226 protein-coding genes, 2 tRNA genes, 1 other RNA gene and 3 pseudogenes are annotated in these 225,828 nt (G+C 58.3%); 102 read left to right on the top strand and 130 right to left on the bottom strand.

The features are described 5' to 3' along the window. Window positions 1-465, top strand: a 465-nt coding sequence (locus WKI41_RS08090) for a DUF2076 domain-containing protein (RefSeq protein WP_340192989.1), incomplete at its 5' end; no start/stop codon positions are given. 99 nt (window positions 466-564) lie between these two features. On the opposite strand, the gene queF is transcribed toward WKI41_RS08090, so the two are convergent. From queF to WKI41_RS08120, 6 genes are all read right to left on the bottom strand, one after another. After that, complete coding sequence (gene queF / locus WKI41_RS08095) at window positions 565-1,029, bottom strand: preQ(1) synthase (RefSeq protein WP_062426350.1); 465 nt, start codon at window positions 1,027-1,029, stop codon at window positions 565-567. Window positions 1,030-1,032: 3 nt separating this feature from the next. Beyond that, window positions 1,033-1,950 carry a cation diffusion facilitator family transporter gene (locus WKI41_RS08100; RefSeq protein WP_340192990.1) on the bottom strand — a complete coding sequence of 306 codons (918 nt, stop codon included), beginning with the start codon at window positions 1,948-1,950 and terminating at the stop codon, window positions 1,033-1,035. A gap of 126 nt (window positions 1,951-2,076) precedes the next feature. After that, entirely contained in the window at window positions 2,077-2,472 is a 396-nt protein-coding gene (locus WKI41_RS08105; protein WP_340192991.1) for a glyoxalase superfamily protein, read from the bottom strand. Between the two features lie 30 nt (window positions 2,473-2,502). Further along, complete coding sequence (locus WKI41_RS08110; protein WP_340192992.1) at window positions 2,503-3,135, bottom strand: LysE family translocator; 633 nt, start codon at window positions 3,133-3,135, stop codon at window positions 2,503-2,505. 178 nt (window positions 3,136-3,313) lie between these two features. Further along, window positions 3,314-4,048 carry a TIGR02117 family protein gene (locus tag WKI41_RS08115; RefSeq protein WP_340192993.1) on the bottom strand — a complete coding sequence of 245 codons (735 nt, stop codon included), beginning with the start codon at window positions 4,046-4,048 and terminating at the stop codon, window positions 3,314-3,316. Window positions 4,049-4,107: 59 nt separating this feature from the next. Beyond that, complete coding sequence (locus WKI41_RS08120; RefSeq protein ID WP_340192994.1) at window positions 4,108-6,297, bottom strand: anthranilate synthase; 2,190 nt, start codon at window positions 6,295-6,297, stop codon at window positions 4,108-4,110. 298 nt (window positions 6,298-6,595) lie between these two features. On the opposite strand from WKI41_RS08120, the gene WKI41_RS08125 reads away from it, so the two are divergent. Continuing rightward, entirely contained in the window at window positions 6,596-7,546 is a 951-nt protein-coding gene (locus WKI41_RS08125) for an extensin family protein (RefSeq protein WP_340192995.1), read from the top strand. A gap of 44 nt (window positions 7,547-7,590) precedes the next feature. Here the strand turns inward: WKI41_RS08125 and WKI41_RS08130 are convergent, their stop codons facing one another. Then, the gene (locus WKI41_RS08130) at window positions 7,591-9,834 is read right to left on the bottom strand and encodes a TonB-dependent hemoglobin/transferrin/lactoferrin family receptor (RefSeq protein WP_340192996.1); all 2,244 of its coding nucleotides are present in this window, start codon (window positions 9,832-9,834) and stop codon (window positions 7,591-7,593) included. A 361-nt stretch (window positions 9,835-10,195) separates the two neighbouring features. On the opposite strand from WKI41_RS08130, the gene WKI41_RS08135 reads away from it, so the two are divergent. Next, window positions 10,196-10,717, top strand: a complete 522-nt coding sequence (locus tag WKI41_RS08135) for a TIGR00645 family protein (protein ID WP_340192997.1) — start codon at window positions 10,196-10,198, stop codon at window positions 10,715-10,717. 226 nt (window positions 10,718-10,943) lie between these two features. Further along, window positions 10,944-11,660: a helix-turn-helix transcriptional regulator gene (locus WKI41_RS08140; protein ID WP_340192998.1), complete on the top strand. Its 717-nt coding sequence runs from the start codon at window positions 10,944-10,946 to the stop codon at window positions 11,658-11,660. Between the two features lie 151 nt (window positions 11,661-11,811). Here the strand turns inward: WKI41_RS08140 and WKI41_RS08145 are convergent, their stop codons facing one another. The 4 genes from WKI41_RS08145 to WKI41_RS08160 all read right to left on the bottom strand — a co-directional run bounded on the left by WKI41_RS08145 (window position 11,812) and on the right by WKI41_RS08160 (window position 15,393). Further along, window positions 11,812-13,023, bottom strand: coding sequence for a DUF2333 family protein (locus tag WKI41_RS08145; RefSeq protein WP_340192999.1), 1,212 nt, complete (start codon window positions 13,021-13,023; stop codon window positions 11,812-11,814). A 112-nt stretch (window positions 13,024-13,135) separates the two neighbouring features. After that, window positions 13,136-14,152, bottom strand: coding sequence for a hypothetical protein (locus WKI41_RS08150; RefSeq protein ID WP_340193000.1), 1,017 nt, complete (start codon window positions 14,150-14,152; stop codon window positions 13,136-13,138). 97 nt (window positions 14,153-14,249) lie between these two features. Next, window positions 14,250-14,699 (bottom strand): pseudoazurin, encoded by a 450-nt coding sequence (locus WKI41_RS08155; protein WP_340193001.1) that lies wholly within the window; start codon window positions 14,697-14,699, stop codon window positions 14,250-14,252. A 112-nt stretch (window positions 14,700-14,811) separates the two neighbouring features. Then, window positions 14,812-15,393, bottom strand: a complete 582-nt coding sequence (locus WKI41_RS08160) for a thymidine kinase (RefSeq protein ID WP_340193002.1) — start codon at window positions 15,391-15,393, stop codon at window positions 14,812-14,814. Window positions 15,394-15,707: 314 nt separating this feature from the next. Here WKI41_RS08160 and WKI41_RS08165 point away from each other — a divergent pair, with 314 nt between their 5' ends. From WKI41_RS08165 to WKI41_RS08180, 4 genes are all read left to right on the top strand, one after another. Further along, complete coding sequence (locus tag WKI41_RS08165; protein ID WP_340193003.1) at window positions 15,708-16,667, top strand: choline ABC transporter substrate-binding protein; 960 nt, start codon at window positions 15,708-15,710, stop codon at window positions 16,665-16,667. 93 nt (window positions 16,668-16,760) lie between these two features. Next, entirely contained in the window at window positions 16,761-17,612 is an 852-nt protein-coding gene (gene choW, locus WKI41_RS08170) for a choline ABC transporter permease subunit (protein ID WP_340193004.1), read from the top strand. After that, window positions 17,609-18,655 carry a choline ABC transporter ATP-binding protein gene (choV, locus tag WKI41_RS08175; protein ID WP_340193005.1) on the top strand — a complete coding sequence of 349 codons (1,047 nt, stop codon included), beginning with the start codon at window positions 17,609-17,611 and terminating at the stop codon, window positions 18,653-18,655. Before choW ends, choV begins: the two co-directional genes overlap by 4 nt. Window positions 18,656-19,306: 651 nt before the next feature. Continuing rightward, window positions 19,307-19,624, top strand: a complete 318-nt coding sequence (locus WKI41_RS08180; protein WP_340193006.1) for a metalloregulator ArsR/SmtB family transcription factor — start codon at window positions 19,307-19,309, stop codon at window positions 19,622-19,624. Window positions 19,625-19,692: 68 nt separating this feature from the next. Here the strand turns inward: WKI41_RS08180 and WKI41_RS08185 are convergent, their stop codons facing one another. Beyond that, window positions 19,693-20,862, bottom strand: a complete 1,170-nt coding sequence (locus WKI41_RS08185) for a DUF3095 domain-containing protein (protein ID WP_340193258.1) — start codon at window positions 20,860-20,862, stop codon at window positions 19,693-19,695. 306 nt (window positions 20,863-21,168) lie between these two features. On the opposite strand from WKI41_RS08185, the gene WKI41_RS08190 reads away from it, so the two are divergent. From WKI41_RS08190 to WKI41_RS08200, 3 genes are all read left to right on the top strand, one after another. Then, window positions 21,169-22,275 (top strand): ABC transporter substrate-binding protein, encoded by a 1,107-nt coding sequence (locus WKI41_RS08190; protein WP_340193007.1) that lies wholly within the window; start codon window positions 21,169-21,171, stop codon window positions 22,273-22,275. Window positions 22,276-22,434: 159 nt separating this feature from the next. After that, complete coding sequence (ade, locus tag WKI41_RS08195; RefSeq protein ID WP_340193008.1) at window positions 22,435-24,144, top strand: adenine deaminase; 1,710 nt, start codon at window positions 22,435-22,437, stop codon at window positions 24,142-24,144. Window positions 24,145-24,284: 140 nt separating this feature from the next. Next, window positions 24,285-25,238: an HD-GYP domain-containing protein gene (locus WKI41_RS08200; protein ID WP_340193009.1), complete on the top strand. Its 954-nt coding sequence runs from the start codon at window positions 24,285-24,287 to the stop codon at window positions 25,236-25,238. Between the two features lie 110 nt (window positions 25,239-25,348). Here WKI41_RS08200 and WKI41_RS08205 read toward each other — a convergent pair whose 3' ends face one another. Then, on the bottom strand, window positions 25,349-27,022 hold the full coding sequence (locus tag WKI41_RS08205; protein ID WP_340193010.1) for an alpha-glucosidase: 1,674 nt from the start codon (window positions 27,020-27,022) through the stop codon (window positions 25,349-25,351). Window positions 27,023-27,188: 166 nt separating this feature from the next. Between WKI41_RS08205 and WKI41_RS08210 the strand changes: the two genes are divergently transcribed. Together WKI41_RS08210 and WKI41_RS08215 are read left to right on the top strand one after the other, a co-directional pair. Then, complete coding sequence (locus tag WKI41_RS08210; RefSeq protein WP_340193011.1) at window positions 27,189-28,106, top strand: sugar kinase; 918 nt, start codon at window positions 27,189-27,191, stop codon at window positions 28,104-28,106. Between the two features lie 234 nt (window positions 28,107-28,340). Continuing rightward, entirely contained in the window at window positions 28,341-29,390 is a 1,050-nt protein-coding gene (locus WKI41_RS08215) for a bifunctional monoglucosyl/glucuronosyl diacylglycerol synthase (RefSeq protein WP_340193012.1), read from the top strand. Between the two features lie 165 nt (window positions 29,391-29,555). Here WKI41_RS08215 and WKI41_RS08220 read toward each other — a convergent pair whose 3' ends face one another. From WKI41_RS08220 to WKI41_RS08235, 4 genes are all read right to left on the bottom strand, one after another. Next, a complete protein-coding gene (locus WKI41_RS08220; RefSeq protein ID WP_340193013.1) occupies window positions 29,556-30,164 on the bottom strand; it encodes a DUF2026 family protein in 609 nt (202 codons plus the stop codon). Between the two features lie 184 nt (window positions 30,165-30,348). Beyond that, window positions 30,349-31,773: a ribosome biogenesis GTPase Der gene (gene der / locus WKI41_RS08225; protein ID WP_340193014.1), complete on the bottom strand. Its 1,425-nt coding sequence runs from the start codon at window positions 31,771-31,773 to the stop codon at window positions 30,349-30,351. A 134-nt stretch (window positions 31,774-31,907) separates the two neighbouring features. Then, on the bottom strand, window positions 31,908-32,579 hold the full coding sequence (locus tag WKI41_RS08230; protein ID WP_340193015.1) for a tetratricopeptide repeat protein: 672 nt from the start codon (window positions 32,577-32,579) through the stop codon (window positions 31,908-31,910). Window positions 32,580-32,736: 157 nt separating this feature from the next. Further along, window positions 32,737-33,321 (bottom strand): NnrU family protein, encoded by a 585-nt coding sequence (locus WKI41_RS08235; protein WP_340193016.1) that lies wholly within the window; start codon window positions 33,319-33,321, stop codon window positions 32,737-32,739. A 138-nt stretch (window positions 33,322-33,459) separates the two neighbouring features. Here WKI41_RS08235 and WKI41_RS08240 point away from each other — a divergent pair, with 138 nt between their 5' ends. Further along, on the top strand, window positions 33,460-34,452 hold the full coding sequence (locus WKI41_RS08240; protein WP_340193017.1) for a polysaccharide deacetylase family protein: 993 nt from the start codon (window positions 33,460-33,462) through the stop codon (window positions 34,450-34,452). Window positions 34,453-34,622: 170 nt separating this feature from the next. Here the strand turns inward: WKI41_RS08240 and sbmA are convergent, their stop codons facing one another. The 4 genes from sbmA to glpK all read right to left on the bottom strand — a co-directional run bounded on the left by sbmA (window position 34,623) and on the right by glpK (window position 39,584). Beyond that, the gene (sbmA, locus tag WKI41_RS08245) at window positions 34,623-35,894 is read right to left on the bottom strand and encodes a peptide antibiotic transporter SbmA (RefSeq protein ID WP_340193018.1); all 1,272 of its coding nucleotides are present in this window, start codon (window positions 35,892-35,894) and stop codon (window positions 34,623-34,625) included. A gap of 186 nt (window positions 35,895-36,080) precedes the next feature. Continuing rightward, window positions 36,081-36,833: a type I methionyl aminopeptidase gene (map, locus tag WKI41_RS08250; RefSeq protein ID WP_340193019.1), complete on the bottom strand. Its 753-nt coding sequence runs from the start codon at window positions 36,831-36,833 to the stop codon at window positions 36,081-36,083. Between the two features lie 55 nt (window positions 36,834-36,888). Then, a complete protein-coding gene (locus WKI41_RS08255; RefSeq protein ID WP_340193020.1) occupies window positions 36,889-37,950 on the bottom strand; it encodes an Atu2307/SP_0267 family LLM class monooxygenase in 1,062 nt (353 codons plus the stop codon). 140 nt (window positions 37,951-38,090) lie between these two features. Beyond that, the gene (gene glpK, locus WKI41_RS08260) at window positions 38,091-39,584 is read right to left on the bottom strand and encodes a glycerol kinase GlpK (protein WP_340193021.1); all 1,494 of its coding nucleotides are present in this window, start codon (window positions 39,582-39,584) and stop codon (window positions 38,091-38,093) included. Window positions 39,585-39,739: 155 nt separating this feature from the next. On the opposite strand from glpK, the gene WKI41_RS08265 reads away from it, so the two are divergent. From WKI41_RS08265 to WKI41_RS08290, 6 genes are read left to right on the top strand one after another with little or no spacing between them, the layout of a single operon-like run. Beyond that, a complete protein-coding gene (locus WKI41_RS08265; protein WP_340193022.1) occupies window positions 39,740-40,516 on the top strand; it encodes a 3-hydroxybutyrate dehydrogenase in 777 nt (258 codons plus the stop codon). Window positions 40,517-40,574: 58 nt separating this feature from the next. After that, complete coding sequence (xdhA, locus tag WKI41_RS08270) at window positions 40,575-42,044, top strand: xanthine dehydrogenase small subunit (RefSeq protein WP_340193023.1); 1,470 nt, start codon at window positions 40,575-40,577, stop codon at window positions 42,042-42,044. A gap of 3 nt (window positions 42,045-42,047) precedes the next feature. Next, window positions 42,048-44,387, top strand: coding sequence for a xanthine dehydrogenase molybdopterin binding subunit (gene xdhB, locus WKI41_RS08275; RefSeq protein WP_340193024.1), 2,340 nt, complete (start codon window positions 42,048-42,050; stop codon window positions 44,385-44,387). A gap of 10 nt (window positions 44,388-44,397) precedes the next feature. Beyond that, the gene (gene xdhC / locus WKI41_RS08280) at window positions 44,398-45,222 is read left to right on the top strand and encodes a xanthine dehydrogenase accessory protein XdhC (protein WP_340193025.1); all 825 of its coding nucleotides are present in this window, start codon (window positions 44,398-44,400) and stop codon (window positions 45,220-45,222) included. A 41-nt stretch (window positions 45,223-45,263) separates the two neighbouring features. Continuing rightward, window positions 45,264-45,551, top strand: a complete 288-nt coding sequence (locus WKI41_RS08285; RefSeq protein WP_340193026.1) for a type II toxin-antitoxin system RelE/ParE family toxin — start codon at window positions 45,264-45,266, stop codon at window positions 45,549-45,551. 3 nt (window positions 45,552-45,554) lie between these two features. Then, window positions 45,555-45,848, top strand: a complete 294-nt coding sequence (locus WKI41_RS08290) for an addiction module antidote protein (RefSeq protein ID WP_340193027.1) — start codon at window positions 45,555-45,557, stop codon at window positions 45,846-45,848. A gap of 47 nt (window positions 45,849-45,895) precedes the next feature. Here WKI41_RS08290 and WKI41_RS08295 read toward each other — a convergent pair whose 3' ends face one another. Next, window positions 45,896-46,126 carry a hypothetical protein gene (locus tag WKI41_RS08295; RefSeq protein WP_340193028.1) on the bottom strand — a complete coding sequence of 77 codons (231 nt, stop codon included), beginning with the start codon at window positions 46,124-46,126 and terminating at the stop codon, window positions 45,896-45,898. Between the two features lie 104 nt (window positions 46,127-46,230). Here WKI41_RS08295 and WKI41_RS08300 point away from each other — a divergent pair, with 104 nt between their 5' ends. The 5 genes from WKI41_RS08300 (at window position 46,231) to WKI41_RS08320 (ending at window position 52,616) form a co-directional block, all read left to right on the top strand. Next, a complete protein-coding gene (locus WKI41_RS08300) occupies window positions 46,231-47,145 on the top strand; it encodes a LysR substrate-binding domain-containing protein (RefSeq protein WP_340193029.1) in 915 nt (304 codons plus the stop codon). A gap of 91 nt (window positions 47,146-47,236) precedes the next feature. After that, window positions 47,237-48,484, top strand: coding sequence for a urate hydroxylase PuuD (puuD, locus tag WKI41_RS08305; RefSeq protein ID WP_340193030.1), 1,248 nt, complete (start codon window positions 47,237-47,239; stop codon window positions 48,482-48,484). Beyond that, window positions 48,481-49,785, top strand: a complete 1,305-nt coding sequence (gene guaD, locus WKI41_RS08310) for a guanine deaminase (RefSeq protein WP_340193031.1) — start codon at window positions 48,481-48,483, stop codon at window positions 49,783-49,785. The genes puuD and guaD overlap by 4 nt, the downstream gene beginning before the upstream one ends. Window positions 49,786-50,027: 242 nt before the next feature. After that, a complete protein-coding gene (locus WKI41_RS08315) occupies window positions 50,028-51,998 on the top strand; it encodes a methyl-accepting chemotaxis protein (protein ID WP_340193032.1) in 1,971 nt (656 codons plus the stop codon). Between the two features lie 231 nt (window positions 51,999-52,229). Continuing rightward, window positions 52,230-52,616 (top strand): ester cyclase, encoded by a 387-nt coding sequence (locus tag WKI41_RS08320; RefSeq protein WP_340193033.1) that lies wholly within the window; start codon window positions 52,230-52,232, stop codon window positions 52,614-52,616. A 9-nt stretch (window positions 52,617-52,625) separates the two neighbouring features. Here the strand turns inward: WKI41_RS08320 and WKI41_RS08325 are convergent, their stop codons facing one another. Next, a complete protein-coding gene (locus WKI41_RS08325; RefSeq protein ID WP_340193034.1) occupies window positions 52,626-53,021 on the bottom strand; it encodes a RidA family protein in 396 nt (131 codons plus the stop codon). 118 nt (window positions 53,022-53,139) lie between these two features. On the opposite strand from WKI41_RS08325, the gene WKI41_RS08330 reads away from it, so the two are divergent. Next, window positions 53,140-54,036, top strand: coding sequence for a LysR family transcriptional regulator (locus WKI41_RS08330; protein ID WP_340193259.1), 897 nt, complete (start codon window positions 53,140-53,142; stop codon window positions 54,034-54,036). Window positions 54,037-54,096: 60 nt separating this feature from the next. On the opposite strand, the gene bdcA is transcribed toward WKI41_RS08330, so the two are convergent. Continuing rightward, the gene (bdcA, locus tag WKI41_RS08335) at window positions 54,097-54,804 is read right to left on the bottom strand and encodes an SDR family oxidoreductase (RefSeq protein WP_340193035.1); all 708 of its coding nucleotides are present in this window, start codon (window positions 54,802-54,804) and stop codon (window positions 54,097-54,099) included. Between the two features lie 79 nt (window positions 54,805-54,883). On the opposite strand from bdcA, the gene WKI41_RS08340 reads away from it, so the two are divergent. From WKI41_RS08340 to WKI41_RS08350, 3 genes are all read left to right on the top strand, one after another. Next, on the top strand, window positions 54,884-55,486 hold the full coding sequence (locus tag WKI41_RS08340) for a TetR/AcrR family transcriptional regulator (protein WP_340193036.1): 603 nt from the start codon (window positions 54,884-54,886) through the stop codon (window positions 55,484-55,486). A gap of 132 nt (window positions 55,487-55,618) precedes the next feature. After that, window positions 55,619-56,761, top strand: coding sequence for an L-lactate dehydrogenase (locus tag WKI41_RS08345; RefSeq protein ID WP_340193037.1), 1,143 nt, complete (start codon window positions 55,619-55,621; stop codon window positions 56,759-56,761). 421 nt (window positions 56,762-57,182) lie between these two features. Then, window positions 57,183-58,454, top strand: coding sequence for a serine hydrolase (locus WKI41_RS08350; RefSeq protein WP_340193038.1), 1,272 nt, complete (start codon window positions 57,183-57,185; stop codon window positions 58,452-58,454). 103 nt (window positions 58,455-58,557) lie between these two features. Here WKI41_RS08350 and WKI41_RS08355 read toward each other — a convergent pair whose 3' ends face one another. The 9 genes from WKI41_RS08355 to WKI41_RS08395 all read right to left on the bottom strand — a co-directional run bounded on the left by WKI41_RS08355 (window position 58,558) and on the right by WKI41_RS08395 (window position 64,207). Next, window positions 58,558-59,073 (bottom strand): metallophosphoesterase family protein, encoded by a 516-nt coding sequence (locus WKI41_RS08355; RefSeq protein WP_340193039.1) that lies wholly within the window; start codon window positions 59,071-59,073, stop codon window positions 58,558-58,560. Window positions 59,074-59,078: 5 nt separating this feature from the next. Beyond that, window positions 59,079-59,435, bottom strand: a complete 357-nt coding sequence (uraH, locus tag WKI41_RS08360) for a hydroxyisourate hydrolase (protein ID WP_340193040.1) — start codon at window positions 59,433-59,435, stop codon at window positions 59,079-59,081. Next, the gene (locus WKI41_RS08365; protein ID WP_340193041.1) at window positions 59,432-59,932 is read right to left on the bottom strand and encodes an ureidoglycolate lyase; all 501 of its coding nucleotides are present in this window, start codon (window positions 59,930-59,932) and stop codon (window positions 59,432-59,434) included. The genes uraH and WKI41_RS08365 overlap by 4 nt, the downstream gene beginning before the upstream one ends. A gap of 3 nt (window positions 59,933-59,935) precedes the next feature. Continuing rightward, a complete protein-coding gene (locus tag WKI41_RS08370; RefSeq protein WP_340193042.1) occupies window positions 59,936-60,298 on the bottom strand; it encodes a HepT-like ribonuclease domain-containing protein in 363 nt (120 codons plus the stop codon). Beyond that, on the bottom strand, window positions 60,295-60,585 hold the full coding sequence (locus tag WKI41_RS08375) for a nucleotidyltransferase family protein (RefSeq protein WP_340193043.1): 291 nt from the start codon (window positions 60,583-60,585) through the stop codon (window positions 60,295-60,297). Before WKI41_RS08375 ends, WKI41_RS08370 begins: the two co-directional genes overlap by 4 nt. A gap of 59 nt (window positions 60,586-60,644) precedes the next feature. After that, window positions 60,645-61,148, bottom strand: a complete 504-nt coding sequence (gene uraD, locus WKI41_RS08380) for a 2-oxo-4-hydroxy-4-carboxy-5-ureidoimidazoline decarboxylase (protein WP_340193044.1) — start codon at window positions 61,146-61,148, stop codon at window positions 60,645-60,647. Then, window positions 61,148-62,071 (bottom strand): allantoinase PuuE, encoded by a 924-nt coding sequence (gene puuE, locus WKI41_RS08385; RefSeq protein WP_340193045.1) that lies wholly within the window; start codon window positions 62,069-62,071, stop codon window positions 61,148-61,150. The genes uraD and puuE overlap by 1 nt, the downstream gene beginning before the upstream one ends. Before the next feature lie 129 nt (window positions 62,072-62,200). Beyond that, entirely contained in the window at window positions 62,201-62,908 is a 708-nt protein-coding gene (locus WKI41_RS08390; RefSeq protein WP_340193046.1) for a DUF1045 domain-containing protein, read from the bottom strand. Between the two features lie 105 nt (window positions 62,909-63,013). Continuing rightward, window positions 63,014-64,207, bottom strand: a complete 1,194-nt coding sequence (locus WKI41_RS08395; RefSeq protein ID WP_340193047.1) for an NAD(P)/FAD-dependent oxidoreductase — start codon at window positions 64,205-64,207, stop codon at window positions 63,014-63,016. Here WKI41_RS08395 and mnmD point away from each other — a divergent pair. Next, entirely contained in the window at window positions 64,206-64,952 is a 747-nt protein-coding gene (gene mnmD, locus WKI41_RS08400; RefSeq protein ID WP_340193048.1) for a tRNA (5-methylaminomethyl-2-thiouridine)(34)-methyltransferase MnmD, read from the top strand. The two genes, WKI41_RS08395 and mnmD, sit on opposite strands and share 2 nt — an antisense overlap. A gap of 69 nt (window positions 64,953-65,021) precedes the next feature. Here mnmD and WKI41_RS08405 read toward each other — a convergent pair whose 3' ends face one another. Beyond that, window positions 65,022-66,572: a DEAD/DEAH box helicase gene (locus WKI41_RS08405; protein ID WP_340193049.1), complete on the bottom strand. Its 1,551-nt coding sequence runs from the start codon at window positions 66,570-66,572 to the stop codon at window positions 65,022-65,024. Window positions 66,573-66,993: 421 nt separating this feature from the next. Here WKI41_RS08405 and WKI41_RS08410 point away from each other — a divergent pair, with 421 nt between their 5' ends. Next, window positions 66,994-68,976 (top strand): response regulator, encoded by a 1,983-nt coding sequence (locus tag WKI41_RS08410; protein WP_340193050.1) that lies wholly within the window; start codon window positions 66,994-66,996, stop codon window positions 68,974-68,976. Window positions 68,977-69,101: 125 nt separating this feature from the next. Here WKI41_RS08410 and WKI41_RS08415 read toward each other — a convergent pair whose 3' ends face one another. The 4 genes from WKI41_RS08415 to WKI41_RS08430 form a co-directional block, all read right to left on the bottom strand. Then, window positions 69,102-69,485, bottom strand: a complete 384-nt coding sequence (locus WKI41_RS08415) for a DoxX family protein (protein WP_340193051.1) — start codon at window positions 69,483-69,485, stop codon at window positions 69,102-69,104. Between the two features lie 333 nt (window positions 69,486-69,818). Continuing rightward, complete coding sequence (locus tag WKI41_RS08420) at window positions 69,819-70,616, bottom strand: class II glutamine amidotransferase (protein ID WP_340193052.1); 798 nt, start codon at window positions 70,614-70,616, stop codon at window positions 69,819-69,821. 112 nt (window positions 70,617-70,728) lie between these two features. Continuing rightward, window positions 70,729-71,349, bottom strand: a complete 621-nt coding sequence (locus tag WKI41_RS08425; protein ID WP_340193053.1) for a L,D-transpeptidase — start codon at window positions 71,347-71,349, stop codon at window positions 70,729-70,731. A gap of 99 nt (window positions 71,350-71,448) precedes the next feature. Further along, window positions 71,449-71,730 (bottom strand): hypothetical protein, encoded by a 282-nt coding sequence (locus WKI41_RS08430; RefSeq protein ID WP_340193054.1) that lies wholly within the window; start codon window positions 71,728-71,730, stop codon window positions 71,449-71,451. A 56-nt stretch (window positions 71,731-71,786) separates the two neighbouring features. On the opposite strand from WKI41_RS08430, the gene WKI41_RS08435 reads away from it, so the two are divergent. From WKI41_RS08435 to WKI41_RS08445, 3 genes are read left to right on the top strand one after another with little or no spacing between them, the layout of a single operon-like run. Further along, the gene (locus tag WKI41_RS08435; RefSeq protein ID WP_340193055.1) at window positions 71,787-73,196 is read left to right on the top strand and encodes a circularly permuted type 2 ATP-grasp protein; all 1,410 of its coding nucleotides are present in this window, start codon (window positions 71,787-71,789) and stop codon (window positions 73,194-73,196) included. Window positions 73,197-73,199: 3 nt separating this feature from the next. Further along, entirely contained in the window at window positions 73,200-74,141 is a 942-nt protein-coding gene (locus tag WKI41_RS08440; RefSeq protein ID WP_340193056.1) for an alpha-E domain-containing protein, read from the top strand. Window positions 74,142-74,168: 27 nt separating this feature from the next. Continuing rightward, window positions 74,169-74,990 (top strand): transglutaminase family protein, encoded by an 822-nt coding sequence (locus tag WKI41_RS08445; RefSeq protein WP_340193057.1) that lies wholly within the window; start codon window positions 74,169-74,171, stop codon window positions 74,988-74,990. A 53-nt stretch (window positions 74,991-75,043) separates the two neighbouring features. On the opposite strand, the gene WKI41_RS08450 is transcribed toward WKI41_RS08445, so the two are convergent. Then, complete coding sequence (locus tag WKI41_RS08450) at window positions 75,044-75,952, bottom strand: MBL fold metallo-hydrolase (RefSeq protein WP_340193260.1); 909 nt, start codon at window positions 75,950-75,952, stop codon at window positions 75,044-75,046. A gap of 224 nt (window positions 75,953-76,176) precedes the next feature. Between WKI41_RS08450 and WKI41_RS08455 the strand changes: the two genes are divergently transcribed. Continuing rightward, window positions 76,177-76,770 (top strand): class I SAM-dependent methyltransferase, encoded by a 594-nt coding sequence (locus WKI41_RS08455; RefSeq protein ID WP_340193058.1) that lies wholly within the window; start codon window positions 76,177-76,179, stop codon window positions 76,768-76,770. A gap of 442 nt (window positions 76,771-77,212) precedes the next feature. On the opposite strand, the gene WKI41_RS08460 is transcribed toward WKI41_RS08455, so the two are convergent. The 3 genes from WKI41_RS08460 to WKI41_RS08470 all read right to left on the bottom strand — a co-directional run bounded on the left by WKI41_RS08460 (window position 77,213) and on the right by WKI41_RS08470 (window position 80,213). Next, complete coding sequence (locus WKI41_RS08460; protein WP_340193059.1) at window positions 77,213-77,797, bottom strand: DUF1349 domain-containing protein; 585 nt, start codon at window positions 77,795-77,797, stop codon at window positions 77,213-77,215. A 159-nt stretch (window positions 77,798-77,956) separates the two neighbouring features. Continuing rightward, window positions 77,957-78,589 carry a type B chloramphenicol O-acetyltransferase gene (catB, locus tag WKI41_RS08465; RefSeq protein ID WP_340193060.1) on the bottom strand — a complete coding sequence of 211 codons (633 nt, stop codon included), beginning with the start codon at window positions 78,587-78,589 and terminating at the stop codon, window positions 77,957-77,959. 187 nt (window positions 78,590-78,776) lie between these two features. Further along, on the bottom strand, window positions 78,777-80,213 hold the full coding sequence (locus WKI41_RS08470; protein ID WP_340193061.1) for a PAS domain-containing protein: 1,437 nt from the start codon (window positions 80,211-80,213) through the stop codon (window positions 78,777-78,779). Window positions 80,214-80,579: 366 nt separating this feature from the next. Between WKI41_RS08470 and bchE the strand changes: the two genes are divergently transcribed. Beyond that, window positions 80,580-82,121, top strand: coding sequence for a magnesium-protoporphyrin IX monomethyl ester anaerobic oxidative cyclase (bchE, locus tag WKI41_RS08475; protein WP_340193062.1), 1,542 nt, complete (start codon window positions 80,580-80,582; stop codon window positions 82,119-82,121). A gap of 120 nt (window positions 82,122-82,241) precedes the next feature. Beyond that, window positions 82,242-82,649 (top strand): VOC family protein, encoded by a 408-nt coding sequence (locus WKI41_RS08480; RefSeq protein ID WP_340193261.1) that lies wholly within the window; start codon window positions 82,242-82,244, stop codon window positions 82,647-82,649. Window positions 82,650-82,794: 145 nt separating this feature from the next. Here the strand turns inward: WKI41_RS08480 and araD1 are convergent, their stop codons facing one another. The 4 genes from araD1 to chvE form a co-directional block, all read right to left on the bottom strand. Beyond that, window positions 82,795-83,790, bottom strand: a complete 996-nt coding sequence (gene araD1 / locus WKI41_RS08485) for an AraD1 family protein (protein WP_340193063.1) — start codon at window positions 83,788-83,790, stop codon at window positions 82,795-82,797. A 99-nt stretch (window positions 83,791-83,889) separates the two neighbouring features. Further along, window positions 83,890-85,086, bottom strand: a complete 1,197-nt coding sequence (mmsB, locus tag WKI41_RS08490; RefSeq protein WP_340193064.1) for a multiple monosaccharide ABC transporter permease — start codon at window positions 85,084-85,086, stop codon at window positions 83,890-83,892. Further along, the gene (gene gguA, locus WKI41_RS08495) at window positions 85,086-86,621 is read right to left on the bottom strand and encodes a sugar ABC transporter ATP-binding protein GguA (RefSeq protein WP_340193065.1); all 1,536 of its coding nucleotides are present in this window, start codon (window positions 86,619-86,621) and stop codon (window positions 85,086-85,088) included. The genes mmsB and gguA overlap by 1 nt, the downstream gene beginning before the upstream one ends. A gap of 90 nt (window positions 86,622-86,711) precedes the next feature. Further along, a complete protein-coding gene (gene chvE, locus WKI41_RS08500) occupies window positions 86,712-87,776 on the bottom strand; it encodes a multiple monosaccharide ABC transporter substrate-binding protein (protein WP_340193066.1) in 1,065 nt (354 codons plus the stop codon). Between the two features lie 267 nt (window positions 87,777-88,043). On the opposite strand from chvE, the gene WKI41_RS08505 reads away from it, so the two are divergent. Continuing rightward, on the top strand, window positions 88,044-89,030 hold the full coding sequence (locus WKI41_RS08505; RefSeq protein WP_340193067.1) for a LysR family transcriptional regulator: 987 nt from the start codon (window positions 88,044-88,046) through the stop codon (window positions 89,028-89,030). A 90-nt stretch (window positions 89,031-89,120) separates the two neighbouring features. Continuing rightward, window positions 89,121-89,615, top strand: coding sequence for a hypothetical protein (locus WKI41_RS08510; protein WP_340193068.1), 495 nt, complete (start codon window positions 89,121-89,123; stop codon window positions 89,613-89,615). Between the two features lie 16 nt (window positions 89,616-89,631). Here the strand turns inward: WKI41_RS08510 and WKI41_RS08515 are convergent, their stop codons facing one another. Together WKI41_RS08515 and WKI41_RS08520 are read right to left on the bottom strand one after the other, a co-directional pair. Next, a complete protein-coding gene (locus WKI41_RS08515) occupies window positions 89,632-89,859 on the bottom strand; it encodes a hypothetical protein (RefSeq protein WP_340193069.1) in 228 nt (75 codons plus the stop codon). 417 nt (window positions 89,860-90,276) lie between these two features. Next, window positions 90,277-90,798, bottom strand: a complete 522-nt coding sequence (locus WKI41_RS08520; protein ID WP_340193070.1) for a MarR family winged helix-turn-helix transcriptional regulator — start codon at window positions 90,796-90,798, stop codon at window positions 90,277-90,279. Window positions 90,799-91,270: 472 nt separating this feature from the next. Between WKI41_RS08520 and WKI41_RS08525 the strand changes: the two genes are divergently transcribed. From WKI41_RS08525 to WKI41_RS08540, 4 genes and pseudogenes are all read left to right on the top strand, one after another. Further along, a tRNA-Arg gene (locus WKI41_RS08525) sits at window positions 91,271-91,347 on the top strand. Between the two features lie 463 nt (window positions 91,348-91,810). After that, window positions 91,811-92,254 (top strand): hypothetical protein, encoded by a 444-nt coding sequence (locus WKI41_RS08530; protein ID WP_340193071.1) that lies wholly within the window; start codon window positions 91,811-91,813, stop codon window positions 92,252-92,254. Between the two features lie 682 nt (window positions 92,255-92,936). Further along, complete coding sequence (locus tag WKI41_RS08535) at window positions 92,937-93,770, top strand: hypothetical protein (protein WP_340193072.1); 834 nt, start codon at window positions 92,937-92,939, stop codon at window positions 93,768-93,770. Window positions 93,771-93,969: 199 nt separating this feature from the next. Then, window positions 93,970-94,320: pseudogene (locus tag WKI41_RS08540) on the top strand (transposase). 174 nt (window positions 94,321-94,494) lie between these two features. Here the strand turns inward: WKI41_RS08540 and WKI41_RS08545 are convergent. The 3 genes from WKI41_RS08545 to WKI41_RS08555 form a co-directional block, all read right to left on the bottom strand. Further along, a complete protein-coding gene (locus WKI41_RS08545) occupies window positions 94,495-95,136 on the bottom strand; it encodes a hypothetical protein (protein WP_340193073.1) in 642 nt (213 codons plus the stop codon). 586 nt (window positions 95,137-95,722) lie between these two features. Next, window positions 95,723-96,475 (bottom strand): glycosyltransferase family 2 protein, encoded by a 753-nt coding sequence (locus WKI41_RS08550; protein ID WP_340193074.1) that lies wholly within the window; start codon window positions 96,473-96,475, stop codon window positions 95,723-95,725. 81 nt (window positions 96,476-96,556) lie between these two features. Continuing rightward, window positions 96,557-96,889 (bottom strand): hypothetical protein, encoded by a 333-nt coding sequence (locus WKI41_RS08555; RefSeq protein ID WP_340193075.1) that lies wholly within the window; start codon window positions 96,887-96,889, stop codon window positions 96,557-96,559. A 305-nt stretch (window positions 96,890-97,194) separates the two neighbouring features. On the opposite strand from WKI41_RS08555, the gene WKI41_RS08560 reads away from it, so the two are divergent. The 11 genes from WKI41_RS08560 (at window position 97,195) to arsC (ending at window position 104,790) form a co-directional block, all read left to right on the top strand. Further along, window positions 97,195-97,434, top strand: coding sequence for a hypothetical protein (locus WKI41_RS08560; RefSeq protein WP_340193076.1), 240 nt, complete (start codon window positions 97,195-97,197; stop codon window positions 97,432-97,434). A gap of 64 nt (window positions 97,435-97,498) precedes the next feature. Beyond that, window positions 97,499-97,693, top strand: coding sequence for a hypothetical protein (locus WKI41_RS08565; protein WP_340193077.1), 195 nt, complete (start codon window positions 97,499-97,501; stop codon window positions 97,691-97,693). 889 nt (window positions 97,694-98,582) lie between these two features. Next, a complete protein-coding gene (locus tag WKI41_RS08570) occupies window positions 98,583-98,741 on the top strand; it encodes a hypothetical protein (RefSeq protein WP_340193078.1) in 159 nt (52 codons plus the stop codon). Between the two features lie 208 nt (window positions 98,742-98,949). Then, window positions 98,950-99,216 carry a hypothetical protein gene (locus tag WKI41_RS08575; protein WP_340193079.1) on the top strand — a complete coding sequence of 89 codons (267 nt, stop codon included), beginning with the start codon at window positions 98,950-98,952 and terminating at the stop codon, window positions 99,214-99,216. A gap of 460 nt (window positions 99,217-99,676) precedes the next feature. Next, a complete protein-coding gene (blh, locus tag WKI41_RS08580; RefSeq protein ID WP_340193080.1) occupies window positions 99,677-100,975 on the top strand; it encodes a bifunctional sulfur transferase/dioxygenase Blh in 1,299 nt (432 codons plus the stop codon). Then, a complete protein-coding gene (gene bigR / locus WKI41_RS08585; RefSeq protein ID WP_425341000.1) occupies window positions 100,966-101,304 on the top strand; it encodes a sulfite-sensing transcriptional repressor BigR in 339 nt (112 codons plus the stop codon). Before blh ends, bigR begins: the two co-directional genes overlap by 10 nt. Beyond that, window positions 101,301-101,711: a YeeE/YedE family protein gene (locus WKI41_RS08590; RefSeq protein ID WP_340193082.1), complete on the top strand. Its 411-nt coding sequence runs from the start codon at window positions 101,301-101,303 to the stop codon at window positions 101,709-101,711. Before bigR ends, WKI41_RS08590 begins: the two co-directional genes overlap by 4 nt. Next, window positions 101,708-102,154 carry a DUF6691 family protein gene (locus WKI41_RS08595; RefSeq protein WP_340193083.1) on the top strand — a complete coding sequence of 149 codons (447 nt, stop codon included), beginning with the start codon at window positions 101,708-101,710 and terminating at the stop codon, window positions 102,152-102,154. The genes WKI41_RS08590 and WKI41_RS08595 overlap by 4 nt, the downstream gene beginning before the upstream one ends. 220 nt (window positions 102,155-102,374) lie before the next feature. Then, complete coding sequence (locus WKI41_RS08600; RefSeq protein WP_340193084.1) at window positions 102,375-103,352, top strand: sensor histidine kinase; 978 nt, start codon at window positions 102,375-102,377, stop codon at window positions 103,350-103,352. Between the two features lie 141 nt (window positions 103,353-103,493). Next, window positions 103,494-104,336 carry an acyl-CoA thioester hydrolase/BAAT C-terminal domain-containing protein gene (locus tag WKI41_RS08605; protein WP_340193085.1) on the top strand — a complete coding sequence of 281 codons (843 nt, stop codon included), beginning with the start codon at window positions 103,494-103,496 and terminating at the stop codon, window positions 104,334-104,336. 31 nt (window positions 104,337-104,367) lie between these two features. Next, window positions 104,368-104,790: an arsenate reductase (glutaredoxin) gene (gene arsC, locus WKI41_RS08610; protein WP_340193086.1), complete on the top strand. Its 423-nt coding sequence runs from the start codon at window positions 104,368-104,370 to the stop codon at window positions 104,788-104,790. 42 nt (window positions 104,791-104,832) lie between these two features. Here arsC and WKI41_RS08615 read toward each other — a convergent pair whose 3' ends face one another. From WKI41_RS08615 to WKI41_RS08625, 3 genes are all read right to left on the bottom strand, one after another. Next, the gene (locus WKI41_RS08615; protein ID WP_425341001.1) at window positions 104,833-105,834 is read right to left on the bottom strand and encodes an alpha/beta fold hydrolase; all 1,002 of its coding nucleotides are present in this window, start codon (window positions 105,832-105,834) and stop codon (window positions 104,833-104,835) included. A 174-nt stretch (window positions 105,835-106,008) separates the two neighbouring features. Further along, window positions 106,009-106,425 (bottom strand): DUF2177 family protein, encoded by a 417-nt coding sequence (locus tag WKI41_RS08620; protein WP_340193087.1) that lies wholly within the window; start codon window positions 106,423-106,425, stop codon window positions 106,009-106,011. Window positions 106,426-106,492: 67 nt separating this feature from the next. Then, window positions 106,493-106,858 carry a DUF2147 domain-containing protein gene (locus WKI41_RS08625; protein ID WP_425341008.1) on the bottom strand — a complete coding sequence of 122 codons (366 nt, stop codon included), beginning with the start codon at window positions 106,856-106,858 and terminating at the stop codon, window positions 106,493-106,495. Between the two features lie 186 nt (window positions 106,859-107,044). Here WKI41_RS08625 and WKI41_RS08630 point away from each other — a divergent pair, with 186 nt between their 5' ends. The 3 genes from WKI41_RS08630 to WKI41_RS08640 are packed head-to-tail and all read left to right on the top strand — an operon-like array spanning window position 107,045 to window position 109,420. After that, window positions 107,045-107,833: a DUF1295 domain-containing protein gene (locus WKI41_RS08630; protein WP_340193088.1), complete on the top strand. Its 789-nt coding sequence runs from the start codon at window positions 107,045-107,047 to the stop codon at window positions 107,831-107,833. A gap of 1 nt (window position 107,834) precedes the next feature. Further along, complete coding sequence (locus WKI41_RS08635; protein ID WP_340193089.1) at window positions 107,835-108,866, top strand: SAM-dependent methyltransferase; 1,032 nt, start codon at window positions 107,835-107,837, stop codon at window positions 108,864-108,866. Continuing rightward, window positions 108,863-109,420 carry a hypothetical protein gene (locus WKI41_RS08640; protein ID WP_340193090.1) on the top strand — a complete coding sequence of 186 codons (558 nt, stop codon included), beginning with the start codon at window positions 108,863-108,865 and terminating at the stop codon, window positions 109,418-109,420. The genes WKI41_RS08635 and WKI41_RS08640 overlap by 4 nt, the downstream gene beginning before the upstream one ends. On the opposite strand, the gene WKI41_RS08645 is transcribed toward WKI41_RS08640, so the two are convergent. Beyond that, window positions 109,393-109,602 (bottom strand): hypothetical protein, encoded by a 210-nt coding sequence (locus WKI41_RS08645; RefSeq protein WP_340193091.1) that lies wholly within the window; start codon window positions 109,600-109,602, stop codon window positions 109,393-109,395. The two genes, WKI41_RS08640 and WKI41_RS08645, sit on opposite strands and share 28 nt — an antisense overlap. A 246-nt stretch (window positions 109,603-109,848) precedes the next feature. Here WKI41_RS08645 and WKI41_RS08650 point away from each other — a divergent pair, with 246 nt between their 5' ends. From WKI41_RS08650 to WKI41_RS08675, 6 genes are all read left to right on the top strand, one after another. Continuing rightward, window positions 109,849-111,264, top strand: a complete 1,416-nt coding sequence (locus WKI41_RS08650) for a phosphomannomutase (RefSeq protein WP_340193092.1) — start codon at window positions 109,849-109,851, stop codon at window positions 111,262-111,264. A gap of 113 nt (window positions 111,265-111,377) precedes the next feature. Beyond that, on the top strand, window positions 111,378-111,779 hold the full coding sequence (locus WKI41_RS08655; RefSeq protein ID WP_340193093.1) for a group II truncated hemoglobin: 402 nt from the start codon (window positions 111,378-111,380) through the stop codon (window positions 111,777-111,779). Then, window positions 111,776-112,144, top strand: a complete 369-nt coding sequence (locus tag WKI41_RS08660) for a DUF423 domain-containing protein (protein WP_340193094.1) — start codon at window positions 111,776-111,778, stop codon at window positions 112,142-112,144. The genes WKI41_RS08655 and WKI41_RS08660 overlap by 4 nt, the downstream gene beginning before the upstream one ends. A gap of 137 nt (window positions 112,145-112,281) precedes the next feature. Further along, on the top strand, window positions 112,282-113,538 hold the full coding sequence (locus tag WKI41_RS08665; protein ID WP_340193095.1) for a DUF2254 domain-containing protein: 1,257 nt from the start codon (window positions 112,282-112,284) through the stop codon (window positions 113,536-113,538). Between the two features lie 252 nt (window positions 113,539-113,790). After that, window positions 113,791-115,314, top strand: coding sequence for an ABC transporter substrate-binding protein (locus WKI41_RS08670; protein WP_340193096.1), 1,524 nt, complete (start codon window positions 113,791-113,793; stop codon window positions 115,312-115,314). A gap of 89 nt (window positions 115,315-115,403) precedes the next feature. Next, a complete protein-coding gene (locus tag WKI41_RS08675) occupies window positions 115,404-116,732 on the top strand; it encodes a GH1 family beta-glucosidase (protein WP_340193097.1) in 1,329 nt (442 codons plus the stop codon). Window positions 116,733-116,977: 245 nt separating this feature from the next. Here the strand turns inward: WKI41_RS08675 and WKI41_RS08680 are convergent. Further along, window positions 116,978-117,283: pseudogene (locus WKI41_RS08680) on the bottom strand (DUF2325 domain-containing protein); the annotation flags it as partial. Between the two features lie 563 nt (window positions 117,284-117,846). Here WKI41_RS08680 and WKI41_RS08685 point away from each other — a divergent pair. From WKI41_RS08685 to WKI41_RS08695, 3 genes are all read left to right on the top strand, one after another. Continuing rightward, complete coding sequence (locus tag WKI41_RS08685; protein ID WP_340193264.1) at window positions 117,847-119,037, top strand: efflux RND transporter periplasmic adaptor subunit; 1,191 nt, start codon at window positions 117,847-117,849, stop codon at window positions 119,035-119,037. Window positions 119,038-119,052: 15 nt separating this feature from the next. Further along, window positions 119,053-122,376 (top strand): efflux RND transporter permease subunit, encoded by a 3,324-nt coding sequence (locus tag WKI41_RS08690; RefSeq protein ID WP_340193099.1) that lies wholly within the window; start codon window positions 119,053-119,055, stop codon window positions 122,374-122,376. A gap of 221 nt (window positions 122,377-122,597) precedes the next feature. Next, window positions 122,598-123,281, top strand: coding sequence for a cyclic nucleotide-binding domain-containing protein (locus tag WKI41_RS08695; RefSeq protein ID WP_340193100.1), 684 nt, complete (start codon window positions 122,598-122,600; stop codon window positions 123,279-123,281). Between the two features lie 61 nt (window positions 123,282-123,342). On the opposite strand, the gene ureG is transcribed toward WKI41_RS08695, so the two are convergent. The 16 genes from ureG to WKI41_RS08775 form a co-directional block, all read right to left on the bottom strand. Continuing rightward, complete coding sequence (gene ureG / locus WKI41_RS08700; RefSeq protein ID WP_340193101.1) at window positions 123,343-123,954, bottom strand: urease accessory protein UreG; 612 nt, start codon at window positions 123,952-123,954, stop codon at window positions 123,343-123,345. Window positions 123,955-124,035: 81 nt separating this feature from the next. After that, entirely contained in the window at window positions 124,036-124,707 is a 672-nt protein-coding gene (locus WKI41_RS08705; RefSeq protein WP_340193102.1) for an urease accessory protein UreF, read from the bottom strand. Between the two features lie 3 nt (window positions 124,708-124,710). After that, entirely contained in the window at window positions 124,711-125,202 is a 492-nt protein-coding gene (gene ureE, locus WKI41_RS08710) for an urease accessory protein UreE (protein ID WP_340193103.1), read from the bottom strand. A gap of 125 nt (window positions 125,203-125,327) precedes the next feature. Next, window positions 125,328-126,164, bottom strand: a complete 837-nt coding sequence (locus tag WKI41_RS08715; RefSeq protein WP_340193104.1) for a diguanylate cyclase — start codon at window positions 126,162-126,164, stop codon at window positions 125,328-125,330. A 383-nt stretch (window positions 126,165-126,547) separates the two neighbouring features. Next, entirely contained in the window at window positions 126,548-128,257 is a 1,710-nt protein-coding gene (ureC, locus tag WKI41_RS08720) for an urease subunit alpha (protein ID WP_340193105.1), read from the bottom strand. Between the two features lie 110 nt (window positions 128,258-128,367). After that, on the bottom strand, window positions 128,368-128,751 hold the full coding sequence (locus tag WKI41_RS08725) for a lysozyme inhibitor LprI family protein (protein WP_340193265.1): 384 nt from the start codon (window positions 128,749-128,751) through the stop codon (window positions 128,368-128,370). Window positions 128,752-128,792: 41 nt separating this feature from the next. Beyond that, the gene (locus WKI41_RS08730; RefSeq protein WP_340193106.1) at window positions 128,793-129,098 is read right to left on the bottom strand and encodes an urease subunit beta; all 306 of its coding nucleotides are present in this window, start codon (window positions 129,096-129,098) and stop codon (window positions 128,793-128,795) included. A gap of 76 nt (window positions 129,099-129,174) precedes the next feature. Continuing rightward, a complete protein-coding gene (locus WKI41_RS08735) occupies window positions 129,175-129,477 on the bottom strand; it encodes an urease subunit gamma (RefSeq protein WP_062426232.1) in 303 nt (100 codons plus the stop codon). Window positions 129,478-129,591: 114 nt separating this feature from the next. Then, a complete protein-coding gene (locus WKI41_RS08740) occupies window positions 129,592-130,314 on the bottom strand; it encodes an urease accessory protein UreD (protein ID WP_425341009.1) in 723 nt (240 codons plus the stop codon). A gap of 35 nt (window positions 130,315-130,349) precedes the next feature. Further along, window positions 130,350-131,564 (bottom strand): polyhydroxybutyrate depolymerase, encoded by a 1,215-nt coding sequence (locus WKI41_RS08745; RefSeq protein WP_340193266.1) that lies wholly within the window; start codon window positions 131,562-131,564, stop codon window positions 130,350-130,352. Between the two features lie 242 nt (window positions 131,565-131,806). Beyond that, the gene (gene urtE / locus WKI41_RS08750; protein WP_062598804.1) at window positions 131,807-132,502 is read right to left on the bottom strand and encodes an urea ABC transporter ATP-binding subunit UrtE; all 696 of its coding nucleotides are present in this window, start codon (window positions 132,500-132,502) and stop codon (window positions 131,807-131,809) included. Between the two features lie 2 nt (window positions 132,503-132,504). Next, entirely contained in the window at window positions 132,505-133,266 is a 762-nt protein-coding gene (gene urtD / locus WKI41_RS08755) for an urea ABC transporter ATP-binding protein UrtD (RefSeq protein WP_340193108.1), read from the bottom strand. 7 nt (window positions 133,267-133,273) lie between these two features. Beyond that, entirely contained in the window at window positions 133,274-134,443 is a 1,170-nt protein-coding gene (gene urtC, locus WKI41_RS08760; RefSeq protein ID WP_425341002.1) for an urea ABC transporter permease subunit UrtC, read from the bottom strand. Further along, on the bottom strand, window positions 134,440-136,047 hold the full coding sequence (gene urtB, locus WKI41_RS08765; protein WP_340193109.1) for an urea ABC transporter permease subunit UrtB: 1,608 nt from the start codon (window positions 136,045-136,047) through the stop codon (window positions 134,440-134,442). Before urtB ends, urtC begins: the two co-directional genes overlap by 4 nt. Window positions 136,048-136,404: 357 nt before the next feature. Next, entirely contained in the window at window positions 136,405-137,694 is a 1,290-nt protein-coding gene (gene urtA / locus WKI41_RS08770) for an urea ABC transporter substrate-binding protein (protein ID WP_340193110.1), read from the bottom strand. A gap of 194 nt (window positions 137,695-137,888) precedes the next feature. Next, window positions 137,889-138,074 carry a DUF2735 domain-containing protein gene (locus WKI41_RS08775; protein WP_340193111.1) on the bottom strand — a complete coding sequence of 62 codons (186 nt, stop codon included), beginning with the start codon at window positions 138,072-138,074 and terminating at the stop codon, window positions 137,889-137,891. A 208-nt stretch (window positions 138,075-138,282) separates the two neighbouring features. Between WKI41_RS08775 and WKI41_RS08780 the strand changes: the two genes are divergently transcribed. From WKI41_RS08780 to WKI41_RS08800, 5 genes are all read left to right on the top strand, one after another. Then, the gene (locus WKI41_RS08780) at window positions 138,283-138,525 is read left to right on the top strand and encodes a hypothetical protein (protein WP_340193112.1); all 243 of its coding nucleotides are present in this window, start codon (window positions 138,283-138,285) and stop codon (window positions 138,523-138,525) included. A gap of 50 nt (window positions 138,526-138,575) precedes the next feature. After that, complete coding sequence (locus tag WKI41_RS08785) at window positions 138,576-139,610, top strand: glutamine synthetase beta-grasp domain-containing protein (RefSeq protein ID WP_340193113.1); 1,035 nt, start codon at window positions 138,576-138,578, stop codon at window positions 139,608-139,610. 115 nt (window positions 139,611-139,725) lie between these two features. Then, window positions 139,726-143,121, top strand: coding sequence for a hybrid sensor histidine kinase/response regulator (locus WKI41_RS08790; RefSeq protein ID WP_340193114.1), 3,396 nt, complete (start codon window positions 139,726-139,728; stop codon window positions 143,119-143,121). Beyond that, complete coding sequence (locus tag WKI41_RS08795) at window positions 143,118-144,029, top strand: response regulator (protein ID WP_340193115.1); 912 nt, start codon at window positions 143,118-143,120, stop codon at window positions 144,027-144,029. The genes WKI41_RS08790 and WKI41_RS08795 overlap by 4 nt, the downstream gene beginning before the upstream one ends. 154 nt (window positions 144,030-144,183) lie before the next feature. After that, on the top strand, window positions 144,184-144,717 hold the full coding sequence (locus WKI41_RS08800) for an AAA family ATPase (RefSeq protein WP_340193116.1): 534 nt from the start codon (window positions 144,184-144,186) through the stop codon (window positions 144,715-144,717). Window positions 144,718-144,992: 275 nt separating this feature from the next. On the opposite strand, the gene WKI41_RS08805 is transcribed toward WKI41_RS08800, so the two are convergent. From WKI41_RS08805 to WKI41_RS08835, 7 genes are all read right to left on the bottom strand, one after another. Next, window positions 144,993-145,229, bottom strand: coding sequence for a hypothetical protein (locus WKI41_RS08805; protein WP_296020134.1), 237 nt, complete (start codon window positions 145,227-145,229; stop codon window positions 144,993-144,995). 264 nt (window positions 145,230-145,493) lie between these two features. Continuing rightward, window positions 145,494-146,612: a branched-chain amino acid ABC transporter substrate-binding protein gene (locus WKI41_RS08810; RefSeq protein WP_340193117.1), complete on the bottom strand. Its 1,119-nt coding sequence runs from the start codon at window positions 146,610-146,612 to the stop codon at window positions 145,494-145,496. A gap of 116 nt (window positions 146,613-146,728) precedes the next feature. Beyond that, the gene (locus tag WKI41_RS08815) at window positions 146,729-147,082 is read right to left on the bottom strand and encodes a DUF6867 family protein (protein WP_340193118.1); all 354 of its coding nucleotides are present in this window, start codon (window positions 147,080-147,082) and stop codon (window positions 146,729-146,731) included. Between the two features lie 254 nt (window positions 147,083-147,336). Next, entirely contained in the window at window positions 147,337-148,062 is a 726-nt protein-coding gene (locus WKI41_RS08820; RefSeq protein WP_425341003.1) for an ABC transporter ATP-binding protein, read from the bottom strand. Beyond that, window positions 148,062-148,928 (bottom strand): ABC transporter ATP-binding protein, encoded by an 867-nt coding sequence (locus tag WKI41_RS08825; protein WP_340193119.1) that lies wholly within the window; start codon window positions 148,926-148,928, stop codon window positions 148,062-148,064. The genes WKI41_RS08820 and WKI41_RS08825 overlap by 1 nt, the downstream gene beginning before the upstream one ends. After that, on the bottom strand, window positions 148,928-150,322 hold the full coding sequence (livM, locus tag WKI41_RS08830) for a high-affinity branched-chain amino acid ABC transporter permease LivM (protein WP_340193120.1): 1,395 nt from the start codon (window positions 150,320-150,322) through the stop codon (window positions 148,928-148,930). Before livM ends, WKI41_RS08825 begins: the two co-directional genes overlap by 1 nt. A 4-nt stretch (window positions 150,323-150,326) precedes the next feature. Continuing rightward, entirely contained in the window at window positions 150,327-151,229 is a 903-nt protein-coding gene (locus WKI41_RS08835) for a branched-chain amino acid ABC transporter permease (protein WP_340193121.1), read from the bottom strand. Window positions 151,230-151,606: 377 nt separating this feature from the next. Here WKI41_RS08835 and cysQ point away from each other — a divergent pair, with 377 nt between their 5' ends. Together cysQ and WKI41_RS08845 are read left to right on the top strand one after the other, a co-directional pair. Then, window positions 151,607-152,383, top strand: coding sequence for a 3'(2'),5'-bisphosphate nucleotidase CysQ (gene cysQ / locus WKI41_RS08840; RefSeq protein WP_340193122.1), 777 nt, complete (start codon window positions 151,607-151,609; stop codon window positions 152,381-152,383). Window positions 152,384-152,741: 358 nt separating this feature from the next. Beyond that, on the top strand, window positions 152,742-153,017 hold the full coding sequence (locus tag WKI41_RS08845) for a DUF1153 domain-containing protein (protein WP_340193123.1): 276 nt from the start codon (window positions 152,742-152,744) through the stop codon (window positions 153,015-153,017). A gap of 324 nt (window positions 153,018-153,341) precedes the next feature. Here WKI41_RS08845 and WKI41_RS08850 read toward each other — a convergent pair whose 3' ends face one another. Next, window positions 153,342-153,692 (bottom strand): flagellar export protein FliJ, encoded by a 351-nt coding sequence (locus WKI41_RS08850; protein WP_113225560.1) that lies wholly within the window; start codon window positions 153,690-153,692, stop codon window positions 153,342-153,344. A 204-nt stretch (window positions 153,693-153,896) separates the two neighbouring features. Here WKI41_RS08850 and WKI41_RS08855 point away from each other — a divergent pair, with 204 nt between their 5' ends. The 3 genes from WKI41_RS08855 to WKI41_RS08865 all read left to right on the top strand — a co-directional run bounded on the left by WKI41_RS08855 (window position 153,897) and on the right by WKI41_RS08865 (window position 155,457). Continuing rightward, a complete protein-coding gene (locus WKI41_RS08855; RefSeq protein ID WP_340193124.1) occupies window positions 153,897-154,157 on the top strand; it encodes a hypothetical protein in 261 nt (86 codons plus the stop codon). Continuing rightward, window positions 154,138-154,842 (top strand): response regulator transcription factor CtrA, encoded by a 705-nt coding sequence (gene ctrA, locus WKI41_RS08860; protein ID WP_306934020.1) that lies wholly within the window; start codon window positions 154,138-154,140, stop codon window positions 154,840-154,842. Before WKI41_RS08855 ends, ctrA begins: the two co-directional genes overlap by 20 nt. A gap of 108 nt (window positions 154,843-154,950) precedes the next feature. After that, window positions 154,951-155,457 (top strand): GNAT family N-acetyltransferase, encoded by a 507-nt coding sequence (locus WKI41_RS08865; protein ID WP_340193125.1) that lies wholly within the window; start codon window positions 154,951-154,953, stop codon window positions 155,455-155,457. Window positions 155,458-155,572: 115 nt separating this feature from the next. Here WKI41_RS08865 and chpT read toward each other — a convergent pair whose 3' ends face one another. Beyond that, window positions 155,573-156,232, bottom strand: a complete 660-nt coding sequence (gene chpT, locus WKI41_RS08870) for a histidine phosphotransferase ChpT (RefSeq protein ID WP_340193126.1) — start codon at window positions 156,230-156,232, stop codon at window positions 155,573-155,575. A 334-nt stretch (window positions 156,233-156,566) separates the two neighbouring features. Between chpT and WKI41_RS08875 the strand changes: the two genes are divergently transcribed. The 3 genes from WKI41_RS08875 to WKI41_RS08885 all read left to right on the top strand — a co-directional run bounded on the left by WKI41_RS08875 (window position 156,567) and on the right by WKI41_RS08885 (window position 158,911). Then, window positions 156,567-157,163, top strand: a complete 597-nt coding sequence (locus WKI41_RS08875) for a DUF1134 domain-containing protein (RefSeq protein WP_306934887.1) — start codon at window positions 156,567-156,569, stop codon at window positions 157,161-157,163. A gap of 163 nt (window positions 157,164-157,326) precedes the next feature. Next, window positions 157,327-158,433, top strand: coding sequence for a hypothetical protein (locus tag WKI41_RS08880; protein WP_340193127.1), 1,107 nt, complete (start codon window positions 157,327-157,329; stop codon window positions 158,431-158,433). 238 nt (window positions 158,434-158,671) lie between these two features. Continuing rightward, window positions 158,672-158,911 (top strand): hypothetical protein, encoded by a 240-nt coding sequence (locus tag WKI41_RS08885; RefSeq protein ID WP_340193128.1) that lies wholly within the window; start codon window positions 158,672-158,674, stop codon window positions 158,909-158,911. A gap of 54 nt (window positions 158,912-158,965) precedes the next feature. On the opposite strand, the gene WKI41_RS08890 is transcribed toward WKI41_RS08885, so the two are convergent. After that, window positions 158,966-159,853, bottom strand: a complete 888-nt coding sequence (locus WKI41_RS08890) for a DMT family transporter (protein WP_340193268.1) — start codon at window positions 159,851-159,853, stop codon at window positions 158,966-158,968. A gap of 221 nt (window positions 159,854-160,074) precedes the next feature. On the opposite strand from WKI41_RS08890, the gene WKI41_RS08895 reads away from it, so the two are divergent. Beyond that, a complete protein-coding gene (locus tag WKI41_RS08895) occupies window positions 160,075-161,373 on the top strand; it encodes an adenylosuccinate synthase (protein ID WP_062425131.1) in 1,299 nt (432 codons plus the stop codon). A 70-nt stretch (window positions 161,374-161,443) separates the two neighbouring features. Continuing rightward, window positions 161,444-163,897: a hypothetical protein gene (locus WKI41_RS08900; protein WP_340193129.1), complete on the top strand. Its 2,454-nt coding sequence runs from the start codon at window positions 161,444-161,446 to the stop codon at window positions 163,895-163,897. A gap of 92 nt (window positions 163,898-163,989) precedes the next feature. Here the strand turns inward: WKI41_RS08900 and rpoH are convergent, their stop codons facing one another. Together rpoH and WKI41_RS08910 are read right to left on the bottom strand one after the other, a co-directional pair. Further along, on the bottom strand, window positions 163,990-164,892 hold the full coding sequence (gene rpoH, locus WKI41_RS08905; protein ID WP_340193130.1) for an RNA polymerase sigma factor RpoH: 903 nt from the start codon (window positions 164,890-164,892) through the stop codon (window positions 163,990-163,992). Window positions 164,893-165,143: 251 nt separating this feature from the next. Next, a complete protein-coding gene (locus tag WKI41_RS08910; protein WP_340193131.1) occupies window positions 165,144-166,166 on the bottom strand; it encodes an RluA family pseudouridine synthase in 1,023 nt (340 codons plus the stop codon). A gap of 40 nt (window positions 166,167-166,206) precedes the next feature. Here WKI41_RS08910 and WKI41_RS08915 point away from each other — a divergent pair, with 40 nt between their 5' ends. The 3 genes from WKI41_RS08915 (at window position 166,207) to WKI41_RS08925 (ending at window position 168,122) form a co-directional block, all read left to right on the top strand. Further along, a complete protein-coding gene (locus tag WKI41_RS08915) occupies window positions 166,207-166,593 on the top strand; it encodes a hypothetical protein (RefSeq protein WP_340193132.1) in 387 nt (128 codons plus the stop codon). Further along, window positions 166,583-167,437, top strand: coding sequence for a TrmH family RNA methyltransferase (locus tag WKI41_RS08920; protein WP_340193133.1), 855 nt, complete (start codon window positions 166,583-166,585; stop codon window positions 167,435-167,437). The genes WKI41_RS08915 and WKI41_RS08920 overlap by 11 nt, the downstream gene beginning before the upstream one ends. Before the next feature lie 103 nt (window positions 167,438-167,540). Beyond that, window positions 167,541-168,122, top strand: a complete 582-nt coding sequence (locus WKI41_RS08925) for a transglycosylase SLT domain-containing protein (RefSeq protein ID WP_340193134.1) — start codon at window positions 167,541-167,543, stop codon at window positions 168,120-168,122. 41 nt (window positions 168,123-168,163) lie between these two features. On the opposite strand, the gene WKI41_RS08930 is transcribed toward WKI41_RS08925, so the two are convergent. Together WKI41_RS08930 and WKI41_RS08935 are read right to left on the bottom strand one after the other, a co-directional pair. Continuing rightward, the gene (locus WKI41_RS08930) at window positions 168,164-168,775 is read right to left on the bottom strand and encodes an alpha/beta hydrolase (protein WP_340193135.1); all 612 of its coding nucleotides are present in this window, start codon (window positions 168,773-168,775) and stop codon (window positions 168,164-168,166) included. Window positions 168,776-168,842: 67 nt separating this feature from the next. Next, window positions 168,843-169,787 carry a VOC family protein gene (locus WKI41_RS08935; protein WP_340193136.1) on the bottom strand — a complete coding sequence of 315 codons (945 nt, stop codon included), beginning with the start codon at window positions 169,785-169,787 and terminating at the stop codon, window positions 168,843-168,845. 315 nt (window positions 169,788-170,102) lie between these two features. Between WKI41_RS08935 and WKI41_RS08940 the strand changes: the two genes are divergently transcribed. Beyond that, window positions 170,103-170,522, top strand: a complete 420-nt coding sequence (locus tag WKI41_RS08940) for a hypothetical protein (protein WP_340193137.1) — start codon at window positions 170,103-170,105, stop codon at window positions 170,520-170,522. Between the two features lie 99 nt (window positions 170,523-170,621). Here WKI41_RS08940 and ung read toward each other — a convergent pair whose 3' ends face one another. Continuing rightward, the gene (gene ung / locus WKI41_RS08945) at window positions 170,622-171,314 is read right to left on the bottom strand and encodes a uracil-DNA glycosylase (protein ID WP_340193138.1); all 693 of its coding nucleotides are present in this window, start codon (window positions 171,312-171,314) and stop codon (window positions 170,622-170,624) included. A 12-nt stretch (window positions 171,315-171,326) separates the two neighbouring features. Further along, window positions 171,327-171,722 carry a VOC family protein gene (locus WKI41_RS08950; RefSeq protein WP_340193139.1) on the bottom strand — a complete coding sequence of 132 codons (396 nt, stop codon included), beginning with the start codon at window positions 171,720-171,722 and terminating at the stop codon, window positions 171,327-171,329. Window positions 171,723-171,874: 152 nt separating this feature from the next. On the opposite strand from WKI41_RS08950, the gene WKI41_RS08955 reads away from it, so the two are divergent. After that, entirely contained in the window at window positions 171,875-172,240 is a 366-nt protein-coding gene (locus WKI41_RS08955; protein ID WP_340193140.1) for a YbaN family protein, read from the top strand. Between the two features lie 10 nt (window positions 172,241-172,250). Here the strand turns inward: WKI41_RS08955 and WKI41_RS08960 are convergent, their stop codons facing one another. From WKI41_RS08960 to WKI41_RS08970, 3 genes are read right to left on the bottom strand one after another with little or no spacing between them, the layout of a single operon-like run. After that, window positions 172,251-173,033 (bottom strand): heme ABC transporter ATP-binding protein, encoded by a 783-nt coding sequence (locus WKI41_RS08960; protein ID WP_340193141.1) that lies wholly within the window; start codon window positions 173,031-173,033, stop codon window positions 172,251-172,253. Further along, window positions 173,030-174,103 (bottom strand): FecCD family ABC transporter permease, encoded by a 1,074-nt coding sequence (locus WKI41_RS08965; protein ID WP_425341010.1) that lies wholly within the window; start codon window positions 174,101-174,103, stop codon window positions 173,030-173,032. Before WKI41_RS08965 ends, WKI41_RS08960 begins: the two co-directional genes overlap by 4 nt. Window positions 174,104-174,114: 11 nt before the next feature. Beyond that, on the bottom strand, window positions 174,115-175,002 hold the full coding sequence (locus tag WKI41_RS08970; RefSeq protein ID WP_340193143.1) for a heme/hemin ABC transporter substrate-binding protein: 888 nt from the start codon (window positions 175,000-175,002) through the stop codon (window positions 174,115-174,117). A gap of 184 nt (window positions 175,003-175,186) precedes the next feature. Here WKI41_RS08970 and WKI41_RS08975 point away from each other — a divergent pair, with 184 nt between their 5' ends. From WKI41_RS08975 to WKI41_RS08990, 4 genes are all read left to right on the top strand, one after another. Continuing rightward, window positions 175,187-175,534 (top strand): antibiotic biosynthesis monooxygenase family protein, encoded by a 348-nt coding sequence (locus WKI41_RS08975; protein WP_340193144.1) that lies wholly within the window; start codon window positions 175,187-175,189, stop codon window positions 175,532-175,534. 11 nt (window positions 175,535-175,545) lie between these two features. Then, complete coding sequence (hutX, locus tag WKI41_RS08980) at window positions 175,546-176,058, top strand: heme utilization cystosolic carrier protein HutX (protein ID WP_425341004.1); 513 nt, start codon at window positions 175,546-175,548, stop codon at window positions 176,056-176,058. Between the two features lie 249 nt (window positions 176,059-176,307). Continuing rightward, window positions 176,308-177,192: a formyltetrahydrofolate deformylase gene (purU, locus tag WKI41_RS08985; protein WP_340193145.1), complete on the top strand. Its 885-nt coding sequence runs from the start codon at window positions 176,308-176,310 to the stop codon at window positions 177,190-177,192. Between the two features lie 131 nt (window positions 177,193-177,323). Then, window positions 177,324-177,701, top strand: a complete 378-nt coding sequence (locus WKI41_RS08990) for a hypothetical protein (protein WP_340193146.1) — start codon at window positions 177,324-177,326, stop codon at window positions 177,699-177,701. Window positions 177,702-177,756: 55 nt separating this feature from the next. Here WKI41_RS08990 and WKI41_RS08995 read toward each other — a convergent pair whose 3' ends face one another. Both WKI41_RS08995 and WKI41_RS09000 read right to left on the bottom strand, forming a co-directional pair. Further along, entirely contained in the window at window positions 177,757-179,130 is a 1,374-nt protein-coding gene (locus tag WKI41_RS08995; RefSeq protein ID WP_340193147.1) for a sensor histidine kinase, read from the bottom strand. After that, the gene (locus WKI41_RS09000; protein ID WP_340193148.1) at window positions 179,127-179,807 is read right to left on the bottom strand and encodes a response regulator; all 681 of its coding nucleotides are present in this window, start codon (window positions 179,805-179,807) and stop codon (window positions 179,127-179,129) included. The genes WKI41_RS08995 and WKI41_RS09000 overlap by 4 nt, the downstream gene beginning before the upstream one ends. 225 nt (window positions 179,808-180,032) lie before the next feature. On the opposite strand from WKI41_RS09000, the gene WKI41_RS09005 reads away from it, so the two are divergent. The 7 genes and pseudogenes from WKI41_RS09005 to WKI41_RS09035 all read left to right on the top strand — a co-directional run bounded on the left by WKI41_RS09005 (window position 180,033) and on the right by WKI41_RS09035 (window position 186,216). After that, the gene (locus WKI41_RS09005) at window positions 180,033-181,100 is read left to right on the top strand and encodes an ABC transporter substrate-binding protein (protein ID WP_340193149.1); all 1,068 of its coding nucleotides are present in this window, start codon (window positions 180,033-180,035) and stop codon (window positions 181,098-181,100) included. Window positions 181,101-181,503: 403 nt separating this feature from the next. Further along, the gene (locus tag WKI41_RS09010; protein ID WP_340193150.1) at window positions 181,504-182,448 is read left to right on the top strand and encodes a Bug family tripartite tricarboxylate transporter substrate binding protein; all 945 of its coding nucleotides are present in this window, start codon (window positions 181,504-181,506) and stop codon (window positions 182,446-182,448) included. Further along, on the top strand, window positions 182,445-182,939 hold the full coding sequence (locus WKI41_RS09015; protein ID WP_340193151.1) for a tripartite tricarboxylate transporter TctB family protein: 495 nt from the start codon (window positions 182,445-182,447) through the stop codon (window positions 182,937-182,939). The genes WKI41_RS09010 and WKI41_RS09015 overlap by 4 nt, the downstream gene beginning before the upstream one ends. 93 nt (window positions 182,940-183,032) lie before the next feature. Beyond that, on the top strand, window positions 183,033-184,550 hold the full coding sequence (locus tag WKI41_RS09020) for a tripartite tricarboxylate transporter permease (RefSeq protein WP_340193152.1): 1,518 nt from the start codon (window positions 183,033-183,035) through the stop codon (window positions 184,548-184,550). A 129-nt stretch (window positions 184,551-184,679) separates the two neighbouring features. Next, window positions 184,680-184,940 (top strand): hypothetical protein, encoded by a 261-nt coding sequence (locus tag WKI41_RS09025; RefSeq protein WP_340193153.1) that lies wholly within the window; start codon window positions 184,680-184,682, stop codon window positions 184,938-184,940. A gap of 114 nt (window positions 184,941-185,054) precedes the next feature. After that, window positions 185,055-185,558 (top strand): annotated as a pseudogene (gene dps / locus WKI41_RS09030) (DNA starvation/stationary phase protection protein Dps); the annotation flags it as partial. A gap of 454 nt (window positions 185,559-186,012) precedes the next feature. Beyond that, entirely contained in the window at window positions 186,013-186,216 is a 204-nt protein-coding gene (locus tag WKI41_RS09035) for a CsbD family protein (RefSeq protein WP_340193154.1), read from the top strand. Window positions 186,217-186,282: 66 nt separating this feature from the next. On the opposite strand, the gene WKI41_RS09040 is transcribed toward WKI41_RS09035, so the two are convergent. Further along, window positions 186,283-186,672, bottom strand: coding sequence for a PAS domain S-box protein (locus WKI41_RS09040; protein ID WP_340193155.1), 390 nt, complete (start codon window positions 186,670-186,672; stop codon window positions 186,283-186,285). A gap of 555 nt (window positions 186,673-187,227) precedes the next feature. On the opposite strand from WKI41_RS09040, the gene WKI41_RS09045 reads away from it, so the two are divergent. Then, the gene (locus tag WKI41_RS09045) at window positions 187,228-187,881 is read left to right on the top strand and encodes an outer membrane protein (RefSeq protein ID WP_340193156.1); all 654 of its coding nucleotides are present in this window, start codon (window positions 187,228-187,230) and stop codon (window positions 187,879-187,881) included. Between the two features lie 414 nt (window positions 187,882-188,295). After that, window positions 188,296-188,619: a GCG_CRPN prefix-to-repeats domain-containing protein gene (locus tag WKI41_RS21730; protein WP_425341005.1), complete on the top strand. Its 324-nt coding sequence runs from the start codon at window positions 188,296-188,298 to the stop codon at window positions 188,617-188,619. 96 nt (window positions 188,620-188,715) lie between these two features. Here WKI41_RS21730 and WKI41_RS09050 read toward each other — a convergent pair whose 3' ends face one another. The 9 genes from WKI41_RS09050 to WKI41_RS09090 all read right to left on the bottom strand — a co-directional run bounded on the left by WKI41_RS09050 (window position 188,716) and on the right by WKI41_RS09090 (window position 198,037). Then, window positions 188,716-189,207 (bottom strand): DUF4142 domain-containing protein, encoded by a 492-nt coding sequence (locus WKI41_RS09050; RefSeq protein ID WP_340193157.1) that lies wholly within the window; start codon window positions 189,205-189,207, stop codon window positions 188,716-188,718. Between the two features lie 245 nt (window positions 189,208-189,452). Next, window positions 189,453-189,605 (bottom strand): hypothetical protein, encoded by a 153-nt coding sequence (locus WKI41_RS09055; protein WP_340193158.1) that lies wholly within the window; start codon window positions 189,603-189,605, stop codon window positions 189,453-189,455. A 146-nt stretch (window positions 189,606-189,751) separates the two neighbouring features. After that, window positions 189,752-189,828 (bottom strand) — tRNA-Met (locus tag WKI41_RS09060). 133 nt (window positions 189,829-189,961) lie between these two features. After that, window positions 189,962-191,158 carry a tRNA 2-thiouridine(34) synthase MnmA gene (gene mnmA, locus WKI41_RS09065; RefSeq protein WP_340193159.1) on the bottom strand — a complete coding sequence of 399 codons (1,197 nt, stop codon included), beginning with the start codon at window positions 191,156-191,158 and terminating at the stop codon, window positions 189,962-189,964. Between the two features lie 189 nt (window positions 191,159-191,347). Beyond that, the gene (locus WKI41_RS09070; RefSeq protein WP_340193160.1) at window positions 191,348-192,535 is read right to left on the bottom strand and encodes an OpgC family protein; all 1,188 of its coding nucleotides are present in this window, start codon (window positions 192,533-192,535) and stop codon (window positions 191,348-191,350) included. A gap of 366 nt (window positions 192,536-192,901) precedes the next feature. Continuing rightward, window positions 192,902-193,975, bottom strand: coding sequence for a Tim44 domain-containing protein (locus WKI41_RS09075; protein ID WP_340193161.1), 1,074 nt, complete (start codon window positions 193,973-193,975; stop codon window positions 192,902-192,904). Window positions 193,976-194,179: 204 nt separating this feature from the next. Continuing rightward, window positions 194,180-195,775: a phosphoglycerate dehydrogenase gene (gene serA, locus WKI41_RS09080; RefSeq protein ID WP_340193162.1), complete on the bottom strand. Its 1,596-nt coding sequence runs from the start codon at window positions 195,773-195,775 to the stop codon at window positions 194,180-194,182. Between the two features lie 83 nt (window positions 195,776-195,858). Then, the gene (locus tag WKI41_RS09085; protein ID WP_340193163.1) at window positions 195,859-197,037 is read right to left on the bottom strand and encodes a phosphoserine transaminase; all 1,179 of its coding nucleotides are present in this window, start codon (window positions 197,035-197,037) and stop codon (window positions 195,859-195,861) included. Window positions 197,038-197,245: 208 nt separating this feature from the next. Further along, window positions 197,246-198,037 (bottom strand): outer membrane protein, encoded by a 792-nt coding sequence (locus tag WKI41_RS09090; protein ID WP_340193164.1) that lies wholly within the window; start codon window positions 198,035-198,037, stop codon window positions 197,246-197,248. Between the two features lie 601 nt (window positions 198,038-198,638). Here WKI41_RS09090 and WKI41_RS09095 point away from each other — a divergent pair. Then, the gene (locus WKI41_RS09095; RefSeq protein WP_340193270.1) at window positions 198,639-200,489 is read left to right on the top strand and encodes a putative bifunctional diguanylate cyclase/phosphodiesterase; all 1,851 of its coding nucleotides are present in this window, start codon (window positions 198,639-198,641) and stop codon (window positions 200,487-200,489) included. A gap of 264 nt (window positions 200,490-200,753) precedes the next feature. On the opposite strand, the gene glmM is transcribed toward WKI41_RS09095, so the two are convergent. From glmM to ruvC, 20 genes are all read right to left on the bottom strand, one after another. Beyond that, window positions 200,754-202,106: a phosphoglucosamine mutase gene (gene glmM, locus WKI41_RS09100; protein ID WP_340193165.1), complete on the bottom strand. Its 1,353-nt coding sequence runs from the start codon at window positions 202,104-202,106 to the stop codon at window positions 200,754-200,756. A gap of 442 nt (window positions 202,107-202,548) precedes the next feature. Next, complete coding sequence (gene ftsH, locus WKI41_RS09105; RefSeq protein ID WP_340193166.1) at window positions 202,549-204,495, bottom strand: ATP-dependent zinc metalloprotease FtsH; 1,947 nt, start codon at window positions 204,493-204,495, stop codon at window positions 202,549-202,551. Window positions 204,496-204,635: 140 nt separating this feature from the next. Further along, complete coding sequence (gene tilS, locus WKI41_RS09110) at window positions 204,636-205,952, bottom strand: tRNA lysidine(34) synthetase TilS (RefSeq protein ID WP_340193167.1); 1,317 nt, start codon at window positions 205,950-205,952, stop codon at window positions 204,636-204,638. 20 nt (window positions 205,953-205,972) lie between these two features. Beyond that, a complete protein-coding gene (gene ybgF, locus WKI41_RS09115; RefSeq protein WP_340193168.1) occupies window positions 205,973-206,986 on the bottom strand; it encodes a tol-pal system protein YbgF in 1,014 nt (337 codons plus the stop codon). Window positions 206,987-207,143: 157 nt separating this feature from the next. Further along, on the bottom strand, window positions 207,144-207,680 hold the full coding sequence (gene pal, locus WKI41_RS09120; protein ID WP_062427956.1) for a peptidoglycan-associated lipoprotein Pal: 537 nt from the start codon (window positions 207,678-207,680) through the stop codon (window positions 207,144-207,146). 208 nt (window positions 207,681-207,888) lie between these two features. Beyond that, window positions 207,889-209,202 (bottom strand): Tol-Pal system beta propeller repeat protein TolB, encoded by a 1,314-nt coding sequence (tolB, locus tag WKI41_RS09125; RefSeq protein WP_340193169.1) that lies wholly within the window; start codon window positions 209,200-209,202, stop codon window positions 207,889-207,891. Window positions 209,203-209,280: 78 nt separating this feature from the next. Then, on the bottom strand, window positions 209,281-210,465 hold the full coding sequence (locus WKI41_RS09130; protein ID WP_340193170.1) for a hypothetical protein: 1,185 nt from the start codon (window positions 210,463-210,465) through the stop codon (window positions 209,281-209,283). A gap of 8 nt (window positions 210,466-210,473) precedes the next feature. After that, entirely contained in the window at window positions 210,474-210,935 is a 462-nt protein-coding gene (gene tolR, locus WKI41_RS09135) for a protein TolR (protein WP_340193171.1), read from the bottom strand. Between the two features lie 34 nt (window positions 210,936-210,969). Next, the gene (gene tolQ, locus WKI41_RS09140; protein WP_340193172.1) at window positions 210,970-211,689 is read right to left on the bottom strand and encodes a protein TolQ; all 720 of its coding nucleotides are present in this window, start codon (window positions 211,687-211,689) and stop codon (window positions 210,970-210,972) included. A gap of 265 nt (window positions 211,690-211,954) precedes the next feature. Then, window positions 211,955-212,395, bottom strand: coding sequence for a tol-pal system-associated acyl-CoA thioesterase (gene ybgC, locus WKI41_RS09145; RefSeq protein ID WP_340193173.1), 441 nt, complete (start codon window positions 212,393-212,395; stop codon window positions 211,955-211,957). 8 nt (window positions 212,396-212,403) lie between these two features. Next, the gene (locus tag WKI41_RS09150) at window positions 212,404-212,916 is read right to left on the bottom strand and encodes an NUDIX hydrolase (RefSeq protein ID WP_340193174.1); all 513 of its coding nucleotides are present in this window, start codon (window positions 212,914-212,916) and stop codon (window positions 212,404-212,406) included. Further along, window positions 212,913-213,425, bottom strand: coding sequence for an NUDIX hydrolase (locus WKI41_RS09155; RefSeq protein WP_340193175.1), 513 nt, complete (start codon window positions 213,423-213,425; stop codon window positions 212,913-212,915). Before WKI41_RS09155 ends, WKI41_RS09150 begins: the two co-directional genes overlap by 4 nt. A 15-nt stretch (window positions 213,426-213,440) precedes the next feature. Beyond that, window positions 213,441-214,007, bottom strand: coding sequence for a DinB family protein (locus WKI41_RS09160; RefSeq protein ID WP_340193176.1), 567 nt, complete (start codon window positions 214,005-214,007; stop codon window positions 213,441-213,443). 94 nt (window positions 214,008-214,101) lie between these two features. Beyond that, entirely contained in the window at window positions 214,102-214,320 is a 219-nt protein-coding gene (locus WKI41_RS09165; protein ID WP_340193177.1) for a DUF2945 domain-containing protein, read from the bottom strand. 54 nt (window positions 214,321-214,374) lie between these two features. Continuing rightward, window positions 214,375-215,277, bottom strand: a complete 903-nt coding sequence (locus tag WKI41_RS09170; RefSeq protein ID WP_425341006.1) for a metallophosphoesterase — start codon at window positions 215,275-215,277, stop codon at window positions 214,375-214,377. 2 nt (window positions 215,278-215,279) lie between these two features. Then, the gene (gene ruvB / locus WKI41_RS09175) at window positions 215,280-216,320 is read right to left on the bottom strand and encodes a Holliday junction branch migration DNA helicase RuvB (protein WP_306934128.1); all 1,041 of its coding nucleotides are present in this window, start codon (window positions 216,318-216,320) and stop codon (window positions 215,280-215,282) included. Beyond that, complete coding sequence (locus WKI41_RS09180; protein ID WP_340193178.1) at window positions 216,317-216,721, bottom strand: PIN domain-containing protein; 405 nt, start codon at window positions 216,719-216,721, stop codon at window positions 216,317-216,319. Before WKI41_RS09180 ends, ruvB begins: the two co-directional genes overlap by 4 nt. Further along, window positions 216,718-216,999 carry an AbrB/MazE/SpoVT family DNA-binding domain-containing protein gene (locus WKI41_RS09185; RefSeq protein ID WP_340193179.1) on the bottom strand — a complete coding sequence of 94 codons (282 nt, stop codon included), beginning with the start codon at window positions 216,997-216,999 and terminating at the stop codon, window positions 216,718-216,720. The genes WKI41_RS09180 and WKI41_RS09185 overlap by 4 nt, the downstream gene beginning before the upstream one ends. 75 nt (window positions 217,000-217,074) lie before the next feature. Next, window positions 217,075-217,692 (bottom strand): Holliday junction branch migration protein RuvA, encoded by a 618-nt coding sequence (gene ruvA / locus WKI41_RS09190; RefSeq protein ID WP_340193180.1) that lies wholly within the window; start codon window positions 217,690-217,692, stop codon window positions 217,075-217,077. A gap of 51 nt (window positions 217,693-217,743) precedes the next feature. Beyond that, window positions 217,744-218,256 (bottom strand): crossover junction endodeoxyribonuclease RuvC, encoded by a 513-nt coding sequence (gene ruvC, locus WKI41_RS09195; protein WP_340193181.1) that lies wholly within the window; start codon window positions 218,254-218,256, stop codon window positions 217,744-217,746. A 213-nt stretch (window positions 218,257-218,469) separates the two neighbouring features. Between ruvC and WKI41_RS09200 the strand changes: the two genes are divergently transcribed. After that, on the top strand, window positions 218,470-219,471 hold the full coding sequence (locus WKI41_RS09200) for an LLM class flavin-dependent oxidoreductase (protein ID WP_340193182.1): 1,002 nt from the start codon (window positions 218,470-218,472) through the stop codon (window positions 219,469-219,471). A gap of 129 nt (window positions 219,472-219,600) precedes the next feature. Here the strand turns inward: WKI41_RS09200 and WKI41_RS09205 are convergent, their stop codons facing one another. Beyond that, window positions 219,601-220,347, bottom strand: a complete 747-nt coding sequence (locus WKI41_RS09205; protein WP_340193183.1) for a YebC/PmpR family DNA-binding transcriptional regulator — start codon at window positions 220,345-220,347, stop codon at window positions 219,601-219,603. A 204-nt stretch (window positions 220,348-220,551) separates the two neighbouring features. Between WKI41_RS09205 and WKI41_RS09210 the strand changes: the two genes are divergently transcribed. Next, complete coding sequence (locus WKI41_RS09210) at window positions 220,552-221,055, top strand: pyridoxamine 5'-phosphate oxidase family protein (RefSeq protein WP_340193184.1); 504 nt, start codon at window positions 220,552-220,554, stop codon at window positions 221,053-221,055. Window positions 221,056-221,262: 207 nt separating this feature from the next. Here WKI41_RS09210 and WKI41_RS09215 read toward each other — a convergent pair whose 3' ends face one another. The 6 genes from WKI41_RS09215 to WKI41_RS09240 all read right to left on the bottom strand — a co-directional run bounded on the left by WKI41_RS09215 (window position 221,263) and on the right by WKI41_RS09240 (window position 225,820). Further along, window positions 221,263-222,102 (bottom strand): MBL fold metallo-hydrolase, encoded by an 840-nt coding sequence (locus tag WKI41_RS09215; protein WP_340193185.1) that lies wholly within the window; start codon window positions 222,100-222,102, stop codon window positions 221,263-221,265. 144 nt (window positions 222,103-222,246) lie between these two features. Continuing rightward, window positions 222,247-223,071 carry a TIGR00282 family metallophosphoesterase gene (locus WKI41_RS09220; protein ID WP_340193186.1) on the bottom strand — a complete coding sequence of 275 codons (825 nt, stop codon included), beginning with the start codon at window positions 223,069-223,071 and terminating at the stop codon, window positions 222,247-222,249. Beyond that, on the bottom strand, window positions 223,068-223,664 hold the full coding sequence (locus tag WKI41_RS09225) for a 5-formyltetrahydrofolate cyclo-ligase (RefSeq protein ID WP_340193187.1): 597 nt from the start codon (window positions 223,662-223,664) through the stop codon (window positions 223,068-223,070). Before WKI41_RS09225 ends, WKI41_RS09220 begins: the two co-directional genes overlap by 4 nt. Further along, window positions 223,664-224,926 (bottom strand): hemolysin family protein, encoded by a 1,263-nt coding sequence (locus WKI41_RS09230; protein ID WP_340193272.1) that lies wholly within the window; start codon window positions 224,924-224,926, stop codon window positions 223,664-223,666. The genes WKI41_RS09225 and WKI41_RS09230 overlap by 1 nt, the downstream gene beginning before the upstream one ends. A gap of 279 nt (window positions 224,927-225,205) precedes the next feature. Next, window positions 225,206-225,363: non-coding RNA, 6S RNA (gene ssrS, locus WKI41_RS09235), on the bottom strand. Window positions 225,364-225,442: 79 nt separating this feature from the next. Continuing rightward, entirely contained in the window at window positions 225,443-225,820 is a 378-nt protein-coding gene (locus WKI41_RS09240) for a cell division protein ZapA (RefSeq protein WP_340193188.1), read from the bottom strand. Between the last annotated feature and the right edge of the window lie 8 nt (window positions 225,821-225,828).

The following is a 225,828-nucleotide window of genomic DNA, read 5'->3' on the forward strand; positions in this document are numbered from 1 at the left end:
CAGCCGCAGTCGGTCTACCGCAATGATACGTCCGGCCAGACGGCGGGACCTTGGGGTCGAAGCCCGGACGTGCAGCAGCCAAGCGGTCCATGGAGCCAGCAGTCATCCGGCTTCGGCCGCTCCGGTGGCGGTGGCGGCAGCTTCCTTCAAGGTGCACTTGGAACAGCCGCGGGTGTTGCCGGCGGCATGCTGCTTGCCAATTCGCTAAGCGGCATCTTCTCCAACCACATGGCGTCATCCGGTTGGGGTTCGCCCTTCTCCGGCGGCAACGCGCTTGGCAATGCGCCTGTCGAGGAAACGGTCATCAACAACTATTATGGTGACGACCAGCAGCAGTCCAATGCCGATAACAATGGCAACGACGTGCAGCAGGCCGACTATACGCTCGATGACAACGACACGGGCTATGACGACGGCAGCAACGACATGGACTTCGACTCAGGCGATGACAGCTCCTTCGTCTAAGTCTCGATCGGTTTGATCAGGAACTTCCGTTGGTGTGAGCACGAGAATCGAAGAAAACGCCATTTCGCGGCGGACCAACGGAGGCTCTTGGATCAGCTGTCAGCCGCGACCCCGATAGGTCGCCACCCCTTGATCCGGCAGCCAGACGCCCTCTGGCGCTGGCCCGGTCTGCCAGAACACATCGATGGGAATACCGCCACGCGGATACCAGTAAGCGCCGATGCGCAGCCACTTGGGCGCCAGCAGATCGACCAGCCGTTTTGCGATATAGATCGAGCAATCCTCGTGGAAAGCCCCGTGGTTGCGGAAGGAATGCAGGAATAGCTTCAGCGACTTTGATTCCACCAGAAAGTCACCGGGAATGTAGTCGATGACGATATGGGCGAAATCCGGCTGTCCCGTCATCGGGCAAAGCGAAGTGAATTCGGGCGCAGTGAACCGCACGACATAATCGGTTCCGGCATTGCCATTCGGCACACGCTCCAGAACAGCGCTCTCGGGATTTTCAGGGGCTGCGACCTGCGCGCCCAGCTGAGACAGGCCGGAAACATCCGTCACTGACATGGCTTAAACTCCTGGTTCTAAAACATTAACCCTGACGCCGTGCGCCTGTTCGCTTTCAGGCTCGACGTGGATGGCGAGTGTGGCCCCGGGTATCACGCCCCTTATGGCATCTTCAAGGCGGTCGCAAATCTCATGCGCCGCGCCCACCGACATGCTGGCGGGCACGACCACGTGGAAATCGATGAAGGCGGCAGACCCTGCCCGGCGCGTCTTCAAGTCGTGCACATTGAGAACGCCCGCGGAATGCTCCGCAATCGCCTTTTTGATAGCCTCATCCTCCTCCGGCTCCACCGCCTTGTCCATCAATCCGCTCAACGAATGGAGAATGACCTTGGAGCCCTGAATGAGAATGTTGATGGCAACGAGAATGGCGAGCAGCGGATCGAGGATTGCATAGCCGGTAACGATCGCCAAGACGAGACCGATCAGAACCCCGATCGAGGTTACGACATCCGACATGATATGATGGCCATCGGCGGTTAGCGCAGGCGACGCATGCTTGCGCCCGACGCGGATGAGAATGGTCGCCCAGACCGCGTTCAGCCCGCCGGCAAAGGCGTTGATCGCCAGACCCAGCACCGGTGCTTCCGGCAGGCGCGGCGTAAACAACCCATCCCAGGCTTCCCTGACGATCAACAAAGCGGCGACGACGATCAGCACACCCTCGACGACGGCGGATATATATTCCGCCTTGTGATGGCCGAACTGATGATCGTCGTCAGCCGGCTTCTGCGCATAGCGAATGACGAAGTAAGCGATGAAGGCCGCAACCACATTGACGGTCGATTCCAGCCCGTCGGATAGCAGCGCGACGGAGCCCGTGACCCACCATGCCGACAGTTTCAGTCCAAGCACGAGAAACGAAAACGGAATGCCCCAGAAAGCCAGCTTTCGGACGAGAGCGTTACCTTCAGCATTCATGACGAAACCCCGTGCAGATGCAAACGAATTGCAGAAATGACCCTTAAAACGCATGAACCGCCCGCACGAGGTTTCGTGCAGGCGGTTCGCTGTTGGCGCGTTCTATGATTTAATCTTGCCGGAGGGTCAAGCGCTTTCCGTCTCTTTGCGCTCGCAGAAACGGATGCGGTTGCCGAAGGGATCGGTCACTTCCAGCTGCATGCCCCACGGCAGCGGCTCGACGCCTGGCTTCATGTAAGTGTAGTCCTTAGCCACAAGCTCACGCTGATACGCTTCGACGCCAACGGTCTCCACAAAGATATTCGAGCCAGGCGTCGCGTCGCCATGATGTCCAGAGAGGTGAAGAACCAGGCCTGCGCGCGAAACCTGCATATAGAGCGGAAATTTTTCGCCGAAGCGATGTTCCCAATCCACCGAGAAGCCGAGGAAGTCGACGTAGAACTCGCGCGCCTTGGCCTCATCGAAAATACGAAGAATAGGGCAGACACGGGTGAAGCGGGTGGTGTGCGTTTCGTGCGGCATTGTAAATTCCCGTCTGATTGGCGCTCTATCTCAAACTTTGCTCAGTAGCAGCTTGATACCCACAAAACCGAAAAAGAGCGCAAGCGTTGTCTCAATCGAGCGCTTGGCCTTTTGGTAAATGCGGATAGCAGGCGCGGTAGAAAACAGCAGTGCATAGCCACAGAAGATCACCAAGCCTAGCACGGCGCAACCGCCGACGATGGCGGCGAGCGTGGCAGAACCCGCACCGGGTTTGAGGCCAAGCGACATGACGGCCAGCCATCCCAGAACCGCCTTGGGATTGGTCAGATGCAGCAAAAGGCCGCGACGATAGAGCTTTCCATAATCCGTCCTGCCACCACCAGCGACGCCAATCCCCGCCTGAGGCGCGTTGATGAAAGCGGATCGTGCGGACTTGTACGCCAAATACAAGAGATAAATCCCACCGGCGATCTTGATGACGAACAGTGCGTTGGCAAAGGAAGCGAGCACGGCGGAGAGGCCGGTTGCGGCAATCGCAGCCCAGGTCAGAGACCCGGTCATCACACCGAGCGCAAGCACCACAGCCGGCGCCCTGCCCTGGCTCATGGCAACGCCCATGATCGTCATGTTGCTCGGGCCAGGGCTCGCGGTCGCGATGATATAGGCGGCGTAGACGATCAGAAGTTGGTGGAGGTCGAGCATTGTGGCTGGCTTTCTTCGCGCAGGGCTTCAGGTGCTATGTCATCCGACTGGCGGTGTCGTGTCAATTCAGAGCGCGCCGAGGCGTTGAACGGTGGGGGCGTTTCTGCCCCCCGCCGCTACTCGATCTCCCCCTTAAGAGGGAGATGTCCGGCAGGACAGAGAGGGTGCAGCAACGTCGCTACCGGCTCGACTGTCGCTCATCGCTATCTGGCAACCTGAAGCGGCCTTTCGGAAAAACAACAGCCTCATTATGCAGGTGCAAGGACGTCGTTAAAAGCCAGGGCAACGGCGTCCACAAGCCCGTGCCGATCCCCGCTTGCCGAAGGGCTGCGGCCGTCCAGATGTTGCAGCCGACCAAGACGTTGAAAGACCCTTCCGCTTCGAAAAACGCATCGTCGGCACCATAAGACTGGCCAATGAGCGGAACCTCCCTCCCCTCCGGCCGTGAAAAGCTCGTAACAATAAAATCGAGCATTCTCGCATATCCAGCCGGTGAAAGGTCGACCGCCATAACACTCGGATCGGAGAGTGGGATATCGCCGGCAAGCGCCACATGCATCACTGACTGATCGACGGTAAAGCTCTTCAACACAGGCATGGGTTTAAGATCGGCCCACGTCGGCGTTTGCGTGTAGAAGGCCCGGCCACCCCAGCCGAAGACAATATAGCGAAGACCCGGGTGATCGATCTGGAGGTTGGCATCCCGCAGAAAGGCAAAGCGCACCAGAAGGTCTGCATCCACCGGCACGGCGATATCGGTGTGGATTGGATTGCTGAGCACCAGAATGCGACGAGAGGCGTCCGCAGGCAAAGCGTTATCGGCAAGGGCAGGCTGCCTCGGAACGATGGCGCCCAAAGCAATGCCAGCGACGACGAAAGCAACCGCGATAAATATATATTTGAGGATCTTCACCAGCGCTCACGCGATCAGGAGAAATGGCGGCGACCAAAGTCCCCGCCAGTCCATTCATCTCAAGCAGCCTTGGTCTTCGCCTTGCGAACCAGATGCGTCACCACATTCTCGATCATCCGCATACCGGCATCGCCGCCAAGCGTCATGATCGATTCCGGGTGGAACTGAACCGCAGCGACCGGCTCTTTCGTGTGCTCGATGCCCATGATCGTGCCGTCTTCGCTTTCAGCCGTGATCATGAAATCGCGGTGAAGCGTGGCAGGATCGGCAAAGATCGAGTGGTAACGACCAACAGTCACTTCCTTGCCGAGGCCGGAAAAGACGAGGCCCGGCTCCAGAACGCGGATGCGCGAGGGCTTGCCATGCATCGGGATCGCCAGTTGGCGAAGCTCACCGCCATAGGCTTCCGCCAGCGCCTGGAGCCCGAGGCACACACCGAAGATCGGCAGTTCGCGCGAACGCGCAGCCTTGATCGTCGCCTTGCAATCGAAATCGCCGGGGTTGCCTGGTCCGGGAGAGAGGACCACGAGATCCGGCTGGAACCGATCGAAGATTTCCGCCGGAACCGGAGTCCGGACGGTCGAGACCGTCGCCCCCGTCTGGCGGAAGTAATTCGCCAGCGTATGCACGAAACTGTCTTCGTGATCGACCAGCAGGATCTTCACGCCCGTTCCGACCTTGGCCGCATCGCGCTTGCCAACGGCAGAATTCTGGGCTTTTGCGTCGCGAATGGCTGCAATCATGGCCGATGCCTTCAGTTCGGTTTCCGCTTCTTCTTCCTGTGGAATGGAATCGTTGAGCAGCGTCGCCCCTGCCCGGACTTCCGCGATGCCATCCTTGATGCGGATGGTGCGCAGCGTCAGTCCCGTATTCATGTCGCCATTGAAGCCGACCATGCCGATAGCCCCACCGTACCAGGCACGTGGGCTCTTTTCATGGTTTTCGATGAAACGCATCGCCCAGAGCTTTGGCGCGCCGGTCACCGTCACGGCCCAGGCATGGCTGAGGAAGCCATCGAAGGCATCCATGTCGTCGCGAAGGCGTCCTTCGATGTGGTCGACAGTGTGGATGAGGCGCGAATACATCTCGATCTGGCGACGGCCGATGACCTTGACGGAACCCGGCTCGCACACACGGCTCTTGTCGTTGCGGTCGACATCCGAGCACATGGTGAGTTCGGATTCGTCCTTCTTCGAATTCAACAGCTTGAGGATCTGCTCGCTATCGGCAATCGGATCGTCGCCACGCTTGATGGTGCCCGAAATCGGGCAGGTTTCGATGCGGCGGCCCGACACGCGCACGAACATTTCTGGCGATGCGCCGACCAGATATTCCTGATGGCCGAGATTGATGAAGAAGGAATAGGGCGACGGATTGATTGCTTTCAGACGACGGGAAATCGCCGATGGATTGCTGTCGCAGCGCTCCATGAACTTTTGGCCCGGCACCACTTCGAAGAGATCACCGCGACGGAAACTCTCTTTCGCCTTGATCACCAGCTCGGAATACTCGCCAGGATGATGATCACCGCGCGGCGGGATGGTATCGGTGGTCTTGAACGGCTCCTGCGCAGTCTCCTCCGACTTGCCCTGCGTGGTCACTCCCGCCTTCTCGAAATCGTATCGGTCGATCCAGGCCTTTGCGGAGTAGTGATCCACCACCAGAATTTCATCCGGTAGGAAAAGCACCATGTCGCGCTGGTCTTCCGGGCGCTGCAGCGACAGCTTGATGGCATCGAACTGGAAGGCAAGATCATAGCCAAAGGCGCCGAAGAGCCCGATGGCCGAGTCCGCGCTGGAATAGAACAGGTCGACAATGGCACGAAGCGGCGTGAAAACGGTCGGGATCTTGGAGCGCTCTTCCTCGGTGAAGACCCGGTCCGGCTCGTTGACCGTCAGATCGAGACGGCGGGCGGTCAACGCACCCAGTGTCAAATCCGGCGTTGCTTTCAGCTTCTCAGCAATGAAGGAAAGCAGCACCTCGCCACGGCCGTTATAGGCTTCGATCCACATCTTCCGCCCGAAAGAGGAAATGCCAAGCGGCGGATCGATGATGGCGGTGTCCCAGCGCGTGTAGCGGCCAGGATACTCATAGTTGGACGAGAAGACCGCGCCCCGACGGGAATCGAGACCATCGACATAGCTGTCGATTGCTGTGGCATAATCGGCGGCGCGACGCGTGCGCGAGACCTTGATACCGCCCTTGGTCTCGTAAATTTCCGAACCGTCATCCTGAGTGATTGTAACCATTTGACTCGCAGTTCCCGTTTTTTAGACCCGTTGATGACCCGGCGGCAGAATAACAAAAAAGCCGCCTGAAATTTCGGGCGGCTTGGACGTGTCGTGTGAACATGACTGGTCGAAGGCCGCCTCAGCTGCCCCACCACCAGATCGCAATGTTCTTCGACGTTGTGTTCATGGCTGGAATTGTTAGCGGCAAGAGACGCCCTTGGCAAGCGGATTTGCAAGGCCTGCCTGAACCGGATCGCCCATTTGCGCGTTCTCACCTTCGCGCAATCATCTGCGCGGCAGGGGGCGAAAGATAACCATGTTTCATCGTGTCTTTATTCTGGCAGCGGCATCGATACTGATCGCTGCAGCCGAACCGCCAAAACAGGTTCCGGTTCCGGAAGCAAAACCTCAGCAGGAAGCGCCTGAACAGCCGACCTCACATGAAAAGACTGGGAAAGCGCAGGATCAGGTTTCACCGCCGGTAGAGAGCACAGTGCCAAAACCGCAGGAAAAGCCTGAGACGCCGAGCACTCAAGACGCGGCACCTGTTGATGGCAAGAAGCAGGATGAGAAGAAGTCTGAGGAAAGAAAGCCGGAAGCCGACAAAGCAGAGGAAGCCAAGCCCAGCGACGCAAAGCCGATTGATGCAACGCCTGCGCCAGAGAAGAAATCTGAAGAGCCCGCAGTCGAACCGGTGAAACAAGAGGATCCGGAAGAGCTGAAAGCCTGCCTGTCGCAACTGAAAGAACTCGGCGCCGAGTTCCGGGAGATCGAGCCGATCAAGGGCGAGGAAGAAGGCTGCGGCATCGCGTCTCCGCTGGAAATCACTGCAGTTCTACCCGGCATCAAACTCGAGCCAAAGGGAACGATGCGCTGCGAGGCAGCCCTTGCGCTTTCCCGCTGGACGAAGGATGTGGTCATCCCGACTGCCAAAATCGCCATGCCCGACCGTCAGGTCACGGCGTTTGGGAATGCCTCGACCTATATCTGCCGCAACCGCAACAGTGCGGCCACGGGCAAGATGTCCGAACACGCCAAGGGCAATGCAGTGGATATTGCCACCATGACCTTCGACAAGGGCGAACCGCTGGTGATGAAGCCGCGCGGCGAAGACGGTACCCTTGAGGGTGCCTTCCAGCGCACAATCACCACCGCTGCCTGCCTCTTCTTCCGCACTGTCCTATCGCCCGGAAGCGACGCCACCCATCAGGACCATCTGCATCTGGATGTGCTGGAGCGGAAGGGTGGGTATTTATACTGTCGATGAAGCGTAAAGGGCGGCCGAGGCCGCCCAACGCTCGCACAATGCGCTCAGAATGTCTTCGTTAGCGAAATTTTGAATGCGCGACCTGGTTCCGTGTAATAGGCGGTAGGCTGATTGACGGTCGTTTGGGCATCGGGGTTGATATCGCGCACTCCAACCGCGTTCCAGTAGGTTTTGTCGAAGATGTTATATACGCCGGCCTGAACCCGAAGTCCTTTAAGAGTCTCAGGCTCCCACCAGCCAGTTAAATTAGCGATACGGTAACCCGATGCTTCAAAGGTCTGAGGTTTTCCGTCGCTTCGCATTCCTCCAGCCGCAACCCCAGACAGCTCAGTCCCCCAGGTCTCTTGCTGGTACCCGATCCCAATGATGGCTTTGACGGGAGCGATTGTTCGTATGAATTCTCCGTTATTCTGATCTCGACCATAGGCATAGGCCAGCGATCCGTGAAGAAAGATGCCGTTATCGAATTCTTTGCGGCTAGAGACTTCGACACCGGAGATATGAACGCTCTCCCGGTTGGCCCAACTGTTGTAACCAAGCGGAAAATCAGCGGTAACACGTGAGGTTGTATCGATGAAATTGCGGTACCGATTATGAAAAACCGTGAGCTTTCCAGTCACATCACCGGAATCATAATTCGCACCAAGTTCAAATCCGTTACCAGTCTCATCCTTGAGGGTCGGGTTGCCGATTACGGTGTATCCTACGGCATTGTTGGTGAAGTTGCTGTAAAGCTCTGTCATTGTCGGCGCGCGGAAAGACATGGACCACTGCGCAAAGAGTTGTAAATCGGGCGTCAGTTCATAGGAGGCCAGCAGCTTTGGCGATAAGCGCGAACCGCTCTTGTCTGCTGGCAAACCGAAATAAGTGAACCCGGTGTTGCCGGTGAAGCCGGAGGAGTTTTTCGGACTATAGTCGTACCAATCGAAGCGGACGCCGGGGGTAAGCTTGAAACCACTGTTACCGAAAGCGATTTCATCATCCAAGTAGGCTCCTAGGCGGGCTCCCTCCACCTTGGGAACATCAGCCTGAGAGGCATTGGCCGCGCCGGTAATCGACGTCAAATATTGCTTGTAGTCGAAAATTTGCGCATTACCACCGAACCGAACGGTGTGGCGGTAGTCACCCGTGTCAAATGTTGAAACAGTGCCTCCGGTCACGCCAAAGGCGCTTTCCTCAGTCATGTTGTGACGTTCGTAGCGCGTCCCGTTGTTTCGATATCCGAACGATCCGGCTTCCTTCGTCAAACGCTGCCAGTAGGGCGTTAGGCTAGCCGCATCTATCAGTCCACCCGTCTCAGGTGCCTCGTAGCGGTAATCGATCGACACGCGATCACGCTTGGTCTCATCGTAGCCCCAGTAGTCGCCGGGTCGGAGTGAGGTTGCTGTAGCAGAAGATTGCAACGTCTTGAGGTCCGTATCAATGTCCTTATCGAACCGCTCGACCGTAAACCCGAGGATATGACCTCCCTCGACCTCCTGCCTAAGCTTAAACATCACGCTGCGCTGGTAGGTGTCGGAGGGATTTTTCTTAGTACGCAAAGTACCGATAATGTCGTCGTTACCTTTGCCCTCCAATTCGTGTCCGCGCTTGTAGCCACCTTGTAGCAGAACGGAAGTACCACCGACGCGTTTCGCAACAGCCGCTGAACCGCTGACGCTCCGATCTGCGCTATCGTAACCAGTCTTGGCGATGATACCCCAGTCCTTATCCAGACCTATAACATCGTCAGGTTCGAGTGTGTTGAGAACGATCGCGCCCGCCATTGCACCAGAACCAATCCGGCTGGAATCAGCACCGCGGACGATATCAATGGTCGAAAGCGAGGAGAAATCGAAGCTATCTGTACTGTCGCTGATGCCAGTGGTCGGGGAGGATGAACCACTTCGTGTGAGTGTCTCCAAATATGGAATAGGGATACCATCTATCAACGTTGCAATTCGCGCGCCGCCTAGGCCGCGGATGAAGGTGCCACCTGCCGCACCTGGCCGACTGGCGACGTAATCCACCCCCGGCTCCGTCGTATTGCCGAGATCGCGCAGATTGCTGATGTCCTTCTTGCGGATGTCTTCTGCCGTCGTCACGCTGGCAAGCGGCGTATCGGACGCTGCGTTGGCGGCCGGGTTGCCTGCCGCGGCACGCGCACCCTTGATGACGATGCGTTTCAGCACGGTGGGTTGTTGTCCGTCCTGCGGGGGCGCGGTCTGCGCCTGAGCGCTGACATTGTTGAACACGAGCGCAAGCGCTGTGCAGACGAACAAGGCGGATTGAGAACCGCGGATAAGCATGGTGACCCCCTGATATCGAACAGCGTGAGGCACGCGCGCTGGTGCGCGCTGCAGCCTGAGGCGAGCTCGACGGATATGTGCTGAAATGTGACGGCTGAGCCGCTCAGGGAGAATTAGAAAACATGATTATGTGAGTCAACATATAAATATGATTATAATAGTCATCATTTGACGCGGTCTGCATTGTTGCAAAATTGTGACGGCGCGCGCCGACCACCTCAGTCTCAAACCGCCCAAAGACACCGTGTGATAAACAGAATGTGCAACATGCCAAGCTCTTGAAGATCGTCTTCTTCCGCTTAAATCACCGCTTTACGACCACGCACATTATCTTAACGCGAGCCAGAGGCGCCCCTCTCAAATGAAATCACTTGAACTCATTATTGAACGAATCATTCTATCCAGCCGCTGGATCCTCGTCGTCTTCTATTTCGGGCTGGTCGCAGCACTTGCCGTTTACGCCTTTTCCTTCGCTCTGAAATTTCTGAAAATTGCCCAGAACGTTTTCGTCTACACCGACGCCGACATGATTCTCGCCATGCTTGCGCTTATCGACGCCGCACTGGTAGCAAGCCTCATCGTTATGGTGATGATTTCAGGCTATGAGAACTTCGTCAGCCGCTTCGATGAAGCTGGCGATGAGGTTTCCTTCCTCGGCAAGCTCGATGCGGGCAGCCTCAAGATCAAGGTCGCTTCCTCAATCGTAGCCATTTCGTCGATCCACCTTTTGCAGATCTTCCTCAACGCCAACCAGTATTCTGACAGCAAGCTGATGTGGTTCACCATCATCCACCTGGCTTTCGTCATCTCCGCGGTGATGCTGGGCTTTCTGGAAAAGCTGATGAACAAGCCGAAACCGGGCAAGGCCGATCTCGACCTCTGATCTCATCGCACTGAAGATTCTGACGGCTACTCACGACAAACAGATGCGCCTGCCCCGGTTTCGGGGCGCGCGATCGCAAATCGTAATTTCCCAAGCAAGATATTCAAACGATTAGAGAAACACCACACTAACCAAAATGGGGACTACTGGAAATTAGGGGTGGAAATTTGTTATCATTCGTATATTTCTTGATTTTCACATATAAACTCTATCGAATGTAATTAACATGACGACACTGGAACGGCAGTCGATATTTTGTAGAGACATCGCGGCCTCCAAAAGCCGTCCTGAGTGGCTGCAGACGATATCACGCCTCACCAAGACATTCGGCTTCACCCATACGACATTGATGAAAGTGCCGACGCAAGGCGATGATACGCTGGGTCCGGTCATTCTGGAGACCACGATACCGGTGGGCTTCATTCGCAGCGTCGACCAGCAACGCAAACTGCCTGACTGTCCTATCCTGGCAAAAATCGCGGACTCTTCGGTTCCGCAATACTGGTGCTTCGAGGATGATATTCCCATCCCGCCCTACAGCCAGGAGATCAAGGACTTGATGGTAAAGTATGGCATCATCAATGGTGTCATTGCCCCCATTAACTGCTTGAACGGTCGGCGCTACGTGCTGCGCTTCGAAGGACAATGTCCAAAGCCCAGTCAGAGCGTACTCAATGAACTGGGAATCGTCGCAATCCACGCCTTCGACGTCTATGATCGGATTCGCAAAGCCGAGCTGGTGGCGCCAAAAACGCTGACGAAGCGCGAGATTGAAGTCATTCGCTGGACCTCGCACGGCAAGACATCCTCCGAGATCGGACAAATCCTCTCGCTCTCGGACCATACGATCAATGCCTATCTGAACAATGCGATCAAGAAGATGGATTGCGTCAACCGTACCCAACTCGTGGCCAAGGCCATTCGCCTCAAGGTCATCAGCTGATCTTCGCCCGACCTTGGAACGATCTCACAGCTCGCGCTGGATTCTTCACGTCATTGCTCGATGCCGCGTGACGGCACAGAATAGCTGAACAGCTTCAAGAGGTGTTTCGAGCGCTCTGCAATCGGCTGCAGAGCGCCCTGCAATTTCGTAGTCAGCGATCCAGCACCGAGCGCAGCTCCACAAGGTTGGAGCGAACGCGAAGCACGTAGAATCCCATCGTCGCCAGATGCGAAGGCATGACCCAGCCACTCTCATCCCCATTGGAAATGATGAAGGGCTGTATGCGCAGCGCTGCACGTGTTTGGGCAAGCGTGTCGTTCCAAAGGCTGGTCACGTTGCGCTCGCGAATGACCTGCTGGAAATCGGCACCTGCAGCGGACAGGATGCCGTAATAGCCATAGAGTTGACCGTAAGCAAACCAGAAACGGTCATCCGCGCGGGTATCGAACCATCCGCCATTATAATTCTCGGAACGCTCGCGCAGGATTGCAGATGTGCCGCCGATATCATTGGCGATGCGGTCGATGAACTGGATCAGGTTATCCGCGCGCGTATCGAAGACAGACGCGCATTGACCGAGGCTGACATTGAACTTGCGCAGGCTTTCGGCCGCCGAACGATAGTAGCTTGGCGTCGGCGTCTTCGGGCCGAAGGGGCTCAAGCCGAAATACCATGAATACTCGTCATATTGCAGATTACCGCGGGCATTCTGCAGGTCGTTATTGATCCCCGACGTTCCGCGAACGCGACCGAGCGTATCGACAAGCTCGACTGCAGTACGGCGAACCGCCTGGTTCACGCCGCGCTGGAACGAGGCCTTGTTGTCCAGAAACGGCGTGCTGTCCCAGTCGATGCCGAAGAGGCCGAGCTTGTAGAGCAGCATCGATGAGATCCAGGCGTTCTGATCGACATTGAAATCAATCAGGCCGGCCGCGACATCCACGGTGGCCGACGGTTGGCAGCTTCGGGCCGCCGGCGCCGTAGCCACCGGGGCTGGCGCATTTGCAGTTCCTTCGGTCGTTGACTGAGCTGCGGTCTGCGTTCCGGTTTGCGCCTGTGGCAGGGACGCTGGCGTGGCTGGCAGCTCCTGACCGGCTCCGACGGTGCGGGTCGAAAGCTTATAGTCGTCGACATAATCAGGATTGAAATTCGTCCAGACCTGGGTCTGCCAAATGAAGTAGCCATAGAGAGCAAAGAGAAGCACGAGCCCGACAGCAAGCGGTGCCTGTATCATCCACGTCCGCTCGCCCGCATATCCTCGCCTGGCGCGAAACGGCCAGATCAGCGCCGCGCCAAGAACCGAGAGGCCTCGTCCAAGCGCGCTGAAAACACGTCTGAAGAACGCCGAAACGGAATCAAGCATGCTCACCTCTCTCGATTGTCAGTCACCGGCCAACTCTATTGCTGAGTGAAGCTCCGTTCTCAGATAGGTGCGCGCGACATGGATACAACGCGGCACAGGTATCTTTTTACCGTTAAGCGCGTTCAATTCCCACGACGCGCGCTCGCTCTGTTCTGTAGCGACGAGCAAAGGCGTTGGTGACGGGCTGCTTCCGCTTGTCGATATCATCCAGCGTGATGGCGTTGTGCGCATGAATCTTGAGAAGATCGAGAAGATGCGGATGGAGAGAAGCCTCCCTCTCGCCGACCTCCCGCATCAACCCGTCAAGCGTCATGGTGATGGCGCCGTAGAGTTGAATGGCGCGCTCCATCTCCAGCGACAGCATGTTATAGAGCACGGCGTGGGCCGACAGCCGCTGCGTCGCATCTTGGGAGAGTGATTCCTGCAGCAGGATCTGCTCCTCCAGCCTTTGGTGACGGGCTCTTAAAATCTGATAGGATTTGTCCTGTTCTTCCAACTCCAGCGACAGGCTTTCGCGCTCGGTCTCTAGCGAAGCGCGGCGCTTGTCGTCGGTAACGCTGCCGAGCTTCCACTGCGTGGTTGCCAGCGACGCATTGATTTCCTTCAACCGCTGACGCCCTGCCTCGATCTCGGCTGACAATTGGCGACGCTTTTCCATGATCGCCAGCAACGGCGCTTCACATGTCTCGTGAAGCTTCGAAGCAGCCGCTTTCTCATCCGCTAAAAGCGTGGCCACATCATCGGCAAGAAAAAGCAACCGCTTCAAGGCCTCGACGATCGCGAGCTTCTTTGCCCGTTCGGCCTGATGTCTCTTGGCGTTGTTGCGCGAGAAGAATGCGATGATATTTTCGTAACGCGTCCGCTCGCTGGCGGCATCGAAACGCTCGAAGCATCTTTCGATATCGCCGGAGATGTAGAGGGCCAGATTGGCAAGAACCTTCTCGACTTCGTCGTGGCGCGCCAGAACAGAATCAAGCGCCTGACGCTCGCGATCATGACTGGTGTCTGCCTCATCTGTGTCCGAGATCGTCGAGAACTGTTGGAGGAGGCTGGTCTCGGCTGCACGTGCCTCAGCGATTGCAGCCTTTGCCTTTTCAATCTCGCTCTCAAGTGGCGGCGTCTTCGCCATGACTGCTTCTCTCCCGAATCGACTGCGCCCAAGGCCGCACGTTTCATATATCCACGAACGGCCTTATCTCAATGCGAGAGCATGAAGGAAGAAGCGCTCAGAGATTGAGCTTTGCCAGTTCAGCATCCAGCCGTTCACGCGCCTTCTTCGGCATCTTGCCCGCCTTTACCGCATCGAGATTGGCAGGTTGATCGCCAACGACCACAAGCGCCACCATGCCCATGCCAAAATGCGGCGTGCATTTGAAGACGTAGGCGCCTTCCTTATTGACCGTGAATTTCAGCGTCTCGTTCATCTTCCCCTTGGCTTCAGCAACGCCGTCCGGCATGAGTTCCTTGATCGACGCCGCATCGTGACCCTTGTCGACGGGAACGAAGGTTATGACGTCGCCCACACTCGCCTTCACGGCTGCCGGCTCGAACACCATCGCCTGGCCATCCGTGCCCTTGTTCAGCATCTTGATCTCGATTTCGGCAGCAGCAGCTGGAAAGGTGAAGAAGCCGGCAACAGCGGCAGCGGTGAGAAGACGAAGAACGTGACTGTGCATTGTGCTTACTCCTGAAGTGGAACCGCCTGTTGCGGTCTGTCCAAGACAGGTCCTACCCTCTCACGCGCCTGGCTTCTTTGACCAAAATCAAACGAAGCCGAGCAGATCACACTCACGCCTCCTGAACGGCTTCCACCCAGTGGCGACGGCAGAAAGAGACGTATTTTTCGTTGCCGCCGACATCGATCTGCGCGCCTTCCTTCACGACCTTACCGCTTTCATCGAAGCGCGCCACCATGGTTGCCTTTCGCCCGCAATGGCAGATGGTGCGGATTTCCCGAAGCTCGTCGGCAATCGCCAGCAACTCCTTGGACGCAGGGAAAAGTTTGCCCTGAAAATCGGTGCGCAAGCCATAGGTCATTACCGGAATGCTCAGCTTGTCGGCAATCATGGCCAGCTGCCAAACATGATGTTCGGAGAGAAAATTCGCTTCGTCGATAAAGACGCAGGCAACCGGCTCTTCCGCATGCAGCCGGGCCACCTCGGCAAAAATATCCGTGCTGTCTTCAAAAATCATCGCATCCGAAGACAGCCCGATGCGTGAGGCTACCTTCCCCACCCCTGCCCTGTTATCGAAGGCAGCCGTAAAGATCAGCGTGCGCATGCCACGCTCCTGATAATTATAGGACGCCTGCAAGAGCATGGTCGATTTTCCGGCATTCATCGCCGAGTAATTGAAATAGAGCTTGGCCATCATACTCTCCAAACAGCTTTCAGGCTCTTTTGCCCCGCAAGGGCGGCAGAAGGAAGGGTGCCCGAACAAAAGTCACAGCTTTCGCTCTACCAGCGCCGGCCCGAAAATCGTGTTCGAAGTCGCAAAAAGCGCAGCGCGTGGATACGAGGAAATAGAGCGTGCTCGTACGCAAAAAAGGGCGCTCGGCGCTCTGGTCGTCGCAGCCGATAGCGTGCAATGTCGCAAACAACACCGCCACCCACGCAAATGCGCATGAGTTGATTGTGATTGGCGGATATTGATAATGGATAAGGGAACAAAAAAGGGAGTAAGCAATGCTTGCACATCAACGTCGCTATCTGGCTCTTGCCGCGGCAGTTTCCGCAATCGCCGTCTTTTCCACCAGCGCGAAGGCTGCCGAACCGGCAAGCTGCGGAACCGTCCGCTTCTCCGACGTCGGCTGGACCGACATCACCGCCACGACCGCCACGGCTTCTGTCATTCTCAAAAGCCTCGGCTACGACACAGACGTCAAAATCCTTTCCGTTCCGGTAACGTACACATCGCTGAAGAACAAGGACATCGACGTCTTCCTCGGCAACTGGATGCCGACAATGGAAGGCGACATCAAGCCTTACCGCGACGACAAGTCCGTGGAGACCGTTCGCGAAAATCTCACCGGCGCAAAATACACGCTTGCGACCAATGCCAAGGGTGCTGAGCTCGGCATCAAGGACTTCAAGGATATCGCATCCCACAGCAGCGAGCTCGGCGGCAAGATTTACGGCATCGAGCCCGGCAATGACGGCAACCGCCTGATTCTCGGCATGGTCGAGAAAGATACTTTTGGCCTGAAGGACTTCCAGGTGGTGGAATCCTCCGAACAGGGCATGCTGGCGCAGGTAGCCCGTGCCGATAAGTCCGGCGAGCCGATCGTCTTCCTCGGCTGGGAACCCCACCCAATGAATTCCAATTTCAAGCTGACCTATCTGACAGGCGGCGATGACGTCTTTGGTCCGAACCTCGGCGGCGCGACGATCTACACCAATGTCCGCAAAGGCTATCTGGATGAATGCCCGAATGTCGGGACCTTCCTCAAGAACCTGCAATTCTCGCTTCCGATGGAAAACGAGATCATGGGCAAAATCCTGAATGACGGCATGGAAGGCGAAGCTGCAGCCACCGCATGGCTGAAGGCCAACCCAAGCGTTATCGAGCCATGGCTTGCAGGCGTGAAGACCAAGGACGGTAGCGGCGATGCGCTGGCCGCAGCCAAGAAGAATATCGGCCTCTAAGGGCCGGTAAATTGCCTATCACGCCCGGCTTCCGAACGCTTAAGCGTCGGAAGCCGAACAGATGAACCCGTTCACGAAAGGCAAAATCTTACCGTGGAATGGCTCAGTGCACCCCAAAATCGTTTACCGGTCGGTCGTTATGCCAAAGAGGCAATTGACTGGCTGACCACAAATCTTTCCTTCTTTTTCGATTGGTTAGCCTTTATTTTCGGAAGCGTCATCGACGCCATCCTTTATGTGCTCCAGGCGCCCCACCCGCTTGTTATCGTGGCGATACTGACAGCACTCTCCGCCTGGATGAGACGCTCAATAGGCATGCCGCTCTTCACAGCCCTTGGTCTGCTTCTCATCATCAATCTGGGATACTGGAAAGCGACCACCGAAACGCTGGCGCTTGTCATTGCCGCAAGCTCCGTCTGTATGCTGATCGGCATTCCCCTCGGCATCCTCGCGGCTCGGCGAAAATGGGTCTACAGCGTCATGCGTCCCGTTCTGGATTTGATGCAGACGATTCCCACCTTCGTTTATCTCATCCCCGCGCTCGTGCTTTTCGGTCTCGGCATGGTGCCGGGCCTGATCGCCACCGTCATTTTCGCTGTCCCCGCCCCGATCCGGCTCACCCGACTCGGAATCATTTCCACGCCGCCAGCGCTGGTGGAAGCCGCCGTCGCCTTTGGCGCCACGCCGTCGCAGGTGCTGCGCAAGGTGCAACTGCCCTTCGCGATGCCGCAGATCATGGCTGGCCTCACGCAAACCATCATGCTGTCTCTGTCGATGGTGGTGATCTCAGCGCTCGTCGGCGCAAACGGTCTTGGCGTGCCCGTTGTGCGTGCGCTGAACACGGTCAATATCGCGATGGGCTTTGAGGCAGGCCTGTGCATCGTCATCGTGGCGATCATTCTGGACCGGCTCTTTCGCCTGCCAGGCTCGGAGGATGAGGTATGAGTGACGCAATCATCTTCGGCAATGTCGATATCGTCTTTGGCGACAATCCCCATCTGGCTCTTCCGATGATCGATGCGGGGCAAACCCGCAGCGAAATCAACAAAGAGACAGGTCTTGTGCTTGGCGTTGCCAATGCTTCGCTCTCGGTCAAAGAAGGCGAAATCCTCGTCCTCATGGGACTATCGGGCTCTGGCAAATCGACGCTGCTTCGCGCCGTCAACCGCTTAGCACCAGTGGTGCGCGGCAATGTCAGCGTCAAGACCGATACCGGCTACGTCGATCCTTACAAGGCGTCTTCCAAGGTGCTGCGTGATCTTCGCTCGCGCACCGTATCCATGGTTTTCCAGCAGTTCGGCCTGCTGCCGTGGCGCAATGTTGCCGACAATGTCGGCTTCGGGCTGGAACTTTCCGGCGTGTCGGACGCAGAGCGCAGAAAGCGCGTTGCCGAACAGCTCGAGCTTGTCAATCTGTCGGATTGGGCCAACCGCAAGGTGGGCGAGCTTTCCGGCGGCATGCAGCAGCGCGTGGGTCTCGCCCGCGCTTTTGCCACCGGCGCGCCGATCCTCTTGATGGACGAGCCGTTTTCTGCCCTCGATCCGCTGATCCGCAGCCGACTTCAGGAAGAGTTGCTGGAGTTTCAAAGCAGGCTAAAGAAGACCATTCTCTTCGTCAGCCACGATCTGGATGAAGCCTTCCGCATCGGCAATCGCATCGCCATGATGGAGGGCGGACGCATCATCCAGTGCGGCACGCCGCAGGAGATCGTGCGCAACCCCGCCACCCAATATGTCGCGGATTTCGTGCAGAACATGAACCCGATTTCGATGCTGACGGCCGCCGATGTCATGCGGCGCGGCGTTGCAGCCGATAGCGGCAACATGCCGGTGGTGGCGACGGCTCGCCCTTCCCTGCCGCTGATCGACATCCTCGACGCCATGGCGCGACAGCCTGGCACGATCGGCGTCGTCGAACAGGGTGCGGTGCTTGGTACCATCACTCCAGAAGACATCGTCCGTGGGCTGACGCGTCACCGCAATGTCTAAAGCATGGTCGCTCGAAATGAGGCAGCGTTTTGCGACCCCTAAGAACTGAAGCGTGAAAGCGTATCTGGAAGATCGCGACGCGCTTTAGGTCCTGCGGCAAGAAGAGATGAACCGAAACACTACCGATCCCATTGATCGACGAGAGAAATGGGATCGCATCACGGCATCGACCAGACCTTCGTGTGAGGCGCGCCCTTCAGTGCGTCTGACTCGATGCACAGCAGTCAGAGAACACCACCACCATAATACCACAGGTTTCGAAGCAACGCAGGTCCGACAGCATCGCGCTGCCAAGCTACCTACACGCGAGACAGGCGGTGAAATATTAAATTTAAGACAGGTTGAGATTTAAACTCGAAACATGACTACGGGCATCAGAATTATAAAGAATAAAAAAATGGTATTTATGTCCTGATTTGACGATTATCATTTCTGATTTTTCGTTACTTGCTATTTTTAGCAGAAAATAATGCTCAAAAGTGATGCGCCCCGATAATGAGTGCCTAAATTACGACACAGCTAATAAAGCGTGGCCTTTACCTTAGATTTAGGTATATACACTCTCGCGACCGTGTTGGTAAAACTTGACGCATGGGGCAATTCGTTGCCGGAACAAAAGCCTGGGGCGGCTTCGAATTTAGGAGACTGGAAATGACAACGCAGAACTTATCAGACCAAGCTAATGTAGCGGCAGGCCTTCTTTCGGCGATGGCTAATCCCAAAAGGCTTATGATCCTTTGCAGCTTGGTCGAGGGTGAAGTTCCGGTCGGTGTTCTGGCCACGCAAGTCGGCCTCAGCCAGTCTGCTCTGTCTCAGCATCTCTCCAAGCTTCGTGCACAACGCCTCGTCAAGACACGTCGCGATGCACAGACGATCTACTATTCCAGCACGTCCGACTCGGTGAAGAAGATCCTGGCGTCGCTTGAAGAAATCTACTGCGCGCAGAACGACAGCAAGTCTGCTGCATAATCTTTAGGCCCCACGCGGGGTGTGCGCCCCGCGTTTGCGAGCAAGTGCCAACCGTGCACCGCACCCGTTCACGCCGATAACGCTTGACGTTCTTTGAGGATCTGTGCCGCGCGTGCATAGCCGCCGGCAGCGCCATCGACAAAATGCATATGATCGCGTGACAGTGGTGAAGGAACGACGCAGGTCATCAGCGCCGCGTCCTGTTCGTGCAATCCGTAAAAGCAGACACCGTCGCGCTCAGCACCTTCCAGCCGCGCCTTGATCCGCGAAAGTCGGTCCGCATCGACATCGATGGTCATCTTCAGCCCATCGTCGAATTTGCGAAAGTCGGTATTGCTTGCGACCGCTGTCTTGTACTGAACAGGATCGAAGCGACCGACCGGCTTTCGCAGCCGGTAAAGCACCGTGATAAGTACTGTCTGAAACGCCACCCAGCAGCCTTTGCGGAACTGCGACACGCGATCGCCGAAACCGGATAGGGCTTTCGCCTCCATCACCAGCCCCTCCCGGATAAAGCCAAGCGGCGGACCTTCGACGGGCACGGGATGACCCCCGCGACCGTCTTCATTGGCGAGCGTCACGATATCGGCAACAAGCCTGCGAAATGCCGACATGTCTCCGCCCGGACGCGGCGTCGCGATGATCGACACCACCGCGCCATGGCGCGCCTCTATCGGGTTCCAGCGGCATGAAAGGCCGGAAAGATCAGGCCTTTCGCCCTCATCCGCTTCGTCAATGACGTAGTTGCCATCCTTCATCTGCGTGTCGGCCCAATGGTTGCCGCCGCCCGAAAACATCGCATAGGACACGTCGTCGCTCGCCTGAAAGCGCGCCACGCGCACATCCAGCCCATGCGCCCTGATATCGGTCACCGGCACCAGTGCCGCCCGCAACGTCAGACCGAGATCCTCACTGACCCATCGGCGGACTTTGGAAAGCGCTTCGCGCGATGCCTCGGTCGCCTGAGGCGGAACGGCGACAGCCGCCCCGTCCCCGCCGAACACAAAGGGCAGATCATGACGGTTCAGAGCATTGAGGATGCCTGAAATAACCCCTGCACCTGCCATGTTTACCGATTTGTATCGACCTTTCGCGATCGCATCGGTGGAATCGATGATGTCGGCAAGCGCCAGTGCCCAGCCATCCGGCAGCGGGCGATAAAGTTCAGGTTCAGCGACATCTTCGAAATGTCGGAAGACAGGGAGATGCGACAGGAACTCTTCATCGTACGATAGCATCGTCATAATATCCTCCCCTCGCCATGGAAAAACCAGTCTTGATCGCGCTGTGTCGCACAACAAACGCTGCGCCCTCACTGTGACGGCGATCACATAGCTTTTACAAGGGCTTTTACGTCGGCGTGCCGGTTCCAGATCAAACACGGCTTGCTAATTTGCCATTGCCTTGCCACAACAGAACACTGGGGTACGGAATTCAAATGTGAAACGGCACTCCTTTGCTCGGACAACGGCACCTCGTTTCTGCAAGTGTGTTGCCGAAGCCGAGCCGAATCGGGCGGTACGCCCAACCCAAGGAGAAACTGAATGAAAACCAAGTTTTTGACCGGCCTAGCGCTTCTCGCCTCCGTGGCCTTTGCACCGGCAGCGCATGCGGAGATCGTCATCGGTCTTATCGCGCCACTCACCGGTCCGGTTGCCGCTTACGGTGATCAGGTGAAGAATGGCGCACAGACCGCCGTCGACGTCATCAACAAGAATGGCGGCATTCTCGGCGAGAAGGTCGTGCTGAAGCTTGCCGATGATGCCGGCGAACCCAAGCAGGGCGTGTCTGCCGCCAACCAGCTCGTTGCAGACGGCATCAAGTTCGTCGTCGGCCCGGTGACGTCCGGCGTTGCCATTCCGGCTTCCGATGTGTTTGCCGAGAACGGCGTCGTCATGGTCACGCCAACGGCGACTGCACCGGACCTGACCAACCGTGGCCTCACAAACGTCTTCCGCACTTGCGGCCGTGACGACCAGCAGGCCGAAGTGGCTGCCAAGTTCGTTCTGGCGCAGCTGAAGGATCGCCAGATCGCCATCATTCACGACAAGGGCGCTTACGGTAAGGGTCTGGCCGATGCCTTCAAGAAGACCCTGAATGCCGGCGGCGTGACTGAAGTCATGTATGACGCATTGACACCGGGTGAAAAGGATCTGAGCGCGCTGACCGCCCGCCTGAAGTCCGAGGGCGTGGACGTCGTCTATTTCGGCGGCTACCACCCGGAGGCTGGCCTTCTGGTGCGCCAGCTGCATGATATCGGCGCCAAGGCAACCGTTATTGCCGGCGATGGCCTTTCCAACTCGGAATTCGCCAACATCGGTGGTGCTGCAGCAGATGGCACTATCTTCACCAACGCGGCCGATGCAACCAAGAGCGCCGACTCCAAGGCCGCGGCTGAAGCGCTAAAAGCCGCCAACATTCCGGCCGAGGCCTTCACGCTGAATGCTTACGCTGCAGTGGAAGTTCTCAAAGCCGGCATCGAAAAGGCTGGCTCTGCCGAGGATCCCGAAGCCGTTGGCGCCGCTCTGAAGGGCGGAGAACCGATCGCAACCGCCATTGGCAAGCTCACCTACGGCGAAACGGGTGACCTGACCTCGCAGGCCTTCTCCCTTTACAAGTGGCAGGGTGGCAAGATCGTTTCGGCTGAGTAAGCCGCGACGCGATCATCCTCCGCGAGGATGATGCGACGACAGGACGAGAAATCCAGATGAGCGACCGGGCGTGCTCAACGCGCCCGGTTTTCTTTTTGCATGGAAGACGCTTTCCAGGTTTAATTGTCGGAAGACACGAGAATCGAAATGAGGTGACGCGTGGTATCGGAACTCGAACGCAAGATCGATCAGGGAACGGGGCGCGTGAAGGCGGATGTCGTTCTGAAAGGTGGCCGCTTCTTCGATCTCGTCACGGGGGAACTCGTCGCCTCCGATATCGCCATCTGCGGCGATACGATCGTGGGTACGGGCGAGGCCTATCACGGCACCGAGGAGATCGACATCTCCGGCAAGATCGTCGTACCGGGCTTCATCGACACCCATCTCCACATCGAATCCTCGCTTGTCACACCGCATGAGTTCGACCGTTGCGTGCTCCCCTATGGCGTGACGACCGTGATCTGCGATCCGCATGAAATCGCCAACGTGCTGGGCGCCGAGGGCATCCAGTTCTTCCTCGATTCCTCGCTTGAGACAATCATGGATATCCGCGTCCAGCTGTCTTCCTGCGTGCCTGCAACGCACCTGGAAACGGCTGGCGCCGATCTGCCGATCGAAAAACTGTTGCCTTTCCGCGATCACCCCAAGGTCATCGGACTTGCCGAGTTCATGAATTTCCCGGGCGTAATTCACAAAGACTCGATCTGCATGGCAAAACTCGAGGCGTTTCAGGGTCAGCACATCGATGGTCATGCGCCGCTACTCTCGGGCACAGCATTGAATGGTTATCTCTCGGCCGGCATCCGCACCGAGCATGAATGCACCAGCGCCAAGGAGGCGCTCGAAAAGATCCGCAAGGGCATGCATATTCTGGTCCGCGAAGGTTCGGTATCCAAGGACTTGCACGCGCTGATGCCGATCATCACCGAGCGCCTGTCGCCCTATCTCGCGCTCTGCACCGATGACCGCAATCCCCTCGATATCGCCGAGCAGGGTCATCTCGATTACATGATCCGCACGGCCATTGCCAATGGCGTCGAGCCGTTGGCGATCTACCGCGCCGCATCGATCTCGGCAGCAAGAGCCTTCGGATTGCGCGACCGGGGTCTTGTGGCACCGGGCTGGCGCGCCGATCTCGTCGTCATCGACACGCTGCAGAACTGCAAGGCCAGCATGGTCTTTTCCGCCGGCAGGCGCGTCAGTGCGGAACTCTTTGCCACACGCAGGCCCGTCGCCCCCGTTGGCCTCGACAGCGTCAAGGCCAGGCCCGTGCTCGCCGCCCATTTCGGCGTGCCGGTTAGCGAAGGCGAGACGTCCGTTCTCGGCGTGCTACCAGGCAAGATCATCACCGAGCATCGCCGCTTCAAGCTACCGAGCGACGGCAATCAGACGACAGTCGATCTCGACAATGACATCATCAAGGTGGCGGTCATCGAACGGCACGGCAAGAATGGCAATCACGCCAATGGCTTCGTCCAGGGCTTCGGCCTGAAGAAGGGTGCCATCGCCTCTACCGTCGGTCATGACAGCCACAATATCTGCGTTGTCGGCGTCAGCGAAGACGACATGGCGCTCGCCGCCAATCGGCTCGGCGAGATCAATGGTGGTTTCGTTGTTGCGGAAAACGGCAAGATCACCGGTGAGATCGCCCTGCCCGTGGCTGGTCTGATGAGCCTTGAACCCTATGAAACCGTGCGCGACACGTTGCACACGTTGCGCCAGGCGGCTTACGCGCTTGGCACCACGCTGGAAGAGCCCTTCCTGCAGGTCGCATTTTTGCCGCTGCCGGTCATTCCGCACCTGAAGATTTCCGATAGGGGCTTGGTCGATGTGGATCTTTTCCAGCTGATAGGTAGCGAACCGAAATAAGCATTGCGACAAATTTCTGAACAATAACAATCACGGATATATTCGCTTTCTACTTTGGCTTTACGTAATCATCATACTGTATTAGCTTTGCTAAACTAGATCCTGCGCGTCGGTAGTGATCGACGCGAGCGGAGCGGATCTTGGTCATAAAGCGGATCGACAAGAAAGAGCTCAAGATCGGGATGTTCGTCGAGGCGGTCGAAGGCCCGTGGCGAGACGACCCTGCCATGGGCCGCCGTTTCGTGGTCAAAACCGCCGAGCAACTGGCCGCGATCGTCAATGGCAATGTCAGCGGTGTGTTCATCAACACGGCGCTTGGCAAACCGGGAGACGGCAGCGACGCGAGCGTATCTGAACGCAAAACCCTTCGGAACGCCACAAGGCAGGAAAAGCTGCAGATTGCGCAGACAATCAACCATCAGGCTGAGGAAGCCAGAGGGCTGATACAGGATGTCTTCGACGGCCAGGATGTCAGTGTCGCGACCTTCGCCCCGCTATCGGACGATATTGGCCGGACGATGGATGAAAACCCGTCGCTCTTCATCGGCATGTCGCGTCTGCGCTCGCAAGATACCGCAACCTTCGTCCACTCGCTGTCTGTCGCAGCGCTCCTCGTCCACTTCGCCCGCTCGCTGGAAATGGATGAGGCCATTGTTCAACCATTATGCGTCGCCGGGCTTTTGCACGACGTCGGCAAGCTCGCGATTCCCAAACAGGTGCTGCACAAGCAGGGACCGCTCAGCCCTGAAGAGCGCTTACGCATCGAGCAGCATCCTGAACTTGGCTACAAGGTTCTGCAAAAGCAATTGGATATGCCGGAACTGGTGCTGGATATCTGTCGGTCCCACCACGAGCGCCTCGATGGGAAAGGCTATCCGCAGGGCCTTTTGGGCGCACAGATCAGTCCTGAGGTGCGCATGAGCACCATCTGCGATGTGTTCGATGCGCTGACATCCGCCCGCTCCTACAAGAAGGGCTGGTCCTCGCACCAAGCGCTCTCCTGGATGATGGATCGTGAAGACCAGTTTGACCGGACCTTGCTGCGCCGCTTCATTCTCAGCCTCGACACCGAGATGACGAAGGGCCTGCTCTAAAGACGACGCGCCTCTGCGGTCAAAGCATCGTCCACGAACAAGTGTGCAGCACTCTTGCGATAACGACATGCGGCAGAAGAAGGAGCGAAAGCTAAGGACCGAAAAACGCTTTAGACCCGCTCGATCCTCGCGCAGAAGGCGTCCAGCGGTTCCAGCTTCAGCGTATCGCCGTCGAAAACCGGCCCGAAGCCGGGCAACGCCAGATGCTCGACGACGCGCAACTCAGGCGGCAAAGGAAAATCCACCGGCGTTCGGGTGAGGTTGAAAACGAAGAGCAGGCTCTCGCCATTCTTTTCTCGCGTAAAGAGCAGCAGGTCCTGGTTCGTGTCGAGAAATGCCATGTCGCCATCGCGCAGCGCCGAATGGCCGCGGCGGAAGGCCAGCACCGCCTTGTAATGATTGAGAACCGAATCCGGTTTGCGCTCCTGCCCATCCGCCGCCAGCATGGCGTGGGCATAAGGAACCGGCAGCCACGGCTTCTCGGCCGTGGTGAAACCGGCATGCGGCTTGCCCGTCTCCCATGCCATCGGCGTACGGCACCCATCGCGTCCCTTGAAGGCCGGCCAGAAGCGAATGCCGTAGGGGTCACGTAAGTCCTCGAAGGCAAGATCGGCTTCCGTCAGCGCCAGCTCCTCACCCTGATAGAGGCAGATGGAGCCGCGAAGCGACGCCAGCACGCAGATGGCAAGCTTTGCCACGCGCGTCTGCTCTTCGACGTTCTCGGCAAAGCGGGTCAGATGGCGGATCACATCGTGGTTGGAAAAGGCCCAACACACCCATCCATTGGTGACAGCTTTTTGGAAGCCATGAACCGCCCCGCGAATATGGCTGGCGGTAAAGTCCGGCCCCAAGAGGTCGAAGGTGTAGCACATGTTCAGCTTGTCGTTGTCCGACGTATAGGCGGCGACAGTCTTGAGCGAGCGGGCACCATCGCCCACCTCGCCAACCGTCATGCGACCCTCATACTCATCCAGCAAAGCGCGGAAGCGCTTGAGAAATGCGAGATTTTCCACCTGCGTCTTGTCGTAGAGATGGCTCTGCATGCCGTAAGGATTGACGTCCGGCGCATCGAGACCGGCATCGTCGCTATCCGGCTCGTGCGGTGGGTTATCGCGCAGCAGCTTGTCGTGGAAGTAATAGTTGACCGTATCAAGACGGAAGCCATCGACACCGCGGTCAAGCCAGAACCTCACGGTTTCGAGCAGCGCATCCTGGACTTCAGGGTTATGGAAGTTCAGGTCCGGTTGCGAGCCGAGGAAGTTGTGCATGTAGTATTGCTTGCGCACGCCGTCCCATTCCCAGGCGGGCCCGCCGAATACCGAAAGCCAGTTGGTGGGCGCCGTGCCGTCCGGCTTCGGATTGGCCCAGACATACCAATCCGCTTTCGCATTGGTGCGGCTCGTTCGGCTCTCCTTGAACCAAGGATGCTGATCGGAGGTGTGCGAAATTACCTGATCGATGATGACCTTCAGTCCGAGCTTATGCGCCTCGGCAATCAGAGTGTCGAAATCCGCAAGGGTTCCGAACATCGGATCGACATCGCAGTAGTCGGATACGTCGTAACCCATATCCGCCATCGGCGAGGTGAAGAATGGTGAAAGCCAGATGCCATCGACGCCGAGCGCATCGATATAGGGCAGATGCTTGGTGATGCCCGCGAGGTCACCGAAACCGTCACCTGTCGTATCCTGAAACGAGCGCGGATAGACCTGGTATATGACCGCTCCCCTCCACCAGTCTGCATCGTGAACTCTGTGTCCGGTGGTAGACGTGGCTTGCGGCATGAAGGATCTCCGAAGTGAAGCTGCCCAACCATATAAAGCCCGAATTGATCCGTAAACGACGAATGCCGATTGAATATGAAATCGCACCTTCAATCAGCTTTCGCCGCCCTTGCAAGCCGGCCCGTGCCGTCGTAATGGCGAAGCATCACGACAGGAGGAGAGTGCAGTGGGTGGACGGTTTCTTTCGATCGGCGAATGCATGGTGGAGCTTTCACAGGCGGGCGATGGCCTGTTGCGCAAAGGCTTTGCCGGAGACACGCTGAACACCGCCTGGTATGCCCGCGCCTGCCTGCCGCAGGATTGGTCGGTTGATTATTTTACCGCGCTGGGCGACGATCCTCTTTCGCAGGAAATGCTGTTCTTTATCGAGGGTGCCGGCATCGGCACGCAGCACATCTCCCGCATCCAGGGCGGCACGCCTGGCCTCTACCTCATCAATCTGAAAGACGGCGAGCGCACCTTCAGCTATTGGCGCAGTACGGCCGCCGCCCGTCAGCTGGCAGCCGACGCCGATCATTTGCGTAGCACCATCGAGGCTGCCGACATCGTCTATTTCTCCGGCATCACGCTCGCGATTCTCGCCAACCCGCTGGCGGTCGACAGCTTCCTCTCCGAACTGCGCCGTGCGAAAGCTGCTGGAAAGCAGGTGGTCTTCGATCCCAATATCCGCCCGCGCCTATGGGCAAACCGCGAGATCATGCTGGAAACGATCACCAATGGCGCACGCGCGGCCACGCTTGTGATGCCAAGCTTCGACGATGAGGCGGGCAATTTCGGTGATACCGATGTCGAAGCCACCATTGCGCGCTACCGCGCTCTCGGCGTCGCCAACATCGTCGTGAAGGATGGCGCCAAGGGCGCGACACTCGATTTCGGCGGCGAACGCAGCCACGCACCTGCCGAGCAAGCCGTGAAGGTTGTGGATACGACGAGTGCGGGAGACAGCTTCAACGGCGCCTTCCTCTCCCGCTTCGTCACTGGCAGCACGCCACAGGAAGCGGCAACCTTCGCCGCCAGAACTGCGGCCACCGTGATCGGTCATCATGGCGCGCTGATCAGCCCGAACCTGTTGCCCAAGGCGTAAAGCGCAGACGATTGGTCCGAGAGTTACGACTGGTCTGCCGAAGATGGCGATTTCAAGAGCCGTTGCGCAGCGCCCCTGAGTACGCGAGCACCGAAAGTGCAGAAATTGCGATATGCAAGCGACCAACAGCGATCGTTGGCAAGGCTGTGACATGATGCTGTAACACGCCCATCGCATACACGCGCAAGGCCGGTGCACCACCGGAGAGTCGCAAGCGCGCGGGGTCGGCACAGCATGACCAGAATTACCATCGTCACAGATGCCTGGCATCCACAGGTCAACGGCGTCGTCCGCTCCATCGAGAATACCAATGCCGAGCTGGAGCGGATGGGCGTGGACGTCTGCATGGTGACGCCGCAGAACTTTCACTCCGTACCATGCCCGACCTATCCGGAAATTCGCCTTTCGGTCGCAAGCTATCGCCGCGTCTCCAGGGAAATCGAGAAGGGTCAGCCGTCCTACGTCCACATCGCCACCGAAGGCCCGCTCGGCTTCATGGCGCGTCGCTGGTGCCTGAAGCACGGCATGCGCTTTTCCACCAGCTACCACACCCGTTTCCCCGAATATGTCGCAGCCCGTTTCCCCGTACCGGAAAGCTGGCTCTACGCCTTTGTCCGCTGGTTCCACAATGGCGGCAGCGCCTGCATGGTGGCAACGCCAAGCCTTGAGACGGAACTCCAGTCCAAGGGCGTGAAAAACCTCAAACGCTGGAGCCGCGGCATCGACGCCAAGCTCTTCCGCCCCAGACTAAAGGACGAGCGCCCGTTTGGTCTCCCGCGCCCGATCTTCATGACCATCGGCCGCGTCTCGGTGGAAAAGAATCTGCCGGAGTTTCTCGATCTCGACCTGCCCGGCTCGAAGGTCGTCGTTGGAGATGGCCCGGCACGCGCCGAACTTCAGCACAAATACCCCAGCGTCCTCTTCACTGGCGTGAAGACCGGCGAGGATCTGGCGAAAGCCTATGCGCAGGCGGACGTGTTCGTCTTTCCATCCAAGACCGACACCTTCGGCAATACTATTCTGGAAGCACTTTCAAGTGGCGTTCCTGTCGCAGCCTTCCCCGTGACAGGCCCCGTCGATATTCTCGGCGGGCATCCAAAGGCAGGCGCGTTGAGCCCGGATCTACGCCAAGCCTGCCTTGCGGCCCTTAACTGCTCACCGGAAGCAGCCCTTGCGCTTTCCCGCAACTACTCTTGGGAAAAGGCCTCCCGCCAGTTTCTGGACAATGTGACGTCCGCGGCCACAAGCGGCCTTCCCGGCTTTTGCGCAGCTCCTGCCTTGTGAGCGGATTACGGCTAAAGAACCTGCATTTTTGGTAGACGCACGAGCCCATTACTGTCAGAAGGCGTCAGGACGCGACTGCCGTTATCTTTAGAACGGGGTCGGGCTGCTGATTGACGTCAGGCGGCTGCCGCGAGTTTACGCAGGCCGTCCTATTTTCATCCTGAATTACCAAGATCCGGTCAATGTATTGCCTACGAGCGGGATCGTACGGCTCTTGCCATTGCTGTCGCTGACGGAGATGTCGTTTCTCATCTGCTTTGGAGACTTGCGAAACCATCCGGCGGCGATGGAGGCGAGATCACCGATCATCCCGTGCTTGCGCCAATCGGCGAAGCGCTTGCCCATCGCCTCTGCCTCGTGCTTGAAGAAGAAGTCGCCCGACTGTGACAGATCGTTGATGGACGAGGCCATGGACGACAAGGGCTTCTGGAACATCTTGGCCGGAACCGAGAGGCCGTGTGCTGCTTGTGGAAAAGCCGGCGCCATGAAATCGATCACCCAGTCCTCCGCCTCCACCCAGCAGTGGAAGTTGTCGCCGGCACCCGTCACATGGCCATCCTCGCGATGATCGGCAAAGAGCAGCATCGTGCCGCCAAGATTATAGGCCGCCAGCCCGCCCTTCGGCTTTGCCTTCACCTTGTAATGATGCTCCAGAATGAAGGCGCCGAACGTGCTGAAATACATCGACGCTGTCGCCGGACCGGCGTTCTCGTTGAGAAGCAGACTGTTGATGACGCGATAGATGCGATGATAATCGCTCTGCTTGATCAGCATGATGTTTGACCTGAAGTAAGTGCGTGGGCAACTTGAGGGGATGCGCTCCCCTCCCCTCTGCCGTCATCCTCGGGCTTGACCCGAGGATCCATTGGTAAGCGCTGCGCGTGGATCCTGGCCTCACGTGCGAGGATGACGCCGAGTGTGAAGTGACGCACCTGCGCGTGCCTCAACTGCACCCCGACTACCGCTTCTTCGCCTTGTGCTCGAACGGATTGTCGGAGCCACGATAATGCACCCGGATCGGCACGCCCGGCATATCGAAATCCTTGCGCAGACCATTGACCAGATAGCGCGTGTAGGACTCCGGAATAGCCTCAGGCCGCGTGCACGAAATCATGAAAGCCGGTGGTCGCGCCTTGACCTGGGTCATGTATTTCAGACGCAGACGACGGCCCGACACGGCCGGTGGCGGATGCTGGGTGACCTGCATATCCAGCCAGCGATTGAGCTTGGCGGTGGAGATACGGCGGTTCCAGACCTTGTCGGTGTCGATGATATTCTGCATCAATCGATCGAGGCCGTAGCCTGTCTGGCCGGAAATGGGCACGGCGCGAATGCCGCGCGCCTGGGGCAGAAGTCGCTCGGTCTTCTCACGCAGGTCGGCGAGAAACGCCTGTGCATCCTCGACCAGATCCCACTTGTTGAAGGCCAGCACCGCAGCGCGGCCTTCGCGGATGACCAGATCGACGAGCTGCAGATCCTGCTTCTCGAAAGGGATCGTGGAATCGAAGACAATCACGACCGTCTCGGCAAAGCGGATGGAGCGCAGGGAGTCCGCCACCGACAGCTTCTCCAGCTTCTCGGTGACCTTTGCCTTGCGACGCATGCCGGCCGTATCGAACATCTTGATCGTACGACCGCGCCAATCCCACTCGACCGAGATACTGTCGCGGGTAATGCCGGCTTCCGGACCCGTCAGGAGACGGTCTTCACCGAGAAAACGGTTGATCAGCGTCGACTTGCCGGCGTTCGGGCGACCGATGATCGCAACGCGCAGCGGCTTGGTGTCGTCATAGGCGGGCTCGTAATCCTCGTCTTCTTCCTCATCGCTGGAAAGCACGACATCGGTTTCGGCCTCTTCGAAATCGTCTTTCGGCGGAAAGGCGACATCTTCCCCGATCGCGGAAACGATGGCATCACGCAGATCGATCATGCCCTGCCCGTGCTCGGCAGAAATCGGGCATGGCTCACCAAGACCAAGCGTATAGGCGTCGTAGAAGCCGCCATCCGAGCCACGGGCTTCGGACTTGTTGGCGACGAGCACCACAGGCTTGCCGCGACGACGCAGCATTTCGCCCAGCGTCTCGTCGGCTGGCGTCAGCCCATACTTGGCGTCAACAACGAAGAGCGTCAGATCGGCTTCCTCGATCGCTTCTTCCGTTTGCGCCCACATGCGGCCCTGCAGCGTCTCCGGGGCCGATTGCTCAAGACCCGCGGTATCGATGATGGTGAAACGCAAATCTATGAGTTTCGCGTCGCCGGGACGACGGTCGCGGGTAACCCCCGGCGTGTCGTCCACGAGCGCCAGCTTCTTGCCAACCAGACGGTTGAAAAGCGTGGATTTGCCGACATTCGGACGTCCGACGATGGCGACGGTGAAGGTCATGATAGTGCCCTAACTTCTATAGCGTCGGACCGGAAACCCACTGGGCTCCGGTCCGACGCCTTCAACAGAAAACCTTTGCAGCACAGCGTGCATCGCCCAAAGGGGTTAAGCAACGCGCTGCAGGAAATGAGAATTTACGCTGCCTTGCCGGAAGCGGCAATATTATCGAGCATGATCTGGGCGCGATTGGCCACGTTGCGTGGCGCAAGAGAATCGCCGGTGATGAGTTCGAACCACTGCTTTGCCTGGGCGAAATTGCCAGCCTTGTAAGCGGCCAGACCCAGCGCTTCGCGTGCGGAGTTGCGCAATGGCTGGCCGTCGCTGGACAGCGCTTCTACCTGCGCGGAGACCTGTTCATAGGTGCCGTTATCGACCAGAAGCCACGCGGCGCGCACCTTCGCCATGTCGCGGAAGACCTGCGGGGCGCTGGTGTCATTGCCGATCGCTGTGAAGGCGGCAACCGCTCCAGCGGCGTCGCCCTTCTGCGCCAGAAGTGTCGCTGCACGGAACTTGGCCAGGATCGGATATGAGCCGTGGCCTGCGGTTTCCAGATCGGTCAGCGCCTTCAGCGCTTCATCGTTCTTGCCCTCGGAGGCGAGCGTCAGGGCATTGGAGAACTGGTCGCCAGAGGCCGAGGCCCGGCTGTTGCTCCAATATTCGTAGATGCCAGCGCCGGCGGAAGCCAGAACGATCAGAACAGCAGCGCCAATCACGATCGCGCCGTAACGTCCCCAGAAATTGCTCAACCTCTCGGAGCGGATCTGCTCGTTCACTTCGCGGATGAAGCTGTCATTCTCGTGCGCCATCGAATTCTCCGTTACCCGCACCGAAAAGCGAAGCGCCGATCGGTCTGCGGACATGCCAAGGCAATCTTGTCGCGGCAGCCGGAAAAAGGCCAACCACATTTATTGGTGGGCCTTCTAGCCTATTTTCCTTGAGATGTAAGGGGGAAACGTCAGTTTCCTACATCGCAATCGGTTGGACGCCAATCAACCATTCGTGCAGCTTCCAGATGAAAGCAACCCACAACACGATGCCGAGTAGAACTGCGATCACGTCATAACGCGCCGAAACGAAAGGCCGGACGAGATTTTCACCGGCACGTGCACGTCTCTTCAGGAAAATCCGCATCACCACGCCCCAGGCGAGGAAGGAGGCGAACAGGATGACGGAGGAGGTCTCACCGTTGGCGAGAAGGTGCGCGAAGGCCCAGATCTTCACCGAAAGCACCAGCGGATGCTTTGTTTTCGTTACGATGTGCCCGGCTGGCAGGGCACTTGCCACAAGACAGATCATCGCAATGAGCATCAGCGTCACGGCGATATGCGCCATCCAGACTGGCGGGTAATAAAGCATGCCCGTCACCTGTCGTGCTTCGTTGAAGGAGTAAGCCACGAAAGCGATGGTGAGAATGCTGACCAGCGAATAGACGCCCTTGAAGGCCTTTTCGCCGAGACTGTCGATCAGCCGCGCGCGAAATACTGGTGCAACAAGCCGGAGAGAATGGGTGGCGAAAAACAGGATGAGGGAGACGACGAGCAGAAGCATGGAGGCGTCCTTGCGCGGAAGGGAAGATAATCTTTTGACAATGAGTTATGGCTAAATCTACGGAAAAGCCAGTCAAATCAAAGCTTCGCCTTATTCCGAGCCCAAAAGGCCGGTTTTGAAATTTCCGCGTGGTCCCTCATGTTGCGTTCGCTTGCCCTCATCACCCTCTCTCTTGCCTGCGCGCCGCAAGCTTATGCGCAGGCTGTGGAAGGCGCGGCAAAGCCGAAGCAACTGGTGCTGGTGTCTTTCGATGGCGCAGGCGACAACGCGCTCTGGGCAAGAAGCCGTGCGACCGCGAAAGAAGTCGGCGCGCATTTCACCTACTTCCTTGCCTGTACGCTGGTGATGGACCGCAAGACAAGCGCCAAGAGCTATCAAGGCCCCGGCCAGAAACTCGGCCGCTCCAATGTCGGCTTCGGCCAATCGGTGGAAGAGGTGGAAGCGCGTCTGCATCACATCTGGGACGCGCATCAGGAAGGCCACGAGATCGCCAACCACACCTGTGGCCATTTCGATGGCGGCAGTTGGACGGCGGATCAGTGGGACGCGGAATTTACCGCCTTTACCAGCACGCTGGAAAACGCCTGGGCGGCCATCGGCAAAAAGGATGAGGAACCGCAGGGCTGGCAGACATTCGTGCGCGGCATCAACGGCTTTCGCGCGCCCTACCTGTCGCAAAGCGACGCTTTGACCGCGGCGCAGAAAAAGCACGGCTTCGTTTTCGACGCCACCAGCGTGACGAAGGGACCGGCCTGGCCGATCCGCAAGGACGGCATCGAACATTTCGGCCTGCCGCTCATCCCCGAAGGACCGGGTGACCGCCCGATCATCGCCATGGATTACAACCTCTTCGTCCGCCACTCCATGGCGATCGAGACACCGGCCAAGTCCGCAGAATTTGAAGAGCGCGCTTACAAAGCTTTCCGCGCCGCCTTTGACAGGCAATATGAGGGTGAACGCATCCCCCTCCAGCTCGGCTTCCACTTCGTCAAGATGAATGGCGGCGCATACTGGAACGCTTACGAGCGGCTGCTGCGCGAAGTCTGCAAAAAAGACGACGTCGCCTGCGTCAGCTATGAAGAAGCGATGCCGATGATCGACGCGCGGCGGAAGGAAAAGTCGCAAGGGTGAGAGCCGCTGCCGCGGGTTACGTTAGATCCTCCCTGAGTTGCGCTGGGAATAGAAACCTCTCCCGAGTCATGGTCGGGCGTTACCCGACCATTCACAGGCCACTGAAAATATGGATCCTCGGGTCAAGCCCGAGGATCATGAAAAGCGAGCACGGAGGGATTTAACTCTCATTACGTCGGCTTGTTCGCCGCCAGTTCACCCTCTTCCGCCTCACGCTTCAGATAGCGCTGGTCGATTTCCGGCAGCGGCTTGTCATCGATGGCCGCTTCGAACGCCTTCAAGCGTTTGTGGATCGAGAGTAGTTCGATGATCGTAGTCCAGGAGTTTACCAGGTACTGGAAAGAGTTGCTGACCTGGCCGAAAGCGGTCGCGATCTGTTGATAAATACCATAGGTGATCTTGCCAGCAACGATCGTCGGGACAAGCATCAGCAGCAGAAATACCGCATCCGCCTGAATGTAGAAATACCGCGCGACGTTAAAGTACAGATAGTGCCAATACATACGGAAGTAATTCTTCCGCACATTTGAAAAGAGCTGCTTGACTGTGATCGGGTCGGCCCTGTCTGCATGGTCTTCACCGTAGACAAGCTCTTTACGGTAAGCGGCTTCGACACGTTGGTTGCGGAAGTTGAGCCCCGGCAGTTTGATACCAACCGTCGCCAGCAACACGGTGCCGAATGCGGACCAGAGGATGGCAAGCCAGAACAGCGCGTGCGGCACCTCGCCAATGATCGGCAACTCGCTCACATAGCCGGAAAGGCCAAACAGGATTGGCAGAAACACCACCAGCGTCATGACGGAGTTGATCAGAGTGATGCCCAGGCCTTCTAGAGTGGCCGAGAAGCGCATCGTGTCTTCCTGAACGCGCTGGGATGCACCTTCGATATGACGCAGCTTCTCCCACTTGGACATGTAGAAATCATTCATGGCCGTGCGCCAGCGGAAGATGTAGTGGCTGGTAAAGAAGTCCGTCAGGATCGACACGGCCATGCTGAAAAAGACGAGCTTCGCGAAGACGATCTGCAGGCTATAGAAATCCCAGGTGGTGATACCCGGCTGCTTGCTCAGCGCATTCTGCAATAGGTCGCCGAAGGGACGGCGGAAATTGTTGATGACGACCGTGACCTGAACGCCGAAATAAGTGACGGCAATGATCAGCAGCGAGCCCCAGACAGACCAGTATTTCCAAGGATGTTCCCGTGCAACGATGGTCCAGAACAAGCCAAAAGCTGCAAGGCACAGCGCCAGATACGCGTAGAAAAAGACGTTTGCCGGCACGAGGAAATAAGTGAGGTCATAGGGCTCCTGCTCAGGCATGACGTAACCGAGAGAGCGTCCCCATGGATCGACGACGAAATACCAGCCTAAGATCGCAACCAGCGCCCAAACAATGGCAGAGGTAAAAAACAGCTTGGGTTTGGGAAAGAAGGAATGAAACACGTTCGAACTCTCGCGAGCTTGAGATCAGCCATTATTGGCGAAGCAGATTTTGGGAGAAATTAGGCTAGACACTTCGCCGACGCAATGCGGCAAACGCTAAGTTACGAAGATGTAAGCCAAATCGGGCAAATCGCAGCTTCAACATTACCGCCGCGTTACAGCGCGAGCGCTGCAAGAGTGCCTGTCCTACTCGGCAAGCGTCAGGATAAGCGGCCCGTTTTTGGTCGCGACCACCGTATGTTCGAACTGCACGGTCGGCGCGCTGGGGTCGCTGAAGAGCGTCCACGCATCGTCATCGCCATCTTCAGCCCAATAGGCGCCCATGGAAAGAAACGGCTCGACGGTAAAGACCAACCCGTCGGTCATGATGCGGGTCTCATCCTTGTCCGGCCAAGTGGCAAGTTCCTTCGGCTCCTCATGCAGCGACCGACCGATGCCGTGGCTGGCGAGATTGGTGATCAGCGTGTAGCGGTTCTTCTTGGCGAAAGCGCCGATGGAATTGCCGATATCGGCAAGCGGACGGCCAGCCTTCACCTGCTGCAAGCCCGTCCACATGGCGCGCTTGCCATCGCGGCAAAGGCGTTCGATCTCCTTCTTCACCGGCGGCACGGCGTAAGAAGAACCCGTATCGCCGAAGAAACCGTCCTTAACGGCAGAGACATCGATATTGACGAGATCGCCCGCCTTGATGATGCGAGGACCGGGAATGCCGTGAGCCACTTCCTCATTGACGCTGATGCAGGTGGCACCCGGAAACTCATAGCAGAATTCAGGTGCCGACTGCGCGCCATTGCTTTCCAGAATGGTGCGACCGATGGCGTCGAGCTCGGCGGTGGTGATCCCCGGCTCAAGAGCATCGGCCATGGTCTGCATCGCAAGCGCGCAGATCCGGCCCACATCCTTCAGCTTTTCGAGCTCTTCTTCCGTCGAGATAACCATGCTGCGTCCATGTCCTGCGCAATATCTTGGGCAAAAGGCGTCCAAAAGCGCCCGATTATGCCGTGGCTTTCGCCCTATCGGCACTGCCAGTCAATTCTTTTCTGACGATCGGGGCGACTTTCGTGCCGTAAAGCTCGATGCCGCGCATGATCTGATCATGCGGCATGAGGCCGATCGCCATCTGCAACAGGAAGCGATCATTCTTGAAGACGCCATGCGCCTTGATGATCTTTTCGGCTACCAGTTCCGGCTCGCCGAGGAACAGATTGCCCTCCGCGCTTCGCGCCATATCGTAATGCGCCCTGTTGGTCGGACCCCAGCCGCGCTCGCGGCCGATACGGTTCATCACTTCCGCCTGCGGACCATAGAACTGGTCCGCAGCCTTGTCGGTGGTATCGGCAATGAAGCCGTGGACATTGATGCTGGTCTTCTGCTTCTCGACCGGCTGTCCTGCGCGGCGCGCGGCCTCGCGGTATAGATCGAAGAGCGGCGCGAAACGGCGATACTCGCCGCCGATGATTGCAAGCGCCACCGGCAGACCCATGGCACCGGCGCGCGCCACCGATTGCGGCGTGCCGCCAACAGCGATCCAGACGGGCAGCGCCTCCTGCAGCGGACGCGGATAGACGCCACGACCGTTGATCGGCGCGCGCTTTTCGCCGGACCAAGTGACGATTTCCTGGTCTCTCACCGCCAGAAGCAGGTCGAGCTTTTCGGCAAACAGGTCGTCATAGTCCTCGAGATTGTAACCGAAGAGCGGATAGGACTCGATAAATGAGCCGCGCCCCGCCATGATCTCGGCGCGACCATTGGAAAGCAGATCGACTGTAGCGAACTGCTGGAACACCCGAATGGGATCGTCAGAACTCAGAACCGAAACGGCGCTGGAGAGACGGATACTTTTCGTCTGGACTGCCGCTGCAGCCAGAACGGTCGAGGGCGAGGATACCACGTAATCCGGTCGATGATGCTCCCCCAGCCCAAAGACATCGAGCCCGACCTGATCGGCCAGCGCGATTTCTTCTAGCAGGTTCTTCAAGCGACGCGCACCTTCCGGACCCCGACCGTCAGCCGGGTTCGGATTGACATCGGCAAAGGTGTAAAGGCCAAGTTCCATATGCGCGCTCCTCGCTTCGTGCGGAGCGCTCGCTGGTGAAAAGGCGACGCTCATGCCCTCAGATAGAGATCGAAGGTCACCGGCGCAAATTCAAAATCTGAACCGGAAACTTCGATTTTCTCGATGGATGGAGTAATGAATCAGATGTTGCTCAGCGTGCGGCGCACGGCGTTCTTCCAACCTTTGAGTTTGCGCCCACGAACCTCGTCATCCATCTTCGGCTCGAAACGACGGTCGCGCGCCCAGGTTTCGGCGAAAGCCTTCATATCTGGCCACACCCCTGCCCGGCTGCCAGCAAGCCATGCGGCACCGAGTGCCGTGGTTTCGAGGATGACCGGACGGTCCACAGGCGCGTCGATCAGGTCCGACAGACGCTGCATGGTCCAGTCGGAGGCGACCATGCCGCCATCGACGCGAAGGACGATGTCGCAATCGTCGTTTTTCCAGTCCTTGTGCATGGCATCCAGCAGATCGCCGGTTTGATAGCAGACGGCTTCCAGGGCTGCGCGGGCAAACTCCGCACGGCCGGTTCCGCGTGTGAGGCCGAACATCGCGCCACGGGCTTCCGCATCCCACCAAGGCGCGCCGAGGCCCACGAAAGCCGGCACGAGATAAACTTCCTGAGCGTCATCCGCCTTGTCGGCAAGCGTCCCGGTCTCAGAAGCGGAGCTGATCACTTTAAGCCCGTCACGCAGCCACTGAACCGCGGCACCGGCAACGAAGATCGAGCCTTCCAGCGCATAGTAGGACTTGCCGTCGAGACGATAGGCAATCGTCGTCAAAAGCCGGTTTTTGGATCGAACGATATCTTCACCGGTGTTGAGAAGCGCAAAGCAGCCTGTGCCGTAGGTGGATTTCAGCATGCCCGGCGAAAAGCAGGCCTGGCCGATGACGGCGGCGTGCTGGTCTCCGGCGACACCGAGGATCGGAATTTCCGCGCCGAACAGTTCGCCATCCGCCACACCGAAGTCCGCAGCGCAATCCAGCACCTCCGGCAGCACCGATTTCGGCACGTCGAGAATGTCGAGCAGTTCCTTGTCCCAGACATTCTTCTCGATGTTGAACATCAAGGTGCGCGAAGCATTGGTCGCATCTGTGACAAAGGACTTGCCGCCCGTCAGCCGCCAGATGAGGAAGGTATCGACCGTGCCGAAGCAAAGCTCTCCCTTCTCGGCACGCTTCCTCGCGCCCTTCACATTGGAGAGCAGCCAGGAAAGCTTGGTGCCGGAGAAGTAAGGATCGAGCAGCAGGCCGGTGCGCTTGGCGAAGACTTTCTCATGTCCGGCTTTCTTCAGCTTGTCGCAAAGCTTTGCCGTGCGCCGGTCCTGCCAGACGATGGCATTGTGCAGCGGCTTGCCGGTTTCGCGATCCCAGATCAGCGTCGTTTCTCGCTGGTTGGTAATGCCGATGGCAGCGATGTCGGAACCCTGGAGATCGGCTTTCTTCAGCGCCTCCTTGATGGACCATACCACCGTTTCCCAGATTTCCTCCGGATCGTGCTCCACCCAACCGGAATTCGGAAAAATCTGCCGAAACTCCTTCTGGCCCGTCCCCACCACCTTCATCGATCCGTCGAAGACGATGGCGCGTGTGGACGTGGTGCCTTGGTCGATGGCGATAACGTAGCCGCCCATTCATTCCTCCCTAAAATCAGTCGCGCGCACCACAATATGCTCAACAGACAAAGTCAAGCCACAAGCGGCGTCGTTTCGAATCCAATTGCCAGTTCCCCCGGTTTGAGCATAACGTGCTGTAAAGTCTTGCATCGACGTCGAAAAAAGGGGAACGCATGCTAAGGACAGTGATCGTTACGGGCTCGACCAGCGGAATTGGCTTGGGCATCGCGCAAGCCTTCGCCAATAATGGCTGCAACGTCATGCTGAACGGCTTTGGTGATGCCGACGACATCGAAAGCAGCAGGCTTTTGATGGAGGCCGAGAGCGGCACGCGCGTGCTGTATCACCCGGCCGACATGACGAAGCCGGAGGAGATTTTCGACCTCGTCAAGACCACGCAGGAGAAGCTCGGCTCGGTGGATGTGCTGGTCAACAATGCAGGTGTGCAGCATGTCGCGCCTGTGGACGAATTCCCGCCGGAAGAATGGGATCGCATCATCGCCATCAACCTGACGAGCGCCTTTCACACCATGCGCGCCGTGATCCCGCTGATGAAGACCACCGGCAAGGGCCGCATCATCAACATTGCCTCCGCCCACGGGCTTGTCGCCTCGCCATTCAAATCTGCCTATGTTGCGGCAAAACATGGTATCATGGGCCTGACGAAATCCGCTGCACTGGAATTGGCCGAAACCGGCATTACCGTAAATGCCATCTGCCCAGGCTATGTGCTGACATCGCTCGTGGAAAAGCAGATACCGGATACGGCCAAGGCCCGCGGCATCAGCGAAGAGGCGGTCAAGAACGACGTGCTCTTGCGCCTGCAGGCCACCAAGGAGTTTGTTGGCGTGGAAGATGTGGCGGCAACGGCGCTGTTTCTGGCAAGCGATGCAGCCAAGCAGATCACCGGCACGCATATTTCCATCGACGGCGGCTGGACCGCGCAATAGTCCAACACCACACTTCATTCGGGTCGGACCCGAAACCGGAACAAGACGAAGGCAGTGCATGAAAGACGCAATCAGCTTCATCCTCAATAATGAGACGATCACTCTGTCGGACTTCGCTCCGACGGAAACCCTGCTCGATTATCTGAGGCTGCGCAAACGACTGACAGGCACGAAGGAAGGCTGTGCCGAAGGCGACTGTGGTGCCTGCACCGTGCTGATCGGCAGACTGTTGGAAGGCTCGTTGCGCTACGAAAGCGTCAATGCCTGCATCCGGTTCCTAGGCTCGCTGCATGGCACTCATATCGTTACGGTGGAGCATCTGGCCAGCAAGGACGGCACGCTCCATCCCGTTCAGCAGGCCATGGTCGATTTTCATGGATCGCAATGCGGCTTCTGCACGCCAGGCTTCGTCATGTCGCTTTACGGCCTCTGGCTTTCCAGCGACAAGCCATCGCGCGCCGAGATCGAAAAGGCGCTGCAAGGCAATCTCTGTCGATGCACCGGCTATGAGCCCATTGTGAAAGCCGCCGAAAGCGTCACCGCGGCCCGACCGAGCACGCTTTTCGACCCGATCGAAAGCGAGCGCGCCACCATCATGTCGCGCCTCTGGGGTATCCAGCAGAACGACACGATCACCGTGACAAAGGACGGCCATCGTACCATCATTCCCGGCAATCTCACCGAGCTTGCCGCCGCCTATGCTGCCGAACTGAAGGCAACCATCGTTGCCGGCTCCACCGACGTGGGCCTCTGGGTCACCAAGCAGATGCGGGAACTGAAGACCGTCATCTTCATCAATCACCTGAGCGAGCTGCAATCGATCTCCGTTACCGACGGGACGATTTCGATTGGCGCTGGCGTGACGTATGCCCAGGCCTTCAAGACGCTTGCCGACCACATGCCAGCCTTCGGTCGGCTGATCGACCGCCTCGGTGGTCAGCAGGTGCGCAACATGGGAACGATTGGCGGCAACATCGCAAATGGTTCGCCCATCGGAGACACGCCGCCGCCGCTCATCGCGCTGGGTGCGATGCTGACGCTCCGTTCCACCTCCGGCAGCCGCACGATCCCGCTCGAAACGTTCTTCATCGACTACGGCAAGCAGGACTGTCTGCCCGGCGAATTCGTTGAGAAGATCGAGGTGCCGCTGCCTGCAACCGACAGCCATTTCGCCATCTACAAGATTTCCAAGCGGCGCGACGAAGACATCTCGGCACTCTGCGCCGCCTATCATCTGACCCTTGGCGAAGACGGCACCGTACAGGACATTCGCATCGCCTTTGGCGGCATGGCCGGAACGCCGAAGCGCGCCAAGGCTTTGGAAGATGCGCTGAAGGGCAAGGCCTGGACGCAAAGTACCATAGATGCCGCGCGCGACACAATCGACGCGGATTTCCAGCCGCTGACCGACTGGCGCGCCACCGCGCAGTATCGGCAACTAACGGCAAAGAACCTGCTCACCCGTTTCTTCCTGGAGACATCGGGGACGCCGCAGGAAATCAGGCGCTTTGCGCTTGAGGAGGTCTGACACATGGACACCACCACATTCGAACGCGCCAAGAACGAAGTCGATGGCAAGATGCATGGGTCGCTTCGCCATGATTCAGCGCATAAGCATGTCACTGGAAGTGCCGAATATATCGACGACATTCCAGAACCCGCAGGCCTGATCCACGGCGCGCTCGGCCTGTCGGACCGAGCCCATGCCGAAATCCTGGCCATGGATCTCTCCGAGGTGGAAGCAACGCCCGGCGTCGTCTGGGTGATGACCGGCAAGGATGTTCCGGGCGAAAATGACGTCTCCTCCGGCGGGCGCCACGATGAGCCGTTGCTGGCGGAGAAACTGGTGCAATTCCACGGCCAGCCGATCTTCGCCGTCTTTGCCGAGACCCGCGAGATTGCCCGCCATGCGGCGCGCAAGGCGAAGATCACTTACAAGGATTTGCCGCACTTCACCGATATCGACGCCTCACTTGAAAATGGCGAGCCGCTGGTCACCCCCGGCATGGTGTTGCAACGCGGCGATGCGGATGTGGAGATGGATGTCGCACCGCGCCGCCTGACCGGCACCATGCGCATCGGCGGACAGGAGCATTTCTATCTCGAAGGCCATATCGCCATGGCAGTGCCCGGCGAGGATGACGAGGTGACGGTGTGGAGTTCAACCCAGCACCCTAGCGAAATCCAGCATATCGTCAGCCACATTCTGCAGGTGCCCTCCAATGCCGTCACCGTGCAGGTACGGCGCATGGGCGGCGGCTTCGGCGGCAAGGAGACGCAGGGCAACCAGTTTGCCGCACTCTGCGCCATCGCCGCCAAGAAGCTGAAGCGTGCTGTCAAAATCCGCCCGGACCGCGACGAGGACATGGTCGCCACCGGCAAGCGCCACGATTTCCGCGTCGATTACGAACTGGGCTTCGATGACGAGGGTCGCATTCACGCCGTGGATGCGACGTATGCCGCACGCTGCGGCTTCTCATCCGATCTTTCCGGCCCCGTCACGGACCGAGCGCTCTTTCATGCGGATTCGAGCTACTTCTATCCGCACGTAAAGCTTGCTTCCAAGCCGCTGAAAACCCACACGGTTTCCAACACCGCCTTTCGCGGTTTCGGTGGTCCGCAGGGCATGCTCGGTGCCGAGCGCTTCATCGAGGAAATCGCCTATGCGGTCGGCAAGGACCCGCTCGATATCCGCAAGCTGAATTTTTACGGCGAGACCGGCTCCGGTCGCACCACCACGCCCTATCATCAGGAAGTGGAAGACAATATCATTGCCCGCGTGGTGGAGGAACTGGAGATCTCCAGCGACTATCGCGCGCGCCGTGAGGCGATCGTCGCGTTCAACCGCGAAAGCCCGATCCTTCGCAAGGGCATTGCCCTGACACCGGTCAAATTCGGCATATCCTTCACCATGACCGCCTTCAACCAGGCGGGTGCGCTGGTGCATATCTATAATGACGGCTCTATCCACCTGAACCATGGTGGCACGGAAATGGGCCAGGGCCTTTACACCAAGGTCGCGCAGGTCATTGCCGATACGTTCCAGGTGGATATCAGCCGGGTAAAGATCACCGCCACGACGACGGGCAAGGTGCCGAACACCTCCGCCACCGCCGCCTCCTCCGGCACCGATCTCAACGGCATGGCAGCGCTCGACGCTGCCCGCCAGATCAAGGAACGGCTGATCAAGTTCGCCGCCGAAAAATGGAATGTCACGGAACAGGATATCGCCTTCCTGCCGAACCGCATCCGCATCGGTACAGAAGAAATTTCCTTCAACGATCTCGTCCGTCAGGCTTATTTTGCCCGCGTGCAACTGTCTGCGGCTGGCTTCTACAAGACGCCCAAGATCCATTGGGACCGCGCAGCCGGACGCGGCACGCCCTTCTACTACTACGCCTATGGCGCCTCCTGCTCGGAAGTCACCATCGATACGCTGACGGGCGAATACATGATGGAGCGTACCGATATTCTCCACGATGTCGGTAAGTCGCTGAACCCGGCCATCGATATCGGCCAGATCGAAGGCGGCTTCGTACAGGGCATGGGTTGGCTGACGACGGAAGAATTGTGGTGGGATGGCAAGGGGCGTCTTCGTACCCATGCGCCCTCCACCTACAAGATCCCACTCGCCTCCGACCGTCCGAAAATCTTCAACGTCAAGCTGGCGGAATGGTCCGAAAACGCCGAACCCACCATCGGCCGCTCCAAGGCTGTTGGAGAGCCGCCCTTCATGCTCGCCAACTCGGTGCTGGAGGCGCTCTCCATGGCAGTCGCTTCAGTCGCGGACTACAAGGTCTGCCCGCGCCTCGATGCCCCGGCAACGCCGGAGCGGGTGCTGATGGCGGTGGAGCGGTTGAAGAAGGTGTGAGGCGAGAGCCGTGAGCCAAACACTGACCGCCTTCCTCTCCGAAGCACCCGCAATCCTCGTGGAGATCGAGGCCGTTAAAGGCTCGTCGCCACGCGAGGCTGGGACCTTCATGCTGGTGTCGGCCACCCGCATCTGGGAGACGATCGGCGGCGGGCAGTTCGAATATATGGCGATCGACCACGCCCGTGCCATGCTGGACCGCCGGACGGAGATAGACGTCCTGGACATTCCGCTCGGCCCGGAGATTGGCCAATGCTGCGGCGGACGTACTCTTTTGCGCTTTACCCAGGTGACGAAGGCCGTCGCCGATGCGATCATCGAGCGCATGAAAGAGGCTGCAGATCGGCAACCCGCCGTGTTCATCTTCGGGGCGGGCCATGTGGGCAAGGCACTGGCAAACAGCCTGTCGCTTTTGCCCGTTACAGTCTCAGTCGCTGAAACCCGCCGAGACGAGTTGGTGGGGCTTCCCGGCAGCGTCTCGACACATCTGACAGCCATGCCGGAAGCGATGGTGAGGGACATTCCCGCAGGCGGCGCGGCAATCATCGTTACCCATGACCATGCGCTGGATTTCCTGATCGCCAAAGAAGCGCTTGGTCGGGACGATCTTGCCTATGTCGGCATGATCGGATCGAAAACCAAGCGCGCCACCTTCGCCAACTGGCTTGCCCGCGAGGGGCTCGGAGGTACGCTCGACCATCTCGTGCTGCCCATCGGCGGCACCCTCGTCAAAGACAAGCGCCCGGCCATCATAGCGGCCTTGGTGACTGCCGAAGTTCTGGTAGCGTTCCAGCGACACTCAGTTTCCAAGTTTAAGACTACAACAGAATCGTAATCTAAAAATTACAATTCTTGACATTCCAGTGACCGAGCTTTATGATCAAGATACTTAAAACAGACACCTTCTCGGCCTGGTTCACGTCTCTTAGAGACAAGAGAACGCAAGCGCGTATACAGGTTCGGATTGATCGTCTGTCTCTTGGGCTACTCGGTGACGTGAAGTTTTTCGATGGCATCGGCGAAGTTCGGATCGACTACGGTCCTGGATACCGGGTCTACTTCACACGCAAAGGCGACGAGATCGTCATCCTTCTTTGCGGTGGTGATAAGAGTTCTCAACGACGAGATATTGAACGGGCCTTGATGATGGTTAAGGATCTTTGAAAGATGACTGAAATCAGTGATTGGGATCCGGTTGACTATCTGGAGAGTGACGAGGCGGTTGTCGCTTATCTTGAGGCGTCGTTTGAAGATGGCGATCCGAGAATCATCGCGGTCGCTCTCGGCAATATCGCTAGAGCCAAGGGAATGAGCCAGATCGCCAAAGAAGCTGGCATCACCCGCGAAGCCCTCTACAAATCGCTAAGCGACAAGGGCGACCCTAAACTTTCTACGCTGTTAGGTGTGATGAGAGCGCTTGGTCTACGCCTATCCGTGACCTCGGTCCAAGAGGCTGCGTGAGCGTCCCGATAAAGTATCAGTTTTGATCAATTGGTTTTTGGCGCCCATCATAGCGGCCTTGGTGACTGCCGAAGTGCTTCACGCAATTCATCGCTCAGCTGTACCGGCTGCTGTCCAAGCCGGTTCCGTCCCTCGATAAGACCGAGGTCACGCTTCAGGTGATCGCTTAGCTCTTCGTCGTGAAGCGTGCTCGAAGGCGTGTAGCCTTTACCAAACCAATCCGTGTTCCATAGCCACGCGAATATGCGCAGCCAGACGTTCAACGCCGTGGCACCCATTGCTCTGTCTCCTCAGATGGTTTGATGCTGTGAGAAGAATGTGCTTGATTTTGATGCGGATAACCAATGAAACGTCAGAGGGAATGAATGAAGAGAGCTTATCCATGAAGATGTCGCGAAACTTCCCCTTGAATGCGTTGCGCGTTTTTGAAAGCGCTGCTCGACATCTGAGCTTCACCAAGGCTGGCGATGAGCTTGGCATGACGCAGACGGCGGTCAGCTACCAGATCAAGCTGTTGGAAGATTACGTCGGCGCTGCTCTTTTCGTACGACGGCCTCGGCAGGTTTCGCTGACGTCAGCGGCCGAGAAGCTGGCGCGGCAGACATCCGAAGCCCTGACGATGCTGGAAGCGGCAGTCGCCGACACGAAGAAAAGCGCCTCTGATGTCCTGACCATCTCCGCTACACCCACCTTCGCACAGCAATGGCTTGCAAGAAGGCTCGGTACTTTTCAGGAAGCGAACCCGAAAACCGCCGTTCAACTGGCGTTGACCAATGAGATAATCGATCTGCTACGGGAAAACATCGATGTGGGGATGCGCTGGGGCAAAGGCGACTGGCCGGGCCTGATCTGTCACCGCATCATGCGGCTTGATTTCGCCCCTGTCCTCAGCCCGCTATTGGCAGAAAAGATGGGCGGCCTGAAGGAGCCAGCCGATCTGCTGAAGCTCACCATCATCAGCCCGCAGGACCGGTGGTGGAAACACTGGTTTCGAGAGGCTGGTGTTCTCGAGACAGATCTCGATGGCCGTACCGGCAGCAATTTCGGCTTTCAATATCTGGAAGCGGCGGCAGCCATGGCTGGCCACGGTGTTGCCATCGTCAATCCCGATCATTTTGCCGAAGATATCGCCGCCGGGCGTCTGATCCAGCCTTTCGATCTCGTCTGCAACGATGGGCATGATTACTGGCTGGTCTATCCGGAAAGTCGTCGCAACGTGCCGAAGATCAAAATCTTCAGGGACTGGATGCTGTCGGAATTTCCTGACGATCTCTTTGATCGACAACGGGTCGTTTGAGGCCGACGACATTCCTGCGCAAAACGCGCTGTTACCTCTTCCCTAGGCAAGCGAATTTTCGCATTGTGCGATGCAAAGACAGGGGAACAGAATGTACGAATACGCCATTGCGTGGGAATGGATGGCCTTTGCCGTTCGCTGGCTGCACGTGATCACCGCCATTGCCTGGATCGGCTCTTCCTTCTACTTCATCGCGCTCGATCTCGGGCTGGTCAAACGCCCCAACATGCCACCCGGCGCCTATGGCGAGGAGTGGCAGGTACACGGCGGCGGCTTCTATCACATCCAGAAATATCTCGTCGCGCCCGCTCAGATGCCGGAACATCTCACCTGGTTCAAATGGGAAAGCTACGCCACCTGGCTCTCCGGCTTTGCCATGCTCTGTATCGTCTATTATGGCGGTGCCGACCTCTTCCTCATCGATCATTCGGTGCTGGAACTGACGCAGTTGCAGGCGATCGGCCTGTCGCTCGCTTCACTTGCTGTCGGCTGGCTGTTTTACGATTTCCTCTGCAAATCGCCGCTCGGCAACAATACTTGGGGTCTGATGATCGTGCTTTATGTGGCACTGGTCGCCATGGCCTGGGGCTACACGCAGGTTTTTACCGGGCGCGCCGCTTTCCTCCATCTTGGCGCCTTCACCGCCACCATCATGTCAGCCAACGTCTTCTTCATCATCATTCCCAACCAGAAGATCGTCGTCGCTGATCTGATTGCAGGGCGCACGCCCGACCCGAAATATGGCCGCATCGCCAAGCAGCGCTCGCTCCACAACAACTATCTGACGCTACCCGTCATCTTCTTCATGCTGTCGAACCACTACCCGCTGGCATTCGGCACGCAGTTCAACTGGGTCATCGCAGCGCTCGTCTTCCTGATGGGCGTGACGATCCGCCACTGGTTCAACACCACCCATGCGCGCAAGGGTAAGCCCACCTGGACCTGGCTGGTCACGGCCCTGATTTTCATCCTCATCATGTGGTTATCCACCGTGCCGAAGGTGCTGACCGGAGAGCAGGAGGCTGCCGCGGCAAAGCTCTCGCCCGCCCAACAAATCTTCCTTGCAGACGCGCATTTCGCCAGCGCGCGCGACGTCGTGCAAGGTCGCTGTTCCATGTGCCATGCCGCCGAACCGGTATGGGAGGGCGTCCACTTTACACCGAAATCCGTGAAGCTCGAAACCGACACCCAAATTGCCGCCCATGCACGGGAAATCTATTTACAGGCGGGCCGCTCCCATGCCATGCCCCCCGGCAACATCACGGCGATCACGCCGCAGGAACGCAAGGTGCTGACCGCCTGGTATGAAAGCGCCGTTTCTCAAGGAAAGACTGAATGACCATGCTGCTGCTGCGCGGACGCCTCTTGAGCTTCAAGCGCGCCCCCCTCTCCATCGACGATACTGCAAGCTATCTTTACATTGAGGATGGTGGACTGCTGGTTTCGGATGGGAAGATCGCAGCAATTGGTGAGTACGCCGATATTCTCGCCCAGGCGCCGGAAGGCGTGACGGAGAAGGACCACCGCCCTCACCTCATCGTGCCGGGTTTGATCGACATGCACCTGCACTTCCCGCAAATGCAGGTCATCGGCTCCTATGCCGCCAATCTCCTGGAATGGCTGAACACCTACACGTTCCCGGAAGAATGCCGCTTCGTCGAAAGCGCGCATGCGCAGCGTATCGCCACGCATTTCTACGACGAGTTGATCCGTCATGGCACGACAACGGCGGTCGCCTACTGCTCGGTCCACAAGACCTCTGCAGATGCCTTCTTCGCCGAGGCGCTCAAGCGCAACATGCTGATGGTTGGTGGCAAGGTAATGATGGATCGCAACGCGCCACAAGGGCTCTTGGATACGCCCGAGCTTGGCTATGACGAGACGCGACAGGTGATCGCCGACTGGCACGGTAAAGGCCGCAACCACGTCGCTATCACCCCCCGCTTCGCCATCACGTCGACACCAAAGCAGATGGAGGCCGCGCAGGCCTTGGCGCAGGAGTTTCCCGACCTCTTCATCCAGACTCATCTTTCGGAAAATCTCGACGAGATCAAATATACCTGCGAGCTTTATCCGGACGCGATCGACTATACTGACATTTATGTGCGCTATGGCCTGATGGGCAAGAAGACGCTGCTCGGCCACGCCATTCATCTTTCCGATCGCGAAGCCGACGTGTTGTCGGAGACCGGCGCTGTCGCCGTCCATTGCCCCACCTCCAATCTGTTCATCGGCTCCGGCCTGTTTCCGATGAAGAAGCTGCAACGGCGCGAAAAGCCGGTGCGCATCGCGGTTGCAACCGATATTGGCGGCGGCTCCAGCTATTCGATGCTGCGGACAATGGACGAAGCCTACAAGATCCAGCAATTGCTGGGCGAGCGCCTGAACCCGCTGGAAAGCTGGTATCTGATGACCCGCGGCAATGCAGAAGCCTTGTCGATGGTGGACCGGATCGGAACGCTGGACGCGGGAACAGATGCCGACATCACCGTCCTCAACGCCTCCTCGACGCCCGCCATGGCGTTGAAGATGGAAGTCGTCACATCGCTGACGGAAGAACTTTTTCTCATGTTGACGATGGGTGACGACAGAACCGTCGTCGAGACCTATGTGGCGGGCACAGCGGCAAAGACTGCTTAAGCACTGCCTGCATGAAGCAAGGCCGTTAGTTCATTCAAGAGTAAATTAATGTTTACTTATAAACACTTAATTATATTTAAACTATAACCATCATATCTTGTGACGGACAAGACCTGGTGGCCATGATGGCTAATGTCCCAATTGTCATGATTACAGTTCACCTGCCGCATGGCAGCGACTCCGGGTCTGGGTTCTAAAATTCTGCCTCTGCGTCGTCATGGCCCCAGAACGGAACAGAATTGATGTCATTTCTGCAGAATGCCAGTATCCGGACGAAAATACTTGCGATCACACTACCACTTTGCATCGTCGGCTTAGGCGCTACGGCCTACACATCATATAATTATATAAAGGCGGACGACGCTTACTCCAGTTTCATCCTGCAGGACAATGCCGGGTCCGTTCTGCTAGCACGCGCGAACAGAAACCTGACCGGTACGGCCTACGCGGCCTATGAAATCCTCGTCTACGATAGCGGAACACCAGGGATGGCCACGGCGTCTGCGGCTTACAAGGACAGCAAGGAAAAGCTCCTACGTCGCCTACACGAGGCGACGGATCGCTTGCCAGCCGATAAATCCGTGATTGATGGGTTCATTGCTCGAGCAAAGGACATCATCGCCGTGACGGATCAGGCCGTGAAGTTTGGAGAGGTCAACAAAAACGACGAAGCAAAGGCGTTGTTGACCAAAGCGGATGAGATGATCGTGTCGTTGGCCAGCGACTCGAGCAAGCTTTTGGATGAGAAGACCAATTATGTTGCGGCCAAAGCGGGTGAGCTCAGCGCGCAGACCCACTCCACCATTTTCTGGTCGCTGATACTGGCCTGCGTTGCGTTTACCCTTGGCATCATCGCCTCGCTCATGGTTGCCGCCAAAGGCATCACCACGCCTATCGCAAATCTGCGCCAGCGGATGATCACGCTGGCCGATGGCGACACGCAGGCCACCGTGGACGGCCAGGATCGTCGCGACGAAGTCGGGCAGATGGCGAAGGCTGTCTCCGTCTTCAGAGAAAACGCGCTCGACAAACAGCGCATCGAGAAGGAAGCCGCAGCCACTCTCAGCCTCACGGAGAAGGAACGTGCGGAACGAGAAGCCCAGAAGGTCCAAGATGCGGCGGATATTCAAATGGCTGTCGATCAACTGGCAACCGCACTGAACAAGCTTGCGGCTGGCGACGTCGCCTACCGGATCGACACGCCATTCGTCTCGCATCTCGATACGCTTCGCACCAACTTCAACAGCTCCGTCGGCAATCTGAATGACGCCTTGAAAGCTGTCGGCCAGAACGCACGTGGTATTGATGCTGGCGCCAATGAAATCCGCGCTGCTGCAGACGATCTCTCCAAGCGCACCGAACAACAGGCTGCATCCGTCGAGGAAACCGCTGCTGCTCTGGAAGAAATCACCACGACAGTGAAAGACTCCAGCCGACGTGCTGAAGAGGTCGGCAAGCTGGTCGACAAGGCGCGAGACGGCGCGGAAAGATCCGGCGATGTCGTTCGCAAGGCGGTCACAGCGATGCAGGAAATCGAGCGGTCCTCCGGCGAGATCACCAACATCATCTCCGTGATCGATGAGATCGCCTTCCAGACCAACCTTCTGGCGCTGAACGCCGGCGTTGAGGCGGCACGTGCCGGTGAAGCTGGCAAGGGCTTTGCAGTCGTTGCGCAGGAGGTGCGTGAACTTGCACAGCGCTCTGCAAAGGCTGCCAAGGAAATCAAGGAGCTGATCACCAACTCCGGCACGCATGTCCGCTCAGGCGTCAGCCTGGTTGATGAGACGGGTCGTGCACTTGAAGTGATCGTCGGCGAAGTCCAGGAGATCAACCGCCACGTCAACGCCATCGTCGAGTCCTCGCGTGAGCAATCGACCGGTCTCCAGGAGATCAACACGGCCGTCAACTCCATGGATCAGGGCACGCAGCAGAATGCGGCAATGGTCGAGCAGACGACTGCAGCCAGCCACAGCCTTGCCAAGGAAGCGGCGTCGCTGAACCAGTTGCTGTCGCGCTTCAACCTCGGCGACGCGGATAGCTGGAGCCGCAGCAAGGTCGCGCCCGTGGCAAGCGCACCGAAAGCCGCCACGGCAGCCTCCAAACCTGCCGCCTCCCCTGCCCATGCGCTGGGTCGGAAGATTGCCGGCGCCTTCAGCGGCGGCGCTGCTGCGGCCGCGGCGACAGCTGCGTCTGCAAGCTGGGAAGAGTTTTAAGATAGCAGCAAGCGCAACACGAAAGAACGGGCGGCCTTTGGTCGCCCGTTTTGCATTTTCGCTACCGGACTGTGTCCAGCGATGTGTCGAAGGAGAACAAGTTGCTCTCACGTTGAAGTAGGCGCCCGCACGTATCTGAAATTCTTCTGACTTAGAGAATTTAGGGACGTGGGTTAGGATTGGAATTTAATCAGACGCCGCCCTCCATTTTCAACAGCAGCGGAGCCTTGAATGACACCACTCGCCGATCACTATCGCGCCTATATTCAGTGCCTGAACGATCAACGATGGGACGATCTCGGAACATTCGTCGCCGCCGATGTCATGCACAACGGTAGGAACTTCGGGCTTGAGGGTTACAGGAAGATGCTTATCGACGACTTTGAAGCGATCCCCGATCTTTCCTTCAGGATCGCACGTCTCGCCTGCGACCCACCCGTCATCGCAGCAAGGCTGGAGTTCGATTGCTCACCGAAATCCATGTTTCTTGGACTTCCCATCAATGGACGCCGTGTTTCATTCGCGGAAAACGTCTTCTACGAATTCCGCGATATGCGTATCCTCTCGGTCTGGTCGATTATCGACAAGGCCGCGATTGAGGCCCAACTCGGGCTCTGATGCGCAGTGTCATGCCGTAGGCACACGCGCGATCACCTTGATCTCGAAGTCAAAACCGGCAAGCCAGTTTACGCCGACCGCTGTCCAGTTCGGATAGGGCGACTCTGAAAACATCTTGTCCTTGACTGCAAGCACGGCTTCGAACTGCTGCTCCGGATCGGTGTGGAACGTCGTCACGTCGATGATATGCTCAAGCGTACCGCCAGCGGCTTCCAACACCGCTTTCAGGTTATTGAACGCCAGTTCAACCTGCTTGTCGAATTCCGGCTCGGGCGATCCATCCTCGCGCGTGCCGACCTGTCCGGATATGAACAGAAGATCGCCGGATCGGATCGCTGCGGAATAGCGGTGCATGTCGTAAAGCGCCTGACGGCGGGCGGGGAAAATTGCTTCGGACTTTATCATTTGCTTCTCCTTGCTCAGGACGCCGGGCTCGTTCACCTCGGCTTCTGAAGAGATAGCACTGATGAATAGATGCGATTAGACGTTGAAGTTGGGATGCGCTCATGCAAAATTCCCATCAATCATGCGTCCGTCCTTGACCGAACTCACAGCCTTCATGGCCGTCGCCACCCATCGCAGCTTCCGGCGCGCGGCGGACGAGCTTGGAACGGCGCCGTCCACATTGAGCCACACGGTGCGTGCGCTTGAGGAACGCCTTGGCGTGCGGCTGCTGAACCGAACGACCCGCAGCGTTTCGCCGACGGAGGCCGGCCTTTCACTGCTCAGTCGCCTGCACACGGTCATGACCTCATTGGATGAAGCGCTCGATGCCACCGCCGCCTTTCGCGGCAGTGTGGCAGGCCGGGTCAGGATCAACGCGCCGCGTGTCACCATCGCCTATCTCGTGCGGGAAATCCTGCCCCTGATGACGAAGCGCTTTCCCGACGTGGAGGTCGATCTCGTGGCAGATGGTCGGTTGATCGATATCGTGTCCGCGGGCTTCGACGCCGGTGTTCGCCTGATGGAGGCGATCCCGAAGGATATGGTCGCCGTCCCTTTCGGCAAGCCCGTGCACTTCCTCTGCGTCACCTCGCCCGCCTATCTTGAGTGCGCCGGAGAACCGCTCACGCCGCACGATCTCGTTCAGCATCGTTGCATCGGCCACCGCCTGCCGAGCGGCAAGCTCTACAAATGGGAGTTCGCGCGCGCCGGACAGGAAATCACCGTCGAGACCAGCGGAGCCGTAGTTCTGGATGACGAGGATCTGATGATCGAAGCCGCCGCAAGTGGACTGGGGATCGCCTATGTCGTCAACTGGATTGCCGAACCCGCCATCGCCGCCGGTCAATTGAAACCAATGCTGAAATCTTGGATGCATGCGCCAGAGAGGATGGCACTTTATTATCCCGGCCATCGATCGATCCCGCCACCGCTGCGCGCCTTTATTGATGTGTTGAAATCTCAGCCGATTGCCTGACCAGGCGCCTTTACGCATGGGACAGCGGAGAGACACAACGGCCCCTCCAGCCTGTCTCAATCAGGCACCAAAGGCGCCGTCGATTGTGTGCATCGCGCCAGTCACGAAGCCCGCTTCCGGGCTGGCCAGCCAGGCTACCATGCCCGCCACCTCTTCCGGGCGGCCATGGCGTTTGATCGCCATGAAGCTGTGCATCAGGTCCTTCATCGGCCCATTCTCAGGATTGGCGTCGGTATCGATTGGGCCAGGCTGAACAATATTGACGGTGATGCCGCGGGGTCCGAAGTCTCGGGCAAGTCCCCTTGCAAGCCCTTGAAGCGCAGACTTGCTGACCGCGTAGGACGCCATACCGGGCACCGGCATCCTGTCGCCATTCACCGATCCGATGACGATGATACGCCCTCCGTCCGGCATCTGCCGCGCTGCCTCAACCGATGCATGATAGGGGGTGTGGATATTGATCTGAAAGAGACGATCGACCGCATCCGGGTCCTGTTCAAGGGCGTCGCCAAAAAGAGCGATGCCGGAATTGACGACCAGGATATCGAGAGAACCGCTGTCGCGTATCACCTTGATCACCGCATCCCGGTCAGCACTGTCTGTCTGAAGAGCGGTGCTTCCGGTCTCTTCGGCTAAGCGCTCCGCCGCATCTTTCGATGCGCCATAGGTGAAGGTGACACTTGCGCCATCGGCTGCGAAGCGGCGCACGATGGCAGCACCGATACCACGGCTGGCACCGAGCACCAGAACGGATTTTCCCTGGAACATTTTGAGGTTCTTTCATTGAAGATTTACGTAATGATCGATACATAAATCCCAGGGTTTCATTTCGTCAAGGCATTATGTAATGGCCGATACAAAAAATATTCGCTCGCGTGGCCGTCCCCGCCGCTTCGATCCTGAAGAGGCTGTTGCTACGGCAAAGCATTTGTTCCACGCTCGCGGCTTCGATGCGCTGGGTGTTGCAGAGATCACGGCAGCACTCGGCATTAACCCGCCAAGCTTCTACGCGGCCTTCGGCAGCAAGGTGGGTCTGTACCGGCGGGTCCTCGATCGGTATGCCGAGACCGACGCCATTCCACTGGCAGATCTCTTGCAACCCGGCCTTCCTATCGCCGAAGGCCTGATGGCTGTGCTAGAGGATGCTGCAAGACGTTACGCGGCCGATCCCGAGGCCAGGGGATGCCTGGTGATCGAAAGCGCCCGTTCTAACGATGAGGAAGCCCGTGCCGCGGCAGGGGTCTTCTACATCGCGGCTGGCGAGAATATCCGCTCCTACATCGCGCAAAAGTTCCCCGATAAAGCGGATCGACTAGCAGACTTCGTCTGCTCAACCATGGCAGGCCTCTCCGCGATGGCCCGCAACGGGATGAGCCTTGCGCGTCTGCTGGACGTAGCACAACTGGCCGGGAAGGCCGTCGAAGTGGAGCTTTCTTCCGCGAACGGATGAAGGGTGCTCTGCCCTTGCGGGATCACCCAGGAGATGATCACCCTTTCCTGCTCGCAGGCGTAACGATTCCGGTGACATATCTCCGCAATCCGTGCTAAGCCCAAGCGTCATTCAAATTTGAAGGCTTTATCCATGAGCAAAATCCTCACAATCGCGGACCTGAAGAAACAGGCGCAACGCCGCGTGCCGAAAATGTTCTTCGACTATGCCGATAGCGGCGCATGGACCGAAGGCACTTACCGCGCCAATGAGGATGATTTTCAAAAGATAAAGCTGCGCCAGCGCGTGCTGGTGGACATGACCAATCGCTCGCTGGAAACGCAGATGATCGGCGAGAAAGTCTCGATGCCGGTGGCACTCTCTCCAACGGGCCTCACCGGAATGCAGCACGCCGATGGTGAGATGCTGGCTGCAAAAGCGGCTGAAGAGTTTGGCGTTCCCTTCACACTCTCGACCATGAGCATCTGCTCGATCGAGGATGTCGCCTCCGTCACGTCGCGACCCTTCTGGTTCCAGCTTTACGTGATGAAGGACCGCGACTTCATCAATAATCTGATCGACCGGGCAAAGGCTGCCAAGTGCTCGGCGCTGGTGCTCACGCTTGACCTTCAGATCCTCGGCCAGCGCCACAAGGATTTGCGCAACGGCCTTTCGGCTCCGCCCAAGTTTACGCCAAAGCACATCTGGCAGATGGCAACGCGGCCGAAATGGTGCCTCGACATGCTGCAGACCAAGCGCCGCAGCTTCGGCAACATTGTCGGCCACGCCAAAAACGTCTCCGATCTCTCCTCCCTTTCCTCCTGGACGGCGGAGCAGTTCGACCCGCGCCTTTCCTGGAAGGATGTAGAGTGGATCAAGGAACGCTGGGGCGGCAAGCTGATCCTCAAGGGTATTCTCGACGAGGAAGATGCCCGCGCAGCAGCCCACACAGGCGCGGATGCCATCATCGTCTCCAACCATGGCGGACGCCAGTTGGATGGTGCCCTTTCCTCCATCGCCATGTTGCCGAAGATCGTCGATGCCGTCGGCGACCGGATTGAAGTCCATATGGATGGCGGCATTCGCTCCGGCCAGGATGTGCTTAAAGCCATCGCTCTCGGCGCCAAGGGCACCTATATCGGTCGCCCCTTCCTCTATGGTCTCGGCGCTAATGGAAAGCTTGGCGTGACGACAGCACTTGAGATCATCCGCAAAGAAATGGACATCACCATGGCTCTTTGCGGCAAGCGCCTGATCACCGACATCGACCGTAGCATCCTCGTTCAGAACGCCTGATCGTGAGAGACAAGGGCACGCCTCACGCCACTGTCGCCCTCACAATCATGTGAGGGCACCCTGCTCCGTTCCCAATACCAATGCATACTCCGATGAGCCTTATCGGCCCTGGAAGCGCCTCATCGCACACACGCATGCGACGCCTGTATCGACCCCAGAACCCCGCCAAAGGCGCGCCTCTGCGGCATTCCGTAGCTCGCACTGCATTTCAACAGCGTCCTTCATCCGCCTTCCGAAGCAGCGCAACAGCTGCCGATAACTTTCGCCAAGCCCCAAATCTGACCCGCCACCAGTGGGGGTCGATTTTCATCCTTAATTAAGCATGAAGGCAGTCTCTAAACTTCTAACGGTTTTGTTGCCTGAAAGCTTCGCTACTTTATCGGCAACGGGCAGCACCACAGGGACGCATAAGGGGAAAATCATGTCGGGTAAGATCAGACGGGGAACGGCTGAAGCATGGCTCTTCGCTTTGGCGTTTTTCTGCGCGATCCTCACATTCGGGGCAGCACCAGCGCAGGCACGCTATGCGCATATCGTCATCGACGCGAATTCGGGAAAAGTGCTGGATTCGCAAAATGCCGATCAGCTGAAATACCCCGCATCGCTGACCAAGATGATGACCCTCTATCTGACCTTCGAGGCGCTGCATAAGGGCCGTATCAGCTGGGACCAGCGCATCACCATGTCGAAGAACGGTGCTGCGACCATTCCCTCCAAGCTCTACGTGCGCGCCGGCACCACCTTCACGGTACGCGAAGCCGTCTACGGCATGATCGTCAAGTCCGCCAATGATCTGGCCGAAGGCATGGGCGATTATCTCGGCGGCTCCGAAGCGCGTTTTGCCGACATGATGACGCGCAAGGCTCGCCAGCTTGGCATGACAAAGACCGTCTTCCGCAATGCATCGGGCCTGCCTAACAAATCGCAAGTCACCACCGCGCGCGACATGGCGAAACTCGGCCTCGCATTGCAGCGGGATTTTCCCCGCGAATACAAGATGTTCAGCTCCACATCCTTCAGCTTTCGTGGCAAGACCATTCGCGGTCATAACCGGCTGCTGACGCGCTACAAAGGCGTCGACGGCATCAAGACCGGTTACACCAACGCTTCCGGTTTCAACATCGTCAGCGCCGTCAATTCCAATGGCCGCAGCGTCGTGGCCGTCGTGTTGGGTGGACAAAGCGCGCAGCGCCGTGACAATCAGGTCGTCGCCCTGCTGGATCGCACCCTGCCGAAAGCATCGCGCACGCGCGACACCGAGCAACTGGTGGCAAGCGCCAGCACCAGCCGTACCTTCGACACGCCGCCCTCCGTCGTGCCGCTTCCCATGTTTGCCGAACGCCAAGACGCCATCGCCAAGGAGATCGCATCGGCAAACAGCGTCATGGCGGACATGATGCAGACATCCGCTGTCGCTCCATCCGCCGTTCCTCCAGGCAGAAGCCGCTGGGAAGTCCAGATCGCTGCAACCGACTCCGAAGCCGCCGCGCTTTCCATGCTGAAATCCGCAAAGTCGTCGCTGTCATCCGGCCATACAGGCGTAGCGCCTTATACCGAAGCCGTCAGGACCGGTAGCGCAACGCTCTATCGCGCCCGCTTCACCGGCTTCGACACCCAGGCAGAAGCGCTCTCGGCCTGCAAGGACCTGAAGGCGCGCTCCTATTCCTGCGTGGTGATGACCAGCAACGGCTAAAACAAAAGAGGGAACGGTTTATCAGTCCAGCCAGCCGCTCTCGATCGCGTTGCCGACGCGGTCCATACCGTTCTTGCGAGCCAACGTCGCCATCGGGCCCGCATTATAGCGCACATTGCGATGGATTGACGATCAGGCGGCCGTCGGAAAGCTGCACGGTTCGGGCTAGATGGGTGTGACCGCAAAGCATGATCGGCTGATCGATGCTGCGGGCGAGCGCTTCGATCTCGGCGCGGGCACGCAGATGTAGAACGCCTTCCGGCAAGATACGCTCGAGCCAGTAATCGAGATCGCCGGCCGGTGAACCATGGCAGCAATAGGCCACGCCCTTGAACACCATCTCGAATGGCAGCGCTGCCAGCCATTCCAGATCCGCTGGAGAAAGCTGCGGGTAGATCGTCTTTTCCCACGCCCCCATCTCGTCGGGCTGCTCCTCGATCAAGGCGCGGTCGTGATTGCCGCGCACCGTCGGAATGCCTCGATCAATCAGCGATCTCGCGGTACGCCCCGCTTCCAGCGGGCCGCTGAAACAATCGCCCAGATTGACGATGTCCGTGATGCCAAGCTTTTCAATGTCGGCCAGCACGGCTTCGAGTGCCGAAATTGCCGCGAAGATCATGGTGATCAGCTTCCGCGATAGGTAGAGTAGCTGAAGGGCGAAAGCAGCAGCGGCACGTGGTAGTGCCCGGCCTCATCGGCAATGCCGAAGCGGATCGGAATGATATCGAGAAAGGCCGGCTCTGGCAGGACAAGGCCTTTCTGGCGCAAGTAATCACCGGCATGAAAGACCAGTTCATATTCCCCGGCGCGAAACGTTTCCCCCACCAGCAGCGGCCCGCCGTCCACTCGGCCATCGCTATTGGTCTCGACGCTCTTCAGCTTTTCACGCCGCTCGCCATCCAGCCGATAGAGATCGATTTTCAAGCCTGCAGCAGGCGTGCCGTGGGCGGCATCGAGAACATGGGTCGTGAGGCCGGTCATGGGCTTGGCTCCGCTATGAAAAAGGGTTGCTCGAAAAAATACTCTTCCAGATTGACGCCCGGCCCATCCCTGTCCACCACCAGAAAATCGCTTGTCTCACCGAGTGTCATCAGCGGATGGTGCCAGACATTGCGATGATAGTTCACGCCTTGGCCGGGACCGGCCAGAAAGGCCTGGGGCCGACCTGGCTTGCCACCCTCATCCAACGCGACGACCACAAGAAAGGGTTTGTCAGAGAGCGGCGAAAAGCTTTGGCTGCCGAGCGGGTGGCGCTCCATCATGTCGACGGCATGGGGAAAGCGACGCGGCTTGCCACGGAAGAGATTGATGACGACGCGCGCGCCCTCACCCGTGACATCGGCCTCTCCTAAAGCATGATAGCGCTCGGTATTGCCGCCATTGATGAGGCGCATGGTCGAGGGATCGGCTTCGATAACATCACCGAAGGGACGGAAGGCTTCACGCTCCAGAGGGCGGATTTCAAGAAAGTCACTCAATGCTCATTCACCTTGCGCGCGCCAGTTTCGGATGGTGGCAAGACGCTCTTGCAGCTCGGGAATACTTTCCGTTACCGTCTTCCAGACAACAGACATTTCAGCACGGAAGTAGTCATGCACGATGAGGTTTCGCATACCCTTCATCTGCGTCCATGGGATGTCAGTGTGTTGCCGCAAGAACTCCGGCGCTCCTCGGACGATCTTGACCACAGCTTCTCCAATGATCGCGAGCCCCATCATCACCGCCATCTGTGTCCGTTCGTCAGAGAGAAATGCGGCCTCGTCCATGTCTATGACGAATTTCAGAATGTTTGACGCAGCGGTCTCGATTTCTTCGAGTTGGAGAAGCAGCCGATCCGAATTCATATCGGCTTTGCTTCCTGCAACACGCGATCCCTGATCCTGGCATGAAGCCCACCAGATGTAACGACATCGACAGGCACGCCGAGTCTCTCGGACAGTTCTTCGAGTAACCCTCCGAGGTCAAAAAGCGTCGTCTCCGGCAAGGCATCGACCAGAATATCGAGATCGCTATCCGGACGATCCTCGCCCCGCGCCACGGAGCCGAAAACACGTGGGTTGGCCGCTTTGAAGCGCTTGGTCGCTTCGCGGATCGCCTCCCGGTTCTGTTCGAGCACTTCCGACGGTCTCATCGCTCATCCTTTACTGCAAAGAATATAGGACGCGAAACGCGCCGTGGAAAGCCATCCTATCAAGCGACGCTCTCAGGCAGCAGCGCCGAAAGCCGAAGAAGGGCGATCTTCTCCACCTGTGCCGTTGCCGTCGCAAACTCCTGTTCGGCGTCATTGTGAATGCGCTCTTCAAAGGCGCGCAGAATATCGTCCTTGTTCAGCCCCTTCACCGCGATGATGAAAGGAAAACCGTTCTTCTCCACATAAGCCGTATTCAACTCGGTGAAGCGTGCATGCTCGTCCGGCGTCAGCCGATCAAGTCCGGCCCCCGCCTGCTCCTTCTTGCTGTCCTCGGTCAGACCTCCGGCAATGGCAAGCTTACCGGCAAGGTCCGGGTGCGCGCGCAGCACACCAAGCCGCTCTTCCTGAGATGCCGCCCGAAACGGCACGCAAAGCGCCTCGTGAACACTCCTGGCGGTCAACGGCTCAACCACCAGACCTGCGTCATAGGCGCGCTCGGCAATAAAAGGGGAATGCTCGAAAACGCCACCGAAACGGCTGATAAAATCGTCGCGCCCGAGCATCACAGTGCCTCCGGCTTATGATGCTCATGCCAATGGCGAGCGATTTCGATGCGCTGCGGGATCCAGACCTTCTCGTGACCGAGCACATATTCGATGAAACGGCGAAGCGCCGCCGCGCGACCCGGACGTCCCACCAGACGACAATGTAGGCCGACGCTCATCATCTTGGCGGAGCCTTCCACACCCTCCTGATACAGCACGTCAAAGGCGTCCTTCAGATAGGTGTAAAACTGATCGCCCGAGTTGAAGCCCTGCGGCGTGGCAAAGCGCATGTCGTTGGTTTCAAGCGTATAGGGGATGATGAGGAACGGATCGGTCTTCGCGCCCTTCACCCAATAAGGCAGATCATCGGCGTAAGAGTCGGAGGAGTAGAGGAAGCCGCCCTCCTCCATGACGAGCTTTAGCGTATGGTCCGACGGCTTGCCTTGGTACATGCCGTAGGGGCGCTCGCCGGTCAGCTCGGTGTGCAGCCGCACGGCCTCGAGAATGTGCTTGCGCTCTTCCTCTTCGGAATAATCCTTGTATTCCAACCAGCGATAACCGTGACTGGCGATTTCCCAGCCTGCCTCCTTCATGGCGGCAACCGCTTCCGGGTTGCGTGCCATTGCCGAGGTTACGCCGTAGACTGTGGTTGTCACGCCGAGCGAGGTGAACATACGCCACAGACGCCAGAAACCGGCGCGCGAGCCATATTCATAGATCGATTCCATATTGAGATTGCGCTGCCCCGGCCATGGCTGCGCGCCGACGATTTCCGACAGCAGCGATTCCGACGCCTTGTCATTGTCGAGAATGCAGCTTTCCCCGCCCTCTTCGTAATTGATGACGAATTGCACGGCGATGCGCGCATCGCCCGGCCATTTCGGATCCGGGACGTTGCGGCCATAGCCAATGAGATTGCGGGGATAGTCTGCGGAAATCATCAAATCACCTTCACGAAATTTCGTGAACGGTAGCATCGCAGGCCGGAAAGTCGAGAGCGTTCTGGCACAAATCCGCCAAAACCGGACGCTGCATTTTCACCCGAAGCGAATGGCCTGAAAACGCGTCAGTCAGGCTATTTTGCGGGCAGAAACGCGGCCCATCGGATGCAGAGAATGAACCCGGAAGGGTGCGCCCGGCTCCTCCTCAACGAAAAGTGCCAGATTGGCAAACTCCAGCGGACGCTCCAGCAGAGCATCGAAAACACTGCGTAGCGCCCGCTCCACACGCGCGCAATCGGCTGGCACAATGGCGCCGGTCAGCGTCATCTGAAAACGAAACTCATCCATGACGTAAGGATGTCCCCAGCGGTGAAGATTGGTCAGTTGCGCAGCTGACAGCCGATGCGGATCGGCGCGCTCGATATCGGCCTCGGAAAGTGCTGCGCGGTAGCGGTCGAAATCCTGCACCACGCTGGCCGCGAGAAAATTCAGCGTCTCAGACGGCCAGGATGGGACGAGCCCATAACTGTTGCCGAGCTTGGCAATTTCAAGCGGTGGCAGCGTGAAAGGCTGGTGCGTGCCGGCAAATCGCATCAGGTCGCGAAGCAGAGCGCCCTCGGTCATGCCTTCGGCCAAGTGGAATGGCGCCTTGATCGCACCATGGAAACCATAGCGGCGCGGAAGTGCTGTAAAGTAGGAGAGTTCCTGCATCCCGAGACCAGCTTGTGCCGGCGGCTCGATGCTGTGGCCGGAGTAAACGTCGCGACCGAGCCAGGAGGCTGCAGCAAAGGTCATCGGGTCGTTCGGGGAAGGCGTGTAATGAATGGCGTACCGCATGCGTCGTCACCTCGCCCCGCTCTTTTGGGATTTATGTCTGTCTATGCATGGCGACAGCAGATAGGTGATTTGCGTGACAGATTGACGACGTGGACCGAGAGCGGATCACAGATTTGCGTGAACAAGCGCAAGATGCGCGTCGGTCCGGAAGCTGGAAGGCACGTCGATATCCTCGCCCTGAACGGCGCAAAGCGCCGCATCCGCAAGACGATGCGCAAGACCGAAGCTCACCTTGAAGCCGCCGGTGAGCGCCACGATCTCAGGTCGTTTGGCAAGCGCGCCCACCATTGGATCTCGACCAATGGCTTTTGGACGAAGACCGGCCCAGCGCTCGATCACCTGAGCTTTTGAGAGCTCCGGCACGATCCCTTTTGCCGCCTCAATCAAGCCATCCAGTTTCTCATCGGTGCTGAAGGGATCGGCAAAGTCTTCCTCGCTGGTGCTACCGATCGCAACCGTCCCGTCCTCATGCGGCACGATGTAAAGCCCGTTGAGAAAGACCACCGGCATGGCCGGGTCGATCGTCGCCTTCAGCAAAGCCGCCTGACCTTTGACGGCCTGCCCAAGCGCGGGATCGGCGGAAAGGCTGAATGCTTGTGTCAATAGCGGGAAGGAACTGTAGCCCGCAGAGATGATGGCATGATCGAAAGCTAATCTCGCCCCGTTCGCGAAATGCGCGACACGCTTTGGGTCAAGCGAGACGACCTCGCAGCCTTCCACCACACGCACATGCGGCGCCGCCTTCAGCCGCGCAACGAGCGTGGCAACCAGCGCCCTAGGCGATACCTTGGCTGCAAAAGTATCATGCACAAAGCCCGCCTCCCCGGCAGAGGCAATGACCCATTGCTCCACCGGCGACGCATCCAGCACATGCCAATGGAGGCGTTGGCCCTGCTGGTCCCAATTGGTTGCAGCCTCCAGACTATGGCGTTCGGCAATGGTACGCAGATGCGGTTTCGGCAGTGGGATGATGCGACCACAGCGCCGATAACCGGCGGACATGCCGGTCTCGGCTTCGAGCCGTGCAATCTCATCTTCCAGCGTCAGAAGTGCATCGAACTGGAACTGCTTCTTGTCATTCCAACGATCCGGCATGTGCGGCATTAACGCGCCAAGCAGCCCTCCGCTCGCCCCGCCTCCCAGGCGACCGGCATCGACCAGCACCGCATCGATGCCCAGGCGATCGGCTTTCAGCGCCGCCCATAGCCCCATGATGCCGCCGCCGATAATCAGCAGCGAGGTACTGGACGGCAAAGGTGATTGACCTAGGTGATCGGGAAGACTATCGGCTTGGACCATGACACATCCCGAAGACGTAAAACCGGACGGCACCGGCGATAACATGCTGGACTGGCGAGAGGGCGATATGCCCTATTCGCTGGCCTTTGGCGATCATTTTTATTGCCAGACCGATGGCCGACTGGAATGCGGCCACGTCTTCTTGAACGGCAACGGCCTGCCGGATCGCTGGAACGACCATCCCGAAGACACCTTCGTCGTTGGCGAACTCGGCTTCGGTACAGCCCTCAATCTTACTGAGACATGGCGCCAGTGGAAGCTCGTTCGCCACCCCGGCAAGACATTGCACTTCGTCTCCTTCGAACTCTACCCCATGCGGGCGCAAGAGATCGACCGGGCCCTGTCGCGCTGGCCGGAAGTCAACGCGGAACGTCAGGCTCTCGTCGCGCTGTGGCCGCAAGAGCCGCAAGGCATCATTGCGCTGCAACTGGATGATCAGACGAAGCTCACCGTCGTCTGCGGCGAGGCACTCCAAGGCATCAAGACGAGTGCGCTCACCTTTGAAGCCTGGTTCCTGGATGGCTTCGCGCCATCGCGCAATCCGGACATGTGGTCGGTAGAAATCATGAGCGCGATCTACGAGAAGACGCGTCAAAGTGGAACCTTTGCGACCTATGCCGCCGCAGGCTTCGTGCGCCGCAACCTGCAGGCCGTGGGTTTCACGGTGGAGCGCCGCAAGGGCTTTGCGGGCAAGCGGGAAATGCTGTGCGGCACCAAGCATGCCGATACGAACTCGCCTCCCTAAGTAAAAAACACACTCAAAACAAAAACGCCCGGATCATTGTCCGGGCGCTTGTGGATTCATATGGCCATGTCAGCCGCGCTTGCGACCGCGACCGGCATTGCCGGCAGGACGACCCTGACCGGCAGCGGCAAAAGAGCCGGACTTGCGGGCCGGACGGCCCTGCCCACCGCGATGCTTGCGCGGACCGGCAGACTTGGCGCCTTCACCACCGTCAACCTTCGTGCGCTTGAAGTCAGACGTGACTTCCAGGTCGTTATCGCGCTCGACAGGAGCGAACTCGCCGGCACGCTGACCGCGGAAATCGCCATTGCGGCGTCCGCCCTCACGATGACCACCTTCGCGGTGACCGCCTTCACGATGACCACGAGCCGGACGATCGCCGTGCGAACGTTCGCCGCGCTCGCCACCCTGACGACGTCCACCGTTACCGGCGCCGTTTCCACGGCCGCCACGGTTGCCGCTCCCACGGGTCCGGCTGGCAAGACCTTCGGGACGCTCGCCGGAGAGGACCGGAATTTCGATCTTCATCAGCTTTTCGATGTCGTGCAGCAGGCGGGTTTCGTCCGGTGCGCAGAACGCGATCGCAATGCCATCACGACCCGCGCGGGCCGTACGACCGATGCGGTGGACATAGGCATCTGCCACTTCCGGCAGGTCGTAGTTGAAGACGTGCGTCACGGCGGGAATGTCGATGCCGCGTGCAGCAACGTCGGTCGCCACCAGCACCTTGACGTCGCCATCCTTGAAGCCCTTCAACGCGCGCTCGCGCTGGCCCTGGCTCTTGTTGCCATGGATCGAAGCAACCTTGTAACCGACATGCTCGAGATGCTTGTAAAGCTTCTCGGCGCCATGTTTGGTGCGAAGGAAGACGATGGCGCGACCATCGGGGTTTTCGGCAAGCGACTTCTTCAGAAGATCAGTCTTGTCGTTCTTGCCGGCAACGAAGTGAACATACTGCTCAACCTTGTCGGCAGCCTTGCCCGGAGGGGTGACTTCTACCTTGACCGGATCGGTCAGGTAGCTACCGGCAAGATCGGCAATCGCCTTCGGCATGGTGGCCGAAAAGAGAAGCGTCTGGCGCTTTGCCGGCACCATCTTGGAAATCTTGCGCAGGTCGTGAATGAAGCCCAGATCGAGCATCTGGTCGGCCTCGTCGAGCACGAGATGCGTGACCTTGGAGAGCGAAATTGCGTTACGGGCGATCAGGTCGAGCAGGCGGCCCGGCGTCGCAACCAGGATGTCGGTGCCCTTTTCCAGCTGCAGCTGCTGCTTGTTGATCGACGCGCCGCCAACAACCTGGTTGATGCGAAGCGGCGTCTTCTTGACGAAAGAGCGCAGGTTCTCGCCGATCTGGTTGACCAGTTCGCGCGTCGGCGCAAGGATTAGGGAGCGGGTGGTGCGGTTGGCTGGACGTTCTGCATGCTTCATCAGCATTTCGATCATCGGCAGGCCGAAAGCAGCGGTCTTGCCCGTGCCGGTCTGTGCAAGACCGATAACATCGCGGCCTTCCATCAGAAGTGGAATGGCTTTCGCCTGAATAGGTGTTGGTGTCGTATAACCGAGTGCGGTGACAGCGGCCACGATCTTTTCGGATAGGCCGAGTTCGTTAAAACTGGTCAATAGAATACCTTTCGGGGCGCCAAAACGCTTCAGCCGGTTCAGCCCATGCTGTCCGGTTGTCTTGGCGTCAAGAACCCCGCGTGAATTGGGAACTTGGTGGGTTGAAATAACTCTCTGCGCTCAGCACTGGCGAATGATCGCCGTATTCTGCATCAAATGCGCTTTTCCTTCATGCGTGCGTATGATTTTGAAAGGACGCTACAGCTCACGCGGCTGTGGAAGGTGAAAGCTTGGGACGGCATGTGGTCGTTTTACCGAAAAAAGTCAAGCAATTCTTTCGCCAGCGCTGCCACACCGACTTGATGCTTATGGTTAAAAAAGCGTGAAAAGCCTTGGTCGCCCATGGTTTTTCACGCTCACCTCTCCTAGCGTGCCGATAGATTAAAGATATTTTGATTCCATTGATGGTCTGGAGCATGGCTTGAATATCGAAGGCAGCTTGTTGGAAAAGGCCTGCCAGGGCGTGTCATCCCTGCACCTGCCAGCTTGCGTCAAGGATAGCGAGTTACGCTATATCTGCGTCAACGCTGCCTATGCCCGTTTTGCCGGCAAGAGCGCGCAGGACTTCCCCGGCCAATCAAGCCGCATCATGTTCGGCACGGCCGATGATGTGGAGCGGGAAGACAAGGAACGCCGCTGTCTTGTCTTCGCCACCGACGAGATTGCCACCTGCCGAGGCATCCTGGCGGACGCGCAGACCCTGCGCTGCGAACGCTTCATCGACGAAACGGGCCGGATTTTTCTCTACGAAGTTTTCGAAAACATGCCCGATTTCCAAGGCGTGTCGCAGCCTGATCGTATGGGAGCGAAAGCACCTGGACCAGAAGATGTAGAAGAAGACGGTCGGCATCACAACGCAGCTACCGAGGCGCTTCTTCAGGCCAAGACACCTCTCGGCCGCATCCTCGACATGGCAAAAGCACTTGCCCGAACCAACCTCGACGTCCGGCAAAAGGCCTATGCGGCTACGATCGTCCATTCCGGCAACGCTTTGCTGCGGAGCTTGGACGCCGTGCTGAGCGCCTCCGGCGCTGACGCCTCGGCAGTGTTGCAGACGAGCCATTTTGACCCCACCGATCTGGTGGAAGAGATCGCGTCGCTGCTCTCCTTTTATGCTGAAGAAAAGGGGCTGACACTCTTCACCGACATCGACGCGTCGGCAAAGATGACGATCGACGCGGACGAGGCGCGCTTTCGCCAGATCGTCACCCACCTCGTCAGCAACGCCATCCGCTTCACCCATTCCGGCCATGTCATCATCAGGCTGATCGCCAAGAGCATTGCATCCGGTGCGACGATTTCCCTCAAACTGACTGTGGAAGACACCGGCGTCGGCATGTCTCGGGACCAACTCGGCTCGATCTTGGATCAAAGCGGTCGTTCAACGCTCGACCAGACTGGGCTCGCGCAAATCAGCAGGGTCGTATCCCTGCTCGACGGAGAGATCGCAGCAGAGAGCGATGTGAAAAAGGGCTCGGTCTTCAGCGTCACTCTGCCAGTTCCGGTCGTATCGCGACCCGCCGCACCGGCTTGGCCTGTCGACGCGAGTATCCTGATAATCGACGGGAATGCGATCAGTCGCGATATCCTGACAAGGCGCCTGCGCGACTGGGGGCTCGACGCCTACGCCATTGAGGACGGCACCACCGGGCTTGCCATCCTCGAAGAAGCGGTCACCCTGGGTCTCAGCCCCGCGGCTGTCCTTCTGGATGAAGACTTGCCCAACATGGGGGCCGACGAGGTGTTCCGCCGTTTGCGCCGCCACCCCCTGATGCGAGGCACTCCCGTCATCCTGCTGACATCGCTTCGCGAAGCAAAGACCTGCGGCACCGCGCAAGCCTATATCGCCAAGCCGGTCCGCACACAAAAGCTACGTGAGGCTCTTGAAGCGCTACTTCCTCTCTCTGCGGTGGAAGACGTCTCCTCACATTCGGTCACCGAGACCGGGGCGCTTGATGCTCCGATCCACTCCTACCTGCCGCAGGCCAATCGCAGGGTGGGGTCCAGCATCGATGTGCTGGTGGCGGAAGACGATGACGTGAACCAGATCGTCTTCAGCCAGATTCTCCAACAGGCAGGGCTGGATTTCCGCATTGTCGGCAACGGCAAGCAGGCGGTCGAAGCCTGGCACAACGAGAACCCGTCGCTGATCTTGATGGACGTATCGATGCCGGTCATGAGCGGCTACCAGGCCGCCCAGTCAATTCGCCAGATGGAAGACGACGAAGACGGTCGCCTGGGTCGTGTGTCGATCATCGGCGTCACAGAACATGCGCTGGATCTGGACAGTGAATTGTGCCTGGCGTCCGGCATGGACGACTACATATCCAAACCCATCAGCCCCGAAGTGCTGCGCGCCAAGATCAGCCAGTGGCTGTCGAAGCGCGCGCTGGAAGCGCTTTAAACGAGAAAATTTAGAACTCGAAGATGAGGACGCGGAGACCTGAAGCGCCCTCGATAGGGGCCGCTTAAAAATCCCGAGACCCAACGCCGTCATCAAATCCGTTGATGACGGCGAAGAAGGTCGTCTTAACGCTTGTCGACTGCAAACGCACCCGGACCCGCGGTCACGAGGAACAGGAAAATGAAGCAGAAGAGGATCGCCGCGTCACCCCCATTGATGGCGGGGAAGACGCTCTTTGGCGCGTGTGCCATGAAATAGGCGAACGCCATCTGGCCGGAGAGAATGAAAGCAACCGGGCGGGTGAAGAGGCCGATCAGAATGAGGATGCCGCCGACGAGTTCGAGCAATGCAGCCGCAAGAAGAAGCGGCGGAAGCGAACCTTCCATCTGCGATGGAGGAAAGCCGAACAGCTTCTGCGTGCCGTGTTCGATAAAAAGAAGCGCGGCGATGATGCGCAGGGCTGCAAGGGCGTAAGGCTGATAGCGGGAAAGTTTTTCAAATACGGACATTCAAGCGTTCCTGATTGGCGCATTTCCAGCGGCGGTGCTTAAGCTACGTGTCTAGAAATGCTTCAAAACAATGAGTTGGAGCTCGTGCGATGGAAATACGGTGATCGCATCTGCTCTCGGTGCGCTTCGTCGATAGGCTCGAAATCGAGCGCTCGATAATCACGTTTACGCTATCACAAAAAGCGCAAGCCTGAACCCGCTAGCGCAACTCTCCGTTGAGTTGAAAAACCGACCCAATTCCTTTCTCGTCCCACAGGATTCAACCGCCAGCATTTATCGCCGACAGAAATTCGTCCACATATTTTAGGGCCATGATGAGTGCCTTGACCGCTCTCACGCAGTCATCAAAACGGCATCCCGATAATATGGCGTGAAGGGTTTGAACTCGATCTTGCCCTTGACGACGGTCGCCACCGTATTGGCAGGGATAATTTCCCACATTTCGCCACCCGTGCCGAACGGTTCGGACGCAATAGCGATGCCTTCTCCCATGTTGCGCCAATAAAGCGTCGGCGGACGGGCGTCGCTCGACCAGCGGAAGGCGTGCAGCGTATCGCCATCGGCGTGGATGGCGCTGAAGCGGATGGGCTGATCGACGCCTGCATCCAGCACCACATCCATGCAGATTTCGATGGTGCGCGCCAAAGCATCGACCGGGTCCTTGTCGAGACCGAGGCCGGCGGCAATCAGGAATATCGCCTCGCTGTCGCCATTACCGGCGCGCGAGCAATAGACATCGTCGGAAATATGGGCCTCGATGGCGCGCTTCACCTTTTCATAGCCACCGATCTGGCCGTTATGCATGAAAAGATGCCGGCCAAAGCCGAAAGGATGGCAGTTCGCCATGGAAACGCCGCCGGTGGTGGCGGAACGCACATGTGCCAGAAACATGCCGGCGCGGATCTGATGACAAAGCGAGGTCAGGTTCTTGTCCGACCATGCAGGCAGAATGCCGCGATAAATGCCGGGCTCCGGTCTCTCGCCGTACCAGCCAATGCCGCACCCGTCGCCATTCACCACCGTCTTTGCTTCCCGTGCGGCAAGCGACTGGCTGATGAGTGAACTTTCCGGCTCGATCAGAAGCGTGTCGAGCCAGACAGGTGAACCGGAATAGGCCAGAAAACGGCACATGCGAATACCTTCGTACCAGGTTCGGGGCGCCCCCACCGATAACATCATCGGGGACGCCTTCTTTGTTGAACGAAGCCGCTCTAGCGCCCGATCAGGGCGTTAATGAGATGCTTCAGTCCTGAATCACAACCACGCGGGCACCGACCGGAACGCGCTCATAGAGGTCGATGATATCGTGGTTGAGCATGCGGATGCAGCCGCTCGACATGGCGTGGCCGATAGACTGAGGCTGGTTGGTGCCGTGCAGACGGAACATCGTGTCATTGCCGTTACGATAAAGATACAGCGCGCGCGCACCCAGCGGGTTGTTGAGGCCGCCTGGCATGCCACCGGCATATTTCAGGTTCCGCTCCGGCTCGCGACGGATCATGTTCGGGGTCGGCGTCCAGCTCGGCCACTCGGCCTTGCGTCCCACATAGGCATTGCCCTTCAGCGACAGACCCTGGCGACCGACGCCAACGCCGTAACGTACCGCGCGACCACCGCCGAGCACAAAGTAGAGGCGGCGCGCTGGTGTGTCGACAACGACGGTACCGGCGGGATAGGTGGTCTCGTAGGCTACTTCCTGACGACGCAGTTCCGGCTTGATCTTCTCAAGCGGCATGGCCGCCATGGGGAACTGCTCATCCGGCAACGCCGCATAGTTCTGCCGCTGGCCTGCGGGATTGATACTTGCACAGCCTGCCAGGAAAAGCGGCAACCCGAACAGGACACCACGACGCGAAATCGACATATTACCCCCTGCCTTCACGAATCTTTCGATTTAACCAGAGGTATATTTTTATGGTTAACAAACATCTAATATCGGCGGCCAAAGGTTAAGGCCACGCGGTCAGGCCACGGCCGGATCGAGGCCTTTACGAAGGAGCGCAGCCAACGCCGCAGCTTCACCTGCGCCACCAACTTTTAAGGGAAGCGTTGGTAATAAAAACGCGCTCAATTTATAGGCAGTGAGCTTGCGTACGAAGCGCAAAAAATATCCGCAATTCCACCAAAGTCCCATGAACTTTCCATGCTCTGCCGCATTTTGATGCTGGGACGGAAAGATTGCTTTATTTTCAGTCGCTTTGCGGGATCGCCACCAGCCTAAAAATCTGGATCGCCGACTGCTCATCCGGCTTGCATTGCTTCCAGCCTTGTATTCAAATGTACAAAAAGGGGACCTGAAAGTTGGCATTTGATGAAATGATAAATGCGGACTCCACGCCGCGAAGCCCATACGCAAACTACAACGACTGGTATAGCCGACAGGACAGGTCGCACCTGATCCAGAAATCCAAGGACGCGGAAAACATCTTCCGCAGAACCGGCATCACCTTTGCCGTTTACGGTCACGCCGACAGCGCTGAAAAACTCATCCCCTTCGACATCATTCCGCGCATCATTTCCGGCAAGGAGTGGCGCAAGCTTGCTCAAGGCATTGAACAGCGCGTCGTTGCGCTGAACGCCTTTCTGGATGACATCTATCACAAGCAGGAAATCATCAAGGCCGGTCGCATTCCCCGCGAGCTGATCGAGAAGAACGAAGCCTTCCTGCCGCAGATGATCGGCTTCCGCCCGCCGGGCGGCGTCTATACCCACATTGTCGGCACCGATATCGTGCGCACCGGCGAAGACCAGTTCTACGTGCTCGAAGACAACGCCAGAACGCCGTCCGGTGTCAGCTACATGCTGGAAAATCGCGAAACCATGATGCAGATGTTCCCCGAACTCTTCCATGAGAACCGGGTCCAGCGCGTCGAAGATTATCCCTATCTGCTGCGCCAGTCGCTGGCGTCGCTGGCGCCCCCCGGCTGCAAGGGCAAGCCGCGTGTGGCGGTGTTGACGCCGGGCATCTACAACTCGGCCTATTACGAGCATTCCTTCCTGGCCGATATGATGGGCGTGGAACTGGTGGAAGGCTCCGACCTGCGCGTCATGGACGGCAAGGTGAAGATGCGCACGACGCAGGGTTACGAGGCCATCGACGTGCTCTATCGCCGCGTCGATGACGACTTCCTCGACCCCCTCACCTTCCGGCCGGATTCGGCGCTTGGCATTCCCGGCATCATGGATGTCTACCGCGCCGGCAATATCACCATCGCCAATGCGCCCGGCACCGGCATTTCCGACGACAAGGCGATCTACTCCTACATGCCGGAAATCGTCGAGTTTTATACCGGCCGCAAGCCGCTTCTGGAAAACGTGCCGACATGGCGCTGTTCGGAGCCGGACAGCCTGAAATACGTCCTCGACAATCTCGCCGATCTCGTCGTCAAGGAAGTACACGGCTCCGGCGGTTACGGCATGTTGGTTGGCCCGACGGCCAGCAAGAAGGAGCGCGCTCTGTTTGCCGATAAGCTGCGCGCACGACCGAACAACTACATCGCCCAGCCGACGCTTTCTCTCTCCACCGTCCCGATCATGGTGAAGAACGGCATCGCACCGCGCCATGTCGATCTTCGTCCCTATGTGCTTGTGTCCGACAAGGTCAAAATCATTCCAGGCGGTTTGACCCGCGTGGCCCTCAAGCAGGGTTCGCTCGTCGTCAATTCCAGCCAAGGTGGCGGCACCAAAGACACCTGGGTACTGGAGGACTGAGCCATGTTGGGAAGAACTGCAAACGGGCTCTACTGGATGTTCCGCTATATCGAGCGCGCCGAAAACATCGCGCGCCTCGTCGATGCGGGTCTGCGTGTCTCGCTGACGCGAAGCGGCAGTGCGGATGAAGATTGGGACGGCGTGCTGCAAAGTGCAGGCGTTCGCGAAGCCTTTCTCGAAAGCAACGAGAAGGTGACCTCTGCCGATGCGATCGACTACCTCCTGCGCGACAAGTCCAACCCGTCAAGCGTGATGTCCTGCATCGATGCGGGCCGTAACAACGCCCGCATGGTGCGCACGGCGCTGACCCGCGAAACCTGGGAAGCGACCAACGAATTCTGGATCGAGTTGAAGAGCTTGCTCGCACGCCGCCTGAAACCTGCGGAGATGCCGCATGTCATCGACGTCATTAAGCATCGGGCAGGTCTGGTGCGCGGCGCTTTCCACGGCTCGATGCTGCGTAACGATCTCTACAACTTCTCGCGCATCGGCACCTTCATCGAACGGGCGGATAACACTGCGCGCATCCTCGATGTCAAATATTACGTGCTTCTGCCGGCGGCAGCACAGGTCGGCTCGTCGCTCGACAACGCCCAATGGGAATCGATCCTTCGCTCGGTCTCTGCCCACCGCTCCTATGGCTGGGTTTACGATGCGGAATATAAGCCCGCCAACATTGCCGACTTCCTCATTCTCAACGCACGCATGCCGCGTTCGCTTGCCTATTGCTATGAGAAGATCGTCAGCAACCTCGGCTATCTCGCCAAGGATTACGGCGAGCGGCACAAGGCGCACGAAACCTCGGACGCCATTTTGTCGACATTGAAGGAAACCACGATAGACCGCGTGATGGATCGGGGCCTGCATGAATTCCTGGAAGCCTTCATCAACAGGAACGGCCAGCTGGGGCAGGAAATCACGCAAGGCTACCGCTTCTATCAGTAAGCGGAACAAGACGGGGATACGGGGCGAATGCGTCTGAAGATCAACCACACGACCGAATATCTTTACGAAGAGCCGGTGCCATATTCGCTTCAGCGCCTGCGCCTGACGCCAGTCAGCGGGCCGATGCAGACCGTGCTGAATTGGAATGTCGCGGTCGAGGGCGCCACCGTCGAGGTCCGCTACGACGACCACTTCGGCAACCGGGTCGAGCTGGTAGAAACCGAAGGCCCGCGCCACGCCGTCAAGGTCGTGGCAAGCGGTGAAGTGGAAACGAAGGACAAGGCCGGCGTCTTTGGCACCCATATCGGTAACGCGCCGCTCTGGCTTTTCACCCGCGACACGCCGCTGACGAAGCCCGGCAAGTTGGTGCGCGAGATCGCGCGTCAAAGCTCGGGCAGCACCGAATTGGAACGTCTTCACGAACTGATGGCCTTGATCCATTTGGAGGTCGAGTATCAGACCGGCAGCACCGGCACTGAGACCACGGCCGAACAGGCACTGGAAGCCGGCAAAGGCGTCTGCCAGGACCACGCGCACATCTTCATCGCCGCCGCACGCGTCCTCGGCCACCCTGCCCGCTACGTTTCCGGCTATCTGATGATGGAAGGTGTCGAGGAACAGGCGGCAACCCACGCCTGGGGTGAAGCCCATCTCCCCGGCCTTGGCTGGGTCGGTTTCGATGCGGCAAACAAGATATGCCCGGATGAGCGCTATGTGCGCATCGCCACCGGCCTTTGCTATCGCGATTGCGCCCCGGTCTCCGGTATGCGCGTTGGTGTTTCCGGCGAAAGCTTGAGCGTCTCGGTCACGGTGCACCAATCACAAAGCCAGAGCCAGTCGCAGAGCTGACGCTGTAAATTGGCTCGCAGATCGACCGTGACGCGAGCCATGATCGTCATGGATTACGCTGGGCTTCCTTGCGCGAAGCCACCACTGGACGATTTAGAAGCCCGCCGCGTCGCGACCGCAGCTCCGAGATTGGAGCGATGGCAGCGCCTGTAGAATTCTTGCGCGTCTGAAGACATTCTCACCGGAAGATCGACGAAGTCTTCGAGCCTCATTCCCTCCCGCTTATGCAGATCGTCGTTCGCCAGGGCATCAGCAGGGAGTAGACCCACGGCTCTTTGAATGTCTTCGAAATAGGCGATGTTCCGGTCCAGGATGATCGGATCGTTCGTCTGGCCATGCGCGAGAACAAGATGTTTCGGCTTGAGGCTGCGAATGGTCTTCAGCGAGGAGCAAAGGTTGCACAGGTCGTCGGGCGAACTACTCCAGACTTCAGGAATGGGATGCTCGACAGCATCTACAGCCAGGCATGTCTCAAGCTCCGGTATCCAGACGGCAAGATGGTCTGGCGTGTGTCCCGGCGTGTGCAAAAGTTGCAGAGTGAGATCACCGCCATAAAGCGTCATGCTGCTGCCGCTAAAGGTCAATGTGGGAGAAACAAGCTCGACCTCGTTGAACCGAACCTCGGTTTTTCTTTTCTCCTCCAGCGTTTGAAGAGCCGAGGGATCGCGCAAGCGCTCGATTACGCACTCGTGGGCGATGATCGGCGCGCCACTTATGGCACTATTGCCCCAGAAATGATCCCAATCCATGTGCGAGTTCACCACGATGAGAGGGCGATCTTGCATGCGATCGGCAAGCAGCTCTAGCGCACGCCGGCAGAGGCTCGGCGTCCCCAGCGTATCGACCAGCACGTTGAAGCGCTCGGTACGCACAAACACGGCGTCCACCTCATCGCCTGCCCGAATGACCGTGATGCGATCATCAAGTCCAAGGTAAGACGTCAGCGTCACATCGATCGTCATCATCCCAGCCTTATGTACGAAACGGAATATCGCTCTTCAACTTCGTCCAATGATGGTTGGAACGAGCTGATCACGTCAAGCACCGAGCAGCTCTTGGCTCGGCGAAAGACATACCCGCTCAAGCGACGCCACGCTGTCCACTTTGATGACGGACTTGGAGACTCCCGACCAGAGATGCTAAACAGCATCCATTTTGATGACGTGCCACTGGGAAGAGAACATCCATGACTGCCCGCGATGACGATACGATCGATTTTTATGCCCGAGAAGTTGCTGCCTATACGACGCGAGGCGAAGAAGCCTCCCCTCGCCTGAAGGCCTTTCTGGCCGCCCTTCCAAAAAGTGGCCGGGTTCTGGAACTCGGCTGCGGCGCAGGCCAGGACAGCGAAGCTATGCTTGCGCTCGGTTTTGATGTCCATCCGACCGATGGAACGCCCGAGATGGCGCGCGCTGCCGCTGAACGTCTCGGCGTTGCAACCAGCACGCTGCTCTTTGAAGACATTAGTGAGCAAAACGCCTATGACGGCATCTGGGCAAATGCCTGCCTGCTGCATGTGCCCCGCGCCACTTTGCCCTCCATCATCGCCCGCATCCATGCCGCATTGAAGGACAAGGGTGTTTTCTACGCCAGCTACAAGGCTGGCGCCGCCGAAGGTCGCGACGAACTTGACCGCTTCTATAATTACCCATCTGCCCAATGGCTTTTGGAACTCTACCAGCAACTCCCGTGGACCTCCGTCACCATCGATGAAGCCAAGGGCAGCGGCTACGACAACAAGCCAACCGACTGGCTGCATGTAACAGCCGCGAAACCATAACTGTCTCATTATTGGGCGCGCGGCTGTTTTTCGTGATGAACACCGCACATCCACGGAACCGAATCCCCCAAGAACTGTTCTCCGGGTGGGGAATAACAGGGACAGTTTCGTGACAGGACAAGAATACCGCCTGGCTAGGTTTTTGGGCCACGACGCCATAAAGCAAGCATCACGCGCTGCATCGAGAACGTCGGTGCAGACAGACGAACTCTTTTCGCATTTGCTGCAGCAATTGGACGAGGTCGAAACGTCGAACGACTGTTCGTCCGAAGATGAGACCCGTGAAAGCGGTTGGGTTTCAAAGGCCCGAAATTAAGCAAGGCGCTGAGCGACAAGTTGCTTGCGGATTCACACGATGAGGCCGCCACAACGCTGCGATTTACGTCATTGTGCGATCTCCGCGATCGACGCTCAGGCCCTCGCTTACTATCTTTGCCATTGATTACGTCAGGTCGTGGAGATCCTTTGTAGTCGCCGGACCAATCTTGAACTCCGAAAAATGAACTGTCAGCCCGCTACGCTCCGGCGTACAAGCCGTCGGCCCAACCTGATAGGTTCGCGCGACAGGAAAAGGCGCCAGGCGGAGAAGCGGCCAGAACCTGCCGTCACGCGACGCCTGAATGCGCATTGCTCCCTTCGACAGCGTGACGCGCATATAGAAATCCTCAAGCGCCTTGAACGGCTGTGAGACCGACCAGTCGGATCGTCCGTCCGTCACGACCGTGCTGAGAAACGCCTCTCCATCGGTAAATTCCACGCCCGTCTTCACCCAACGACTCTCATCGATGCGCACCATCAGCCCCGCCTGATCGTAGAGCGTGCGAAACTCACCCTGAATGCGGATCTCAGCCGTGAATCCGTCGGGCGCCGGTACGCCGAGAAAATGGCCGGTATCGCGCGTGAACCCATAATGAGTCTCGCGCCAGAAATCCGTCTTCCCATCCGTCGTCATCGTCAGGCGGTGTTCAAAGACCTGCGCGCTCACCGGCTTATTCAACCATCGTCCGGCTCGAAAATCGACGTTCACCATGGATCTCCATTCATCTCATCGCAACGCTGCTAGATCATGCGTAATAGCGCGTGACACTCCTCTGTCAAATCGACGGATTTCGACACGTGGGTCAAGAAGGACACAATGCCAAGCAGGACGAGATCCACCGGCAGCGCCAGCGGATCTCGTCTTTCGTCAAAGCGTACTGAACGACAACCAGTAATCATGCAACGCCGTTACATCCCCGCTGGTCATGAGCGGCATCGCTGAACCCAAGCGATCTTCCGCCCAGTTCCACCACCGCATTTCCAGCAGCAGTGCTATATCGCTGTCATCGAAGCGCTTGCGGATCGGCTTTGCCGGATTGCCCGCGACAATGCAGTAAGGCTCTACATCGCGGGTGACGATAGCGCGCGTGCCGATCACCGCTCCATCGCCAATCGTGACGCCCGGCATAATGATCGCTTCGGACCCGATCCAGACATCGTTGCCGATCACGGTGTCCCCGGAGGGAAGGTAGCCATTCAGCGCCCCGCTAAAGGCATCAACGTCCGGCATCCAGTAGAACGGAAACGTGCTGATCCAGTCGTGTCGATGACCTTGGTTGCCGGCCATCATGAAAGCAGCACCCGAACCGATCGAGCAGAAACTACCGATGATCAGCCGGTCGGCCCCTTTATCCCGGGAGAGGTATCGGGCGCAGTCATCGAAGCTGTGGCCGTGGTAGTAGCCCGAATAGTAGCTGTAGCGGCCAACCGAGATGTTGGGGTTCGTGACCTGCTTGTCGAGCGTGATGCCCCTGAACGGGCTCTCAAAATAATTGTCCATGGATTTCTCCTGCATCGTCAACACTTGCTCGCACCGCGAGCGAAATGGACGCCGGAAGCGATCAGCTTCTGGCGTTTGACGCTCCTCGCATCAGCGCGGGAGCAACATGCAGGGGGTACATGGCGCGGACTTCATGCAGTGATGCTAAACGAAGAACGGATCACTGCCAAGAGAAACGGCCGAGACGTCAAATCTCGCTCAGCGACGCAAGACTGGTCGATGCCGTGAAGACGACGCCCGTCTCGTGATAGTCGATCGAGGCTTTGCCGTTCAGGCCGAGACCAAGCATTCGGATCAGACGCGTGCCAAAGCCTGATTTCTTCGGCGCGACCACAGGCGGCCCGCCACTCTCAGCCCAACTGAAGTGGAAGTCATCGCCCTCGATCCGCCACTCGACGCGAACCTCTCCGCCACTCGCCGATAGCGCACCATATTTGGCAGCGTTGGTTGCGAGTTCGTGCACCGAAAGGGCTAACGTGTTGCTGCCCTGATGGGACAGAAGGAAGTCGGGACCGGAGATGACAAAACGCTCGCCCGCATCGAAAGGCTCGATGGCACGTTCGACAACGGCTCTGATATTGGCCGACAGAAAATCCCGGCCGCGCAGCACATCGTGAGAGCGCCCCAGCGCATCCAGGCGGCTGGTGATGTTGTTGCGCATCGTCGCCACGTCATGATCGCCGCGCATCGACTGGTTCACGATCGACTGGACGGTCGCCATCATATTCTTGATCCGGTGTCCCATCTCCTGGGCAATGACGGCTTTCTCCGTCTCGATCGCCTTGCGCGCGGTGATATCCATGGAGATACCATTCATCAAAACCGGCTGTCCGTCGGCACCGAACTTGGTTTCGGCGCGAACCTCGACCCAGCTTAAAGTCCCGTCCGGCCTGTTGATGCGATACTCGACCTGAAGATTGCCGTCAGTCGAGAGCGCAGACATGACCGCATCCTGCCAACGGTCGAAATCTCCCGGATGAATGGAAGACTTCAGCTCCTGGTAATCGAACTTGTCGGTGGGGGAGCGGCCGAAATTCTCCTTGCATAGAGCTGAGCAGGACAGCTTCTGCGCAGGCACGTCGAGCGTCCACGTGCCGAGCCCTCCAGCTTTCAGCGTGAAGTTCAAACGCTCTTCGCTCGCAATCAGATCGGCAATCCGGCGCTCCAGCTCGAACTGATAATCCTCCTGATCCTCGATCGCTTTGATCGCACGCTCGCGCGTGACATCATGTTGTGAGGCGAAGAAATACATCAGCTCTTCGCCGTCGAAGACCGGCGAGACGAGCAGCCTGTTCCAGAAGATCGAGCCATCCCGCTTGTAGTTCAGCAAATCCACTTCGATGGAGCTACGATCGGCAATCGCCTGCTTCAGACGGCGGACATCGTCGGCATTCGTGCCCGGCCCTTGAAGAAAGCGGCAGTTCTTGCCAAGCGTCTCATCGCGGCTATAGCCCGTCAGCCTGGCAAACGCATCATTGACGAAGATGATGGGATTGTCGGCTTGCCGTGGATCGGTAATCACCATGGGCATCCGCGTCGCCCGCATCGCAGCAGCAAAAGGGCCGGCACCTGATACCAACTCACTGATCTCATACTCGATGCGCAGGTGCTCAGGACTGTTCATGAGCTATCCATATACTCCCTTTGTTCTTTTGTATTGTGGAAAATGGAAGTGGGATACAAACGAACATTCGCTGACGGTACCATGCATAAGCGGCACCATCGAGTGACCAGAATGCTTGCAAGCGACCCCAATTGCCCGACGGTCAGTTTTGGTCGGCCTGGATGAATGAGACGATGGCCACAGGCCATCAACGCCTGCCGCTCCAAGCTCCCCAGCGTCATTGTCGACGCGCAATGCAGGGCTATAGGGCGCTCAGATTTTATATACGCATGTGGCCACAAATTCTGCATAGTGCCGCTTGCTGCGCTCAAGCACCGATCCATCGATCCGCCAGCAACTGAGACGTCTTCAGGGAGAATTGCACGCGTGAAGATCTGCATCGTCAATCCACCGCATACAGCGATTGGGAGCCGGGTTCCGGATGATCATCTGCCACCTCTCGGTCTCCTCGCCATCGGTGGACCATTGATCGATGCCGGGCATGATGTATCGCTCATCGATGCGGAGTTCGGCCCGATGTCGGTTGCCGAGATCGTATCGCAAGTTATACTTGCTGCTCCCGACGCCGTGCTCATCGGGCACTCGGGTTCAACCTCGGCCCATCCGACGGCACTCGCTATCGCGCAGGCAATCAAGGCTCAGGATGACACGATACGCGTCATCTACGGTGGTGTGTTTCCAACGTACCACTGGCGGGAAATACTGACCGAAACCACTGCATTCGACGTGATCGTGCGCGGTGAAGGAGAGATGACGGCCACCCGCGTGATGGACGCCCTGGAGACGCAACGTCCCCTCTCGACGGTAAATGGCATAGCTTTTCGCGAAGGGGACGGTAACGCGAAGGCGACTGCGCCGGCACAGGCTATTGCCGATCTCGATAGCTTCAGGGTGGGTTGGGAGTTGATCGATCATGCCCGTTACAGCTATTGGGGCGGAAAAAGAGCCGTTGTCATGCAGTTCTCCCGCGGCTGCCCTCATCTGTGTAACTTTTGTGGTCAGCGCGGCTTCTGGACCCGCTGGCGTCACCGAGATCCGGTGCTGTTCGCACGCGAAATCGCAAGGCTGCATCGCGACCATGGCGTAGAGTTGATCAATCTCGCCGACGAGAATCCTACCTCTTCAAAAAAGGCATGGAAGGCGTTTCTGGAAGCGATGATTGCCGAAAACGTTCCCGTTCTGATCGTCGGTTCGACGCGGGCCGATGACATCGTGCGTGACGCAGACATTTTAGATCTTTACCGCAAGGCCGGTGTCATCCGCTGGCTTATCGGCATGGAGAATACGGATGAGGCCACATTGGCGTTGATCCGAAAAGGCGGCGGCACGTCTTCGGACCGGCAGGCAATCCAGCTTTTGCGCCAACATAGTATCCTGTCCATGGCAACATGGGTCGTTGGCTTCGAGGAGGATCGCCCAAAGGACTTGTGGCGTGGTTTCCGCCAACTTCTGTCTTACGATCCTGACCAGATACAGGCGCTTTACGTGACGCCGCATCGCTGGACGCCGTTCTTCCGTATTGCAAAGAACAGGAAAGTCATTCAGTCGGATATCCGCAAGTGGGACTACAAGCATCAGGTCCTTGCCATGGCACATTTCCAACCGTGGCTGTTGTTTGCCTGCGTCAAAGCGATCGAACTGGCCATCCAGGCGCGCCCGCGCGCGCTGGCACGTCTCCTGTTTCATCCCGACCCGGAGCAGCGCCATTCGATGCGCTGGTATACAAGGATGGGCCGGCGAGTATGGCTGCGCGAAATCATCCAGTTCATAGCCCAGGATCGATTTTTGGCGCAACGACCAAGCTTGGAGACGTTCTGGGGCGACCCGCAGGATGCCGAGGAGGAATCGATGACGCTGCCAGCACCGCGCCGCAAGCAGGTCAAGCAGGATGCGGCACACTCTGCATGACCTGAGCTGACAAGGCGCGACATTGGTTGGGTGGGCAAAATCGATGAATTCAGGTCGCCGATCTGCGCTTGATGGACCGACCTTCCATAAAACCGAGCCTCACCAAAGGAGAGCCGCTTGATAAGACCGCCGAAAGCCATTCTAGAAACCGTGATCTACGCGACCGATCTCCATGCTACGCAGCGCTTCTATCGCGACATCGTTGGCTTAGAGGTTGTGAAGACCTTCGAAAGCCAGTTCGTCTTCCTGCGCTGCGGCGAGCAGATGCTGCTGATCTTCAATCCTGAAACCTCGCGTATCGCAGAAGGCGGTAATCCACTTCCGCGCCACGGCACCACCGGTGCCGGACACCTCTGTTTCAGGGTCGAAAACAAGGCCGAGGTCGATGCGTGGCGGGATCACTTCATCGCCAAGGGAGTGGAGATTGATCTCTATTTCCGCTGGGACAACGGCACCTACTCCGTCTACGTCCGCGACCCGGCAGGCAATTCTGTAGAGGTCGCTGAAGCTGGTCTATGGAAGAGCTGACCAAGGCGTCAAAGGTTACTGGTGCCATCGCACCTCGCGCTGGCAAAACAGGCCGACAAACGAAAAAGGGCTCGCACGCCAACGCGTCGAGCCCTCCTCCCTGTTTCTGGCTGGCGGCATGCACGAAAGCGCGCCGCCCTGCCCTTTAGATCTGACGAACGGTAATCGTCTCTTCTTCGGCAACCTTCAGCGGGTTGCGAAGCGGCAAGCCGAAGCCACCGGCTTCGATCTCGAACACATCGCCAGCCTCCGTCTTGATGCCATCGGCAAAGGAAAGCGTTGCCGTGCCGAACATGTGCACATGCACTTCGCCCGGAACGCGGAACAGGCCGTATTTGAAGTGATGATATTCAAGGTTTGCAAAGGTGTGGGACATGTTGTCCTCACCGGACACGAACGGCTTTTCGAAAATAACCTTGCCGTCGCGAAGGATGCGCGAGGTACCGCGAATATCGGATGGCGGTGCGCCAACGCGAATTTCCGGACCGAAGCTTGCAGGGCGCAGCTTGGAATGAGCGAGATAGAGGTAGTTGATCCGCTCTGTCACGTGGTCGGAGAACTCGTTGGACACGGCAAAACCGATGCGCACGGGCTCGCCCTTGTCGGAGATCACATAGATCCCTGCCATTTCCGGCTCTTCGCCGCCATCGAGCGCAAAGGACGGGGAAAGGAGTGCTGCACCTGGGGCTGCCGACACATGACCGTTGCCCTTGTAGAACCACTCAGGCTGAACGCCCTTTTCGCCGGCCTTCGGCTTACCGTTCTCCAGACCCATCTTGAACATCTTCATCGAGTCCGTCAGCGTATCGTCTGCGGCCTCGCTGGTCTTCTTGTGCATGCTGTCGCGCGTAGCGGCAGAGCCGAGATGGGTGAGGCCCGTACCGGTCAGATGCAAGTGTGCCGGGTCCGGATGAGTGATCGGCGGCAGGAAGCGGCCTTCGGAATAGGCCTTCTCCAGATCGATCGCATCGCCATAGCCGTGAGCGGCGATCACATCGGCAAGCGACTTGCCGCTATTGGCAGCTTCCATCGTCAGGGCATAGACCGACCCTGCATTGTTGACGATGCGTGCTTCGCCGCCATCTTCGCGCGCCGCTACGATGATCGTGCCGCTCGCGTCCTTGATTTGAGAAATGAGCATGATTGTTCCTTCCTTGGGCACGATGAAGCGCCCCCTCCTCATGGAAGTGGCCGGAAACCGGCCACTTGCTGTCGTTAAAACTTGTGGCGAACCTTAAGGTCAGCCCTTGTTCTTGTTGTAGACATCGAAGAACACGGCAGCCAGAAGCACGAGGCCCTTGACCATCTGCTGGAAGTCGATGCCGAGACCGATGATCGACATACCGTTGTTCATCACGCCCATGATGAAGGCGCCGATGACCGCACCGGTGATCTTGCCAACGCCGCCGGAAGCGGATGCGCCGCCGATAAAGCAGGCCGCAATAACGTCCAGTTCGAAGCCGACACCTGCCTTCGGCGTTGCCGAGTTCAGACGGGTTGCGACAATCATGCCGGCAAGCCCTGCCAGAACGCCCATGTTGACAAAGGTCAGGAAGCTCAGCCGTTCGGTGTTGATACCCGAAAGCTTCGTTGCCTTTTCATTGCCGCCCATGGCGTAGATGCGGCGACCGATCGTTGTGCGGCGGGTCACGAAGCTGTAGATCGCAATCAGCACCAGCATCACGATCAGAACGTTCGGCAGGCCGCGATAAGTCGACAGGCTGTAACCTAGGAACAGGATCGCAGCAGCGATCAGCAGATTCTGCACCAGGAAGAAGCCGAACGGCTCTACCTCAATACCATGCTTTTCGTTCACCTGACGGCGACGGAACGCCAGAACCAGAAGAATGGCAGCAATCGCAATCGTCAGGATCAGCGATGTGGTGTTGATGCCTTCGATGCCACCGATATCCGGCAGGAAGCCGGTGCTGATGACCTGGAAGTCGGACGGGAACGGACCGATGTTCTTGCCGCCGAGGACGAAGAGCGTCAGACCGCGGAAGACCAGCATGCCCGCCAGCGTCACGATGAAGGACGGAATGCGGTGATAGGCGATCCAGTAGCCTTGCGCGGCACCGATGATGCCGCCGACGATGAGGCAGATCAGCGCGGCAAGGAACGGGTTCATGCCCCATTGCACCGTCAGGATCGCGGCTATCGCGCCGACAAAGGCGACGATCGAACCAACCGACAGGTCGATATGCCCCGCCACGATGACGAGCAGCATGCCGAGCGCCATGATGACGATGAAGGAGTTCTGCAACACGAGGTTGGTCAGGTTGACCGGACGGAACAGAATGCCGCCTGTGTAGAACTGGAAGAAAAGCATGATGGCGACGAGCGCGATCAGCATGCCGTATTCACGGATATTGGACCGGATATACGAGCCGACCGAGACGACGTTGTTCTCTTCGGTGGATGTGTTGGTCGAACTCATCAGTTCTTCTCCCCTGAGCGCATGATAGCGCGCATGATACTTTCCTGGCTCGCCTCTCCCTTCGGCAATTCGGCGACAATCCGTCCTTCGTTCATAACGTAGATGCGGTCGCAATTGCCAAGCAGCTCGGGCATTTCCGATGAGATCATCAAAACGCCCTTACCGTCGGCGGCAAGCTGGTTGATAATGGTGTAGATTTCATATTTCGCACCGACGTCGATACCGCGCGTCGGTTCATCCAGAATAAGAACGTCCGGGTTGGAGAACAGCCACTTGGACAGGACGACCTTTTGCTGGTTGCCACCCGACAGATTGACCGTTTCCTGGAAGATGCCAGACGAACGAATGCGCAAGCGCTTGCGAAAATCGGTTGCGACCTTCATTTCCTGAATGTCGTCGATGACGGTCGCAGACGACACGCCGGCCAGGTTGGCGAGCGTGGTGTTGTGCAAAATATTATCGTTCAGCACGAGACCCAGATGCTTGCGGTCTTCGGTAACATACGCCAGACCCGCATCGATGGCCTTGCGCACGGTGCTCACATCCACCGGCTTGCCGTGGATCAGCACGTCACCGGAAATCTTGTGGCCGTAAGACTTGCCGAACACGCTCATGGCAAATTCGGTGCGGCCTGCACCCATCAGACCCGCAATACCGACAACTTCGCCCTTGCGGACATTGATGTTGATATCATGCAAAACCTGACGGTCGCGATGCTGCTGGTGATAGGCGTTCCAGTTCTTGACCTCGAGAATGGTCTCACCGATCGGCACATCGCGCGGCGGATAGCGGTCTTCCAGATCGCGACCCACCATGTTGCGGATGATCACGTCTTCGCTGATCTCTTCCTTGTGACAATCGAGCGTCTTCACCGTCATGCCGTCGCGAAGGACGGTGATCTGGTCGGCCACCTTGCGCACTTCGTTGAGCTTGTGGGTGATGATGATCGAGGTCAGCCCCTGGGTGCGGAACTCCATCAACAGGTTGAGCAGCGCTTCGGAATCGCTTTCGTTCAGCGATGCGGTCGGCTCGTCGAGGATCAGAAGCTTGACGCTCTTCGACAGCGCCTTGGCGATTTCCACCAGCTGCTGCTTGCCGACACCGATATCGGTGATGAGCGTTTCAGGCGATTCCTTCAGGCCAACCTTCTTCAGCAACTCGCGGGTGCGCGTAAAAGTCTGCTGCCAGCTGATGACGCCGTTTTGCGCGACTTCGTTACCGAGGAAAATGTTTTCTGCAATCGACAGAAGCGGCACCAGCGCCAGCTCCTGGTGAATGATGATGATGCCGATCTCTTCACTGTCGTTGATGGCGCGGAAGTTGCGCAGCTCACCTTCGTAGTAGATCTCTCCATCATATGTGCCAGCGGGATAAACGCCGGAAAGGACCTTCATGAGGGTCGACTTTCCCGCGCCATTCTCGCCGACGAGCGCATGTATTTCACCCTGACGAACCTTGAGGTTCACGTTTTCAAGCGCCTTCACGCCCGGAAACGTCTTGGTGATATTGCGCATTTCGAGAATGGTGTTGTCCATATCACAATCCTGCGCCGTACAATCCGGCGTTCTTATGTAGGTAAACGGGGAGCGACGATCACGTCGCTCCCCGTCACGATCATGCAGAAATTACTTCAGCTGGTCGGCCTTGTAGTAACCGCTTCCAACCAGAACCTTTTCAGCATTGTCCTTGGTGACGAGGACAGGCTTGAGCAGGTAGGACGGAACAACCTTGACGCCGTTTTCATAGGTCTTGGTGTCGTTGACTTCAGGCTCTTTGCCTTCCATCAGCGCGTTGACCATGTTGACGGTAACCTTGGCGAGTTCGCGGGTGTCCTTGAAGACGGTGGAGTACTGCTCGCCAGCCATGATCGACTTGACCGACGGGATTTCAGCGTCCTGACCGGAAACGACCGGCAGCGGCTGGTCCTTCGTACCGTAGCCTACGCCCTTGAGCGAGGAAATGATGCCGATGGAGATACCGTCGTAAGGAGACAGAACGGCGTCAACCTTGGCGTCGGTGTAGTAAGCGGAGAGAAGGTTGTCCATACGAGCCTGGGCCGTTGCCGGGTCCCAACGCAGCGTGCCGACCTTGTCCATGCCCATCTGGCCGGACTTCACGACGAGCTTGCCGCTGTCGATGTAAGGCTTCAGAACAGACATTGCGCCATCATAGAAGAAGAAGGCGTTGTTGTCGTCCGGCGAACCGCCGAAGAGCTCGATGTTGAACGGACCCTTGCCGTCCTTCAGGCCAAGCTTGTCGGCAATCGAAGTCGCCTGCAGAACCCCAACCTGGAAGTTGTCGAAGGTTGCGTAGTAGCTGACGTCGCCGCTGTTACGGATCAGGCGGTCATAGGCGATAACCTTGATGCCCTGCTCGCCAGCCTGCTTGAGAACGTCCGACAGAGTCGTGCCGTCGATCGAAGCGATAACGAGGACCTTGACGCCCTTCGTGACCATGTTCTCGATCTGGGAAAGCTGGTTCGGAATATCGTCGTCAGCGTACTGGAGGTCGGTCGTGTAGCCGGCGTCCTGAAGCTGCTTGACGATGTTGTTGCCGTCGTCGATCCAGCGAGCGGAGGACTTCGTTGGCATGGCGATACCGACCGTGCCCTTGTCCTGCGCCCAGACGGGCGACGCAAATGCTGCAGCGCCGATAGCGCAGGCAGCAAACAACGAAATAATGGATTTCATGAACTCTCTCCCTTGGAACCCTTTTAGGCATCTGTATCCTTACAGACTGCCTTCAAATCCATGCGCGGTAGTGAAGAATCGAGCTTACTCGAACGGGCTCCCTGAGCATAATCCGTCTTTCATCGCTCCTCCCCGGCACGAGGTGCAAACTGTTCTGAATCTATATAACTGTCAAATAGAATATCTCTCTTTTCCTATATCAATTTTGGTATATTAAATCGATATAAATTTTTATTCGAAACCTTCCTGCCCTAAATGGTGATGAAAATGGAACGTGATGAAACGAATCTGAGCGAGTTTCCCTCTATCACCGAAGACAACCCTCTGTTGCGTGCTGGGCTGAAAATGACCCATTTACGTATGCTTGTGATGGTAGAAGAGCATGGGCAGGTCAGTGCTGCGGCAGCAGCCCTCAACATGACGCAGCCCGCAGCGTCTCGCATTTTGTCGGAGATGGAAGCCATCGTGAAGAGCCCGCTCTGTCAGCGCGCATCACGCGGCGTGGTCTTAACCAAGTTTGGAGAAGCCCTGGCCAAGCGCGCCAAGAAGATCCTTTTGGAGCTTCGCGAGGCGAGCCGGGAGCTCGCGCAGATGAAATCCGGCAGCGGCGGCTCGGTCTACATCGGGTCGGTTACCGCACCTGCCATCAGCATGGTGGTGCCGGCACTTCGTAAAGCAATGGACATTTACCCCGGCATTGAAATCAGCGTGCAGGTGGAAACCAGCAATATTCTCGCCCGCGAGCTTCTGGCCGCGAGACATGATTTTGTCATTGGCCGTATTCCGGACGATCTCGACCCCGCCCTGTTCAACGCCCACGAAATCGGCATCGAGCGCGCATGTCTACTGGTCGGCAAGAATCACCCGCTGCTGGGCGCGCCGCCTGCGCGGCTTGAAGATCTCTGCGATTACGACTGGGTTTTTCAGCCGCCCGGCACGCTGCTGCGGCGCACGATCGAGGATGCCTTCCTTGCCCAGGGCGTCTCGCTGCCCCGCAATATCATTAACACCCCCTCCACGGTTCTGACCCTTGCGATCGTGAGCACCACCAACGCCATCGCGCCGCTGGCGCTGGAAATGGCCGAATTCCTTTCGGGTCAGCATTCCCCCATGGGCGACATCCGCATTCTGCCGACCGATTTTGAACTGAGCGTCAAACCCTTCAGCCTGCTGACCGTGAAGGACCGAATGCTGCCGCCCAGTGCGCAGCTTCTTTATGATCTGGTTATAGAGGAGAGCCGCAAGACCGCCTGACGCTCAAGGCTCAGGCAACATTGCAGTGATTCTGTGCGAAACAAGCAACGATCGAGAGGCGCCTCGCATCGTCATGGGTGTTGGAGTGTCATGCTTTTCGGCCAGTCGGTTTTTCAATCTGTCGTCGAGCGCCTGGAGCGCGAGGCGGAAGATCGACCTGAAGAGGAGACTCACACGTCCTTTGGCCCGCGCGTCATCTTCGACCCCGGCCCCATCGCCGCCTCTAGCGCAACAGACGCAGCAGCAGACAACGGCCGGCTCTCTGCCTATCTCGATTTGCTGGAAGATGCGCCGGTTATAGAAGCCGCACCAAATAAAGAAGAGTTCGAACCGGCGCCGATGCCGGACTACCTTCAAAAGACGTCTCTAACAGACGTCAGCGAAGAACTTGCCATTAACGACAACGACACGATTGAAAGCCTCAGCGAAAAGCGACGCGCCTTCGCCAGGGCCAATCATCCCGACGCCGTACCCGCCGCATTCCGCGAGAACGCGCATCTGCGCATGACCGCGGCCAATCGTCTGATCGATCAAGCCATCCGGCTCTTGCCGCTGATGGGCGGAAGCGGAAAGCGAGTCTCATAGGCCTCTCGCGGATACCTTACTCTTGCTCGGGCCGCACCACCGGCTCTTCCGGCTTCTGATCGGACGGCTTGAAGGTCAAAAGCAGCACATAGGCTGAATAGAGCGCGATGCCGCCCACGACGGTCATCCAGAAAGGCTCATTGTTGATAAACTCCAATACCGCCCATCCTGCACAGACGCCGACGATCAACAGTCGCACCCAAAGAGGGCGATACATCGGGTGGTTCGTATCAATCAAAAGCATGGTCTCTCCCTCGCGCCCGGCTTCTCCTGCGAAATTCTCGCACATCCGGCTTCGGCATTTCGGCGAGCATATCTCCCTAGAGGTGCAACAATGCAAGAGCGCAGGAAGAAGAGATAGACCGGAATCGATGATCCAACCTGATTGTGATCGGCCATACGTCATTCAATTGCTCCGGCCGCGGCAACCCACACCGTAGTTTAGCCAAAGCAGCGCACGCATGACATCGCGAGAGCCTCATTCGCAGCCTGGAGGTACAGCCCTAAGCGTGGATGACGCTCAGCCTTCGGCATGGAGCCACATCTTATGACGGGCACTTGGCAGCTGACGGTCAAACAAAAAGGCGGAGCAAAACTGCACCGCCTTTGCAGACCAATGAAGATGTTCAAGGCGAGGCCGCCCGAGAGCAATCTCCAATTTTCAATCTTCGATCTTGCGTAACAGCCCAACCAGTTGATCGCGAGCCTTCTCGCCGCCCAGCCGGCTGACGAGCTTGTCCTCATGGGCTTTCCAGATCTGGAGGATTTCGTCGAGAAGGACATTGCCCTCCTCCGTCATCTCCAGATAGTGCACACGGCGGTCGGTCGATGATCGGCGGCGCGCGAGCAGACCCTTGTCTTCCAGACCATCGATAATCGCCACGAAGTTGGCCCGCTGAATTCCAAGCGCTTCTGCGACATCGCTCTGCTTCAGATCCGAATTATTGGCAACAACGATCAGAACGGAGAAATCAGCCGGACGAAGCCCGTAGCTGAGGAGGCTTTCGTTAAAGTCTCCTACCACCGCGAGTTGCGCTCTCCGCAGCCTGTAAAGTACAGCTTCAGAAAGAATGGAGTAATCGACATTAAGCTGCGAGAGCTTGGAATGGCGAAGCGACGGCTCATCGGTCTCAGAATATTTACCCTTCGCGCGACCTTGGTCGAAAGCGATATTCAAAGTCATTCCGGCCTCCAGTGAATCATCCTCTTGAGAGGTCATTATCGGCTTATGTTTATTAGAACAATGTTTAATAGTAATTAATCCATAGGTCTAGAGTTCGAACAGGTGAAAACTTCCGTAACGGAAATCGTGAGGCTTTCCTACTATTAGCGACGCATAAACATTGGTCCTTACAATCAATATATTGTAAATAAACCATTAATTTTTCTCAGAACAAACCTGAGTGCCCGGCTCACGATGCCCTGTTTCGTTAACCAAACCCTCATCATGCGACCCAAAAACGATAAAGTACAAATTTCCGCCCGTAAGAATTAGAGTACAAGCAAAGCGTGCAAAAAGTAATAGATGATTTTTAACCATATCGATTCACCACAAACATCATCGTCTCCCGCGACATTTTACGGATTGAAGAGACAGCAAAGCTGGTTTAAGAAACCGCACATATCCAAACGCGACTCAAACCCGCGTCCCGAGTGCACCCGTAGCTCAGCTGGATAGAGTGTTGGATTCCGATTCCAAAGGTCACAGGTTCGAATCCTGTCGGGTGCGCCATTTTTCGATTGTTCGAACCTCCACGCGATTCAAAACATTCAATAGAGATCGTCGCGCGAGGATGCATTTGCTTGAGTACGACGTGTTGGACATCGCTCTGTTTGAAGGATTGATGTTCGGGAGCCGTTCTATCTGCAGCCAAAATTCTGAGGTGCACATTCACAACAACTGGCACCTTTACTCACCCCGCGCAGAAGATCGTCGATCATCAAACGCTTAGCGGCAGGCAGAACCATACATCGGTAAAGCAGCAAGACGCACATTGAGCTTCAAGTGCAAATAACGAGCAACAATTGAGTAAAACCCTATTACTTAATTAATGCTGTCCAGCATTTATAGTTGACGATGTGTTAAATTTAAAGTTCTGCTGCAGTGCGGCATATCTCTAAAGCCCATGGGGGACAAAATGTAAATTGGCGCAATCGCCTTTTTGGCGGCGACATTCGCAGCGTCTGCGCCTGCAATGGCTGAAAAGGTTGAAACGACAGCGACGCATACCTACGACAGCGGGAGTTCCGGCTTCATTGATCCGTCGACTTTCATAAAGTTAGCTGCCGGATCTTACAAGTTGTCATTGAGCCTCGAAGGATACAGCACTCTTTTCGCCGGCGTGAGCGCGCTTTTGGTTCAGAAGACCACAGGTACGGCGATTACGAACGCGACGACAGGAGTTAACACTTCTGTCCCGGTGAACTCACAGTCTACATTTTTCGATCTGAAGACAGATGGGTACTACGGCATCGCTTTTAGCTGCGGCAGTGCTGGTCGCAGCGCCACTGCTACTGCAACCCTGACGAACGTCACTCCGGTCCCTGGGCTTGAAGCTGGCGCCGGCCTCGGGGCTCTCGCGCTTGGCGGCCTCGCGCTCTACATGAAGCGCCGCCAAAAGGAAGAGCTTGCGGCCTGAGCAGCTCTTGAGACTGAATGAATCTGGGGGCTCCGGTGACGGGGCCTCTCTTTACGTCAGCGACACTTCCGACGTATCCCCAATCGTGGGATCGCAGATCAGATCGGCCTGAACGTCGATATTCTGATCGTCGCCCAACAAGAGACGCCTTCGTAATGGGCAATGAAGACCTCGCGATCCCCGAAGGTAATTGATCCTGGGTATGCCAAGACGGTATGCGACGCGCCATCAGGGAATTGGAACTCAGCACGCCCGTTCATCAAGAGACTTCTACACCTTGAAGCCCGATCATTGCCTCAATGGGATTGGCAAGTTGGCTCTCGCAGCAAACTAGAACTCGGATGAACCCGCCGCCATACCTGTGACTGGCGTCGCGCAGCATGCCGAAGTACAGAACCTCGTTCATTCCTCGCTACTGACAATCGGATGACAAAGCAGAAATTCTTCGGTAGCGCAAAACGTCCGGCGAAGCGAAAGGAGCCCACACCTATGCATATGCGTCCGCCTGCGGGCTCATCGAGAAGCCACCGGCCGCCTGAGTAGGTCGTCCGCGTGCCGCTCTCTCGCCCAACAGGCAGCACACCCTTCCCGTCAAGATCAAGAGCAAACGCAAGGCATACGCAAGGCATGAATGCTACGCACGAGCGATAATCGAATTCTGGCTGCAGGACAAAGGCCTCCAATGAGCACCCCTAACAACGGCATACAGACCATCCACGCGATGGCAAATTTCATGGCTGAGCAACACCCCGAAGTTTTGCTGTTCATGGCGCAAAAATTGCGGCTTCATCTTTCTAACTCCCTGGCAGATTTTCACGGCAACAGGGTTGCGCACGGACCGTTTAGGGGGTTGTTGCTCGGCGCAGATACGCATTGGAGCGGCGGCGGGGCGGACAAAGGTGGCATGATCCTGGGTCTCTACGAGCAAGAAATCCTGAATATCCTGGCTGACATTCCAGCCAAATACCGCACATTCATCGATCTTGGGGCGGCCGATGGGTACTATGGGTTAGGCATGTTGGTTAACAACCGGTTTGATACATCCTATTGCTACGAAATTGTGGAGCGTGGTCGCGAAGTCATTGCCGCAAACGCCGTGCTGAATAATGTGGCCGACAGGGTCATCATCCGTGGCGAGGCGACACGCGAATTCTATAAGGATTTCCCCGCCGAGGTACGTGACCAGTCTCTGCTGTTGATCGATATCGAGGGTGCGGAATTTGATCTCGTCGATGCGGATACTTTCGCGGCGTTTTCGAAGGCTATGATCGTTATCGAGATTCACGATTGGATGGTGGAAAACGGCGCAGAAAAGACGGCCAAGCTGCGGGTCGATGCCGCACGCACGCACCGCGTTAGCGAGATCAAGATGGGCGCTCGCGATTTGTCCGGCATCACCGAACTTCAAAGCATGCCTGACACGCAACGTTGGCTTCTCTGCTCAGAAGATCGCCAACGGCTCATGACCTGGCTGCGATTTGATCCGATTGAACCGAGCTCTATTCTAAACGCATGAGCTTCATCCATTCTCCGATCCTCGATTTGAGGTAAGGATGCGATATGAAACACGAGCTCTGTCACTACTGCGGCAGAGCAACGCTGAAAGACGTAGCCTGTGGAGCGTTCAAGCTCGTCATCTCCGTTGCTCATGAGGGGATCGGGCAGCCGTGTCGAAAGTGCTCTGCGCCAACTGGCAGCGTTGCCGTGTCCACTTCATGAGAAGCGCGCTGGCCCAAGCAGGAAAGAGTGGACGGCGCGTCGTCTCCGTCTTCATCGCCACGGCCTTTGCCAAGGGTACACCAGAGGCCGCAAGCCAGTAATAGCGCAACGTCGCAACCAGATCAGGCAAAGGTGCCGAATTGCAACTCTCATGGACAGCGCCCAGCAGAACGCGCTGGCCTATAGGACCTTTTTCCAGGCAGCACTGGGCCGAGCTTCATAGCGCAAATCCGATCGAGCGCCTCAACGGCGAGATCAAGCCGAAGCACCGAGGTCGTCGGCATTTTCTCCAACGGCGATGCCATCGTCAGACTGGTCGGTGCCTTGTCAGTGAAACAGAACGATGAATGGGCTGTCTAGCAACCCCGCTACATGACACTTCAGACAATCGCCACAATGGGCAGTGATCCGCTCGTCAGCCCGCCTGCCGTAGATCGACATTTCATCCGACCCAACGCCGGAAGAAACCTTGGACGTCTAAGAGACGCCACTCTCCGGGACACGATCAATACCGCCCCTCATTACCCGCCGGAAATAGACGTGGCATAAATCGGAATATTCAGTTTATACGGGCCAGAGAAATGCAAGGTGTATGAGCCGTTGATTGGATAAGGGCTTTGGAGGACCTCCCATTCAAGCCGTCTTAGCAAGCCCGAGTCAGCGTATTTCGGCAACAGGTTGGCTATAAAACTTCCCTGTTCATAAGCGACTCCCGCCCATACTCCATCTTTAGACTTCCACTGACCCTCCACCTTTTCCCACTGGTCCGGCTGATAAAGCGCGACCCACTCCTCCATCAAGTCCAACCCCCGAGAGCCTCTGCACATGAAAATACCGGCGTTGAAAGGGCTGGGCCAAACCGGGTTATCCGGCGCATATACAAATACTTCATCCTTAACAAAGAAACGAGGTACAGTCATATCAAGATCATGAACGACCGCGTCGGTATCAAGCCACAACACAGCATCATATCCTGCTCTCAGATAGTGAGCTGTGATGTGTACCTTTGCCCAAAACGGCGGCACATCGGCTCCAAGCTTATTCACAAAAGCGTATTCGTACCCGTGCAGTTCAGCATATTTTGAGTTTCGGCCAATCAACGGTGCAAGTTGCCCCAGCGCACCAAACGGGCGGTCATCGTACTGAGCGACTGCTATCTTCATGCTTCCAAACTCTTTTCTGGTCGATCGTCTCGGGACGCCGAAAAATGGTATTAATTAACTTCACCGCTCAGTTAAGTTCGCATCCCCACCTTGCGCGAACCCGTAAAGAACGCGGGGCTATCTAAGCCAGACCACCCCATGACGATCATGCAGACGGCGGAGACCCTCAAATTCCTGCTTAACTAGTCATCAATGGATCAGCCTGATCGCTGTTGACGGTTTTACTGGTGGTTGTCTTGGATAGCGTGCAGTTACGGCCCGTTTGGGAGCAGTTGACCTCATGCGGCGGCAAGACCGCCTTCGTGTAAACATTTCGGAGCTGGTGTGTAGGCAATTTTCGCCAGCTACACACCCCCTCTCTCGGCACGCGCCGTTAACGGGCATCGCCCCTCCTAACAACGCGCCAGTTCGTTTGTCACGCCGTCCCCCGCAACAGCCGCGTCTTTCCGATGAAGAGCAAGCGGTAAACTTCGTTTGCGCCGGCCAGAGAAAGATGAACGAGGAGGCGAGAGAGCAAAAAGATCGCCAAGGGGGTATTTTAAACACGCGTACGCCTGTGGCGTGATATCTGGCCGTTGGCGCCAGTTTAGCTGAAGGCGATGCCTGTTCGCCGCGAAATAACTTGGCGCTCGCGGGGCTTCAAGCTTGCCAACCATTGGTCGACCGCTTGCAGGTCGAGATTGGGCTTGGCGCCCACAGGTGGGATTTCCTTGGCTGCCTCGTAGATTGGCGCCCACATGCAATGGTAATTCACTGATGCAACTGGCACGACAGCGAAATTAAGCTCAGCAGCCTTCAAGGCTATGTAGAACAGGCGGTCGCCGACGCCGGCGAGCTCGCGCGGCATGCCGGAGAAGAAATGCAGGGTGTGGTAAGAGCCCGGAAGGAAGAAGAAGCAGTTCGTATCGACATGCTTCTCTATCGGCTCATCACCGATCGGAATAATGGTCTCGTCGGGGCGACGAAAGAATCGGCGTGAGACCACGTAATCGCAGTCTGCGCCTGCGTTTTCGGCAACATCGATGCAAAGAGCGATGTGGTTGAGTTCGAGCCAATTGTCGGCGTCACAGAAGCAGAAACCGTCGTAGCCTTCGGAGATTGCCAGGACTGCCCCAATCCCGCGCGGCGTGTTGCCGTAATCTCCATGAGATCGATCGAGTTTGATATGCCTGACGCCGGCAGCATCGATCCAGTCCTGCGGGAAACCATCGGCGACCAACAAATGGTCGATAGCAACCGTCTGGTTCTTTACGCTGTTGATGCAGCGCTCCAGAAGCCCCCTTTCCTCCTTGTAATAGGGAGTGACTACCAAGTAACGAGGGCGATGATCTGTGTCCATGGCAGGTCCTTTGCATAGAGCCAAATTAGCGCTTGATTCTGGGATGCGGGTCAAGGCTTTGGAGCATAGGCATCAGGGAAATCAACTGCGTTCCTCATTAGGTGGTAAAATTGCTCGAGCGCAGCCTGAACTGATGCGGCATTCGTCATCGCGAAAGACCATGTCTATGCCCAAGTGAAGGCTGTTTTCGATGGCCCAATGCTGGCGGATGACGGCGGCGAGCTTGTCAGCGGGAGCGGCGGCTGAGGTGATACAGACGCGAGTTCCGGTTTCGATTTTAGGACAGGTTTGGCGTATCCTTTCGACCATGACGATGCCTGCTTGCTCCGGCAAATCAAGGATGCCGAGATTGGCGATTGCGCATTTCGAATTTTCAATCCGACCAGACCCGTCATCGAAGGGCCCAAAGCCCACAGTTCCATCTGCGGCATAGTGCTGGCATTACTAGTTCGCACCTTGTTGCAGGTTCACGACGCGTAATTTCAACCAGTCGGCAAGTTAGTGGACCTTGAGCTTAGGAAGAATGAGCGCCTAACGAGCATCAAATGATGCTTGCTTGTAACGGCTCATGAAAGAAGCAATGAGTGTTTCGCACTGTCGATCTCGGCTACTGAAACGGAGCCGGCGCAGTGCAACCTATGTTTCTCACGCAGAACAAAACACCATCTTGACTCTCCCACAAAATGAGAACATTTATAGAACAAATGAGAGGGCGAAAGATGTCTGCGGCTGAGAAGATCATCGTTGTTCAGTTCAAGAAGGGCCGTGGCGGTGTTGTACCGGGTGATATTCGGCAGGCTTCCAACGCGGCCTCTGCCGAGAAGATCGCAGGCGCTATGGCGTCTCGCAATATCGGGGTCGCCGCTTACGCTGTCACCGTGGATGAGGAGAGTGGCGATATGGCCGAGCCCCGTCTTTTGGTCTCCCACGGCGAAATTGCCGACTTGATGCCTGACTGATCCGGCAGGGGTCAATCATTTTTCAAATCAATGAACGATGGCTCTGAAATAGGAGATTGAGAACGTGCGTGCCGAAATCAACGAACAGGTCGTGGATGTTGCGGCATATGTCATCCAGTGCCACGACGGGGATGCGAAGGCGGCGGTGGAAACGCTGCTGGATGAAATCGAGCACCTCCAACAGCAGCTCTCCGTTGCCGTTGCGGCGATGGGACGTGGATTTACACGCGGATGGATACCGAGCGGTGAGCGGGAGTGAGATGCGTCACCGTCGCGGTATCGATCTGATGGGCGCGGACGATGAGGCAGCAGGACAAAAAGCCAATGACGTAACATTTGCCGACTTGCCGCAGTGGTATTCGGTCGGTGGCGAATGCGGAAAATGCGGAGAGGTAAACATGCTTGAGCGGTGGGAATTACAACGACGGTTCGGCAAGTCGCAGCAATTGAGGCCGCTGGAACGGAGATTGCGATGCAGCCGATGTGGCAACGGACATGGCAACCGTTTCGTCTTTGGGCATGTGTCTCGCGATTGAAGGATGGGAGCAGCTTTGAAGGCAGTGCGGCACATCAGAGAAGGCCCGTGCCCATCTAGCGCTGGATAAGGCTTCAACGGGATGCACAGTCGCTTAACTTGCCGCTGGCCCCTTCAAGCAGGCGACTCGCCCCGAGAGTAACGGCTGCGCTCCGCGGGCGACAACCTCCATCAAGCCAACAGTTCCTAGTGTTAGCCCCTTCCAAGAAGGAATGATTGGAATGAAGAGACGAGGAACCAATTCCGGTATCAACCGGATCGGACGGTTACAGACTTCGCACAACCCGTTGAAACACAGAAGTCTCGATTTCGCGCGCTCCGCCCGGGATCAGAAAGCACGATTACACCAACGACAAAAAGGTCGACGCGGTGAAAGGCATATGGCCGATCGGCCACGCGCAATCACTGTCACACCGACAGAAGCATTGCATCAACCACGTTAACGGAGGTCTTTAACATGCGATATGTCTCGTTTCTTTGTACGTTTTTTATGCTCGCCCCAACCTTTGCGCTGGCTTGCTCCGAGCCTTCCAGCGACATCCGCGTTCCCAGGGCGCCATCCAAGATCTCACAGCCCTCTTGCCTGTCTTCGTCGAACTGCTCGGAGTATGACATGCGCTCCTATAAGAACGACGTCAGCACCTATATTCGCGCTCTGAAGGAATATGCCGCAGACGCGGACCATGCGGCTGATGCTGCGAAGGATTTCGCGAGTAACGCGGCAGACTATGCAGAATGCGAAAGCAGCGCGGCCAGCTCACACATTCGATGAGATGCCATCGTCGCAGGCCATCTCGCACGCGACGTTCGCCTCCCAAGACTTGCGCGTTTGCGGGCTGCACCTTGGCGGAGCGCCCGCATCAATTCAGGCCGCTTTTGTCTCGCCGGGGACTCTCCGAGCACGACGATCCTGCGACAAGCGTCCCACACTTTCATGAATCTACTTTCAACTGAGCACAGAAGAGCAAAGGACCAAACCAATGAAACGACTTATCCTTTCCACCGTCATGGTGCTTGCAGCCAACAGCGCTTTTGCCGAATGCGGGATGAACGCCTCGCGATGCTTCAAGAAGGATGGAAGCACCTACGAGCTCGAGCAGAATCTCGGAGGTGGATACGCCGTCACCCGCGACGGGAAAAGTGAGGGAAGGCTCTCACAAAATCTCAGTGGTTCCTGGACGCTGTTCAGACCGGACGGCACCACGGAGACGTTTGACCGCAAGCCATCTTCGATTCCGAAATACTAAGCGCTGAGGGTGATCTGACTAGCTGCTCACACCATGTTGGGATGGCCATTCAATATCTAATGTGTGGCGTTCTTTCAGATCCGCTCCTTGCTTTAGCTCTTCGTTGGGTCGCGTGACGTTATCGCAAAACAGCGACACACTTTTGCACGACATGCTTGAAGCCGACGTGTCGAGCAAACAAATTGTCACAAGGCTCTCTTATCTTGCTCCGCGCATGCGTTTTATCTCTGGGCAACGGGAAGCCGGGTTGTGTTTGAAATTGCCACAAGATGTTTTGGAAGGACGCGGCGTCCAATCTAGGTTTCAGCCTGCGCATTTCCTTGCAAACATCGTGAAAGTCGCGCGGCCAATGCAATATCGGTGCTGCCTGTCCGCACAGCGAGGCCAGGAAACACCCTCTTGCCATCCAGCTCATTATATATTATACAATATTATATAATGTATAATGATGGAGGCATTCATGCCGATTACTCGAATCTCCGACAAGCTATCGGTGTCGACCCAGCCAAGCATCGAGGACATCGAGTTCCTTAGCGCGCAGGGCTTCACGACATTCATCAACAACCGACCGGATGGCGAAGACGCAGGCCAGCCCGGCACGCAGCTGGAAGCGCAGGCGGCGGATCGGGGCCACCTCGCCTATGTCCATATCCCTGTGAAGATGAAAACCATCACTGAGGCTGATGTGCGCGCTTTCCAAGACGCCCTGCGCCAGTCGAACGGTCCTGTCTTCGCCCACTGCAAAGGTGGCACCCGCTCGCTCAGCCTTTACGTGATTGGCGAGGTTTTGGACGGGCGGATGAAGGCAGCCGATGTAGTGGCGTTCGGTCGCGACCATGGCTTCGATACAACCGCCGCAGAGGCATGGCTCGTCAGGAACACGTCGCTGAAACCGCAGGTGAAGGGCTTTTATGATGCCCGCACGTCCAGCATTCAATACGTGGTCTCGGATCCCGAAACGAGCCGATGCGCCATTATCGATCCGGTTTTGGATTTCGACGAGAAGTCCGGCGCAACAGCCACCATCAATGCCGATGCCATTCTCGACTACGTCCGTATCCAAGGCCTTACCGTCGAATGGATTCTCGACACGCATCCGCACGCTGATCATTTCTCTGCCGCGCAGTATTTCAAAGAAAAGACGGGTGCTCACACCGCCATCGGCGAGCGCGTCGTCGATGTTCAGGCTCTTTGGAGTGACATCTACAACTGGCCGGACCTTGCGATCGACGGGTCGCAATGGGACCATTTGTTTGCCCATGGCGAGACATTCAAGATCGGCTCGCTTGATGCGCGGGTCCTTTTCTCGCCTGGGCACACGCTCGCCTCCGTCACCTATGTCATCGGCGACGCAGCATTCATCCATGACACGTTGTTCATGCCGGATGGCGGCACGGCGCGCGCTGATTTCCCCGGCGGGGATGCGGACGCGCTCTGGCACTCAATTCAGGATATTCTTCAATTGCCCGATGAAACGCGGCTCTTCACTGGCCACGACTATCAGCCCAATGGCCGCACGCCGCGCTGGGAAAGCACCGTGGCGGAACAAAAGGCTTCCAACCCGCATATCGCAGGCGTCAGCCGACAAGACTTCGTTGCGCTGCGCACCAGGCGCGACAAGACGCTCCCGATGCCAAAACTGATTCTGCACGCGCTGCAGGTGAATATCCGCGGCGGCCGCCTGCCAGAACCGGAAGCGAACGGCAAACGCTACCTCAAATTTCCGCTGGATGCGTTGCAGGGAGCGGCGTGGGAATGACAGTTGCGCCAAAAGACATGCCGCTTTCGCCCGCGGAAATGGCAAACCGCGCCACAGAGGTTGCCAACCTTTTGAAAACCCTCTCGCACCCGGCACGGCTGATGATCGTCTGCACCCTGGTTGAGGGAGAGTTTTCGGTCAGCGATCTGGAAGAGCGGCTCGATCTGCACCAGCCACATCTCTCCCAGCACCTTACCGTGCTGAGAGGTTCATGCATTGTCGATACGAGACGCGAGGGCAAGCAGATTTTTTACCGCCTGACGGAAGAGAAGGCCGCCCAATTGGTCGCCTCCCTCTATGAGATTTTCTGCGCGAGGGATCAGGCATGAGCACCTATATCGTCTCGCTCGCCGGCGGCATGTTGATCGGCGTATCCGCCGTCATGCTGCTTATCCTGAATGGCCGCGTCGCCGGCATCAGCGGTATCGTTGGGCGCCTTGCCCAAGGCGCGGGGGTGAGTACCAACCTCGCCTTCGTGCTCGGCCTCCTGCTCGGGCCGATCGGCTATTTCGCTATTTTCGACGGCTGGCCGCAGATCGAGATCACCATGCCCTGGCCGCTCATCATCCTTGCTGGATTGCTGGTCGGCTTCGGTTCGCGCATGGGCTCCGGCTGCACCAGTGGCCACGGCGTATTGGGGTTGGCGCGCCTGTCTCCCCGCTCCATGGCAGCGGTCGCGACCTTCCTGACGACCGGTGTCGTCGCTGTTACGGTCCTGCGGAGTGTCGGCTTATGAACCGGCCGGCTCTTCAATTTTCTGCTGCACTCGCATCCGGCCTCGTCTTCGGCCTCGGCCTGTCGCTTTCCGGCATGCTGAACCCTGCCCGCGTTCAAGCCTTTCTGGATATATTCGGCAACTGGGACCCGAGCCTCGCCTTCGTTCTCGGTGGCGCCGTCATCGTTGCATTTATCGGCGTGCGGGCAGCAAAGCGGATGGATCATCCTGTGCTGGACGATAGGTTTCACCTTCCCGCACATCAGAAGATCGACGCGCGGCTCCTAATCGGCTCGGCCCTCTTCGGTCTTGGCTGGGGGCTTGGCGGTTTCTGCCCTGGCCCGGCTATCGCGTCAATCTCGCTAGCAGCGCTCGCCAGCAGCGTACCGCAGGTCATCCTGTTCCTCGTTGCCATGCTTGTCGGCATGATGCTTCATGATCGTGTCTGGAGCAGGCGTTTGTAAGCAGCTTCCTATACAGCACGGATATCGAACGTCTGCTTATTCCTGGGCGTCACTAAGAGTTCGCCCAACGCGGTTTCCAAAAATCCGCTCGACACAGCTTACGTAACGTCATTAACGAAGTATTGATCGGAACTTCTTCCTCTGTTGCGCCTTAAATGGTTATGGTTTTGAATTAACCGGTATTTCTCGCAGACCCGCATCATATTCAAGGTATTTTCCAGTGCTGGATGGCCCCAATAGTTCTCGTTTCATCGCCGCTGCTTTTGCCGCTTCGGATGACTGCATCAAGGTCATCGGCATGGATGGCTCCTTGCACTTCATGAATGAAGGCGGCCAGCGGGTGATGGAGGTGGACGATTTCGCCCACGTCAAAGGCTGCTACTGGCCAAGCTTCTGGGAAGGTCAGGGCAATGCCGAGGCCGTTTCAGCGCTGGAAGAAGCCCGCGCTGGCCGCGCCGCTCGGTTTACAGGGTTTGCAAACACAGCCAAAGGCACGCCGCGTTACTGGGATGTCAAGGTCTCCCCGCTTTTCGATGAGCAAGGTGCGGTTGAAGGCATTCTCTCCATTTCGAGAGACATCACCGCCTTGAAGGCTTTCGAGGATGAGCAGATCCTGCTGCGCAACGAACTTGCGCACCGCATCAAAAATATTCTGGCACTGGTGCAGGCCGTTGCATCGCAAACGTTGAAAGACGATGCCGATATGGCCACCGCCAAGCCGACCTTCCTCTCGCGCCTTGGCGCGCTCAGCCGCGGGCACGAAATCCTCATCAACGCCCACCACAATCCAACCCAACTTCGCACACTCGCAGAGGCAGTCGTTGCCGAACATAGCGCCGGCCGGGTTTTGATCGATGGCCCTGAGATCGATCTCTCGGCCAAATGCGCCCTGGCGCTCACCCTCGCCTTCCACGAACTCGCCACCAACGCCTTCAAATACGGTGCCCTCTCCAACGACACCGGCGTCGTCTCCCTCACATGGAAACTGAACGAAGCCGCCGAACGCCCGACCCTTGATCTCACCTGGAAGGAAACCGGCGGGCCTGAAGTCTTCCAACCAAGCCGCCGCGGCTTCGGATCGAGGATGATCGACAAGGCGCTCTCTTCCTATCTGGGAGGCACAAGCCGGATTGATTTCAACAGCGATGGACTGGTGTTTTCGCTCTCGGCACCAGTGGCGAACTTGATTGAGAATTGATGAGTAGGCAGTCAATCGCCTGATAACGCCACGCCTTTAAGCGAATACTTGTTTGGACCGCGTTCAATGCCTCCACTCATTGATATGTCCGGTTCAGGGCGGTATTGTGCGTTTAGTCACATGGTAGGCGCTGAGGCGAAAATGGCCAGCTACGATGTCGAGCAACTGACCGGTGAAGTCAAAGGCACCTTGGTTCGCGGCGCAAATGATCGCCGAACTGGTGTCGTCGTACTCTCAGGCTCAAGTGGTAGAATTGACACCGACCGGGCAACGTTATTCGCAGAGGCTGGGACGAGCGCCTTGGCGTTGCAGTGGTTCGGGGGAGAAAATCAGCCTCCAGGAATATGTGAAATAGAACTCGAAACCTTTGTCCGTGCAACCGACCTTATGATCTCTCGAGCGTGCCAGCGAATAGTCTTCGTCGGAACATCCAAGGGGGCAGAGGCCGCACTGCTAGCGTCCACTGTCGATACGCGGATCAATGCGGTCGTCACCATCAGCCCGACGTCCGTTGTTTGGGGAAACATCGGCGAAGGCCGCGACGGGATCACATGGCCGGAACGTTCGTCTTGGTCCTTCAGCGGAGTTCCGCTTGATTTTGTGCCAGCTGATATAAACTGGCCGCGTGAATACAGAGACGGACTTGTATCCTACCGATCCTTCTTCACACCATGCCTTGCTAACGATCCAGAAGCCGCCAGACGCGCCAAGATTCCAATCGAGACCTCACCTGCCGATCTAATCCTTGTAGCAGGCGGTGATGATGCACTCTGGCCCTCTGACGTTTTTGCTAGAGATCTGTTTGGGGTGAGACAGACTTGTGGGAAACGCCCCACTTTAGTGTTCAATCAACATGCCGGTCATCGTATTCTCTTACCCGATGAGACCACGCCACGGTCCAAACTTCACGCACATGGCGGGAACGATGAAGCAGACCGAACGCTCGGTCGGGAGACATGGCAAGCTTTACAAAAGCTCCTGTAAGACACTGGAGCGATTTATCTTTGGAGTTCGAATGCACGCCACCATCTACCACAACCCCGCCTGCGGCACCTCCCGCAACACGCTCGCCATGATCCGCAATGCTGGCATCGAGCCCACTATTATCGAATATCTCAAAGCCCCGCCATCGCTGGTGGAACTGAAGGCGATGATTGCCGATGCTGGACTAACGGTTCGGGAAGCTATCCGTGAGAAGGGAACGCCGTATGCAGAGCTTGGGTTGGACAATCCGTCGCTGACCGATGAACTATTGCTGGAGGCAATGGTGCGCGAGCCGATCCTTATCAATCGGCCATTTGTCGTGACGCCACTTGGTACACGGCTCTGCCGTCCGTCGGAGCAGGTGCTTGAGATTCTTCCCGACACACATAAGGGTGCCTTTACCAAGGAAGATGGCGAGAAGGTTCTGGATGACAGGGGGAAGCGCATTGCCTGACCTCGATGGTCGAGAGCCTCCACTCCAGGCGTTCCAGCGCGCCTAGAGCGTGCCCTTGTCGCTGGCGATACGCGTTTCCAGCGTCTTGGCGATCGACTTCAGATTGCGGGACTTGCCGGCAATCTTTTCCAGTGCAGCGATGACCAGATCACGCGCCACATAATCGGACTTGTGACCGAGATTGTGGACGATGACGAGTTCGGCTCCGGGTACATCACGGGCAAGATGTTTGGAGTGAATCTCGGTGGAAACCACGCTGTCCTTGTCTCCTGCGATGATGATCGTCTTTGCCCTGATCTGCCGGTAATTTGGAGAGGCGTCTTTTGCCCAGCCGTTCAGCGCGCCCACTTCCTGGGCGTTGTGACGGAAGGCAACGGGGCGCAGTGCGCGGTAGGCTTTTGTTTTCGAAACGTAATCGGACGGCATCGGGTTTGGTGCAAAGACGCCTTTCACTGCGCCGTTTAAGGCGAACAGTCCGGCGGGCGGGGCAATCAGCGTGCTGAAAAACAGCCCGGCGACGGGCGCCCGCGCGGCATCATAATACCAACTGATGCCGCCCGGCCATGGGTAGAGCGCTGGCGAAAGAAAGACGAGCCCTTCGACCATATCCTTGTGGCGCAGTGCGAAAGCGGCGGTGATTGCGCCGCCGAAGGAATGGCCGACGATAATGGCCTTGCGAATGCCACGCTTCTTCATCACCTCGGCGATCGCATCGGCCTGAGCGTCAGGGAGGATGTTTTCCTTTGGCCCGATATCGGACAGCCCATGCCCGGGCCTGTCGACGAAAAGCAATGTGGCGCGTCCTTCCAACGGCTCGCGGAAGGAATAGAGCGGATCGTAAAGACTGGTGCTGGCGCCATGAATGAAGACGATCGGCGGCAGATCTGCCTTCTTTCCGACAGGTAGAAGGATGCTGTTCAACTTGAAGCCGCCGACATCCACTCTCGCCTCACCCTTTGTCGGGCTGTCAGATGTAGCGATTGCAGGCGTCATCATGCTCATGGCGAGAACCGTTCCGAGCATGGGCAGCAAAGTGTTGGGCATCGTCGTCCTGAGAATGAAATGAGCAACGTGTCTTGAACCCGACCATCGTGAAACGCAAGACGTGAATGGTCGGGCTCTTTGAAGGCATGTCACACCAATGCGTTTCGGCACTGGCGTGACATACGATAGAACGAGGGCCAGTGCTTTTGGCGCAGGCCTCGAAACTTGCGCGTTTCAGGCGGCAGCGCGCCCATTCACCTTGCCTGTCAACCAGCAGGAGCAGAAGGCGGTGGCGGCAGAGAGAAACGAACCCCAGATCAGGTCGGCAACCGTCAGGGTCGTCGGCCAGGTTACGAGTGTCGCCTGGTTGGTGAGATCATAGGTGCCGTAAGCCGCAAAACCAAAGAACGCGCCGTTGCGCAGCGCCACCACCACACGACCTTGATCAAGACCGGGCAGCACCGCAAAGAAGGTCAACGCGGCACAATAGATAAGATAAAAGAGCACCGCAGGGACAAGTCGGAACTGCGGCGCCAGAAGATCGCCCAGAAGCGGGCGGTAGAGCAGGTCCGCCATGGTGCTGAGCCACACCGCATCGATGGCCAGGAAGAAGACCATGGTTGCGATATAGGCGATGACGAACCGTTTCATGAAAACTCCCGCGTTTTAAAAGAATGTCTTGGCGCAAGGGCTCGACCGCCTCTGCGTCCTGTCAGGATCACTTGATCCGCGTCCAGTTGACGCCCTTGCAGACGATGCCGGCTAGGACGCATCCCTTGGTCGTCATGCTGTTGCCCTTCACCGAGACCGTCAGCTTGTAGGTCAGGTCGCGCTGCGGATCGAACGCGGTGCCGGAATATTCGCCATCAGATGTCGGCTTGATGCTCATCACCAGTTTGTCGCCGGTCTTTTCCTTCGGCGTGCCCGGCTTGATCCAGGTGTTGACGGCACAGATATCGGAGCCGCAGGGCGCGATCTGAACCTTGGCATTGCCATCGCCGCGTGACCACTGCCCTTCGATCGTATCTGCAAATGCACTGCCGCCGGTCAAAGCGAGAGCAAGAATTGACAGTCTAAGAACTATTTTCACGCTGAAATCCTCCAACAATAGGCTGTCTGTGCCAAGTGATGACGACAACAACGCGCCGGCCATGATTTCGGATCACAAGAAATCACCGGAGAAATTTTTTTCTTTTGCAGGGAAACCATGACCCGTCATCGTCCGTAGATTTGGCAGACTGAACATGCTGATCACGGAAAGAACCTTCTTATGGATGTCCTCTTCCTGTTTCTGATTGCCCTTGGCCTGTCGCTTGCCATGATGGCGGCCTGGGCCGTTCAACGCCGCACTGGGGCAAGCGGCTGGATCGATACGATCTGGTCTTTCGCCGTCGGCATCGGTGGCATCGTCGCCATTGTCATTGCCGATGGCACGCCGGAGCGGCGGCTTGCCGCCTTTCTGCTGGTGGCCGTCTGGTCTGTCCGGCTGGGCAGCCACATCGGCTCGCGCACCAAGGGCGGCGGTGAAGATCCGCGTTATGCCAAGCTCGTCGAGGAGTGGGGTGAGAACGCCTCCAAGCGCCTTTTCCTCTTCCTTCAGATCCAGGCTCTTGCCGGCTTCATCTTGGTCCTTGCCATCTATCTGGCGGCATTCAACACAGCCAGCTTCCCGCGCTCGCTCGATCTCGTCGCAGTCGCCATCGGCCTCCTGGCGATTGCGGGTGAGGCGCTGTCGGACCGGCAGTTGGCGCACTTCCGAAAGAAGCCGGAGGCCAAGACCGAAGTCTGCGAAGAGGGCCTGTGGCGCTACTCCCGCCACCCGAACTACTTCTTCGAGTGGCTGTATTGGTGCTCGTGGCCGCTGCTGGCTTTGACAGGCCCCTCGCCCTTCGCCTGGGCAGCGCTTCTCGCACCCGTGTTGATGTACTGGTTGCTCGTCCATGCATCCGGCATCCCGCCGCTTGAGGATCACATGCTGCGTTCGCGCGGCGAGAAATTCCGTGCGCTACAGCGCCGCGTCAACGCATTTTTCCCCGGTCCACGCAAAGAGGAGGCATGACATGAACATGTTGGCATTCGCCATCAACGCGGCCGAAAAAGCACCGCTTTCGGATAGCCTCACACTGACCGGCATCGATTTCCTCTGCAACCGCACCAAGCGCCGGCTGGAGAAAGTGCCGGAGAGCGCGGAGGTGATCTTTGCCCGCGACATGGCCGACTTCCCGGTAGCCACCCATACGGACGAGGCAAACCGCCAGCATTACGAAGTGCCCGCCGAGTTCTTCTCGCTGGTGCTCGGGCCACAGCGCAAATACTCCTGCTGCTACTACCTAAGTGAAAGCACCACACTGGCAGACGCCGAAACCGCAGCGCTGGCGGAAACCGTCAAGCACGCCGATATCTATGATGGCATGGACATTCTGGAACTTGGCTGCGGCTGGGGCTCACTGTCGCTCTATCTGGCCCGGCAGTTTCCCAATGCCCGCATCACGTCCGTTTCCAACTCCTCATCGCAGCGCGCCTATATTCTCGGCCAGGCAGAGCGCCAGGGGCTGGAAAACCTTACCGTCATCACGGCGGACATGAACGACTTCTCCCCATCTGGCACGTATGACCGCATCGTATCGGTGGAAATGTTCGAGCATATGTCGAACTGGCGCGCGCTCTTCGAGCGCACCAATGGCTGGCTGAAGGCGGATGGCCGGCTGTTCATTCACGTCTTCACCCACAAGAACCGCTCCTACCGCTTCGATCCGAACGATCCTGCCGATTGGATCGCGCATCACTTCTTCACCGGCGGCATCATGCCCGCGCACGACCTGCCCCATCGCTTCCAGGATGTTTACGCCGTGGAAGCCGAATGGCGCTGGTCGGGCACCCATTACCGCCGCACCGCCATGGACTGGCTTACCAATTTCGACGCCAAGTCAGACAAGATCACACCGATCCTGCAACGTGTTTATGGCAAGGACGCTTCCCTTTGGCATCGGCGCTGGAGACTGTTCTTTCTCGCCACGGCAGGCCTCTTCGGGCATGAAAAGGGCGATGTCTGGGGCGTCGGCCACTATCTGTTGAAACCTGTCGGCAAATGACCGGCAAGGGCGAAAGTACCAGGCAGGACGCGTTAACGGCAGCCACCGTTACCGTCGCCTGGGTCATCATTGCCAACAAACCCTTTTACCCGCCAACCATCTGGTGGGTCGTCGGTAATGGCGTCGAGGCGGCTTGGATCAGCGTGCTGTCAATGCCCTTCTTCCTCGCGATCCCGTTTATCGCCAGGCGATCGGCGCTGGCGGCAAGAATTGCCCTTCCCGTGATCGGCACCATCGATACTGTGTTCGAAACCAAGCTTTTCGGAGCAGCATCGGGCACGGAGCTGTTCTTCGCCGCCTGCATCATGCTTGTGGCGCTGTCCTTCAGGGCCAGTGAAAAGCTCTGGCAGATCGGCCTGACGGGCTTCGTCTTTGCCGGCTTTTTGACGACGCGCTACCTGATTGGCGATTCGCTGCACATCTGGAGCACACCAGATCTGGCAAAGCTCTTCAACCTCAACGCTTTCGCCGTTGCCTGTCTCACCGCCTTCATTGCGCTGCGCTATTCAGGCATTCGCGGTGCAGATCACTCCTCCGGAACCAGTCCGTCATAAACTTCCAGAAGCGCTGCTGAGATTGCTGCGCCGAGCGCATTTGCCGCCTCGCGAATTTCCTCTTCCTTGCCATCGCGTGACGCAATTGCCAATGCCGAGGCCTCGACGGCGATGATCGCCTTGGCCCGCTCAATGGCCCAAAGGCCGAAATCGCCGCGGTTGTCGATCGATACAGTGTCCATTGCTTTGTCATCCCTTCGAAGCAATGCGCCGTTATGGAGCAGAGCCAGAAAAAGTCTCTAAGCAAAATATGGTGCGAAAGCCACAGCACGCAGCCTTTGCCGAAAAGTCGGCGCGCTCCCGACGTTAACGCAATACCGTCTTTCTGGATGACACGCGGGGATCAATGCCGCATGTTCCGGGTTAGAAAACATGTGAGCCCCTCTTTCGGGCTGCAAATCGATTTTGGAACAAGGAGCTTTTTTGAGATGAGTTTGAAGTTTGGAACGAGCGGTCTGCGCGGCCTGTCGGAAGATTTGAAGGGCAAGGCGTCCGCCCTTTATGCCACAGCCTTCGCCCATCATCTTCTGAACTCAGGCCTGGCACAAAAAGGCGACCCAATACTTATCGGTCAGGATTTTCGCGATTCGAGCCCGGCCATTGCCGCAAGTTGCATCGCTGCGCTGAAGGCCGTCGGCCTCAAGCCGCTCGATTGCGGCGCGCTGCCGACGCCGGCTCTGGCGCTCTACGGCCTGTCGCTGAAGGCGGCGGCGCTGATGATCACCGGCTCTCACATTCCCGCAGATCGCAACGGCATCAAATTCTACCGCCCGGATGGCGAAATCGACAAGCAGGACGAAACCGCGATTGCCGATCTGGCCGCAAGCCTGAAGCAGGACGACCTCAACATTGAGGAAGAGACTGCCGAACAACGCGGCACGCAAGCCACCGAGCTTTTCTACGAGCGCAATACCGGTCTTCTGCCCGGCGATGCGTTGAAGGGCCTGAAGATCGGCGTCTACCAGCACAGCACCGTGGCACGCGATCTGTTCGTCGATGTACTGGCTCATTACGGTGCAGACGTCGTGCCGCTTGGCCGCTCTGAAACATTCATTCCGGTGGATACCGAAGCCGTCTCTCCCGAGACGCTGGAGAAACTGAAGGCCTGGGCGCCGGAGCATGGCCTGGATGCAATCGTGTCCGCCGACGGCGATGGCGACCGGCCGCTGCTTGCCGACGAAACGGGAACGCCGCTGCGTGGTGATCTCATCGGTCTCATCACCTCCAACTTCCTCAAGGCAGGCGTCGTTGTCACGCCGGTCACTTCCAATTCCGGCATCGAAGCTGCGGGAGATTTCGAGGTGGTGCGCACCAAGGTCGGCTCGCCATTTGTGATTGCCGGCATGGCGGACGCGCTGTCGCAGGGAAGCGATCACGTGGTCGGCTTCGAAGCCAATGGCGGTTTCCTCACGGCAACGCCCTTTGCCCTGCATGGCAAAGAGATTGCACCGCTTCCCACCCGCGATTGCTTCCTGCCGATTCTTGCCACGCTGCAATTGAAGGCAAGCGAAGGAAAAGCGCTCTCGCAGATCGCCGCAGCCTACAGCCTGCCGGTTGCAGCCGCCGACCGCCTGCAAAACTTCGCTCAAGAAAAAAGCTCGGCTCTCATGGAGCATCTGCGTGCCTCGCACAATAATCTCGAAGCGTTCCTGAAGCCCGTCGGTGAAGTCCAGTCCACCAGCGATATCGACGGATTGCGGGTGACGCTGACCAACGGCAACACCATCCACTTCCGCCCTTCCGGCAACGCGCCTGAAATGCGCTGCTATGTGGAAGCTGCCAATGAAGACGAGGCCAATGCACTGCTGAACCAGGGCCTCGACCTTATCCGCAATTTCGGCTGATCGTTCCTGACGATGATCAGGATGCGGCGACGCAAATTGCCGCATCCTGGCCTTTCTGTTTGCGCTTTCGGTAAGGACGCGGCAAAAGCGGAGCAAACGGAGACGGCTCAGGCGTGGCAGACGATACCATCACTCTCTATGAAGCCATCGGTGGCGACGCCACCGTGCGCGCGCTCACGCGCCGCTTCTATCAATTGATGGACACGCTACCGGAAGCCGCCAACTGCCGCGCCATCCATCCGGCCGATCTTTCCGGCAGCGAAAGCAAGTTCTACGATTACCTCACAGGCTACCTCGGCGGCCCGCCGGTCTATGTGGAGAAATACGGTCACCCCATGCTGCGCCGACGCCACTTCGTCGCGCCGATCGGGGCCACGGAACGCGACGAATGGCTTCTCTGCTTCCGCCGCGCCATGGATGAAACGATCGAAAATCCCAAGCTTCGCGAGATCATCTGGGCGCCAATCGAACGATTGGCCTTCCACATGCAGAACCAGCAAGAGGCGCAGTCATGAACAAGGGTATCCTGAAAGCCGTGACACTGTTTCTGAGCGGCGTGCTTGGCGCCTCAGGCGTCGCACTTGCTGCAGCCGCGACCCACACGGGTGCCACCTTGATGCTCGGCAACGCCTCCGCTATGTGCCTTGCTCATGCACCGGTGCTTCTCGGTCTTCATCTCGGCTGGGAGCGCATCAAGACCGCCCTGCCCTCCGCTCTTCTCCTGGGGCTTGGAACAGCCCTTTTTGCCGGAGACCTTGTCTCCAAGCATTTCACCGGAAACAGCCTTTTTCCCATGGCCGCGCCCGCGGGCGGTTTTGGAATGATCTTTGGCTGGTTGACGCTTGCAGCTTCGGCCTTCTTCAAGACTGATCGCGACTGACCGGACGATAAGAGCCCCCGTTGCCTCAGTGCTGCTCGCGAAAGACGGAACACCGTTTGCGCAACCTCGTTATCGCTCCAGCAGGATATTCAAGCCGGCGATGACGGACGATTGGGCTGCAGTGGAGCGGGGGCTGAATGACATCGAAATGGCAGTGGTGGATCAACCAGATCGTCCGGCGAATATGGTTCAGGGCCACTCTATTTTCGCTTGGAGGCGTCCTATCCGCGCTTCTCGCGGTTGCCTTCTCCTCTTACATCCCTGCCGATCTGCCAGCGAAAATCGGCGCTGACGCTGTCGACAAGATCCTCAGCATCATCGCATCGAGCATGCTGACGGTCACCACCTTCTCCTTGAGCACGATGGTCGCCGCCTATTCGGCCGCGACCAACAACGTAACGCCGCGCGCCACCAAGCTCGTGATGGAAGACAGCACGACACAGAACGTGCTGGCCACCTTCGTCGGCTCGTTCCTCTTCAGCCTCGTCGGCATCATCGCGCTCGCAACCGGTGTCTATGGCGACCAGGGCCGGGTCATTCTTTTCGTCGTGACGATCGGCGTCATCATTCTCATCATCGTCACGCTGCTACGGTGGATCGACCATCTCTCACGCCTCGGTCGCGTCACCGAGACGACCGAGAGGGTGGAAAAAGCGACCATAGAAGCCCTTCGGGCCTGGATAAGAAGTCCCTGCCTTGGCGGGAAAGAACTGGAGGAGAATGATCCGAGGCTCGGCGCGCCAAACACGCCCGTCCACCAGCCAAAGGTTGGCTACGTCCAGCATGTGGATGGTGGCGTGCTGGGGCAAATCTCGGAAGAATTCGACATAGACATCGCAGTGGTGGCGATCGCCGGCAAGCTTGTTGCGCCGAATATTCCCCTGGCCTGGATTGTCGGCGACGTCGATGAAGAGGTCCAAAAGCGCATCGCCTCCGCATTCACAATCGGCGACGTCAGATCCTTCGATCAGGATCCCCGTTTCGGCGCTGCGGTTCTGGCTGAAATCGCGTCCCGGTCATTGTCGCAAGCGATCAACGATTCCGGCACTGCGATCGATTTGATTTCAAGATATATGCGGGTGCTGGCCGTCTGGGATGAACACGCCGACGATATCGATGTGCAATATCCGCGTCTGCATGTGGCACCGATCAAGCTCGAAGATGTCTTCGATGACCTCTTCATCCCACTTGCCCGGGATGGCGCGGCTATCCTCGAAGTGGGCATTCGATTGCAGAAGGCGTTCATCACCCTTTCCGGGTTTAGCCACCCGGAGTTTAAACGCATTGCGCTTCAACACTCCAGAAGCGCGATCAAGCGTGCCGAGACAACATCGATGATCGAAGAAGATCTGGACAAGCTCCGGCGTTTGGCACGCCTGCTGGAAACGGCCTGAGCCCCGGCGGCGTGGCCAAGCAACAGCATGCCTCCACCTACGCGCCGCTGAGCCGTCTCTCGACATGTGAAGTGGACAATCATTTCCTTGATCGTGACGAGAGCGTTTCCGCGAATGGCCCATGTGAATTTCTGTCGATCCCGTCGACCCACCTTTGCGCGCAAACACATTTGACAACGCAAATCATCCCGCTACAGTATGACGCAATAAGAATGCATATTCCATTATTGTGGATTTAAAAGAGGGAACGTCATGCTTAAACGGACTGTGCTTGCAGCCTCCTTGCTCTTCTTGCCCGCCATCTCCACGCCGAGTTTCGCCAGCGGCGTGGTCAACGTCGCGACGATCGGTGAACCGCCCACGCTCGATCCGATGGCCTCGACTGCCGATGTCGTGGGGATGATCACGCAGCATATCTTCGAAACGCTCTTCACCTTCGATGCCGAATGGAACGTCGTTCCGCTGCTGGCTGAGGCCATGCCGACCGTGTCCGCCGATGGTAAGACCTACGACATCACGCTCCGCAAGGGCATCAAGTTCCATGACGGCTCCACCATGACATCGGCCGATGTCGTCGCTTCGATCGAGCGCTGGGCCAAGATTGCGTCACGCGGCAAGCAGGTCGCGCCCTATCTGAGCTCCGTTACCGCCAAGGGTGATGATGCCATCCAGATCGTGCTGAACAAGCCCTATGCGCCGCTTCTGTCGCTTCTCGCCTTCAACAATTCCGCCGCCGTCATCATGCCGAAAGCGAACCTTGCCGAAGATCCGCTGACCAAGACCATCGGCACCGGTCCCTACATGCTGAAAGAACGCAAGGCCGACCAGTATATCCAGCTCGTCCGCTTCGATGGCTACCAGTCGCGGTCGGAAGCTGCCAATGGTTTCGGCGGCGCGCGCAAGGCCATTCTCGATGAAGTGCGCTTCGTGCCGGTTCCAGATGCCAATACTCGCCTCGAAGGTGCTATCTCCGGCCAGTTCGACTACGCCGACTCGCTGCCGCCCGAAACCTTCGACCGTCTGAAGGCCTCGCAGGCATCCGAGCCTGTGGTCCTGAAGCCCTATGGTGCGCCGGTCATGGTCATGAACACCAAGGAAGGCGTGCTGGCCAATAAGGAGATGCGCCACGCCATCCAGGCAGCACTGAACCCGGAAGACATGCTGCTGGCCGCCTTCGGCAATCCGGAATTCTTCGCCGTCGATGGCGCGCTCTACCCGAAGGGCTATGTCTGGCACACGGAAGAAGGCATCGAACGTTATGGCGAAGGCGATCCCGAAGCGGCAGCAGCCATGGCCAAGAAAGCTGGCTATGACGGCGAAAAGCCGATCCGCATCCTCACCAGCCGGCAGTATGAATTCCATTACAAGATGGCGCAGGTCGCCGCCGAGTATCTGAAGGCCGCAGGCTTCAAGGTTGAGCTTGGCGTCTTCGATTGGGCGACGCTCACCACCCGTCGCGCCGATCCGAAACTGTGGGACATATTCATCACCCACGGCCCGTTCCCGCCGGAACCGATCCTCAATGGCTGGATGTCCGATAGCTATCCCGGCTGGTGGTCGACACCTGCCAAGGCCGCAGCAGTCGAGCCCTTCATCGCCGAATCCGACCCGGAAAAGCGCAAGGCCCTCTTCGCCGAAATCCAGAAGGTCTTCTATGAGGAAGCCCCCGTTTACAAGGTCGGCGACTTCAATGCGCTGAGCTCGAAGAAGAAGACGCTGAAAGACTTCAAGCCATCGCCCTGGCCCTATTTCTGGAACGTCAGCACCGGCAACTGAGCTTAAGCTCCTCCTCCCGACGAGACCCGTGCTCCGCGCTTTGTGCGGGGCACGCCGCAAGCCTCATTCATCGATAACGAGCATCTGTCATGACGCGTTCTTTTCCCAAGGACTTTCTCTGGGGTGTCGCCGCCTCCGCCTTCCAGACCGAAGGCGCTGTCAACAAGGATGGCCGCGGCCAGAGCGTCTGGGATGTTTACGCCCACACGCCGGGCCGCACCACCAATGGCGAAACCGCCGACATCGCCTGCGACCACTATCACCGCTACCCGGAAGATATCGGCCTGATGAGCGGCCTTGGTGTCGGGGCTTACCGCCTGTCGACCGCATGGCCGCGCATCTTTCCGGAAGGCTCCGGTCAGGTGAACCAGCGCGGGCTCGATTTCTACGACCGCGTCATCGACCTTCTGCTCCATGAAGGCATCGAGCCTTGGATTTGCCTGCATCATTGGGACATGCCGGTGGCGGTGGAAGAAAAGGGCGGCTGGCGCTCACGCGAGACGCCAAAGATCTTCGCCGATTATGCCGCAACGATTGCCCGCCATTTTGGCGACCGCGTCAAGCGCTTCGCTCCGATCAACGAACCGAACGTCATTCCCTGGGTCGCCTATAATGTCGGCCGCCACGCGCCGGGCAAGCAGTCCTACGAGGACAGCCTAAAGGCCATCCACACGCTGAACCTCGCCCATGGTTACTCGGTGAAAGCCGTTCGCGCCGAAGCGCCAAAGGCAGAAGTCGGCAACATCGTCTCGCTCGGGCCGGTCCGCCCGCATTATGACGACGCGGCCCATGAGGAAGCCCGCATTCTGGGCGACTGCCTCTGGCGGCGCGTCACCGTTGATCCCCTCTGGCTAGGCACCTATCCCGAACCGATCGCCAGGGAAATGGAGCCGCTCATCCTCGGCGACGATATGGCCGACATCAGCCAGAAGATGGATTTCTTCGGCCTCAACCACTACAATCCCGTCTTTGTCGGGCCCAACAAGAACACCACCTTCGGCGTTGCCGAGACCGCCCCGCCCACCGGCATGGGCCCGCTCACCGACGTCAACTGGGTCGTGGATCCGCAGGCCTTCCTTGAACAGATTCGCGACACCAGCGAGCGCTACAACAAGCCGACCATCTACATCACGGAAAATGGCGCATCATATCCAGACGCACTCGGCCCCGACCGCAAGGTCATCGACAAGGATCGCATCGCCTATTTCGAAGGGTACCTCAACGTGCTTCTCGATGCGCTGGAAGAAGGCCACGATATCCGGGGCTATTTCGCCTGGTCGCTGATGGACAATTTCGAATGGGGACGCGGCTATTCCAAACGCTTCGGTCTGGTTTATGTCGATTACCCGACGTTGCAGCGTATTCCGAAGGCGTCCTACCACTGGCTAAGCGATGTGATCCGGAAGAACGCATTGTAAGAGGCGCGTTAGCGAGCAACTCACTCACGTCGAGGTAACGCGGCAAACCTCAACCTCTCCGTCAACCTCGGGCTTGACCCCGAGGATCCGTGTTTTTCAAACGCTTACGGGTGCGGCTATGGATCCTCGGCTCAAGGCCGAGGATTACAGGCGGAGAACATGAAGACGCATGAACGAACTTGGGACGATATTAAAGTCCTGTCCCTGCGCCGCGCAGAAACCGCATGGCGCGAGCGCATCAGCCCCTAATTCGCACCGCGCTCATTCATCGTCTGCAGCGCCCGCTCAAGGCTCGACTTGCTACCATTGCGCAGCGGAATAAACGTCTTGCCGAACTTCTTGCAGCCGGATTTGACGCGAAGGCACGCGTCGTGGCTGATACAGTCGATGGGGCAGAAGACACAGTCAACCGAAGGCAGCAGCGTGTCGATGCGGGAAACCGCTTCGCGCAAGCCCCCGTCATGGTGGATCAGCTCGGCATCGAAATTGCTGGCGATCTGGCGCAGATGCGCCACCTGGCAGTCACGCCCGCCGACATAGAGAAAGCTTTTCGGGCCGGACGGTGCCTGCTGTTGGACGGATGTGTCCGGCGAATGAGAGCGATCATCCTGCCTGCCCCGAACTGCCTTCTTTTTCTCTTTCCGCGCCATGCCTCACCTTGCCGTTGCACCCGGCCCTCTGCCGGTTGTCGAGTGCCACGATATTAAAGATGAGTTTTGGAGTAAAGAATAAAGTTGATGGTGATGGTCATGTTTTTCGCCGGCAAGCCCGCTCGCGCGTCAAATCTATGGCAACTCCGGAGCCTGGAGGGCAGAAGACCAGACCGTAAACCATCAACGTGTTATTCATAAATGTATAGCGAAACCGCCTGCTAGACGGATTGAAAAGTAGCGATCTCGCATTTACATTCCCCTGCAGTAGAGCTTTTACAAAGCATGCGCCGGAGGGATGGGACACGCTGGCGCAATATCGTCGACATCGCGGTTCGATAAACCACATGGTCGCTGATATCGTAGAAGAGCCTAACGAATATTGCATGCACTTCTCGCTTGAGATGACAGGCGCCGATGACGGCGCACGACCATCGCGCGACCCACTTTGGACGGACACATATATGCAGCGCATCGCACCGATTGCAGGTTTCACTGCCCTTCTCCTTCTTGGCTCGGCTCTCCAGACGACAGCGTGGGCAGAAGGCGAGCCCGTGCAGGCAAGCCGCAATAATTTGCCGGCAATAGTGGTGACGGAGGTGGCAAAGCGCGACCTCGTGGACCGGGTGATTGCCACCGGCACCATTCGCCCCGTGGATGAGATCTACGTCCAGCCGCAGGTCGAAGGCCTTGCCGTCGATAAGCTCAATGTGGATGTGGGCGACAAGGTTGAGGCGGGCGCGGTGCTCGCCGAGCTTTCCCGCGACAGCCTGCTCTTGCAGAAGAGCCAGCTGGAAGCCAACAGGGCCAAAGCCGAAGCAGCCGTGGCGCAGAGCAAGGCGCAGGTGATCGAAGCACAAGCCAATCTGGATGACGCCGTCCGCCAGAAGGATCGTGCCGCCCGCCTTGGCCAGTCCGGCTCGGGCTCGGTATCCCAGGTGGAACAGACGGCAGCGGCGGCAGATGTCGCCAAGGCGCGCCTCGAGGCAGCAAGGCAGACCGTGACTGTCGGCGAAGCCGACATCAAGGTGGTGGATGCACAGATAGAGGATATCGATCTGAAGCTCGCCCGCACCGGCGTGAAGACGCCCGTCGCCGGCATCATTTCCGCCAAGAATGCGCGTATCGGCGCCATCGCCACCGGTTCAGGCAATCCCCTCTTCACCATCATCAAGGACGGTGCGATCGAACTCGTCGCCGATCTCTCCGAGACCGATATCCAAAAGGTCGAGGTCGGTCAGACGGCGCGCCTCACCGTCGCCGGCGGCAGCCAGAAGATCGAAGGCACGGTGCGCATCGTCTCGCCGACGGTTGACCCGACCACACGGCTTGGCGCGGTTCATATCGTGCTGCCCGCCAACAGCCCGGCCCGCGCCGGCATGTATGCCAATGCCGATATCGTCGTTGCTTCAGCCAATGCGCTCGCCCTGCCCTTGTCGGCGGTGACGTCCGGTCGTGAAGGCTCGACCTCACGCAAGGTCGATAATGGTGTCGTCAAGCAGGTGAAGATCGAGACCGGCATTCAGGATTCCGGCTTCGTTGAGATCAAACAGGGACTGTCGCTTGGCGACAAGGTCGTGGAGAAGGCAGGCGCTTTCGTCCGCGACGGTGACAAGATCAACCCGGTTCCGGCTGCCGCCGCGGCCTCGAACTAAAGCGAAGGCACAACCATGAACTTTTCCGCATGGTCCATCCGCAATCCGATTGCGCCGCTGCTTGCCTTCGCGCTGCTGCTCTTCCTCGGCATCAAGGCGTTCTACGACCTTCCGATCACCCGATTCCCCAATATCGACGTTCCCGTCGTTGCCATCACGGTGACGCAAAGCGGCGCCTCGCCCTCTGAACTCGAAGCGCAGGTGACGAAAGAAGTCGAAGATGCTGTCGCCTCGATCAGCGGCATCGATGAAATCCAGTCGACCGTCACCGACGGCCAGTCGTTGACGACCGTTCTCTTCCGCATCGAAAAGCCCACGGAAGAAGCCGTGCAGGACACCAAGGACGCGATCGACAAGATCCGCTCCAATCTGCCCGCCGGCATCGAAGAGCCCGTCGTCAGCAAGATCGACGTCGAAGGCCAGGCAATCCAGACCTTCGCAGTTTCCTCTCCCAACATGACGCTGGAAGAACTCTCCTGGTTCGTGGATGACACGATCAAGCGCGCGCTCCAGGGCCAGCCGGGCGTCGGCAAGATCGACCGTTACGGTGGGGCAGACCGCGAAGTACGCGTATCGCTCAATCCATCCAAGCTCGATGCCTATGGCATCACAGCAGCCGAGGTGAACAATCAGCTGCGCGGCACCAATATCGACCTCGGCTCGGGCCGTGGCCAGGTCGGCGGCAACGAGCAGACGATCCGAACGCTCGGCGACGCGCGCAACGTGGCAGAGCTTTCCAATACCACGATCGCGCTGCCCAATGGCAACTTCGTCAAGCTGTCGGAACTCGGAAGGGTGACCGACACTTACGAAGAGCCCAAATCCTTCTCGCGCTTCAACGGCAATCCTGCCGTCACCTTCGCCGTCTTCCGCGCCAAGGGTGCGAGCGAAGTGACGGTGGCCGAAACCGTCGCACAGAACCTCGACAAGGTCCGTATGGACCACCCGGACGTCGCCATCCAGATGGTCGATGACTCGGTCTACTTTACCTATGGCAACTACGAAGCCGCTCTCCACACGCTGATGGAGGGCTCGATCCTTGCCGTCATCGTCGTGCTGCTCTTCCTGCGCAACTGGCGCGCCACGCTGATTGCTGCCGTCGCACTACCGCTCTCGGCCATCCCCACCTTCTGGGTGATGGATCTGCTCGGCTTCTCGCTGAACCTCGTCAGCTTCCTGGCTCTGACGCTCGCCACCGGCATTCTCGTCGACGATGCGATCGTGGAAGTGGAGAACATCTCGCGACACATCAAGATGGGCAAGACGCCTTATCGCGCGGCGCTTGAAGCTGCCGATGAAATCGGCCTTGCGGTGATCGCCACCAGCTTCACCATCATTGCAGTCTTCGTGCCGGTCTCCTTCATGCCCGGCATTCCCGGCCAGTACTTCATCCAGTTCGGCCTGACCGTCGCCTTCTCCGTCTTCTTCTCGCTGATGGTGGCGCGCTTGATCACGCCGCTGATGGCCGCGTACCTCATGCGCGCCGACGATGCCGTCGATGATCATCACGACAATGACGGTCGGCTGATGAAGGCCTATACGCGCATGGTGACGGGCACGACCCGCAAATGGTGGGCACGGTATCTGACGTTGCTCGGTGCGATCGGCTTCCTTGTCGCATCGCTGATGCTGCTTGCCCAAGTGCCCGGCAGCTTCCTGCCGCCGGACGACTCCTCACGGGTCGTGCTCTCCATCGAGCTTCCGCCGAATGCGACGCTGGACGAGACGGACGCCACGACCGCCAAGATCAACAATGCCATTAAGGGCATCGATGGCGTCGAAAGCGTCTTCATCCTTGGTGGCGCTTCACCAAAGGGCGACCTGGAACTGCGCCGCGCAACGGTGCGCGTCATCCTGAAGAAGATCGACCACTCGCTGCTGAAAACCGTCGTCAATGATGGCCTCGGCTCCCTCCCGCTGATCGGGTCTCATCTGCCGAAGGTGGAAGACAATGGCAGAACGCGGCCACAGTGGGATGTGGAGCGCGATATCTTCGCCAGCGTCCACGACATTCCCGATGTCCGCATCATCAAGCTCAACGACCGCGCCGAACGCGAACTCACCTTCAACTTCCTCTCCTCCAGTGAGGAGGATTTGGGCAAGGCCGTCGGCATCCTGGAATCGCGTCTGCGCGCCTCCCCGATCCTCGCCAATGTCAGCTCGGAAGGCGCTCTTCCGCGTCCCGAGTTGCAGATCCGCCCGCGCAAGGATGAAATCGCCCGTCTCGGCATTACGCCGCAGCAGATTTCGCAAACCGTGCGCGTTGCCACGATTGGCGATATCGATGCGCAACTGACGAAGATTTCGCTCGATGACCGCCAGATCCCGATCCGGGTCCAGACCTCCCTCGATGTTCGTCGCGATCTCGCCGCCATCCGCGCACTGAAGATCAAGACCGCCTCTGGCGCCACCGTGCCGCTTTATAGCGTTGCCGATATCGACTATTCGGAAGGCCCAAGCTCCATCAAGCGCAACGACCGCAGCCGCGTTGTCGCCATCGGCTCCGACGTGCCCTTCGGCACCGCACTTGATACATCAACGGCGGAGTTCAAGCGGATCGTCGAAGAGACGCAGCTACCGCCGACCGTTCGCCTGGCCGAAAGTGGCGACGCCAAGGTGCAGGGCGAAATGCAGCAGGGCTTCGTCAACGCCATGCTGCTCGGCCTGCTGCTGGTGCTAGTCGTTCTGATCCTGCTGTTCAAGGATGTGATCCAGCCCTTCACCATTCTGTTCTCCTTGCCGCTTGCCATTGGCGGTGTGGCCGTGGCGCTGATCGTCACGCAGAACGCGCTCTCCATGCCGGTTCTGATCGGCATCCTGATGCTGATGGGTATCGTTACCAAGAACGCCATCCTGCTCGTCGATTTCGCCATCGAGATGCGCCGTCACGGCATGGAGCGCGTTCACGCCATGGTGGAGGCTGGCCGCAAGCGCGCCCGTCCGATCATCATGACCTCGATTGCCATGTCGGCCGGCATGCTGCCATCCGCACTTGGTGTCGGGGAAGGCGGCTCCTTCCGTGCGCCAATGGCGATCGCCGTCATCGGCGGCATCATCGTCTCCACGGTCCTGTCGCTCATCGTCGTCCCAGCCTTCTTCCTGATCATGGACGACCTCTCGCGTCTGCTCGCCCACCTCTTCGGCCGCTTCGTCGGCAAGAAGGAAGAAGAGCATCCGATCCTCTCCTCGGAAGAACTATCGAACGCTGCGCGCGAAAACAGCCAGGCGATCGCCTCCATGGAAGAGCGTATTGCAGCGGTGGAGAAGACCGTCCCGAAGGACGCTCGTAACGGCAAATCCGACAACGTGCTCCGGCTTCCGCCTCTCGCGGCGGAGTAGATCACCTCGCGCAGTGACCAATCTGGTGAAGTCGCGTTCACCGGACTTGTCACTCGACCTACCGCTTGTCGAATTTCGTCAAAGTTTGATCGAAATCAATTTGGCTTGTGAAGAACAAGCTATCCTCCCCTCATGACAACATTCGTTGCCGAAGCTTCGCCCTCTCCCAGCCAATCCAATGAGAGGTAAGCGAAGACGGTTATTGTTCTTGGGGGACGAGCGTGAGCAAGATCGAGAAACTGACAAACAGGGACAAAGCCCTCCTCATTCGTAGCGACCTTCTGTCTCCCATGAGCGAGACCTCGGCGCGCTCGATTATCGACGCGGCGTCGCTTTTGACGCTGCCCTCGCGCCACATGCTCTGCACCGAAGCCGGCACGGCGGAATTTCTCTATTACGTGCTGAGCGGCCATGTGCGCCTGTTTCGCACCAGTCGCGACGGGCGTGAGGCCGATATTCGCATCTGCGGTCCTGGCGAAACCTTCAATGACTGCATGATTTTCGAGACTGGCAACCACCGCTATAGCGCCCAGACCACCGAATGCTGCCTGCTGGCAAGACTGGAACTGTCGCGGATCAGGGCGATGCTTGAAGCAGATCCAACGGTCGCACGTGCCGTGATCGAAACGCTGTCGAAGAACAATCTGAAGGTCATGGATTGCGTGGCAAACGATCGGCTGCAAACTGCACCGCAGCGCGTGGCGCATTACCTGGTGACGCAAGCTCCTTCGGAGAAAGGCTCCTACTCGCTACGCCTTCCGTTTCAGAAAAGCGTGCTCGCCGGCAAACTCGGGCTCGCGCCAGAAGCGCTCTCGCGCGCCTTCTCCTCGCTGAAAAGCTGCGGCGTCAGCGTGCGCGGACGCGTCATTCACATCAACGACCCGGCAGCCCTGAACAGGCTTTAGTCGCAGATCAGCCCCGCGAGAACGTGTCGAACCGGCTTCAATTTCTCCAAGGCCGAGGAATTTACAAACCGCCCTGCTGCTTCAAAAAACCGACAATGCGGTCGATGCCTTGGCCGCGCTTCATGTCAGTGAAGAAGAACGGCATGTCCTTGCGCATGCGGGTCGCATCGCTGTCCATCACCTCAAGATCGGCACCGACGTAAGGTGCCAAGTCCTTCTTGTTGATGACCAGAAGGTCGGAACGGGTAATGCCGGGGCCACCTTTGCGCGGGATTTCCTCGCCCTGGCAGACGGAGATGACATAAATGGTGATGTCGGCCAGATCGGGAGAGAAGGTTGCGGCGAGATTGTCCCCGCCCGATTCGATGAAGACGACGTCCAGATCGGGAAAGCGCTCGTTCAGACCGGCAATCGCCTGAAGATTGATCGTCGCATCTTCACGGATCGCCGTGTGTGGGCAGCCGCCAGTTTCCACGCCGACGATACGCTCCGAGGGCAGCGCCTGCATGCGCACCAACGCCTCGGCATCTTCCTTGGTGTAGATGTCATTGGTGACGACGGCGACGGAGAATTCCGAACTCATCGCCTTGCACAGCTTTTCCGTCAACGCCGTCTTGCCGGAACCGACAGGCCCGCCGATACCAACTCTGAGCGGCCCATTTCCCGATTTCATGCCTTCTTCCCTTCTGGATATGTTTCACCGACATTAGCGGCCCAAAGCCTGCCCCATCAACAATAAAGTAGAAGGAACAGGTCAGGAGCGGAACAGCCGCGTTCCCTGCACCTCGTGTCGCATCGGCGCCGTATCGGCAATGATCGTGGCCGACCCGAGATCATAGAGCGTGGTGTTAGAAGCCCGCGCCGCGACCTCCCCTACCGCCTCTTCCAACCTTGACAGGATCGAGACACCATCCTTCTGCCCCGCGACACCAAGACGGATACCGGCGGAGATGAGTTGCGCCAGGCCGGAATGCAGATAGGCGGCAAGAACATCTTCCAGCGCAATATCATGCGCGGCAGCCACTGCACCAACAGCAACCGGATAGGTCGGTGAGGCCGGCAACCGATCGAAGACGGGAGACGACCAAGCGCGTGCCGCATCGACGAAGGCATCGCCCAAGAGAACCGTCTCGCGATACCGTTCCGCCGAACCGGCAAGAGCGCGAGACAATTCGGCAACCTCGTTGAGCGCCGCGTCGTCAATAAAGCCGTTCCAGGCCTGGCACACCATGACCGCATCGTTCCACAAGGTGCCACGCTGGAGCGAGAGGGCAATCCAGCCGCTCAGGCCCTCAGCATTGGTAACGCGTCGATCGGCGACAGCGCTTTCCAGTCCGCCGGAATAGGAAAATGCGCCCACCGGAAAGGCAGGCGACATCCAGGCCAGTAGTCTCAGTAAGCTGTCGACACTCCGCTTCGCTGTCATGCTTCAATCGTGATGATGGTGGCCGTGATCACCATGGGAATGGCCTGCGTGAGAATGCCCGCCATGCGCATGATAGGCGCCGCGCGCCGGATGGAAAGGTTCTTCCACATCCCGCACCGTCGCACCCAGCCCCTCCAGCATGGCGCGGATCACGTGATCGCGCAGGATGAGAATGCGGTCCTCTTCGATCTGTGCGGAGAGATGGCGATTGCCCAGATGCCAGGCAAGCTCGATGAGATGAAGCGGGGTCTTCGCAGTGATCTCGAACAGCTTCTCATTGGCTGCCCGCACCTCCACCAGATCGCCATTTTCAACGACCAGCAGATCGCCGTGGGCAAACAGCACGGCTTCTTTCAGATCCAGCATGACCATCTCGTCATTCTGAAGATGCAGTAGCTTGCGCCGCAAATGCCGCTGGTCATGGGCAAGTGTGACGTAGCCGGTCGGCTCGTCGGCGGGTGTGCCTGCGGGGAGATAGGATTGAACACGTAACATGGGGTTGTCCGGCCTGACTGTGATGCTTCAAGCATCGAGTCTTGCCGGATGAGACGGAGGATTGCAAGCCGCGGGCCAGCACGAATGCGCCATGGCGAACGAGGAAACGTTCAGGTCAATTTGCCTCAAGAAGCAACCTGAAGAGCCATGCCAACAGTCTCGTTGCGGTCCATGCGCGGGAACGGACCATCGCCATGGCAAAGGCGATTGCGCCCGGCCGCCTTGGCGATATAGAGCGCCTTGTCGGCCAAGGCGAAGGTATCGTGTTTCGATCGCGATGGGTCGATCTCGGCAATGCCCACCGATACGGTGGTCTGCAGAAGATTGCCCTCGAAATTGACGGAGAGACAGGCAACGCGTATCCGCGCCATTTCGATCAGTGCGACGCGATCCTTGCGCTCTCCGCCACACACGATCACACCAAACTCTTCGCCACCCAATCTCGCCACGCAGTGGAAATCGCCAAAGACATCCTCGATTGCCCGAGCGACACGCTTGATCACCAGATCGCCGGCACTGTGACCGAAATTGTCGTTGATCGACTTGAAGCGATCGAGATCGAAGATCGCCAACGAGGCGTTGTTCTGAATGTCTTCGAACACCTGGTTGAACGCGCGGCGATTGGCCAGCCCCGATAGCGTATCGGTGCGACTGAGGCGCTCAAATTCCGCCTGCGATTCCCGCAGCTGGCGGATCGCCTTGGCGAGAACCATGCAGAGAATTCCGGCAACCAGACCGCCGACGATCCAGCCCATGGCGATACTGTAGGAAACAGCTTCAGACAAAGGCACGGGAAGAAGCTCCAGCGTCGAGCCGAGCAGAATAACCGCCAGACTGATGACGATAGACAGGCAAATGGAGATGAACACCATTTTCAGCGCAAAACTGCGCAGCGTCTGGCCTTTGCCTGGATCGCTTAGACTCATTTCGAGCGAGATAAACTTTGCGAACCCGTCAGCCATCAGCCTCTTACCTCCATAAGGCAACCGATAAGCAGAAAAGGTTGCGACATCGATAATAGAACAAGTAAAAGTTTAAGCTAGTTTGATGCATATGTGAGATTGTAGAAATATCGCACATATTTGCTTAAACAAGGATGAGCGTAAGCAAGCCTATCCTCCCCGGCATGAACGATAAACCGGCCGGAATGATCCGCAAAATTCTTGTGAACAAGCCTCATGACGAATAGGACTGCAGCGGCTGAGCGACGCTCCCACCTCTGTTGTGCAGGACGCGGCGTCTAAGGTGCCTCGTCTGTTATTGAGGTACGAAAGACGTCCAGTTTCCCGAGAACGATTTCGATTTCGGGTCGATACCGCCCGCGAACCGCTTCAAAAGCCCGATATCAGAACAGGAAGTAACGTTGTGCCATGGGCAGAACCGTCGCTGGTTCGCACGTCAGCAACTCGCCGTCTGCGCGCACCTCATAGGTTTCCGGGTCCACCTCGATATGCGGGGTCAGCGTGTTGTGGATCATCGACGCCTTCGAGATACCGCCACGCACATTTTTCACCGCCACCAAGTTCTTGGCCACACCGAGACGTTGCGCCAACCCGCCATCGAGCGAGGCCTGCGAGACGAAGGTGACGGAGGAGTTGGTGCGCAGCTTGCCGTAAGCCGCAAACATCGGGCGGTAATGCATTGGCTGCGGCGTGGGGATCGAGGCATTCGGGTCGCCCATGGGTGCGGCGGCAATCGAACCACCCAGCAGCACCATTTCCGGCTTCACGCCGAAGAATGCAGGAGACCACAGGACGAGGTCGGCACGCTTGCCGACTTCGACGGAGCCGATCTCGTGGCTGACGCCATGGGCGATTGCCGGATTGATCGTGTATTTGGCGATGTAACGGCGAACGCGGAAATTGTCGTTCTCTCCCTTTTCGTCCTTCAGGCGGCCGCGCTGGCGCTTCATCTTGTCAGCCGTCTGCCAGGTGCGGATCGCCACCTCGCCGACGCGGCCCATGGCCTGGCTGTCAGACGAAATGATCGAGAAGGCGCCGATATCGTGGAGAATATCTTCGGCCGCAATGGTCTCCTTACGGATGCGGCTCTCGGCAAAGGCGATGTCTTCCGGAATGGACGGCGACAGGTGATGGCAGACCATCAGCATGTCGAGATGTTCCGCCAGCGTATTGACCGTATAGGGCCGTGTCGGGTTGGTAGAGGACGGAATGACGTTGGGGTTGCCGCAAATCTTGATGATATCCGGCGCGTGACCACCGCCCGCGCCTTCCGTATGGAAGGCATGGATGGTGCGACCCCTGATGGCGGCAACCGTATCTTCGACGAAGCCGCTTTCGTTCAGCGTATCGGTATGGATCATCACCTGCACGTCGAAGGCGTCGGCAACCGTCAGGCAGTTGTCGATGGCAGCCGGCGTCGTGCCCCAGTCCTCATGCAGTTTTAGCGACGAGGCGCCTGCCAGGATCATTTCTTCAAGCGGCTTCGGCAGTGAAGCATTGCCCTTGCCGGCAAGTGCCAAATTCATTGGAAAGCCATCGAAGCTTTCGATCATCCGTTCGATATGCCATGCCCCTGTGCAGGTGGTGGCAAGCGTTCCATGCGCCGGACCGGAACCACCGCCCAGCATGCAGGTAACGCCGCTCATCAGCGCTTCGTCGATCTGCTGCGGGCAAATGTAATGGATATGGGCGTCCATGCCACCGGCGGTCAGTATCTTGCCCTCACCCGCAATGGCTTCGGTCGAAGGGCCGACGATGATCGTCACGCCCGGCTGCGTATCCGGATTGCCCGCCTTGCCGATCGCGTGGATGCGCCCGTCCTTCAAGCCCACATCGGCCTTGTAGATGCCCGAATGATCGACGATCACCGCATTGGTGATGACGGTATCGACCGCACCCTCCGCACGTGTTGCCTGGCTCTGGCCCATTCCGTCACGAATGACCTTGCCACCACCGAACTTCACCTCTTCACCATAGGTGGTGAAATCCTTTTCGATTTCGATGAACAGTTCCGTATCGGCCAGGCGCACCTTGTCGCCGGTGGTCGGGCCGAACATGCCGGCATAGGCGGCGCGGGAAATCTTGTAAGGCATGTGCGGTCTGGCTCCCTCAAAGGCGCAGAAGGCTATTTGATTGGTGACGAAGAGAAGGCGGCGGCCACCTCAACGTCCTGGCGTTCGTCATCGAAACGAAACCGTCGCGATTAGAACTGCTCCGCGAGCGTCTTAAGCTCCTGCGTCCGGTCGCGGCTCATCTGCGCAAGACAGGAAGCGACAAGCTGCGGCTCCATCGATCCCCCTCGCGCCTGAAAACCAGTCAGATCGCAATTGGCGTCACGATAGGCAACCCAAGCACGCTGCGCAGCAACGAGCGCTTCAACGGCACCCTTGCCGCCCTCGTCAGCCGCCTTGTCGCGCTCGGCCAAAAGCTTGCGGAGCTTCTGATACTCGGTGTTCAATTCCTTGTCCGCCTTGTCGTAATCTTCCCCGGCGCATTGGGTCATCTCCATCTGCGTCTGTGGGTTGGCGCAATTAGCCTTGCCTTGCTGAGCAAACGCCGTGGTAGCAAGGCCGGAGCCTGCGAGCATGGCAAGCGACATACCGGCAATGAGGAATAAATGCCTGACCATCAAAGCTTCCCCATGATCTGCTGACGAAAGCCATAGACCTCGCGCTTGCCCGACAGTGTTACCAGCGTCACTTCGCGCTTCTGCCCCGGCTCGAAGCGCACCGCCGTGCCGGCCGGAATATCCAGCCGCATGCCGCGGGCCTTGTCACGCTCAAAGATCAGCCCGGCATTGGTCTCGAAAAAATGATAGTGGCTGCCCACCTGAACCGGACGGTCACCGGAATTGGCGACTTCGATGGTCACGGTCGGCTGCCCGGCATTGAGCTCTATCGTGCCTTCTGCGGCAATGATCTCACCTGGTATCATCGCGGTTCTCCTCTCAGCATGTCCGGCAAAATGCAATTGGTCTTACGTTCGGAATGCTTGAACAAAATGGTTGATCTCAGCGGATCGGCTCATGCACGGTCACGAGCTTGGTGCCATCCGGGAACGTGGCTTCCACCTGCACGTCATGGATCATCTCGGCAATACCCTCCATGACCTGATCGCGCGAAATGACATGGGCACCCGCTTCCATCAGTTCGGCAACGGCGCGGCCGTCACGTGCACCTTCGACCACATAGTCGGTGATGAGCGCGATCGCCTCGGGATAATTGAGTTTCACGCCGCGTTCGAGCCGCCGGCGCGCCACCATGGCGGCCATGGAGATCAGGAGCTTGTCTTTTTCCCGGGGAGTAAGGTTCATCGTCGTCCCATTCCAGTCGAGCGTCCTTCAAAGCCGGAAGGCACGCTCAAAATCATCCCGCAGATGCAGTCACTTAGGCCAGCGGTAGATCGGGCTTAGATCGCTGCATCCGCATCACAGATTCCAGACTTTCGGCACTGAGGCGCCGTTACGCAAGAGCGAAATGATGGGAAAAAGCATTTTTCTTAAGGAGAAACCGTCCGCAGCAGACAGGCGAACAACAAGCTTTCCCTGCCATTCGCTGGCGCCGCCGCTTTCTCCGGCAAACGCCCTGATTTTAGGCAGAAGCGCTTCGGTCAAAGGGCCGATATAAAGGATGGTGGCGAAGGCGACGCGGCCCGCGAGAACGGAAGAGTGCTGCGTCAGATCGGCAATGCGACCGTCGAGAAAAAGCTCTTCCGCGTGAACGAGCTTGCCGCCGTGACGAATGCGCCAGCGGTCGCGAAACAGTCCCTCTTCCATTGCTTCGCCCATGGCCTGACGGCCGAGCAACACCGCTTCCACAGCGAGAAACTCGGACGAGGCATGTAGATCGGCCTCCAGTCTGCGGGTCAGCGAGGCGCGATCAAAGAGGATGGTTTCCTGGGGGAGCCAATGGAGGCGGGTGTTTTCTTCCGCCGTGATACGAACCGAGACATTCGCAGTCCCGGCGGCGGCCTTGTAGACCTTCTCGCAGGCCTGCGTGGTGACGACAAGACTGGTGCCTGCCTTGGCATGCGCCTGCCATTCCACCTCGTCTCCCCCGGTCAAGCCGCCGGAGGAGTTGATGAGAATGGCTTCCATTTCATTGGAAAACGTATCGGGAAGCCTGATCTTGGCGCAGCCTTCCTGAAACAATTCGTCCAGACGGCTGCGCCCATTCAGCGCTTTGGTTACAATGCGTCCTCGGCCACGGGCGCGCTGCGGACGGGGTTGGCTGCTGCTTTCAAGGACTGGCTGCACGTCGTCTCCGAGGGCTTCGCGGATGCGGAAACCGCTTTCACAGAGCAATCCGTCTTCGACGTTGCGTCGACAACCATCTGCCCTTCCGTATTCTGGAAGAAATCCCACATTCTTTCGGCGGCATCAACCTGTCTCGCGCTCTCATCACCCGCTGTCTTGCGGTCGACCGCCGGCTGCGCCTTTGGCGTCACGTCGCTGCCGGGCTTGCGGGTCAAAACGGCAGAGGCGGCAATGACTTCGGATTTCATCGTGGTACGCGGCCAGGCGTGATCCCAAGCATCGATCACATAGGAATGGATGCGCGAACCGCTCTTGCAGACATCATAGGAATTGAAGGTGAAGTTGCCGAGCGACTTGCTCTTCACCGCACCCTTGCAGCCGTCAAGCTCCGCCCAACGCTTCAGCGCCGTCTCGCCGCCATATTGCCAATAAGGCTTGCCGCCGCCCTGATAGGGATTGGCCGGATCTTTCGTCCCGGCAAAGGCGATGATCGACATGGGCTTTGCCGGTGTGCAGCTTGCCATATCCGGACGCCAGCGGCCTTCGGCTTCCACTGGAACGCCGGCGCGCAGCGAGGCGACGAAGCCTGCCGCGGCAAAATCATCGCTGCCGCTGCACAGATATTGGGACAGCATACGCCCGCCGCCGGAATAGCCAGAGCCATAGAAACGCTCTTCATCGACACAGAATTTGGATTTCACCATGGAGACTGCATCGCGGATGAAAGAAACCTCATCCAGCCCGCCGGGACGGGTGGTCACGCCCGGCACGTTCCAGGCATGGGTTCCCGGCAGCTCGCCGTCAAGGCTGCCTTGCAGAGCAACCACCATGACACCTGAGCGTTCGGCGACCCTGTCCCAGCCACTGCGATCGAGCTGGCCGTTCGGATTACTGTTGCTGCCATGAAAGTCGAAAACGACCGGCACTGGCTTCAATCCATCATATGAGGATGGAACGAAATAGACGCCTTTGCGTTCTGACCCCTGTGACATGAGCGAAAACCCATGCCGACCGGGCTTAACAGCCTCACCGCACATCGATGCCGATGCAGCGGCGCTCATGCTTGTGAGAATGGCAAAACCTGCAAACAATGTCTTGGCAGGGAATGTGAACCGGAACGTCCGGCCAGCAACAGTCAAATTCATCGGCACGCCTTTATTGGCACAGTTCTCCGACAAGATGCCGGAAAATTCGCGGAATGTAAGGGATCGACGGTCGCGGCGTGCAGATGACCCCTCGGGTGTGTCTTGCATGCAGCATTCATGTTGCCAATAACACAGGACTTTGGTGAATGAAACGTAAAAACCTGCATGAAAGCCATGCCTGAGCGCATGGCTGTTCACTTTATCACGGGGTTTTTATTACGGCGTGAGCAAATCCGCAGCAACTATACTGTCAAATGCCGGCGGGCTTCGGGCGTGTCGAGCGTTTCCGCCGCACCTTGATGCACCACCTCGCCGCGATCCATGATATAGACATAGTCGGCAAGCTCGCGGCAGAAATCCAGATATTGCTCGACCAGCAGGATCGCCATGCCGGTTGAATCCCGCAGATACTTGATGGCCCGTCCGATATCCTTGATGATCGACGGCTGAATGCCTTCGGTCGGCTCATCCAGAACCAGGATCTTCGGACGCGTCACCAGCGCCCGACCGATCGCCAGCTGCTGCTGCTGCCCGCCGGAAAGATCGCCGCCGCGGCGTGACAACATGCTTTGCAGCACCGGAAACAGGCTGAAGATGTCGTCAGGAATAAACCGCTCCTTGCGCGGCAGCGGCGCATAACCACTCTCCAGATTTTCCTGCACCGTCAGCAACGGAAAGATTTCACGCCCCTGCGGCACATAGCCGACCCCGCGCTTTGCCCGCTGATAGGGTGCAAGTCCATTCAGGCTCTCTCCACCAAAGGTGATCGAGCCGCCGCTGATGGCATGCTGCCCGGTGACCGCACGCAACAGCGAACTCTTGCCGACGCCGTTACGCCCCAGCACGCAGGTGATCTTGCCCATCTCGGCATTGAGCGAGATGCCACGCAAAGCCTGCGCCGCACCATAGTGAAGATTGATGTTTTCGACGCTTAGCATGTTCACCGCCCCAGATAATTCTCAATGACCTTCGGATCGTTCGAGACGAAGTCGATCGATCCTTCGGCCAGCACGGAGCCTTCCGCCAGGCAGGTGACCTTGACGCCGAGCTCGCGGATGAAGCCCATGTCGTGTTCCACAACCACCACTGAGCGGGTCTTGGCGATTTCTTTAAGCAACACTGCCGTCTCAGCCGTTTCGGCATCGGTCATGCCCGCCACCGGCTCGTCTACCAGAAGGAGCTTCGGCTCCTGCGCCAAGAGCATGCCGATCTCCAGCCACTGCTTTTGACCATGCGAGAGGTTTGCCGCCAGATCGTCACGGCGGTGGCCGAGGCGGACGGTTACGAGGATTTCCTCGATGCGCGCCTTGTCCTCTGCCGTCAGGCGATAGAACAAGGTGGCGAAGACGCCGCGCTTGCGGTCTAGCGCGAGTTCCAGATTGTCCCACACCGTATGGCTTTCGAAGACGGTCGGCTTCTGGAATTTGCGGCCGATGCCGAGCTGGGCGATATCAGCCTCGTCCTTCTTCGTCAGGTCGATCTGGTCTTCGAACAGCACCGTGCCGCTGTCGGGCCGCGTCTTGCCGGTGATGATGTCCATCATCGTCGTTTTGCCAGCACCATTCGGGCCGATGATGGCGCGGAGTTCGCCAGGCTCGACGACGAAGGAAAGCGAGTTCAGCGCCCTAAAGCCGTCAAAGGAGACGGAAACGCCGTCGAGATAGAGCAGGCTTTTGGCTCTCGTATCGGAAACTGTGTTCATATCCGCCTCACTCCGCTGCCTGATGCGCCACCGCATCGTCATTGCCGGGCTTTGCCGGGTTGTCTTTCGGCTTCGTCACCTTGCCGCGACGGCCCGCCCAATGATGCTGGATGGTGCCGACAATACCCTTGGGGAAGAACAGCGTCACGGCGATGAAGAGGCCGCCGAGCGCAAACAGCCAGAATTCTGGAAAGGCACCGGTAAAATAGCTCTTGCCGCCATTGACGAGCAGTGCGCCGATGATCGGCCCGATCAGCGTGCCGCGGCCGCCGACCGCCGTCCAGACGACCACCTCAATGGAGTTGGCAGGCGCGAATTCGCCTGGATTGATGATGCCCACCTGCGGCACGAAGAGCGCACCGGCAATGCCCGCCATCATCGCAGAAACCACGAAGGTGAAGAGCTTGATGTTTTCGACACGAAAGCCAAGGAAGCGAACGCGGCTTTCCGCATCGCGCACACCCACCAGCACCTTGCCGAACTTGGAGTTGACGATGCCGGATGCAATCATCAGGGACAGTGCCAGCATCAGCGCCGTCATCGCAAACAGCACCGCACGCGTGCCACTCGACTGCACGGAGAAGCCGAGGATGTCCTTGAAGTCTGTCAGGCCATTATTTCCGCCAAAGCCCATATCGTTGCGGAAGAAGGCGAGCAGCAGCGCATAGGTCATCGCCTGGGTGATGATCGACAGATAGACGCCGTTGACGCGCGAGCGGAAGGCAAACCAGCCGAAGATGAAGGCGAGCAGACCCGGCACAACCAGCACCATCAACATGGCAAACCAGAACATGTCGAAGCCGTGCCAGAACCAGGGCAGTTCCTTCCAGTTGAGGAACACCATGAAATCCGGCAACACCGGATCGCCGTAGACGCCGCGAGAGCCGATCTGGCGCATCAGATACATGCCCATCGCATAGCCTCCGAGCGCAAAGAAGGCGCCGTGGCCGAGGGAGAGAATGCCGCAATAGCCCCAGACGAGATCCAGCGCCAAGGCCAGCAGCGCATAGGCGAGATACTTGCCGAGCATCGACATCATGTAAGTGGGGATGTGCAGCGGGCTGCCCGGCGGCATCAGCAGGTTGAGCGCTGGAACGATGAGCGCGACGGCCAGAATGATGCCAATGGCAATCGAGATGCGGCGGTCGAGAGCGCGAAGGAGAAAGCTGGTAATCATGCTTCGATCGCCCTTCCCTTGAGTGCGAAGAGACCGCGTGGCCGCTTCTGGATGAACAGGATGATGAGGACGAGGACGAGGATCTTGCCGAGAACGGCACCGACGGTGGGCTCGAGGAATTTATTCAGAACACCGAGCGACAGCGCGCCGACCAGCGTTCCCCAGAGATTGCCGACACCACCGAAGACGACGACCATGAAGCTGTCGATAATGTAGCTCTGGCCGAGATTGGGCGACACATTGTCGATCTGGCTGAGCGCGACGCCCGCTAGACCGGCAACGCCCGAACCGAGCGCAAAGGTAAAGGCATCGACCCAGGGCGTCCTGATACCCATGGAGGAGGCCATGCGCCGGTTCTGGGTCACGGCGCGCATCTGCAGACCGAAGGAGGAGCGCTTCAACAGCAGAAGCAGGGCGAAGAACACCGAGAGCGAGAAGCAGACGATCCAGACGCGGTTCCAGGTGAAGTTCAGATAGCCGGCGCTGAAGGAGCCGGACATCCAGCTCGGGCTGCCGACCTCGCGATTGGTCGGCCCGAAGATGGAGCGCACACCCTGTTGCAGGATCAGCGAAATGCCCCAGGTGGCGAGCAGCGTTTCCAGCGGACGGCCATAGAGAAAGCGGATCACGCCGCGCTCGATGACGAGACCGACGAACCCGGTAGCCAGAAAAGCGACCGGAAGCGCAATGGCCAGCGACCAGTCAAACAGGCCTGGGAAGTGGCTGCGAATGACCTCCTGCACGATGAAGGTGGCATAGGCACCGATCATCACCATCTCGCCATGCGCCATGTTGATGATGCCCATCACGCCGAAGGTGATGGCAAGGCCGATGGCAGCAAGCAGCAGCACGGAACCGAGCGACAGGCCGTACCAGATGTTCTGCGCCGTATCCCAAAGCGCGAGCGAAGATTCGATATGCGAGATTGCCGCGTCGATGTCCGGCTTCAGACCCGCATCGACAGACGAGGACGCGGCCATAAGGATGCTGATCGCGTCGCGCCCGCCGATTGTCTTGATCGTGTCGATGGCACGGCGCTTATTTTCGACGGAGCGATCGGAACTCAGAACCGATACCGCCCTCGCCTCTTCCATGCGGGCGCGAACCTGAGCATCGGTTTCTTTCGCGAGAGCGGATTCCAGAAGCCCGAGATTTTCTGCGCTCGGCGCTTTCAGCACGGCATCTGCCGCAGCAAGCCGCACCCCGCGATCCGGACTCAGCAGCGTCAAACCGCCAAGGGCTGCGCGGGTGACACGGCGCAGCGTGTTGTTGACCTTGATCTTCGTCACCGCGGCCTTCGGCGCTTCACCGACTGCCTCGCCTGTCACCGGATCGATCAGTGTCAGATTATCGCCGGCAGGCTTCACGAGAAACACAAGGCTGTCGGCCTTGCGAACATAGAGTTCACCGGCAGCAAGCGCTTCAAGTGCAGGCACCACGCGCGCGTCACCCGTTGCGGCAATCTGCCCAATCAGCGCTTCGGCTTGCTTGAAATCGGCCTTGCCCAGCGCATCGATCAACGGCTTTGCATCGCCCTGTTGGGCAAAGGCCGAAGCCGTCAGGCTGAACAACAAGCCGATCACGGCCAACAGTCGGAAAAACATGGTCCCAAGTCCCCCTTGGATGCCTGCGGTCGAATCGGCGCAGGTGGAAATCAGAAGGGAGGGCGACACCGCCCTCGTAGTCGTTGGCCCTCGTCGGCTTTTGCTCTCGCGGCCTGTTGGCCGCAGAGCCTTCCTTCCCTCGACGTCATCCTCGGGCTTGACCCGAGGATACATCGCATTCAGCGCAAACATCGGCGGCAAAGAGAGTGAGGAGAGGAATGGATCCTCGGGTCAAGCCCGAGGATGACATGAGTGGGTTTTGTGCGCGCTCCGGTCCATCTCAATCAGAGCGTCGATGCCATCAGAGAACCGGCAAGATCGCGACCCGCACTCTGCGGGCCGCGACCAATCACCCAATCACATGCCCTTGCCGCCGCACTTGCCGGACGCAACGTTGAAATTGCCGCAGGACATGGGCTTGCGCCAATCCGAGATCAGGTCCTTGGAGTCCGGCAGGTAGTCGGACCACTCGTCGCCCACGACCTGCGCGGTCTGCTGAACGATCTGGAACTGGCCGTCCGACTGGATTTCACCGATCAGCACCGGCTTGGTGATGTGGTGGTTCGGCATGACGGTGGCGTAGCCGCCAGACAGGTTCGGCACCGAGACGCCGATGATGCTGTCGAGAACCTTGTCGGTATCCGTGGTGCCGGCAGCCTCGACCGCCTTCACCCAGGCATTGAAGCCGATATAGGCAGCTTCCATCGGGTCGTTTGTCACGCGCTTGTCGTTCTTGGTGAAAGCATGCCATTCCTTGATGAACTCGGCATTGACCGGCGTATCGACGGACTGGAAGTAGTTCCAGGCGGCAAGGTGGCCGACGAGCGGCGCGGTATCGAGACCGGCAAGCTCTTCTTCACCGACGGAAAAGGCAACGACCGGAATGTCTTCAGCCTTTACGCCCTGGTTGGCCAGTTCCTTGTAGAAGGGAACGTTGGCGTCACCATTGATGGTGGAAACGACGGCGGTCTTCTTGCCGGCAGAGCCGAACTTCTTGATGTCGGAGACGATCGTCTGCCAGTCGGAATGACCGAATGGCGTGTAGTTGATCATGATGTCCTCTTCCTTGACGCCCTTCGACATCAGGTAGGCCTTCAGGATCTTGTTGGTTGTCTGCGGATAAACATAGTCCGTACCGGCCAGAACCCAGCGCTCCACACCTTCGGTGTTGGCGAGGTAATCGACAGCGGGAATTGCCTGCTGGTTCGGTGCGGCTCCGGTGTAGAAGATATTGCGCGAAGACTCTTCGCCTTCATATTGCACGGGGTAGAAGAGGATGGAGTTCAGCTCTTCGAAGACCGGCAGAACGGATTTGCGCGAAGACGACGTCCAGCAACCGAACACGGCAGCGACCTTGTCCTGGCTGATCAGCTGACGGGCCTTTTCGGCAAAGAGCGGCCAGTCGGAGGCCGGATCGACGACAACGGCTTCGAGCTTCTTGCCGAGAACGCCGCCCTTCTTGTTCTGCTCGTCGATGAGCATCAGCATGGCGTCCTTCAGCGTCGTTTCCGAAATTGCCATAGTGCCGGAGAGCGAGTGCAGCACGCCGATCTTGATCGTGTCGTCAGCGGCAAATGCGCCGTGGAAGGCGGTTGTAGACATGATGGCGCCGAGCAGCGCACCAGTAATCATTTTGCTGAATGTCATCGGAAGAACCCCTCTTCGTGTTGGGCCGTAAAGGCCTCAGCGGCATGGTGAACCGCTGTTGAGGGGGACTATCGGACTCGCTTCGGCGAAACCGTATACGTCGTTTGACGTAGGTGGGGTGGCGAAACCAGCACATCGTTAGGGGGTGACTGACGCAAGGTCAGGGTAACAAGTGAGAGAAGCTTCGAGAAACCTCAATTATGGGGTTTCTCGTCCTCGGCAATCGCTTCCTGGTGGTACCAGCTATCGAAATCCACCCGCGGAGCATCAGACTGAACGGAATGGATCGATGCTTCCTTTCGAACGCCCCGGTGGCCCGCACGGCCTCCGATAGGGAACTGATAGATCTTGGCACTTTCCATATTGGGTTCGGTTCTCATGACGGCCTCTTTTCTTCCAGTCAAAACACCTCAGCACCATGCTTCGTTCCTGAGTATAGCCGATAGAAAGTCTAAATTCACCCCATTCGCTTAAAAAAATATCACAAAGGCTATTTTTTAGGCACGCTCTTTGCGCATGGGTTAATCGAATAGTCTTTATGCAGCTAATCACACAAAATTCGCGCTTTCGGGTGAAAAAACATTCAGAATGACCCTGCCGCCTACAGTTTCGGCAGAAAATCAGCCGATTTCGCTTCATAAAGCATTCATAATTCTCAAAATTCGCGAAATCTCTGTTTGTGTCACGAGCGCGCAATTTGCCGTACTGAGGGGTTCGGCAGCCTCCTCACCAGAAGAAAATGAAGCATCGATTCTACCGCTGGCGCAAACTGGCACGGCGCATGCATATCTATCGGCAGCCCTTGAAAGCGAGAGCGTTTTCCACCGGTGACCGGACGAAAACAATCAAGGCTTCGCATCTTAACCCATGAGAGGTTCGTAATGACTAAGTTTAAACTCGAGTACATCTGGCTGGATGGTTACAAGCCGGTAGCAAACCTGCGTGGCAAGACCCAGATCAAGGAATTCGATGAATTCCCGACACTCGAGCAGCTTCCGCTTTGGGGCTTTGACGGCTCCTCCACCATGCAGGCCGAAGGCCACAGCTCTGACTGCGTTCTGAAGCCAGTCGCAATCTACCCTGATCCTGCACGCACCAACGGCGCGCTCGTCATGTGCGAAGTCATGATGCCCGATGGCGTTACCCCGCATCCGTCCAACAGCCGCGCAACGATCCTCGACGACGAAGGCGCCTGGTTCGGCTTCGAGCAGGAATACTTCTTCTACGAAAACGGCCGTCCGCTCGGCTTCCCTGAGCAGGGCTACCCAGCTCCGCAGGGTCCGTACTACACCGGCGTCGGCTACAAGAATGTTGGTTCGATCGCTCGCGAAATCGTTGAAGAGCACCTCGACCTCTGCCTCGAAGCAGGCATCAATCACGAAGGCATCAACGCCGAAGTGGCCAAGGGCCAGTGGGAATTCCAGGTCTTCGGCAAGGGCTCCAAGAGTGCCGCCGACCAGATCTGGATCGCTCGCTACCTGCTTCTTCGCCTTTGCGAAAAGTACGGCATCGACGTCGAATTCCATTGCAAGCCGCTCGGCGACACCGACTGGAACGGCTCTGGCATGCACTGCAACTTCTCCACCAAGTTCATGCGCGAAGTTGGCGGCAAGGAATACTTCGAAGCCCTCATGGCTGCCTTCGAAAAGAACTGGAAAGAGCACATCGACGTTTACGGTCCGGACAACCACCTGCGCCTGACCGGCAAGCACGAAACCGCTCCTTGGAACAAGTTCTCCTACGGCGTTGCAGACCGTGGCGCGTCGATCCGCGTTCCGCACTCCTTCGTCAACAACGGCTATCGTGGTTACCTCGAAGACCGTCGTCCGAACTCCCAGGGCTGCCCATACCAGATCGCTTCCGTCGTTCTGAAGACGATCGCAGAAGTCCCGACGGCAAAGTCGGCTGCTGCCTAATCGAAAACAAATGGCGTCGCTCGATCCGGGCGACGCCATTTTTCTGTCTGCCGTTGGCGGGCACGGTGGTCTTCAAGATCGCAAGACATTTTACTGGAGGCTATGAAACACTGGCATGGCCGCACGACAACGCATCATCCCCGTCAGGCGCGAATACAATCGCTGGGTCGCGAACCAGACGCTGGAAGATTATGCGCTGCGATTTACCGCCAAGAGCGCCCGGCAATTCTCCTCCAGCCGCATTTCTCACACCGCCATTGGCGCGATTTCATTTTTGGCGCTGGAAGCGATCGGCGCCGCCATCACCCTCTCCTACGGCACCACCAACGCCTTTTTCGCCATTGTTGCTGCCGCCATCGCCATGCTGCTCGTCGGCCTGCCGATCAGCCGCTATGCCATCCGCCACGGCGTCGATATCGATCTTCTGACGCGCGGCGCAAGCTTCGGCTATATCGGCTCGACCATCACCTCGCTGATCTACGCCGCCTTCACCTTCATGCTCTTTGCCATCGAGGCATCGATCATGTCCGGCGCGCTGGAACTGGCGCTCGGCATTCCGCTGTGGATCGGCTACATCATCTCGGCCGTCATGGTCATTCCGCTCGTCACCCATGGCGTACGGCTCATCAGCAAGTTCCAGATCCTGACCCAGCCCTTCTGGATCGTCCTCAATGTCCTGCCCTTCATCTTCATCGCCCTGATGGATTGGCAGAAATTCGATTTGTGGCTGGCCTTCTCCGGCATCCATCACGCATCCGCGCAAACCGGAGACAACGCGCCCTTCAATCTCATCGAATTCGGCGCGGCCTCTGCCGTCATCCTGGCGCTGATGTCACAGATCGGCGAGCAGGTGGATTTCCTGCGCTTCCTGCCCGCAGAGGGCCAGAGCAAATGGCGCCATAAGCTCGGAGTCTTTCTTGCCGGTGCCGGCTGGGTTCTGGTGGGCGTGCCCAAGCTTCTGGCGGGCAGCTTCCTGGTGGTGCTGACGCTGTCCTCCGGCGTGCCGGTGGATCGCGCCGCCGACCCCTCGCAAATGTATCTGACCGCTTTCGGCTACATGATCCCGAACCATAATGCAGCGCTGATCCTGATGGTGGCCTTCGTCGTCGTGTCGCAGTTGAAGATCAACGTGATGAATGCCTATGCGGGGTCTCTCGCCTGGTCGAACTTCTTCTCGCGGCTGACCCATAGCCACCCTGGCCGCGTCGTCTGGCTGGTCTTCAATGTGGCGATTGCACTGCTTCTGATGGAGCTTGGCATCTATCGCCTGCTGGAAGAAACGCTCGGCATCTTCTCCATTGTTGCCATGGCGTGGCTTTGCACCATCTCCGCCGATCTCTTCATCAACAAGCCGCTCGGTCTTGCCCCGCTCGGCATCGAGTTCAAGCGCGCCCATCTCTACGACATCAATCCTGTCGGCGTCGGCGCAATGACGCTTTCAGCAACGATCGCGCTGACCGCTCATTTTGGCCTCTTCGGCACACTGGCCGCGTCGCTGGCGCCTTACATCACCCTGATCGTCGCCTTCATCGCCTCGCCCCTGATCGCCTGGGGCACGAAGGGCAAATTCTATCTCGCCCGCAAACCGCGCCAGAGATGGAAGGAGCTTTCAAGCATCACCTGCTCCATCTGCGAACATCCTTTCGAGCCGGAAGACATGGCCTGGTGCCCCGCCTATGCGGGGCCGATCTGCTCGCTCTGCTGCTCGCTGGACAGCCGCTGCCATGATATGTGCAAGCCGAAAGCAAGGCTGAATTATCAAACGGCCCAGGTGGCGAAGACTTTCCTGCCGGAACAGCTTGTCGCAAAACTTGCGACCCGGCTTGGCCGCTATGCCATCTCCGCAGCACTCGCAGTGGCAGCCATCGGCGCCATCCTGGCGCTGATCGCCCATCAGGTCGGCACCGGCACACCAACGACGGCGGATGTGGTCAACCGCACCATCCTTATTGTCTTCTTCGTCTTTGCCGTGATTGCCGGCATCGTCTGCTGGTTTCTGGTCCTCGCCCATGACAGCCGCGTGGTTGCGGAGGAAGAATCGTCGCGACAGAACACGCTGCTTCTGAAGGAAATCGCCGCCCACCAGAAGACCGATGCCGCGCTTCAATACGCCAAGGAAACGGCGGAAGCCGCCAACCGCGCCAAGAGCCGCTATGTAGTGGGGCTCAGCCACGAACTGCGCACGCCGCTGAATGCCGTGTTGGGATACGCCCAGATCCTCGAGCGGGACGAAACCATCCCGCCACCCCGCCAGTCTGCCATCAAGGTCATCCGCCGCTCCGCCGATCACCTCTCCGGCCTGATCGACGGCCTCTTGGATATCTCCAAGATCGAGGCGGGACGGCTCCAGGTGCAATCCAACGAAATCAACATTCAGGACTTCCTCGACCAGATCGTCGATATGTTCCGCCCGCAGGCGCAGGCCAAGGGTCTGACCTTCCGTCACGAGCGGGCAAGGAGCTTGCCGCAGTATGTGCGCAGCGACGAGAAACGCCTGCGCCAGATCCTCGTCAACCTGCTCTCCAATGCCATCAAGTTCACCGACGAGGGCACTGTCAGCTTCGATGTCATCTATCGTAGCCAGGTCGCCACCTTCACCGTCACTGATACCGGACGCGGCATTGCGGAAAGGGATCTTGGCCGCATCTACGAGCCCTTCCAGCGCGGCGAGGCCGAAAGCATCAAGCCCATGCCAGGGCTTGGCCTTGGGCTGACGATCACGCAGCTTCTCACCAATACGCTTGGCGGCGAGATTTCGGTGGAAAGCGAGAAGGATGTCGGCTCGACCTTCCGCGTGCGGCTGATGCTCTCCTCCGTCGATCGCCCCAGTACTGCACTCGCACCGGAAAAGAAGATCGTCTCCTATGCCGGCCCACGCCGCACCATCGTCGTTGTCGATGACAATGAAGATCACCGCGACCTGATGATGGAGGTGCTCTCGCCGCTCGATTTCATCGTGCTGACGGCGCAGAGCGGGCCGGATTGCCTGGCGCTGATCGAGGCGATGCAACCGGACGCGTTCCTGGTCGACATTTCCATGCCGGGCATGAGCGGCTGGCAACTGGTCGACAGGCTGCGTGACGCAGGGCAGACCGCCCCCATCCTCATGCTATCGGCCAATATCGGCGATACGGCCATCATCGGCGCTGATACGGATGGCCATAATGACACGCTGGCAAAGCCGGTCGATATCCGCAAGCTCTGCGACCGACTTGCGGTGCATCTTGGCTTGCAGTGGGTTTATGATACCGACCTGCCGCCGGTTTCCTTGGCCCAGAATAACTCGAAGACGAGCGCCATTCAGGCACCGGCCCCGGCTCATCTGCAGGATCTGATTGCTCTCGGTGAAATCGGCTATATTCGCGGCATTGAGGCCAAGCTCGATAGTCTTGCGGCCGAACCTGGGAATCTCGCCTTCACCGAAGAAGCCCGCCGCTTCGTGCGCGCTTTTGACCTCGCCGGCTATGCCGATTATCTGCAGGCCTTCGACAGAAAGGACGGACACGGATGAACCGCTCGTTGCAGCCCCGCGATATCGTTCTTCTGGTGGACGACAGCCCCGAAGCCCTCGGCTTCTTAACCGAAGCGCTGGAACAGTCCGGCTTCTCGGTGTTGATCGCCACCTCGGGCCAGGCGGCGCTCAACATTGTCGAGCGCGTCACCCCCGATCTCGTGCTGCTCGACGCCGTCATGCCGGGCTTGGATGGCTTCGAAACCTGCCTGCGGCTCAAAGCTAACGCCGCCGTGGCGCAGGTGCCAGTGATTTTCATGACGGGCTTGACCGAAACCGAGCACGTCGTGCGCGCGCTGGAATGCGGTGGCGTGGATTACTTAAGCAAGCCCATCAATATTGACGAGCTGCGCGCCAGGCTCCGCGTTCACCTCTCCAACGCCCGCTCGGCCCAGAGCGCGCGCGTGGCGTTGGATGCCGCCGGCCGCCACCTTCTGGCCGTACGTGCCGATGGCGCGATCCTCTGGTCGACGCCGCAGGCAACGCGCCTCATTAACGCCGCAACCGGCAGCAATGATGGCCTCGATATCGTCTCGCGCACGATCGGCGAATGGATGGCGCAGAACACGAGCCGGGATACGCCGCTCGTCATTACCCACGCTGAGCGCCCCTCGCTGCAATTTACATTTCTGGGCGCAGTCGGCGCCGACGAATACCTCTTCCGCCTTACCACCGCCAACGAGAAATCCGGCGATGCTCTTCTACGAGACCGCTTCTCGCTGACGATGCGGGAATCGGAAGTGCTGGTCTGGATTGCCAAAGGCAAATCCAACCGTGATATCGGTGAGATTCTCGGCCTCTCAGCCCGCACGGTGAATAAGCATCTGGAACAGATCTACGTCAAACTCGGCGTCGAAAACCGCGCCTCCGCCGCCGTGAAGGCAGCGCACGTGCTGCACGATAGCTGAGACCTGCGAGCCGCCTGTCTCAGCGTAACCCCTTGATTTATACAGCGGATCTGGGAGGCTCCACCTCTCCACAGCATCACGCTCTGTCGCGCGCTGCCGCATGACGCGTGATCAGCACAGGGCCGCACCCATCTTAAGTATTGAGGATCAACACATGGCCAAACTCGTCATCCTGTCCGGCTGCTCCGGCGGCGGCAAATCCACCCTCCTTTCGGAGCTTTCAAAACGTGGTTTCGCCACGGTGGAAGAACCGGGCCGACGCGTCGTCGAAGAACAACTGAAAGTGGAAGGGACGGCCCTACCGTGGCTCGATCTCAAAGCCTTCCTGCAGCGAGTGCTTGCGATGGCGGAACGGGACTATGCAGCCGCTCTTGAAAAACCAGGCATCTCAATCTTCGACCGTAGCCTGATCGACGCCGCCTCCGGACTTCGCCAACTGGGCGACGACCACTGGTACGAGAGACTGCGGACCGAATGTCGCTACGCCAGGATAGTCTTCCTGACGCCACCCTGGCCGGAAATCTACGTGACCGACAACGAACGCCGCCACGGATTTCAGGACGCGGTCGAGGAGTATGAGCGGCTGCGCCGCGATTACGACGATCTGGGATATGACGTCTTCATCCTGCCAAGGACGGACGTTGATCACCGTGTGGAATTCATTCTGAACACGCTTCAAGGCACTTAAGAGTGGCTCAAAAGGCTACGCTTTTGTTGAAGCCAGAAGTCTTACGAGCTTTGCGGATCTCGTCTTTCGTCGAACCTAGAAATGGGCAGCGCGACTCGGCCGATAATCCCAGGAGGGAGGCTGTCCGGTAGGACAGAGGGGGTGCTTCCAAGACATCCGCCCGCCCACGAAAAAAGGCGAAACTCCGTTCGCCGCTATACTGCCACCCAACAAATAACAGTACTGCACCTAGCCTCCCCTCCGACACGCGTCGGAAGGGAGAACAGGCGATGCTATTAGCGGCAGACGCGGGTCTTGCGAACGATGATCTCGCCGTGGCGGCGGATGCGTTCCTTCTTGACGAAACAGTCGCGCGGTGCGTGGCGGTAGTGACGAGGGCGGTACTCTTCGCGCACTGGCTCGCGCATGACGCGCTGCGTCGTCGTTACCGTCACGGTTTCAGCAAAGGATGGTGCCGTCACCGAGAAGAAAGTCGCGGCGGCGAGGACTGCGGAAACAACAAGCTTTTTCATTGATGAACTCCTGAATTGAGGCCGCAGAAAACGTGGCGCAACGCAGGCAGTTCCGCTCATCATCACATTTTTCTAAATTATTGTGATTGAAAGGACTGGAGTCAGACTTTCTGACGCGCAGTCTCCTCCCCGTCGAAAGCCAGGCGCTTGTCCCTCGATGGATCATGGGGATCTGAGCGACGGTGAGATCCATCGCATACCCCTTGAAACAAGAAAGCCCGGCATCGCTGCCGGGCTTCATCAATCTCAGGCTGACAGAGCAGATTACATGCCCTGCTGGAAGTAGCTGTACTTGCCGTCCGGGCCCTTCTTCCATTCGTACATGACGTAGCCAGGAAGCTTCGGGTCACCCTTTTCGTCGAAGGAAATGTCGCCGAGAACGGTCTTGAACGTACCCTTCTTCAGCGCTGCAGCAACGGCTTCAGCGTCGAGAGAACCGGCAGCCTTTGCACCTTCTGCAATCGTCTGAACGGCAGCATAGGAGTAGAGCGTGTAGGCTTCAGGGTTGAAGCCGGCAGCCTTGAACTTCGCGACCAGTTCCTTGTTTTCAGGACGCAGGGTCGGATCAGGACCGAAGGTGTTCAGCGTGCCTTCAACAGCGTCACCAGCAATCGAAGCCAGTTCGTTGGAAACGATACCGTCACCAGATACGAGCGTTGCCTTGAGGCCCTGGTCCTTCGCCTGGCGAATGATCAGACCGGCTTCGGTATGGAGACCACCCCAGTAGATAACGGAAACGCCAGCTTCCTTCATCTTGGCGATGAGGGCGGAGAAGTCCTTGTCGCCGACATTGATGCCTTCATAGATGACTTCCTTTACGCCAGCGGCGTTGGCAGCCTTCTTGGTTTCATCGGCAAGGCCCTGACCGTAAGGCGTCTTGTCGTGAATGATGGCGATCTTGGCGTCCTTGAAGTGGTCGGCAAGATACTTGCCGGCAATGCCACCCTGCTGGTCGTCACGGCCGCAGGTGCGGAAGGTGTTCCACAGGCCGCGCTCGGTGAAGACCGGGTTGGTTGCAGCAGGCGTCACTTCGAGAATGCCGTTTTCGGCATAGACTTCGGACGCTGGAATAGAGACGCCGGAGTTGAAGTGGCCAACGACGAACTTTACGCCATCAGCTGCGAACTTGTTAGCAACCGAGATGCCCTGCTTGGGGTCGGACACGTCGTCGCCGAGAACGATCTTGATCTTCTCGCCATTGATGCCGCCAGCAGCATTGATGTCGGCTGCGGCCTGCTCTGCGCCCTTCTGGAGCTGAGCGCCGAAAGCGGCGTTCGGGCCAGTCAGCGGACCACCAACGCCGATGAGGACATCAGCCCATGCCGAACCGCTGAACGCGACCATGGCGGTCAGCGCAACTGCGGAAAGAAGAGACTTCTTCATTATGTTACTCCCAGTTCCTTTGATTGGGTTGGTTTTCTCGACCTGTCCAGCACCCAAATTATCTGTCCAGGCTGTTCCTCTCAGGAGGGAATTCTGATTTCAGAAAAACCCGTCTGTCAATCTTTCTTCTTATAGGAAAATGCCGATGTCCGGTCGTAGAGCCAGTAGTAATTATCGACCATCTGGCTGGTCCGACGGATGCGGAAACCGGCCGTTGCGAAGGCCAGCAAAACCACGACATCGATCAGGTAGTAGAAGCCGTTCAACAAGGGACCGGCAAAGAGCGCGTAGTGCAAAAAGCGCATGACGCAACCCAGAAGCAGAGAGTAGATCACCACCTGCGGATACTGACCCCAGCCATCGGCAACGGACTTGCCTGTGCGCCAGGCGGTCCAGAAGCCGAGAAGAACGACGAGGCCACGCAAGACATAGCGAACGCCACTATCGGTTTCGAAAAAAAGGCCCTGCATCTTTTCCCCAATCAGCACCGCCGCCACGAAAGGCAAACGATCCTGTTTTCTGTTTCGCTCGACCGTTTTCCGGCAAGCTTTATTGTTTGTTTTTGATCCGCCAAACCAGCTATGCAGTCTGACAGGCTCTCAGCAGATTTGCGCCCAACGCCTTCGAAAGCAAGCATTTTTTCGTGGGCACCGGCACAAAATCATGAAATTTTTTGCGCCTTGTCAAAGGACGGGGATCAGCGATCCCCGCACTGGTTTGATCGTCAGTGACGGCCGCCCTCGAGATAGGCTGCACGCACTTCCGGATTGGCAAGAAGCTCCTTGCCGGAACCGCTCATCGTCACCTTGCCGTTGACCATCACATAAGCGCGGTCTGACAGCTTCAAGGCCGCGAATGCGTTCTGCTCTACGAGGAAGACGGTCAGCCCCTCTTCCTGGTTGAGCTTCTTAATCGCCTCGAAAATGCCCTTGACGATCAGAGGGGCGAGACCGAGAGACGGTTCATCGAGAAGCAGGAGCTTCGGACGCGACATCAATGCACGGCCAATCGACAGCATCTGCTGCTCACCACCCGAAAGCGTACCGCCGCGCTGGCTTTGGCGTTCCTTCAAGCGGGGGAACATGGTGAAGACCTTCTCGACGTCTTCCTTGAAGTACTTCAAGTTATCGAGATTGGCGCCCATCTGCAGATTTTCCAGCACCGACATACGCGGAAAAATCCGGCGGCCTTCGGGAGACTGGGCAATGCGCTTGCGCGCAATCATGTGCGTCGGCAGGCGGGTGATATCCTCACCATCGAAAATGACTTCGCCATTGCGGGCTTGAGGCGCACCGCAGATCGTCATCATCAGGGTGGACTTGCCAGCACCATTGGCACCGATGAGCGAGACGATCTCGCCCTTCTTCACCTCCACATCCACGCCCGCAAGAGCGCGAATATTGCCGTAATAGGTTTCGACGCCCTGGATTTTCAGGAGAGCTTCAGACATCAGACCGCTCCCCCGTGGAGTTCTTCTGCAATCACTTCTTCCACTTCATCGTCCTCGACACCCAGATAGGCGGCGATGACCTTGGGATCGTTCTTCACATGATCAGGCGTGCCGTCGGAAATCTTCTGGCCATATTCGAGCACGATGACGTGGTCGGAGATTTCCATGACGACCGACATGTCATGTTCGATCAGAAGCAGCGAAGTTCCTTCGTCGCGAATGCCGCGCAAAAGAGTGTTGAGCGCCAGCGACTCCTTCGGATTGAGACCGGCAGCCGGTTCGTCGAGGCACAGAAGCTCAGGCTCTGTACACATCGCGCGGGCAATTTCCAGACGGCGCTGCGCACCATAGGAAAGATCGCCCGCGGGATCGTCGGCACGGTCGATGAGATCGGCCTTCTCCAGCCAGTATTTGGCTTTGTCGATTGAGGCTTCCGCCGCATGCGTATAGGCCGGAAGACCGAGCAGACCGAGGATGGTGTAGCCGGATGCCTTCATCAGCTTGTTGTGCTGGGCCACCAGCAGGTTTTCCAGAACCGTCAGGCCGGAAAACAGGCGGATGTTCTGGAAGGTACGGGCAACCTTGGCCTTCTTGGTGACTTCGAAGTCCGGCAGACGCTCGAGCAGATGCTCCTCGCCATTGCTGCGCACCATGGTGATCATGCCCATCGTCGGCTTGTAGAAGCCGGTGATGCAGTTGAACACGGTGGTCTTGCCAGCGCCGTTCGGGCCGATCAGCGCGGTGATATCGCCGCGCTTCACGTCGAAAGAAAGGTCGTTGATCGCCATCAGACCGCCGAAGCGCATCGACAGATGTTCGACCTTCAGGATGGTATTCTTGTTCATCGCAGTGTTTCCGGAAGCCATCAGCCGTGACCTTCCTTGGTGAAGCTGCCGGAGACAGACTTGCGTTTTTTCAGGAAGGCCGTGGGTTCGCGCGAGCCGACGAAGCCGCGAGGCTTGAACAGCATGACGATGACCATGGCAAGACCGAAGAGCAGCATGCGATAGAGTTCCGGTGTGAAATCCGGACCGAAGACGTGCTTGAGGAATTCCATCTCACGCAGCAGTTCGGTACCGCCCACCATGACCACCGCAGCAATTGCGATACCGGTCAGCGAGCCCATGCCGCCGAGAACGACGATGGCAAGGATCACTGCCGATTCCAGGAAGACGAAGCTTTCCGGCGAAACGAAGCCTTGACGTGCAGCAAAGAACGAACCGGCAAAACCACCGAACATCGCACCCGTTGCAAAGGCGGTGAGCTTGGTCTTGACCGTATCGATGCCGAGCGAGCGGCAGGCGATTTCGTCTTCACGCAGCGCTTCCCAGGCACGACCGATCGGCATGCGGCGCAGCTTGATGGTGACGTAGGCCGTCAGCATGCACAGAAGCAGAATCACGTAGAAGAGGAAGATCTTGTAGTAACCCGACGACATCGGCAGGCCGAAAGCCTTGGCGAAGTTGTTGGGTGCACCGACATCGAAAGACCAGATGCCGAAGATCGATGCCTTGGCAACGCCGGTGATACCGAAGGTTCCGCGGGTCACATCCGTCCAGTTCAACAGCACAAGCCGGATGATTTCGCCAAACGCGAGCGTGACGATGGCAAGATAGTCACCGCGCAGGCGCAGTACCGGGAAGCCGAGAATAAGGCCCCAGAAGGCGGCGAGAATGCCGGCAAGCGGCAGAAGCACCCAGAAAGACAGGCCGAAATAGCTGGATAGCAGCGCGTAGGAATAGGCACCGACCGCGTAGAAGGCGACATAGCCAAGATCGAGCAAACCGGCAAGGCCAACGACGATGTTCAGACCCCAGGCCAGCATCACATAGATGAGGATCTGAATGCCGAAGTTGTCGACGAAGATCAGCGAACCCTGCGCACCTTTGAAATAAACGGCGATGACCGGATAAAGCAGCAGCAGAACCAGCGCGAATTTCAGGAAATGCTTGTGGAAAAAGTTCTTTTCCTCGGAGATTTCCAGAATGCCAGCCTTGGACTTGGCGAGCTTGCGGCGATCGAGATGCGGCTCGATGACACCGACCACGACGAAGCGGCCGATGGCGGCGACAGCGACGAAGATCGCCAGAAGCCCCCAGCGCGTGCCCCAGACCAGCTGGTTGTTGATGTCCTGATAGGTAACGATGCCGACATAAAGCAGGAACATGCCGAGGGAAACGAAGCCAGCAATGATGGCCTCCTTCACCGCTCTTGCCATGACGTCCTGCTCAGCGGCGTTGTCGGAAGGAATATTTGCCATGTGCTTAAACCTTCTCGACTTCCGGACGGCCCAGAATGCCAGTCGGTTTGAATATCAGCACGAAAGCCAGGATACCAAAGGCGGCCACGTCCTTGTAGGCGATGGAGAAATAAGCCGACCAGAGTGACTCGATAAGCCCGATCAAAAGACCACCGAGAACAGCGCCAGGAAGTGAGCCGATGCCGCCCAGAACCGCAGCCGTAAAGGCCTTCACGCCAGGGATAAATCCGTCATTGAACGAGGCCACGCCGTAATACATCAGATACATCGTACCGGCGACGGCTGCGAGCGCTGCACCCATGACGAAGGTGACGGAGATCGTGCGGTCAACGTCGACGCCGAGCAGTGCGGCCATCTTGCGGTCCTGCTCTGTGGCGCGCTGCGCGCGGCCGAGAGGGGTCTTATTGACGATGTACCAGAAGGCAAACAGCAGAACCGAGGTGATGACCACGATGAGAAGCTGCTTCAGCGAAATGGTGATCGCGCCGAAATGATATGTCTCGGTGACCATGGGCGGGATCGGCTTGTTGCGCGGACCCTGCGTCACCTGAATGAAGTTCGACAGCACGATCGACATGCCGATCGCCGTGATCAGCGGCGCAAGGCGGAACGAGCCGCGCAGCGGACGATAGGCAACGCGCTCGATCGCCCAGTTCCACAGGCCCGTCACCAGCATGGCAACAACCATCATCACCAACAGAAGAACGGCGACGGGAAGGCCTGCAATGAAGGATGTGAGAATGAGAAAGACGATCAGTGCGGCAAAGCCGCCAAGCATGAAAATATCGCCGTGCGCGAAGTTGATCATGCCGATGATACCGTAGACCATCGTGTAGCCAATAGCGATGAGGCCGTAGATCGATCCAAGAGTCAGCCCGTTGATGAGCTGCTGGATAAAATACTCCATATTTTTCCCCCGGGCGCGTTCTCGATGCGGAACGTACCTCGTTTATGTTGCTTACTGAGGGCTCTCATTGCTGTTTTTGTCCCTCTTGACGCAAACCCTTAGCGCGTTCGGTAAAAATGTGAAGCCAAAAAGGGAGAAATATGCACAAAATTTAATGTTGACCCACGGATTGCTGCAATCGACATCAGAAAGATGAGGAAAGCGGCAGTTAAGCCCGAAATTTTAATCGCAGGGTGGGCCCACTTCATTCCCAAATAGATATATTTGACCGGCGCCCGCTTCAGGCGTAACCAACCTTCATCTGATCGCCTCTCTTGATGACAGGAAGCCTTGCAGCAGAAGGGCTTCGGGTGCTGCGGGGTTCTGAAGGAATGGAAATGCTGGAAAGTCTGATTGCGGCGGCGTTGAGTGCCGGCAAGGAAATCATGGCGGTTCACGCCGCCGGCCCGCACGTTACCTATAAGAACGACTGCTCTCCCGTCACCGAAGCCGATGAACGCGCCGAGGAGGTCATTCTTTCAGCCCTCTCGCGTGACTTCCCTGACATTCCTGTGGTTGCCGAAGAGTCAGCCACAACGGGCCATGTGCCCGACATCGACGGCGATTTCTTCCTCGTCGATCCGCTGGACGGCACCAAGGAATTCATTTCGGACAAGCAGGATTTTACTGTCAACATCGCCCTTATCAGAAATGGCGCGCCGGTGCTCGGCGTTGTCTATGCGCCGGCGCTTGGTGTGGCGTGGACGGGCGAAAAAGAGGCAGCGCGCAAGCTCTTCATTTCCGGTGAATTCGAGCGTGTATCGAACCACCCCATTCGCTGCCGCGCCAAACCGCCCATGCCGGTTGCCGTCATCAGTCGCTCCCACTGCACACCAAAAACCGAAGCCTTCGTTGCGGAAAACGGCCTGATCGACAGCATCTCAATCGGTTCTTCGCTGAAATTTTGCATGCTGGCGGAAGGGGCCGCCGACGTCTACCCACGCTTCAGCCGCACCATGATGTGGGATACGGCAGCAGGCGATGCGGTCCTGCGGGCCGCAGGCGGTATCACGCTCGACATGGCCGGTCTTCCGCTGCGCTACGAAATCGACCGCAGCAATGACGACATGCTGGCAAACCCCGATTTCATCGCCTGGGGCGCGCCCCCGCGATAACCGCCCGCCCGGCCTACCGCCACTTGAGCGAACCCATTGATCTTCCTTGCGACGTCGCGAGTCAGCAGTCCGCCGTCATGGCGATCGCGCACTCAACAGAGTGGCAAAGACCAAGTTTCAACAGCGCGGGCTGCCGCCCCGGCCAGCGGGCCCATCTCAAAGCCTTTGCGACAAAATTTTTTTGGCAATTCAGTGAGCGCCAAAGCACCCAATTTGGGGCTGATGTCCCGCAAAGCACGAACAAACCCAGCGAAATCATTCAAATTATTAATAAATTATCTCTGCACGCTTAGGTATTTTTTAAAGGTACGCCCCTAAAGTGCCCAGCATATGGTCTTGAGTTTGTGTAGAGTGTCCAATGACCGAAATGATACGCCCACGAGTTAAATATGTCATCGGTCCCGATGGCAGCCCTCTGACGATTGCCGATCTGCCACCAGCCGACACCCGTCGCTGGGTCATCCGCCGCAAGGCTGAAGTCGTCGCCGCCGTGCGCGGGGGTCTTCTGAGCCTGGAAGAAGCCTGTGAGCGCTATACGCTGACGGTAGAAGAGTTCCTGTCCTGGCAGGCATCGATTGCAGATCATGGTCTTGCCGGTCTGCGCACCACGCGCATTCAGCAGTATCGCCACTAAGGCAGGCAGAAGAGGCGCTCCATCGAGCGCCCGATATGCCACAGAGTTCGGCGTCACTCCATCTCGCTCATGCGGGACGGCGTGGCGCTTTTCTTATTTTAGGCTTAGGCCCTCCCCTTTCGCGACCGACAATCTCGTCGCTGCCCGCTGTGCGTGCACTCGATCAATCACCACAAAGATTAGGGTGCAAAAAAATCCGCCTGGCATCAGCCAAGCGGATTGTCATTTTTCAGGTCAAAGCACAGCGTCATTGAAAGCAGCCTCCTGATCAGCTGGCCGCCGTCAATGACGTCAAATCAAAGCGCCTTTGTTAACGCGTAGGCGTCAGGCGCGGGCACGGACCGCGGTATCGCGGTTTTCCAGGGCTGCGGCCTTATCGTATTCAGCCTGCACTTCTTCCAGAGAAGCTTCGGCAGCTTCCTGCTGCATCTTCAACTCGCGGATCGAAACCTGCAAATTGTCGGCGCGCTGTCGCGCGGCCTTGGCGAAGGTTGGATAGGCGAAGTGGCTGGGATCGGTAATGCCGGACTTGCTTTCTTCAAGGGAGATCTGATGGACCAATTCCTTGGCCATCCGTTCGAATTCGGACATCATCGACTGCAACTGCTGCAACTGACGACGTTTTTCGTTGACCTGAAATTCCTTCAGGCGAACTAGGCTGTCACGCGACTTCATACTCAATACTCCATGGATAGCGAGACCCCGGTTCAAACAGGAACCAACCCGCCATTCCGGCTGTGCCGGAATGATTCTTAAAAGTTACCCGCCATTAATAAAAAAACTGCGCTGTTAACTTTTCATTTACGGGCATCGTTAATGATAAGGGAGATCATTTAAGGGTCGGTAAATGCCAAGCCCAAAAAACCACTGGGCACGACAATGCAAGAGTCGATTGAATCACTTAGGGGGTTTTCCTCATTTGTTGGTTCATGTTTGGCGATGAAGGATTCACGTTCAAAAACAGCAGAGTGCCCGAATTATTTAATAAGTTCTGCATACCTTGCCAAAGGAGAGAAGAATTTGTTAACCATTTGGTGGCAGCCTGCAAATCAGGCAACGACTGGATCCGCATCGCGCAAAGGCATTCATTTACCAACCGCGGGCGGCAAAGGGGATAATTATGCGGGTTCTACTTATTGAAGACGACAGCGCAACGGCTCAGAGCATTGAGCTGATGTTGAAGTCGGAAAGTTTCAACGTTTACACGACCGACCTCGGTGAGGAAGGCGTGGACCTTGGAAAGCTCTACGATTACGATATTATCCTTCTCGATCTCAACCTGCCGGATATGTCCGGTTACGAGGTCTTGAGAACGCTGCGTCTCTCGAAGGTCAAGACACCGATCCTCATCCTGTCGGGCATGGCTGGCATCGAAGACAAGGTACGCGGTCTCGGCTTCGGCGCCGACGATTACATGACCAAGCCGTTCCACAAGGATGAGCTGGTTGCCCGCATCCACGCCATCGTTCGCCGTTCCAAAGGTCACGCCCAGTCGGTCATCGCCACCGGCGAGCTGATCGTCAACCTGGATGCCAAGACTGTTGAAGTCGGCGGCCAGCGCGTTCACCTGACGGGCAAGGAATACCAGATGCTGGAGCTGCTGTCGCTCCGCAAGGGCACCACGCTCACCAAGGAAATGTTCCTCAACCACCTCTATGGCGGCATGGACGAGCCCGAACTGAAGATTATCGACGTATTCATCTGCAAGCTGCGCAAGAAGCTTGCAAATGCAGCAGGCGGCGCAAACTACATCGAAACTGTCTGGGGCCGCGGCTACGTGCTTCGCGAGCCGGATGGCAACACCGAATATCTCGAGACTGCCTGATTATCTCCTCGACATGCCTCCCAAGCATGATTGTCATGACAAGCCCGCCGCGCAAACGGCGGGTTTTGTTTTTTGCGACACCGCGAGAGCACGGGAAAAGACAAAGCCATGGCGATTCGCAAAGCCTCTAAAGACGACGCCTCAAGCCTTGCCGCACTCTCCATCGAAGTCTGGATCGGCACTTATCTGAGAAACGGCGTGTCGAAATTCTTCGCCGATTACGCACTCTCAGCCTTCACTGTGGGTAAATTCGAGACGCTCATCGAGGATGAGAATGAAATCATCCTGGTTTCCGACAATAGAGACGGCATCGACGGCTTCGTGCGCGTCACGGTCAAGAGCCCCGCCCCTATCGAAAACGGCCCTGAGACAGAAGTCGCAACCCTTTATGTTCAGCCGCAGCACAGGGGAAAAGGCATCGGCAAACGACTTCTTGTCGAGGCCTTTAGGCTCTGCAGTGAAAAAGGATACAAAGGCGTGTGGCTCGCCGTGAATAGCGAGAATAGAGACGCCATCGTCTTCTACCATCGTCTTGGATTCACGCAGGATGGTCAGACCGCGTTCCGGATCGGCGACCAGTCCTATGCCAACGAGGTGATGGTGAAGCGGTTCTGACGAGCCGAAGAAGCGCGTCGCAATGTCGGTAACGGGGCAACAGCCTTGAAGCCACTCACGTTTCTACCCTCATGAGAAATGGGCCACCTCCACAGCAGCCCACGCATCACTCCAATCAGGCCGCTTCAGCAGCCTCAGCCATGGAGGCCGTAAAGACCACGCGGTCTTCGTGCACCTTGTATTCGATCTTCATGCCCGCTTCTTCGGCCAGAAGCAGCGTGTAGTAAGGCTGAACGGAATGGGCGTCGATCGCCTCTTCTTCCGTGCCCTCGGCGAGCGCTGCGAACTTGGCAGGCACGCGCATCATGCGGCCCTTCACGGTAATCTCGAAGCGGGCATCGCCTTCCGGGTTTTCAAGGACGATATCTGCGTTGCCACCGCGCGGGATCGCGCCGTAGGCCACGAGAAAGAGGTTCAACAGCAGCTTCACGCGGTTCTTGGCGACGATGGCGCGCGGACCGGACCAGGTCACTTCCACCTTCTTTTCGGCAGCGGCAAAATCCTTGGCAGCCTTTTCGGCCTCGCCCGTGTCGATCGACGCGCCGGCAGAGCCGGATGCACCGAAGGCAAGGCGGGCGAACTTGAGGCGGACCGAAGCATTCAGCGCCGAGGTGCGGATAAGATCCAGTGCATCGGCATCGGTGCCGCCTTCGTCGAGGAGTTCCAGACCATTATTAATGGCGCCGACTGGCGAAATGACGTCGTGGCACACCCGGCTGCACAAAAGTGCCGCCAGATCCGGGCCGGAGAGCGAGATTTTGAATTTTGCCGTCATAAATTTTTCTCCTGCGCGGATAGAGCGCGGACCCTGTCAAAATTGCTAAAGCATCGGCCCAAAACAAAATCCATGTTCAGAAAGCCCGATGCGTAGACTCAAGAAGCAGTAGAGCGTCCTGAGTATTCCAAAAAGGAACGCCCGGCGCTCTATGAGCTTTTCCTTGTTAAATAAATACGTCCTGTCGAAAACGTGCTTCGTCGGACCGATTCCATTTAGCAAGGAAACGCTCTAAGCCATAATGACACCATATTTGGTAAACCGATTGTTAATATCATGGTCTCAAAATGCCAAATGTCTTAACACGGCAATGGTAACAAACAGACGGACGGAACTGACGATGCGACTTAACGAACTCCGCACCATCGCACGCCTCGGACTGGTAAAGATTTTCGTGATCCTTGCGAGCCTGTCTTTGTCGGCTGCGCAGGCATCGGCACAAAGCAGCGATCAATACACCATCCAGGAAATTGTCGATGCCGGTCACGGCTTCTTCGGCGAGACGACGGGCGGACTTGCGAAGGTTGTGGAGCGTGCGTTCCAGCAATATGGTCTGCCGAACGGTTACATCCTTGGCCAGGAAGGATCCGGTGCTTTCGTCGCGGGCCTTACCTATGGCGAAGGCACGCTATATACGAAGAATGCCGGTCAGCACCCGGTGTTCTGGCAGGGCCCATCGCTCGGTCTCGATTACGGCGGCCAGGGCACACGTGCCATGATGCTGGTCTACAACCTCCCCTCCGTCAATGCGCTTTATCGTCGTTATGGCGGCGTCAGCGGCTCGGCCTTCATCGTTGCCGGCGTTGGCATGACGGTTCTGAAAAACAGTGACGTGACCATCGCCCCGATCCGCACCGGCATCGGCGCGCGCCTCGGCATCAATGTGGGCTATCTCAAGCTCACCCCGCAGCCCACCTGGAATCCTTTCTGATTCGTCAGCCGCTTCCTTTTGTATTAAGCTCCTCTGACGCGATGAGCGTGTAAGGCGATGACCGCCTGGCGCAAGATTGCAATGACAGTCTGCGCCGCGACGATGAAATGAGCTGCCATTCTGGGTGATCGACCCGTGGCGCTTCCTGTGGAGACGACCACGCGTGATTGAGTACGCCCTTATTTTCGGCCTTGGTTTCCTCTGCGCAATTTTGCTGGTCTCGTTGATCTCGCCCGCGATCCACCGGCGTATCGTCTCCTACACCGAGAAGAGACTGCGTGCGACGATGCCGATGAGCCCGCAGGAGGTGCGCGCGCAAAAAGATATGGCGCGTGCTTTGTATGCGGCTGAGAATGCCCGTACCCGTCAGGAACTGGATTCCGAGCGGGAAAAGGCTTTGTCGCTGAAGTTCAAGAACGAAGCGGCACAAGGCGATGCCGGACGGCTTCTCGCTGAAACCCGCGAGTTGAAGCTGCAACTGGAGCAGATGACGCTAGAGGCCGGCGATCTGCGCGCCAAGGCCCGCCGTCACGAGGATGCCGTCGCACGGCTGACGACCAAGCTGAACGACGCCGAAGAAACGGCGATTGTCCGCACCCAGGAAATCTCCAATCTCACCAAGCGCGTTGGTGCAATTTCGCGCGAGCTGGACGATCTCAAGATCGCACTGTCGGCCCGCGATCTGGAAGTGGAGCAGGCAAAGACCAAGTCGACCTCCTGGCGCAAGGAGCGGGAAGACATCACGCGCCAGTTGGACGAAGCGGCAGCCAAGGCGCGCGAGACCGCCCAGCATATGAACCGCGAAAGCCGCAAGATCGCGCGGCTTGAAGATCAGCTGGCCAAGGAAATGGCGCGCAATGCCGACAGTGAAATGCTGCTGGAACGCCGCGCTCAGGAAATCGCCCGTCTGAAGGAGCGCATGGCTGGCACCAACGGCATCAAGGATGAACCGGATGTTACTCCCGTTGCGCTTGCATCGTCTGAAACCGCTGATGAGAATCCGGAACGGCTCTCGCGCGAGATAGACGATATCCGCAATCAGGGCACGGCGCTGACCGAGCGCCTGTTGAACGTCAAGGGCGATACCAACGACGAGGCGATCCGCAAGGAAATCGGCCAGATCGCCGCACGCATGATCGCGCTGACGGCCGCCCAGGAAGGCGACAGCTCTCCCATCCCCGCCCTCATCGCAAATGCCGAGAGCGCCGCAGGCCGCCAAAGCCTGGCAAACCGTGCCAGCGAACTCTTGGCACGCCAGAAGAACGCGTAAAACCAAGCATGAATACGTCTAATCGTGCTGTTCTCGGCCGACATCGCCAAAAAAAAATGCGATGAGCCGCATTAAAAATAAAGACCGATAAAATTGTACCGATCGATTTAAACGCCCCGAAAATTTTGCCCCGTAGTGTCGTCTTCAACAGAGGCCGGACAACAAAAGAAAAAACCGGCCCGGTAACCGAAGCGCAAAAGAAACCGGCGGGCAAGCCGGCCACGAAACGGGGTAAGACATGTTGAAGAAGCTTTTCGCAGCCGCGCTGTGCGGCATCGTTATCGCATCCATCGCAAGCCATGCTGACGCGGCAGGTCCCGGCGGCCTCGCCCGAAGCTTTGCCACCATCGAGCGCAACCTCATTGCATCGGCCCCATCGATCAGACAGGGCGAGCAAGTCGACATTGAGCGCAAGGCCGCGATCGCTTCGCTCGACTTCTACTTCCAGCGCTTCGACCAGTTCGAAAAGCTGCGCTGAACTGCTTTCAAAATATTCATGACCGACTGCCGCCCGTCGTCTGGCATCCAAGGCTTAACCGACAGGCGGCTTTTTTCGTTCGGCGACTGCAATGCCGCCAAGTGCAAGCAGCAGCGCGATGATCTGATAGAGGTGTAGTGTCTCGCCGATGATCATCACCGATAAGAACGTGCCGAATACGGGAATGAGGTTGATGAAGAGCCCGGCGCGGTTCGGTCCGATCTCCTCCACGCCCTTGATGAAGAAGATCTGCGCCACAAGTGACGGGAAGAGCGCGGTGTAAAGAACAATCGCCCACCCCTTCGCTTCGGGCCAGATAGCCTGATCGCTCAAGACTTCCCACCCCATCAGCGGGATGGAGGTGAGAAGAGCGGCCGTTGCCGGAATGGCCATCAACGTCCGCCAATCCACGGCCGGTTTCCAGCGCAGGATGACGGTGTAGATCGCATAGGCCAGCACCGCGAGCAGCATGATCGCATCGCCCGGATTGAACTCCAGCCGGATGAGCGACATCAGATCGCCGCGTGATGCCAGAAGCGCAACACCGAAGATGGTCAGGATGAAGCCGATGATCTGCACTGCCAGCACCTTTGTGCGGAACAGGGCAAAGTTGAAGACGAAGATGACCGCTGGAATGACGGCCTGGATGACCGCAGCATTGATGGCGGTTGTGTATTTCAGCGCGGAATAAAGCGCTGCGTTGAAACAGGTGTAACCGACCGTGCCGAGGATGAAGAAATAGGGCAGCCGCGTTTTGACGACCGGCCAGTCGCGTTTCAGTTGCGGCAAGGAGATCGCCACGATGATGACGACGGCCACCACCCAACGCAGAAAGGTCAGCACCATCGGGCTGATATGGCCGACGGCAAGCTTGCCCGCGACGGCATTTCCACCCCAGCACAATGCGGCAATGGTGAGGACGAGATAGGCTCTGGAGGGCACGGGCACAGAACTTTCATTCGAATACGTGCCCGATTTCTGCACTCGGCCCACCCGCTTCGCAAGAGCGGTTGCACGCTTTTCAGCCATAGGATGGGCACAATTATCCTACAAAAGCAAAATTCCGCTGCATAAACAGGGTCGCTTTCCGCAAAACAACGCAGTATAGATTTGCGGGTTTGAGTTAGGGGCGCTCCTTGGCGCCATGAGCAGGAAAGCAAGAAATGACGAATGTAGTCGTGGTCGGCTCGCAGTGGGGCGACGAAGGCAAGGGTAAGATTGTTGACTGGCTCTCCGAGCGCGCCGACGTGGTCGTGCGCTATCAGGGTGGGCACAATGCCGGTCATACGCTTGTCATTGATGGCGTCAGCTACAAGCTGTCCCTGCTCCCTTCCGGCGTCGTTCGTCCCGGCAAGCTTGCTGTCATCGGCAATGGCGTGGTGGTTGATCCTCACGCGCTGATTGCGGAAATGGGCCGTCTGGAAGCTCAGGGCGTCAAGGTCACGGCCGAGAACCTGCGCATCGCCGACAACGCCACGCTTATCCTCTCCTTGCACCGCGAACTGGACGGCATGCGCGAAGATGCTGCTTCCAACAGCGGCACCAAGATCGGCACGACCCGCCGCGGCATCGGGCCGGCTTACGAAGACAAGGTTGGCCGTCGCGCCATCCGCGTCATGGATCTGGAAGACCGCGAGGCGCTTTCCGCCAAGGTCGATCGCATTCTGACCCACCACAATGCGCTTCGTCGCGGCTTTGGTGCTGCCGAAGTGGCGCATGAAACCATCATGGAAGAGCTGACCTCGATCGCCGATCGCATTCTGCCGTTTAGCGAAACCGTCTGGCTGCTGCTCGACAAGAAGCGCCGCGCTGGCGCGCGCATCCTGTTCGAAGGCGCTCAAGGGTCGCTTCTCGATATCGACCACGGCACTTATCCCTATGTGACCTCGTCCAACACCGTGGCTGGCCAGGCTGCTGCCGGTTCCGGCATGGGCCCGGGCTCGCTAGGTTACATCCTCGGCATCACCAAGGCCTATACGACGCGCGTCGGCGAAGGCCCCTTCCCGACCGAACTGCACGATGAAATTGGCCAGTTCCTTGGCGAAAAGGGCCATGAATTCGGCACCGTTACCGGTCGTAAGCGCCGCTGCGGCTGGTTCGATGCGGCGCTGGTGCGCCAGTCGGTCGCCACCAACGGCATTACCGGCATTGCGCTCACCAAGCTCGACGTTCTGGACGGCCTGGACGAACTAAAGATCTGCGTCGGCTACAAGCTCGATGGTCAGGAGATCGATCACCTTCCGGCAAGCCAGGGCGCACAGGCCCGCGTCGAGCCGATCTACATCACCCTTGAGGGATGGAAGGAATCGACCGTCGGTGCCCGCAAGTGGGCGGACCTGCCGGCCCAGGCGATCAAATATGTGCGTCAGGTCGAAGAACTGATCGGCGCGCCCGTGGCCCTGCTGTCCACCAGCCCGGAGCGTGACGACACCATACTTGTGACTGACCCATTTGAGGACTAATGTCCTCGGCAATCAGTCTTCATAACCCATATCGGGCCGGCATTTTACCGGTTCCGACGAGAAAGTGCTTATGGCGGATTTTGTAGCAGTCATTCGCAAGGCCGTGGATGGCTTGGCGAACAATACTCCCGAAAACCGGGCCAAGGTGTACGACAAGGCACGCAGCGCTGTCGTGCGCCAGCTTGAGAACATGAAGCCGCGTCCGCCGGAAGAAATGCTCCAGCGGCAGATCATGAAGCTCGACACCGCCATTGCAGAGGTCGAGGGTGAGTATTCCGAAGCACTCCCCGCACTGGACGACGAAGACGAAGGTGTGGGCGCCGCCTATGCGGCACCCGTGCCGGAAGACGTGTCGTCACCCTATTATGAAGAGAGCGTTGCGCAGCAGCAGCGCTATGCGGATGACCATCGGGATGAGGCGGAGCCCGCCCATCCTGATCATCAGGACGAGCCTGAGCAGCACGATACCTATGCCGCCCACCAAGATGTGGATCGGCACGAAGAGCGCGAGCCCGCCTATCAGGCTGAGCCTGCCGAAGAGCCGGCCTACCACGCCGAGCATGCTGAAGAGCCTCGCTACCACGCCGAGGAGCCAGCGGAAGAAGCCGAGCTTCACGAGCGCCACTCGTCCTACGAAACGACCGAGACCCATTCGGAGCCGGAAACGTATCAGTATGAGGCTCCCGCCTCCGTCTACGAGCAGGAAGACGAGCAGCACGCTGTCGAGCCTCGTCAGGAACCGGTCGCCGAGGAAGATCACGCCCATCGTAACTGGGTCGGCCAGGACAGCCATGTCGAGCCAGCTCCGTGGGAGCGCGAAGAAGCGAGCGTCGAAGAGCAGTCGCCCGACGATCAGCTTCACGCCGCCTATCGCCATGAGGAGGTTGCCCACGACGATTACCGTCAAGAGCACACCCATCAGGAGGAATACGCGCACGAAGAGCCGCGTGAGCATGAACCCTTCAGCACCGAAACCGTGCTGCATGAGAATGCGCCGCTCCCTTACACGGCGGGTTTCGACGGACAGTCCAATTACTACGGCAACGTCAACGTAGAGCCGGAACACCACCCTGCCGCCGATGAGACGCAGTACGCCGCCTTTGACGAGCATGACGCCCATCGCGCCCAGCCGGAAACGACGCAAACGGCCGCCGCTGGCAAAGCCGCCGCTCCGGTGGACGATTTCTCTTCCTATTTCCAGGACACCGCCCTCGATCTGCCGCCAAAGTCTTCGCCGTCCCTGCCCCGTGCAGATGAGGATCCGTTCGCAGCCAATACGAAAAAGGACGACAAGGAACGTACTCCTTGGGACGATCTCGAAGAGCTGATCGGCTATGATGGCGGCGCGAACGATCGCTCCGACAAGACGACTGGCAACAATTTCGACAGCGGTTTTACCGGCGCCGGCATTCCAGCCGCAGCCTATGCGACGAAGAAAAAGCCCAAGCGCAATTACGCGGGTATGGTTCTCGGGCTTGGCATTCTGGTGCTGCTTGCAGGCGGTGGCTACGCCGCGTGGACTAACCGCGACGCCCTGAACGACATGGTGGGCGGCTTGGTCAACTCGGCCAAGACCGGCACCTCGACTGAGACGCCTGCTGGCGAAACGTCGCAGACGGCATCTGCACCCGCTAATGGCGGGACCACGCCTGCGACCACACAGCCAGTTGCCAACGGCCAGACCCCGACCCAGGGTCAGGCATCGACCGGGACGCCGGCGGCGACCCGTCCTGCCGATGACGGTTCTGTCACCGGCACGAAGTTCACCCAGCGGCTTCTCGCCGATGGCACGGAGAAGGACGAAGGCCCAGGTCCTGGCGCCAACGGCCAGCCTGTGACGGCAGAAGGCCAGTCGGTCTATCAACAGAACGAGGCACCTTCCGCGCAGAACACCGCTGCCGCGGCACCGGCAGCATCTGGCAGCCAGCCCGCCGCACAGCAGGCAGCGACGCCGGCTGCCGCAGCAACTGGCGACCGCATGTTCCTCTACGAGGAAGTGCTCGGCCAAACGGTTCCGACGGCCATCGAGGGCACGGTCTCCTGGTCGTTGCAGAACGAAAAGGACGAGGCTGGAAAGCCCTCGCCTGAGGTTCAGGGCCAGATCACCATTCCTGGTCGTGGCTTGAGCGCGTTGATCACCTTCAAGCGCAATACCGACCCGTCGCTTCCCGCGAGCCATCTGGTCGAGATCGTCTTCTCGGTCTCGCCCGGTTTCGAAGGTGGCGCGATCGATAGCGTCCAGCGCATTGCCATGAAATCCACCGAACAGGACCGTGGCAACGCTCTGATTGCCGTCCCAGCCAAGATCACCGACGATTTCCACATGATCGCGCTGAACGACTTCCCGGACGCACGCAAGACCAATCTCGAACTCTTGCGGACCCGCGACTGGATCGACATCCCCGTCTCCTACCGCAACGGTCGCCGCGCACTGCTAACCCTTCAGAAGGGTACAGATGGCAAGGCTGCCTTCGAGACGGCGCTGCGCGAATGGATGGCGGCATCACCAACCACGGGCCAGTAAGCGGTTCGCCAAATCGACCAACATAAAAAGCCCCGGTGAAGATGTTCACCGGGGCTTTTGCTTGGGAGATTGAGTATGACGCGGTAAGCCGATCAGGCGTCGACGACGCGTAGCGCCTTGGCAGCCTCTTCGGCTTCCTTCTGCACGGCATCCTGCACCTTTTCAAAAGCGCGGACCTCGATCTGGCGAACACGCTCGCGGCTGATGTCGAACTCGGTGGACAGCTCTTCCAGCGTCACCGGATCTTCCGCCAGACGGCGCGCTTCGAAGATGCGACGTTCGCGGTCGTTCAGCACGCCAAGCGCCTTGGAAAGCATGCGGCGGCGGGTTTCCAGCTCGTCCTGCTCGATCAGCACCGCTTCCTGGCTCTCCTGGTCGTCCACCAGCCAATCCTGCCACTGGCCGGATTCGCCCTCGGACGCCTTAATCGGCGCATTCAGCGACGCGTCGCCGGAGAGGCGGCGGTTCATCGAGATGACCTCTTCCTCCGACACCTGCAGCTTCGTCGCGATTTCCTTGACGTGCTCCGGCCTCAGATCGCCGTCGTCGATGGCCTGCAGGCGTCCCTTCAGACGGCGCAGGTTGAAGAACAGCCGCTTCTGGTTGGCCGTCGTTCCCATCTTCACCAGAGACCACGAGCGCAGGATATATTCCTGGATCGACGCCTTGATCCACCACATGGCATAGGTCGCCAGACGGAAGCCGCGATCAGGATCGAACTTCTTCACCGCCTGCATCAGGCCGACATTGCCCTCCGACACGACTTCGCCGATCGGCAGACCGTAACCACGGTAACCCATGGCGATCTTGGCAACGAGGCGAAGGTGGCTGGTTACGAGCTTGTGGGCGGCATCTCTGTCGCCGTGCTCGGCATAACGCTTGCCGAGCATGTATTCTTCTTGCGGCTCCAGCATCGGGAACTTGCGAATTTCATCGAGATATCGGTTTAGACCGGCTTCACCAGCCGTAATCGATGGCAAACTGTTGCGGGCCATAGAGCACCCCCTTTATATTTTGTAGGCACGGTTCCCAAATGTCAGGCGAACCTTTTCGCGGTTCAATTCCGACCCCGCTTCAAGCCATGTCATAAATATGTATGCGCAAGTCACGTTTCAAGGAAACGCGCCACGCTCATACCAACCAATATTTACCTCATCACGGGACATCGGAAAAACCGCTCTCTGCTGAAATCGTTCCGAAAAAATCGTATCGCTCAGGCGCGAAATTGTCGCAGGCGCTTGCGGCCTCAGGCCCGCAGCGCATTCGCCAGCTCGGCCATATCGTCTGGCATGTCCGTCTCGAACTCCATCACCTCGCCGGTGCGGGGATGTTCGAAGACCAGCAGATAGGCATGCAGTGCCTGGCGCGAGAAGCGATTGACCACCGTCTTTGCCGGTTCCGGCAGAAGGTTCGCCTTGGTGCGGAAGGCGGCGCCGTATTCAGGATCGCCAATCAGCGGATGGCCGATATGAGCCATGTGAACGCGGATCTGGTGCGTGCGCCCGGTCTCCAGCTGGCATTCCACCATGGAGGCAAGCGAGGTTGCATCCGGCTTTTCGTGATAGCGCTCCACCACCTCATAATGGGTAATGGCTTCGCGGGCATCGTCGGCATCCTCTCGCTTGACGGCGCGCTTCGTGCGGTCGGTGCTGCGTCCCAAAGCCGCCTCGATCGTACCGCGCAAGCTCTTCGGGCGGCCCCAGACGATCGCCTTATAGGCGCGTTCCAAGGGACCGGTGCGGCCATGGTCGGCAAATTGTGCGGCCAGATGCCGATGAGCGTTGTCGTTCTTGGCAACCACCATGACGCCGCTGGTTTCCTTGTCCAGCCGGTGAACGATGCCCGGACGCTTGACGCCACCAATGCCGGAGAGACTATCGCCGCAATGGTGGATCAGAGCATTGACCAGCGTCCCCGTCCAGTTGCCCGCACCCGGATGCACCACGAGACCTGCTGGCTTGATCAGCACGATCAGGTCATCATCCTCATATTCCACCTCGAGCGGAATATCCTCACCCTTGGGCTCGGGGTCTTCCGGTTCCGGCATGGTGATCTCGATGCGGTCGCCGACGCGGATCTTCTTCTTCGGCTCGGTGACGGCGGAACCGTTGACGAAAACGGCGCCCTGCTCGATCAGCGCCTTGAGACGGCTACGGGAAAGATCGCCGCCGACTTCGGCTGCAAGCCAAGAATCGAGACGCCCTTCAGCATCCTCGCCAGCAATCAGGACTTTCCTTGCGTCTTCGCCTTGTTTAAAGGGGTCGTTCATTCTTATTTTTCCGATCAATCCGAGACTTCCAAGGACCCCGATGACGCAGATCGAGCAAGACGAACAGGACGACAAGCCGCTAGACCCGGCCATGGAAAAAGTTCGCCGCAAGATGATCCGTTTGCAGATCGTGTCGGGCTTGGTGATGTTTATCAGCCTTATGGCCGTCTTCGGTGCGGTTGTCTACAAGGCGATGGGACCATCGAAAACCGCCACTGCGACGGCGAGCCAGTCCATGCAGGTGCCGTCCGATCAGCCGATTGCAGCAACCGCTAGCCTGCCGCAGGGCTTCACCATCGACAACGTCTCGTTTGCCAATGGCGACATGCTGTTCTACGGCCGCCTAGCCAATGGCACGCGCAAGGCGCTGGTCTTCAATGTCCAGACGCGCCGCTTCGTCGCGGACATCACCATCGATGCGCAATGATCTGCCTGCCCTTCCGAATGGCGCGGCCCCGATTGCGATAGAGCAGGCCGACGATCCTCGGATCGCTGCCTTTCGCGATATCAAGGAACGCGACCTGACCGGCAGGCACGGCAAGTTCATCGTCGAAGGCACGGTGGTGCTGCGCATGCTGGCGGCAGCCCACAAGACGGGCGACGATTTCCGCGCCGAATGCATCCTAATCCTGAAAAACCGCCTCGCCGGTGTGCTGGATATACTGGCCGACTTTCCGGCAGACGTGCCGGTCTATGTCGCAGAGGCCGAAGTACTCGACACGATCGTCGGCTTTCACCTGCACCGGGGCATATTGGCTTTGGGCGTGCGGGTAGGAAACCGCGACATCGCGCAGACGATTTCTAGTCTGCCGGAAAAATCTCTGGTCGTTGCAGGCTGCGGCCTTTCCAATCACGACAATATGGGCGCGATGTTTCGTAATGCTGCCGCCTTCATGGCCGATGCGGTCTTTCTGGACTCCACCTCCTGCGACCCGCTGTACCGCAAGGCGCTGCGCGTCTCCGTCGGCTCGGTCCTGTCCGTGCCCTATCATCGCGGCGGTGAAGCGCTGTCTATGCTGGAGGCGCTGGCAAGCGAGGGTTTCGAGATCTGGAGTCTGTCGCCAGCGGGCGAAACAGAAATCCGGCAAATCCCGCCCTCCCCGCGCATGGCGCTCGTCATCGGCACGGAAGGCGATGGCCTGCCGCCCCAGCTTCTGTCGCGCTTCCATTCGGCGCGCATCGCTCAGTCACCGCAACTCGATAGCCTCAATGCCGGTACGGCATCAGGTCTAGCGCTCTACCAGATGGCCTCGGCCCTGGGGCGGATCTGACCGGTTAATCGATCCTTAACAGATCGCCTCCGCGTTAACCGTGTCTCAAAACCCAGCATTAATATTTACGATTTACTAATGCGCGGAACGAAAGGTTTTCGCGATGCGTAGCGTTTTTGTCGCCCTTTTTCTTATGATCGTTCTGGCTGGCTGTGCGACCGCCCCGTCGCAGATCACCAATGCCTGTGCCATTTTTGAACAGCGCAACGGCATGTTCAACAACTGGCGCAAGGATGCCGAAGCCGCGCAGCGCGAGTTCGGCGTGCCCGTGCCGGTGATGATGGCGACGATCTATACGGAATCGAGCTTTCAGCCTTACGCCCGCCCGCCACGCACCAAGCTTCTCGGCTTCATTCCGTGGAAGCGCCAATCCACCGCCTATGGCTATGCCCAGGCGCTGGATGGGACATGGGACCGCTATCGCCGCGAGACCGGCCGCTGGAGCGCCAGCCGCACCGACTTTACCGACGCCATCCATTTCGTCGGCTGGTATCACTCCACCAGCAACCGTCAGAACGGCATCGCGCTGAACGATCCTTATAATCTTTACCTTGCCTATTATTCCGGCCATGGCGGCTACGCCAACGGCGTTTGGCGCAATAACACGGCCATCCAGAAGGCGGCGCGCCGTTCTGCCAATATGGCGATCCGCTACGAGGCGCAGCTTCGCCAGTGTGGATACTGAGAAGAAGTCGCGGCTGAGCCGGGAGCCGCGTCCTCCGTCCTTCACATGTACGGCGTTAAAAACGTCCGCACGGCTTCGATCTCATTCGAGCGGATCTCATGCCCGCCTGGATGCCACTCTTCCGTAACCTCTCCGCCTTGACCCTTCAGATACGCGGCAAAAGCCTTGGTCATAGGCACCGGGCAAATCGGATCTCGCTCTCCGGCCGTGATCAGAACTCGTCGTGTTTGCGGCGCAGGAGCTGCCTTCGGCTCGAAGGGAATGAGCGGATGCATCAGCGCTGCTGCGTCGAAAAGATCGGGAAACTCGATCAGGATATTGGCAAGAATATTCGCACCGTTGGAGAAGCCGAGCCCGATGACCTTGCCTGCCTGATACCCCTCGCGGTGTGCCGCAACGAATTCGGCCATGCGGCGTGTTCCTCGGTCAAGATCGTCAAGATCATAGACGCCTTCGGCCTTGCGGCGGAAGAAGCGCGCCGCACCGTGTTCCGAGACATCGCCGCGTGGCGAAACCACCGTGGCATTCGGCAAGAGCCGAGAGGCGAAATCGAAGAACTGGTTCTCGTCGCCGCCGGTACCGTGAAAGACGAAGAAGGCCGGCTGGCCAGGCGCGCCGGCGCGTAGCTTGTGAATGTAACTGTCAGTGCTCATCTCATGCTCCTGAAATCATCTGCAAGGCTGGCGCACTTATTGTCGCCAGCCCGACTTGCCTGCCGTTTCAAGCCTTTATCGAACCATCGAGCGGCTCGAGATGCTGCTCGAGGAAAGGTCGCAGATGCTTGTGCTGCTCGGGCAGTTGCAGTGTCTCACCCAGATGCGCGGTATCTTCATCGCGATCGAAGCCCGGTTCGTTGGTGGCAATTTCAAACAGCACACCGCCTGGCGTGCGGAAATAGATCGCCCAGAAGTAATCGCGATCGATGACCGGGGTGACCTGATAACCAGTGTCCATCAGCGCTTTACGCACTTCCAGTTGCTTCGCACGGTTTTCGACGGCAAAGGCGATGTGATGAACCGAGCCAGCACCCAGACGCGCGCCGGAGATATTCGGCATGGTCTCGATATCGATCACATCAGCGCCATTGCCGCCTGGAATGCCCAGACGGACAACGCCGTCCTGACGATCCACTTCCTGATAACCCATGAATTTCAAGAGCTCGGCTGTCGCACCTTCATCGCGCAAGCGCAGCGACGCCCCCTGGAAACCATGGATCGCCTGATCCTGACCGACGCCATTGCCAGTGAACTGCGCGCGGGCATCGTCCCTGACTTCAACCAGAGCAAAGCCATCTCCATCGGGGCCAGCAAAATGCAGGCGCTTGTTGCCGAAGGCTTCATCGCTCTTCAGCCCCTCGACATTCGCTTTGACAAGACGATCCTGCCAGTAGCCGAGCGACCCTTCCGGAACCGAAAACAGCGTGGTGCCGACTTCGCCCGTGCCCGGACGCCCACGGGCGATGTGCGGGAACGGAAAGTAGGTCATGACCGAGCCCGGCGACCCGACCTCATCACCGTAATAGAGGTGATAGACGTCCGGCGCATCGAAGTTGACGGTCTGCTTGACGCGGCGCAGGCCCAAAGTATCGGTGAAGAAGCGGTTGTTGCCGGATGCACTCGCAGCCATGGAGGTAACGTGGTGCAGGCCCTTGATCTGGTTCAACATGATAAAACCCTTGTGCTTCGGCGGTTGCTTCATCCTGGAAGCAGGTGCCGTGTTTGATGGGCTGAAGATGGTGCAGATCGGTCTCAGCGCATAGAGTGAACAATCAGAACGGATCGTGCTTTTTCTGCGAACAGTCTGGCTTGGCCAACAATCGTCACCAACCCTAGCCCCTCACGTCAAGCGCCTGCTGGCAGTTGTTCCTATGTATATCTTAAGTCACTGAAATGCATGTGCAATTCTAACCGAAATTTAATTTGACTGTACTGCCGACAATTCTAGATTTCGCGTGTAAATTCCTCGGTTGGGACAACCACCATGCACAAAATCCTCCTTAAAATTTCTGCCGCAATATTGATTTCCACTGCAGTATCAAGCTGCGTCACGACAAATGCCGAAGGAATCAAGCAGGTCGCCTATAGGAAGAACGCCATCAGCGGCGAGCGCACCAAGATGGATTGGGCGTCGGCGGTGAAGAGAGATTGCAGCGCTCTTGTCGTTCCGGAAATGCGCGTTGTTCAGGCCCCTCAACATGGCACGATCGACATCGTCCACGAAAAGGTTGATGGACGATTCCACGGCACCTATGCAAAATGCACCGGAAAAGATGTTCAAGGCACCGCGGCGTACTACACCTCGAAAAAGGGGTTCACCGGCACCGACAAGGTTGTGATCCGCAACTCATACAAGAACGGTCTGGTATTCGACACTGCCGCCCAGATGAATGTCGTCAGGTGATTGACGTTAAAGGCTGAGACCGCTCAGACAGTCATAGTGGAACCCGCACGCGCTCATTCAGCGCTGCGGGTTTTTACATAAGCCCGACGAGCACAGCCCTCAAACTTCGTCCGGCAACTGCCAGTCGATCGGGTCTCGTCCATGCGAGACGAGGAAAGCATTGGCCTTGGAGAAATGGTTGTTGCCGAAAAAGCCGTTATGGGCGGAGAGCGGCGATGGGTGGGCGGATTTCAGCGCCAGATGTTTGCGCTGATCGACGAAAGACGCCTTCTTCTGGGCGTAAGCGCCCCAGAGCAGGAAGACCACATGGTCGCACTGCTCGTTCACCGCGCGGATGACGGCATCGGTGAACTTCTCCCAGCCCTGGCCCTGATGCGAGGCGGCGCGTGCCTGCTCCACGGTCAGCACGCTGTTGAGAAGCAGAACGCCTTGCTTTGCCCAGCTTTCCAGAAAGCCGTGCTTGACGGGATGGACGCCGAGATCGCTCTGCAGCTCCTTGTAGATATTGACGAGCGAGGGCGGGATGCGCACGCCAGGGCGCACCGAGAAGCAAAGACCGTGCGCCTGACCCGGACCATGATACGGGTCCTGCCCCAGGATGACGACCTTGACCTCGTCGAGCGGGGTCAGATCAAGCGCGCGGAAATACTCGGGCCCTTTGGGGAAGATCTGCTTGCCGGCTTCCTTTTCAGCCAGCAAAAAGCCTTTCAGCTTGTGCATATACTGGCTGTCGAACTCACCCGAAAGCGCCTGTTTCCAGCTCTCTTCCAGTTTGACGCCAGCTTCTGCCATGGTAAGCCACCCTTACTTGAACCGATTGCCCCGCTGCAGCACTTCGATCTTGTAGCCATCCGGATCGCAGATGAAGAAATACTTGGCAAACGGCATGCCCTTGTAATCCGCCTCGATGATCTTGCCAACGGACAAGCCGAGTTCGGTCAGGCGCTGATGCTCTGCCTCCACGTCATCGACGCTGACGGCGAGATGGCCGTAACCGTCGCCCAGCGCATAAGGCACCTCGCGGCCCTTGTTGACCGTCAATTCCAGCTCGAAATCGCCCTGGCGGTTGCTCAGATAGATCAGCGTGAAGGTCTCGAACTCGAAGCGCTCTGCAATGTCGAGATCGAAAGCCTGCTTGTAAAAATCCACCGAACGCTTTTCGTCCAGCACCCGGACCATCGAGTGGATCAACTTGGCCATGGTGTTTTCCTTCTTCCTGTTGTGCCGGTTGTACCCCGGCATTTTGGCAGCCAGATAAAGCCGAAAGACCGATTTTTCAACCCCTTGGCGTGGGACGCGGCTCCGACACGCTTTTCCTTTGTCAGTCTGGCACGCGCGTGTTACCGGCAGATATGCGCATCTTTTATCTCTGTCTCGGCTGTCTGATGGTCGCCACCGGCGTGGTCGGTGCGTTTCTGCCCGTATTGCCGACGACACCGTTTCTGCTAGTGGCGCTCTGGTGCTTCTCCAAATCGTCTCCCCGGTTGGAAGCCTGGCTGCTGAACCATCCGCGCTTCGGCAAATCCCTGCGAAACTGGCGCGAACACGGCGCCATTCCGCGGCGCGCCAAGATTGCCGCAGTCTCTTTGATGACACTGAGTTATTTGTTTTACGTCATCATCTTGGCTCCGCCAGCGCTTCATGCACTGATCGTCGCTGTGGTGATGATCGGTGCCGGAACTTTCGTCGTCACGCGGCCCTCGCCGCCCAAGGACTGACGCGAAAGCGCTACCGGTGTCGCGCCTGCGGCAGTACATAGGCGATGTGATCGGCAGGCAGACGCCCCACCGCACCACCTACGCCATAGACGCGGGCAATGGTCTCGTCATTAATGGTCTCAAGCGCCGATCCGCAGGCGGTGACAGCCCCTCGGTGCATGACGATAAGTTGATCGGCAAACTCTGCTGCGAGATTGAGATCGTGGAGGATGGCCAACACCGTGCCGCCCGCCGAAACGAAGTCTCTCGCCGTTTCCAAAACGGAAATCTGGTGGCCAAGATCGAGACTGGAGGTCGGCTCATCCAGCAGCAGCACGCGGCTTTCGCCGTTCTCAACCGGATAAGGAACCTGCGCAAGTGCGCGGGCAAACTGCACCCGCTGCTGCTCACCGCCAGACAACATATTGTAAGCCCGGCTCTCAAAGCCGCTCAAGCCAACTTTCGCGAGCGCCCGGCGGGCCTGGTCATCAGGTGCGCGCGCGCCTTGCGCGACCGCCCCCATCCTCACGATTTCAAGCGCGGTGAAGGGAAAGGCAAGCACCGTACTCTGCGGCAGGACGGCGCGAAGCCGGGCAAGCTCAACCGGTGAGAAAACGGATAGGTCGACGTTGCCGTATGCCACATTTCCCCGGTCAGGCTTCATCTCGCCGCACAACACCTTCATCAAGGTCGATTTGCCGGCACCATTGGGGCCGATGATGACGCTTAAGGTGCCGGGCGTAAGGCTGATCGAGACGTCGTCGATGAGATGCCGCTGCCCGCGCGTGACGGTGACATTGCGTGCCGAAATCATGTCGTGCTCCTCAGCCCAAGCCCGTTCTTGCCAAGCAGCAGGAAGAGGAACACCGGCGCGCCGATCAGCGCCATCACTACTCCGATCGGCAATTCGGCGGGAGCGGCGACGGTGCGGGCAAAACTATCCGCCAACAGCAGAAGCGCCGCTCCGCCAATCGCCGAGGATGGCAGCAGGAAGCGGTGCGACGAGCCGATGACGAGCCGCAGCAGATGCGGCACGACGATGCCGACGAAGCCGATGGAGCCTGCGGCTGCCACACTCGCACCGCAAGCGGCGGCCACGACGATGATGACGATGCGCTTCAGCCGCTGCACCGGAATGCCCATGTGAAAAGCGGCCGCATCGCCAAGGATGAGTGCATCAAGCCCCTTGGAAACGAAGGGAATGCTGGCAAGGATCGCCAGCACAAAGGGCAGTGTCGCCAGCACCTTGGTGGAGGTGGCACCGCCAAGCGAGCCAAGGCTCCAGAAGGTGATGTCACGCAGAGCCCTGTCGTCTGCCACGAAGATCATCAGGCCTGTCAGAGCACCACTGAGTGCCGCAACTGCGATCCCGGCAAGGATCAGGACAGTGGTGGAGGTCGCGCCATTGCGCGTAGCGATGATGTAGAGAAGGAAGGTGTTGATGAGCCCGCCAGCAAACGCCATGACCGGGAGGAAGTGGGCACCCAGAAAGATTGAAAGCGGCGCAAGCAGCCCGCCGCCCAGCGCCAGTGCCGCAACGGCAAACAGTGCGGCACCCGAGGTCACGCCGACAAGGCCAGGATCGGCCAGCGGATTGCGAAACAGCCCCTGCATCATCGCACCCGAGACGGCAAGGGCAGCACCGATCATCAGCCCCAGCCCGGTACGCGGTAGGCGCACGGCCTCCAGAATGATGCGGTCGCGCGCATCCATACCCTCAGCACCGCCGGTGAAATAGAGCCAGAGTTCATGCAAGCCAACGCCCGTTGGGCCGCTTGCCAACGACACGAGACAGGCGAGAAACAGGACGAGGCAGAGCGCGCCAATCGTCATAACGCCTTTGCGGGATCGATCGCCCGGCATCCGTCCCGCTGCCGCATTCATCGCCACGGCGCTCACGGCTTGACGATCTCCGGATAGAGCTTCGATGCAAGCTCGCGTCCGGCAGCGGGCGTTCGCGGTCCAAATCCGATCAGATAAAGTCCGTCCATGCTGATCAGGGCTTTTGCCGCCGCAGCGGGTGTAGACTGAAAGGCGGGCAACGCAAAGACGTCTTCTGGCTTTGCCGCATGGCTGCCGCGCTGCATGGTGAGAATGACATCGGGCGCTGCGGCAATCACGGCCTCATCCGTCAACGGCTTGTAGCCGGTAATCTCAGGCGCTGCATTGACCCCGCCAGCAAGCTCGATGATCGCTGCCGCTTCGGTATCCTTACCGGCCGCCATGACGCGGCCGCCCGCCATGGACAACACAAAGAGCACGCGCTTCTTCTTGTCGCCAACGGCGGACACATCCTTGGAAAGGGAGACCAGATCCGCATCAACCTTGTCCGCCAGCACCTTGGCCTGATCGTCAAGACCAACAGCGGCCCCCACATCCTCGATCTTCTTTGCGATTGCCGCGGCATCCGGCGGCGTGTCGATCGTCACCATCGGCACTTCGCTGGCTTTGAGGATGCCGATCACGTCCGGTGGCCCGGCACCGTCTTCGGAAAGGATCAAGTCGGGCTTCTGTGCCAGAACGCCTTCGGAAAACAGCGCCCGCATATAGCCGACATCCGGCTTTGCGGTCACCTCAGCGGGATAGGTGCTGGTGGAATCGCGCGCAATGACGCGGTTCCCGGCACCCAATGCATAGAGGATTTCCGTGATGGTACCGCCGACGGCGACGATCCGTTTTGCCTCAGCATTGCCCTTGTCCGAAGCGGCAGCCTGCAGCGGCGCGAGCGCCACAAGCGCTGGCAAAACAACACCAAGAAGAGCGGAACGCGTGAAAACCGGCATGTGATAACCCTGCGATCGATAGGCGCGGCAGAGCTGCCGCTTATAAGTTGAGTTATTTACACATCTTTAAAATACACACAATCCGCTAAAGTTGAGTATTTGACCTATCTTTTAGATTTTGCCCTTTTCATTTCCGAACGCGCTCAATATCCTGACTGCTATACACCACTTAATGGAGACCAAAATGTTTATCGCAATGAACCGCTTCCGCGTCGTCCCAGGCTTTGAGGAGGCCTTCGAGACCATCTGGCGCGAGCGCAAACGCCACTTGAGCGAAATGCCGGGCTACCTCGAATTCCACATGCTGAAAGGCCCGACCGCTGAAGATCACACGCTCTACGCCTCGCACACCGTCTGGGCGACCAAGGAGGACTTCACTGCGTGGACACGCTCCGAGCAGTTCCGCGCAGCCCATGCCAATGCCGGCAACAATCGCGGCAAGGTCGAGTATCTCTCCGGCCCGCATTTCGAAGGTTTCGATGTCATCATCCATGAAGACAAGAACGGCGAAACCCTTTCGGTCGCAGCATGATGAGTGCGCCTGTGACAGACGAAGCCGGTGAGCGGCACCGTCGCGCCGAAGCGGCGCTGGCGGAAAAGCCCGACGGTGTTGTGGAAGCCATCGCCGGCAAGGCTGGCGTCACGCCTGCCGAAATTCTGGCGATCCTGCCCCCCGGCGCTGCAATCCAGGCGCCTGCCGAAAGCTTCAACACCATCTGGGATGAGCTGCGCAGATGGGGCGAAATTCTGATGATCGTCCAGACGCCTGATATCGTCTTCGAAGTGGCGGGCACCCTGCCGGAAGGCAGCGAAGGTCATGGCTGGTTCAACATTCATGGCGATAGCCCAATTGGCGGCCACATCAAGAAAGAGGCTTGCGTCTCCATCGCCTTCGTCGACCGCACCTTCCACGGTCGCCGGTCGCTCTCGGTCTGGTTCATGAATGCGGCGGGGAGCGCCATGTTCAAGATCTTCGTGCGCCGCGATGCGCAAAAGGAACTGTTACCCCAGCAGGTCGCTCGCTTCGAAGCCCTGCGTGATGGCTTCCGCACCTGATTGCTCCGTCTCCAGCCTGCCGCGCGCAAACAGCGCGGCGGCTTCCCGCCCTGATATGCGCTCTCCGAGAGGGTGCAAACACCCTCTTGCTTTGAACATCCGATGTCGCTCCCGGCATGTTCCGCGCTCTTTGCGTGCCTTATGAATTCAACACATCGATCTGAAGCGCAAAAGCGGTGCGGCGGAGGACTTGCGCCGGGGCACGCTTGCGCTATTAGGCACCATAACGATCGCGAGGGGTAAGACCAGATGACGACCTATGTATTGACCGTAGCTTGCAAATCCACCCGCGGCATCGTCGCGGCCATTTCGGGTTATCTCGCGGACAAGGGTTGCAACATCGTCGACAGCTCGCAGTTCGATGACCTGGAAACCGGCAAGTTCTTCATGCGCGTCTCCTTCATTTCGGAAGAAGGCGTGTCGCTTTCAGACATCAGAGAAGGCTTCAAGCCAGTTGCCGAGCGCTTCAAGATGGAAGCAGAAATCTTCAGCGACGGCGAGCGCACCAAGACGCTGCTGATGGTGTCGCGTTTCGGCCATTGTCTCAACGATCTGCTCTATCGCTGGAAGATCGGCGCGCTGCCGATCGATATCGTCGGCGTCGTCTCCAACCATTTCGATTACCAGAAGGTCGTCGTCAACCACGACATCCCCTTCCACCACATCAAGGTAACGAAGGAAAACAAGCCGAAGGCCGAAGCACAGCTGAACGACCTGATCGAAAGCACCGGCACCGAACTCGTGGTTCTGGCGCGCTACATGCAGGTTCTGTCCGACGACATGTGCCGCAAGATGTCGGGCAAGATCATCAACATCCACCACTCCTTCCTGCCGAGCTTCAAGGGAGCCAACCCCTACAAGCAGGCCTATGAGCGAGGCGTGAAGCTGATTGGCGCCACCGCCCATTACGTCACCGCCGACCTCGACGAAGGTCCGATAATAGAGCAGGACACTGTGCGCATCACCCACGCCCAGTCACCGGACGACTACGTCTCGCTAGGCCGCGATGTGGAAAGCCAGGTTCTGGCGCGCGCCATCCACGCCCATATCCACCACCGCACCTTCATCAACGGCAACCGCACCGTGGTCTTCCCGCCGAGCCCCGGCTCCTACGCGTCGGAGCGGATGGGCTGAATTTGCGTAGCGTTCCCATTTAACAAGGAGACGCTCCATGCATCGGGGAAGCCAAAATTAATTTTGGACCATAAGCAACTGACGGCGCTCCGCGCCGTTTCTGTAGCGCAGTCCAACCAAGAGGCTTCCTCATGAACAAGCTGATTATCGCCGGCGCCGCACTTTTCCTTGCGGCCGGAACCGCCTTTGCCCAGCAGCCACCCCCACCGCCACCGCCGCCAGCAGCTCCTGCCGATGGAATGGCGAAGCCTGATGCACCGCCACCACCGCCACCGCCCGGCCCTCGCGGCCCTGCAGAGCGCGGCCCAGGTCCTGATGGCCCAGGCCCCGACGGGAAGGGCCCGGACGGTCCACGTGGCCACATGCCTCCTCCGCCGCCACCGGCCAAGGGTGCGCATTTCCGCATCGAGAGCGGCGAGACCAAGATCGACGTCAAATGTGCTGACGACGAGCCTATGAAGGCTTGCGCCGACATTATGATGCAGCTCATCGACAAGATGAACGACTAAAGCTTCGCATATGGCAGGGCAGCGTTTCGCTGCCCCGCCTCTTCACCCTCGCCGATCAGAACGGGATCGACGCCTTAAGCCCGCGCCCACCTGCGCCATCTTCAAGCACAAGCTCTGCCTTGAAAAGCGTCGCGATTTCCTCGACGATTGCCAGCCCCAGACCAGCCCCCGGCGCCACACTCCCCTCGCCGCGCGCAAACCGCTGGCGCACCACAGCGCGTTTTTCCGGAGGGATGCCGACGCCATTATCCTCGACTTCCAGACACGCTCTACCATCGAGCTTGCACACGCGCACGGTGATTTCCGAGCCGCGTCCGGCATAGGCAATCGCGTTGCTGATGAGGTTGCCGAGAAGTTCTCGCAGCAGCAGCGGCTCGGCCTTGACGGTTACGGCCTCCAACTCCTCGAAACCGAGATCGATATCGGCGTCTGCAGCGCTCGGCACGAAATCCGCCGTCACCGATTGGGCGAGCGGGACAAGATCGACGGCAACGAGGCTCTGCTTTTCGCCGGAGCCCGCGGCGTCGATATTGGCCATGCGCAGAAGCTGCGCCAGAATATGCTCGGCGTGCGCAACGGAAGCATCGCCCTTCTTCGCTGCCGCCTTTGCCTCTTCCAGCGTCTGGGCGCGGGCGGCGAGCGCGAGCTGCGTGCGGATGATGGCAAGCGGCGTGCGCAACTGGTGGCTGGCATTGCCGGTGAAATGCCGGAGCGCATCGAGTGCCGATTGCAGCCGCACCATGAAGGAATTGACCGTCTCCACCAGGTTCTCAACCTCGACCGGCACGGATTGACGGATCGGGTGCAGATCGTCCGGGCTGCGCTCGCCGATCGCTTCGCTCAAGCGGTAGAGCGGACGAAGCGAAATCGTCACCGCCACCCAGACGATGGCCGCGGCACCGAGGATCATCAGCAGCAGGCGCAGCGCCGAGCGCAGGATGATGGCCCGGGCAAGCCGGCTGCGGGCAATCGTGGTCTCAGCGACTGTGACGGTGAAGGGCACCGAGTTGATGCCGGTCGAGGCAAAGCGACGCAGCCCGGCAATCCTGATCGGCTCGCCACGGAACACGCCGTCCATGTAGCGTGGACTGTCCCCTTGCAGGCCATCGACCGAGGGCAGATTCTGATAGCCGGTCAGGAATTGTCCGTTTGGCCCATCCACCCGGTAAAACACGCGATCCTGCGCGGCAGAGGTCAGCATTTCCAACGCGACGTAGGGGATGTCGACTTCCAGCGTGCCGTTCTCCGCCACCACCACCCGTTCTGCAATGGCGAGTGCCGAGCCGGAAAGCACGCGGTCCGAGACGATGTTGGCGGTGTTGACCGCCTCACGATAGGTATCGGCAAGCGCCACGCAGCCAATGATCGCGGTGGACACCAGCAGCCAGCCAAGAAGCCTGCGCCGAAGCGAGTAGGCAACCTTCCTCATTCGGCTGCCTCGGCCAGCCTTTCGAGATAATAGCCGATGCCGCGCGCCGTCTTCACCGTCAGCCCGTGAGGCGCAAGCCGCTTGCGCAGACGGCTGACATATTGCTCGATGGCATTGCCGGAAAGCTCGTCGTCAAAGCCCGTAAGCGATTGAACGATCGCTTCCTTCGCCACCACCTTGCCCGCCCGCATGAAGAGAACCTCCAGCAGCGCCACTTCGCGTGCCGGCAGATCGAGCGGATGGCCGGCTGCGGAAAAAGTGCGTGAGGTAAGATCGAAGGACACATTGCCGAAGCTGACGAGCGACGAGCGCAGGCCGGCATTGCGTCGCAGAAGCACGCGCACGCGCGCCTCGAACTCGGCAATGTCGAAGGGCTTGATCATGTAGTCGTCGGCGCCGAGATCGAGCCCCTTGACCTTCTCTTCCGGTGTGCCGCGGGCCGTCAGGATCAGCACGGCGGCCTTGTCCTGGCGGGCGCGCATGGAGCGCAGCACATCGATGCCATCCTTTTCTGGCAGGTTCAGGTCGAGAATGACGAGATCGAAATTCTCCGCCGCAATCGCCGCATCCGCCGAATTGCCATCGGATACGACATCCACGGCATAGCCACTGCCGCGCAACAGCGCCGACAGTCCCTCAGACAGAACCTGATTGTCCTCCACCAGCAGAATGCGCAAACGTGAAATCTCCCCTTGCGTCAGGACGTTACAGCATCGGCCCGAAAATCGGAATCGATTTTCGGAAAGCACGATGCGTAGCTCAAAGAAGATAGAGCGTCCTTTGTGCGTCAATAGGACGCACGGCGCTCTAGCGAAGTCGTTCGCACTTGTGAATGCCGTTCTAAAAGGATCGCTGATGAAGCCCGCTTGTGAAGGACAACGGCCTGCGGCATGATCGCGCTCATGCGTATCGCCCTTGCCTTCTGTCTCGTCTTTCTCGGCACTGCCGCCTCGCAGGCGCAGCCGATGCTCTTTCCCGCACTTTCGGGCAAGAAGGATGCGCAGACGCTTGTGGTCTATTCCTCGCTCGATGAGCCGCTCGCCACGCCGATGATCGAGGGTTTTCAGCGCGCCAACCCGGATGTCGCCGTTTCCTATGAGGATATGCTGACCGGCGAAATATACGACCGCATCGTGAAAGAGACCGATGGCGGCAAGAGAACCGCCGACTTCGCCTTCTCATCCGCCATGGATTTGCAGGTAAAACTCAGCAATGACGGCTATGCCCAGCGCTCCGACCTTCCCGGCAGCGCTCTTTGGCCTGCATGGGCCAACTGGCGCAATACGGCTTACGCGCTGACATTCGAACCGGCCGTCTTCGTCTATCACAAGCCAAGCTTCGTCAATGAGAAGCCACCCGCAAGCCGCGCCGAATTCGTCGATTATCTGGAGCGCCACGCCAAGGATATCCACGGCCGCATCGCCACTTATGATATCGAGCGTTCGGGCGTCGGCTTTCTCTTCATGTCACGCGACCAGGAGCAGTTCGGCGATATCTGGAACGTGATCAAGGCCATGGGGGCTGCGGGCGTTAAAGTCTATTCCACCAGCTCCGCCATTCTGGAACGCATCTCCGATGGCCGCTTCGTGCTTGGCTACAACATCCTCGGCTCCTACGCCGCTGATTGGGCCGCCCGCCACCCGGATGTCGGCATCATGCTGCCCAGCGACTATACCGTCGTCATGTCGCGCATCGGCCTCGTGCCGCAAGCCGCCGCCAATCCGGAACTCGGCCGCCGCTACCTTCAGTTCTTCATGTCGAAGGAAGGCCAGACCATCATGGCGCGGCAGTTGCAGATCCCGGCCGTCAGCCCGGAAGTGGCGGGCGAAAACACCGCCAACACCATGCAGGCCATTCATGGCGCACAATTGCGCCCTGTCCCGGTCAGCCCCGGCCTGATGGTCTATCTCGATCAGGTCAAGCGTGCCCGGATTATCGAGCGCTGGAACGAGGCCCTGCGGTCGCAGTAGGCAGCTTCCTCATTCCTGTGCTTGTCACAGGAATCCAGCCAGTCCAAGTCTTTGGACTGAAGAGGTTCTTCTTGATGCGCAGACGCGCAGCAACTGGATTCCTGTCACAAGGACAGGAATGAGGGATGCCCAGGGTGGTGCGGCCAAAACAAACACCCTCCCGTAAAAATTAACAGCCGGTAAACGCCTCACCCACACCCCGCGTCAGTTAAATGACAGCTTTGTGTGGTGCTGTGCAATTCTTCTTCATGCCGTGGAGGCGGCCGGGGAAGCGGGAGGCAAGTCTCATCGCAGGATACCGTTCAACAGGCAGCGTCTTCGCGCCATGTCGGCAATCTTTGCGTACTCCTTCCGTTGTCAATGATCGCAACAATGCCGAAACGGCATTCAAGGAGGATTCACTTTGAAGCATTTTTTCCTCGCCTCGCTTCTGGCTGGCGCCATCGCTCTTCCCGCAGCAGCCGCTGATTACACCATCATCGCGCCTGCAAATCCGGGCGGCGGCTGGGATCAGACGGCCCGCTCGTTGCAGACGGTTCTGCAGGAGGAAGGCATCTCCAAGAGCGTGCAGGTTCAAAACGTTCCAGGCGCTGGCGGCACCATCGGTCTGGCGCAGTTCGCAAGCCAGCAGAAGGGCAACCCGAACGCACTGATCGTCGGCGGTTACGTCATGGTAGGCGCCATTCTCACCAACAAGGCACCTGTGACGCTGAAGGACGTGACCCCGATCGCGCGCCTGACCGGTGAATACGAGGCGGTCGTCGTTCCGGCCTCTTCGCCGATCCAGAACATCAACGATCTGATCGCGCAGCTGAAGAAAGATCCGGGCAGCGTATCCTGGGGCGGCGGTTCGGCTGGCGGCACCGACCACATTACGGCTGGCCTGATCGCCAAGGCGGCAGGCGTCGATCCGACCAAGATCAACTACATCGCTTACTCTGGTGGCGGCGAAGCGCTGGCTTCCATCCTCGGCGCCCAGGTCACGGCTGGCATCTCCAGCTACGGTGAATTCGAAAGCCAGGTGAAGGCCGGAACACTGCGCCTCCTCGCCGTCTCCAGCGAACAGAAGCTGGAAGGCGTCGAAGCACCGACGCTCAAGGACAGCGGCCTCGACGTGGTCGTGCAGAACTGGCGCATGGTTGCCGCTCCTCCCGGTCTGACGCCGGAGCAGGAAAAGGCCGTCAATGCCGATATCGAGAAGCTGGCAAAATCCGCCAAGTGGCAGGAAACGCTGAAGACCAAGGGCTGGATGGATACCTACCTCGCCGGTGATGCCTTCAAGGCGCAGCTCGACAAGGACACCGCGTCCACCGAAACCATTCTCAAAGACATCGGACTTGTAAAATGAGCCAGGGTATCAACCCCTCACAGACACCAAAACGCCGCCCTGATTGGGCGGCGCTCTTCATCGCGGTGGCGCTCGTCGCCATCGCCGCCGTCATCTTCTGGGATTCCGGCCGTTTGGCCAGCGTCACCGGATATTCGCCCGTCGGCCCTTCCACGGTGCCTTACGCCATCGGCGTCTGTCTCGTGGGTCTCGCGATCTGGACCGCGATCGAAGCCTGGCGCGGTGAGTTTCCTGAGCGCGACAAACAGGAAATTGCCCCGGTTGTCTGGGTCATTGCCGGCCTTGCTGAACAGATGTTGCTGTTGAAAGTCGCAGGCTTTTCGATCGCCACCGGCCTGCTGTTTGCCTTCACCGCCCGGGCCTTCGGCAAGAAGAAGCTGCATTACTCGATCCCGCTCGGCATCGCGATCAGCTTTGTCGTGTGGTTCATCTTCGCGCGCCTGCTCCAGCTTTCGCTGCCCGCTGGCCCGTTCGAACAGCTCTTCATCTGACCGCAGTTTCATAGAACAACAAAGATCAGAGGCATGACCGCGAAGGGACGCTGAGTTCCGCGGCAGCCTCGCCCGACAGGGGGACATCTGTCCATGAGCACATTCGAATTCCTTTTGCACGGTCTTGAGGTTGCAGCCCAACCCATGAACCTGCTCTACGCGCTGATCGGCGTGACGCTGGGTACCGCCGTGGGCGTTCTGCCAGGCATCGGCCCGGCGCTTACCGTGGCGCTGCTGCTGCCCGTCACCTACAGGCTTGACCCTGCCGGCTCGTTGATCATGTTTGCCGGCATTTATTATGGCGGCATGTATGGCGGGTCGACGACCTCGATCCTCTTGAATACGCCAGGCGAAAGCGCCTCTATCGTCACCGCGCTGGAAGGCAACAAGATGGCCCGCAAGGGTCGTGGCGGCCCGGCTCTCGCCACCGCCGCGATCGGCTCCTTCGTCGCGGGACTTATCGCAACAATCGCCCTTGCCTTCGTCGCGCCCTACATCGTCAAGCTGGCGCTGGTTTTCGGCCCGCGTGAATATTTCGCGCTGATGGTTCTGGCCTTCGTGACCGTTTCGTCCGCTTTTGGCGATTCCGCCCTGCGTGGCCTCACCTCGCTCTTCATCGGCTTTGCCCTTGCCATTGTCGGCATCGACCAGCTGACCGGTCAGACGCGCATGAGCTTCGGCGTGCCAGATCTTCTCGATGGCGTCGAAGTCACCACGCTTGCCGTTGCCATGTTCGCCATCGGCGAAACGCTCTTCATCGTTGCCCAGGGCCAGATCGGCCAGGACAAGATCGAAGCCGTCAAGGGCTCGGTCTGGATGAGCTCACAGGATTGGGCGCGCTCCTGGAAGCCATGGTTGCGTGGCACCTTGATCGGCTTCCCGATTGGCGCGATGCCTGCGGGCGGCGCAGAGATCGGCACCTTCCTCTCCTACGCAACGGAGAAGAAGCTGACCAAATATCCGGAAGAATTTGGCGAAGGCGCTATCGAAGGCGTCGCCGGTCCGGAAGCGGCCAACAACGCCTCGGCTGCCGGCACGCTCGTTCCGCTCCTGACGCTTGGCCTTCCGACAACGGCGACCGCCGCCATCATGCTCGCGGGCTTCCAGCAATATGGCCTACAGCCTGGCCCGCTGCTGTTTGCCACCAACCCGCAGCTCGTCTGGGGCCTGATTGCCAGCCTGTTCATCGCCAACCTCATGCTGCTGGTGCTCAACCTGCCGCTGATCGGTCTCTGGGTAAAGCTGCTTACCATTCCAAAGCCATGGCTCTATGCGGGCATCCTGTTGTTCGCGACACTTGGCACCATCGGTGCCAACCCGTCGGTCTTCGAACTCGGAATGCTTTTGGCCTTCGGTATCCTCGGCTACATCATGCGCATCTTCGGCTACCCGATTGCGCCAGCCGTCGTCGGCCTCATTCTCGGGCCGCTCGCAGAACAGCAGCTGCGCCGCGCACTTGCCATCGGCCAGGGTGATCCGAGCGTGCTCTTCACCTCGCCGATCGCTGTCGGCCTCTTCCTCGTCGCCGCTGCCGCTTTCATCATTCCGCTGATCATGCGTATCCGCGGACGCGGCCAGGTGTTGACGCAGCTTGCGGCCAACGAAGACTGACGAAAGCCACCACACCTCCCAAGACGACAAGCCCCGCATTCTGAACGACGCGGGGCTTCTTCGTTTGGAACAGAGGTTGCCAAGCCTGAGTTAGACGCTCAGCATTGATCAAGACATATGGGAATCACCATGCGAAAACTCGGCCTTCTCCTCCTTCTGGCGCTCGCCTCCTGCACAACAGCCGGCTCGACCGTAGAACCCATCCCAGGCAGCATCACCTATGGCGGACAACCGCACGCGAGACTGGTGAAAGCGCCAGCCGGCTCGACCATGAGCCATAGTTTCCGCACCGGCGACGGACGTCTGGCGCTGGAAACCTATCGCATCGAGCCGGACCGCTCGCTGACGCTTCTGCGCCGCGAGATCATCAGCGACTATCCGGAGCAATGAACGCCCACATAAGTCTGCCGGAAATTTTGTGGTGCCCTGCGGCAACGCGCAGGAACATCATGATCCGCTGCCCGTTCTTCTCCTGAACAGCATAAGCGGCAGACAGTCGCGACCGTCCAGGAGAAGAAGATGAAGACGCACAAGACCAGAAACGACCTGCCCTCCAACACCAAGTCCACGGTGATCGGGCTTTTGAACGAGGCGCTCGCTTCGATGATCGATCTGGCACTCTTGACCAAGCAGGCACACTGGAACCTCAAGGGTCCGCAGTTCATCGCCGTGCACGAGCTTCTCGACAGCTTCCGCAAGCTGATCGACAACCACACCGACATTATCGCGGAGCGCGCCGTTCAGCTTGGCGGCACCGCGCTTGGTAGCCTTCAGGCGGTCTCGTCCACCACCAAGCTCAACGCTTATCCGACAGACATCTACAAGATCCATGACCATCTGGATGCGCTGATCGAACGCTATGGTGATGTCGCCAATCTGGTGCGCAAGTCGATCGACGAGGCGGATGAGGCAGGTGACGCCAGCACGGCAGACATTTTCACCGCCGCGTCGCGCGATCTCGACAAGTCGCTCTGGTTCCTTGAAGCGCACGTGCAGGAAAAAGCCTGAAAAAACAAAGCGCCCGGGTAAAACCGGGCGCATGATTTCGTTTAAAGCATAAACACTAGTGCCGCCGCAAAACCGCGCGACCGATATCCCGAAGCATATCGTGATCGAGAATACCGCGTTGCGCGCTCCTGATCAGCACGGCGGCGCACTCATTTGCCACCTGGCTGCTGCGATCTTGCAGGCACTCGAAGCAAACACCATCAAAGATAGTCTGCAGGTCCGTGACCTGCTGGGGCGACAATTGTGCGCCAACTCGTTGAAATGCCGCGTACGACAAGGCTCATCCTCCCGTAACATGCTGACAAACGATGTTAATTTCCGTGAACACCTAATTTCTACACCCGATCGAATCGGATGTCGAATCAGATTTTAACGAATTATCAATCACTCATTTATTGGAACCACAGCGTCATGCATCCGTTATCTCCGCAGATTACAATAGAGGAGACACACCATGGACTGGAACCGCGTTGAAGGTAACTGGAAGCAGGTCAAGGGCAAGATCAAAGAACAGTGGGGCAAGCTCACTGACGACGATCTGGACCAGATCGCAGGCAAGCGCGACCAGCTCGAAGGCAAGATCCAGGAACGCTATGGCGTCGAAAAGGATCGTGTAAAGAGCGACGTCGACAGCTGGTATGGTCGCCAGACCTGGTAATCGAACAATACGGACCAAACGAAACGGGCTGCGTATCACGCGGCCCGTTTTACTATGCGGGCAATCTTACTGACGAGTAACGCCCTCGCCCAAGACCTTCTCGGGACTGACATCAACCATCCAGCCCACCCCTCTGAATGGAACACCGTCGCGATCATACATCAACCGGCCGCCGACGCGCACGAGGCGGAACTTGCCGGGCTCGTATTCAATCGGATATTCTTCCTGATAGAAATTGCCGTAAAGCAGACTGTCATGGATAGCCTTCGCCACCCGCTCTCTACTGGCATGGTCGATCTTCATCAGGAACGCCTCAATGGGTAGCCCGTCTGAGGCTTCCACCTCCGGCACGCCGCACATGGCGGCGCACACGCGATCTAGCGACAACCTGTTCTCGATGATGTCCCACACATGATAACCGACTTCACTTGCGTCCCTGCCCAAAAGGCAATCCATGTCCCACTCCAAATCCTGATCAAGCCCCGTTCGATCATCCAAGAGACGCCGACGGATTGCGCACATCCTTGACGACAATGCCAATACGGGGAACTTAAGGAGAGCCTAACATTTATACCGGCACTGGGTGAAGTGTCGATTTCATTAAATCGACACTATCAACGAAATTTGTGAACGGAAGAAGACATAAAAGCGCTGAACGATTACCAATTTATATGCATTTGCAAGTAAAATGTGGGTTTGATCTTGGAATATACCACAAGCGAGCTCAGGCAGATCGACAGCAATTCCTGTGGTTTGAAACCGGCATCGCAAACCGTGAGAAGCGTATTTGGCCCGAAAATCGAGTTTGGATGTCGGAAGACGCGATGCGCAGATTTAAAGAAAATGGCGCACACTTTGCGTGTCTAAAAAGATCCGTGGCGCTCTACCGTTCGGCGACCATGCAATCTTTAGGAGAGGATACGTCCATCGGTTGGTCAGTGTTGCCGAGAATCTACAGCTTTTTCAATCAAAATGCGTTTTAGTAATATCTCATATAAGGGAGTAAAGACCATGAAAAAGACGATCACCACCCTCGCATTCGTTCTCGCCGCCTCCACCGCAATGGCGGCCGACGCCGTTTACGAAACACCCGCAGCACCTGTCGCTGACGTTGCCCCTGCCTTCAGCTGGACCGGCTTCAACGTCGGTATTCAGGGCGGCTACAACTGGGCCAACCAGGACGTTTCGCTCCTCGGCGCAACTGGCTCGGCTGACGTCGATGGCGGCCTCCTCGGCGGCTTCGTTGGCTACAACCACGAACTCGGCAACAACTGGGTTGTTGGTCTGGAAGCAGACTTCGAGAAGAACTGGGCAGACGATACCGCCGATATCGGTGTGACCACGGTTGATTACGGCCTCGACTGGCAGGGCTCCGTCCGCGGTCGCGTCGGCTACGCCTTCGACCGCGCTCTGGTCTACGGTACCGCCGGCTGGGCCTATGCCCGTGGCTTCGCAGAAGTCCCAGGCGTCAGCGAAAAGGAAACCTTCAACGGCTACACCGTTGGCGTCGGCGTCGATTACGCCTTCACCGACATGATGTTCGGCCGCGTCGAATACCGCTACACCGACTTCGGCGACAAGGACTTCGACCTTGGCGGCGGCGCAACGCTCAACTCCGACGTCGACCAACACGCCATCCGCGTCGGTCTTGGCGTAAAGTTCTAAGAGTAGAAATACGCATTGATCTGAGACAGCCCGGCCATCGCGCCGGGCTTTTTCTTGAGGTGCCGTGTTAATCCAACTACGCGCGGTCGAGGTTGGCCCCTACCCGTCAACTTATCCTCTCGCGATTCGAGAGGACCAGAGAATGAAGCGCGACCGTTTCACGAACGAAGAGATCGTCGGCGCTCTGTAGTGCATCAGATGAGCGCGCAGCGTTAGATGCCAGTATTCTAAATGGGAAGCTCAAGTTACAACGGTCCCGCGCTCTGTCATGCCAAGGTAGCTCGCGCTGGAAACCGGTATGAAGACGTTGAGGGAACGACGGCCAAAACGTTGCCACAAAACGACCACTATCCATTCAGCCACTGTTCACGCGATCGAGAGCTAAATCACTTCATCAAACGAGGAGTGATAGAAATGCGCAACATCGTTATAGGCGCGGCACTATTGATAAGTGGTCTCATGGGGGCAAGCGCTAACGCGATGCCCATGGCGCCAGCTCTGGGGCAGGATCAGACCGACGTCCAAAATGTCGACTACGCATGCGGTCGCGGGTACCATCTCTCGCCCCGCGGCTTTTGCCGTCCAAACGGGCCCCCGCGCTACGAGCGCCGATGGGATCGCCGAGACCCTTGGGAGGCTCGTCGTGAGTGGAGGGAACATCAAGCTAGACGTGAATGGTACGGGCGCTGGGGTTGGGAACAGCAACAAGAGTGGGGCAGACGCCACGAATACGGTTGATGATGTAAAGAGGCCCGCTCGTAATGCGGGCCTTTTCCAACAGCGCAAAGTGTAGTTTACCCCGTCGGGCATTCACTCAGGTTCCCGTCCCTGCATTCACGGATTGGTCAGACCTTGGGCACGAATATTGTAGGTACGCAGGGTACCAAGCTGATTTTCAGCATAAGCGCGAAGCGAGCCCGAAGCTCCGGTTTTGATGAAGGCCTCGAACGTCGTCTTCGCAGCTTCATGGGCCGAGACCTGCGTGGAGAGATAAGCCTGATCGAAATCGCCTGACGGAACAGCTTTCAATGCATTCAGCTTCTCGGCATAGCTCGTGATCATGCTTGCTGGGGCACTCGTCTTGTCCTTCTGAGCGGCATCAGCAAGATCGACAAGCGCCTTCTTGTGGTCTCGTAAGATATCATTGGCAAATAGCTTTGTCGCTTTGTCTTGCGCCCTTTCAAGCGCCAGCGTGCTTGCCTCCACTTCAAACTGACTGAACGAAACCGCCTCGGTGGTGAATTCTGCGGGCGATTGCGCGTTCGCGAAAGCGGGCATCAACATCGAAAGATACGCAACTGCGCTGTAAGCGTTGAATGGCTTCATGCTAACCTCTCCTCATCGGCTCCCGCGCGTCAGGGCGCAGTGTTCTGGCTGCCTGGCAGCGCACTCCTATCAGCGGGCCCAGCAGGTGCTTGCTCTTCCGTTTGCCCACGGTCAGGAGGATTCGATGGCGCAGTGTCTGGCGTGGACCTGACCAGGTAAACGACGACGACCATCGCAAGCCCCACCACGACGGCGCCCGCCAAGGGCCAGAGTGCTTGAAACCGCCTCATACCAGACCCCTTCCTCTACTTTCCGTCGTAAAGCTTGCTAACTGTGTGGTTTTGTTCGCGCTGCTCCCTGCTCGAGAGCTTGCGCTGACGCAGCAATCCAAAGGCTATCACCCCGCCAAGCAACAACGGGCCTCCGGCGACAACAATCAACCACATCAAATCTGCCATAAGTCACCCTCTCCGGTTCCATCAGGACGCTTGCTGAACGACGAACCGCAGAAAGAAGTGAATGTTCCTGAATGGGGGCGAACAGGTAAATTGAAGTGCTTTACGGTGAGACCAGTCAAACCTGAGAAGTACGAAATATTGGAAAATGGTAGCGGGAGAGGGACTTGAACCCCCGACACGCGGATTATGATTCCGCTGCTCTAACCACCTGAGCTACCCCGCCACGAGGGAAACAAAGCTGCGATCGCGGCCCGTTTCATCAGGATGAGCGGCTTATAAGGTGCCGCTCCCTAAAGTGTCAAGCGCAAGATGTGCAAAAAGTCAGTCTTTCGACAGACTTGGGCGGGGAGCCGATTTCAGGCCGCGACGGGGTTGGCGAGCAGCGCTTTCAGCGATGCTTCTGCTTCCGCCGAGCGTTCCGAGCGCTCGATAAAACCGCCGCCATAGACGCGTGCATCTGCACCAGGTGCAGAGTAAAGGACGCAGGCCTGGCCGGGTGCGATGCCGGCCTCGCCGATGGCGAGATCGACATAGATACCCTTCTCGTCGGTATGGAGAACGGCTTCCGCCGGCGGACGGGTGGAGCGCACCTTGGCGAAGCAGGCGAAGCCACCGGCGGCGTCTTCTTCAAGCGCTCCATCGCCCAGCCAGTTCATGTCACGCAGATAGACGCGGTGCGTTTCCAGCGCTTCACGCGGGCCAACGATGACGCGGCGGCCCCGGGCGTCGAGATGCACCACATAGAGTGGCTCGCCGGTTGCGACACCAATGCCGCGGCGCTGTCCGATCGTATAATGCACGATGCCGTCATGGCGACCGAGCACGCGGCCATCCAAATGTACGATATCGCCCACAAGCGCCGCATTCGGCTTCAGCTTGTTGATGATGTCTGTATACTTGCCTTGCGGCACGAAACAGATGTCCTGGCTGTCGGCCTTCTTGGCAACGACAAGGCCCATCTCTTCCGCCAATGCGCGTGTCTCAGCCTTGGAGAGACCACCAAGCGGAAAGCGCAGATAATCGATCTGCTCCTGCGTGGTGGCAAACAGGAACCAGCTCTGGTCGCGGTCACTATCGATCGGGCGATAGAGCGCACGGCGGTTGGGGTTGCCGGGCACAGGGTTGCGTCTTGAGCGGATATAGTGGCCGGTCGCCAGTGCATCCGCACCCAGCTCCTGCGCGGTTGCGAGCAGATCGGCGAACTTGACCGTCTGGTTACAGGCAACGCAAGGAACGGGGGTCTCCCCCATGGCGTAGGCTTCAGCAAACGGGTTGATTACCGTTTCACGGAAGCGCGCTTCGTAATCCAGCACATAATGAGGAATGCCGAGCGTTTCGCATACGCGACGCGCATCGTCGATATCCTGGCCAGCGCAACAGGAGCCGGCGCGATGAACGGCTGCACCGTGATCGTAAAGCTGGAGGGTAATGCCGAGGACGTCATATCCCTCGCGCTTGAGAATGCCAGCCACCACCGAGGAATCGACGCCACCGGACATGGCAACGACAATCCGGGTGTCTTCCGGCTTCTTGTCAAAGTCGAGCGTGTTCAAGGTTTTTCCAATCGTCAGTCATAACGGGGGTAAAGGCCCCGCCGCCTGTCGTCAAATCCACGGCACTCAGCCTCAAAGGAGGCGAACAAGCTTGGATTTTCAAGCGCTGCATATAGAAAGAAAAGCCTTAAAACGCAAGTACGGGGCAGCTGATGCCACCCCGTACCCGTTCGTCTGTCTACCGACGGATCAGGCGCCCGCCGTCTTCTCGCCGCTGCCGATCCACTTGTCGCGTTCGCGCCACAGCGCAGGCAATGCCAGCAGGGCGATACCGACTGCGGCAATCGCCGTCTTCTGGATCTGCGTCAGCTCTGCCGTGCGGCCATCCAGATAGTAGATGCCGTAGACGATTGCGACGTGCCAGACATAGACCTGCAGCGAGTGGCGACCAAGAAGCTGCAGGAACTTCAGAGACAACACCCAGATCACACCGGCGGCGATCTTCTGCACGATCGGGTTATGATGCTTCGGACCGGCAATGATCAACCAGGTGAGGCCGACGCCGACCGCCAGGAAGTTGATCAGGTAGACGGGGCCGAAATCGGCACGGATTTCCATGGTCGAGAACTTGCCGAGCATGAATTCCGGCATCAGATTCCAGGCCGTCGCAATACGCAGCGGAACGAAGAACACACATACGATCAGCGCGGCCTTGGCAATCCAGCTGCGCTCCGGCGAGAAGATCTTAGTCCAAGGAATACGGTTCTGCGCCGTCATCGCACCCAGCACGAGGGCGGTATAGAACACCAGCTGCCAGCCAAACAGGTTGAAGCTGACGCGGATGCCCTGCTCGTCCACACCCTTGACCACTTCATTCATCGGCGTGGTGAAGAGCTGCTGGAGACCCAGCTGACCCGCCATCCAGACCAGAAGCGAACCGGCCATGACATAGGCCCACTTGCCGTCAAGGCAGAGCTTTACCAGGAAGGGCGCAAAGATCATGTAGACGATGTATTGCGGCAGAATGTCCATGAAGGTCGGCTGGAACAGGAAAGTGGCAATCGCTGCCAACCGCAACGGATCGTCAAACGACGTCATACCAAGCCAGTTGTACCAGATGTATGGCGCATGCGGGATGACCATGCGCGCGAAGAGAACGGCAATCACCAGCCCCATCGCGTATTTGTATAGTTCGAGGGCGCGATTCCAGATCATGTCGCGCCCGGCCTCGTAGCCGTATTTCACCATCTTGCGGGCATACACCATGCCGATCAGCAGGCCGGACAGGAAGACGAAGCCCTGCGCGTCCTCGACGAAGGCGAACTGACGGTGGTTGATTTCCACTAGCCAGAAACCGCCTGCGAAGACCAGATGGTTGATCAGCATAAAGACGAGGAAATAGCCGCGCATCCCGTCGATCAGGTCGAAGCGTTTCATCGTTAAAGCTCTCCATTTCGCGGACCGCGCTTGGGCCGGTCGCCGTGTTCCTCTACTCGGGTTTGTCCGAAGGTCGGCCCGAAGTTCGGATTGTCAACGCGAATAAAAGGCGGCGGTTCCGCCTATGCGCGCATTTGCTAAAACGCGAGCGGTTCACATTGACGTGTGCCTCTCTGGGTTAGAAGGCCGCAACTGAATGCGGGATGAACAAAAAAAGGCAATAAATGGACGGGCGCATGCTCTCGCCTTTTCACGATTTCTCCCGCACCGCTCAAACCGCCTGCTCACGCGTGAAAAGCGGAGAAAACGAAAAGGCGCCGGGGCTGAACCCCGACGCCTTAAATCATTTTAGAAAAAGTCTGCGCGTTACGCGGCGGCCTGGATCGCGGCCACCTGCCATTCGGAACCGCCCTTGCGAACGAAGGTCCACATCTCGGTCGATTCTTCCGGCTCGTGCTCATTGCCTTCGATTACCTTGCCGGTGGTGCGATCGCGCATGATGTCGATGGCCGAATAGCGCATCGCAACCGTGGCGTAATCCTGGCCATCCTCGTGCCAGGCTTCCGCAACATCACCCTGCAGCAAGGTCACATCGCGCACGTCGTTCTTCACGCCACTTGTCGCGTGGTCGCTCAGTTCTTCGGCGAGATAAGACATGGCCTCCGGCGTCGTCAGCTTGCGCAGCGTGCCGTAATCTTCCGCAGCATAAGCAGACTGAACCTGCTGCAGCATGTGCTGGAAGGTCTCCAGATCGCCATGCGTCACACCAATCTCGTCACCTTCAGACATGGCGTTTTCGTGCGGCGCCGCTCTCGCAGCGACGGGAGCTGCAGCCGCAGTTGCGGCCGCTGCGCCACCAAACGCGCCGGCACGCGAACCCATTTGCGGGATCTTGAAGCCACCCTGACCTTGAGGCTCGTTGCCGGAATAATCGTTGCGCGCGTTGTTCTGGCTGGACGCACCGCCATAGGCTGGCTGGCCCTGACGACGCGAGGCAAAGAAGCGCATGGCGAGCATGACGAGACCGCCGATCAGCAGCACCTGAAGCAGCATGCCGAAGAAACCTGCCATGCCACCGAAACCGCCGCCCATCAGCATGCCGAACAGGCCTCCCATCAACAGGCCACCCATGAGACCGCCCATCATGCCACCGAACATGCCTCGGTTCTGCTGAGGCGCCTGCGCCGTTGGGCGTGCCGGTTGGGCCGCATTCGGCTGAGACGTCGGGTTGGTATTCGGCGTCATGCTGCGGTTTATCGGCGAGGACTGGCCAGGGGCGGTGTTGGTTGCGGGTGGCGCCGAAAAGGTGCGTGTGCCGCGGCTGCCGAACCCGCCGCTGGCGCGGCGCGCTTCTGCCATGTCGACAGCCACGAACGAAACCGCAATCCCCAAGGCGGCAACTGCGAACAAACCTTTAAAGCGCCGAATGGCAGCAAACATCGTCATCTCCTGTTGGGTCGCCCTCCCATTGAGCGACAAAGAACACAGCGCATATAGCAACTATCGGTCTTCATTTTGAGGGAGAGATCCATAAATATTTCGTGATACGCAACCATTAGTAGATTACGATGCACAAAAGCATGAAGCCCGGCGCGGATTAACATCCACACCGGGCTTCAGGTTGCAGGAACGAGAGTTCGTCAATCAGTCGATGTTGAACGTCAACGGCTTCACCTGGCGGATCGCCGGGTTGGCACGCAGCTTGTTCAGCACGTCTTCCGAAACCGGTCCGTCGACATAGAGAAGCGCGATCGCATCGCCGCCGTTTGCCTCGCGGCCCAACTGGAAGTTGGCGATGTTGACGCCTGCTTCACCGAGCGTGGTGCCCATGAAGCCGATCATGCCGGGAACGTCCGTATTGGTGATGTAGATCATGTGCTGACCGACATCTGCGTCCATGTTGATGTTCTTGATTTGGATGAAGCGGGCCTTGCCATCCGAGAACACGGTACCGGCAACCGAGCGGACCTGGTTTTCGGTTTTGACGGTCAGCTTGATGAAGCCGTCATAGACGCCCGTCTTGTCGCGCTTGACCTCGGAAAGGATGATCCCCTTTTCCTTGATCATGATCGGCGCGGAGACCATGTTGACGTCCGCCACCTGCGGACGGATGAGACCGGCCAGCAGCGCGCTCGTCAGCGCCTTGGTATTCATGTTGGCGGTTGCGCCATCATAAAGAATTTCGATTTCCTTCGTCGCGCTTTCCTGCACCTGACCGACAAACGAGCCGAGAACATCGGCAAGCTTGATGAAGGGCTTCAGGCGCGGCGCTTCGTCAGCGGTGATCGACGGCATGTTGATGGCGTTGGAAACCGCACCCTTGACGAGGTAATCCGACATCTGTTCGGCCACCTGCAGAGCGACATTTTCCTGTGCTTCCGTTGTCGATGCGCCAAGATGCGGCGTGCAAACGACGTTCGGCAGGCCAAAGAGCGGGCTTTCGGTCGCGGGCTCTACTTCGAAGACGTCGAAACCGGCACCGGCGACGTGGCCGGACTTGATGGCATCGGCGAGCGCTGCCTCATCCACCAGACCGCCACGGGCGCAGTTGACGATGCGAACGCCAGGCTTGGTCTTGGCAAGGTTTTCCGCGCCCAGAATGCCGCGGGTCTTATCGGTCATCGGCACGTGCAGCGTGATGAAATCGGCCTGGGCCAGCAGCTCGTCGAGTTCGACCTTGGTCACACCCATTTCCTGGGCGCGTTCCGGCGACAGGAAGGGGTCATAGGCGAGCACATTCATCTTGAGGCCAAGCGCGCGCGAGCAGACGATGGAGCCGATATTGCCGGCACCGATCACGCCCAGCGTCTTGCCGGTGATTTCGACACCCATGAATTTCGACTTTTCCCACTTGCCGGCCTGCGTGGAGGCATCTGCTGCCGGAAGCTGGCGGGCGACGGCAAACATCAGCGCAATGGCATGTTCTGCCGTGGTGATCGAGTTGCCGAAAGGCGTGTTCATGACGATGATGCCGCGGCGCGAGGCGGCCGGAATATCGACATTGTCGACGCCGATACCGGCGCGGCCGATGACCTTGAGGTTGGTCGCGGCTTCTATCAGTTTTTCCGTCGCCTTGGTGGCGGAACGGATGGCAAGACCATCATAATTGCCGATGATTTCGGCCAGCTTGTCCTTGTCCTTGCCAAGCTTGGGCTGGAAATCAACCTCGACGCCACGGTCGCGGAAGATTTGAACGGCGGTTTCCGACAGTTCGTCAGATACGAGTACGCGAGGTGCCATGGTGTGGGCTCCTTGAAAAGCGGTTTAAGTCTCTAAAGCGAAAAAGGAATGCGCGGCCCTGCACGTCGCAGGGCCGGAAGAAATCAGGCCGCAGCCTTGGCAAGCGTTGCCTTCTGCGTTTCGAACGCCCATTTCAGCCATGGCATCACGGCCTGCATGTCAGCGGTCTCGATGGTCGCACCGGCCCAGATACGAAGACCGGAAGGCGCGTCGCGATAGGCACCGATATCGAGCGCGACATTTTCCTTTTCGAGAAGGGCAACCATGCCCTTGGCGAAATCTGCCTGTGCGGCCGCATCAAGCGCTGCAACATCCCTGCAGACGATCTTCAGGCAGACGGAGGTGTTGGAGCGCGTCTCATCCGCGACCGCCAGATTGGCGATCCAGTTGTGTTCGGCCACGAAGTCGAAAATGACCTTGGCATTGGCGTCCGCACGAGCGATCAGCGCCTTGAGGCCACCGAGGTTCTTTGCCCAGAGAAGCGCATCGATGTAGTCTTCGACACAAAGCATCGAAGGCGTATTGATCGTCTCACCGGTGAAGATGCCTTCGATCAGCTTGCCGCCAGACGTCATGCGGAAGATTTTCGGCAGCGGCCAGGCGGGAACGTAGGTCGTCAGGCGCTCGACGGCGCGTGGCGAAAGAATGATGACGCCATGACCGCCCTCGCCGCCCAGAACCTTCTGCCAGGAGAACGTCGTGACATCGAGCTTGGCAAAATCGAGATCCTGCGCGAATGCAGCGGAGGTCGCGTCGCAGATGGTCAAGCCCTTGCGGTCGGCTGGAATAAAATCGGCATTGGGAACGCGAACACCGGATGTGGTACCGTTCCAGGTGAAGACGACGTCCCGGTCGAAATCGACCTCTGCGAGGTTCGGCAGAAGACCGTAATCGGCCTCAAACTTGCGAACATCCTTGAGCTTCAGCTGCTTGACGACATCGGTCACCCAACCGGCGCCGAAGCTTTCCCAGGCAAGCATATCCACGCCGCGTTCGCCAAGCAGCGACCACAAGGCCATTTCAACGGCGCCGGTGTCGGATGCGGGTACGATGCCGATACGATAATCGGCAGGAACATTCAGAATTTCACGGGTGAGATCAATGGCCTGCTTAAGCTTGGCTTTGCCAACCTTGGCGCGATGCGAACGACCGAGCGGTGCATCGGAGAGAGCATCTAGCGACCAACCGGGACGCTTCGAGCAGGGACCAGAAGAGAAATGGGTATTGCCCGGACGCACGTCCGGCTTCACTATATCTGTCATTTGACTATCCTTCCAGATAGGCGCTCCACGTTAGGGTGGAGTGTCCTGACACCGTTGCTATTCCTCTCATCCTTTTCCGTCAAGCGGAATATGTCGCAAGCCTCCAGATTTTTGGTCTATCTGCGCCAGACGCGGGCAACGACCCAAACGAAAACCGCCCGTATCGATGCGATACGAGCGGTCGAAGTCTACGATCGGTATGTGACGTTTACTTGTAAACGGCAGGCTGCACCGGAATATCGGCAGGCGGCATGTACTGGGCGGTGTCGCAGCCATTGAAGACATAGCGGCCACCGAGGCGGATTTCGTGGGAGGTCAGGCCCTTGTCGCGGCCAGGACCGGCAGCGCCATTGATGCCGAACATTTCGCCCTGACCTATCTGGCGGAAGCGGTAGCCGATATCGGCCTTGAAATCACAGCTGACATCAACCGTTGCGCCCGCCATCAGAGCGTAGGCGAAGCGCCAGCTGCCCTTGCCATCGAATTCGCAGCAGCCGGAATCGGTCTTGAATGTGTCCCACTTTACGTGAGCGCCACCGATACCCGCGCCGAGATAAGGGGTCACGCGACCGTAGGTGCCGAGATCGACATAGGCGTTCGCCATCAGGCCGTATGCCGTAAGCGAAGTATGCGAAGACAGGTTCGGCGCCGTTCCACGGAAATTCGACTTCGACAGATAGTCGAAGGTCAAGTCGGTGCGCAGATAGTTGTTGATCTGGTAACCGACGCCCGCGCCGAAGAGGACGCTGTCCTTCTGGGACGTGCTGGTGAACTGCACGTCTTCGATGTTACCGCCGTTCGCCCGGTTGAAGCTGCCGCCACGGAACTTGTTGAAGGAGTAGCCGACATCGCCGCGCAGGTACCAGCCGCTTGCTTCCTTCACCTGAATTTCCGGTGCGGTTTCGATATAGGCTGGTGGGGCTGACTGATAGACATCCGCAGCGAGTGCGTGTTGACCTGCCATCAGAGCGGCAACGACACCGATCAGGCTCTTCTTCATGTGGGCGGCTCCATAAGCGGTATACGCGAACGGCGCATACACCAGTGAATTCTTCACTTATGAAACCTGAATGAAAATGGTTAAGTGACGATTAATATTGCCGCTGACAAAGACTGCTTTGCTAATAAATACAGTCAACGTCTCATTAATGACAGCAACGTTTGCAGCTTAAAGTTCCCAAATGCGCTCATGTGGCCGATGGAGCACATCCCAAAGCTGTAGCGCAGCAGACCTGCGCAACTGCGTTAAGTTTCAAGATTCGCTCATTTTATTCCTTCTAATAGACAACAGTATTAACCGGCACGCAGTATAAAACGGGACGCGCATGGACGAGCCGGAAACTTTGATCCCTTCGGAATGTTCAGGCGTAGAACGTTTCGAGCACTCGTTTGAGGTCGCGCTTGACCAAGACGACGTTCCTCGCCGCGTTCGGCAGCAGAAGACATCGCGACACATCCGTTGAAGAAGACGGTGCAAAACCGTTCCAGAGTGGCTCTCGTTGAAAACAAATCTGAAAAGCATTTTCGACTTCTCGCCCACGCCCCAGGACAATCCGGTGCTGTTGCGGGCGCAGTATATCGCCTTCAGTCGGCAGATGCCGATGATGTACTTCATCCTGCTGTCGAGTACGTGGGCGCTTGCGCTGACTTATGTCGCATCAGCACCGCCATGGCTGACGCTCGGTATTCCCTCCTTGTTCACCGTGATGTGTGCCGCGCGTATCTACTTTTGGATGCGCTCACGCGATGAAAGTCCTTCGATTGCGCATGTTTCCGCCACGTTGAGGCGGATCAACATCCTTGGCGGCGCCATTGCAGCCGCCTTTACCACATGGTCCTGTCTGCTCTACCCCTATGGCGATGCGTTTCAGAAATCGCATGTCGCCTTCTACATGGCGATCACCGTCATCTCCTGCATTTTCTGCATGATGCATGTGCGCTCCGCCGCATTGATGGTCACGGCAATCGTCAACGGCACCTTCGTGATCTTTTTCGCGTCGACCGGGCACATGACGCTGGTTGCCACTGCGATCAATATTCTGCTCGTCTGTTTTGGTATGTTGGTCATTCTCAAGATCAACTACGATAATTTTGAGCAGATGGTGCTGGCACAGCAAAAAACCGAAGCGCTGAGCAACGAGAACCTGAAACTTGCCAATATCGACAGTCTTACAGAGCTGCCGAACCGACGCGCATTCTTCCATCATCTCGACACATGCTTTGGTGTGGCCCAAGCCGAAAATCATCGCCTCGCCGTCGGTGTGATCGATCTCGACGGCTTCAAACCCGTCAATGATCTTTACGGCCACTCCGCTGGCGACCGGCTTTTGAAGGAAGTAGGCGAAAGACTACAGGAAGTCTGCAATGCACAGGCCATGTTCCTGTCGCGTTTGGGCGGTGATGAGTTCGCCTTCATTCTCGCCGGAGACGTCAACGAAAATGCGGTTCTCGCTGCAGGAAGCCAGATGGGCGTGAAACTGCGCATCCCCTTCGAAACGCCAGAAGCGAAGATCATGATCTCCGCGTCGATCGGCATCGCCATCTACCCGGATGTGGCATCGACCCCTGAAGAACTCTTCGACCGCGCCGACTATGCGCTATACCAAAGCAAGCGGGAACATCGCGGCAACAGCACCCTCTTTACCAACAAGCACATCGTCGAAATCCACCGCGACGCGCGCGTTGAGCAGACGCTGCGACAGGCCGATCTCGCAACCGAACTGTCGGTAGTCTATCAACCGATCCTCGACGTGACGTCCGGAAAACCGGTCGGCTTCGAAGCGCTCGCCCGCTGGGACAGCAGGATCCTCGGCACCGTCGCGCCCGCACAATTCATTCCGATCGCGGAACGTGCCGGCATCATCAACATGCTGACCAAACCGTTGTTGAAGAAGGCACTTGCCGCCGCCAGGACATGGCCGAGAGATGTGCGTCTGTCCTTCAATCTCTCCGCCCAAGACATCAACAGCGCCGAAGCCACGCTCGGCATCATCGCCATCATTGCCAATAGCGGCGTCGACCCGCAAAAGCTCGACCTCGAAATCACCGAAACGGCCATCATTCACGACACGCGGCAGGCCCGCAAATCCGTCGAGATGTTGCGAAAGATAGGCTGCGGTATTTCGCTCGACGATTTCGGCACCGGCTATTCCAGCCTCACCTCGCTCCATTCCCTGCCGCTGACCAAGCTCAAGATCGATCGCAGCTTCGTCAGAAACATCGACGAGAATTCAGCGAGCTACAACATCGTGCGCTCGCTGCTGACGCTGAGCCGCGAGATGGGCCTGGATACCATCGTGGAAGGTGTCGAAACCCAAGCCGAACTCGCCGTCATAACGGCACTCGGCGGCACGCTGGTGCAAGGCTATGTCTTCTCCCGACCGATCCAGGCCGAAAACGTCCATGGTTTCCTGACTGATGGCGTGGAGGAGAGCCTCCAGCACTGGGCGTGAAGGAGGCCCGCGCCGACGTCGGTAGCGCGTAACTATGCAGGCGAGGTCAAGGCTAGCGAGACCTTTCAACCTCACCGTGATCACCCTCGGGCAAGCTCATCTTCTCTTCGTGGTCGATCGTGGAAAGAAAGGCTATGCCGCGACGGTCATAGAGCCACGGGAGCATCCACAACAACGCTATTTTGTTCTCGGATTTGATTCGAGGACAGGAAATAGGGTGGATGAAATGCGTCACCCTCCCCCGTTCTGCCGGCTAAGCAGCTCTCAAGCCGCCGACTTCACGCTGCCGATCACACCAACCAGATCATTCACGATCCGCTCGACCTGCGCGCTGTCATCGCCTTCCGCCATGACGCGGATCAGCGGCTCCGTACCGGATGGGCGGATGACGAGGCGACCCTTGTCGGCGAGCGCGCTTTCGGCATCGGCGATCGCCTGCTTCACCACCGGGTTTTCCAGCGGCTTGCCGCCGGCAATGCGCACGTTCTTCAACAGTTGCGGCACAGGCTCGAACTTGCGGCACACTTCGCTGACCGTGCGCCCCGAACGCTTCACCCGCGCCAGAACCTGTAGCGCCGCAACGAGGCCATCGCCCGTGGTGCCGTAGTCCGACAGCACGATGTGGCCGGACTGCTCGCCACCGACGTTGAAATCATGGTTGCGCATATGCTCCACCACGTAACGGTCGCCTACCTTGGTGCGCGCCAGCGTCAAGCCCTTGTCGCCAAGGAAGCGTTCGAGGCCGAGATTGGACATGACGGTGGCGACGATGCCACCGCCACGCAAGATGTTGTCTTCGGCCCAGCTATGGGCAATGGTCGCCATCAACTGATCGCCATCAACGATCTGACCGCGCTCATCAACGATGATCACACGATCGGCGTCGCCATCGAGTGCGATGCCGATATCGGCGCGCACTTCATGCACCTTTTTCTGCAAGGTTTCCGGATGCGTCGAGCCGCATTCGAAATTGATGTTCGTGCCGTTTGGCTCGTTGCCGATGGTGACGAGCTCAGCACCAAGCTCCCAAAGCGCCGTCGGTGCAACCTTGTAGGCCGCGCCATTGGCGCAATCGATCGCGATCCTCAGGCCACTCAGCGTCACGTCGCGCGGGAGCGTCCGCTTGACGAACTCGATATAGCGATAAATATCGCCGTCGACGCGCTTGGCACGACCGATCTCATGCGGCTTGGCCAGCTGCGCATAGATATCCTTGTCGAGCAGGTCTTCGATCTCGAGCTCAAGCTCGTCGGAAAGCTTGTAGCCATCCGGGCCGAAAAGCTTGATGCCGTTGTCGGCAAAGGGGTTGTGAGAGGCGGAGATCATTACGCCAATATCGGCACGCAGCGAGCGGGTCAGCATGGCGACCGCAGGGGTCGGGATCGGGCCGAGCAGGAAGACATCGAGACCGGCCGCAGTAAACCCGGCAACCAGCGCATTTTCCAGCATATAACCGGACAGACGCGTATCCTTGCCGATCACGACGCGATGACGGTGGTGGCCACGACGGAAGATCGTACCGACGGCAATTCCCACCCGCATCGCCAGATCCGGCGTCATGGGGAAAACGTTGGACTGCCCGCGAATGCCATCGGTTCCGAAATAGCGACGTGTCATATGAACTCCAAATATCTGGCGACGCCCCGCATATTAGGGGGCGCCCTTTTCTGCTAGATGCCACAAAGCGAGTCTGGCAGCACGTAAATTACCGCAAAAATAGAATATATGTCGTGAGTGGCCGGGTTTCTCCCCAGGAAAGCGGAGCAATACCGGCGGCCGGTACTGCGCGATTTGGAAGTAGACGACGCAACGATCTACCAAGTATTTGGTACCGTTGGAAAAAGAGACAGCTTCCTCACCTAACAGGCTTTCATGAGGTCAAACCTCTCTCCCCGTCATCCTCGTGCTCGACTAGAAGACCTTTTTATTCAGGTGCTTACACGTGAAGCCTGGGGCCAAACCGAAGCCTGAGGACGAGTGTGGCGGGAGCGGCGCCAGCTCAAACGAAAAAGGCCGCCCTCATGGAACGGCCCTCTCGTCGTAATGTGTTGCGCAGCGCTTAGTGCGGCTGCGGCTCCATGCCGCCTTCGGCCTCACCATCGCCCTTGGCCTCGTTCGAGCCGTCCTTTTTGGCGCCCGCCTTCGGCACGGCAGAGCCACGGCTGCTTGGCGAGTCGTCGCCCATGTCGCGGGCAGGCTTTTCGCCCTTCAGCAGCGCCTTGATCTCCTCGCCGGACAGCGTCTCATATTCGAGCAGGCCTTCGGCAAGAGCCACGAACTCGTCGTGCTTGTCGGTCAGGATACGGCGGGCTTCCGTGTAAGCCTCGTCGATCAGGCGGCGAACTTCGCTGTCGATCGTGCGTGCCGTCGCTTCAGAGACATTCTTCGACTGCGACACGGAGTGGCCGAGGAAGACTTCCTGCTGGTTTTCGCCATAGGCAACCTGGCCGAGTTCATCGGAGAAGCCCCACTGCGTCACCATGGCACGCGCAAGCTTGGTGGCCTGCTCGATATCGGAAGACGCACCCGACGTGATGTTTTCCTTGCCGAAAGTCAGTTCTTCAGCAACGCGGCCGCCCATCATGATGACAAGGCGCGACACCATCCATTTGTAGCTCATCGAGTAGCGGTCACCTTCCGGCAACTGCATGACCATGCCGAGCGCGCGACCGCGCGGAATGATCGTCGCCTTGTGCAGCGGATCGGCCACCGGCACGTTGAGCGCGGTGATGGCATGGCCCGCCTCGTGGTAAGCGGTCAGTTTCTTTTCGGCCTCGGTCATGGCGGTCGTGCGGCGTTCCGCACCCATCATGATCTTGTCCTTGGCGTCTTCGAATTCCTGCATGGTAACGACACGCTTGTTGCGACGTGCGGCCATCAGTGCAGCTTCGTTGACGAGGTTCATCAAGTCCGCACCGGAGAAACCGGGCGTGCCGCGAGCCAGAACCTTGAGGTCGACATTCGGTGCCAGCGGCACGTTGCGTGCATGAACCTTGAGGATGCGTTCGCGACCAACGATATCCGGGTTCGGGACAACGACCTGACGGTCGAAACGGCCCGGACGCAGGAGTGCCGGGTCGAGAACGTCTGGACGGTTGGTCGCGGCGATCAGGATGATGCCTTCATTGGCCTCAAAGCCATCCATCTCGACCAGAAGCTGGTTCAGCGTCTGTTCGCGCTCATCGTTACCGCCGCCGAGACCCGCGCCACGATGGCGACCGACGGCATCGATTTCGTCGATGAAGATGATGCAGGGCGCGTTCTTTTTCGCCTGTTCGAACATGTCGCGGACGCGGGACGCACCCACACCGACGAACATTTCGACGAAGTCCGAACCGGAAATGGTGAAGAACGGCACGTTGGCTTCACCGGCAACCGAGCGCGCCAGAAGCGTTTTACCCGTACCGGGAGGGCCGACAAGCAGCACGCCGCGCGGAATCTTGCCGCCAAGGCGCTGAAACTTCTGCGGGTCGCGCAGGAATTCGACGATTTCTTCCAGGTCCTGCTTGGCTTCGTCGACACCGGCAACATCGTCAAAGGTGACGCGGCCATGCGCTTCCGTCAGAAGCTTGGCCTTGGACTTGCCAAAGCCCATCGCGCCGCGCGATCCACCCTGCATCTGTCGCATGAAGAACAGCCAGACGCCCAGGATCAGGAACATCGGCAACAGCGTCCCGAGATAGCTCAGGAAACCGGAGGACCCATCGCTTTCAGGACGCGCAACGATTGTGACATTCTTCTGCTGAAGACGGTCCATCAGCGAGTCGTCGATCACTGGCGAGTAGGTCTGGAAGGTCGTTCCATTTTCGGTATAGGTGCCAAGAACGCGGTTGCCCGTTACCGTCACTTCACGGACACGGCCTGCATCGACATCACGAATAAATTGCGAATATGGAATTTCGCGCGAGCCGGATTGAGACGGCGATGTCTGGAACATGCTGAAAAGCGCAATCAGCAGAAGAGCAATCACCGCCCACAGGGCGAAATTTCTAAAATTTGGGTTCATTGAACTCCCCGAACTCCAACGGACAGAGGACCGCCCGCCATTATGTTGCCCCTAACATAAGGAGGACAGTTGCGGTTGCCAAGGCGAAGCGGAGAAGGAGATGTGTTTTGCGGTAAAAACTCTGCGAATTTCGCTGGAGATTATATCGGAAGCCGCAGATAGATCCGGCGTCCAAGCCTCATCGCAATCGCATTCGCCAATTCAAGATCGAAGCGTGGAAGAAACAGATCATAGGGCGCAAGCCGCGGGCTGATCGTGACCGACTGAAGATCAGCATCGTCGTACCGTGCGCCTTCCAGTCGCACATGTGGCTGCGCAAGCACCGCACGTTTGAGTACGCCTGCTGGGACTGCGGTCGTAGTCGCGTCCTCTTCGTCTGCGCTCGCACTGCCGGAAACGGTAACCGGCATCTTCGAACGATTGGCGATCTCGAACCGCTGATCCCACACGGCAGTCGCACCGGCAGCAACGGTGATCGTGGGCACATCCCGGTTCTCACGCATCAGGTAGAGCCCTTCTTTGCGCCGATCGAAGATGACACGTCCCGCTGTCAACCGGCCGGGCTTGCCACTCCCAACAAATGCCATAACCCTGTCCATGCTGTCTGCTGCAAGCGGATACGCCCTGCCCCCTGCAACGCAAGCCAGAGCTGCGATGGCATAGCGGAAGATTGCGGGATCCTCGTCGAGGCAATCGCCGCTGAGCTTAATCAATCCAGCCGGATAGGTCTGCACCGCACGCGTGACGAAAGCCGCAGCGTGGGATGAAAGCTTTACCCTTTCGATGGGCGGCTCGCTAAACGGAAGTTCTACATCCGGGGAAAGCTTGCGCACTCGCACCCGCTCATATTTGTCATCATCATTGCTAGGGTCGTCGAACCAGCCCTGCCCGATGGCCGCAAGATAGTTGCGAATATCGTCCCGCCTCACGCTCAGGAACGGGCGCAGCACCCAGTGACGCGCATTGTAGAGAACGGCGTCTGCCATGCCGGAGAGGCCGGGCATGCCAGCCTGCGCGCTCCGGTGGCTGCGCATCGCAATCGTCTCAAGCTGGTCGTCAAGCGTGTGTCCCACCACGATCGCCGTTGCACCAATCTTGCCGGCAACCTCGCCGATCAGCCGATACCGCGCCAGTCGGGCAGCGGCGGAGATGCCGGTCTTCGGCTTCTCGCCATCCCAGCGAAGGATGTGATGAGGAATATTCAGTCCGTGGCACAGAGTTTTAACTGCGCGCGCTTCGGCCGCAGCTTCGGGACGCAAGGCATGGTCGATGGTCACGGAGTGAAGCTGGACATCGTCTCGACCGGACGAGGACAAAACCTCGTGAAGCGCCAGAAGCAGTCCTGTGGAATCGCTTCCACCTGATACCGCCACCAGAAGAAGGGCGGGTTTTTGAATGTTTGCTAAGAAGTTCCGCGCTGCCTCAATCGGCGCAAGCGGAGAAGAAGGGATTGCCATGGCGGGGGCTGCGAGCAGGCTCAGCAGCCGATGCGCTTCTGTTCACTGGTAACTTTGCCGAGAACGGTCTTGGAGGCGCTGGGGTAGCGCTTCGGCACTTCGCGCAGCGTGGCGCAGGCGGTGTCTTTGTTATCGAGTGCGGCAAGCGACATGCCGAGCTTCAGCAGCATTTCAGGCGCCTTGGGCGACTTGCCGTAATTCTTGTGGCCGTCGAGAAAGGTCTTCGCCGCAGCGGTGAACTTGCCCTGCGAATATTGCGCTTCGCCAAGCCAGAAGCTGGCATCCGCCGCCTTCGAACCGTTGGGATAGCCTTGGATATACTGTTCGAAGCCCTGCTCCGCCTGCTTGTAGTCGCCAGCAAGCACATGGCTGTAAGCCGCCTGGTAGATATCGTTTTCGCTGGTCAGCGCTGCTGTATTGACCGGATCGGTGCTGGTGGACTTGCCACCCGTGCTCACGCCTGGAAGCGCGCCTGCAGAATTGTTGGCACTGGAATTCAGCGTGCCGCCAACCGGCAGCCCACGCGAATCGAGCTCGATCGAGCCAAGCGTCGTCTCGCCCGGTGCCGCGTTGGACCGCGGACCGGTGGGTGCTGCGCTGCCTGGCACCGAAGCGCCGTCGGTGGACGGCTCTCCGATAATCGTTGCGACATCGTCAGACGGACCGGCGGAAGAGCCTGCAGGCGGAAGATCCGCCTCTGCCTTCTTCTTAGGTGCCGCAGCCGGTGCAGACGACTTGCCACCTTCCAATTCCTGGAAGCGGTACTCATTGTCTTCCTGCGCCTTGCGAATGGTTTCCTGCATCTGGAGGAGCTGGAAGCTCATCTCTTCAATACGACCATTCAACTGACGGATCTGCTCTTCAAGCTGCTGTACGCGATAGGTCTCGTTGGCCTGGACATTGACCACCGGAGCCCGCGAATTGGTCGTGCTAGGGTTCCCACCCCAGCCAAACAGCGGCTGCGACACGGCGGTGCCGCTCAAGCCGGTGCAGGCTGCAAGCCCCAGCATTCCCGCCACGACAAGTTTCTTCATAGTGCTTCCTGTCTCATTGATTTGCGCCCCAGCGGCGCAACTCCAGATTTTTTCCATCTGCGATGAAAAAGCAACTTAACTTCGGCCAAACTATGAAAAAAACGAAAGGCGACCCGAGGGCCGCCTTTGCAAATTTCATCACGATTACGCGAGGCAATTACATGCCAGCGCCGCCGAGAACGGTAACCGCACGGCGGTTCTGCGACCAGCAGGAGATGTCGTCGCAAACGGCAACCGGACGTTCCTTGCCGTAGGAGATCGTCTTCATGCGGTTGGCCGGAACGCCCTGAGAAGCCAGGAATTCCTTGGTGGCGGCTGCACGGCGTGCACCGAGCGCCAGGTTGTATTCGCGCGTGCCGCGTTCGTCGGCATGGCCTTCAACCGTGATGGCGTAGTTCGGGTAGCGAGCAAGCCACTGGGCCTGGCGCTGAAGCGTCTGCTGAGCGTCAGCGCGGATCGAGGTGGAGTCGGTATCGAAGAAGATGCGGTCGCCGACATTGACGGTGAAGTCCTGCTGCGAACCAGGCGTCGCAGAACCAGCACCACCGCCGAGGCCAAGCTCGCCAGCGCTGTTCGGCATGTTCTTCTTGTTCGCACAACCGGCAAGTGCCAGAGCAAGCGTCAGAGCGATGACAGCCGGATTGCGAGCGATTTTCTGCATTGGGCTAAGCGCCGAAGTTTGTGTACGGCTCATCGCCGGTCTCTCCTTAGGATTTCGATAACGTTGCCAGACGCTAACCGATTGAGGTTAACGGCCCCCGAACGCGTATGGTTAACAAAACGGAAATGTCCCACTTTTTTGCTCCCTCACAGCAATTTGCGGCAAGAAAGAGGCGCATTCCCGGTATTCTCCACAAAACCGCCACAGCGCCCTCGGTAGAGGACGCTGCGTCGGGCATTCATCAATCGAGTAGAGGCGACCAGGCCGGGTCGGAAGCATAGGTCGGGGTCTTGACCATCTGCTCGTTATAACCTGTCAGATCGATGGAATAGAGCTGCGGCCCACCGGCACCGGCGTTCTGGCGGAAGAACATCAGCACGCGGCCATTCGGCGCCCAGGTCGGGCCCTCATTGTGGAAGCCGGAGGTCAGAATGCGCTCGCCCGAACCATCTGGCTTCATCACGCCGATGGAGAATTTGCCGCCGGATTGCTTGGTAAAGGCAATCAGATCGCCTCGCGGAGACCAGACCGGGGTCGAATAAGCCCCGTCACCGAAGGAAATACGTGTCTGGCCGGAGCCATCCGCATTCATAACATAGATCTGCTGGCGTCCGCCGCGATCGCTTTCAAACGCAATGCGCTGGCCATCCGGCGAATAGGATGGTGCGGTGTCGATCGCACCGGTATTGGTCAGGCGCGTCGTGGTGCGCGAACGCAGATCCATCGTGTAGATATTGGCGTTGCCCTCCTGCTGAAGGCTCATGATCACCTTCTGGCCATCCGGCGAGAAACGCGGCGAGAAGGTCATGCCGGGGAAGTTACCGACCACTTCACGCTGTCCGGTTTCCAACTGCAGCAGATAGACGCGCGGCTGGTTGCCCTCGAACGACATGTAAGTGACTTCCTGACGGTTCGGCGAGAAGCGCGGCGTCAAAACGAGGTCGTTGGCGTTGGTCAGGTTGCGGACGTTGAAGCCGTCCTGATCCATGATGGACAGCTGACGCTTGCGCTGCTGCTTCGGTCCGCTTTCGGACACGAAAACTACGCGGGTATCGAAGTAGCCCTTTTCGCCGGTGATGCGCTCATAAATCGCGTCAGCGATGATGTGCGCGACGCGGCGCCAGTTTTCCGGCTGAGTGAAGAACTGCTGGCCCATCATCTGCTGGCCGGCAAAAGTGTCCCACAGGCGAAACTCGGCGCGAAGGCGGCCATCGGCCTCCTTCGTCACACGGCCCGTCACCAGCGCCTGGGCATTGATGACCTTCCAGTCTTCGAAGCGCGGCTGCTGATCGGGATTGCTGATCTTTTCGATGAAGGCGCTCTTGTTGATCGGCGCAAAGAGGCCGGAACGCTGGAGATCGGCGGCGATGACTGCGGAGACCTGCGCGCCGATACCGTCGCCGGACATGAAATCGGTCACGGCGATGGGAAGCGGCTGCACATTGCCCTTGGTGATGTTGAGCCGAACTTCCGCGTTGGCCGGAGTGATCGCAACGAACGACAGGATGAGGCCGGAGGCCACCATCATCGCGCGCAGGAAAGAGAACTTGATCATCGAGACAAGCCTTTCAGCTTTTTTTCTAAATTACACATCGATTGGAATACGGATGTCAGGAGCGCCGAAAGCGGCTGCTCAGACACCGAAGTCTTCCGGCGTGAACGTCAACAACAAGGTGTTCCATCCTTTTTCACCGTCGTACTTATCCGGTGGGAGATTGGTAAAGGGTGCGGATCTGGTGACGGCGCGCCTTGCGCTGCCTTCTACCGCGCGCCGCGTGCCGTCTGGTCCGCCGGTCGCCGAAACCTCGAGCTGACCGACGATCTCGCCCGATCGGTCAAGATGCACGCGCACTTCAACGACCACCTGCGCGACATCGGTGAGGCCCGCGACCATCGACCAGTTCTTGGAAATCTGGCCACGCAGAGCATCCATCTCGCTGGCGCTCAAGCCCGTACCGATCGTCTTCTTGCCGCCAAGGGCCGCCGTCTGGGTGGAGCGCTTCGCACCGCCACCCGATGGCGCCTGCTTGTTGAGCAGCGCTGAAATCTCGTCAGCATTGAACTCGCTCTGCTGGGTTGCGGCGGCCTTTGCCGTTTCCTGCTTGCGGTCAGAGACCTTCTTATCGGAAGGCTTTTCGTTGGCCTTGGCCTGATCGGTCTTCTTTTCAGTTGGCTTTTCCGCAGGCTTCTGCTCCGCCGGTTTTTGCGGCTCTGGCTTTGGCGGCTCGGGCTTCTGTTCCGGCGGCTGCGGACGCGCATTGGGGCGCGGCACATTCTGCGGCACGGCAATTTCCGCCGGTTCCTGGTTCTGCGGCGGCGGCTCTTCGGCCTTCTGCTCGGCTGGCGGTGGCTCGGAAGGCTTCGGCGGCGTCGCGATTTCAGGCTTCGGCTGTGGAAGGGCTGCCATTTCCTGCGGCTTCGGTGCGGTCTCTTCCTTCACGATATCCTTGACATCGTTCGGATTGGTATCGACGACCGGTGCCGGCTGCTCCTGCTTGGGCGGAGCGGCAGCGCTGACATTGTTGTTGGGCTTTTCGGTTGGTGTCGGCGGTGCATCGAGATCGGCGCTGTTGTTGCCGATGTTCTGCGCATTGGGCACCGTATCAGGGCGCGTCGTCGGAACCGGCGCGGATTTCTCCGCCTTCGGCGCCTTCTTGTCACCCTGCTGGATCTGCGTCATTTCCTCGACGGACACGAGTTCGACAGGCATCGACTCGGCCTGAGACACCTCGAGCGGTGCCGGCGAGCCCAGGGACACAAGGGCAAAGGCCAGCAGCGAAGCGTGTACGATCGCAGATGTGGTAATGCTGCCCTTCATCGCCGAGGTCAATTGTCCTGTTTCTGTTGTGTTACGAGGCCAATATTCTTGAAGCCTGCACCCTGGATACGTGCCATCACATCCGCGACAACGCCGTAGGCGGCGACAGAGTCGGCACGCACAAAGACGCGTTCATTGTATCCGGTGGTGGCAATCGCCTTCAGCTTGTCGGCCACTTCCGCCGCTTCGATCGGCGTTTCCTGCAGGTGGATCTGGCCATTGGCATTGACCGAAATGGTGATCGGCTGCGTTTCGGAATTCAGAGCGGAGGCAGAGGTCTGCGGCAGATCGACTGGCACGCCGACCGTCATCATCGGCGCTGCGACCATGAAGATGATCAGCAGCACGAGCATGACGTCCACGAGTGGTGTCACGTTGATTTCGCTGATCGCACCGCCGCCGCGACGACTGCGTCCACGGCCACGACGACCGCCCGAACCACCACCGCTACCGCCTGCTGACATACCCATCGCGTTTTACTCCACTGGCTTTCGGCGTTGCGCGTTACTGCGCGGCCTGACGCGTCTGCAGCTTCTCGTCGATCTGGCGAGACAGGATCGCGGAAAACTCGTCGGCGAAACCTTCCATGCGCGCGGAAAGCTTGTGCGCATCAGCCATGAACTTGTTGTAGGCCATGACGGCCGGGATAGCGGCCACAAGGCCAATCGCCGTTGCCAGAAGCGCTTCGGCGATACCGGGCGCCACGACCGCAAGATTGGTGGACTTAGAACCGGCAATCGCCTGGAACGAGGTCATGATACCGACAACCGTACCGAAGAGACCGATGAACGGACCGGCAGAACCGATAGTCGCCAGCGAACCGAGGCGGGCTTCGAACTGCTCAGCTTCGCGTGACATCGTCACATCCATGGCGCGGTCGATACGCATCTGCAGGCCGATCGGCGAGCGCGCACCGCGCTCGAAAGACTTCTTCCATTCGCGCATGGCCGCCACGAAAATCGCGGCAAGACCGCCATTCTGGCGCTCGGCCAGCGTGCGGTAAAGCTCTTCAAGCGACTGGCCGGACCAGAACACCTGTTCGAACTGGTCGAACTGACGCCGCGCCTTGGTGAAGCTCATATATTTGTCGATGACGATGGCCCACGTCCAAACCGAGGCGGCCAGGAGGCCGATCATCACCAGCTTGACGATGAGTCCTGCCTGCATGAACAGTGCCCAAAGACTCACATCATGCGTTGCCGCTGCCAAACCTGCCTGTTCCATAAATATTCCAATCCCCGAATCCAAACGCCCGGCGCATGACCGGGCGATTCAAACACGCATTGATGCGTTGAGCGTCGCGGTTGAAGTTCCGCAAGCCTGTCGCCTTTGCCCCGATAAGTGCCAGTACGCCTTACTCGCCGCTAAATTTGGTAAAAGGAAGGCGCATAGCCCACAAATACCGGGCGTTTTAGTAAGACTACATTATGGTTAAGGGAGTGTTACGAAACATGGGGTCGCGGGCGGGTTTTCTGTCCCGCCGTCCGGTTTACTTCAAAAACTTCTCCGCGATGGTTTCCGGAAGACGTCTTGGTCTTCCCTTGCCATTGATCACGGCAATGATCACTTTGGCCGCAACCAGCAGCGTCTCGCCCCGTCGGATCTCCTGGTTCAGCACCATCTTTGCCCCACCCGCCTTCTCGGTGATGGTGGTGATCGTCAACACATCATCCATCCGCGCCGGCGTCTTGAAGTCGATCTCCATGCGATGAACGACAAAGACCAGCCCTTCGTCATCTGCCGTCAGAAGCGCGCTCTGCTCGCAGCCAAGGCAGCGCAGATAATCTGTGCGGCCACGCTCGAGGAAGTGCAGATAGCGCGCATGATAGACAAGGCCGGAAAAATCCGTGTCCTCATAATAGACCCGCTGCATGAGCCTGTGGCCGTGCTCGATCAATTCACCCGAAAGGGAAACAGTAATGTCACTCATTGTCTGTCCTAATTATTCTGGCCTTCGCGCACGATGACATGCTGATGGCGCTCCGGCAGCGGCTCGATGCTCTCAGCGATGAAGGCGGGACGAAGATCGTTCTTCATCAACGACTTGGTCGTCGCGGGTAGCCAGCAGAATTCAACCTCGGTGTTGCCATCGGCCACACGGTGAATGATCGCGCTCTCATGAAACGGAAAGGCGTCTTCGAGCCTGATCAGATAATAGAAGCCCATCTCATGGGCCTGATAGTCGCCATAGGCGAAAAACTTCTCTGCCGACCAGACGAGACGCTCGATCCGCGCCTTTACATGCAGCTCTTCTTCGATCTCGCGCAGGATCGTCTCTTCGGTGCTTTCGCCGATTTCAGCCCGCCCACCCGGTAGCGCCCAATAACGGTCGGTCACGCTGCGGTTCACAAGAAGATGGCCATTCTGGAAGATCAGGGCGGCCACGCGAAAGTTGAAAAGCTGCGGCTTGTGGTCCAGCCGGATCATGTGACGCGGTTGAGAATGGCTCATTTGTCGTCCAAATTGCCGTCGTCCCAGACCACATGGCGTGTGGAGGGCGGCAGGTTTTCGATCTCTGCGGCAATGAAATAGGGCGGGATGTCGAGTGCGGTCAATGCCTCAGTCGTTGCCTTGGCCCAGCGGAACTCAAGCGCATTCTTGCCGTCCTGAACCCGATGAACGATCTTTTCCTCATCGAATGGAAAGTTTTCGGGCAGGTCCATCAGGTAGTAGAAGCCAAGCTCATGCCAGTCCTTGCCCTCGTAATGGAAGAAGTTCTCAACCGCCCAGAGCAGCCGCCCGACCGAAACCTCGGCACCCAGTTCCTCTACCATCTCACGTGCCAGCGTCTCTTGCGATCGCTCACCCATTTCCGCCCGTCCACCCGGAAAGGTCCAGAATTTTTCATGGGTCGCGCGGTGGACCAGCACATGGCCGTTGCGAAAGGCAAGACCGGCGACGCGCATCTGGAAAAGGCGCTTCGGTTTGAATTTTATACGAATACGGGTGTCTTCGACCATCGGGCATCCAATGAATTAAACAGGAAACATCAAATCAGTTTCCGTCCATCCTAATGCCTGTAGTTCCGATTTGCGAACAGGGGCATCATCTGCGACGATAAATTCATCAAGCTGTGGCGGCTTGAAGCGCGTGCCGGACAGCATCGCATGAACCTGGCCGCGATGATGCGTCTGGTGCTGGAAGAGATGCGAGAGAATATCGTCGCAGCGATCTTCCTGCACGCGCGCACCGCGATGAACACGAACCGTGGCCGCAAACCCGCTCTCGTCAAGTCTATCAACGAAAGCAATCAGATCATTGTCGAGCGCAGCTTGCGCCTCTGCCAGAGAGGACATGTCGATATAGGGCTCGCTCTTACTGAATATGCTATGTCCGAGCGATCCGCCCTTCATCGCATCGAGATAGAACATGTCCACCAGATAGATATGGTTCAGCGTTTTGCGGATCGTTGGAAAAAAGCTGGTGCGCGGTGCGACCAACTCCTCAGCCGTTAACTGAAGACATGTGTGGTGCAGGCGAACATTCGCCAGTTTGTTGTTGCGCGCCAGCTTTTTGAAGACTCGCGTCGGATCATAAGACATGCCACCAACTCCCTCGCTTGTGAGACATCACCCGGCGCGGCAGCCGCGACAAGCGCCGCCGGGCCCATGTAACGAGCGGCAGCCGAATGTCCGCTCAGCTCGCCTTACCGAGCTCCGAATGACTCTTCAAAACTTTGCCGCCATCTTCCTGTTCGATCAGATAGGCAGGCTCGTCCTTGCTGGCCTTGCGCTTGATCGTCGAGCCGTCGATCTTGCGTTCGACATCATCGGTAAAACTTTCGGCGACCTTGCCCTCGCCCTTGCCATTGCCCCACTTCCAGCTGACCTTGGTGCCTTTGCGATACGTCGTCATGCGGCTTCTCCCGTTGAAAGAACGGGAAAGCGTAGCAGCTGCGATCTGGTTCCGTCAGCCGACGAGATCGATCACGACGATTTCCGGGGGCGACAGGAAGCGGATCGGTGCGCCCGAACAGCCAAGACCGCCCGATACCACGAGATGACGATTGTTCTCCACCTTGTGACCATAGGCATAGCGCTCGCCAAAGATCGACGGAACGACGGGCCGCCAGCCGAAAAAGTTGACCTGGCCGCCATGCGTATGACCGGACAGGGTGAGCGACACGCGATCCGGGATCGTCGGAAAAATATCGGGCTCATGCGCCATCATGATGACTGGCGCATTGTCGGTGACCTGCGCCAACGTTCCGGGAAGATCGTCGAGCCCGACCGTCTCACCATTCTCCCCGCCTTCGCGAAACGCCCATTGGTCCTCAAGACCGGCGATCCAGAAGGGATGCTGCTCGCTTCCCGTTCTGATCGCGGTGTTGGAGTGCACTGTAATACCAACGGCGCGCAGCGCCCTGTGAGACGCCGTTTCCTTCAGCCGCAACCTCTGCGCCTCAGGGTCCTGCGCCCAGTCATGATTACCGCAAACGGCATGCACACCATAGGAGGCCCGCAGGCCAGACAGCGCCTTCGCCCAGGCCGCTGGCGGGACGATATCGGTGATGAAGCGCTGCATGCCGGTGACATAGTCACCGAGGAGCAGGATGATATCGCCGCCCAGCGTATTGGCGTGGTCACAGATACGAGAAATCCGCTCCGGGGACATCCACGGTTCGCAAGCATGAACATCGGCGAGCACGACGATACGCAGGCTCTGCCCCGTCGGCCAGTTCGGTGGCGTGATGCGATAGCGGGTGGTCGCAAGCCGCAGCATGGGCTCGACACCACCAGCATAGGCGCCAAGCGAAAAGAAGCAGGCGCTGGCAGTCGCGGCCATTTTAAGAAGCGCACGGCGCGTGATCAAAATTACTCGTCCTCGAGAGATAGGCGAAACTGCGCCGCTTCCAGATCCTTAGGCGGCTGCATACCAAGATGCTTCCACGCCGTCGCGGTCAAAATACGGCCACGCGGCGTCCTCTGGATAAATCCCTGCTGGATCATATAGGGCTCGATAATGTCTTCGATCGCATCGCGAGGCTCCGAGAGCCCTGCCGCGATCGTCTCGATACCCACAGGCCCACCACCGAAATTCATGGCAATCATCGTCAGATAGCGCATATCCAGCTGATCGAGACCCATATTGTCCACCAGAAGTCGGGTCAGCGCTTCGTCGGCAATCTCCCGCGTGACGGCCTCGGCGCGCGCAACTTCAGCAAAATCGCGCACGCGCCGTAGCAGCCGTCCGGCAATACGCGGCGTGCCGCGCGCGCGTCTGGCAATCTCACGCGCACCCTCATCGGTCATCGGCAGGCCCATCAACCGCGCGCCGCGCCGCACGATGAGTTCCAGCTCATCCACCGTGTAGAAGGAGAGACGGACCGGAATGCCGAAACGGTCGCGCAGAGGCGTGGTCAGAAGACCAAGGCGCGTGGTCGCGGCAACGAGGGTAAACTTCGACAGATCGATCTTCACCGAGCGCGCCGCTGGCCCCTCGCCTATGATCAGATCAAGCTGAAAGTCTTCCATGGCCGGATATAGAATTTCCTCAACCGCCGGATTGAGCCGATGGATTTCATCGATGAACAGCACGTCGCGCTCTTCAAGATTGGTCAGCAGCGCCGCCAGATCGCCCGCTTTGGCGATGACCGGACCGGAGGTGGACTTGAAGTTGACCCCCAGCTCCTTTGCCATGATCTGCGCCAGCGTCGTCTTGCCGAGACCGGGCGGCCCGACGAAGAGCACATGGTCGAGCGCCTCCCCACGGTTCTTCGCCGCTTCGATGAAGATCTTCAGATTGGCGCGCGCTTCCGCCTGACCGGTAAAATCATCCAGCGTCTGCGGGCGCAGCGTTGTGTCGATATCCTCGCCGCGCTTCTCAGCAGAAATCAGCCGTGCAGCCTCACTCATGTCAAAAGTTCCATTCCAGGTATTTTCCGCGCTGCCTTGATGTCGAAGGTGTAAATCGTTTCGCAGCCTTCGCCGAGCGACTGACACGCGATAAGCGCGTCCGTGAAGTCGGCATTATGGCGTTCAACCAGACGAATGGCTTTCACGACCTTATCGTGCCCTTCAACGACCAGACCCCGTGTGTGTAGCAACTTGCGGACTGCCAAGCTGATCTGTCGGCGATCGAAACCGTATTGTGATTTCAAAGCCCAACTGAGCTCGATCAGCGTGAGAAGCGTCACGAAGACCGTGTAGTCGCGGCCAATCCCTGCTCCAAAACGAAGAGCTGCTTCCCGTTGGCCCGGTTCATCATCAACGAAAAGACGAAGAACGACGTTCGTATCTACGCCATAGACCATCATGCAGCGGCATCCGCCTGATCATCGCCGGTATCGACGACGTTATGGCCAGCAGCCTTGCTGACGGTCTCGTCTATCTCTTCAAGGGTGGCACGGCCCCTGGGAGGCTTACCCAAGAGGCCAGCGAGATCATTGAAATCAACATTCTTGGGCGTCAGGACCACCTCGCCATCGATGATAGAGTAGACGACCTGATCTCCGGGCCTGAGGTCAAGCGCTTCACGCATGTCTTTCGGCAACGTCACCTGCCCCTTCGACGAAACGACAACTTCCCATCCCATTGCAGACACCCGTAAGAAAAAACTTGGTTTGACGGAAATATTATCATTTATCCGCAGAAGATACAAATATCCGATTTACCGAGCAAGTTCCTTCAATCCTAGCCGGATCAGCTTGGCGCTATCTCCGCCCTCTCCGCCATTCTTCAAGGCAGCCGCGACCGCATTGGCAGCCTGATCGCGCGAATAACCGAGATTGGTGAGAGCCGAGACCGCATCGGCCACGGGCGCCGGTGCCGCGCCTTCGCCGATCTCCTGCTTGAGACCAATGGCACCCGCCGCCTCTCCGGCAAAAGCAGGCGCCTTGTTGCGCAACTCGGTGACGATGCGGATTGCGACCTTTGGGCCGACGCCAGGCGCACGCGACACAACGGCCTTGTCCTGCAGTGCGATGGCATTGGCAAGTTCGGATGGGGAAAGGGTCGAGAGCACCGCAAGCGCCACCTTCGAGCCCACACCCTGGACGCTCTGCAGCAGGTTGAACCACTCACGCTCCAAGGCGCTCATGAAGCCGAACAGCTTCAACTGGTCCTCGCGCACATAGGTCTCGATGAACAGCACCACAGCCTCACCCGCGGAACCAAGCCTGGACAGCGTGCGTGCCGAGCAATGCGCCACGTAACAGACGCCATGAACGTCAACGAGAACATGGTCGTCGCCGATTTCCTCTATGGTGCCTTTGAGTTTGCCGATCATCGTCGCGTCCGTAGTATGTGTGAGTGAATCGAAAAGCAGAAATTTGTTCGCTTAACCGGCCGCGAGAACCCGGCGCATCCGGTCACCGCCGCGGTTATGCGCGTGACAGATGGCAATCGCCAAAGCATCGGCGGCATCATTGCCCTTGAACTCGGCCTTCGGCATCAGGATTTTCAACATCATGTGGATCTGCTGTTTCTCGCCGTGACCGACACCGATCACCGCCTTCTTGACAGCGTTTGGCGCATATTCGGAAACATGAAGGCCCGCGCGAGCGGGAACGAGCATGGCGATGCCACGCGCCTGGCCAAGTTTCAGCGTCGCCACCGCATCCTTGTTGACAAACGTCTGTTCGACCGCTGCTTCATCCGGCTGGTAGGAGTGGACGACCTCTGCCAACCCGTCATGTAACTGGCATAGACGGGAGGCCAGATCCATCTCGGCGTCGGAGGTAACCGTGCCGGAAGCAACGAAACGCAGGCTGTTGCCCATCGTCTCGATGATGCCCCAGCCGGTACGCCTTAAGCCCGGATCAATGCCGATAATTCGAATCGCGTTCTGCATGCCTTAAACCCTATCCTGTGGGCTTGAAACCTGCCAGCCATAAGTGAACAAAACAAAAACATTCATTGAAAAAAAGCCAGACGTTCACGCGGCTCCATGCTTCATCGGCACGTCAGTTTTTTTGAACCATCCATCAATTCGCTGCGACGACTATGGCAAATGCGACACTGAGCATTACATTTCCTTACAAAGAAATGCCGTAAGGAGCATGCCATGATTCCCTTTTCCATTCTCGATCTGTCGCCGATTGGCGATGGGGAGAACGCAAGCCAGGCGCTCGACAATTCGCGCCGCATGGCGATCAAGGCGGAAGAACACGGCTATGAGCGTTTCTGGCTCGCCGAACATCACGGTATGCCAGGCATCGCCAGCGCCGCCACATCCATCGTGATTGCCCATGTGGGCGCCGCAACGTCCCGCATCCGCGTCGGTTCGGGCGGCGTTATGTTGCCAAACCACTCGCCACTCGTCATCGCCGAACAGTTCGGCACGCTGGCCGCTCTTCTGCCTGGTCGTGTCGACCTCGGCCTCGGCCGCGCGCCAGGCACGGATATGCGCACAGCGCGTGCACTGCGCCGCAATCTCGATGCCGGTGCGGAAAACTTCCCACACGATATTGTCGAGCTTCAACGCTATCTCGGTGCACCCGAACCCGATCAGGCGATCCTTGCCGTGCCGGGGGTAAACACCAATGTGCCGATCTGGCTGCTGGGTTCCAGCATCTATAGCGCACATCTGGCCGCCGCGCTCGGCCTGCCCTATTCCTTCGCCTCGCATTTTGCTCCAGACATGCTGATGGATGCGATCGCCATCTATCGCGAGCGTTTCCAGCCGTCCGCGACGCTGGCGCAACCCTACGTTATGGTTGGCATCATGGGCGTCGGCGCGGATACGGATGAAGAAGCACGCCATCTCTTCACGTCTGCCCAGCAGCAATTCGTCAATCTGCGCAAGAACGTCCGCACGCCGTTCCCGCGACCTGTGGAGAGCATGGACGGCTACTGGAACGACATGGAACGCATCACCGTCGAGCACACGCTGCGCTATGCCGCCGTCGGTTCGCATGCGACCATCGATCGCAAACTCCAGCAGTTCCTGGGCGAGACCGGCGCGGACGAATTGATAGTCTCCATGCCGATCCACGACATCAACAAGCGTCTGCGCTCGGTGGAAGTGTTTGCGGAAGTCCGGGAAGGTGTGAAGAAGGCGGCCTGAGAGACGGTGTTCTAGCCCCCCCCCACCATCATCGCTTAAATTGAAAAAGGCCGGAGCAAGTCCGGCCTTTTGTGCTTCGCATCTGTCGCTTCCGATTGCTGTCCTCACATCGGACGAAACCCGAGAGTGTCAAGCAGACAGCTTCGCCATGACTTCTTCGGACACTTCGAAGTTCGAATAGACGTTCTGCACGTCGTCATCGTCTTCGAGGTTGTCGATCAGCTTCATCAGCGACTGGGCCTTTTCCTCATCCACCGGAACGGCGTTTTGCGGACGCCAGACGGCCTTGACGCTATCGGCTTCGCCAAGCGTGGCTTCAAGCGCCTTGGAGACTTCGTTGATGTCTTCGAATCCGCAGATGATCGTGTGGCCGTCTTCGCCGCTTTCGACGTCTTCGGCACCAGCTTCGATCGCCGCTTCCATCACCTTGTCGGCATCGCCAACGGAAGCCTTGTAGGTGATCTCACCGACGCGGTCGAAGGAGAAGGAAACCGAACCGGTTTCGCCCAGCGCGCCACCAGCCTTGGTGAAGATCGAGCGGATGTTGGAGGCAGTGCGGTTGCGGTTGTCCGTCAACGCTTCGACGATGACCGCCGTGCCGCCTGGACCGTAGCCTTCATAGCGAACGGAATCGTAGTTTTCCGCATCCGCGCCCGACGCCTTCTTGATGGCGCGGTCGATATTGTCCTTCGGCATGGACTGCGCCTTGGCGTTCTGCACGGCCAGGCGAAGAGCAGCATTCATGGACGGGTCCGGAAGGCCGGACTTGGCGGCTACGGTGATTTCACGGGCAAGCTTGGAGAACATCTTCGAACGGATCGAATCCTGTTTCCCCTTGCGATGCATGATGTTCTTGAACTGTGAATGGCCAGCCATGGCACCCCTGATCGGATCGTTTGTTTGGATTGGGGGCCTTATAAGGGCGATAAGGCGGCTGTTCAAGCCCGTAGGCTTTTCTTCTCGCATCCCGATGAGAGCGCTCAAAGGAACAGAAATCCTTTCTCGCCGTTCTGATGACAGGTGGCGCGATCATGATCAGATCGCTGCCGGAAGGAACAGGAACCGCAAGGAGAGCACTGAATGGTAAGTCTGACTGAAGCACGCGAACAACCCGCCCGTCAGCTTTGGGACGAGATCAACTCCGTCCACGCAGGCATGCTGGGTCTGGAAGGTCTCCACAGCCACATGCAGCCCATGGCGCCGCATGCCGATCCGAAGACCAACACCATCTGGTTCTTCTCCAAGAAGGATACCGACCTTGTTCAGTCGCTGAAGTCCGGCTCGCGTGCCCACTTCTGCGTCATCGGCAAGGACCATGACTACCACGCCTGCCTGTCCGGCAAGCTTGAAGTTCGCGACGACAAGAACAAGCTTGACGAGTATTGGAATTCCGTCACCGCTGCCTGGTACGAGCACGGCAAGAGCGACCCGCAGCTCGTCATGTTGGCACTGCATGTCGACGACGCCGATATCTGGGCCTCAACCGACAGCACGCTAAAGTTTGGCTGGGAAATCGCCAAGGCGAACATGTCCGAAGAAAAGATGCCGGATGTCGGCGTTCGTCAGCACCTGACCTTCGCCTGATCCTGATCTTTGATTGATCACTGAGCGCTGCGTATCCCTGAGATGCGTGGCGCTTTGCATTGTGTGGAGCGTTTCCGCAAGACCGTGGCTAGCTCTAAAGCATGTCGCGCAAAAGTGTGCAGCGGTTTTGCGATAACGACATGCGACAAAACAAGAACTTAAAGCGTCGGGAGCGAATCTGAAAGATCGCGACACGCTTTAGCCCCACTACATGCCCTGAGGTACCAGTATCTGCGGCTGCTTGGGAAGATTGCGCATCGAAACGCGGATCACCGGATCGCTGGCATAAGCGATCTTGAACTGCGGTCCGAACGCGACCAGAAACCGCTCCAGAGCGCTCGGCTGATGCATCGGCAGAATAAGCGCCGAGCGCAGGCGCTTGACGATGCGGCTCATGCTGTCGGCGCCCATCGTCAGTCCACCATCCACCGGCACCATCAGCACATCCAGCCTGCCTATTTCCGCATATTGCGTTTCCGTCAGCTCGTAGTGCAGGTGACCCAGGTGACCGATGCAGAGCCCCGCCACCTCGAAGATGAAGATCGAATTGCCGTCCTTGGTCAGCAGCCCCCCGCCGCCCCAGCGGTTGCGGATATCCGAGGTGACGTTGCGGATATAAACGTCCCCGACTTCCAGCTTGTGTTCGGCCTTTTCGCCTGGCACATCGCTCCAGCCATGCAGCACATGCTTGATCTCCGGCTCTGGCGACAGCGTGTAGTGGGTGGTGTGCGCATTGTTCATCGTCGCCACGGTGGGCATGACCGGCGGGCGATAGACGCCATTATAGTCGGTGGCGATTACCACCCCTTCCGGCGACTCGATGGTGTAGGTCGAATGCCCGATGTACTGGATCTTCACCTCCTCGCGGTCGCTCAACTGCGCCTTCTTGACATCGGTCGACTTGAAGCTCGCGAAAGTGACGCGGGGAAGAGCCTGTGCAATCGCCTGGCACTGGCTGACGGGCGGTCGATCGGGAGGCTCCTGCGCCGCGACAGAAGCGGCGCTGCACAGCATGGCGATCAATGCAGGCATGAACATGCGACGCATGGCACCACTCCCCGAAAAGGCGAATGGACGAAAAGATGCGGCAAGGATGGGGGTTCGTCTAGGTGTAAGCGGTGGGGCGCGCTCACATTGTTGTCATTGGGCGTTGGTGGGTGGAGCTTCACCCCCGAACCGGCCGCAAACCTATCAAGCCCAAAACGCCGGTATAGTCTCTGCCAACCGCGGCCCGATCCGCAAAGGCGCGATCTTCTCAGCCAACCCGGTGCTATCGGAAATCTCGACCCCAACGCCACACAGCGTCGCCGGGCCACTGGCCGCCTCGAAGCGACCCTTCGGCATTTTCGAGATGAACCGGTTGATCGGCTCTTCCTTCTCCATGCCGAGCGAGGAATCGTAATCGCCGCACATGCCTGCATCCGACATATAGGCGGTTCCGCCGTTCAGGATCTGGGCGTCAGCGGTTGGCACATGGGTGTGCGTACCCACGACGAAGCTGGCGCGGCCATCGACGAAATGGCCGAAGCATTGCTTCTCGCTGGTCGCTTCCGCGTGAAAATCGAAGATGATCGCGTCTGCCTGTTCCTTCAGCGGGCAGGCTGCCAGAATGCTTTCCGCCGAGCTGAAGGGATCGTCCAGCTCAGGATGCATGAAGACCCGGCCCATGATGTTGGCGACCAGCACGCGCGCGCCGTTGCGGGCATAAAACAGGCCCGACCCCTTGCCGGGCGTGCCCTTCGGGTAATTGGCGGGGCGCAGGAACTGGTCGTGGCGTTCACAGAAGGACACCGCCTCTTTCTGGTCCCAGACATGGTTGCCGGTGGTAACCACATCTGCCCCGGCATTGATGGTTTCCAGATAAATCTCTTCGGTAATCCCGAAACCACCAGCGGCATTCTCGCCATTGACGATGACGAAATCCAGTTTCAGGTCGGAGATCAGCCCTGGCAACTTTTCCCAGACCGCCGTGCGTCCGGTCTTGCCCACCATGTCTCCGAGAAAAAGTAGTCTCATGCCCCTGCCCTGCCAGAAAAATGCCGCAAGCCGCTTTCGGTCAAAATCGCGTCCAGCGCAACGTCATGCGCTTCCGCCGGCACTGATGGCACTTCCTGGCAGTCGAATGCAATGCCTATCAGCAAGGGTTCCAGCCCTTTTGCATGCAGGCGGGCAATAGCGCGGTCGTAATGTCCCGCCCCATAGCCGATACGCTGGCCGCGACCATCGAAGGCGGAAAGCGGCACGAGGAGGATAGCCGGGTCAAGGACGGCCGAACTCTCGTCCGGCCCCTGGGTGCCGAAGCCGGTCTTTACCAGTTCCGCGCCGCGCATGAATTCGCGAAAGACGATGGTCTCACGGTCGAGCATCACCGGCAGGCAAAGTGTCGCGCCCTCGTCGCGCAAAGCTTCCATCAAAGGTCTGGTGTCGGCCTCGGAGCGGATCGGCATGAAGCCGGAAACGACGGTGCCAGGTGCAAACGACAAAGCCGCCACAGCCTTTTCGGCCATGGCGGCGCTTTTTTCACTCCGCTCTTTAACGGAAAGAGCGTCCCGCAGGGCGAGACGCTCGAGACGCAATTGCGCTTTGGTGAGAGACTGAGCCTCGCTCATCATGCAGCCCGGCTGACGAGAACCTTGTCGATGCGGTGGCCGTCGAGATCGATGACCTCAAAGCGCCAGCCGTTGCGGGTTACATGCTCGCCCAGTTCCGGCAGACGGCGGAATTCGTCCAGCACCAGACCGGCGACGGTTTCGAACTCGGCATCCTCGTCGATCTGGAAGCCCATGCGGTCGGCAAATTCATCTGCCGCCATCCAGCCGGCAACCAGGAAGCTGCCGTCTTCGCGCTGTACCATGGCTGGCTCTTCGCCATCATCCTCCTGGAAGGCACCGGTAATGGCCTCCAGAATGTCGCCGGAGCTGATGATACCCTCGAAGTGGCCGTATTCGTCGTAAACCAGAACCATATGCACCGTGGAACGGCGCAGCGACTGGATCACGTCGACGGCGCTGGTGAGGTCGGACACGACCGGCACTTCGCGCAGCAATTCGCGAATGTTCAGCTCTTTGCCCGACGCCAGTGCATCGAACGCATCCTTGGCGAAAAGCACGCCGAGAATTTCGTCGGACGCACCGTTTCGCACCGGCAGGCGCGAACGCTGGGTGCCGCGAAGCTGTTCGCGGATTTCCTCCGCCGTGTCCTCGATATCGACGACTTCAACATCGCGGCGTGGCGTCATCAGGCCACGTGCATTGCGGTCGGCAAGACGCATGACGCCGGTGATCATCGCCGATTCTTCGGTCTCGATCACGCCGGCACTATGGGCTTCTGCCAGAACCGTGCGGATTTCGTCGTCGGTAACGGAAGCGTTGGATTCACCGCTATGACCAAGAATGGCCAGCACGATCTTGCCTGACTTATCAAGAAGCCAGACGACCGGTGCACCGATCTTCGACAGGAAGACCATGGCCGGCGCCACGCGGGCCGCGACCTTTTCAGCGTCGCGCAGCGCGATCTGCTTTGGTACCAGCTCGCCGACGATCAGCGACAGGTATGTGATGGCAACGACCACGACGCCGACGCCAAGCGCATCCGCGGCACGATCCGGCACGCCCTGCTCGATCAGCCATGCTGTGAAGCGGGTACCGAGTGTAGCGCCCGAGAAGGCGCCGGAAAGAATGCCGACCAGTGTAATACCGATCTGCACGGTGGACAGAAAACGTCCGGGATTTTCAGAAAGATTGAGCGCCATTGTGGCACCCTTGCTGCCTTGAGCGGCCAGCACTTTAAGTCTCGCCGGTCTGGAAGAGACGACAGCAAGCTCGGACATGGCGAGCACCCCGTTCAATACGGTGAGCAGGACCACGATCATAATTTCAGTAAACAAGTTTAGCTCTTTGGGCTGTTGAACGGCACGTCGCGGTTGCAACCGCATTCGCCTTTAGGACAGGCTGAACGGACATACCAATCCGAATAATAAAGAATTGTTCCATCAATGCAATGACAACATCGTGCCACTGCAAAGCTTTCATTGTGAAACCGATAAAATAATCGTGGGCATCGCGCTTCAAGCAAAAGGACGCGATTTAAAACCGATGGTTTGTTGCAACGCCATCAAAGAGCGCAGCCACTCGGGGTTCGAAATGATAAAGTGCGTCCGCGACGACCGATGGATGTTTACGATCCTGGGTGCCTACAAACGTAGGTGGGCACCGTGTGTCCAGCCCCACGAGGCCGGACAGGGACAGCTCCCTTTGGATCGAGTATGGCCCCAGGGATTGTGGTTCCTGTCGAGAAGCGCAGAACGCACGCTCTATATATGATGGTTCGTCGCGTTTCGAAAGAGGCTACCGAAGACAAACTTGATGGCAACCTTACGATCGCAAGCTCAATTGACGGACGGCTTCGGCCTCTCCACCAGTTTCTCGGTAATGCCATTCAGCCGCGTAGCAAGATCGGAGATGGCAAGCACGATCTGCTCGTCCGCCTTTGCCTTGCTTTGCGCCATGCCGTCACTGTTCTGCTGCAGGGAGGCCACCTGGTTTTCCAGCGCCTCGATCTTGCGCGACAGTTCCGACATCTCGTCGGTGATCATGATGCCGGCCATGACGGTTAGTCTCAGATCGCCGATTTCACCGAACTGGCTTTTGAGATGGCCGACATAGCGATCGAAACGGGAGGCGAGATCGGTCAGGTGGTCTTCCTGTCCGGCTTCGCAGGCCATGCGATAGGCTTTGCCGTCGATCATCACGGTGACTTGAGCCATGGGCCTTT

Source organism: Agrobacterium larrymoorei (assembly GCF_037722385.1).
Classification (GTDB): Bacteria; Pseudomonadota; Alphaproteobacteria; order Rhizobiales; family Rhizobiaceae; genus Agrobacterium; species Agrobacterium larrymoorei_C.

Excerpts from the sequence above, each read along its gene's own strand:
- queF (WP_062426350.1), bottom strand. The coding sequence starts at position 1,029 with ATGTCAGTGACGGATGTTTCCGGCCTGTCTCAGCTGGGCGCGCAGGTC.
- WKI41_RS08100 (WP_340192990.1), bottom strand. The coding sequence starts at position 1,950 with ATGAATGCTGAAGGTAACGCTCTCGTCCGAAAGCTGGCTTTCTGGGGC.
- WKI41_RS08105 (WP_340192991.1), bottom strand. The coding sequence starts at position 2,472 with ATGCCGCACGAAACGCACACCACCCGCTTCACCCGTGTCTGCCCTATT.
- WKI41_RS08110 (WP_340192992.1), bottom strand. The coding sequence starts at position 3,135 with ATGCTCGACCTCCACCAACTTCTGATCGTCTACGCCGCCTATATCATC.
- WKI41_RS08120 (WP_340192994.1), bottom strand. The coding sequence starts at position 6,297 with ATGGTTACAATCACTCAGGATGACGGTTCGGAAATTTACGAGACCAAG.
- WKI41_RS08125 (WP_340192995.1), top strand. The coding sequence starts at position 6,596 with ATGTTTCATCGTGTCTTTATTCTGGCAGCGGCATCGATACTGATCGCT.
- WKI41_RS08130 (WP_340192996.1), bottom strand. The coding sequence starts at position 9,834 with ATGCTTATCCGCGGTTCTCAATCCGCCTTGTTCGTCTGCACAGCGCTT.
- WKI41_RS08135 (WP_340192997.1), top strand. The coding sequence starts at position 10,196 with ATGAAATCACTTGAACTCATTATTGAACGAATCATTCTATCCAGCCGC.
- WKI41_RS08140 (WP_340192998.1), top strand. The coding sequence starts at position 10,944 with ATGACGACACTGGAACGGCAGTCGATATTTTGTAGAGACATCGCGGCC.
- WKI41_RS08145 (WP_340192999.1), bottom strand. The coding sequence starts at position 13,023 with ATGCTTGATTCCGTTTCGGCGTTCTTCAGACGTGTTTTCAGCGCGCTT.
- WKI41_RS08150 (WP_340193000.1), bottom strand. The coding sequence starts at position 14,152 with ATGGCGAAGACGCCGCCACTTGAGAGCGAGATTGAAAAGGCAAAGGCT.
- WKI41_RS08155 (WP_340193001.1), bottom strand. The coding sequence starts at position 14,699 with ATGCACAGTCACGTTCTTCGTCTTCTCACCGCTGCCGCTGTTGCCGGC.
- WKI41_RS08160 (WP_340193002.1), bottom strand. The coding sequence starts at position 15,393 with ATGGCCAAGCTCTATTTCAATTACTCGGCGATGAATGCCGGAAAATCG.
- WKI41_RS08165 (WP_340193003.1), top strand. The coding sequence starts at position 15,708 with ATGCTTGCACATCAACGTCGCTATCTGGCTCTTGCCGCGGCAGTTTCC.
- choV (WP_340193005.1), top strand. The coding sequence starts at position 17,609 with ATGAGTGACGCAATCATCTTCGGCAATGTCGATATCGTCTTTGGCGAC.
- WKI41_RS08180 (WP_340193006.1), top strand. The coding sequence starts at position 19,307 with ATGACAACGCAGAACTTATCAGACCAAGCTAATGTAGCGGCAGGCCTT.
- WKI41_RS08185 (WP_340193258.1), bottom strand. The coding sequence starts at position 20,862 with ATGCTATCGTACGATGAAGAGTTCCTGTCGCATCTCCCTGTCTTCCGA.
- WKI41_RS08190 (WP_340193007.1), top strand. The coding sequence starts at position 21,169 with ATGAAAACCAAGTTTTTGACCGGCCTAGCGCTTCTCGCCTCCGTGGCC.
- WKI41_RS08205 (WP_340193010.1), bottom strand. The coding sequence starts at position 27,022 with ATGCCGCAAGCCACGTCTACCACCGGACACAGAGTTCACGATGCAGAC.
- WKI41_RS08215 (WP_340193012.1), top strand. The coding sequence starts at position 28,341 with ATGACCAGAATTACCATCGTCACAGATGCCTGGCATCCACAGGTCAAC.
- WKI41_RS08220 (WP_340193013.1), bottom strand. The coding sequence starts at position 30,164 with ATGCTGATCAAGCAGAGCGATTATCATCGCATCTATCGCGTCATCAAC.
- der (WP_340193014.1), bottom strand. The coding sequence starts at position 31,773 with ATGACCTTCACCGTCGCCATCGTCGGACGTCCGAATGTCGGCAAATCC.
- WKI41_RS08230 (WP_340193015.1), bottom strand. The coding sequence starts at position 32,579 with ATGGCGCACGAGAATGACAGCTTCATCCGCGAAGTGAACGAGCAGATC.
- WKI41_RS08235 (WP_340193016.1), bottom strand. The coding sequence starts at position 33,321 with ATGCTTCTGCTCGTCGTCTCCCTCATCCTGTTTTTCGCCACCCATTCT.
- WKI41_RS08240 (WP_340193017.1), top strand. The coding sequence starts at position 33,460 with ATGTTGCGTTCGCTTGCCCTCATCACCCTCTCTCTTGCCTGCGCGCCG.
- map (WP_340193019.1), bottom strand. The coding sequence starts at position 36,833 with ATGGTTATCTCGACGGAAGAAGAGCTCGAAAAGCTGAAGGATGTGGGC.
- WKI41_RS08255 (WP_340193020.1), bottom strand. The coding sequence starts at position 37,950 with ATGGAACTTGGCCTTTACACCTTTGCCGATGTCAATCCGAACCCGGCT.
- glpK (WP_340193021.1), bottom strand. The coding sequence starts at position 39,584 with ATGGGCGGCTACGTTATCGCCATCGACCAAGGCACCACGTCCACACGC.
- WKI41_RS08265 (WP_340193022.1), top strand. The coding sequence starts at position 39,740 with ATGCTAAGGACAGTGATCGTTACGGGCTCGACCAGCGGAATTGGCTTG.
- xdhA (WP_340193023.1), top strand. The coding sequence starts at position 40,575 with ATGAAAGACGCAATCAGCTTCATCCTCAATAATGAGACGATCACTCTG.
- xdhB (WP_340193024.1), top strand. The coding sequence starts at position 42,048 with ATGGACACCACCACATTCGAACGCGCCAAGAACGAAGTCGATGGCAAG.
- WKI41_RS08285 (WP_340193026.1), top strand. The coding sequence starts at position 45,264 with ATGATCAAGATACTTAAAACAGACACCTTCTCGGCCTGGTTCACGTCT.
- WKI41_RS08290 (WP_340193027.1), top strand. The coding sequence starts at position 45,555 with ATGACTGAAATCAGTGATTGGGATCCGGTTGACTATCTGGAGAGTGAC.
- WKI41_RS08295 (WP_340193028.1), bottom strand. The coding sequence starts at position 46,126 with ATGGGTGCCACGGCGTTGAACGTCTGGCTGCGCATATTCGCGTGGCTA.
- WKI41_RS08300 (WP_340193029.1), top strand. The coding sequence starts at position 46,231 with ATGAAGATGTCGCGAAACTTCCCCTTGAATGCGTTGCGCGTTTTTGAA.
- puuD (WP_340193030.1), top strand. The coding sequence starts at position 47,237 with ATGTACGAATACGCCATTGCGTGGGAATGGATGGCCTTTGCCGTTCGC.
- guaD (WP_340193031.1), top strand. The coding sequence starts at position 48,481 with ATGACCATGCTGCTGCTGCGCGGACGCCTCTTGAGCTTCAAGCGCGCC.
- WKI41_RS08315 (WP_340193032.1), top strand. The coding sequence starts at position 50,028 with ATGTCATTTCTGCAGAATGCCAGTATCCGGACGAAAATACTTGCGATC.
- WKI41_RS08320 (WP_340193033.1), top strand. The coding sequence starts at position 52,230 with ATGACACCACTCGCCGATCACTATCGCGCCTATATTCAGTGCCTGAAC.
- WKI41_RS08325 (WP_340193034.1), bottom strand. The coding sequence starts at position 53,021 with ATGATAAAGTCCGAAGCAATTTTCCCCGCCCGCCGTCAGGCGCTTTAC.
- bdcA (WP_340193035.1), bottom strand. The coding sequence starts at position 54,804 with ATGTTCCAGGGAAAATCCGTTCTGGTGCTCGGTGCCAGCCGTGGTATC.
- WKI41_RS08340 (WP_340193036.1), top strand. The coding sequence starts at position 54,884 with ATGGCCGATACAAAAAATATTCGCTCGCGTGGCCGTCCCCGCCGCTTC.
- WKI41_RS08345 (WP_340193037.1), top strand. The coding sequence starts at position 55,619 with ATGAGCAAAATCCTCACAATCGCGGACCTGAAGAAACAGGCGCAACGC.
- WKI41_RS08350 (WP_340193038.1), top strand. The coding sequence starts at position 57,183 with ATGTCGGGTAAGATCAGACGGGGAACGGCTGAAGCATGGCTCTTCGCT.
- WKI41_RS08355 (WP_340193039.1), bottom strand. The coding sequence starts at position 59,073 with ATGATCTTCGCGGCAATTTCGGCACTCGAAGCCGTGCTGGCCGACATT.
- uraH (WP_340193040.1), bottom strand. The coding sequence starts at position 59,435 with ATGACCGGCCTCACGACCCATGTTCTCGATGCCGCCCACGGCACGCCT.
- WKI41_RS08370 (WP_340193042.1), bottom strand. The coding sequence starts at position 60,298 with ATGAATTCGGATCGGCTGCTTCTCCAACTCGAAGAAATCGAGACCGCT.
- WKI41_RS08375 (WP_340193043.1), bottom strand. The coding sequence starts at position 60,585 with ATGAGACCGTCGGAAGTGCTCGAACAGAACCGGGAGGCGATCCGCGAA.
- uraD (WP_340193044.1), bottom strand. The coding sequence starts at position 61,148 with ATGCTCGGGCGCGACGATTTTATCAGCCGTTTCGGTGGCGTTTTCGAG.
- puuE (WP_340193045.1), bottom strand. The coding sequence starts at position 62,071 with ATGATTTCCGCAGACTATCCCCGCAATCTCATTGGCTATGGCCGCAAC.
- WKI41_RS08390 (WP_340193046.1), bottom strand. The coding sequence starts at position 62,908 with ATGCGGTACGCCATTCATTACACGCCTTCCCCGAACGACCCGATGACC.
- mnmD (WP_340193048.1), top strand. The coding sequence starts at position 64,206 with ATGACACATCCCGAAGACGTAAAACCGGACGGCACCGGCGATAACATG.
- WKI41_RS08395 (WP_340193047.1), bottom strand. The coding sequence starts at position 64,207 with ATGGTCCAAGCCGATAGTCTTCCCGATCACCTAGGTCAATCACCTTTG.
- WKI41_RS08415 (WP_340193051.1), bottom strand. The coding sequence starts at position 69,485 with ATGTCCGTATTTGAAAAACTTTCCCGCTATCAGCCTTACGCCCTTGCA.
- WKI41_RS08420 (WP_340193052.1), bottom strand. The coding sequence starts at position 70,616 with ATGTGCCGTTTTCTGGCCTATTCCGGTTCACCTGTCTGGCTCGACACG.
- WKI41_RS08425 (WP_340193053.1), bottom strand. The coding sequence starts at position 71,349 with ATGTCGATTTCGCGTCGTGGTGTCCTGTTCGGGTTGCCGCTTTTCCTG.
- WKI41_RS08430 (WP_340193054.1), bottom strand. The coding sequence starts at position 71,730 with ATGAGCAGTCGGCGATCCAGATTTTTAGGCTGGTGGCGATCCCGCAAA.
- WKI41_RS08440 (WP_340193056.1), top strand. The coding sequence starts at position 73,200 with ATGTTGGGAAGAACTGCAAACGGGCTCTACTGGATGTTCCGCTATATC.
- WKI41_RS08445 (WP_340193057.1), top strand. The coding sequence starts at position 74,169 with ATGCGTCTGAAGATCAACCACACGACCGAATATCTTTACGAAGAGCCG.
- WKI41_RS08450 (WP_340193260.1), bottom strand. The coding sequence starts at position 75,952 with ATGACGATCGATGTGACGCTGACGTCTTACCTTGGACTTGATGATCGC.
- WKI41_RS08455 (WP_340193058.1), top strand. The coding sequence starts at position 76,177 with ATGACTGCCCGCGATGACGATACGATCGATTTTTATGCCCGAGAAGTT.
- catB (WP_340193060.1), bottom strand. The coding sequence starts at position 78,589 with ATGGACAATTATTTTGAGAGCCCGTTCAGGGGCATCACGCTCGACAAG.
- WKI41_RS08470 (WP_340193061.1), bottom strand. The coding sequence starts at position 80,213 with ATGAACAGTCCTGAGCACCTGCGCATCGAGTATGAGATCAGTGAGTTG.
- araD1 (WP_340193063.1), bottom strand. The coding sequence starts at position 83,790 with ATGCTCATTTCTCAAATCAAGGACGCGAGCGGCACGATCATCGTAGCG.
- mmsB (WP_340193064.1), bottom strand. The coding sequence starts at position 85,086 with ATGAGTTCGACCAACACATCCACCGAAGAGAACAACGTCGTCTCGGTC.
- gguA (WP_340193065.1), bottom strand. The coding sequence starts at position 86,621 with ATGGACAACACCATTCTCGAAATGCGCAATATCACCAAGACGTTTCCG.
- chvE (WP_340193066.1), bottom strand. The coding sequence starts at position 87,776 with ATGAAATCCATTATTTCGTTGTTTGCTGCCTGCGCTATCGGCGCTGCA.
- WKI41_RS08505 (WP_340193067.1), top strand. The coding sequence starts at position 88,044 with ATGGAACGTGATGAAACGAATCTGAGCGAGTTTCCCTCTATCACCGAA.
- WKI41_RS08510 (WP_340193068.1), top strand. The coding sequence starts at position 89,121 with ATGCTTTTCGGCCAGTCGGTTTTTCAATCTGTCGTCGAGCGCCTGGAG.
- WKI41_RS08515 (WP_340193069.1), bottom strand. The coding sequence starts at position 89,859 with ATGCTTTTGATTGATACGAACCACCCGATGTATCGCCCTCTTTGGGTG.
- WKI41_RS08520 (WP_340193070.1), bottom strand. The coding sequence starts at position 90,798 with ATGACTTTGAATATCGCTTTCGACCAAGGTCGCGCGAAGGGTAAATAT.
- WKI41_RS08530 (WP_340193071.1), top strand. The coding sequence starts at position 91,811 with ATGGCTGAAAAGGTTGAAACGACAGCGACGCATACCTACGACAGCGGG.
- WKI41_RS08535 (WP_340193072.1), top strand. The coding sequence starts at position 92,937 with ATGAGCACCCCTAACAACGGCATACAGACCATCCACGCGATGGCAAAT.
- WKI41_RS08545 (WP_340193073.1), bottom strand. The coding sequence starts at position 95,136 with ATGAAGATAGCAGTCGCTCAGTACGATGACCGCCCGTTTGGTGCGCTG.
- WKI41_RS08550 (WP_340193074.1), bottom strand. The coding sequence starts at position 96,475 with ATGGACACAGATCATCGCCCTCGTTACTTGGTAGTCACTCCCTATTAC.
- WKI41_RS08560 (WP_340193076.1), top strand. The coding sequence starts at position 97,195 with ATGTCTGCGGCTGAGAAGATCATCGTTGTTCAGTTCAAGAAGGGCCGT.
- WKI41_RS08570 (WP_340193078.1), top strand. The coding sequence starts at position 98,583 with ATGCGCTCCTATAAGAACGACGTCAGCACCTATATTCGCGCTCTGAAG.
- WKI41_RS08575 (WP_340193079.1), top strand. The coding sequence starts at position 98,950 with ATGAAACGACTTATCCTTTCCACCGTCATGGTGCTTGCAGCCAACAGC.
- blh (WP_340193080.1), top strand. The coding sequence starts at position 99,677 with ATGCCGATTACTCGAATCTCCGACAAGCTATCGGTGTCGACCCAGCCA.
- WKI41_RS08590 (WP_340193082.1), top strand. The coding sequence starts at position 101,301 with ATGAGCACCTATATCGTCTCGCTCGCCGGCGGCATGTTGATCGGCGTA.
- WKI41_RS08595 (WP_340193083.1), top strand. The coding sequence starts at position 101,708 with ATGAACCGGCCGGCTCTTCAATTTTCTGCTGCACTCGCATCCGGCCTC.
- WKI41_RS08605 (WP_340193085.1), top strand. The coding sequence starts at position 103,494 with ATGGCCAGCTACGATGTCGAGCAACTGACCGGTGAAGTCAAAGGCACC.
- arsC (WP_340193086.1), top strand. The coding sequence starts at position 104,368 with ATGCACGCCACCATCTACCACAACCCCGCCTGCGGCACCTCCCGCAAC.
- WKI41_RS08615 (WP_425341001.1), bottom strand. The coding sequence starts at position 105,834 with ATGCCCAACACTTTGCTGCCCATGCTCGGAACGGTTCTCGCCATGAGC.
- WKI41_RS08620 (WP_340193087.1), bottom strand. The coding sequence starts at position 106,425 with ATGAAACGGTTCGTCATCGCCTATATCGCAACCATGGTCTTCTTCCTG.
- WKI41_RS08630 (WP_340193088.1), top strand. The coding sequence starts at position 107,045 with ATGGATGTCCTCTTCCTGTTTCTGATTGCCCTTGGCCTGTCGCTTGCC.
- WKI41_RS08635 (WP_340193089.1), top strand. The coding sequence starts at position 107,835 with ATGAACATGTTGGCATTCGCCATCAACGCGGCCGAAAAAGCACCGCTT.
- WKI41_RS08640 (WP_340193090.1), top strand. The coding sequence starts at position 108,863 with ATGACCGGCAAGGGCGAAAGTACCAGGCAGGACGCGTTAACGGCAGCC.
- WKI41_RS08645 (WP_340193091.1), bottom strand. The coding sequence starts at position 109,602 with ATGGACACTGTATCGATCGACAACCGCGGCGATTTCGGCCTTTGGGCC.
- WKI41_RS08650 (WP_340193092.1), top strand. The coding sequence starts at position 109,849 with ATGAGTTTGAAGTTTGGAACGAGCGGTCTGCGCGGCCTGTCGGAAGAT.
- WKI41_RS08660 (WP_340193094.1), top strand. The coding sequence starts at position 111,776 with ATGAACAAGGGTATCCTGAAAGCCGTGACACTGTTTCTGAGCGGCGTG.
- WKI41_RS08665 (WP_340193095.1), top strand. The coding sequence starts at position 112,282 with ATGACATCGAAATGGCAGTGGTGGATCAACCAGATCGTCCGGCGAATA.
- WKI41_RS08670 (WP_340193096.1), top strand. The coding sequence starts at position 113,791 with ATGCTTAAACGGACTGTGCTTGCAGCCTCCTTGCTCTTCTTGCCCGCC.
- WKI41_RS08675 (WP_340193097.1), top strand. The coding sequence starts at position 115,404 with ATGACGCGTTCTTTTCCCAAGGACTTTCTCTGGGGTGTCGCCGCCTCC.
- WKI41_RS08685 (WP_340193264.1), top strand. The coding sequence starts at position 117,847 with ATGCAGCGCATCGCACCGATTGCAGGTTTCACTGCCCTTCTCCTTCTT.
- WKI41_RS08690 (WP_340193099.1), top strand. The coding sequence starts at position 119,053 with ATGAACTTTTCCGCATGGTCCATCCGCAATCCGATTGCGCCGCTGCTT.
- ureG (WP_340193101.1), bottom strand. The coding sequence starts at position 123,954 with ATGAAATCGGGAAATGGGCCGCTCAGAGTTGGTATCGGCGGGCCTGTC.
- WKI41_RS08705 (WP_340193102.1), bottom strand. The coding sequence starts at position 124,707 with ATGACAGCGAAGCGGAGTGTCGACAGCTTACTGAGACTACTGGCCTGG.
- ureE (WP_340193103.1), bottom strand. The coding sequence starts at position 125,202 with ATGTTACGTGTTCAATCCTATCTCCCCGCAGGCACACCCGCCGACGAG.
- WKI41_RS08715 (WP_340193104.1), bottom strand. The coding sequence starts at position 126,164 with ATGGCTGACGGGTTCGCAAAGTTTATCTCGCTCGAAATGAGTCTAAGC.
- ureC (WP_340193105.1), bottom strand. The coding sequence starts at position 128,257 with ATGCCTTACAAGATTTCCCGCGCCGCCTATGCCGGCATGTTCGGCCCG.
- WKI41_RS08725 (WP_340193265.1), bottom strand. The coding sequence starts at position 128,751 with ATGCTCGCAGGCTCCGGCCTTGCTACCACGGCGTTTGCTCAGCAAGGC.
- WKI41_RS08730 (WP_340193106.1), bottom strand. The coding sequence starts at position 129,098 with ATGATACCAGGTGAGATCATTGCCGCAGAAGGCACGATAGAGCTCAAT.
- WKI41_RS08735 (WP_062426232.1), bottom strand. The coding sequence starts at position 129,477 with ATGAACCTTACTCCCCGGGAAAAAGACAAGCTCCTGATCTCCATGGCC.
- WKI41_RS08745 (WP_340193266.1), bottom strand. The coding sequence starts at position 131,564 with ATGAATTTGACTGTTGCTGGCCGGACGTTCCGGTTCACATTCCCTGCC.
- urtE (WP_062598804.1), bottom strand. The coding sequence starts at position 132,502 with ATGCTAAGCGTCGAAAACATCAATCTTCACTATGGTGCGGCGCAGGCT.
- urtD (WP_340193108.1), bottom strand. The coding sequence starts at position 133,266 with ATGAACACAGTTTCCGATACGAGAGCCAAAAGCCTGCTCTATCTCGAC.
- urtC (WP_425341002.1), bottom strand. The coding sequence starts at position 134,443 with ATGATTACCAGCTTTCTCCTTCGCGCTCTCGACCGCCGCATCTCGATT.
- urtB (WP_340193109.1), bottom strand. The coding sequence starts at position 136,047 with ATGTTTTTCCGACTGTTGGCCGTGATCGGCTTGTTGTTCAGCCTGACG.
- urtA (WP_340193110.1), bottom strand. The coding sequence starts at position 137,694 with ATGACATTCAGCAAAATGATTACTGGTGCGCTGCTCGGCGCCATCATG.
- WKI41_RS08775 (WP_340193111.1), bottom strand. The coding sequence starts at position 138,074 with ATGAGAACCGAACCCAATATGGAAAGTGCCAAGATCTATCAGTTCCCT.
- WKI41_RS08780 (WP_340193112.1), top strand. The coding sequence starts at position 138,283 with ATGACCCTGCCGCCTACAGTTTCGGCAGAAAATCAGCCGATTTCGCTT.
- WKI41_RS08785 (WP_340193113.1), top strand. The coding sequence starts at position 138,576 with ATGACTAAGTTTAAACTCGAGTACATCTGGCTGGATGGTTACAAGCCG.
- WKI41_RS08790 (WP_340193114.1), top strand. The coding sequence starts at position 139,726 with ATGGCCGCACGACAACGCATCATCCCCGTCAGGCGCGAATACAATCGC.
- WKI41_RS08795 (WP_340193115.1), top strand. The coding sequence starts at position 143,118 with ATGAACCGCTCGTTGCAGCCCCGCGATATCGTTCTTCTGGTGGACGAC.
- WKI41_RS08800 (WP_340193116.1), top strand. The coding sequence starts at position 144,184 with ATGGCCAAACTCGTCATCCTGTCCGGCTGCTCCGGCGGCGGCAAATCC.
- WKI41_RS08805 (WP_296020134.1), bottom strand. The coding sequence starts at position 145,229 with ATGAAAAAGCTTGTTGTTTCCGCAGTCCTCGCCGCCGCGACTTTCTTC.
- WKI41_RS08810 (WP_340193117.1), bottom strand. The coding sequence starts at position 146,612 with ATGAAGAAGTCTCTTCTTTCCGCAGTTGCGCTGACCGCCATGGTCGCG.
- WKI41_RS08815 (WP_340193118.1), bottom strand. The coding sequence starts at position 147,082 with ATGCAGGGCCTTTTTTTCGAAACCGATAGTGGCGTTCGCTATGTCTTG.
- WKI41_RS08820 (WP_425341003.1), bottom strand. The coding sequence starts at position 148,062 with ATGTCTGAAGCTCTCCTGAAAATCCAGGGCGTCGAAACCTATTACGGC.
- WKI41_RS08825 (WP_340193119.1), bottom strand. The coding sequence starts at position 148,928 with ATGGCTTCCGGAAACACTGCGATGAACAAGAATACCATCCTGAAGGTC.
- livM (WP_340193120.1), bottom strand. The coding sequence starts at position 150,322 with ATGGCAAATATTCCTTCCGACAACGCCGCTGAGCAGGACGTCATGGCA.
- WKI41_RS08835 (WP_340193121.1), bottom strand. The coding sequence starts at position 151,229 with ATGGAGTATTTTATCCAGCAGCTCATCAACGGGCTGACTCTTGGATCG.
- cysQ (WP_340193122.1), top strand. The coding sequence starts at position 151,607 with ATGCTGGAAAGTCTGATTGCGGCGGCGTTGAGTGCCGGCAAGGAAATC.
- WKI41_RS08845 (WP_340193123.1), top strand. The coding sequence starts at position 152,742 with ATGACCGAAATGATACGCCCACGAGTTAAATATGTCATCGGTCCCGAT.
- WKI41_RS08850 (WP_113225560.1), bottom strand. The coding sequence starts at position 153,692 with ATGAAGTCGCGTGACAGCCTAGTTCGCCTGAAGGAATTTCAGGTCAAC.
- WKI41_RS08855 (WP_340193124.1), top strand. The coding sequence starts at position 153,897 with ATGCAAGAGTCGATTGAATCACTTAGGGGGTTTTCCTCATTTGTTGGT.
- ctrA (WP_306934020.1), top strand. The coding sequence starts at position 154,138 with ATGCGGGTTCTACTTATTGAAGACGACAGCGCAACGGCTCAGAGCATT.
- WKI41_RS08865 (WP_340193125.1), top strand. The coding sequence starts at position 154,951 with ATGGCGATTCGCAAAGCCTCTAAAGACGACGCCTCAAGCCTTGCCGCA.
- chpT (WP_340193126.1), bottom strand. The coding sequence starts at position 156,232 with ATGACGGCAAAATTCAAAATCTCGCTCTCCGGCCCGGATCTGGCGGCA.
- WKI41_RS08885 (WP_340193128.1), top strand. The coding sequence starts at position 158,672 with ATGTTGAAGAAGCTTTTCGCAGCCGCGCTGTGCGGCATCGTTATCGCA.
- WKI41_RS08895 (WP_062425131.1), top strand. The coding sequence starts at position 160,075 with ATGACGAATGTAGTCGTGGTCGGCTCGCAGTGGGGCGACGAAGGCAAG.
- WKI41_RS08900 (WP_340193129.1), top strand. The coding sequence starts at position 161,444 with ATGGCGGATTTTGTAGCAGTCATTCGCAAGGCCGTGGATGGCTTGGCG.
- rpoH (WP_340193130.1), bottom strand. The coding sequence starts at position 164,892 with ATGGCCCGCAACAGTTTGCCATCGATTACGGCTGGTGAAGCCGGTCTA.
- WKI41_RS08910 (WP_340193131.1), bottom strand. The coding sequence starts at position 166,166 with ATGAACGACCCCTTTAAACAAGGCGAAGACGCAAGGAAAGTCCTGATT.
- WKI41_RS08915 (WP_340193132.1), top strand. The coding sequence starts at position 166,207 with ATGACGCAGATCGAGCAAGACGAACAGGACGACAAGCCGCTAGACCCG.
- WKI41_RS08920 (WP_340193133.1), top strand. The coding sequence starts at position 166,583 with ATGCGCAATGATCTGCCTGCCCTTCCGAATGGCGCGGCCCCGATTGCG.
- WKI41_RS08925 (WP_340193134.1), top strand. The coding sequence starts at position 167,541 with ATGCGTAGCGTTTTTGTCGCCCTTTTTCTTATGATCGTTCTGGCTGGC.
- WKI41_RS08930 (WP_340193135.1), bottom strand. The coding sequence starts at position 168,775 with ATGAGCACTGACAGTTACATTCACAAGCTACGCGCCGGCGCGCCTGGC.
- WKI41_RS08935 (WP_340193136.1), bottom strand. The coding sequence starts at position 169,787 with ATGTTGAACCAGATCAAGGGCCTGCACCACGTTACCTCCATGGCTGCG.
- WKI41_RS08940 (WP_340193137.1), top strand. The coding sequence starts at position 170,103 with ATGCACAAAATCCTCCTTAAAATTTCTGCCGCAATATTGATTTCCACT.
- ung (WP_340193138.1), bottom strand. The coding sequence starts at position 171,314 with ATGGCAGAAGCTGGCGTCAAACTGGAAGAGAGCTGGAAACAGGCGCTT.
- WKI41_RS08950 (WP_340193139.1), bottom strand. The coding sequence starts at position 171,722 with ATGGCCAAGTTGATCCACTCGATGGTCCGGGTGCTGGACGAAAAGCGT.
- WKI41_RS08955 (WP_340193140.1), top strand. The coding sequence starts at position 171,875 with ATGCGCATCTTTTATCTCTGTCTCGGCTGTCTGATGGTCGCCACCGGC.
- WKI41_RS08960 (WP_340193141.1), bottom strand. The coding sequence starts at position 173,033 with ATGATTTCGGCACGCAATGTCACCGTCACGCGCGGGCAGCGGCATCTC.
- WKI41_RS08965 (WP_425341010.1), bottom strand. The coding sequence starts at position 174,103 with ATGAATGCGGCAGCGGGACGGATGCCGGGCGATCGATCCCGCAAAGGC.
- WKI41_RS08970 (WP_340193143.1), bottom strand. The coding sequence starts at position 175,002 with ATGCCGGTTTTCACGCGTTCCGCTCTTCTTGGTGTTGTTTTGCCAGCG.
- WKI41_RS08975 (WP_340193144.1), top strand. The coding sequence starts at position 175,187 with ATGTTTATCGCAATGAACCGCTTCCGCGTCGTCCCAGGCTTTGAGGAG.
- purU (WP_340193145.1), top strand. The coding sequence starts at position 176,308 with ATGACGACCTATGTATTGACCGTAGCTTGCAAATCCACCCGCGGCATC.
- WKI41_RS08990 (WP_340193146.1), top strand. The coding sequence starts at position 177,324 with ATGAACAAGCTGATTATCGCCGGCGCCGCACTTTTCCTTGCGGCCGGA.
- WKI41_RS08995 (WP_340193147.1), bottom strand. The coding sequence starts at position 179,130 with ATGAGGAAGGTTGCCTACTCGCTTCGGCGCAGGCTTCTTGGCTGGCTG.
- WKI41_RS09005 (WP_340193149.1), top strand. The coding sequence starts at position 180,033 with ATGCGTATCGCCCTTGCCTTCTGTCTCGTCTTTCTCGGCACTGCCGCC.
- WKI41_RS09015 (WP_340193151.1), top strand. The coding sequence starts at position 182,445 with ATGAGCCAGGGTATCAACCCCTCACAGACACCAAAACGCCGCCCTGAT.
- WKI41_RS09020 (WP_340193152.1), top strand. The coding sequence starts at position 183,033 with ATGAGCACATTCGAATTCCTTTTGCACGGTCTTGAGGTTGCAGCCCAA.
- WKI41_RS09025 (WP_340193153.1), top strand. The coding sequence starts at position 184,680 with ATGCGAAAACTCGGCCTTCTCCTCCTTCTGGCGCTCGCCTCCTGCACA.
- WKI41_RS09035 (WP_340193154.1), top strand. The coding sequence starts at position 186,013 with ATGGACTGGAACCGCGTTGAAGGTAACTGGAAGCAGGTCAAGGGCAAG.
- WKI41_RS09040 (WP_340193155.1), bottom strand. The coding sequence starts at position 186,672 with ATGGATTGCCTTTTGGGCAGGGACGCAAGTGAAGTCGGTTATCATGTG.
- WKI41_RS09045 (WP_340193156.1), top strand. The coding sequence starts at position 187,228 with ATGAAAAAGACGATCACCACCCTCGCATTCGTTCTCGCCGCCTCCACC.
- WKI41_RS21730 (WP_425341005.1), top strand. The coding sequence starts at position 188,296 with ATGCGCAACATCGTTATAGGCGCGGCACTATTGATAAGTGGTCTCATG.
- WKI41_RS09050 (WP_340193157.1), bottom strand. The coding sequence starts at position 189,207 with ATGAAGCCATTCAACGCTTACAGCGCAGTTGCGTATCTTTCGATGTTG.
- WKI41_RS09055 (WP_340193158.1), bottom strand. The coding sequence starts at position 189,605 with ATGGCAGATTTGATGTGGTTGATTGTTGTCGCCGGAGGCCCGTTGTTG.
- WKI41_RS09070 (WP_340193160.1), bottom strand. The coding sequence starts at position 192,535 with ATGAAACGCTTCGACCTGATCGACGGGATGCGCGGCTATTTCCTCGTC.
- WKI41_RS09075 (WP_340193161.1), bottom strand. The coding sequence starts at position 193,975 with ATGTTTGCTGCCATTCGGCGCTTTAAAGGTTTGTTCGCAGTTGCCGCC.
- serA (WP_340193162.1), bottom strand. The coding sequence starts at position 195,775 with ATGGCACCTCGCGTACTCGTATCTGACGAACTGTCGGAAACCGCCGTT.
- WKI41_RS09085 (WP_340193163.1), bottom strand. The coding sequence starts at position 197,037 with ATGACAGATATAGTGAAGCCGGACGTGCGTCCGGGCAATACCCATTTC.
- WKI41_RS09090 (WP_340193164.1), bottom strand. The coding sequence starts at position 198,037 with ATGAAGAAGAGCCTGATCGGTGTCGTTGCCGCTCTGATGGCAGGTCAA.
- WKI41_RS09095 (WP_340193270.1), top strand. The coding sequence starts at position 198,639 with ATGATGTACTTCATCCTGCTGTCGAGTACGTGGGCGCTTGCGCTGACT.
- glmM (WP_340193165.1), bottom strand. The coding sequence starts at position 202,106 with ATGACACGTCGCTATTTCGGAACCGATGGCATTCGCGGGCAGTCCAAC.
- ftsH (WP_340193166.1), bottom strand. The coding sequence starts at position 204,495 with ATGAACCCAAATTTTAGAAATTTCGCCCTGTGGGCGGTGATTGCTCTT.
- tilS (WP_340193167.1), bottom strand. The coding sequence starts at position 205,952 with ATGGCAATCCCTTCTTCTCCGCTTGCGCCGATTGAGGCAGCGCGGAAC.
- ybgF (WP_340193168.1), bottom strand. The coding sequence starts at position 206,986 with ATGAAGAAACTTGTCGTGGCGGGAATGCTGGGGCTTGCAGCCTGCACC.
- pal (WP_062427956.1), bottom strand. The coding sequence starts at position 207,680 with ATGAGCCGTACACAAACTTCGGCGCTTAGCCCAATGCAGAAAATCGCT.
- tolB (WP_340193169.1), bottom strand. The coding sequence starts at position 209,202 with ATGATCAAGTTCTCTTTCCTGCGCGCGATGATGGTGGCCTCCGGCCTC.
- WKI41_RS09130 (WP_340193170.1), bottom strand. The coding sequence starts at position 210,465 with ATGAAGGGCAGCATTACCACATCTGCGATCGTACACGCTTCGCTGCTG.
- tolR (WP_340193171.1), bottom strand. The coding sequence starts at position 210,935 with ATGGGTATGTCAGCAGGCGGTAGCGGTGGTGGTTCGGGCGGTCGTCGT.
- tolQ (WP_340193172.1), bottom strand. The coding sequence starts at position 211,689 with ATGGAACAGGCAGGTTTGGCAGCGGCAACGCATGATGTGAGTCTTTGG.
- ybgC (WP_340193173.1), bottom strand. The coding sequence starts at position 212,395 with ATGAGTGACATTACTGTTTCCCTTTCGGGTGAATTGATCGAGCACGGC.
- WKI41_RS09150 (WP_340193174.1), bottom strand. The coding sequence starts at position 212,916 with ATGAGCCATTCTCAACCGCGTCACATGATCCGGCTGGACCACAAGCCG.
- WKI41_RS09155 (WP_340193175.1), bottom strand. The coding sequence starts at position 213,425 with ATGGTCGAAGACACCCGTATTCGTATAAAATTCAAACCGAAGCGCCTT.
- WKI41_RS09160 (WP_340193176.1), bottom strand. The coding sequence starts at position 214,007 with ATGTCTTATGATCCGACGCGAGTCTTCAAAAAGCTGGCGCGCAACAAC.
- WKI41_RS09165 (WP_340193177.1), bottom strand. The coding sequence starts at position 214,320 with ATGACGACGTATCGCAAAGGCACCAAGGTCAGCTGGAAGTGGGGCAAT.
- ruvB (WP_306934128.1), bottom strand. The coding sequence starts at position 216,320 with ATGAGTGAGGCTGCACGGCTGATTTCTGCTGAGAAGCGCGGCGAGGAT.
- WKI41_RS09180 (WP_340193178.1), bottom strand. The coding sequence starts at position 216,721 with ATGATGGTCTATGGCGTAGATACGAACGTCGTTCTTCGTCTTTTCGTT.
- WKI41_RS09185 (WP_340193179.1), bottom strand. The coding sequence starts at position 216,999 with ATGGGATGGGAAGTTGTCGTTTCGTCGAAGGGGCAGGTGACGTTGCCG.
- ruvA (WP_340193180.1), bottom strand. The coding sequence starts at position 217,692 with ATGATCGGCAAACTCAAAGGCACCATAGAGGAAATCGGCGACGACCAT.
- ruvC (WP_340193181.1), bottom strand. The coding sequence starts at position 218,256 with ATGCAGAACGCGATTCGAATTATCGGCATTGATCCGGGCTTAAGGCGT.
- WKI41_RS09200 (WP_340193182.1), top strand. The coding sequence starts at position 218,470 with ATGATTCCCTTTTCCATTCTCGATCTGTCGCCGATTGGCGATGGGGAG.
- WKI41_RS09205 (WP_340193183.1), bottom strand. The coding sequence starts at position 220,347 with ATGGCTGGCCATTCACAGTTCAAGAACATCATGCATCGCAAGGGGAAA.
- WKI41_RS09210 (WP_340193184.1), top strand. The coding sequence starts at position 220,552 with ATGGTAAGTCTGACTGAAGCACGCGAACAACCCGCCCGTCAGCTTTGG.
- WKI41_RS09215 (WP_340193185.1), bottom strand. The coding sequence starts at position 222,102 with ATGCGTCGCATGTTCATGCCTGCATTGATCGCCATGCTGTGCAGCGCC.
- WKI41_RS09220 (WP_340193186.1), bottom strand. The coding sequence starts at position 223,071 with ATGAGACTACTTTTTCTCGGAGACATGGTGGGCAAGACCGGACGCACG.
- WKI41_RS09225 (WP_340193187.1), bottom strand. The coding sequence starts at position 223,664 with ATGAGCGAGGCTCAGTCTCTCACCAAAGCGCAATTGCGTCTCGAGCGT.
- WKI41_RS09230 (WP_340193272.1), bottom strand. The coding sequence starts at position 224,926 with ATGATCGTGGTCCTGCTCACCGTATTGAACGGGGTGCTCGCCATGTCC.
- WKI41_RS09240 (WP_340193188.1), bottom strand. The coding sequence starts at position 225,820 with ATGGCTCAAGTCACCGTGATGATCGACGGCAAAGCCTATCGCATGGCC.